The organism is Hahella sp. CR1 (assembly GCF_029813005.1).
Lineage (GTDB): Bacteria > Pseudomonadota > Gammaproteobacteria > Pseudomonadales > Oleiphilaceae > Hahella.
The window spans coordinates 115,344-285,921 of the sequence record NZ_JAPELK010000009.1 but is presented as its reverse complement, the minus strand read 5'-3'; the positions used below and the strand labels follow the sequence as shown (position 1 = coordinate 285,921).

Genomic DNA, 170,578 nt, shown 5'->3' with positions numbered 1-170,578 from the left:
TTTTCTTCCAAAAAACTTAAGGATCGCATCACTGCATACAAATCAATCAATTAAGCGCGGTTCCTCGCGCTCTGCTGGCGGAGCCAAAACGGCGATAGGCTGGGCGCATCACGAGAAGCAATGCCAATATAAATGCATACGTAAATGGCTCAGTGTAATCAGCTCTAGCCAGCCAAATAAAGTGTACAACCGCGAGAACGCCACTTAGATAAACCAGCTTGTGTAACTTCTTCCAGTTTCTTCCTAATTTACGGACCATGAGTTTAGGAGATGTCGCAGCAAGCATCACCAAAATCACAAAAGCCACAAAGCCTACTGTTATATAAGGACGTTTAGTTATTTCTTGGACAAAGTTTTGAATGTCCAGCACCAGCAAAAACCCCGCAGTAAAGTGCAATGTCGCATAGAACCAGGAATAGAGCCCCAGCATTCTTCGAAAGCGAACCAACCAACGCAGCTTTAACCATTGATTTACTGGAGTGACCGCAAGCGTTATCAACAGGAAGTTCAAAGCCCAAAGGCCTGAAAAACGCGTAATCGCTTCGCCGGGATCCGGCCCTAAGTCTCGGGATACAATCCGATAGATCAAATACGCTAGCGGCCCTAGAGACACTAAAAATATTCCCCACCAGCGGGCAATGCCCCACTTATCCGCCGCCATATTAGTAATTCTTCCTTAGATCCAAGCCCGTATAAAGACTCGCAACCTCATCCGCATAGCCATTGAACATTAGGGTATCTATGCGTTTAGGGCCAAAGAGGCCTCCAGGTAAACGCCGCTCACTCTTCTGACTCCAGCGGGGATGATCAACACTGGGATTTACGTTGGCGTAAAAGCCATACTCATTGGGAGCTAAAGCATTCCACGTTGTATACGGCTCATCCCTCATGAACTTAATCCCAACTATCGACTTAATACTTTTAAAGCCGTATTTCCATGGCGTCACCAAGCGTATCGGGGCGCCGTTTTGATTAGGGAGGATTTTGCCGTAAAGACCAACTGCAGCCAGGGTAAGAGGATGCATTGCCTCGTCAATTCTCAACCCTTCTCTATAAGGCCACTCAATGCTGCTGAACAGTGAGCGCTGCCCCGGCATTTGCTCTGGTCTGACCACCGCCTCAAAAGCGACATACTTCGCATTAGAATTAGGCTCAAACTTTTTCAGAATAGTCGCCATGGGTATTCCCACCCAAGGAATCACCATAGACCATGCCTCGACACAGCGCAGACGATACACACGCTCTTCCAGCTGACTTTCTTTGACAAGGTCTTCAAGTTGATAGCTTCCGGGCTTTCCGCATTCGCCATCTACTTTGATAGACCATGGCTGAATATCCAACTGCTCCGCATATCTGGACGGATCAGTTTTATCAGTGCCAAACTCATAAAAGTTGTTGTAGCGAAGAATGTCTTCGTAGGGAGTTTGCTCCTCAGTAGTGCTGAAAGGCCCAGCTTTAATATTTTGAAACTGGGGGGCCACCAACTGTTCCCATGCTTGTCTTGAAGGAGTAACCGCCGCACTCGCAGAACTCGTGCAACCAATGAGTGACCCAGCAGCGGAGCTTGATACCGCCGCAACCGCCACGCCCCTCATAAAACTACGGCGTGACAGGTAGACTTTTTCGTCGGTTATCTCTGATGAGGGAATGTCTGAAGAGGTTTTGATGAGCATTGAAGCGGTCCTTCCAACAAGGTGTAACAACTAAATCATTAATTCACACCAAGGTTAGACCGCAGGGATCAGAAAAAATTCAACTGGCCTGCCGTTTCTTTTTTCTCCAGCGCTGCAGCGCCTGGAATGGTCCTGAAACGGTGTACAGCAAAAAACCACCCAACAACACTTGCGCAGGAGCCGTGGCAATGACCGCGTAGATTAATACAACGACCAGTATGGCGACAAAAGGCACTCGTCCCTTGAGGTCGAATTCCTTAAAGCTATAAAAGAGAATGTTGCTGACCATCAGCACGCCCGCGCCAGCGACAATCAGCACTGCGCCGTATGACAGCCAAATGGAATGCTCCAGTGTGTGCAACGTCCAAACCGTTCCTGCAACGACTGCCGCAGCAGAGGGGCTGGGCAAACCAACAAAATACTTTTTATCCACTGACCCTATTTGGGTATTAAATCTGGCCAATCGCAATGCTGCGCCGGCCACGTATATAAAAGCAGCGACCCAGCCGATCTTTCCAAGGTCAGACAATGTCCACGTGAAGGCCACTAGCGCAGGGGCCACACCAAAGGCCACCATATCAGCCAAACTGTCGTATTCGGCGCCGAACGCGCTTTGCGTGTTAGTCAGGCGCGCCACTCGCCCGTCCAAGCCATCGAGAATCATACAAATGAATATCGCAATAGCGGCATTCTCAAAGTTTCCATGCATTGCGGCGACAATAGCGTAAAAGCCTGAAAACAAGGATCCTGTAGTAAAAAGATTGGGCAACAGGTATACCCCTCTCCGCCGCACCTTGGCCCCACCAACAACTTCTTCTTCAACGACTTCAGCACCAGCAACGGTTTCATCTTTTTTGCGGGAAGCATCAGCCTTGATGTCAGCAAGCTCGACTTCTTTTTTAGAGTTTGAAGAGGTCATATATCACTCAATAATTTCCAATAGAGCAAACAACTATACATGAGAGCAGGATTAGACAACCAGCCCCAAAAAAAACGCGGCATACGCCGCGTTTTCAGGTCTGTGGCATTATCGCCGATTAGTTTTTGGACTTATCTACGATTTTATTCGACGCGATCCAAGGCATCATGCTACGCAGCTTTTCGCCCACTTGCTCGATAGGGTGAGCTGCGTTATTACGACGATAAGCGGTCATTGATGGGTAGTTATGAGCGCCTTCAGCGATGAACATTTTGGCGTATTCGCCATCCTGGATGCGTTTCAGCGCATTGCGCATAGCCGCTCTGGACTGATCATTGATAACCTCAGGACCAGTGACATACTCACCATATTCCGCATTGTTGGAAATGGAGTAGTTCATGTTGGCGATACCGCCTTCGTACATCAGGTCAACAATAAGCTTCAACTCATGCAGACACTCGAAGTACGCCATCTCTGGCGCATAACCTGCTTCAACCAGCGTTTCGAAACCAGCTTTCACCAACTCTACAGCGCCACCGCACAGCACAGCTTGCTCACCAAACAGGTCAGTTTCGGTTTCATCTTTGAAGGTAGTTTCGATGATACCGGTACGCCCCCCACCAACACCGCTCGCATAGGAAAGAGCCAAGTCTTTCGCTGAACCAGAAGCGTCCTGGAAAATAGCGATCAGATCAGGAATGCCGCCGCCTTTTACGAACTCAGAGCGAACTGTATGCCCTGGAGCCTTGGGGGCGATCATAATGACATCCAGATCTGCGCGCGGCACGATTTGGTTGTAATGAATACTGAAACCATGAGCAAACGCCAGCGTTGCGCCACTCTTAAGATTCGGCTCGATTTCTGACTTGTATAGTTTCGACTGGAACTCGTCTGGTGTCAGAATCATTACGACATCTGCGCCAGCGACAGCTTCCGCCACTTCCTTAACTGCAAGTCCTGCGTTTTCAGCTTTGGCCCAGGAACCGGAACCCTTACGTAAACCAACGCATACATCAACACCGGAGTCCTTCAGGTTATTAGCATGCGCATGACCTTGAGAGCCGTAGCCAATAACTGCAACTTTCTTGCCTTGGATGATGGAAAGGTCACAATCTTTATCGTAATAAACTTGCATTTTATTCACCTATTTCTGTGCGCGCTCGCGCCCTTACTCGTTAAACTGATAATGTTTTTTCACCGCGCGCAATACCGGAAACCCCGCTGCGCACGACTTCTAACACGCTGCTCTTCCCAATCGCCTGGATAAAAGCATCTAATTTGTCACTATCTCCGGTTAATTGAACGGTATAGACCGTACTGGACACGTCAACAATCTGTCCCCGGAAGATATCAGCCGTTCTCTTTATTTCGGCCCTTAATGCGCCACTCGCTTTCAGCTTGATCAACATCAGCTCGCGTTCAATATGGGCGCCTTCTGTCAGATCGACCACCTTCACGACTTCAACCAACTTGTTAAGTTGCTTGGTAATCTGCTCAATGACCCGATCGGAGCCAATTGTGGTGACAGTCAACCTGGAAAGTGTTGGGTCCTCTGTTGGAGCCACCGTCAGCGTTTCAATGTTGTAATTCCGTTGCGAAAACAGTCCTACCACTCGGGACAGCGCGCCAGGCTCATTCTCCAATAGCATTGATATGATTCGACGCATGCCGTTTACACCCTCTCCGTTTTGCTTAGCCACATGTCTTTCATTGCGCCACGCGCCACCTGCATCGGGTAAACGTGCTCATGAGGGTCAACATATATATCGACAAACACCAGACGGTCTTTCATTGCGAAAGCTTTTCTTAAACCTTCCTCTAGTTCTTCCGGCTTACGAATGGTAATCCCGACATGCCCATAAGCTTCCGCCAACGCCATGAAGTCCGGCAAAGACTCCATATAGGACTGTGAATGACGCGCCTCGTAATTCATGTCCTGCCACTGACGAACCATTCCCAAGGAGCGGTTGTTCAGGTTGATAATCTTTATCGGAAGATTGAACTGTTTGCAGGTTGAGAGCTCTTGAATATTCATTTGAATACTGCCCTCACCCGTCACGCACACGACCTCTTCTTCAGGAAAGCTCAGCTTGACGCCCATCGCCGCAGGCAAACCGAATCCCATGGTTCCCAGGCCGCCAGAGTTAATCCAGCGATTGGGTTTATTGAAGCGGTAATACTGCGCAGTAAACATCTGGTGCTGGCCAACGTCAGTGGTGACATAGGCATTGCCTCCCGTGATCTTGCACAGCATTTCAATTACCTGCTGCGGCTTGAGCATCTCGCTGTCGTCAGTGCGATAGCGTCCACCGTGGTAGGCGCGCCATTCATTAATCTGTTTCCACCATGACGATAGCGCTTCTTTATCTGGACGTGAGTTGTCCTCTTTCACAAACGCAATCATATCGCGCAATACGGAAACGGCTGGTCCGACAATAGGAACATCGACCTGAACGGTTTTTGAGATAGATGCTGGATCGATATCTACATGGATAATCTTGGCGCCAGGACAGAATTTTTCCGTCGCATTGGTGACGCGATCATCAAATCGCGCGCCGACAGCCACAATCAAGTCGCTATGGTGCATAGCCATGTTAGATTCATAGCTACCGTGCATTCCAAGCCAGCCAAGGCTATGCTTGTCATCCGCAGGAAATCCGCCAATGCCCATCAAAGTAGTGGTGACGGGAAAATTCAACTGGTGCGACAGATCAACCAACTCTTTTGAGGCATGCCCCAAAACGATACCACCGCCTGCATATATGATGGGGCGTTTCGCCGCCAACATCATATCTACAGCTTTTCTAATCTGCCCTGCATGCCCACGGGTAGGCGGACTGTATGAACGCATTTTCACCTTTTTGGGGTATACGTACTCGTACCTCTCGTTAGGCGTAGTCATATCCTTAGGAATATCGACTACAACCGGTCCAGGACGACCAGTAGAGGCCAGATAGAAGGCTTTTTTCAATACGACGGGGATTTCGCTAGGGTCTCTGACGCTCAGGTTATGCTTCACGACAGGACGAGAAACGCCCATCATGTCAGTCTCCTGAAAAGCATCTTCGCCAATAAGCGTGGAAGGAACCTGCCCGCACAACACCACCATAGGAATTGAATCCATGTAGGCGGTTGCAATGCCTGTCACAGTATTGGTGGCGCCAGGACCTGAAGTCACCAGAACAACGCCTGGCTTGCCTGTCGCCCGAGCATAACCATCCGCCATATGAGCGGCTGCTTGCTCATGTCTCACCAGGATATGCTTTACTTTATTTTGGCGAAACAGTGCGTCATATATATGAAGCACCGCACCGCCAGGATATCCGTATATGTATTCGATACCCTCGTCTTGCAGAAAGCGCACGATCATATCGGCGCCGGATAACATTTCTGCCGTCACGTCTTCCTCTCTTAATACGCGCAGAATGCGTCAGCGCGAATTAGGGCTGGTTGCTAATAACTTCCACTCAAATATAGACCCAAAAGGATACATATGGTGGACGCCGCCACACTAGCTGTTTATCGCGAGAGGTTATCTCTTGACTTGCTCACACATGCCTGTTGGGCATTTACTCAAAGACTGCTCCTGGTGTTAGGAGTCTGTGGTCTGCAGATATCGTGTGGTCATGATCGTTCGTAGCTTTGTTGGTTTTGCCGTAAAAGTTACGTCGATGTTCGAGCAATCGACAATTCTGACATCCCATCCGTCTCTGTCAATAGAAAATGCGCAATTCAAGGCTCCCGCGGCTTTACCAACGCTGCGCTTTCATCTATCTTTCCGGTATTATGTACTCTCTGTTGTTTATGAATTTCAGTGGCTTGGAGATCCTTGATTTTATGCGTACAGCCATCTTTTCTATTTTTCTGTTAAGTATCAGCTCTCTGTCCTTTGCCAGCGGCGTTTATAAGTGGACCGATGAGAATGGCGTTATTCACTATTCTGACAAAAAGCCAGATTTTAAAGCCAGTTCAGAGATTAATGTACAGACAGGCTCCCAAACAAAAGATAGACAATCTCTGCAAGACCAAGATCAAAAGCTAAATGACCAACAAGAATTGGAGCGCCTGCGAGAACAGCAAGCTAGTGAAAATGCTGTCGCAGCTGAAGAACAAAAAGAAATCTGCAAAACGCTTAAATCAAACTTAGAAACTTTGAATAATTCAGCGCGTATTCGCCAAAAGCAGGAAGATGGCACTGAGCGGTTTATGACCCCCGAAGAAATCTTACAACAACGTAAAGACACGCAGGCCCGTGTCGATAAGGAATGCGGAGGGCAATAAGCCCTCCTCACCCTCGCTGAATATCGAGCTATTTTCTACTGAACATCAGCTTACCATTTTTCACTTCCGCCCCAATCGTATCCCCACGCTGAAACTCACCATTAAGAATCGATTGTGCTAATGGGTTCTCTACTCGTTGCTGTATCGCCCGTTTCAGCGGGCGGGCTCCATAGATAGGGTCAAAGCCAACTTCCGCCAGCGTCGCCATAGCTTCGGCGCTCAGTTCAACTTTAAGGTCCTGCTCTTGCAAGCGGCGATTCAAGATTTCCAGCTGTATCAGGGCAATGCCGCGAATCTGTTCAGCGGTCAACGGATGGAAGACGACCACTTCGTCGATTCGGTTAATGAACTCTGGACGGAAATGCCTGCCAACCACTTCCAACACGGCATCTTTTATTTCGTCGTAGTTTTCATCCTGTCCGCCCATCGCCTGAATCAGGTCAGACCCCAGATTAGAAGTCATAACAATGACTGTATTGCGGAAGTCTACAGTACGCCCCTGTCCATCCGTCAGGCGACCATCTTCCAACACTTGCAGCAGAATATTGAATACGTCAAGATGCGCCTTTTCTACTTCATCCAAAAGCAATACAGAGTATGGCTTACGTCTGACGGCTTCAGTCAGGTACCCTCCCTCTTCATAGCCCACATAGCCAGGAGGAGCGCCAATTAATCTAGCGACGGAATGCTTCTCCATAAACTCCGACATATCGATGCGCACCATCGCTTCTTCAGTGTCAAACAAGAAGCTCGCCAGGGACTTGCAAAGCTCTGTTTTACCGACTCCTGTCGGCCCCAAAAACAGGAATGAACCGTTCGGGCGATTAGGATCGCTAAGGCCGGCTCTTGAGCGACGCACAGCATTGGCGACCGCAACGACAGCCTCGTCTTGCCCGATAACGCGCTGATGCAATGCTTCTTCCATGCGCAACAGTTTCTCACGCTCGCCCTCAAGCATTTTGGCGACAGGAATACCGGTCCATTTGGAGACTATTTCGGCAATTTCCTCTTCAGAAACCTTATTGCGTAGCAAGCGCATTTCCAGCATTTCGGCTTGGCTCGCCATATCCAGCTGCTTCTCCAGTTCAGGAATCCGCCCATATTGAAGCTCCGACATTCTAGTCAGGTCGCCCTGTCTGCGGGCATTTTCCAAGTCCACACGGGCTTGCTCCAGCTGGCTCTTGATTTGCTGCGTACCTTGTAGCGCCGCTTTCTCAGAGCTCCACACCTCTTCAAGATCCGCAAATTCCTTTTCCATCTCATCAATTTGCGTATTCAGCTCATCCACACTTTTTTTGGATGCGGCATCTTTCTCTTTTTTCAGTGCTTCTCGCTGCATCTTTAGCTGAATCAAGCGGCGCTCTAGTCGATCCAGCGGCTCGGGTTTGGAATCTATCTCCATCCGGATCTGACTGGCGGCTTCGTCGACCAAATCTATAGCTTTGTCAGGCAGCTGACGATCTGCAATGTAGCGATGCGACAACTTCGCCGCAGCGATAATGGCGCTGTCAGTGATTTCAACGCCATGGTGAACTTCGTAACGTTCCTTCAAACCTCTCAATATCGCAATGGTGTCCTCAACATTCGGTTCATCCACCAACACTTTTTGAAAGCGACGCTCCAAAGCGGCGTCCTTTTCAATGAACTCACGGTATTCATCCAATGTGGTGGCTCCGACACAATGCAGCTCGCCGCGGGCCAACGCAGGCTTTAACATATTGCCCGCATCCATCGCGCCCTCCGCCTTACCCGCGCCAACCATGGTATGGAGCTCATCAATGAATAAGATAATCTGCCCTTCTTGCTTCGCAAGCTCGTTAAGCACCCCCTTCAGGCGCTCCTCAAACTCGCCGCGGAATTTGGCCCCCGCTATCAAAGCCCCCATATCCAGAGCCAGTACACGCTTATTTTTCAGCCCTTCAGGGACTTCACCGTTCACGATACGTTGCGCAAGTCCTTCAACAATCGCGGTTTTACCCACGCCGGGCTCACCGATTAGAACAGGGTTATTTTTGCGGCGGCGCTGCAATACCTGGATCGTTCTGCGGATTTCATCGTCCCTGCCAATAACAGGGTCCAATTTGCCTTCCGTCGCACGGGCGGTAAGGTCGATAGTGAAGCGATCAAGCGCCTGACGGCTCTCTTCCGCACCTTGGTCTTGTACTTTTTCACCGCCACGCATAGTTTCTATCGCCCTCTCCAAACTTTGTTTATCAGCGCCGCACTCTTTTAGCAGCCTTCCTACGACACCCCGATCGTCTATCGCCGCCAGAAGCACCAACTCACTGGAAATAAACTGATCGCTACGTTTCTGCGCCAGCTTGTCCGCCAGATTCAACAGCCGCCCTAAGTCGTTGGATAAATGAACATCCGCGTCAGAGCCCTGGACTTGTGGCAGCTTATCCAGTTCCTGCGCCAACATGGATTTAAAGCGAACCACGTCAACACCGGCCTGCTGTAACAGCGGCGCCGTAGAGCCTCCAGACTGGTTCAACAGTGATTGAAACAGGTGTACAGGCTCTATGAAGTTATGATCTTTACCCAAGGCAAGCGACTGGGCTTCTGATATCGCCATCTGGAGACGGCTGGTGAATTTATCAAATCGCATCTGCATTACCCCAAAATTCCGATGTTATCCGCGTGCACTATGACGCAGTTTCAATTACCGAAAATGTGGGGCCATGCTCTGAAAGCTTCAAGGCTGTGCGCTAAGAAGAGAAAGAAAGTGAACTGGATATTGACCTATCTCAAGCCATAATCCTAAGAAGAAGAGTCGAGCCAAATAGTTGACGCCATGCGTCCCGTCACGCCATCTCTGCGATAGGAGAAAAACCTGCCTGAATCCGTATAGGTGCAATAGTCGCCGCCAAAGATTTGTGCAACTCCAAGTCTGTGCAACCTAAGCCGAGCCAGAGCGTATAAGTCCGCATGCCATTTACCAGCGTTAGACGATGAAGGGATAAAGCAAGTTGCAGACTCTGGTTCTTGCGCGACAAAAGCATCCATCACCTCCTGGCCGACTTCGAAAGCCGCCTGACTGATCGCAGGACCTAGCCAAACCAGCAATTCAGTCCGTTTACTAAAGCATTTGGCTGTATTTTCCAACACCCCAGCGGCCAGCCCCCGCCATCCCGCGTGAGCCGCAGCCACTGCAGAGCCGTCAGCAGCCGCGAATAGAACGGGAAGACAGTCCGCTGTCAGGATGCAACATGCCTGCTGCGACTGAACAGTAAACGCAGCATCCGCAGTAAGTGGCTGGGGAGACCCAATACCATTCAACACAGCCACATCGACGCCATGCACCTGCTCTAACCAATGAAAGCGGTCAGCAGGCAAGTTCGCATCCGCAGCTAGAAGACGCCTGTTAATCTCGACTGCATTTGCATCGTCCCCAACATGACCACCAAGGTTCATGCTGGCGAATTCCCGCTGACTGGCTCCGCCCGCTCTCGTCGTGACCAGCGCTCTGACATTGGCAGGAACTGGCCAATCAGGTTGAATCAACTGCAGTCCAGCGACATCCATCTATGCAGCATCCTCTTCTTCCATATCCAAGCGGTTTAGCAGGCTTTTCATGTCCTCGGGCAAGTCCACCTCCCAACTCAGCACCTCACCAGTTGTTGGGTGCGATAGCTCAAGCGCTTTCGCATGCAAGGCCTGCCTGCCAAAAGAATGTAGATATTCTATAGTTTCCGATGACAGTCCTTTCGGAAGGCGTGGGCGCCCCCCATACAGCGGGTCGCCTAATATAGCGTGGTTAACATGCGCCATATGCACTCGAATTTGATGCGTTCGCCCAGTCTCCAGCTTCAGCCTCAAATGGGTAAAGCCCCGCCAGCGTCGTATCAGCCTGTAATGAGTCACCGCGTCTTTCCCCCCACGGGTCACCGCCATCTTCTGGCGACTCTGCGGATGCCTGCCAATCGCAGCGTCAACCATCCCTCCGCCAGTTAACTCGCCGTATACCACAGCCTCATACTCCCTTCCCATTTCTCTTGCCTGCAGCTGCTCGACGAGAGAACTGTGCGCAACAAGCGTTTTCGCAATGACCATCAATCCTGTCGTATCTTTGTCCAGTCGATGCACAATGCCTGCGCGGGGAAGTTCCGCCAATGCGGGACAGTGATGTAAAACTGCGTTAACCACCGTTCCGTCGCTATGGCCCGCAGCAGGATGAACGACGAAGTCCGCTTGTTTATTAATAACCAGGAGGTGCTCGTCTTCGAAAACGATATCCAGCTCAATTGGCTGCGCTTCCCAGTCACCTTGCGCTTCCAATTCAACATCCAGCTCAATCTGGTCGCCTTCAATTACCTTTTCTTTAGGTTTAACCTGCTTTCCATTGACGCGCAGGGCTCCCTGCTTAATCCAACTCTGTATCCTAGACCTTGAATATTCAGGCATTAGCTCGCTTGCAGCCATATCCAACCGCTGCTCGCCAAGCTCAGCGGGAACAATCAATGACTGTTGTATGCGATGACTCATAAATTAAATCCGTCGGCTGTGGGGTGTTGTCAAAACTATGGTTGTGGAATAATGGCGCGCCAATATTCACGAAAGCCTTGCTGCGCAAGACTGCTCTATTCCATGAAATTAGTGAAGTTTAATTCAAATATGCATCGTATTCGCGCCCTTTTTGCCATGCTGGCCTTCCTTCTGCTGACAGCATGCGCCTCCGCCCCACCAAAAGTGTTGAGTGAAAAGGAATACTACGACAAGGCCAAATCCGCTTTGGACTCAGGCAACTTTTTGGAAGCAGCGCGCCACTTGGAAGACCTGGAGACTTACCATCCATTCGGGCGCTATGCAGAGCAAGCTCAGCTCGATTTGATATACGCCCACTATAATTCTCTGAATCCAGAAAGAGCGGAGTCTGCGGCGGAGCGGTTTATCCGCCTTCACCCTGAGAGCCCTCATGTAGATTATGCCTACTACATCAAAGGGTTGGCCGCCTATTATGCAGATTTGGGCTTAGGTCCAAGATTTCTCCCCATCGACGTTAATTCCCGTGATCCAGGGCGCGCGAAAGAGGCCTTCAGAGACTTCTCCACCCTTGTCACGAACTTCCCAGACAGCCCCTATGCGGCTGACGCGGAAAAGCGCATGCTGGCGATAAAAGAACGCTTGGCCCAGTATGAAATGCATGTCGCACGTTATTACATTCGTCGCCAGGCTTACGTTGCAGCAGTAGCCCGCACTCAATACGTCGTCGAGAATTATCCTGAGACGCCTGTCGTGCCGGAAGCGTTATCTTTAATGGTAGAGCTTTACAGGTATCTGGGTATGCAGCGTCACGCCGATGACGCCTTAGTGTTGCTCGCCACCAGTTATCCAGATTACAAATCTTTCGACGCCAACATGCGCTTCAATGGCTCTGAGTTCAAAGAAGAAGATCGCAACATCAGCAGCGTCTTCGATTTTGACTTTGGTCTTGGCGACTAAGCCCTGGTTCATATGTAGAAAAGGCCGCATCAGCGGCCTTTTCTGTTTTTGTCTCCAAGAAAACTAACTCATTCCCCCAGCTTCCAGCCAGAAGTTATCGGGTAACGACGATCCCGCCCAAACCCACGCATAGTGATTCTTGCTCCTACAGGAGCCTGACGACGCTTATATTCGTTGATGTCCACCAAACGCACCACTCGATAAACCGTCTCCTTATCAAAGCCTTTCGCAACAATACCGTCAGCGCTAATGTCATGCTCAACATATAAGGACAATATTTCATCCAGAATTTCGTAGGGAGGTAAGCTGTCTTCATCTTTCTGATCTGGAGCCAGCTCAGCCGATGGTGGGCGCGTGATAACCCTTTCCGGAATAACAGGAGACAACGTATTACGGTACCAGGCAAGGCGAAACACCATAGTTTTAAATACATCTTTCAGGACGTCATAGCCCCCCGCCATATCGCCATACAGCGTGGCATAGCCCACAGCCATTTCGCTTTTATTACCCGTGGTCAGCACCAGTGCGCCAGTCTTATTCGAAATTCCCATCAGAATAACGCCACGGATTCGCGCCTGGATGTTCTCTTCCGTCGTATCGCGACCCAAACCGGCAAACAAGGGGTTTAACGCTCCCATAAACTGATCATAGATAGGCTCAATGGGAACTACATCATACTGAACGCCCAGCGCCTTCGCTTCCGCTTCTGCGTCCTCCAGACTCATCTGGGAGGTGTAGCGGAAAGGCATCATCACCGCTCTCACTCTATCAGCGCCAATCGCATCAACAGCAACCGCCAAGGTAACGGCCGAGTCAATGCCGCCAGACAAACCAATCACGACTGATTTGAACCGGTTCTTATTTACATAATCCCTTACCCCGGTCACCAACGCTTTATAGATGCTCTCCTCCACCGTCATAGCGGGCGCAGAATCGGAGACCTGTCGGCTTTCGCCGTGAATGACGTCATTTAACTCAAGCAGAAAAATCCCTTCCTCAAATTGAGGGGCGCTGAAACAGACTCTTCCATGACGATCAACCGCGAACGAGCCGCCATCAAAAATAAGTTCATCCTGGCCGCCGATCATATTCACATACAGGATCGGGACGCTATTGGTCACTGCGCGAGACTGAACAAGCGTGCGCCTTTGTTGGTGCTTAGCCATATCGTAGGGAGATGCATTGATATTGACGATAAAGTCAGCGCCTGCTGCAGCTGTCGCAGCGATAGGGGCTTCTTCCCACACATCTTCACAGATCGAAATGCCCAGATTGAAGCCTCGCCAGGGCAGAACCACAGTTTCAGAGCCCGGCTCAAAGTATCGTTTCTCGTCAAACACCTGATAATTTGGCAAACATTTCTTACGATACTTCGCCTTAATTTCGCCACCATCAATAAAGGCGGCGCAATTGAACAGCTTGCCCTGCTCCCTCCAAGGAAAGCCAATAACCAGAGCAACATCCTTCACCGAATCCAGAATCCGCTCCAAGGCTTTCTCGACTCTGACTTGCAAGCTAGCCCTCAGCAACAGATCTTCGGGCGGATAGCCGGTCAAAGTTAACTCAGGAAATATCACCAAGTCGGCGCTATATTTTGTCTTCGCCGTCTCAACGGCCTCTATGACTTTATCTACGTTGCCGGGTATATCCCCGACCAAACAGTCGATCTGTGCGAAAGCGACTTTAAGCTGCGTCATTCTGGTTACCATCTGTCACACAAACATTGGGAAAGTTTGCATTATACTGTTTTCATTAAAATTCTGAGCACTATACCGAAATAATTCCAATGCCGGACACTTCTCCGTCAACATCGAATTAAATAGACAGCTCACTTCTTCAAGGATAGTTTTGTTGCAGGCTTCGCGCATGTCTGATTTAAGCACCGATGTAGAACAAACCACCAACCGGCTATTCCGGGTTTATAACCACTATCGGGTGACGGTGGGCATCATTCTGGTGAGCGCCTTATATCTACAAAACCCATCCAGCGTCAGCCAATACCTATCGCCGTTTTACTTTGAAGTCTCTGTCATATGCTATCTGGCGATTCACGTATTTACGGGCTTTTTACTCTTAGCAGGGTTCCGTCCCGAAATACGGCACGCCATGGTGTCGGTTGTTTTAGAACTACTCTTGATCTCAGCAATGCTCTTATTCGGGACCGGCGTTTCAAGCGGCCTGGGAAATATGGTGGTCATCAGCGTCGCCGCCGGCAATATAATTTTACGAGGACAGTTAGGGACGCTGCTGGCGGCCATAGCCAGTCTGGGCGTTGTCTCCCAGGAAATATACCGAATGGTCGCACAATACAGTGACGTAGATAACGTTTTCCGAGCTGGCATTCTAGGTGTCGTGTACTTCGCCACCGCATTGCTCGTTAAAAACCTGTCGATACGCATCGCAACCACTGAAAACCTTGCGCGTAAGCGTGCGCAAAACATTCTGGAGCTTGAGCGCCTCAACCATCAGATCATACAAAGAATGTTAACCGGCATTATCGTCGCGGATGAGAACGGCGGCGTAAGAATGGCCAATCAGGCCGCACAGAGTTTGCTTAACGTCGATGAAACACATGAGTTAACCTCGTTACCCGAGGACTTGCTACTCCGATTACAGGAATGGCAGGAAGATCCAAGCAAGAAAACGACTCCTTTTCGAGGTTCGGCGATCAGAGCGCCAATACAGGCCAATTTCGCAATTTTGCAAAAAGAAGAAGGTCAGGACATCCTCATTTTCCTCGAAGATACAGGCAAAATCGCGCAACAGGCTCAGCAACTCAAATTAGCCTCACTGGGCAGACTCACTGCGGGTATAGCTCATGAAATCAGGAATCCGCTAGGCGCTGCCAGCCACGCCGCACAGTTGTTATTGGAGTCACAGGAGTTAACGCCTCCCGACAAACAAATGGCGGAGATAATTTTGCGACACGCCACCCGCATGAATGGCATCATCGAGAACGTATTAAGCCTGTCACGCAGGAAAATCAGCTCACCACAAATGCTCACTCTGATTCCCTGGCTCACGGACTTTGTGTGCGACTACACCGCCGCCGGCACACGAGACGCAGAAATTGAAATACTACCCTTAAAAGACGACATCCATGGCCGCTTTGACCCCAATCACCTCAATCAGATCCTCAATAATCTCGTGGGCAACGGCTTGCGCTACAGCAAGCTGGAAAGCGCGCGTTCCTGGGTTAAGCTAGTCGTGGGTGAAATTGAAGAGACAGGGCAAGCTTTTATTGACGTAATAGATATTGGTCCGGGCATCAATGAGGAGCAATTAAATCATCTATTTGAGCCTTTTTTCACAACTGACCCCAAAGGGACAGGCTTGGGTTTATACTTATCCAAAGAGCTATGTGAAGCTAATCAAGCGCAATTAGACTATCTCACAAGACAGGAAGGGGGCGGCTGCTTCCGCATCACCTTTCCCCATCCGAAACGAGCTATATAGAACAATCAGTTATGATAAAGAAAGTACTCATCGTTGACGACGAACCCGATATTCGCGCGTTACTGGAAATCACTTTAAGCCGCATGCAAATAGAAACACGGGCGGCTGAAAATATTACGCAAGCCAAGCAATTATTGAGCGAAGAGAGCTTCAGTCTCGTACTGACCGATATGAATATGCCGGATGGCAATGGCATCGACCTTGTCGCCCACATCCAAAAGCAGTCGTCCAATACGCCTGTAGCAGTGATTACAGCTTATGGCAGTATAGATACGGCCATTTCCGCACTAAAAGCCGGCGCCTTTGATTTTGTCTCTAAACCTGTAGATCTTGCTCGTCTGCGCGAGCTGGTTAACAGTGCATTAAAACTTCCAAAAAGTGACACCCCAAAAGCAGCCCCTCAAGTAACCCAACTGCTCGGCGAATCATCCACCATGGATAAACTTCGCGGACAAATCAGAAAGCTCGCACGCAGCCAGGCGCCGATTTATATCAGCGGCGAGTCGGGTAGCGGAAAGGAAATGGTGGCCAAATCGATCCATGAGCAAGGGCCGCGAAGCGAAGGACCCTTTGTGCCAGTCAACTGTGGCGCTATACCCAGCGAGTTAATGGAAAGTGAATTTTTCGGTCATAAGAAAGGGGCATTTACTGGTGCAGTTGAAAATAAAGTAGGGTTATTCCAAGCTGCGAATGGCGGGACGCTTTTTCTTGATGAAGTTGCTGACTTGCCTTTAACCATGCAAGTAAAACTACTGCGAGCGATTCAGGAAAAAGCTGTTCGTCCTGTTGGCGAACAAAAGGAGATTCCTATCGATGTACGCATATTGTCCGCTACTCATAAAGATTTGCACAATGAAGTAGATGAAGGCCGGTTCCGCCAAGACCTTTTTTATCGAATAAATGTCATCGAGCTGAGAGTCCCGAGCTTGCGTCAGCGAAAAGAAGACATTCCGCTTCTCGCCAATCATTTTCTAAAACAACTAGCGGATGAATGCGAAATTCCTGACGCCTCAATTAGCAAAGCGGCGATGCAGAAACTGGAGGCTTATTACTTTCCAGGTAACGTTCGCGAACTCGAAAATATTATGGAGCGCGCCTTTACCCTGTGCGAAGACGATGTCATTAACGAAGAGGACATCCATCTGCCTAAAACAGATACGGAAGGCTCCTCAACAGACGCCATGGAGCTGGATGTGCCGGAGTTCGATGAGAACAAAGTCAACCTTGAACACTTTCTCGAAAACATTGAAAAGCAAGCTATTGAGAAAGCGCTTGAAGAAACACGATGGAATAAAACAGCTGCCGCCAAAAAACTGGGCATCAGCTTTCGCGCCCTACGCTACCGCCTGAAGAAACTGGGGATGGAGTGATCCATCTCCCACGCTATAACTAACCGGGCAAAATCCAGCCTCACTGATCAAACACTAGCCAAAGGCTCAAAAATCTGCATAATACGCCTTCCGATTGGAATCGGTTTAACCACACAGAAGGAACTGAATTATGCACCGCAAGGGATTTACCCTCATTGAGCTTTTGGCTGTTATAGCTATCCTAACTATCACCGTAGGCTTTGGTTACCCTCAGTTAGCTCACTTTATACAGAAGATAAAGGCAAACTCAGCTACCAATGAGCTGCTAAGTCTAATTAACTTCACTCGTATCCAAGCCGTCACGGGTGGAAAACAAATTACTTTATGCCCCTCATCCGATGGAAACACATGCTCCAATAACTGGAATAATACTCTATATGTATTTTCTGACTCTAACTGGAATAAGAAAATTGATAAAGATGAGACCACTTACCGTGTTTTGGAGAGAAACTCGAACTACCAACTAGTTTGGAGGGGTTGGGGCGGTCAATATTATTTACGCTATCAACCAGATGGAACCACTTATCGCCAGAATGGCACATTCACACTCTGTACAGAACATAAAGAATATATTCGAGCAATAATAATTAATCGCGGCGGCAGACCTCTTGTTGCAAGAGATTCCAACAATGACGGGATAGTTGAGTTGCCCGATAATAAATCTCCGGTGTGTTCTTAGCAACACCCAAGGGTATGTCCGCCTTGTATGCGGACATACCCAACTCAATAGTCAGTTTAGCAAGAATTTTCCCAACACCATTCTCCCGCCTCGACCTCGTCAGGTGAGGCGCCTAGTCCGCCGACAACGCCACCTGCAGTATTGTTCCGATCCCAACCCCGAGAGCCCGTTGACTTCAAGACCAATATTCCATCACCAGCCTGACCATTCACAGGCTCAGCAGCCAATACATAACCAGTTGCATTTGCAGAGACAATTTTTAAATTATAAAAAGTCTGCGAGCCATCTATAGGCGACTTATTCGGAAATATCCATGGGGCCCCTGTATCCTTAGGGGCTCCACTTGTTCCTGCCGCGCCAACATAGGACGCAGAGTCCGTATAATGTCGCTCCATTGCCTGAGCAAAACCTTGGAGAGCGGCTTGCGCGTCTCTCCTCCGGCTTTTTTCGATCGAGTCCTGATACGCTGGGTATGCAAAAGCTGCAATAATTCCAATGACAGCAATAACTATCATAAGCTCGATCAGAGTGAATCCCTTATTTGCTTTCATAGTTAAATCTCTTTAGTCACGGAAATATTGTTCCCAGAATAAACGGCCTTCTTTAGGGCCAGCTCCTAAATCCACTTTTCGATCCTCTATTACTCCCTTAGTTCCGGGTGTGTATTGAATATCTCCAAGGATACCGGACTTAGAAGGCAACCCTTCCACGTACCTTTCTCCAACTTTACCTAAATCTGAAGAGTCAATCTTGCCATCGCCATTGGCGTCATAGACCGGAAACGTAGGCGCTTTCCCAGAATCATAATCAATTGACATTAACCAGCCAGTTCCCCCAAAAGAGCAATCCGTGCTTGACGGAATAATACTATTGAAGAATAGAACCTGACGTCTTAGTAATGGCTCTGAAACAACTCTCTCTCCAATTGGGCTTGCAGAAGAGGAGTCTTTAAGATCCATGTACCACCCATAATCTGGCGTAGCCCCGCTATAGTTCACATCCGCCCCTGTAATTTCACGCTGGTTTCCTGCAGTCGTTAAAGTTCTTGACTTCAGATTGCTACGACTGATCTTCGATTTCCCTGAGTCCCAGACCGCATAAAAGCTCTGTTCACGAGTAGAGTTTAGATCCGATGGTTGAAGGAATTGCCCTGTTCCAAACAAGACCAACGCGTTCGGCCTATTTGCATCGACGGTAGTTACGTTACGGTTCACCGATAACAGTGGGGCGCTAGTAATCGCTTGCTCTTCGTTGGCTGCATTCTTAGCCGTGAATAGAGGATCGCTATAAGCTAATTTCCAATTTTTTTCGCTAGCATCCGTTACATCAAATACCCACATATTTCCGCGTAAGTCGCCAGCATAAATTCTATCAACCACTTTGTCCCCATCGACATCGACCGCTCGTGGAGTAGACAATCCGTTAGAGTCCAATGTGTTATCAGTCTCTATCTTTACGTAGTCTCCCGCGCTCCAAGTGCCATCCACACCTTCTTCAATAAATACAATAAAAAGCTTTGCCTTTTCAGCATCACTATTATAACCATTACCAAATATAGCCGCCCACTTTCCGTTTTGCATCATAGCAATAGTAGGCGTGCTATATGTGTACCCAAGGTCCGCGTCATCCTTGTTGGTGAACTCCCAGAGCACGATATCGCTAGCATTATTTGCGTTTGAATATTTAGAAGGATCAGTTACATCTAAAGCAAAATACCCTCTCCCTCCAGCTCGAAGTCCACCTATTAGTACAGTACGCCAGTCTCTACTAGCGCTTGATACAGGCGAAGTTGAATCAATAAATATATCGTTTACTGCTGGAGTTAAATCAACATAAAACTTATGAACATAATCCTGACTCGCCAAATAATGTAGTCCGGCTGTTCCCGATGTAGAAGCTATCGCCTCGGGAATATACGCAAAAACTTCTTTTCCTTTATTTGTATTTGTTAGTGAAGCATTAAACCCGTGCAGCATCCCATCATTTGCACCTACGTATAGAACCTCATCTCTCTTAGTACTGGATTTAAAGCTTGAATACTTCTTGTCCACAGTTCCAAACTTAGTATTAGCAACTCCGGTATTATCGGGCCAATCCATTTGAGGAACACCAACGTAAACGGGGGTAGAGTTTACCAGATCCCCCAACTTACCACTTCTTGAACGATACTTATTAGTCGCCGCGCCTTTATTGGCATCATCGCCTCTTATATAGTTTAAAAGAGACTGCGCATCATCTGCATCATTTGTAGAGTTCCCATCGCCATCTATATCAACGCCCATATATAAATCAGCTTTCATAGTGTCGCTTAGATCAGCAAAGGTCTTAAACGCTACTCCATCGCGCACTCCGGCATTACCATTAAAAGAAAAAATGTTACGTGCGGAAGCTGTTGTAGAGTTTAAGAGGGCGCCAGCTTCCCATGCCACTTTTAGCGAAACATTCCCATCTGCATCAGTTTCTGTTTCAAAAGAACCATCTCCATTTAAAGGATATGCTTGTAGCAAGCCAGTCCAGGTTCCTGTTGTAAACTTCGCCTGAAAAACTGCACTATCTGAGCTTAATTGACTAGAGTTGAAAGCAACAGAGCCAACTGCAGCTTCCTCAGATTTGACTGTCTTGATAATGTCCTCAAAATCTTCCGCAAGCTCTGAGCTATTCAGTGCATTATAAGGGGTGCCATTATTGCTTGCCTTTGCGGCGTCAGCCATTAATTGATCACCAGCCAGACCAGTTTCAGCGAACCCTATTAAGAACGTGCGGATATTGTTCTTAGTCTGCTTTTCTTTAACCGAAGCGTCCTCTGATAAATCTGTACGAAAGTCAATGTCATATAAGGCTAGAATGACGTCATCCATGTAGTCGGAACCGTTTGGATCATATGTATAGCCGGTTGTACTTTTTTTGTCTCGATCGCTACTCCCTGTACCCGATCCATTACACCCATTAGCTGGGGTACAGTCTCCATCATAGTCACGGAGGTATGAAGAAACATCGTTATAGTCATTGGTAGGCTGACCGTCAGTCAGTGCCATTATGTAGTTTGACTGACACCAACCTTGAACAACATTCGATGGAGCCTTTAAACCGGATGCGAAGCTCGGCTGATCTGGAAATACGGAGGTAAGAGCGACCTCTTTCTCCTTTCCTGTAACACCGGGATGTATCGTTATATTAGTATTCTTGGTGCCATATGAAAAATAACGGCCGAGCTCCTGAAACGCTTCCGCTAACGGAGTCGAACCACCTGCACTTATAGAATCTATACCACTGATCAAGTTTGACTTATTTGATTTTATGTCGCCGATATTGGTAAGAATAGATGCTCCTGCACTTCCATCAAATTTGGCCAAGCCAACGCGTATATCTTCCATAGAGTTAACGAGTGCTTTTGCAGCCTCCTGCATCACTTCAACTCGCCTTTTCGCAGATGGCTTTTTCCTTTGCACATTAGAGCCAACACGAAAGCGGTCAGGGTTTCCACTTCCGTCAGAAAAATACCAGTTCAAATACTGACCGCTATACCGTCCGTACCCATAAGTTCCGCTAGCCCAATACCAATTTGAGTTAGAGTAGTCCGCGTACAATTCCGCCGAGTAGGTCTTCGAGTTATCGAAGCAATATTCTCCACTACCAGTACCAAACGTATAACGATTACCGCTTATATAGATACCAGCCTCGCCGTTTGATCTGTCTATTATAACGTCAATGTAGTATTCGTCACCTATTCGATGTCCTCTTGTGCAGTTATAGCTAAAGCTAGCTGCATCAAAAGGCGCATCCATTACAACATTCTGCATCGATCCTGAGCTGTCAAGCAGCATCATAAGATTAGGATTTAGCCGAGAAGATACAACTAGCGGATTATCTGGCAAACCCAATTTGGTCGCAAATGAAGCACTTGGTGCGACAAGCAAAAATCCCAAGGCGCTATACAGAAGTCTATTTAAATATTTATTACACATTACAACATCTCCTCATTGCCTGTTATATGCGCTTACCAAAAAGAGCCGTTAGAATTCTCTCAGAATTCCCACTTTTTCCCAAAGAGCGGGAAACAACTTTAAATGCATCAACCTCCCCCTCTCCAGTGGTTTGTCCATAGTTATACAAATTCATCGATCCATTATCATCATCTTCCGTTTTAATACGCCCCATATACTCAATGTAATATTGCGCCACCTTACCTTCTATTGATGTAGCAGCAGTCTTCAGTTTGGTAGAGTCGGACCAAACACTTTCAGACCATGCATCTACCGGCCCAGTACCCAAGCTATACAACCCACCAGTACCAGTTTCGTTGTAATCAGAAAGATTATTTACATCATTTTGAATGAATACTTGCGCATCAAGTACGCCTGCTTCAGCAATCTGAAGCGCAATATGCCCATCTCTGACTGCAGCCGTCATCTTTTCCTGCATTACAACAGAGCGCCCTCCTTGCAATGCGATGACCGTCAACACTATCAATATAATAAGACTAACGATCAAAGCAGCACCTGATTGCCTTCTATAAACACTCATCATAACTGCCTCCTACAAAGTCCTATTTCTTACATTAGCGGTTGCCGAGAACACTTTAGTCACCTTATCCCCGTCAATGCCTTCATCATTTTCAACGGTTAGAACAAATCGGACCGATATAACTTTATCCATTGTCGCGTCACCGGCTGCATCAGTATACGTATCAACGACTTTATCCATAAAATGTTCAACATGTGACAAGTAATTTGAGTCAACGCCATACTTAAACTGAAGATCTGTTACATTCCTGACAATTTCACTCGCCCTTCCATCTACAGATCGATATAGAGAATTTGAGCCTGCACTGTTCTTACCCACAAAATATGACTTTGTTACCGGCACTAGAATTTGCGCAGTAGAGTCATATGTATGAGACATATCTTTAATTGAATTATCAATTGCATTAGGTGCATCTGAATTTGATATAGATCCGGTATTATGCACCAAGCTACCACTATCTTTTGTATTTGTAGCCGTATTGGAAAAAAGGTCTCCACCATTACAGTCAGTTATAAGAACAATTTGCCCAATATCTATTTTATTTCCTTTATTAAGATGAATTGTTGCTGCGTTTGGAGTCATGTAGGGAGGAACAATTCGTGTACTTGATAGCGAGTGCGCCCCTTTTAAGGTTAACGTATCGGTACCAGCTACAACCTCGATTGAGTTAATTGTAGTGCCGGCAGCGACATTATCTTTTCCTGATACCCCATGAGATTCAAAGGGATTATTTGGAGCGAAATTTGCGTAATCTTTATCTGACTTATCGAGATGGTCTCTAATTTTTGTTAAATCACGCATACACCCCCAGCTATCCGCCATTCGGATATCTCTCGCCATCATTTCAGTAGCGATACGGCCGCTTTCCTGGACTCGTGCAAACGCAGTCTGCAACTTTGAACTTGCCAGGTTTCCATCGAAGATTTGAAGAACACCCAGCATTATCATTAGCCCCAACGCTAACGCAATCATGAGTTCAACGAGAGATAAGCCTTTTTGTTGAGTTTGAAAACTATAACTCATCTGTCGCCCCCTATATCGATACATCTAAAGTCAGTGACTGTTTTTCTACACTACCGCCACTGCCTCCTTTAACTTGCTCGTTCCACTCTATTTTTATTTCGTACTTATCACCATTTTTGGAGACACTACCATTACCTTCAGGCAGGTTATCAATCAGCTCATTCCATTCATATGCGTCCAGCTTGGCAATATCTGATGCACTGCAAGACGATGAGCACGATGGTTTTGTCCCAGGTCCAGTAATTGACTGATAAGTGGTCAGCCCCGTCTTATTCGATCGCATACGTTCCGCCATATCATATGCATAAAAAGTAGCGAGCGTTCTGAACTGGCTATTGTTTACATTCTTAAGGCTTAACATTTGCATTGACGCCAGTCCTAATAAACCAATCGCGGTTATTAATAGAGTCACAAGGATTTCTATCATAGAAAAGCCTTTTTGCTTGTTCGCTTCTTTAACCATATTGTTACGCACAGTTAAGCTTCTCATTTACTATTACTCCTGACGGCAATATAGTGATGCGGCGCCCCTCTTCTCCCGTCCTGTCATCGCAAATGTCGATGGTGACATTTGCACTTTTATCGACTTCGCCAGTACCCGAAAAAACAAAGCTTGTTGCGCTTCCTGACACTGTTACAGTATTTTCCCCGGCTATGCTGTCCCACAGCCTGAGCTCTTCTCCTGCATCCCATGTATCGTTGTTACTAATATATACGACTAGTCCTCCGCTCCATGATGCGCCATCCCGCCGACCAAGCCGGACATTATTCCCTCTTTTCACGGCTTCAACTCTGGCAAAGTTAAGCGCAGAGACAATTTCATTAGTGTTTGAGGTTAAACGATGATTTCTTATCATTTCCTGAAAAGAAGGCACCCCAAACGCCAAAACCATTCCGGTGATGATCACCACCAGCATCAATTCAATTAACGTAAAACCTTTCTGCTTCATAGATTCTCATCCTTTTTAAGCACCTTAAAAATAATTTAGATGAATAGCATAGTCATGCGCCGCACGATAAACGGAGCATTTGCGGGATAAACGGTCTCAATGGGAGGGGAAGTGTGAACTGGAGCACAGGACAATGCTGCGCTCCAGTTTGATCATGATTCGTTAACGGCGGGAATTCTTAGCTCTTTAGGCATCGAGAAAACGATGTTTTCTTCGCGCCCAGCGATTTCAGCCGGAGCTTCGCCGCCAAGTTCTCTTAGCCTTTGCACGACTTGTTGCACCAATACTTCCGGCGCGGAGGCGCCCGCAGTGACGCCGACGCTGGCGGCGCCAGCGAACCAATCTGGTTGGATCTCATGGGCGCCATCAATGAGGTATGCAGGGGTTTGCATACGTTCAGCCAATTCCCGCAAGCGGTTGGAGTTTGAGCTGTTTACTGAACCGACCACCAACAACACATCGCATGTGGCCGCCAGCTCTTTGACTGCATCCTGGCGATTTTGCGTCGCGTAGCAAATATCATCTTTACGCGGACCTTTGATTTCAGGGAATTTTTGGCGTAACGCGTCGATTACCCGAGCGGTATCATCCACAGACAGGGTTGTTTGGGTGACATAGGCGAGATTACCGGGATCATTAACAATAAGTTTGCCAGCATCCTCTTCATCCTCTACCAAGTAGATGGCGCCGCCATTAGCGCTGTCGTACTGCCCCATCGTACCTTCCACCTCAGGGTGTCCTGCATGACCAATCAGGATGCATTCCCGACCATCTCTGGAATAACGCATCACTTCCATATGAACCTTGGTGACTAGTGGGCAGGTAGCGTCGAAAACCTTCAGCCCTCTGGCGTCGGCTTCCTGGCGCACTTCCTGAGAAACACCGTGGGCGCTGAAAATGACCAATGCGCCATCAGGAACTTCATCAAGTTCATCTACAAATACGGCGCCTCTTGTTCTGAGCCCTTCCACCACAAAGCGATTGTGCACCACTTCATGGCGAACATATATCGGAGCGCCAAAGACGTCTAAAGCCCGGTTCACGATCTCAATCGCGCGGTCTACTCCTGCACAAAACCCCCGAGGATTCGCCAGCTTAATTTTCATGACTACCCTCCTGTTCGCCACTCTGCGCTTCTTTCACCGCCAGAACCTCTACGTCAAAGTCCAGCGTATGCCCTGCGAGCGGATGATTGAAGTCAACGGTCACCATACCGCTTTCGATCTGCTTAATCACGCCGGGTAATTCCGCTTTGGCGGCGTCAGCGAATGACATCACCATCCCCACTTCCAAACTTTCCTTATCGGGAAAGCTGTCTAACGGAAATTCCTGAACATTATTAGGATTAGGCATGCCAAATCCTTTCTCAGGCAAAACAGAAAAGCTCTTGCGCTCTCCAGCTCGCATTCCTCTTAGCAACTCTTCAAAGCCTGCGGGAAGCGCGCCGTCGCCGTACTCAAATTCGCCCGGCTTACCAGAAAAAGTTGAATCAACAATTTCTCCACTCTCTAAACGCAGCTCAAAATGCAGAGTGATAAGCGTTCCGGCGCCGACAAACATTTCAGTCATTGCATCATCTCGTTAATTACTTATCTTCCGTCGCACCGGAAGGATTACGGAATACATCAATCGCAATCATAAAAGCGCCAATAGTTATCGCGGTATCGGCAAGATTAAACGCGGGAAAGTTATATCCGCCATAGAAAAAGTGCAGAAAGTCAACGACATAGCCGAGCACAGCCCGGTCATATAGGTTGCCTAGCGCCCCCCCGAGAACCAAACTGAGCGCGCAGGCCATCCAGCGCTCCTCACGGCTCAGCCGCACCAGCCATAACGCTAACACAGCACTCACAACAGCCGCGAGAATGATAAAGAACCAGCGCTGCCAGCCTGACGCGTCAGCCAGAAAGCTGAACGCTGCGCCGGTATTATGCAGCAGCGTAAAGCTGAAGAAAGGTGCGACAGGCACAGACTCACCCAGAACCATATTGGCGCTCACATACCACTTGGTTCCCAGATCAAGGACAATAACCGCCAAAGTCAGCCACAACCAACGCAGCATTGCCGGATTCACTTTTTGCATCTCGCCTCCGCCTTGACTGACTTCACTGGCCCGCACATCCATTAGGCATATTTCCTTTCTTCTCCTGAGCCATCGATATTTTCGATACAGCGTCCACACAGATCTTCGTGAGATGCGTGCGCGCCAACATCTTCGCGATGATGCCAGCAGCGGCCACATTTCTTGTGTTCGGAACTCTTGATGCCCACACGCAAACCTTCTGTTTCCGTAGCGACAGAATTGGCTTCAGACGCATCTTCCACACCGAAAACAGATGCTCCGGAAGTAATGAATACAAAGCGCAGCTCTTCACCCAGAGCGCTCAGGTCACGCTGCATTTCAGGAGTAGCAAACAGGGACACTTCCGTTGTCAGTGAACCTTTCACTTTGCCTGCATTCCGCGCTTCTTCAAGCGCTTTGTTGACAGATGTTCTGACCCTCAGCAGACGGCTCCAATACTCGCGCCCCATTTCAGAGCCTTCGGCCAGAGGCTGTAAACCTTCATAGAAAGTTTCAAGGAAGATACTTTCTGAGCGCTTCCCAGGAATATATGACCAAATTTCTTCTGCAGTGAAACTCAGGACAGGCGCAATCCAACGCACTAACGCCTCAATGACATGATATTGCGCGGTTTGCGCTGATCGACAGCCACGGCTGTCCAGCTTCATGGTGTATTGACGGTCCTTGATGACGTCAAGATAGAAGCTGCCGAGCTCCACAGAACAGAAGTTATGCACTTTCTGATATACCTGAACGAAGTTGTACTGCTCGTAAGCCTTCTTCAGTTCCTCCTGCAGCAACCAGGCGCGGTCGACAATCCAGCGATCTAACGCCAACAGATCATCCATCGCCACCATGTCTTTGACCGGATCAAAATCGTTGATATTCGCCAGCAGGAAGCGAGAAGTATTACGAATTCGCCGATAAGAGTCCGCCGTACGCTCCAAGATATTCTTCGACAACACCATCTCAGCGCTGTAATCCGTCGCCGCAACCCACAGCCGTAGAATATCTGCGCCAAGCTTGTTCATGACTTCCTGGGGCTCAATGCCGTTCCCCAAGGACTTGGACATCTTGTGACCTTTTTCATCCACAGTGAAGCCATGGGTGAGCACCTGCCGATACGGAGCTTTGCCTTTAATCGCCACAGCAGTCTTCAAAGAAGATTGGAACCAGCCTCTATGCTGGTCAGATCCTTCCAGGTACAGGTCCGCAGGGAACTGCCCCAACTCTTCCCGCTGCTCCAGCACAGAACTATGTGTGACGCCAGAGTCAAACCAAACATCCAAGGTATCCGTGACTTTCTCATAGCTTTGCGCATCTGCGCCCAGCAATTCTTCCGTATTGATATCCCACCAAGCGTCAATGCCTGTTTTTTCAACCTGTTTGGCGACTTCTTCCACCAAGCGAGCAGTATCCGGGTGCAGTTCCTGGGTTTCTTTGTGAACAAAGAAAGTGATGGGGACACCCCATGTACGTTGGCGAGAGATACACCAGTCCGGGCTCTGCTCAATCATCGCCTCAATGCGGTTTTGTCCCCAGGATGGAACCCAACGCACCTGCTTGATTTCCGCCAAAGCCTGATCACGCAACCCTTGTTTATCCATACTGATAAACCACTGTGGCGTGGCGCGGTAGATCAACGGCGTCTTGGTTCTCCAGCAATGCGCATAGCTATGAGTAATTTTTCCGTGGCTTAACAGGCACCCACGTTCTTTCAATACTTCAATTACATGGTCATCGACCTTGTAGACATGCTCCCCTGCGAATAGCTCAACGTTATCCCGGTACACGCCACGGTCGTCCAGCGGATTGATAGTTTCAATGCCGTATTTGTTACAGACAGCAAAGTCTTCCATACCGTGATCAGGAGCAGTATGGACAACGCCAGTACCTGCATCCAAAGTGACATGATCTCCCAACAACGCAGGAATGCTGCGGCTATAGAAGGGATGATGGAAAGTTTTACCTTCAAGGTCCTGACCAGTGCAACGCCCTACGACCTGATAATTTTCAACACCGCAGCGAGACATCACAGACTCAAGCATTTTTTCCGCTACGATCCAACGTTGCAGACGTCCATCCACGCTGCATTGCGTCAGCGCGTATTCAATCTCCGCCCCTAATGATACCGCCAAAGAAGCAGGCAAAGTCCAAGGGGTAGTCGTCCAGATAACAATGGAAACATCCCCTTCGCCAGATGCGTCAGCAAACGCACTCAGTACGTCTTGCTCATTTTCGGCGGGATAGCTGACATCGATGGAGTTAGACGTCTTGTCTTTGTATTCAACCTCTGCTTCCGCTAAGGCGGAGCCGCCAACAACACTCCAGTAGACCGGCTTATATCCTTTCTGAAGGTGCCCGCTCGTCGCGATCTTGCCCAACGCTCGGATAATGTCCGCTTCGGTTTTGAAATCTAGAGTCAGATAGGGCTTGAACCAGTCGCCGAAGACGCCCAGGCGAATAAAATCTTCGCGCTGCTTGGCCACCTGTTCCAGAGCATACTCACGACATTTCTGCCTGAATTCTTTATAGCCGACCTTGTCGCCAGCGCGGCCAATCATAGTTTCGACTTTGTGCTCAATAGGCAGGCCGTGGCAGTCCCAGCCAGGTACATAGGGCGCATCGTAACCCGCCACGCTCTTTGACTTGACGATGATGTCCTTCAGGATTTTGTTAACCGCATGCCCCAAGTGAATATTGCCGTTGGCGTAAGGAGGGCCATCGTGCAGTATGAACTTTTCACGCCCCTTAAACTCCGTTCTAATCTTCTCGTAGAGCTCAATATCTCCCCAGCGCTTCAGCATATCCGGCTCGCGTTGAGGGAGATTGCCACGCATGGGGAAATCGGTCTGAGGAAGATTAAGGGTGTGCTTATAGTCGCTCATAATTTACCTAATATGCCAAAGTCAGGATTTTGCGCCTGCCATCCACTTACATTTTACTGTTTTCACTTGAAAGTCATCTTACGGCGATCAATTCAATTGCTGCGACCGCCCTACAGCAGGCCTCATCATACTTAATGAATGTATAATTACGGCTGTTCGTCACACATCATGCAGACTTCTCTTCAGCCTGCGCTACTGATGTTTTGCAGTGGCAGAGATTGCAGTCGCTTCTTAGCGCCTTCAATATCTCTTTGTATCTGTTCCTGTAACTGCTCCAATCCGCTGAACTTGCGTTCATCCCGCAGTTTTTCAAGAAATTGCACATTTATCCGCTGGCCGTATATATCCTCGGCATGCTCAAAAAGATGCACCTCTAAAGCCGGCGTCATTCCCAAACCATCAATGGTAGGACGAACGCCAATATTAGCCACACCGAAACGCACGCGACCTGTAGCCAACGTCGTTTTAACCAGATAGACGCCAGACAGTACGGGCCTTTTGCGGCCTAAAGATACATTCGCCGTTGGCGCATTGAGCTGTCGTCCCAGCTTACGCCCGTGCACCACGCACCCGGTAATACTATAGGGCCTTCCAAGCAGGTCTTCCGCTTGAGCAAATTCGCCTTGCGCCAGTGTGGCGCGAATTCGCGTACTACTGACACGCTCACCCTCTACTTCTACAGTGGGCGTATTTTCAACACTAAAGCCAGATACCGCGCCAGACTTTTCCAGCAGGCGGAAGTCTCCAGAGCGATCGCAGCCAAAGCGAAAATCATCGCCAACAACAAGGTGCTTAACATGAAGCCCAGTTACCAGAACGTCATCAATGAACTGATGAGCAGTCAGGCCTCGCAGCCGGCGATTAAACTGAAGACACAGTAAGTAATCCACATTTAAGGCGGCGATAGCATCTAATTTCTCACGGAACCGCATCAAGCGAGCGGGGGCGTCCAACTTCTCAAAAAACTCTCGTGGTTGCGGCTCAAACACCATGACCACGGCGGGAACGCCCATGCTTTCAGCCCTGGACTGCAACTGACTGATTATGACTTGGTGACCAATGTGCACGCCATCGAAGTTCCCAATAGTCGCCACACAGCCAGAGGCGAATGGTTTTAAGTTGTGCAGTCCCCGAATAAGTTTCATGCGTCTACAGCGGCCATGCAAAAGCGCGATTATAAAGCATGTGGCGTCGGCTGCCCAATCTATGAGGTGTCATTTGACGCAAGGCCTTTATCCACGCATGAAAAATTGACGGGGCCGAACGCCAAACACATAAAGAGAGGCGAAATAACTCAACCCTCCCGCGCAACAAATTCCCAACAACCAAAACGCACGCGTCGCAGTATTCGCCGAAAACCAGAAACCTTCAGCAGGCAATAACGCCATGAGAACAAGCGCCATCACGACATTGGCGCCAATAAGACGCGACAAGAACAGCCTCCAACCAGATTGGTGCTGGAGCACGCCCGCTTTCACCAGTCCGCGCCATAGCAGCCCTGCATTTAGCGCTGCTGACAAAGAAGTCGCCAGAGCCAAGCCTGCGTGCGCCATGGGGTAAATCAATGCGAGATTGAAAACCATATTGGCGATCATCGCTGCAATCCCTATCTTTACTGGCGTCCTGGTGTCTTGGCGCGAGAAATAGCCTGGCGCCAGAACTTTCACCAACATAAAGAAAGTTAAGCCGAGAGAGTACGCCTGCAAGCTTTGAGCGGACATTTGCACATCGAAGTCAGTCAGCGCCCCGTGCTGGAACAACGTAGCAATCATAGGCTGCGCCAGCGTCATTAGAGCCACCGCAGCCGGCAGGCCAATCAGAAGGACTGCGCGAATAGCCCAATCGAGGGTGGCGGAAAAATCTTTGGCGTTATCTGCTGCATGTTTTCGCGACAGGCTAGGCAAAATCACGGTCGCGATCGCAATTCCAAAAACACCTAAAGGCAGTTCAGATAAGCGATCAGAGTAATACAGCCAGGAAACACTGCCCGTCACCAGAAAAGACGCCAGTATGGTGTCCAGGAGAAGGTTTATTTGGCTTACCGACACCCCAAACATCGCCGGCGTCATTAGGCGCAGAATTCTGCGGACACCCTCGTGCTTTCTATCTATCTTAGGTTTGGGAAGCAACTGCAAGCGAGAGAGGAAAGGAAGTTGGAACAGCAATTGCGCCATACCAGCAATTAATACACCCCAAGCCAAAGCCATTACTGGCTCGTCCATATATGGCGTGATCAGAAACGCCGCACCAATCAATGATAGATTCAGCAGCACAGGGGTAAACGCCGGAACAGCAAAATAGTCATAGCTATTTAATATCGCTCCCGCAAACGCCGTCATTGAAATAAGCAGCAGATAGGGAAATGTCAGACGCAGCATTTCCACTGTAAGCGCAAACTTATCACCATTATCCAGGAAGCCAGGAGCGAACAACGCCGCCAACAACGGAGCCACCAATACAGCTAAAACAGTGATGATTAGCAAAACCACACCCAGCGTACCGGAGACATTGTCCACAAGAGTTTTCACCGCAACTGGCGATTGCTTCGAGCGATATTCAGACAGCACAGGAACAAAAGCTTGTGAAAAAGCGCCTTCTGCAAACAAGCGACGCATAAAATTTGGAATTTTAAACGCCACAAAAAAAGCATCAGCGCCCGCGCCCGCGCCAAAAAAATTGGCGATTACAATATCCCGAGCCAAACCTAACACCCGGGAAAGCATGGTCATCAACCCAACCAAGCTGCTGGATCTCAACAACGACGGAGTAGGCTTTTCTTTATGCGTGTCTGCTGCGCTCACAAATTAGTCATACCTAGGAAAATTGAAAATAGCGTCGAGAGGCGGTCGCCCTCTATCGATAGGCGGCACATCCTATCATGCGAGAGTTAGCGGAAAAATAGATCACTCGGCCGCCACGCTTGCATTGAATGAAAAACAATCATTTTTTTTGCCATAATCGTTGACAAATGACCACGAAAGCGGCATATTTCCGCGTCATTTATTTCGGCGACACCAACCGACAGCATTCGAATATTGAGGAGTTTCAAGGTGGCGAACAATCCTTCATCCAAGAAGCGCGCCAGACAGCAAGTAAAACGCCGCGCTCATAACATGAGCCTGCGCTCCATGGTACGCACATACATCAAGAAAGTTAGCGCCCAGATCGAGCAAGGCAGCTATGACGGCGCAACCCAGGCATTAACTACTGCAGCGCCGATCATTGACTCCATGGTCAACAAAGGCATTTTCAGCAAGAACAAAGCTGCTCGCACCAAGAGTCGCCTAAACGCCAAAATTAAGGCGCTGAAGGCTAGCTAAGTTCTTCTGAACAATAAAAAAACCGGCCTAGGCCGGTTTTTTTATTGTCTGCGTTTCAGGCAAAACTACAACAAGACCAAATTATCCCGATGTATTAACTCAGGCTCATTGATATAACCCAGAATGGACTCAATTTTCTCAGAAGCAACACCAACAATTCGCACCGCCTCATCTGCATCGTAGTTCACCAACCCTCTGGCAACCTCATTACCCTGCAAATCATAGCAACTCACCATTTCTCCACGCTGAAAGCCGCCATCCACAGACTTAACCCCGACAGGCAGTAAGCTCCGTCCCTGCTGAGTCAGCACTCGAACTGCACCATCATCCAACACCAGGCGCCCCCGGGTTTTGAGATGTCCAGCCAGCCACTGCTTACGCGCAACCCAGCGCTCTTGATCCGGAAGCAGAAGCGTCCCCAGCTCATCCCCATTACGCAAACGGGTAAGCACCGAGTCAATGCGTCCGCCCACAATAACTGTCGCAGCCCCCGAGCGACTCGCCAAACGCGAGGCGCGCAGCTTGGTGAACATTCCGCCCCGACCTAAAGCACCAGAGCTACCAGAAGCCATACCATCCAAAGCTGCGTCATTAGCCTTGGCAACCCCCACCAAGCTAGCATCAGTATTGGAGCGAGGATCCTTATCAAACAAGCCTGACTGATCCGTCAAAATAATCAAGTGGTCAGCCTCGACCAGATTGGCGACCAGAGCAGCTAACGTATCGTTATCTCCGAAGCGAATCTCATCCGTCACCACCGTGTCATTTTCATTGATAATAGGAGCCACCCCCATATCAATTAAGGTACATAACGCCCCCCGAGCATTCAGGTAGCGCTTGCGGTCGGACAAATCTTCATGAGTCAAAAGGATTTGGGCGGTCTGCATATTATGACGCTTAAATTGCGCCTCCCAGGCCTGAACCAGCCCCATTTGACCCACAGCGGCTGCGGCTTGCAGCTCATCCAGTAATTTCGGGCGCTCCTTCCATCCCAAGCGACTCATCCCTTCCGCCACCGCGCCAGAAGAGACAACGACCACTTCTACGCCATCTTTGCGTAAAGCCGCCAACTGATCCACCCACAACCCCATTGCGTCCAAGGCCAACCCGCGCCCATCATTTGTCAGCAATGCGCTGCCGATTTTAATCACCCAGCGACGGGTTTCCCGTAGACGCGCTCGCGCCTGCGATTCGTTCAATTGTCCCAGCTGCAGCCTGACCGACATAACTCACACTTCCCCATAGAACCCGTTAAGGCGCATAGAAAACTTCAACATCTTCGTCATCATCATCGTCATCAGATTCCTTCGCTTTCTTTCTCGCCTGGCGACGCTGCTCATTCAGAAACTGAATACGCTCACGCACTTCTTGATCCATCTGCTCACGATTCAAGCGATCCGCTTCTGCCACCTCTGGATCATCACGCTCTTCCTCAGCTCTTCGCTCAATCCAGGTCATAATATCCTGACACAGACGCTGCAAGCCCTCTCCCGCCAAAGCAGAAATCTCATAACTAGGACCGGACCAATCCAAACGCTTCAAAATATCAGCACAAATTGAATCCTTCTCATCCTCCGCCAACAAATCCGTCTTATTGAGCACCAACCACCTATCGCGAGCGGCCAGCGCCGGACTAAACTTTTCCAATTCCGCCACAATTTTTACTGCCGACTCGACTGGGTCTGATTCATCCAGAGGAGAAACATCCACAACATGCAATAAGAGGCGGGTGCGGACCAAATGCTTGAGAAAGCGTATACCCAGCCCTGCGCCATCTGCCGCCCCTTCAATTAGTCCAGGGATATCGGCCACAACAAAACTACGATGCGCCTGTACGCGCACAACGCCAAGATTAGGGACCAGTGTTGTGAAAGGATAGTCCGCTACCTTAGGCTTGGCGGAGGAGATACCGCGAATCAGCGTTGATTTACCCGCATTAGGCAAACCAAGCAATCCCACGTCCGCCAACACTTTTAGCTCTAGTCGAATATTTCTCGACTCTCCCGGCTGTCCCGGCTTGGTTTGACGCGGCGCCTGGTTAACACTGGATTTATAGCGGGTATTACCCAAGCCATGAAAGCCTCCCTGCGCCACCTTAATTTGCTGTCCAACTTCCACCAAGTCGCCAAGCACCTCATCAATATCCGTATCGATAATAGTGGTCCCCACGGGCACTTTCAGCACTAAGTCGGCGCCGCTAGCCCCGGTACAGTTGCCTCCGCGACCGCTTTCCCCGTTCGCAGCCTTAAACTTACGCGTATAACGATAGTCAATGAGTGTATTAATAGACTCGTCCGCCTCCAGAATGACAGACCCGCCATCACCACCATCGCCGCCATCCGGCCCGCCCTTAGGCACATACTTTTCGCGACGAAAGCTCAAACAGCCATTTCCACCTTTACCTGCTTCCACGTAAATTGTGGCCTCATCAACGAATTTCATGCCTCTTCTCCCAACAATTCCAATTTCGCCAGCGCTTGAAGCCAGCCATTACCAACATCTTTATAACACAAGGTTTGCGCATGTACGGCGCAAACAAAAAAGCTCCGCATATGCGGAGCTTTTTAACGTTACGGGTCAGTCTTATTCCGCAGCGACAATACTGACTGTTCTGCGGTTTAACGGACCACCAACGTGAAACTTAACAAAGCCATCTTGCTTAGCGAACAAGGTGTGGTCACGACCACAACCTACGTTCTCACCAGGATGAAACTCTGTACCACGCTGACGAACCAAAATGTTGCCAGCTTTAACGAATTGACCGCCAAAACGCTTGACGCCTAGTCGTTTGGATTCTGAATCGCGACCGTTACGGCTACTACCCGCCGCCTTCTTGTGAGCCATGTTATTACTCCTCTAGATTAGTTGCCGTATCAGCCGGAAATTCCGGTGATCTTAACTTCAGTAAACCACTGACGGTGCCCCATACGCTTCATATGGTGCTTACGACGTCTGAACTTAATGATGTTGACCTTCTTGTGACGGCCGTGAGCTACAACTTCTGCAGTCACTTTAGCGCCTTCAACAACAGGAGCGCCTACTTTAACGTCGTCTCCGTTAGCAACAAGCAGGACTTTGTCGAACTCAACAACACCGCCGGTTTCAACTTCAATTTTTTCCAGCTTAAGACGCTCGCCTTCTTTTACGCGATGTTGCTTACCGCCACTCACGATAACTGCGTACATGAGATAAATCTCCAATCACACGGGTTAAATATGAACTACGCCGCCTGTCTTCTTGATCGTTCATCAGGCTTGCAGGAAGTCCATGCATCACCATTACTTAATACCGGCTTCGCCAGAAATCTGAACGAATAAGCCGCCGCAGCGCCTGTTGCCAGGGGAAACACTTTGGTGACCCTATGACAGGGAATGGTTTTTGCGGGCGCGAGATTATACAAAATGCAGAAAGATTGAGCAACCAAGTTTATAGAGAGGCGTACTTTAATTCGAGGCTAGGAAGCGAATCCTGTTTCAGTCGGGCCAACCGCCCCATAATTACCCGCAAAACCTTGACATAACACGGACTTCCCCCCTAGCATTCCTGTCCCGTAGGGTGCCAAACCCAGTGTCGACACTCACGCTCCCATCGGTAATCACTTAATCGGCCGCATTTTATGCGAACCGGCCGGCGATTGCGCCGGACATCCGATAGCGGGCGCATAGCCTCCCGGTGAACATTCAAGCATGCAGGCAGAAACTATTTACGCAGCCGTTAACGAAGACTTTCTGTCCGTAGACGGACTCATCAAAAATCAGCTTTTCTCCAACGTTCCGCTTGTGGAAAAGATTGGTCAGTACATCATCGATTCTGGTGGAAAACGTCTGCGCCCTCTTCTGGTCCTACTGGTCAGCAATGCGCTAAACGCCAACGAAAAGCATTACCTTAAGTTAGCCGCTATCATTGAGTTCCTACACACAGCCACACTATTACATGATGATGTTGTGGATACTTCAGACCTGCGTCGTGGGCGAGACACAGCCAATGCAAAGTGGGGCAACGCCCCCAGCGTTCTAGTCGGAGACTTTCTCTACTCTCGAGCATTTCAGATGATGGTAGAGCTGCGAGACATGGATGTGATGGCGGTACTGGCAAACGCCACGAATGTGATTGCCGAGGGGGAAGTGTTACAGCTTACCAACTGTAAAAATCCCGATATCACTGAAGCACAATATATGGAAGTGATAACCGCCAAAACAGCCATGCTGTTTGAAGCCGCTTCGCATAGCGCAGCAATACTTTGTCAAGCCAATGTGGAAACAACCTCCGATATGAAGGAGTTTGGCCTGGAGCTGGGCATTGCATTCCAGCTAATTGACGATGTTCTGGACTATCAGGGCAACGCAGCGGAAATGGGCAAAAATGTGGGCGATGACTTAGCTGAGGGCAAACCCACACTACCGCTGCTTTACGCACAGCAACAAGGCGACGATGCACAAAGAAAACTGATACGCAAAGCAATCAGAGAGGGCGGCTTAGAGCAACTTGATGCCGTGATGATCGCCGTCAGGGAATCAGGAGCTCTGGACTATACCGTCAAGCTTGCGAAAGAGTATGCCAACCGAGCCGCAGCAAGGCTTGAACGACTAGCTCCTTCGGTATATCGAGACGCATTATTTGCTTTGACTGAAATTGCAGTAAACCGCACCAAATAAGCTCAAACGAGAGCACTAGGACAAGCGAAACAACCCGCTATCGCTGACTGCGCCGTACTGATAAAGTGAGCGGTACGCCATTACAGGACATTAAGCGGATATGCAGCAGCTAAGCGAACTGGATGCGTCCTTCCTCTACCTGGAAACAGAAAACGCCCCCATGCATATCGGCGGCGTATATGTCCTCGACTGCTCAGAACAAAATAGTGGGCTGAGCTTTGAGGCGTTTTACCAACACATCGAATCCCGCTTGCCTACCGCCAGACAATTCAGACAACGCCTTGTGGAGGTGCCGCTCAAACTGGACCACCCCTACTGGGTAGACGATCCGGACTTTGATCTACGCAATCACCTTCGACACGTCCATCTCCCTGCACCCGGCGGAGAGGAGCAATTACTCCAACTCACTTCGGCAATACTTGCAGAACCTTTAAGTCGCGAACGACCGCTTTGGGAAATAACTCTAGCTGGCGGACACCGGTCAAATGGCGCAAAAAAATGCAACTCTTGCGCCTTAATCGTCAAAATCCATCATTCAATCATCAATGGCGCGACAGGCGAAGAACTGATGAGCGCCCTGCTCGACTTTTCTCCCGAGCCAGCCAAAAGGGCGTCACAACAAGCCTGGAGCCCGAGCCCTTTACCATCCAAGACGCGCTTGATCAGTAATGTCTACGGCTCCGCTCTGAATACTCCATTCAGGCTCGCCAATATGGCTAAAGATGCAGCCGCATCAGCTTTCTATACATTATTGGTCCAGCGTTTACATAGACTGGCGCTTCCACCTGCCCTTTTCAGCGCGCCACCAACATCGTTCAATCGCGCTATTGGAAAAGAACGCAGCCTTGCCTACTTCGCATGCGACCTCGAGAGGCTTAAGCAGTTAAAAAAACAGCATGAAGACATTACACTTAACGATGTAGTAATGACGCTATGCTCTGAAGTCTTAATACGCTACCTACAAGCCCTGAACGAGGACGTCGAACGCCCGCTAATTGCTGTGTCGCCCATCTCGGTTCGTTCCAAGCGTATTGATAGCCCCACAGGCAGCCAGCTCTCAGCCATGTTGATTTCGCTCGCAACGAATGAGCCCAACTTGGCCATACGCCTCAAGTCTATCCATGACAACGCAACTTCATCACAAATATATGGCCAGGCGATCTCCGCTGCCCGGTTAACCCAGCTCATACCCTCGTCCATGCTGGGCCTCTCTGCTCGCATCTACACCGAGTTTCAACTCGCTCAGAGACACAAGCCACTATTCAATATACCAATTACCAATATTCCAGGCCCACAAACCCCTCTTTACTTTAACGGGGCTAAAGTGACCAAACAGCTTGGCAGCGCACCTTTGTTCGATGGACTCGGCCTTTCTATCGTCGTGGTAAGCTACAACGGCGAGGTAACATTTACGCTAACCAGCAACCCGAAGGTCATTACAAATCCAGCAGATTTAACCAAGCATTTTGAGAACGCAATTACTCAACTGGAAAAAGATTTAGCGCATACAGATTTCGACTCTCTGAAGGCTACGCCAGAATTAACAGAGCAACGCCCTCCGAATATCCTCGCAGCCTTGTTGGGGGATATCACGGCTCTTTTTAGCAACTTATTTTCCGAAGCAAAGAAAACGGATGAAATCGGAGAGAAGGAAAAGGACGTCAACTCGGAGCACTAGATGCAGCCATACCGAGCTATATGTACGTAGTCTGGTATATTTCAGCCTTCATATCCTTATCCCAGAACTCTCTATCCAGACCCGCCTTACGCTTCAACTGACCAATAAAGTCTTCTGGATTAGGGAGTTGCTCCCAAACAGATGGCAAAAATGTAGCCCGGCGCCCGCGCCATGAAAGTATCAAACCATCCTCCCCCACCTTCAGTTTGCCCGCCAGATCTTGCTCAGAAGTAACTGGCAATAACTGTGGCTGAGTAAGCACAGAGATATGCAATGCGCATAGTGGCCATTCATCCGGCTTCAAAGCAGTAAATCGGGGGTCCTCAAATGCTGCGCTGAAAGCATTATGCGACACATCCTGGACTAAAGGGCGGACAGCCTCCAACACACCTATGCATCCGCGTAATTCACCTTGTTTCAAGACAGTAACAAAAGTAGCCGCCGGCTGACACAACGTATCTGAATACCCAGACAAATCAAAAATTCGTCTTTCACCAGAAATAAGTCCCTGCTCGATAGAGAGGGAAGCCACTTCGTATAGCCGCTTCTTCTCTTCGTCCGAGAGATTAATACAGTGCATAGGAAGCATAACCTACAACTCGACGCCTATCGCCAGCGGTATCACCAGAGTTAGCCTGGGCCAGACAAGAAATATGCATTCCTTTACGACTAGCCAACAGCAGAAGCCCGTTTACACCTTTGCAGCCGCAGGCCTGATCTCCCGTGAGACTATGGTGGAGAGCCAGAACTTCACGAGTTGTCGCGGTATCAATGTCTATAGCCGTCACATAATCATGATAGTGACTCAGATCCGTACTAATGACGAGCAGCGTCTCCTCTCCTCCCCACAAAAGCTCTAGAACTTCTGCGACCGATTCTGCGTCAGCATCGCCTATCACAAGGGGTGTGAGTGCAAAGCTATCAAGGCATCGTTGCAGGAACGGCAGGTGCACTTCCAAGCTATGCTCCTGGACATGCGCCGAATCCAAAGTAATAACCTGAGGGAGCAAGGCAAGCTTCGCCAGATTATCGAGATCGACCACAATGCTGCCAAGGGGTGTAGAAAATACATCAGAGGAAGGGACTGCGATTCCTCGAAAGCCAACGCGGTGGCTTGGTCCCAACAATACAACCTTACTGATCCTTTTAGCTGAATTGCGCAGAGCGCTATAAGCCGCTCCCGCTATTGGACCAGAGTAAATATAGCCTGCATGAGGAGCAATAATCGCCTTGGGGGTATAATCAAAGGAGGTCGACGCCGCGATATAGCGACTCACTGATTCAGAGAGATCTTTCGCGTTGGCGGGGTAGAATAATCCACTGACTGCAGGCTTTCGAACAGACATTTATATCTCCCTTTTGACGCCTCACAACCAATATTGACTTCAAGATTGTGGACAATTAGAGAGGATTACTGAATGTCTATTCTGGACCCACCAGGAAAGTTTGTCACCCCCGAAGTCTCACAGAGCAAGCCTTCGGGGGAAGAAGGCGCTACTTAAAGGCCCAGTGAAGAAATTGTTTCTTCTCTTCAGCCGACGCCTTTTCCCAGAGCACTTTTAAAGCCTCAATACGGGAAATGCCAGCGTCTGATGGTGATACGGCAACATTATTAGACACTTGACCGCTCTGGACTGGCTGCACTGAAGCCACTACTGCCGAGTTAGCCCTGACAGCTCCTACAGCCGAAGGTTGTGTCACCGTTGGCTGAGTAGCAGCGACAGCAACAGCCTGGTAGGGGCCGCTATTGGCTACTGTTCTATTGGCGCTATCCACTAGAGCAATTTTAGGCGATTTTACAAAAGCTTCGGCCTCTCTCTTGGAATCAGGCTTGTTGAATCCGAATGTGTAAACTTGTCCAGGCTGCATGTCTACCGTGACTTGAAGACGGTCAGACAAAACCTTGTCTACGTGCTCCGCATCACTGTCATCATTCTCTCTTGGCTTAGCCCAGATACTGGTATAGCGGTAAACAAGCGTCCGCTGACCAGGCAAAATATCGTAGGTTAAATCAATGTTTTCAAAGAGAAAGTTTTTTTGCGAGACGCCGTCGATTTCAAGCAGCTCTATTTCAGCGGGAGCCATGACTTTAGCCACTTGGCCATCGCCCAGGGTTTGACCATCATAGGTTTTAATCGCTCGCGTCGTTCCACACGCACTAATGGCGATTGCTAACGCCACTACAAGCGACGACCGGAGCCAGGACCAAATAACCTTCATATCATCCTCTTTAACTTTTATTTCGTAAGAAGCTTTAGGAGCTTTCATAAAACGGGCTCAATTGTCATACGGCGGAAGGGCTTATGCAACCTCGTAGCGCCACTTATTAAGCTAACAAAATAACGCATAGGCTAACCCATTTGCCTAATTTAATAAGTTGTGCCACTTTTTAATCAAACGATAACAACACTATATCTATGCAGAAGAGGGACTTTAATATGGATACTACCAACAGAAGAGGTGAAGACGGCTTGACGCCGTTTCGCAGCGACCGCTTCTTCGCTGTCGGCGACAAGTGGTATTTTTCTACACGGGAAGGCTTTGATAGCGGACCTTACGCCGCTAAAGAACGCGCAGAAGAGGGATTGCGCCGCTTCCTGAAAGTCGCCCAGCTTCTGCCTGGCGAAAGCCAAGCCGCCAGGGTGATGAGAGCGCATAGAATCTATTGAGGCGCTAAAACAACGCGGCGCAGTAGATCGTCAGTTGCGTCGCCGCCAACGCCATGACGCCAGCCAGCAGGTCGTCGAGCATGATTCCTTTCCCCCCATGGATATGACGATCGCACCATCGAATAGGCCACGGCTTCCAGATATCAAATAGCCGAAAATAAACAAAAGCCAGCAGGATGAACACACTATTCCAGGGTAACAAAAACAACGCTATCCATTGCCCGACAAACTCGTCCCACACAATAGCCTTGTGGTCGTGCACCCCCCAGTCGCTAGCGGTTCTACCACACAAGTAAACGCCCAAGATCGCTGACACAAAGATAACCGACAATTGCAGCCATGGTCCCAAGTGCGCCAAAGAGGCCATGTAAATGAGCACCGCCAACGCGGACCCAAAGGTTCCTGGCGCCCAAGGAGCCAAGCCAGACCCCAAACCAGCGGCAAGCAAATGAGTCGGCGACTTCAGCGTCGCAATAACGGACGGTGTAAAGGAGGATTCAGCGCGCGTAGTCAAAGTCACGATACAGAGTTCTCTTTAAAGTGGTCATATCCGCCCCTCGGCGCCAGCTTTACCTCTTCTCCATGCCTTCGCAATGCGACCCCCGACTCCCTTCGCAAGCTTCCGATACGGCTCAACGCCACATCAGCGGATAATGATTGAATAAGTTCACGCGCAGATTGTGGCGCAGTAAAGCAGAGTTCATAGTCATCCCCGCCCTGAAGGGCGAAGCCCAATGCGTCTTCTTTTGAGAAAGCCGCCAGTAAAGCGGAGGACAGTGGTATCTCATCTTCTTCTATCAGCGCGCCGCAATTTGAGGCGGAACAGATATGTGACAAGTCCGCTACCAGCCCGTCGGAAATATCAATGGCCGCGGTCGCAATTCCCTGCAACTCCCTTCCCAGCTTTATACGAGGCTGCGGACTTTCATAGCGCTGGTATAGCTGGCGCTCCAAAGGCGTTAAAGAGGCATGCGGCCGCCCTAATAAAGACAAAGCGGCGGCGGCGTCACCGAGAGCCCCGGAAACCCAGACATCCTCTCCGGGCGAGGCTCCGTGACGATATAGGCAATGATCTTGAACACGTCCAAACACCGTCAAGGTAACAGCAAGAGGCCCTTTCGTCGTATCCCCACCAATGAGAGGAATCTTCCAAGCCAAGGCGGACTCAAACAACCGAGAGCCAAACCCCTGCAGCCAGTCCTCATTGATAATCGGCAGAGTTAACGCCAGAGTAAACCCGACAGGCTCAGCGCCCATCGCCGCTAAATCACTAACGCTGGAGCCAAGGCTGCGGGCGGCGACCATTTCCGCAGATGCATCCACCGGAAAGTGGACGCCAGATACGCAGGTATCAGTAGAAATCACGAGACGACCACTCAGAGGAGCTAAAACGGCGCAATCATCCCCAATTCCGGTCTCAATCCGCCGCTCAGCACCTGGAAAGTTCGCGAAAGGCGCATGAAAGTAGCGCGATATTAGTTCGAACTCGCCCATTAGCCGCTCTACCTGACGTATCCGCTCAATTTACTTTTTCTTGTTTTTGGCGGCGGCCACTTCCGCCTGACGCAATTGCGGGGCCAGCTTATCCAGAACACTGTTGACGAACTTATGCCCATCCGTTCCGCCAAACTGCTTGGCCAGCTCAACGGCTTCGTTTATCACCACGCGATAGGGCACTTCGATACGCGAGCGCAACTCGAAAGCTCCCATACGGATCAAGCTCAATTCCACCGGATCCACATCCGTCAGTTTGCGGTCAACGAATGGCTGTAATAGCGCATCAAGCTCACTCACACTGGAGGGGACGCCATATAAAACCGCCTTGAACAAATCCCTGTCCACTTGTTGCAGATCGTTATCCACAGCGAATTCCGCTTCGATCTGAGAAATGGAGGCGCCGGCGACGCGCCATTGGTAAAGCGCCTGCAGCGCCAGTTTACGGGCGGCGCGGCGCTTCTCCATCGCCTTGGACATGGGGCGCCCTGAAGACGGTTGTTCGCTCACTTATTCACCTACCTGCTGAAGTAGTCCGACCATTTCCAACGCTGACAGCGCGGCTTCCGCCCCTTTGTTGCCGGCTTTGGTGCCTGAGCGCTCGATGGCTTGCTCAATGCTGTCCACAGTCAGCACACCGAATGCGACAGGAATGCCCGCCTGCAGGGAGACCTGACCCAGCCCTTTGGCGCACTCGCCTGCGACATACTCAAAATGAGGCGTACCGCCACGGATCACCGCGCCCAAAGCAATTACCGCATCCGGTTTGGTGCGTGCGGCAACTTGCTGAGCCAGCAAAGGAATTTCAAAAGCGCCAGGCGCTCTATAAACAGTGATTTGACTTTCCGCAACGCCATGACGACGCAAAGCGTCCAGTGCGCCTTCCAGCAAGCTCTCCACTACAAAGCTGTTAAATCTCCCTACGACAATGGCGTATTTCGCGGACGCCCCTTGCAAGAAATCGCCTTCTACCACTTTGACCGTCATATCTTCTCTCCAAACTTAACTCTAATTCGTTGACTCGGCTTCGCCACAAAACGGAACATATTCCACAACTTCGAGGTCAAAACCAGACAACGCGCTGAACTTCATCGGCGCGCTCATGACGCGCATTTTACCGACGCCGAGGTCCCTCAATATCTGGGACCCCGTACCTATAGTCAGATACGCTCCGGAAACCGGAGAAACATTGCCCGACCGCTTTTTCTTGGGCTTAAAGAAATCATGGACTCTTTCGCTGATATCCTGCTCGCCACTTTCACTGTCCAGCAGAATCACCACTCCCTCGCCTTCTTCAGCCACCTTCGCCAGCGCTTTACCAATGGGCCAGCTCTCAGAACCCGGGCGTATGGCGCCAAACAAATCTTTCAATACGTCGGCGAAGTGAACGCGAACCAGCACAGGTCTATCAGGACTTGGCTCGCCCATCACCAGCGCCAAATGGATATTTTCCTGAATCGTGTCTTTATATGTCACCAACTTGAAGGCGCCGTATTCTGTCGGCAGCTCGTTTTCCTCCAGACGCTCAATGGTCTGCTCTGTTGTGGCGCGATAATGTATCAGGTCAGCGATAGTGCCGATTTTAAGACCGTGCTCGCGAGCGAACGCCTCCAGCTCCGGGCGACGCGCCATAGTGCCGTCTTCATTCATGATCTCGACGATTACAGCCGCGGGTTCGCATCCGGCCAAACGCGCCAAATCACAGCCCGCTTCAGTATGACCCGCACGACTCAGCACGCCACCAGGCTGGGCGGTGAGAGGAAATATATGGCCTGGCTGCACCAAATCCGTCGGTTTGGTGTTACGTCCTACGGCGACTCTAATTGTATGCGCGCGATCTGCAGCGGAAATACCGGTAGTTACGCCCTCCGCCGCTTCGATGGACACAGTGAACGCTGTAGCGAATTGCGCATTATTGGCGTTCACCATGGGATTCAAGCCAAGATACTGGCAACGTTCCCGGGTCATGGGGAGACAAATCAAACCCCGAGCGTGCTTCGCCATGAAGTTGATGTCTTCCGGACGCACCATCTCCGCAGCCATGATAAGATCGCCTTCGTTTTCGCGATCCTCATCATCCATCAAAATAACCATTTTGCCTTGACGGATGTCCTGAATCAGTTCTTCTACGCTGTTAAGCTGCATACTCAGCCTCAAATATCGTACTCACATCTGCTTTCAGCGCATGCGGCTTTTATGATTTATAAAAGCCATGTTGCGCCAGAAATTCTTTACTTATTGTAGACGTCTTCGCGTCGCTCTTTTCAGCGGAAGCGCAAAACAGTAGTCGCTCGGTATAACGGGCAAGGAGGTCCACTTCCAAGTGCACCAGACTTCCGGTCTTCAGCCCCCCCAGAGTTGTCGCACGCGCTGTGTGGGGCACAATATTCAGGCTCATTTCAGATCCGGCGATATCATTAACCGTCAGGCTAACGCCATCGACAGTGATAGACCCTTTGGCGGCGATATAGCGCAACAAATCTTCCGGCGCTCGGATTGATAAGCGTAGAGAGCGCGCATCCTCCTGTTTTGAAATCAGTTCACCAACGCCATCGACATGCCCCGACACCAGATGACCACCCAGACGCGCGCTCAACTGCATGGCTTTTTCCAGATTCACCTTTACGCCTGAACGCCATGCGGCAATAGACGTATGCGCGGACGTTTCCCGCGACACATCCGCGCGGAACCCTTTGCCGCTCATTGACGTCACCGTCAGGCACACTCCGTTTACCGCGATACTATCGCCCAGACGAACGTCCTCCATGAAACCTCCGGTGGCGCCGATTTCCAGCACCCAATCGCCGCTCTGTTGGCGGATGGCGTTCACTACGCCCACTTCTTCTACCAATCCGGTAAACATGTCACTCCTTCCTCCAGATCATGCGCACATCGTCGCCGACCTGACGGACTTCGTTTAACTTCAAAGATATAACCTGATCCATTTGATCGAAACACGGCAAAGCGAATGCTGAACGCCCCTCCCCCATTAACTTGGGAGCAATATAAGTCCAAATCTCATCCGCAAGCCCTTGTGCGACAAAAGCGCCCGCCAGGTTGGCGCCCGCTTCAACCAGCACTTCATTGCACTCTCTGGCCGCCAAAGCAGAGAGCAAAGCGGTAAGATCGACTCGCCCATTCTCGCCCGTGAGCTTCAGCACCTCAAAGTCAGCCTCGCAATTCCGCCGCTGCGCGAGCCAACTTTCAGGAACGTCAGCGCATGTAACCAGCAATATTTTTCCTGACAGTTTGAGCATTTTGCTATCGGCTGGAAATCTCAACTGGGAGTCCAACACCACCCGCAAAGGTTGCCTCAACTTACCATTACAGGCCCGTTCCAGCTCCTGACTGCGAACATTCAGTGAAGGGTCATCCGCGATCACTGTGCCGATCCCCGTAATGATCGCAGAGCTGCGGGCGCGCAGTTTTTGCACGTCTTCTCTCGCGGCGCCGCCAGTAATCCATTTACTGACGCCATTAAGCAACGCAGACCTTCCATCCAGACTGCTTGCGACTTTTACCCGCACCCAGGGACGACCCGCGCGCATACGCTGAAAGAAGCCAATATTAAGCTCATCCGCTTCCGCAGCCATACATCCGGCATGGGCTTCAATACCTGCATTTCGCAGTAGAGCCAGTCCTTTGCCGGCGACACTTGGATTAGGATCTTCCATGGCCGCGACGACCCGCCGCACGCCAGCCTTAACCAGCGCTTCAGCGCAAGGCGGCGTACGCCCATGGTGACTGCATGGCTCCAGCGTGACATAACAGTCTGCGCCTCTTGCGGAGTCGCCAGCTGCCCGCAATGCATTGACCTCCGCGTGCCCTTCACCGGCGCGTTCATGCCAACCTTCGCCGACAATCTCGCCATTTTTCACCAAGACACAGCCCACTCTGGGATTGGGATCTGTGGTGTATAAACCACGCTCGGCCAATCGCAGCGCGCGCGCCATGAATGCATAGTCTTGCGAGGAAATAGCCATTACTTGGAAGTGACGTCGTCTTTATTAGACGCTTTTTCCGACATCATGGGCGTGGCTGCATCTCTGGAGAGTTTGTCAATCTCAGCGCGAAACTCATCCAAGTCCTGGAACCTGCGATAGACCGAAGCAAAACGGACGAAAGCGACCTGATCCAGTTCGCGCAGCTCCGCCATAACTTCTTCCCCGATGACTCTGGAGTTCAGTTCCCGTTCTCCGGTGGCGCGCAGACGAAATTTAATACGGTCTACAGCCGCTTCGATTTCCTCCATGCTCACCGGGCGCTTTTCCAATGCTTTCAGGAAGCCCGCCCGCAGCTTATCTTCGTCAAAAGGCTCACGGGTGCCGTCTTGTTTCACGACTCTGGGCATCACCAGCTCCGCCGCTTCGTAGGTAGTAAAGCGTTCAGAGCAAGAGACGCACTCGCGGCGGCGGCGCACCTGGCTGCCATCGGCGACCAAGCGGGAGTCAATTACCTTTGTGTCCGCAGCGCTGCAAAACGGGCAATGCATATATCACCAAAATCCTGTGTCCAGAAAAGCAAATGCTCCCCGCAGGGAGCGCTTTATTTATCCTTTGTATACCGGGAAACGTTTGCACAGCTCCAGTACTTGCAGCTTAACGCGCTGGATAGTCTCTTCGTTTTCGATATCGTCCAGAACGTCGCAGATCCAGCCAGTCAGCTCTTTGGCTTCCGCTTCGCCCATGCCGCGACGGGTGATGGCAGGCGTACCGATGCGTAAGCCGCTGGTGACGAATGGAGAGCGAGGATCATTAGGCACTGCGTTTTTATTCACTGTGATGTTGGCGCGCCCCAATGCCGCATCAGCATCTTTCCCAGTGATATCTTTCTTGATCAGGTCAACCAGGAACAAATGGTCGTCCGTACCGCCGGAAACAATGTCATATCCGCGCTGAATAAAAGTTTCAGCCATAACTTGGGCGTTTTTAACTACTTGCGCCTGATATTGCTTGAATTCATCAGTCATCGCTTCTTTGAAGCAAACCGCTTTCGCAGCAATAACATGCATCAAAGGGCCGCCCTGGCTTTCAGGGAAGACAGCGAAGTTCAGTTTCTTTTCCAGCTCTTCGTTGGCTTTGGCGAGAATCAGACCGCCGCGGGGACCGCCTAATGTTTTGTGAGTCGTGGTCGTAGTGACGTCGGCGATCTGCACTGGGCTGGGATATACGCCCGCCGCCACCAGACCGGCGATGTGGGCCATATCGACAAACAAGTATGCGCCGACTTCGTCCGCGATGGCGCGGAAGCGTTCCCAATCGATAACTCGGGAATACGCGGAGAAACCCGCCACTATCATCTTGGGCTTATTCTCACGCGCCAGCTTGGCGACTTCTTCGTAGTCAATCTCACCGGTTTCTGGATTCAAGCCGTACTGCACTGCTTTGTAAATACGACCTGAGAAGCTGACGGAGGCGCCGTGAGTCAGGTGACCGCCGTGGGCCAGGCTCATACCGAGGATCACATCGCCAGGTTTACACAGGGCCATGTATACCGCTGCGTTCGCCTGAGAGCCTGAGTGAGGCTGTACGTTGGCGTAATCTGCGCCGAACAGCGCTTTAGCGCGGTCGATAGCCAGTTGCTCAACCACATCGACATATTCACAACCGCCGTAATAACGCTTGTTGGGATAACCTTCCGCATACTTGTTGGTAAGCGCGGAGCCCTGGGCTTCCATAACGCGTGGACTGGTGTAGTTTTCAGATGCAATCAGTTCTATGTGCTCTTCCTGACGCTGGGTTTCACCTTGCATGGCGGTCCAAAGATCAGGATCAAAACTTGCAATGGTCATGTCACGCGTAAACATCTGTCGCCTCTATCTCTAGGAAGTGAGTACCGTAGTTTCGTGAAGTCAGCGTACGGCGGTGAGAAAAGCCGCTATTTTAATCGATTATCCCCTGCTCTTCACCCCATTTTACTGCGCGCCGGAGAAGGCGGGTCAAAGCTCTAGCAAAACCGCCGCCCGTTTGCCAAAGACAACGATTTCAGCTAACTTAAACGGCCATTCACAGTACCATTCCATTCGCCCAGACGCTTGCGGCCGGACTTTACGCCAATGTCCAGACAGGCCCGCGTAGTTTCCAGCCGTCACTCGTTAGGACAGATGGAGTCTCAGAATTATTTCCATAAACGGCTTAACGCGGGCGAACGCTTTCGTTTTCACTATCAAATCAAAGATATAGGTTTCAATCTCATGGCACAGTACGTGTACACCATGAATCGGGTGGGCAAAGTGGTCCCCCCGAAGCGAGAAATTCTTAAGGACATCTCTCTCAGCTTCTTCCCTGGCGCCAAAATCGGCGTTCTGGGTCTGAACGGCTCAGGTAAGTCCACGTTATTGCGCATTATGGCTGGCGTGGATACCGACATTATCGGCGAAGCTCGTCCGCAGCCCGGCATTAATGTCGGCTACCTGCCTCAGGAGCCGCAGCTGGATGAAAGCAAAGATGTTCGCGGCAACGTCGAAGAAGCCGTAGCAGAAATCAAAAACGCAATGACGCGCCTGGATGAAGTATACGCAGCCTATGCGGAGCCTGACGCCGACTTTGACGCCCTGGCCGCAGAGCAGGCCAAGCTGGAAGCGCTGTTGCAGACTACAGACGGCCATAATCTTGAGCGCACGTTGGAAGTCGCCGCCGACGCGCTGCGTCTCCCCCCCTGGGACGCCCAGGTAAGCACCCTGTCCGGAGGCGAGCGCCGCCGCGTCGCTCTGTGTAAGCTGCTGCTATCCAAGCCAGACATGCTGCTGCTGGACGAACCTACCAACCATTTGGACGCAGAAAGCGTCGCCTGGCTGGAACGCTTCCTTCATGAATATCCCGGCACCGTCGTAGCGATTACCCACGACCGATACTTCCTCGACAATGTCGCCGGCTGGATACTGGAGCTGGACCGCGGTCGCGGCATTCCTTTCGAGGGCAACTACAGCCAGTGGCTGGAAGCCAAAGAAAAACGCCTTGAGCAGGAAGAGAGAACTGAAGCCGCTCGCCAGAAGACCATCAAGTCAGAGCTGGACTGGGTGCGCAGCAACCCCAAAGGCCGCCACGCCAAGAGTAAAGCGCGTCTGGCCCGCTTTGAAGAGCTGTCGTCTCAAGACTTCCAGTCCCGTAACGAAACTAACGAGATTTACATTCCGCCCGGACCACGCTTGGGGGATATCGTCATTGAAGTCAATGACGTCAAGAAACGTTTCGGCGACAAACTGCTATTCGATAACCTTAACTTCAATGTGCCCCCGGGTAGCATTGTCGGCGTCATCGGCGGCAACGGCGCAGGCAAGTCTACGTTATTCAAGCTGATCGCCGGCATGGAGCAACCAGAGTCTGGCGCTATCCGCCTTGGCGACACGGTGCAGCTTTCCTACGTCGGACAAATGCGGGAGCTGGACGACAGCAAAACTGTATGGGAAGAAGTCAGCGACGGTCAGGACATGATTGAAGTGGGTTCTTATCGCACCCCTTCCCGCGCTTATCTATCCCGCTTCAACTTCCGCGGCGGCGAACAGCAAAAGCGGGTCAAGGAGCTGTCCGGCGGTGAACGCAACCGTTTATTCCTGGCCAAGCTGCTAAAACAAGGCGGCAACGTATTGCTGCTGGACGAACCTACCAACGATCTGGACGTTGAGACCTTACGAGCGCTTGAGGAAGCCTTACTGGCGTTCCCTGGCTGCGCCATTGTCATCTCGCACGATCGCTGGTTCCTTGACCGTATCGCCACCCACATCCTGGCTTTCGAAGGCGACAGCGAAGTGGTTTGGTTCGAAGGCAACTTCTCCGAATACGACGAAGACTACAAGAAACGCGTCGGCGAAAGCGCCGCCGTGCCCCAGCGCATGAAATACAAGCGCCTGGCCTGATAGCCTTTCTTTCTGGACGGGGTCAACGCCCCGTCCGCCTCTCTCAACGTGAAGTTCTCCCATGTAGCGACTATAGTTTAGGTATCGCTACAGGGAATAAAAACTATGTCGCCCACGACTTCTTCCGATCGCCGCCGTTTTCAGCGTATATCATTCGATGCGGAGGTGACCATTCAACAAAGCAACCGCAGCTGGATCAGTCAGTTATTGGATATCTCTTTTCGCGGCGCACTGGTGCATGAGCCTGCAGACTGGGGTGATGCTGACGCCAACGCTCCGTTTGAGCTTCGCGTCAACCTGGGAGCGGAGCATCTAATCAGTTTCAACGGACATTTGCGCCACGCAGAAAAAGGCCACCTGGGGTTTTCCTGCGAGCACATGGATCTGGATAGCGCCTCTACGCTGAGGCGCCTGGTGGAACTGAATCTGGGAAGTTCCGATCTGTTGGAAAGAGAACTCGCCGCACTGATTGAGACAGTGTAACGCCCCTCGCGTTACAGCAGCTCCAGCGCCTCCTGCAGACGGGAAACGCCAATCACCTGCATGCCTTCAGGGGCTTTCTTGGGTGCGTTTGACTTGGGAACAATCGCCTTGGTGAAGCCGTGTTTGGCCGCTTCGACGATACGCTCCTGCCCGCTGCTGACCGGCCGGATCTCTCCTGACAGCCCCACCTCGCCAAACACCACCCAATCACTCGGCGCCGCTCGGTCCTTGAAGCTTGAGGATATCGCCATCAATACCGCCAAATCCGCACTGGTTTCAGCGATTTTCACACCGCCCACCACGTTAATGAACACATCCTGATCCCCCACGTGTAAGCCCCCGTGGCGATGCAAGACCGCCAATAGCAGAGCCAGACGCTGAGGGTCTGAACCTATCGCCAAACGTCTGGGGGCCGCGCCAAAGCCTTGATCCACCAGCGCCTGAATTTCCACCAGCAGTGGTCGGGTGCCTTCCCAGGCGACGGTCACAATACTGCCCGCAGCGGTGTGTCCCTCGCGATTAAGAAAAATAGCACTGGGATTTTTAACGTCCTTTAGCCCCGTCTCCATCATGGCGAAAACGCCTAACTCATTCACGGCTCCAAAACGATTCTTGATCGCGCGCAACGTCCGGAAACGGCTATCTTCGTTACCTTCCAGCATGATAGAGGCGTCGATCATATGCTCAAGCACTTTGGGCCCCGCCAAAGAGCCGTCTTTCGTGACATGGCCGACGATCAACAAGGCGACGCCGGACTGCTTGGCGTAACGGGTAAGCGCCGCAGCGGCTTCGCGCACCTGCGCCACACTACCGGGCGCGGATTGCAGCTCCGCCATATGCATGACCTGAATACTATCAATCACAAGAATATTCGGCTGCTGCTCGCGCGCGGTATCGAGAACGCTTTCGACGTCCGTCTCCGACATCACCTGCATACCGTGACTGTTAAGCTGCAGCCGGCGTGCGCGCATGGCGATCTGTTGAATGGACTCTTCCCCGGTCACGTAGAGGATCTTGTGTCGCTCCGCCAGTCGACAGGTCGTCTGCAGTAGCAGCGTACTTTTGCCTGCGCCGGGATGACCGCCGATCAGCACGACCGATCCGGGAACAATACCGCCTCCAAGCACACGGTCAAACTCGGGACTCAGGGTGGAAGTGCGGGGAAGATCGACCAGTTCGACCTCTTCCAAGGACTGTAGTTGCGCCCGCTGCCCAGTAAATCCGCTGCGGGCGGCGCTCTTGACAGGCGCCCGGCTTTCACGAAACTCGCTGACCGTATTCCAGGCGCCGCATTGAATACACTGCCCCATCCATTTGCGGTAATCCGCGCCGCATTCCGTGCAGACGTAACTGGTCTGTTTCTTCGCCATTCCTACAAATACTCCACTAGCGCCAATCGTAATCAGGCATTCTGATGATAAGGCGCGCTCAACTCATGGACGGCGTCGATAAAGACTTTCGCGTGCTCTGGGTCCACATCCGGCGTGATCCCATGCCCCAGATTGAAGACATGCCCCTCGCCAGAACCAAAGCTCGCCAGAATGCGTGAAACCTGATCCCGAATCGCAGCAGGAGGCGCATATAGTGCAGCCGGGTCCATATTGCCCTGCAAAGCAACCCGGTCGCCTACTCGCCTTCTGGCCTCGCTGATTTCCGTCGTCCAGTCGAGTCCTAGCGCGTCGGCGCCTGCATCTGCAATATGCTCCAGCCATTGGCCGCCATTTTTGGTGAACAGAATCACCGGTACAGGACGCCCCTCCGCCTCACGCTGCAGCTTCGACACGATCTTTTTCATATAAGCCAGGGAAAATTCAAGGTATCCCGCAGCAGTCAGAGCGCCACCCCAGGTATCAAAAATCTGCACAGCCTGCGCACCCGCACGAATTTGCGCATTCAGGTAATCTGCTACGGAATCCGCCAGTTTATCCAGCAACAAATGCAGCAATTCCGGTTGTCCGTATGCGAGCTTCTTGATTTCACGGAAGTCCTTGCTTGAACCTCCTTCCACCATATAAGTAGCCAGAGTCCAAGGGCTGCCGGAAAAGCCGATCAGGGGAACGCGACCGTTCAACTCCCGGCGAATGGTGCGTACGGCGTTCATGACATAGCCGAGATCTGTGTCCGCGTCTGGCATATGCAGCGCGTTGACGTCCGCTTCCGTTCTTACCGTCTTTTTGAAACGGGGACCTTCTCCAGTTTCGAAGTACAGGCCCAGCCCCATCGCGTCAGGAATAGTGAGGATGTCAGAGAAAAGAATCGCCGCATCAAGCTCAAAACGCTCCAGTGGCTGAAGCGTGACTTCACAGGCGAATTCCGCATTTTTACACAGGTCCATGAAGCTGCCTGCACGAGCCCTGGAAGCCCGATATTCAGGCAAGTAACGTCCGGCCTGGCGCATCATCCACACCGGCGTCACGTCCACCGGCTGCCTCATCAATGCGCGCAAAAATCGATCATTCTTCAGTTCTGACATGACGTCTCCAGGGTTCCAGAATTTGAGAGCAGCACATATACCACGTTCGCCCCCAACAAAAAAGGCATGGAAAACCATGCCTTTTTATACGTCTGAAGCTTTTTGATTGTTAATCAATCACTTCACAGCGTCATACTTCCAGATAATCGAGAATGCCTTCTCCCGCCTGTCTGCCTTCCCAGATAGCCGTGACCACCAAGTCAGAGCCGCGCACCATGTCTCCGCCGGAGAACACCTTCGGGTTAGTCGTCTGGAATTTGTATTGCTGCTGTTCCGGCGCAATGACTCGTCCGCCGTTATCGACATCAATGCCAAACTCCTGGAACCAGGGTGAAGGGCTGGGACGGAAACCAAATGCGATCAGCACCGCGTCCGCCGGCAGAATCTCTTCGCTTCCCGCCACCACTTCAGGACGACGACGACCATTTTCGTCCGGTTCACCCAAGCGAGTTTGCACCACTTTCACGCCCTCTACCCGCTCATCGCCGATGATGGCGACGGGCTGACGGTTGAACAGGAATTTGACTCCCTCTTCTTTCGCGTTGGCGACTTCCTTACGTGAACCAGGCATGTTGGCCTCGTCGCGACGGTAAGCGCAGGTTACCGATTTAGCCTTCTGACGAATCGCCGTCCGGTTACAATCCATTGCAGTATCGCCGCCGCCAAGGACAACGACTCGCTTGCCCTGCATGTCGACAAAGTCTTCCGGCGCTTTTTCATACCCCAGGCAACGGTTGACGTTGGATATCAGATACGGCAGCGCGTCATAAACGCCGGGCAATTCCTCGCCTGGGAAACCGCCTTTCATATAATTGTAGGTTCCCATTCCCAGGAAGACGGCGTCGAATTCACTCAACAAGTCCGCAAACGCCACGTCTTTCCCTACATCCGTGTTCAGACGGAACTCGATGCCCATCTCTTCAAACAGTTTGCGGCGGCGCACCATAACCTCTTTTTCCAGTTTGAACTCTGGAATACCGAAGGTCAGCAACCCGCCAATTTCCGGGTAGCGGTCGAACACGACAGGCTTCACGCCATTGCGGATCAAAACATCCGCACATCCTAAACCAGCGGGACCCGCGCCGATAATGGCGACCCGTTTATCGGTCATGGCCACCTTGGACATATCCGGCTTCCAGCCCAACGCCAGCGCTGTATCTGTAATATATTTCTCGGTCGAGCCGATCGTCACGGCGCCGAAACCATCATTCAGCGTACAGGCGCCTTCGCATAATCTGTCTTGCGGGCATACCCGGCCACAGACTTCAGGGAGCGTATTAGTCTGATGGCTGAGCTCAACCGCCGCCATGATGTTGCCTTCCGACGCCAGCTTTAGCCAATTGGGAATGTAGTTATGCACTGGGCATTTCCATTCGCAATAGGGGTTGCCGCACTCCAGACAGCGGTGCGCCTGGTTTTTGACTTCCTCTTCCTTAAAGGGCTTGTAGATTTCTCTAAACTGCTTCTTACGACGCCCAACCGGAACCTTTTCAGGATCTTGCCGTCCCACATCGAGGAACTGAAAGTTATTGCTCAGTCTCTCCGCCATTGCGTCTAAACCTCTAAACTGTATACAAAAAATCTGTTTCTGGACCCGGCGCGGCGCGAACGCCCGAGGCGCAGTCTCGCCACCCTCATTACGCCGGGAACTCCGACTAAACTTAACAGCCCCGATTTATTACTCAGGCCTTGCCCGCGTGCTGTCCATCAACGAAGCAAGGCTGGCGGCTTTGGGTTTCACCAACCAGAAGCGCCCCACATAGTCATCGAAGTTATCCAGCATGTTTTCCGCCCAGGCGCTGCTGGTTTCCCGAACGTGCTCGTCGATCACGTCGCGCAGATAGTTGCGGTACGCTTCCATCGCTTCGCTGGTAATACGGTGAATCTCCACCAGCTCATGGTTATAGCGGTCGACGAAGCGGTTCTCCTGGTCGAGAACATAAGCAAAGCCGCCAGTCATGCCTGCGCCGAAGTTGTAACCGGTTTTCCCCAGCACAGCCACCATACCACCCGTCATATATTCACAGCAGTGGTCGCCCACGCCTTCCACCACCGCATAGGCGCCGGAGTTACGCACGCCAAAGCGTTCGCCCGCCACACCCGCGGCGAAAAGCTTGCCGCCAGTGGCGCCATACAGGCAGGTGTTGCCGATGATAGAGGTTTCCTGCGATGCAAAAGAGCTGTTCTGGGGCGGACGTATAGTCAATTTACCGCCAGTCATGCCTTTGCCCACGTAATCGTTGGCGTCGCCTTCCAGATACATGTGCAGACCGCCAGCGTTCCACACGCCGAAGCTTTGCCCAGCGGTGCCAGTCAAACGGAAGACCAGCGGGTTATCCGCCATGCCCTGATTGCCGTGTCGCTTAGCGATCTCGCCGGACAAGCGAGCGCCGATAGAGCGATCACAGTTGGTGACGCGAAACTCAAACTCACCGCCACTCTTGGCTTCGATGGTTGGCAGCGCCGCCTGCACCATTTCTTCCGCCAAACGGCCTTTGTCGTATGGGGCATTGCGCTCGGACTGGCAGGTATGCGGCTTGTCCGCAGGTATTGCGTCGTTGCTCAGCATCGGCGTCAAATCCAGATTGCGCTGCTTGGCCGTCGCGCCCGGTAAAATCTCCAGCAGGTCCGTGCGGCCAACCAGTTCTTCCAGAGAACGAACGCCCAGCTTGGCCATCCACTCACGAGTTTCCGTTGCGACGAATTTGAAGTAGTTGATCGCCATTTCCACCGTGCCCTGGAAATGTTTATCGCGCAGATCTTTATTCTGCGTCGCAACACCCGTGGCGCAGTTGTTCAAGTGGCAAATCCGCAGGTATTTACAGCCCAACGCCACCATTGGCCCAGTGCCGAAGCCGAAGCTTTCCGCACCAAGAATGGCCGCTTTCACCACATCCAGACCGGTCTTCAGACCACCGTCCGTCTGCAGGCGCACGTTGCCGCGCAGATCATTCGCACGCAACGCCTGATGCGCTTCTGATAGGCCCAATTCCCAGGGAGAGCCGGCGTACTTGATAGAGGTCAGCGGACTGGCGCCCGTGCCGCCGTCGTACCCCGAAATCGTGATCAGGTCAGCGTAGGCCTTGGCCACACCTGCGGCGATAGTGCCAACGCCCGGTTCAGACACCAGCTTGACCGACACCAGCGCCTCAGGATTCACCTGTTTCAAATCGAAAATCAGCTGCGCTAAATCTTCGATTGAGTAGATATCATGATGCGGCGGCGGAGAAATCAGCGTCACGCCTGGGACGGCATAACGCAGGCGCGCGATTAACTGGTTAACCTTACCGCCAGGAAGCTGCCCGCCTTCGCCTGGCTTCGCGCCTTGCGCCACTTTAATCTGCAGCACATCCGCGCTGACCAGATAGTGCGGCGTCACGCCAAAGCGACCTGAAGCCACCTGCTTGATCTTGGAGCGCTTCTCCGTCCCATAGCGAGCCGGATCTTCACCACCTTCGCCTGAGTTGGAGCGCCCACCCAAGCGGTTCATCGCGACCGCCAGCGCTTCGTGCGCCTCAGGAGACAGCGCGCCAATGGACATGGCGGCGGAGTCAAACCGGGGAAGAATGTTTTCCAGCGGTTCGACTTCGTCTATCGAAATCGGCTTGACCTTATCAGAGATTTTGAAGAGGTCGCGCAGCGTCATCGGCGCCCGGCCGTTTACATAGGAGGCATATTCCTGATAAACGCCATAGTCGCCTTCGCGCACCGCCTTCTGCAGCGCGCCGACCACATCCGGGTTATAGGCGTGATATTCGCCGCCATGGACGAACTTCAGCAGACCGCCCTGCAATATCGGCTTGCGTTTGGCCCAGGCCATTTTAGCCAGCTCTGCCTGCTCCGCCTGGAAGTCATAAAATGAGGCGCCCTGGATGCGGCTGGGAACGCCGCAGAAGCACAAGTCAACAATATCATCCGCCAGCCCCACGGCCTCGAATAATTGCGCGCCGCGATAAGAGGCGATTGTCGAGATCCCCATCTTGGAGAGTATTTTCAACAGACCTTTGTTAATGCCTTTCCGATAGTTATTTTTGGCTTCGATAGGATCGATCAATACTTCGCCGGTATTAATCAGGTCATTAAGCACTTGATAAGACAGGTATGGATAAACCGCCGTGGCGCCGAAACCAAACAACACGGCGAAATGATGCGGATCTCTCGCCCAAGCGGTTTCCACGATGATATTGGCGTCGCAACGCAAACCTTTGTTCACCAAACGGTGATGCACAGCGCCTGTCGCCATAAAGGCGTTGATTGGCAGCTCGCCCTGATTAATGCAGTTGTCGCTCAGTATCACCAGCACTCTGCCGTTACGCGCGGCGTTTTCCGCCTGGTCCGCCACGGCTTCAATCGCTTGCTTGAGGCCTAACTCTGGACGGTACGACAACTTGATTTTCTCGACAGAGAAACCTTCACGCTGCAGGTTGGCGATTCGGAAGAACTTGGCTGGCGACAGCACCGGCGTACTCAGGATAATCCGGTTAGCATGCTGAGCCGTTTCCTGGAATACATTGCGTTCCGCACCCAAACAGGTCTCCAGAGACATGACGATGGTTTCCCGCAACGGATCGATCGGCGGGTTGGTCACCTGGGCAAATTTCTGACGGAAGTAGTCCGCAACGGAACGGATGCGAGTGGACAACACCGCCATCGGCGCATCGTCACCCATTGAGCCCACCGCCTCCTGGCCGGATTCAGCCAGAGGACGTAGCACCTGATCGCGCTCTTCAAAGGAAATCATGAACATTTTCATGTATTCATGCAGGTTTTCCTTTTCCATCAGCGTGAATTCAGGCGTCTGCTGATTAAGTTTGGTTTCCACACGCAGTGCGTTTTCACGCAGCCACTTCTTGTAGGGATGCGCCGACTTCAGACGGTTATCCACATCCTGAGTATGCAGCACTTCGCCGGTATGGGTGTCCACCGCCAAAATCTGACCCGGGCCAACACGGCCCTTGGCGACGACATCCTCAGACTTGTAGCCATAAGTGCCCACTTCCGAGGCCAGCGTAATGTAGCCGTTTTTGGTGATAACCCAGCGCGCAGGACGCAATCCATTACGATCCAGCAGACACACCGCGTAGCGACCGTCAGTCAATACCACACCGGCGGGACCATCCCAAGGCTCCATGTGCATGGAGTTGTATTCATAAAACGCGCGCAAATCCGGGTCCATGGTGTCCACGTTCTGCCATGCAGGCGGGATCATCATACGCACGGCGCGGAATAGATTAACGCCACCCGCCAGCAAGACTTCCAGCATGTTGTCCATGGAAGAGGAATCTGAGCCAGTGCGATTCACAATCGGCTGCAGCGCTTCCAGGTCAGGCAGGTGTGGGGATTTAAATTTGCTTGCGCGAGCCATCGCCCAGTTACGGTTGCCGTCGATAGTGTTGATCTCACCATTGTGAGCCAGATACCGGAAAGGCTGCGCCAACGGCCAACGCGGAGCCGTATTAGTGGAAAAGCGCTGGTGGAACACGCAAATAGCGGTTTCCAGGCGCGAATCGCCAAGGTCCAGATAAAAGTTTGGCAGGTCGACGGGCATCATCAACCCTTTATAAGAAAGCACCTGGCTGGACAAGCTACAGATATAGAACTCTTTATCTTCCGCCAAGGCGTTCTCGGCCATCCTGCGGGCAATATACAGTTTGACCGCAAACTCGTGCTCATTAATGCCCTTCGGGGCTTCAACGAATATTTGTTCTATAACGGGAAGGCAATCCAGAGCCATAGGCCCCAGGCATTCCGTATTCGTAGGAACCAGGCGCCACCCGACGGTTTTCACGCCTTGTTCGGCCAGCGCGGACTCCAAGCGCTCACGGGCGGCTTTCGCCATGGCTTCGTCCTGATTCAGGAACAGCATGCCCACCGCGTAATTCGCGCCCAACTCAATATTAAAGCTTTCTTTGGCTATCGCCCTAAGAAAGGAATCAGGCTTTTGTATCAGTAACCCACAACCGTCGCCGGTTTTGCCATCCGCAGCGATACCACCTCGATGAGTCATGCATGTGAGGGACTCAATAGCGGTGCGCAGCAGATCATGGCTGGCTTGCCCATTCATATGGGCGATCAAACCAAAACCACAGTTATCTTTGAACTCACCTGGTTGATACAGACCTGTCTTCATATGCTTTCTCTCACTTAAATCCTTACGAATCAAAAGCTTGCCTAAAGGAAATCAAAACCAAGCAGCTTTTGATAGGCAAAAATGGGCCGCCCATAATACACACGGACAAGCCTTAGCTCAAATCTAAAGAGATTTGTTAATTAGTAAAAATACCTAAAGGTTTGTGCTTATGACAGAGGTAAGAGAGAAAAAGTCTCGATCCTTATTTGACCAAGCCCTGCAAACCGGAAATGCTGCGCACCCACGCCCCCTGCTCAACCAACGGCTGAGGAAGCTGGGCAAGCGCTTCTTTGGCTTGCTCGATAGAAGGGTAAACGCCGCGCAATACGACAAACCAGTCTTTCCCTTGATACAGGGATTTGACGTAGAAATCCTGGGTGTCTCCCTCCCGTCGCAGGAAGGTCTGCACCGACTCTTTGTGTAGACTGCCCAACAGCTGGATCGTCCAGGCTGAGGACGCTTGTGACTGCAGCCACTCGTTGGTGCGGAAGTAGTGATCCAGGTCATCCACAACTTCAGCAGTTGGGACGTTTTTTTCCACTGTTTTGGTTTTAGGGGGGTCTGCCTTCGCAACAGTTTGAGTGGAAGATGCTGACTGACCCGCCACTGGAGCCGGCTTTTTATTAGCAACAACCGGCGGCGCGTGATCAGAAGTCGTGGTCTCGACCACCTCATCCGGCTTCGCTACCGGCGCTTTTTCAGATGTTTCAGCAGCCACCGTCTTTTGATTCACATCTTTCTCGACTTTCTGAGCCGGAGCCGTTGCACTTTCTGTTTGCGCATCACTTATCGAATCGCGCGGTGACAGCTCATCGGACGTATCAGCAACCGACTCGACGGGTATTTCAGGCTGAGGAGAAATCGTTTCCACTTCCGGTTCTGGCGCGGGGAGTTTTATTGTTACCCGGGAAGAATCCGCAGAGGCGTCTTCCACCTTGGGCGTCGCCTCATAACGCCACGCAATAAAGCCGACGCCCCCCATAAAAATCGCCAACAAAAAGCCGGAAACCAGCTGATATAGCTTCGTGGAAGGATTAAAACTTTTGGGCTTCGACGCCTCCGCGGAAAGAAGAAGAGATCCCGCCAAGCGATCAATTCGCCCCGGTATCCCCTTACTTAGCTGGTATAGTTTCCCCACTACCGCAGGTGGTATTTCTCCCTCACCGCCACTCCACCCGGCCGCGCGAAGCTTTTCATTTAAATAACGGGATGTATCGCTAAGATCCAGCGGAGGAATACCAACATATTGAACAGAGGTCCCGCGCGCGCCACAGGCGCGGGCAAGCTGCTGAGTGATCTGCAGCTGCCCCACCAGTAACAAGCCAAAGGCCCCGGACTGTTCGGGATTAAAGCGAGTGACCAGCAGCTCAAGTGATTCGTCTGACAGCTCATGTGCGTCGTCAATGATGAAAAGCGTACGCAGGCCTGATGCGAAACTTCGTTCGCAGCTTTGCATTATTTCCGCCAACAGTACCTTGGTGGACAGATTGCTTTCCACTGTCGGCAACGCAAGCCCCGTCGCCAGTTGAATAACGAGCGCTTCCGCCCCTTCCAACAGACCGGGCTTCAGTAGCACGATTCTGAGGGCTTCGCCTTCCAATTCAATCAAACGCTTTAGAAGCAAAGACTTACCGCCGCCTTTCGGAGCGGTCAGAGCCACTATACGCTCTGAAAAATGAATCAGGTGACGCAGGTTTTCAGTAACCTCGCCATAACGCCCTACTTGCAGCAGATCAGCGCGACGGCCATCAAAAGGGTCGCCGTCTACGCCATAGACTTCTCGCCATGCGTCTAACGCAAACGCTGGCTCCTGCTGTACGCCTGTTTCTTGCATCAAATTTCGAACAACTAATGAGTGGTGAAAAGCGCCAGAGTTTCCTGCAGCATGTCCGCAGGGAAGTCAGCAGTCACATCAGCCCGTCCCAGCGATTCCAACAACACCAGGCGCAACTGCCCATCCAGCACTTTCTTATCGATCGCCATGTAACGGATGAAGTCATCTTTCGTCATACTGACAGGGGGACGGACCGGCAAATCCGCTCGGCTAATCAGTTTCGTAATCCTCTCACAGTCCTGCTCGCTCAGCCTTCCCATACGACGGGACAAATCCGCCGCCATCAACATCCCTACAGCCACCGCCTCGCCATGCAACCACTCTTTGTAGTGCGTATACGCTTCAATGGCGTGACCGAAGGTATGACCGAGATTCAAAATGGCGCGCAGCCCTTGCTCCGTCTCATCCGCAGCGACCACTTCCGCTTTGATTTCGCAGGAGCGCTTGATAGCGTAGGTTATGGCGGCCGAATCAAGTTCTTTAATCTTATCGATATTTTCTTCCAACCAGCTGAAAAACGCCTGATCGTAAATAAGACCGTACTTAATAACTTCCGCCAAGCCTGCCGACACTTCCGACGCAGGAAGGGTTTTCAGCGTGTCCGTATCTATTACCACTGCTTTCGGCTGATAAAAAGCGCCAATCATATTTTTGCCCAGCGGATGATTCACGCCGGTTTTGCCGCCGACCGATGAGTCCACCTGCGATAACAGCGTGGTCGGGACCTGAATAAAGTCCACTCCCCGCTGATAGCATGCGGCGGCGAAGCCGGTCATGTCGCCAACTACGCCGCCACCGAGGGCAACAAGCGTCGTAGTGCGGTTATGCTTTTGGGTTAGCAGATGGTCAAAGATGTTATTCAGTGAGTCCAAATTCTTGAACTGCTCACCATCTTCCAGAATGGTTTTATCAACTTGAAAGCCTTCAAGACTGGCTTCAAGCTGCTCCAAATAAAGAGGAGCAATGGTTTCATTGGTGACGATCATCACCTGCTTGTGTCTAATGGCGTCCGCAAAATAACTGGATGCCTTCATCAAGCCTGCTCCGATATAGATTGGGTAGCTACGGTCGCCTAATTCGACCTGAAGGGTTTCCATAGTCATCTGTTTCATCGCTCGACAGTTTCCTCACGTGATGCCCGAAGTGTTTTCACTATTTCCCGCACGACTCCTTTGGGACGCTTAGTATCGGTACTGATAATCAGGTCGGCTATGGATCTGTATATGGGCTCGCGCACTGACATGAGTTTCTTCAGCACACTGAGAGGGTCTTCGCTACGCAGCAAAGGTCTTTTGCGGTCTTTACGGGTGCGCTGATATTGTTGCTCTACGGAGGTATGAAGATAAACGATGAAGCCGTATTCTTTCAATGCGCGCTGATTATCAGGATCTACAACGGCGCCACCGCCAGTCGCAATAACCACCGCATCACGTTGCGAAAGGTCGGCGATAACGCTCTTTTCACGCCCTCGAAAACCAACCTCGCCTTCCACATCGAATATCCAGGGAATATCAGCGCCGCAACGGGCCTCGATTTCACGATCAGAGTCTACAAACTCAAATTGCAGCTCTTTCGCAAGCAACTTGCCGATTGTAGTTTTACCGGTCCCCATGGGGCCCACCAGAACGACATTCTTCTTCGCTTTCACCCGAACAGTCCATATTGATACGCCACGGTAGCGGAGCATATCACGCCAGTCCCTCGCCCCTCCACTTTTGCTGGTGCACAGGCACAAAAAAGCCGCCTTAAGGCGGCTTCTTATCCCATCACTTAACCTTAATTTTCGATTAGGCCGTTAGTGATTAGTTTTGGAGTGATGAAGATCAGGAGTTCTGATCTTTCATTAGTATTTTCCTTTTTAGTAAACAGCCTTCCCAAATAAGGAACATCACCAAGGAAAGGTGTCTTTGTAGTCGTTGTAGAAGTCTGAGCAGTAAATATACCACCTAAAACGATTGTCTCACCATTTCCTACCAACACTTGAGTCTTCACCTCATTGGTATCGATGCTTGGAATACCTGCTGTTACATCACCACGTGAGTCCTGGTTAACAACCAGATCCATTATGATCTTGTCATCTGGCGTTATCTGGGGGGTCACTTCTAATGCCAAAACAGCCTTTTTAAACGATATAGAAGTCGCACCACTTGAAGTTGCTTCCTGATAAGGAATTTCTTCACCAGACTCTATTCGAGCAGTCTGCCTATCAGCACTAACAATTTTCGGCTGTGCAACAATTTCTCCTTTACCATCAGACTCCAGAGCGGATAGCTCCATTGAAATTAATCTACTATCCTTCAGGAACCCTAGGGCCAAAGAACTTGCGTTTGTTTTCGTTACCCCCAAATCCACAGCCAATGCTCCCGGATATTCAACCGACTCTCCATTAACTCTCTCAACCATTGTTCCACGGGAACCACCGACAATAATTCTAGAGTCACTATTCGTCTTGTCGTAAAAACCACCCCACTCAATACCAAAATCAGAGACGGCATCGGTACTTGCCCTCACAATTCTAGCTTCAATTAATACCTGGCTTACAGGAACATCCCATGTTTGAATCAACCTGCGGACTTGGGCTAGCTTATCCGCAGTTTCACGAATACTGATAGTATTTGTCCTTTCATCAGAAGAAATAAACCCTCTTGATGAAATAAGGTCCTTATCTTCTTTTAATAGCCCTACTATATCTTTCGCCTTTGCGTAATTAATCTGAACAACTTCCAGTCTAACCGGAGCCAACTCTTTGACCTGCTTACTGGCCTCAAGTTCCAACCTCTCCCTTGCTGCAATTTCTTCCGCAGGTGCAACCAACAGCACATTTCCTACTTTACGCTGATCAAGACCTTTAGTTTTTAGGATTAACTCTAAAGCCTGGTCCCAAGGAACATTTTGCAACCTAAGAGTAATACGTCCGCCTACGGTATCGCTTGCAACCAAATTCAATCCAGTAAAGTCTGCGATTAATTGAAGTACTGAACGGACCTCAATATCTTGAAAATTGAGAGACAGTTTCTCTCCAGTATAGGGAAATTTATCTTTACGCCTTTGCTCAGACTCTTCCTCTGTCAAGGGCTCCACCGCCAAGGTAAACTGATTGTCTGCCTGATAAGCCAAGTAATCATAATCGCCCTCAGGCTTAATCAATACAGTAGCATTACCACTTTCCACGAATGAATCGACTATGCGAACAGGCGTGGCAAAGTCCGTTACATCTAATCGACGCTGCAGCTCAGTTGGTAGAGATACTCCGTTGAAAACCAGCTTAATGTTCCCGGCTTCTTCGGACATATCCACACTCACCTTGGGGTTGGTTAGAGTAATTAGAACTCTGCCATCACCCTTTTCTCCTCTCAAAAAATCGACTTCTGCAATTGCAGGCTTTGAACTGACAGAAGCGCTAACTGTGCGAGCAGGTGTAGTTGACGCCGCACTTTGGGAGGACTTATTTGCCGCCTGCGCTTGTGGCGCAACATGTTCTCCTCCTTCACCAAGGCGAAGCACTAAGGTATTGCCTCTAACTTCACTTGTATAAGGAACAAGCTCAACTAAATTAACAATTACCCTAGTTCGACCACCAGCTTCCAGCACAGTAACACTTTGTGTGTTTCCCTTTGACAGCTCATGGCTACGCTCAGCCAACGCATTCGCCACCCCTTCAAGATCCAAAGCTATCCGAGCCGGTTGCTCAATGCTGTAGCTCCTGGGTTCTGGAGGAGGTGAATCAAACTGCAGTTTTACTTCTGTCCGGTCTCCAGGCAAGGCGGCAAACTCAATACCGGTTAAACTGGTGGCGCCCGCCCACCCGCTTATGGCTAGCGCAATAAACGACAACCATACTTTCAAGATGCGCGCTGTCATTGTTTTCTCCACGAGATTTTCAAATGGCCTAAGGTATACCTTCATTAATTTATTTCCTTCAACCCGAGGGTCCTCGGCCGCTCAAACCAACCGCCTTGCCCATCAGAAACTATTTCAATAATTTCGATTCCTGTCTCATTAATAGAAACCACCTTCCCATGATTTTTCCCCATAAACTGACCTTTGCGCACACGATGAATACCGCCCTGACCATCATTAACGAGTGCATACAAGGTGGACTCACCATCTTTATTGATGGTTCCAACCATACTCATTGAACCAATGGAAAAGCTTTCCAACAATTCAGGCGGCCTGTCTAAGTCAGGCTTCACATTGCTTTTAGGCCTTGCCTCAACCTGCGCCAACTTGATTTCTTCAGGCTGCGAAAAAGGAGAGCGTCTATTAGCTGCACTATAAGAGAATGCTTGATATGCCTTGGGCTCAGGCAAGGGTTCGATGCGACCTTTAGGCCTTGCTTTCACTTCCTGGACAAATAATTGCAAATCATCAAAGCCACTATTTGAGCTACAAGCGCTTAGGAATAATGGAAAGGTAGTTGTCAAAACCAGTAAAAAATACCTCATTGTCTTGTCTCACCCCCATTGTAGCGGTATGTCTTAGCTTGAATCGCCATAGACAGTGGACCTCCCTCTTTATCAGCCTTAATTGTAAAATCGTGCAAAGTTACAATTCGAGAAAGGCCTGCCACCCCACTTACAAAAGAAGCCAGATCATGGTAGCCACCATTAACTTTTATATCTATTGGAAGCTCTACATAAAACTCTTTTGATATTTCAGGCCTCAAATCAATAGAGGCCAACTCCAAACCACTCAAAGAACCAATTGACGATATATCTTCAAGCAAACCTGGAACTTCAGTATCACTAGGCAACTGCTTAAGGAGATCACCAAAGGTTTTCTCCATTTCAGCCATTTGAGCTTTGTATTCTTCCAAGTTCGAAACCTGCGCAGCCTTAGACTCAAATTGCCTCTTTAAGTCCATCTCTTCTGCATGGCTGTTTTCAAGCTTGATGTTAAGCTCTTTAATATCAAACCAGTAAACAGCGCCTAAAACTAAGGCGAAAACGATTAAACAACAGATTACTTTTACCGGGCCAGGCCACGAACCTGCATTATTGAAATCCAGGTCACCCAGGTTAAAATCTTTCATACTTTCGAAGGTGTCAGCGATACTCATAAATCACGCCCCCCCTTCTTTCTTGGACTCATCTGTTGGCGCTTCTTGCTTAATAGTCATATCAAAAGAACTCTTTGATTCATTATCCTGAAGCGCCTTAACAGAGGTAAGGTTGGGCTCTTTAAACCAAGCCGACTCATCGAGTTTTCTCATAAGACTCGATATTCTACTATTCGACTCCCCCACCCCTTTTATTTCGAGTACATCACCTACCTTAGACAGGCTTGTAAAGTAGACTCCATCTGGATTGGTCTTCACCAGTTCGTCAAATACTCGAACGATAACGGGTCGCCTTCCCTGAAGGTCTTGAATAACTTTCATGCGCTCAATCAACTCAGCACGCCTCTTCTTGAGCTCCTGAATCTCTTTTATCTGCTTCTCTAGTTGAGCGATTTCATTACGGACGAAGTTATTACGCTGAACCTGATATTCGATGGAGCCCTCAACGTAACGATGCCAAAGAAAGCCCGCACCAGCGCTAATAATTAACATACCCAGCAGCACTGTAATAAATTGCTTCTGTCGCTCAGCTCGGAGCTCTTCCCGCCAGGGACGGAGGTTAATACGCGCCATTAGTCAAAACTCCTCATTGCCAATCCGCACGCGATCATGAGGGAGGGAGCGTCATTACTTAATGCTGACGCATTAACCTTTGACGACACTGTCATGTCTGCAAATGGGTTCGCCACCAGTGTTGTGGTCCCGACCCGCTCCTGAACCAATTCAGCGACACCAGGAATTGAGGCGGTTCCCCCCGCCAAAATGATGTAATCAACTTCGTTGAATTGAGTAGACGAGAAGAAGAATTGCAGCGATCTGGCCACCTGCTGTACAACCGCTTCTTTAAAAGGATGCAAAACTTCCTGTTCGTAGTCATCAGGTAAGCCGCCTTGTTTTTTGGCTAACCCTGCTTCCTCTTGCGACAAGCCATATCGGCGCTGTATTTCTTCCGTTAACTGCTTGCCGCCAAATAACTGTTCGCGCGTATAGATAGTCTTGCCGTCAGACAGCACACTCAGTGTGGTCATTGTCGCGCCGATATCAACAACAGCCACGGTTTGAGACTCATCACCCGTACCAAGCTGCGCTTCTATAAGTCCCATAGCTCGTTCCATGGCGTACGCTTCGACGTCCACCACTTTCGTGGTGAGACCGCCGATTTCCAGAGCATCTTCACGAAGCTCAACATTCTCCCGTCTACACGCAGCCAAGAGAACGTCCATCATTTCCGCGTTGACTTCGTTTGGCCCCACTACCTCAAAGTCCAGAGCGACTTCGTCTAGTGGATAGGGGATGTACTGGTCCGCTTCGATTTGAATTTGTGACTCCAGATCCTGCTCTCGAATTGAAGAGCTCATCTGAATGACTTTGGTGATAACCGCTGAACCTGCGACTGCAACCGCAGCCTGCTTGGTGTTGACTCGAGCTTTGCTTACAACTCTTGAGATCACTTCACCTACTGCTTCGGCATCATTGATATTCTTTTCAACGACTGCGTTCGGCGGCAAAGGCTCCACGGCATAACTATCCACTCGATATCGACTGCCCTGCTGACTGAGTTCAATCAGCTTGACCGATGTAGAACTGATATCAAGCCCTAAAACCGGCTGTTTTTTCTTTCCAAATAGTCCAAACACAAAGTTGCCTTCTTATCGCACTACGGTTAAAAGGTTAAAGTCTGCTCTGAAAGCATAGCCAACATTCGAAGATTACTAAAATCTCCAGCGCAAAAAGCGTATAATCTGACTGTGTTATCCAAACCTAAAGAAATTTCTTAAATAATAGACATAGATTGTAAAGATGTCAGGAAAAACATGCGAAATTTTGTGAGGCTCTTACGATTTTTAAGTTGGATGTTCGCGGCAGGCCTCGCCGCCGGTATCGTTATTGCATCCAGCTTCTATCTTTTCTTATCACCCAACCTGCCGGATGTGGAGCAGTTAAGGTCCGTCCAACTCCAGACTCCACTGCGAATCTATACCCGCGACCAGCAACTGTTAGGTGAATTTGGCGAAAAGCGAAGAACGCCCGTTTCCTACAATCAAATACCTACAAATCTTGTCAACGCCTTCCTTGCTGCGGAAGACTCCGCTTTCTTCGAACACCAAGGCGTTAATATAAAAAGCTTGGCGCGCGCTTCTTTGCAACTTGTCAGTACTGGTCGCATTCAGTCCGGCGGCAGCACGATTACAATGCAAGTCGCAAAAAACTTCTTTCTCAGCCAGGAACGCACTTTCGACCGAAAATTCAATGAGATACTTTTGGCTTTAAAGATTGAGCGCGAACTTGGAAAACCGGAAATCCTTGAACTTTACCTAAACAAAATCTATCTGGGGAATAGGGCATATGGCATAGAAGCCGCAGCAAATGCTTATTATGGGAAGAGCATCAAAGAACTGACACTTGCTCAGGCGGCGATGATCGCAGGCCTTCCAAAAGCGCCATCCAAATATAACCCTATCGCCTCACCGGATCGGGCGCTGATCCGCAGAAACTGGATACTAGGCCGTATGCAGGAGCTGGGGATGATTACTCCAGAGCAGCAGGCCGAGGCGAGAAAAGCGCCAGTTACAGCCAGTTATCACGGAGCCCAACCTGAAGCGGATGCGCCTTACGTAGCGGAGATGGCTCGCCAGGAAATCGTCAACCGGTTTGGCGTCGACGCCTATACCGATGGTTACAATGTCATTCTGACGATAGATAGCAAGTTGCAGAAAGAAGCGGACGCAGCCTTGAAGCGGGGGCTCGTTGAGTATAGCGAGCGTCATGGCTACAAAGGTCCCGCCGGACACATTGATGCGCCAGAGGGAGAAGACGCACTTAATATTGTTGCGGAGCGCTTAAAAGAATTCCCCTCTGTTGGAGAGCTCAAGCCCGCATGGGTTGTCGCCGTCACAGAGAAGAAAGCGACTCTCCTAATGTCTTCTGGCGACACCGCCACACTACTCTGGGAAGGTATGGCATGGGCGCGCAAGTATGTTCATGTTAATGAACGCGGCGGCTCTCCCAAAAAAGCGGAGGATATATTCAAGCAAAGCGATGTCATTTATGTGAAGTCGCACGAAGACAAACTGTTCCTCAGCCAAATCCCCAACGTTCAAGGCGCCGTAGTTTCACTAGCGCCGGAGGATGGAGCCATTTTGGCGCTTACTGGCGGCTTTGATTTCTTCTTGAGCAAATTCAACCGCGCGACTCAAGCATTGAGACAACCCGGCTCAAACTTCAAACCCTTTGTTTATCTGGCGGCGCTGGAGAATGGAGCCACAGCTTCGACTACAATAAATGACGCCCCCGTTGTTTTCGAAGACGCCAATCTGGAGGACTCGTGGCGGCCGCAAAACTCATCACTGAACTTTAACGGCCCAATGAGATTGAGAAAGGCGCTTTATCAGTCCCGCAACCTTGTTTCTATACGCCTTCTGCAAAAGATAGGCATTGATACTACCGTCAACTTCCTCTCACAAGCTGGATTTGAAGAAAGCCGCATTCCTCGCAACCTATCACTTGCTTTGGGCTCGGTTGAGTACACGCCAATGAATGTCGTGTCAGGCTACGCCGCCATTGCCAACGGCGGGTACAAAGTAAGCCCTTACCTTATAGATAAAGTCATCGACTATAACGGCAAAGTGGTTTATCAAAGTAATCCTGCTGTGGCGTGCAGCAAATGTGACAACAATCGCAAGACTGCCCCCGGTAATGACCAACATCAGGCCAATATTGCCCCCCCTATTGCCGACCCAAGATCAGTTTACATTTTGAACAGCATTCTGCAGGACGTTATTAAACGCGGCACAGGAACTAAAGCCATGTCACTTGGCAGAAACGACTTAGCAGGAAAAACCGGCACCACCAATGATCAGGTCGACGCCTGGTTCTCCGGCTACAACGCTAATATCGCGACAACTGTTTGGGTTGGCTTTGACCAGCCTTCGACACTTGGTCGTCGCGAATATGGTAGTCGCGCAGCGCTTCCCATATGGATCGACTTCATGGAAGACGCACTTAAGGACATGCCGGAAGCGCAGCTTAAACAGCCCCCAGGCATAGTCACCGTAAAAATTGACCCAGATACGGGCGAGCGCGCCGCGCCCGGACAGGAAAATGCGATTTTCGAGATGTTTAAAGCGGAAACAGTGCCACAGGTGGTAAGACAAGACTCACCCACCTATGATGGCGGAAGCAGTGGCTCAAGCGATACGCCGCTAATGGAGATGATTTTTAATTAGCCCGCCCCTTCGCGAGCCTGGTCCTGGAGGAAGCACCAATTCTATTCAGGACGGGTCAGCGCCATAAAAAAAGCCGCGCGATTGCGCGGCTTTTTATTCATCAACTCAAATCACACGATTTTAATATCATCAATTGAGTTCAATGGGTAGTGCTCGGGGTAAGGCAAACGAGCCACACCTGAGTCAACCGCCGCTCTGGCGACAGCCGCACATACTTCGGTCAACAGACGAACGTCCATCGGTTTGGGGATAATATAGTTCTTACCAAACTCAAACTTTTCGCCGCCATAAGCGTCAACAACATCTTGTGGTACAGGTTGTTTGGCCAGTTCACGGATAGCGTTCACTGCCGCGACTTTCATCTCTTCATTGATAGCAGTCGCACGAACATCAAGAGCGCCACGGAAAATGAAGGGGAAGCCCAGTACGTTATTAACCTGGTTCGGATAATCAGAACGACCTGTCGCCATGATCAAATCATCACGAGCCGCCAACGCCAGCTCAGGCTTGATTTCAGGATCAGGATTAGAACAAGCGAAAATCACTGGATTTGGAGCCATGCTCTTCAACATATCTACTGAAAGCAGATCCGGCCCTGAGAGGCCTACAAATACGTCAGCGCCCTCGCAAGCGTCAGCCAGGGTACGCTTATCGGTATCCAGAGCAAACATAGCCTTATATTGGTTAAGGTCGTCACGGCCACTATGAATAACGCCTTTACGGTCAATCATATAGATATTTTCCGATTTCGCGCCGCAGCTAATTAAGAGCTTCATACAGGCCACCGCCGCAGCGCCCGCACCCAGACACACAATCTTGGCTTCGCCAATTTGTTTGCCTTGCAGCTCCAGGGCATTCAGCATACCCGCCGCCGTAACAATAGCCGTGCCATGCTGGTCGTCATGGAATACTGGGATAGAGCACTGTTCAATAAGCACTCTCTCTATCTCAAAGCACTCCGGCGCTTTGATGTCTTCAAGGTTAATGCCCCCAAAGGTATCCGCAATACGAGCGACTGTGTCGATAAACGCCTGCGGGCTCTCCGCTTTGACTTCGATATCAAAAACGTCGATCCCGGCAAAACGCTTGAACAGTACGCCTTTGCCTTCCATGACCGGCTTACTGGCCAAAGGCCCTAAGTTACCCAGCCCAAGAATGGCCGTCCCATCAGATATCACTGCGACCAAATTCCCCTTATTGGTATAGCGATATGCATTTTCCGCATCTTTGGCGATTTCGCGAACAGGCTCAGCTACGCCCGGGCTATAAGCCAGGGACAGATCACGAGAAGTCGCCGTAGGTTTGGTAATCTCAACACTCAACTTACCCGGGCGCGGTTGTGCATGATACTCCAGCGCCGCTTTTTTCAACTCGTCTGACATTGCTTTTATCCTACTCTCTAATGATGGGATTACCGTCGCCTCCAAAGGCTAAACGAACCTCCACTTTTTTATATATTTTATATTGCCCGAAAGAACCGGAGGCACATTATTACTTGTTTAATTTCTGCGCTCAAGGGAAACCACGGCGGTTTCAGCGACTTAAGCTAAACTTGGGGCGATGCTGGTCCAGAAAATAAAAAAGGCGCCAGAGGCGCCTTTTTATTATTGGGTGTTCTGCGATTAGCTGGAACGACCCATGCGACCACCGAAACGCTTTTTAAAGCGATCGATACGTCCGCCAGTATCCAGAACCTTCTGCTTACCAGTATAGAAAGGGTGGCAGCTGGAGCATACGTCGATGTGAATATTTTCACACAGAGTAGACTTGGTCTTGATAACATTACCGCAACTGCAGGTTGCAGTAATTTCTTTATATTCCGGGTGAATACCTTGCTTCATAACCTTACCTCGCTTAAAAACTGCCGCTACCCGAACCTTGAACTTGTCGGGCACCGCAATGTTAGGCAAACTAGCGCACAACCAATTTGGCCTGTGGAAAAGACGCGTGATCATACCAGATTGTGAACAATTCACAAGCATTAGATTCCTATAATCTGAAATGTCAACCTCTTTCGTAGTAAGCGTAGCGCTGCCAATCCCCCTCCGCCGGCAATTTGACTATCTTCCGTCACAGCCCTCAGACCAAAGGGAAAACTACCCACCGGGCACGCGAGTACAAGTACCTTTTGGGCGCAGAAGCCTGACTGGCGTCGTCCTTGCCACACCCAGCGAGTCGGAACTGCCAGTGTCACGACTCAAACCCGTTGCAAAGATACTTGATCGTGCGCCATTGATTCCGCCCGTCATCCTCCAGCTATGTCAGTGGGTCGCTGATTATTATCATGCCCCGATAGGCGAGGTTGCGTTCGCCGCTCTCCCTCCGCCGCTGCGTACAGCAAGTATTGATGCAGATATCATCAATTCATTGCAGGAGACTTACTGGACGGTATCTTCGTTGGGTCTCACAGCAGGCAATGCAGATCATCTGATACGAGGAGCCAAACAAAAGCAGTTGTGGAACGTGCTCTCACAAAAAAAGTCCATCCTGCAAAACGATATCACCGCCCTAGGGTACTCTCTCATCCAATTGCGCACCCTTAAAGAAAAAGGGCTAATTCAGTCCCATTCTTATATTCCTGGGAATAACGCCGCCACAACTCAGGTTGTAGCGCCGCCGCTCAACCAGGAGCAACAGAAAGCTCTCAACACGATCACCTCTGATCCAGGCAGCTTCCGCACCATATTATTGAACGGTGTCACCGGCAGCGGAAAAACAGAAGTCTATTTGGCCTGGATCGCATCCGCTCTTACCCAACATCCCGACAGCCAGTTTCTTGCTCTTGCGCCAGAGATATCACTCACGCCTCAGCTGAGACAACGTTTCGCTTCTCGCTTTGGCGACAAGGTGGCCGCATACCACAGCGCTCTCACAGATAAAGAACGCATGCGTGTTTGGATAAATGTTCTGGAAGGGTGTACACAGATTGTCATTGGAACTCGTTCTGCGGTGTTTCTACCCTTCAATGATCTGGCAGGGATTATTGTGGATGAAGAGCACGACAGCTCATTTAAGCAGCAGGACGGCGCTCGTTATAACGCGAGAGACCTCGCCATTTTGCGCGCCAAGGAGCATAACTGCCCTATCGTACTGGGCTCCGCCACCCCCTCGCTGGAATCTCTTATGAATGCCCGCGGTGGGCGTTATGAGTCTATTTTATTGCGACAACGAGCCGTCAACGCCAGCACACCGAGCATCAGACTGCTGGATATTAAGAGCCGCCCTCTGCATGGTGGGATATCCCCTCCTTTATTAGAGGAGATAAAACAACACTTAGCCGAACAGCGGCAAGTCATGTTGTTCATCAATCGCCGAGGGTTCTCTCCCACATTAATGTGCGTCGAATGCGGGTGGCTGGCGGAGTGCCGAAACTGCGACGCACGCCTGACCTATCACATGAAAGCAGCTCAACTCCGCTGCCATCATTGTGACAGCACATATTCTCTCCCTACCAGCTGTCCAAAGTGCAAACAAGACTCTCTCAAAGCAGTCGGCGCCGGCACGGAGCGCACCGAGGAGTTCTTGGAAACGACATTTCCCGATACGCCCGTCATCCGTATCGATCGCGACACGACCCAAACCAAGGGCAGCCTGCAGGATAAGCTTCATCAAATTCGCAGCAACGAGCCCTGTATTATTGTCGGCACTCAAATGTTGGCGAAGGGGCATGATTTTCCCAACCTGGCATTGGTTGGAATAATTAACGCTGACAGTGGATTATTCAGCAGCGACTTCAGAGCGGCGGAAAAAACGGCGCAGTTGCTACTACAAGTGGCCGGAAGAGCAGGACGCTCAGCGGTGGAAGGCAAAGTCGTGATTCAGACCTTATTCCCCAGCCACCCCTTGCTTCAGGCCATCGCCGACCAAGACTACAACGCTATTTGTGAAGAAGAGCTGCACATTCGCGAAGCAGGGAGGCTCCCACCTTATACAAGCATGGCCCTGATTCGGGCGGAGGCCCCTACCCTGGAAGCCGCACTCGGCGGGCTCTGGACACTAAAAGAATCTCTAACGGAGCTGCTGAAATTTAACAGCAATCTGCAGATAGAGGCGCACGGCCCCTTCCCTAGTGTGATGCAGCGAAAACAAAACCGCTTCCATGCAATCCTGTGGCTATTTGCGCCTCAAAAAGCAGAGTTGCGCCAGTTTCTGAAGCATTGGCTACGATATAGTGAAGGCATCGCAACCCCCTCAAGCTTTAAATGGCTGATTGACGTCGATCCGCTGGAAACGCTCTAGCATGCGGTTGCGAGTTGATTCTACGACATGGATAATGGCGAGCTTGACGAAGGTTGCGCCGAGAGAGCGGCTATCTCAGGATTATGCGCTGGAAAGCAAAACCTGCCTTTGACGAACCTTTTACTGTAATAACCGACTGACAAATCTTAGGTAAATGAGTAAGAAAGCCGCAACAAAGCAACCTGAAAAGAAAATTTCACCTTGGGTCTGGTTTATCAACCTGGGTTTGGCCGCCGCCTTCCTGTATTTTCTGTTCTACTTGAACTCCGTGCCTGCAACCAAATTAAATACAGGAATCCCCTCTTCCGCGACGGCGCAGACATCCAAGCCCAACTCATCCGCCAGTATCGCCAAGACAGAAACCAAAGAATCGGATGAGCCGCGTTTCAAATTCTACGACATGCTTCCGGAAACGGAAGTCGTGGCCCCCAAAGTGGAAGCCTATACGCCTAAAAAGTCCAATGAGGCGATCATCTATATGCTGCAAACGGGCTCATTCAGAGAGTTTGACGATGCGGAAAAACAGCGGGCGACCATTGGCTTTCAAGGTCTAAAAGCCCAAGTGGAGGAAGTTAAACTTTCCAATGAAAATGTTTGGTATCGAGTGCAGGTTGGCCCATTTTTGTCACGCTCAAAGATGAACAGCGCCATGGACCGCTTGGTCGCCATCAACATTCAACCTCTGGTGAAGAAGCAAAAGCGGGAGAATTAATCCCGCTTCCTATCCCCATTGCGCCGTGCTACTCCGGCAATAGGCGCATCGCCTTGGCTACGACTATTTTCTACTCTCCCACTTCCTTGAAATAGCCGTCATCGGCTCCATATACATTTCCTTACGGTTATTCATTCAATCGCCTGGAGAAAGGCATGACCACCATTGTTTCAGTCCGTAGAGACGGTAAGGTCGCCATGGGCGGCGACGGCCAGGTATCCCTGGGCAATACAGTTATGAAGGGGAACGCCCGCAAAGTGCGCCGCCTCTACCACAATAAAGTCATCGCCGGTTTCGCTGGCGGCACTGCTGACGCATTTACATTGTTTGAACGTTTTGAAGCCCAACTGGAAAAGCATCAGGGCAATCTCGTCAGAGCAGCCGTTGAACTCGCTAAAGACTGGCGAACCGATCGCGCCTTGCGCCGCCTGGAAGCTCTGCTGGCGGTCGCAGACAGCAAAGCTTCATTGATCATTACCGGCAACGGCGACGTAATAGAGCCGGAGAATAGCTTGATCGCGATTGGTTCAGGCGGCCCCTATGCTCAGGCTGCGGCGCGCGCGTTACTCGAAAATACAGAGCTTGAAGCGACTGATATCGTTAAGAAGAGCCTGGAAATAGCGGGGGACATCTGCGTTTTCACCAACCAGAACCTGACGCTGGAAGAAATTGACGGGACTCAGACTCCCCCCACTGTGTAAGAGAAGGTTTAAACAATGTCGTCCATGACTCCCCGTGAAATAGTTCAGGAGCTAGACAAGCACATCATAGGACAAGACTCCGCCAAACGTGCGGTTGCAATCGCACTGCGCAATCGCTGGCGGCGTATGCAGATCGATGAAAGTCTGCGTGACGAAGTCACTCCCAAAAATATCCTGATGATCGGCCCTACCGGCGTAGGGAAAACTGAAATCGCCCGGCGTCTGGCCAAACTGGCTGATGCGCCGTTTATTAAAGTAGAAGCCACTAAGTTTACAGAGGTGGGCTATGTCGGCCGCGACGTGGAGTCCATTATTCGTGATCTAGCGGATATGGCCATCAAGCTTCTACGCGAGAAAGAAATGGCGAAAGTGGAGAACCGCGCGCTGGACGCCGCCGAAGAACGCATTCTGGACGCCCTGCTTCCTCCCGCACGTTCATTCAACAGTGATGCGCCAGTCGAGAAAGAATCCGCCGCCCGTCAGGTGTTTCGCAAGAAGCTGCGCGAGGGCACGCTGGATGACAAGGAAATAGACATCGAGATCAAGGCCACACCGGTTGGCGTAGAGATCATGGCGCCTCCCGGCATGGAGGAGATGACCAGCCAGTTGCAAAGCATGTTCTCCAACATGAGCGGCGACCGTAAGCGCACCAAGCGCATGAAAGTGGCGGAAGCCATGAAAAAGGTCAAAGATGAGGAAGCCGCCAAGCTGGTCAACGAGGAAGAAATCAAGCAACGCGCCCTGCGTGCGGTTGAGGAGAACGGGATTGTCTTCATTGATGAAATCGATAAAGTCGCCAAACGCTCCGAAACCAGCTCCGCCGACGTATCCCGGGAAGGCGTGCAGAGAGACCTGCTGCCGCTGATCGAAGGCTGCACCGTCAGCACTAAATTCGGCATGCTGAAAACGGACCATATCCTTTTCATCGCTTCAGGCGCGTTCCATCTCGCCAAGCCTTCCGACCTGATTCCAGAGCTTCAGGGGCGTCTGCCCATTCGTGTAGAGCTGGACGCGCTGTCGCCCAGCGACTTCCAACGCATCCTGACCGAGCCGAATGCTTCACTTACTGAGCAATATGTCGCTCTGATGAAAACCGAAGGCGTGGACATCAGCTTCAGTGAAGGGGCCATCCAGCGGATTGCGGAGATAGCCTGGAAGGTGAATGAAAAGACTGAGAATATCGGCGCTAGAAGGCTGCACACAGTTATGGAAAAGCTGCTTGAAGAAGTCTCTTTCGCTGCTGGCGATAAGATCAGAGACAACTTTGAGGTCACTGCTGAATATGTCGATAAATGCCTGGGGGAACTGTCGGAAGACGAAGACCTCAGCCGGTATATTCTTTAAATTTCCATAGGAAACAGTATAAATGTCTGCATCCCAGGCCCCTATTCCACGTCAAATCCAACTCCACCAACGCTCGGCTACGCTTGAGCTTAGCTATGGCGAAACAGAAACCTATGTGTTGGAAGCGGAATTTTTGCGTGTGCTCTCGCCTTCTGCGGAAGTGCGAGGGCATGGGGGCAAGGGTGCGGTGCTACAGACCGGCAAACGCCTTGTGCGCATTGATGGCGTAGAGGCCGCAGGCAATTACGCATTAAAGCTGACATTCAGCGACGGCCATGATAGCGGCATTTACTCTTGGCCGTATCTATATGACTTGTGCCAAAACAAAGAGCGCTACTGGGAAGGCTATCTCGCCCAACTAGATGCCGCCAACGCTTCAAGAGATTAACCCCGAGGCCCCTCTTCATACTGTCAGACAAATAGCGCTCTTCTATTTATCTGCAAAAGAAAAAACCCTTCGTCCAAATGGGGTTTGATAGGAGGGGGAAATCGGACGAAGGGTAAAACCTCAAATTATGTTCTTAGCGCTTTGCAATAAATCAGCCACCCCTTCAAGGCTATTACCGATCCGGCTTAAGTAGCTGACATTGCTGCGCTTTTCATTCGCCACATAGACTGGCAGCATTTCACCATAAAGGCTCGTACTGATAGTCCTCTGCTCATCTTCGAGAATATCTCTGCGAATAGTGACGCCGTAGGGCGCAAACTGCTCCGACAATGCGTCATATCTGTGCAGCAGATCCTGTCTGGTCATCTGATATGCGTGTTCGCAGACAATACGGCGCGACTGGAAACTGAAGACATTGGAGAAAAACAGTTTAGCGTCATAGCGGGCCGGCTCAAACAGTACGATGTCCGCATCAGGATACTCGCTTTCGTACATCGCCATGCCAGCACGCATGCGGGAGTAAACCATCGTTCTATAGGTCTGCGACCAGATATTCGGCATCCCTTTGTTGAGCAAGGCGCCCTGCGCCATGGTTCCAGCTTCCACTGCCTGCTGAACGTCTATAGGCACGACCGGGTTTATCGCCAGCACCAAGTCCGCGCCATCCTCCAACGCAACGGAAGCGTGCATCCCTTTCCGCAAGATACCGTCGACATAGTGACGACCGTCAATCTCCACAGGCGTATAAATACCCGGAGCAGCGACGCTGGCCTGCACCGCTTTGGAGATAGGAACGTGATCAAAACCTGGCGAGCCGAAGCGAACGGCGTCGCTGCTTTCGAGATCCGCCGCGATCAAATATAAACGGCGACTGAGTTTTCTGAAGTCATTGGTGCGCCCCAATAGGCTGTAGGAACGCTCAAGGTATTCATGCAAACCCTCGTTTTCGAATAAGCCGGAGGGGGCCGCCTGCGCAAGAATCGTCATGGCTTCCAGCAGGCTTTGGTCGCGAGGGTTTTCAATGAATTTTGCGCAGGCTTCCATCACCAGTCCTGGGATGGAAACAGCGCGACGTAGATATTCACGTAAGGCGGGTCGATAAAATACGCCAGGGTGAAAAGGGTGCACATCCGCTTCGTTTTTGACAAATATTCGGCACATCTGCGCCGTGGTCATCTGATTGGCCAAATTCGCTGCGACGAATGCGCCTGCGCTAACGCCGACATAGACGTACAGGTCGTTGAAATCCAGTCCATCTAATGCCTCGTCCAGAGCCCGCAAAGCGCCAATTTCATAGATGCCGCCCAGCGCGCCGCCGCCTCCCAATACCAGCCCGATCTTGGGGCCAGCCTTATTTTTCTCAGGGATTGCCGCCATTAGTTCTCCAACCTTTTAATTTCAGCTCATGCTTGATAGTGCGCGTAATCACTGCGCAGATGGCTTTTCTTGTTATGTGACTTAATTCAAACGCTAGCAGACGGAATTAGAATATTCATACTAAATAAACGTCGTCACGAAAAGCCTCACATGGCGTTATAACGATGCATTTTCCTTTATTCTATCGACACTTTGACGCGTTTAACGCCCAGGCTCATTAAAGCGCCTTTCAGAGTGGTTCGTCACTGAGACTTTGGTTTAGCCGATTAGTTTTGCCGCACCGGACGCGTAAGATGCTCAAACCCGACCTCTTTCAGCGCAAACTCCAGTGTACTTTTTATCACTTGAGGGCTATCCATTATCAGCAGCCTGCGCAGCAGGTCTTCCGCCCAGCGCAGTGAGATCGAGCGCAGTACGGATTTTACTTTCGGCAGGTTCACCGCATTCATAGACAGCACATCATATCCCATCGCCGTTAGCAGGATGGCGCCGCCGGGGTCTCCCGCCAGCTCTCCGCATATGCTCGCCTGTTTTCCGACGGCATGGGCATCGCAGGCAATCTTATACAGCGCCTGTAATACGGAGGGATGGAAAGAGTGATATAAAGACGCAACGCGCGGATTATTGCGATCCACCGCCAACATATACTGAGTCAGGTCATTGCTGCCTACGGAAATAAAGTCCACCCGCTCAGCAATTTCTTTGACCTGAAAAATTGCGCTGGGCACTTCAATCATTACACCTACTGGCGGCATGCGCACATTAGCGCCTTCTTCTCTGACCTCGTGGTAGACACGATAAATCAGATGCAACGCTTCCTCTATCTCCGAGATATTAGAAATCATGGGAAGCATGATGCGCAGATTATCCAGGCCTTCGCTGGCTTTCAGCATCGCCCGCACCTGCACCAGGAAAATTTCCGGGTGATCCAGCGTCACGCGAATGCCGCGCCAGCCCAGGAAAGGATTCTCTTCACTGATAGGAAAATAACTCAACGCCTTATCGCCACCCACATCCAGCGTACGCATGGTGACCATGCTGGGCGCAAAAGCCTCTAACTGCTCGCGGTAGCAATCCCGCTGTTCCTGCTCACTGGGAAAACGGTCGTTGATCATAAAGGGCACTTCCGTGCGATAGAGCCCAACCCCTTCTGCGCCATGATTCAAAGAGCGCACGACATCAGTCATCAAGCCTGTGTTGACCCATAATGTCATGTGATGACCGTCTTTGGTGACGCAGGGAAGATCGCGCAGCTCTTCCAGGCCCTTTGAAATTTGCTGCTCTTCCTCAACGATTGAGTTGTAGTAGCTCAACAGCTCTGGAGATGGATGGCTGTATATCTCGCCATTGTAACCATCAATGATAATGTCTCTGTCATCCAGCTTGTTGATAGGCATATCTATAACGCCCATCACACACGGCAACCCCATTGCTCTGGCGAGAATCGCCACGTGGGAGTTACCTGAGCCCTGTACCGACACCAAACCCAACAACTTCTCGCGAGGCACCTCGCCCAACATGGAAGGTGTCAGCTCTTCACTGACCAGGATGGTGTTTTCCGGATAGTCGCGCTGCTCATCAATATGCTGTTTTTGCAGATAAGCCAGAACTCTCTGGCCCAGATCTTTGATGTCGACCGCTCGCTCCCGCAGGTAGGCGTCGTTGATCGCCTCGAAGTGGCGCACGTATTCCTGCACGACGACTTTAAGACTGCCTTGAGCCCAGTTACCTTCGCGAATGAAGTTCTTCACTTCGCCGCTCAGCGCATTGTCATCCAGCATGCCCAGATAAACATCAAATAAAGCCTGCTCCTCCGGCCGCAACTGCGTTGACAGACGCTCGCCCACCTCTTTGATATCTTGCCGCACCGCCGCAACCGCGGCGTCAAACAGCGACATCTCTGCGTCAATATCGGTGCAGGGCTTTTCCGGTACGGCTTTCAGGTCAGCGTGAGGAAATTTGACGACGCATTTACCGATGGCGACGCCTGATGCGCCAGCGACGCCTTTAAAACAAATGTCCCGGGCTTTCTGTCCGGTAAAGTTTAATCCGGAGATGATTCCCGTCGCTTCCCCATGGGCGATAACTGCGGCGAGCTGAGCGGAGATAGTTACTAGGAAGGCTTCTTCACTCTCATCAAACAGACGACTGGCCTGCTGCTGAACAACCAATACGCCAAGTACTTTACGGTGATGAATAATAGGAACGCCGAGAAAGGACTTATACTTTTCTTCGCCGGTTTCAGGGAAATAACGATAACGGGGGTGGGCTGGCGCATTATGCAGGTTAAGAGGCTCTTCACGCACCCCCACCAACCCAACCAGACCCTCTGAGTGCCCCAGCTTAACCTTACCAATGGACTCGGGATTAAGCCCCTGGGTGGCCATCAAAATATAGTGATTGGTCTCTGGATCAAGCAGATAGATGGAGCACACTTCCGTGTCCATCGATTCATGTACGCGTTTGACAATAAGCTCCAACGCCTCTCCCAGATTCGGAGCGGCGTTAACCTCTTGTACAATACTACGCAATACACTCAGCATAGGCGGGACGCTTCAACTTTCCTCACGCTTGAACAAGACCGGAGCGAACTCCCTCATCGCCCGTCGATACACCTCTCGTTTGAAGGATACTACCTGCCCGAGGGGATACCAATAGCTGACCCAGCGCCAGCCGTCAAATTCAGGTTTGTCCGTGTAATTCGTGCAGATCTCCGACTCATCCGCCAATAACTGCAGCATGAACCACTTTTGCTTTTGCCCCACACACACGGGATGAGAGTCATAGCGAATCATTTTCTTCGGCAGGCGGTAACGCAGCCAGCCGCGGGTGCCAGCGACAATCTCAACAGCCTCAGGCGGCAGCCCTACCTCTTCTTTTAGCTCTCTGAACAGAGCCTCTTCAGGCGATTCGTCTTTCTTAATGCCGCCTTGGGGAAACTGCCAGGAGTCTTGTCCAATACGTCTGGCCCAGAACACTTCACCGCGAGGGTTGCACAGTATGATTCCGACGTTGGGACGGTAACCTTCAGCGTCTATCACGAACTGCCATCCTTATAATTTTTTTCAACATTGTTCCACAATTGAACAGCTGTATACAAATTAGCTTTACTTTAAGGGCTTTTAGCTAACTCTTCTAATAATATATTAGGATTTAGTCAATAAATAACAGAATGTCATCCCGAACGCCCGTCACGCCTCGTTTCCGCTACAGTTGGCCGCTACAGACCGATTTCCTTTATAGTGTACAATTCCCACGCCCATCACAGAGGAGTTTAAGCATTGGCTCTAGCTATTTTTGATCTGGACAATACTCTCATCGCCGGCGACAGCGACCACGCCTGGGGCGATTTTCTGGTGCACAGAGGAATTGTCGATCAGGAAGACTTCAAACGCGTAAATGACGAGTTCTATCAGGATTACCTTAAAGGTCAGTTGGATATCTTCAAATACCTGGGGTTCGCCCTAAGCCCTCTGACTCAGCATCCGCTGGAGCAATTGCATCAGTGGCGAAAAGAATTTGTCGAAGAGTCGATTCGCCCTCTCCTGCTTACCAAAGCGCTTGAACTGCTCCGCAACCACCGCGACAAAGGCGATTACCTGCTTATCATCACCGCCACCAATCGCTTCGTCACGCAACCTATCGCCGACTTGCTGGAAGTCGATGAGCTGATCGCCACCGAGCCTGAATTCATCAACAACCGCTATACGGGCAAAGTCAGCGGCACGCCGAGCTATCAGGCCGGAAAAGTGACGCGTCTGCGTGAGTGGCTGCAACACAACCCTTTTGATCTGTCAGACGCCTACTTCTATAGTGATTCCCACAACGACATTCCCCTTCTGGAGCATGTCGGTAATCCTGTTGTGGTCGATGGTGATGAGCGTCTGCTGCAAACTGCTAGCGAGCGCGGCTGGGAAATCATGAGTCTGCGCCCATGAGAGTGGGCGGACGTCATATTGCGATCCAGCTGCTCTTGCTGTGCGTCGTGTTAGCTGCCTGCGATAAAAGCGCGGAACGGAATTCATCCAGTGAATCGCCAGCGCCGCAGCAGCCCGCCACGCCACTCCCCGCAAAGGAGCAGGTTGACGCCAAAGTGACGGACGCAGCAGTGGTGTCGCCACTTTGGAACGCGGCAACGGAAAAACATGACGCCGCCCTGCATGCGATAGAAAAGCTGAATCGCGGCCTACAAGAATTTATCAGTACGCCAACGCCAGAGACTCTCAACGAAGCCAGGGAAGATTGGCTGCAAGCGCATACGGTATTACAAGAACTCAAAGTGTGGAGCCAGTTACCAGCGGCGAAAAACTACCTCAAGCACAAAGCGCCTGGAGCGCCATATAACCGCGCTTCGCTTTTAGACGCCGCGCCGCTGCTGGGCGGTTACCTTGACGAAGTGCCCGGCTATCCGAAAAGTGGACTGACCTATGCAGAAGACCTTGAGATCGACAACGCAACGTTGAGTGAGCAGCATCAGTTTGCGGACGAATACTATCTGGTTTACGGAATGCATCCGATAGAGTTCATGCTCTGGTCGCATAACGATCCTGCGCAACAGTCCGCTCGCTTTATCGTGAACGCAGACGCTCCTGATACAGAGCGCCGACGAGAGCTTCTGCGCTTGCAAGGCAAGCGTCTAGTGCAAGACATGACGGAATTCTCCGCCGCCTGGCGGCCGCCTTCAGGGAGCATCTTCCTGAAAGGAAAAAGCATGAGCCAGATGGAAGCGGTGCGAGAGGCCAACCCCTGGCTTATTGCACTGATCGACTTTATTGACCGTGAAGTGGTTGGAGCCTTGAAGCCTAAAGACGGCGAACCCGGCTGGCGATTTCAAGAGCACTTGGAGTTCAGTCAGGACGCGGCCCATTTTTGGCGCGGACGAATGAGGGCCATGCAGCCTTTTCTGACAGAGCCGGCGCTGTTTACAGACGCCCAGACTCGCAGCAGTCTTAAGGAGCTTCGACTTAAACTGGAGGGCTGCCTGACGGCTTTGAGCGCCACCGCCGAGGATAACGAAGAACAGATCGCCATTTGCGAAAATCAGGCGCTGCAACTTCGGGAGCAAATCATTATCCGGTTCGCCGGAAACTAAGATTGCATTCTCATGGCCGGATGACTCCGGCCATCACTCCTTCCAGGCAACCTTTACAAAGTCGGCGTAACGCGCAGCAGCATGGCCTTGATGTAGTCCGTCTCAGGTATCGCGGGGAGAATCGGATGATCCGCGCCCTGCCCGCCTTGGAAAATCAATTGCGCCGTACGATCGACCTCTCGCGCCGATGCTCGCAGGATATCTCTCAGGCGCTCAGAAGAAAGGTGCATGGAACAAGAAGCTGACATCAGCATGCCGCCAGGAGCCGTCAATCGCAGCGCCATCTGATTCAAACGCTGATAAGCCCGCTCGCCTTGCTTTTGATCTTTGCGACGAGGTATCAGCGCAGGCGGATCGACAATCACCACGTCAAACTTTTCTTTTTCCTGACACAGATTTTCCAATGCATTGAAAGCATCTTCACGGATAAAGCGGCATGGCGGATTTTCCATCTGCAGGCGGCAGTTTCGCTGGGCCCATTCCAATGCGCTTTCAGATGAGTCGACGAAGGTGACGGATTCCGCGCCATTGGCCAGGGTCTGCACACCCCAGCCGCCCACGTAACTGAACAAGTCCAGCACGCGCTTGCCTTTCACCCAGGGAAACAGAGCGGCGCGATTGGGACGATGATCATAGAACCATCCCGTTTTTTGTCCGCCCTGGGCAGGCGCAGACATAGATACGCCATTTTCAATCACTTCCAGCGTTTCAATTTCATCTCCAAAACACTGGGTATAGCGCTCAAGTCCTTCCACTTCACGCATCTTGCCGTCATTCTTCAGGATCACAGTGCGAGCGGAGAAGTTATTTTTAAGAATATCGACGACATCGTCCTTGAACAGCTCCATTCCCGCTGTGGAGATTTGCGCTACAAAGTCGGCGCCGAAACGGTCAATCACCAAACCTGGCAACCCATCGCTGTCGCCAAATACCATCCGATAATGCGGGGTTCCGAACAACTGACTACGCCATTCGTCCGCCGCCTGCATCCGCTTTTTCAACAAGGAGCGAGAGAGAAACAATTTGGGACTGCGGCTGACTATGCGTGCGCAAATCAACGCGTGAGGATTAGCAAAGGCCGCCGCCAGCGGTTTTCCCTTTGCGTTTTCGATAACGACAGGTTGCCCCGCAGCCAATTCAGTCAGTGGCGTTTTCTGAATATCGATTTCGTTGCTGTATACCCACAAATGCCCGCTACGAAGCCGCTTGTCGGCATTTTCCCGTAAACGCAGTACGCCCGCATCCATATTCGCCCCTCATTAGTTGCTGCGCCGCTGGCGCTGGTGATTCGATAAAACGGCGCGGATTATAACTGATAAAGCCCTCCCAAAGCCGCTTAATATCGGTCAGGCTCGCCATCATCAACACCCCGGACTTTATCAGTTGGACTAAACTTAAATTTGCGGCGTCGCATCCGCTGTATTCACATAGGAGTCCTCATGAGCACCGAACTCAACGAAGAGCAAATCCAGCATATTCTGCAGGGAATAAAAATACCGCCGCAGCCGCAAATACTGGTGGATATTCAAATGGAACAGGTGATGCCCGACCCGGATATCAGCCGTATCGCCCAGCTTATCAGTCAGGATGTGGGGCTCGCCGGCACAGTGTTGAAGTTCGTTAATTCCCCCATGTTCGGCCTGTCCAACAAGATTGCGTCTATCGCCCAGGCGGTTTCTCTTTTAGGACTAAAGAGCGTGGTCAACATCATCAACGGCATTTCCATCAAGGGCGAGATGTCCGATGAGCATATCGTGGAACTCACTCGCTTCTGGGATACCGCTAACGATATTTCCAGCATCTCGGCCAATATCGCCAAGAAAATCGGTTACCAATCCCCAGATGAGGCTTATCTGTTGGGGCTGTTCCATAACTGCGGCATTCCTCTGATGATTCAGCGTTTCCCCAACTATCTGCAGGTGGTTGAAGAAGCATACAGTCACGCGGATATACGCATCACTGAAACCGAGAACGAGCGCCTGAACACTAATCATGCGGTAGTCGGCTACTACACCGCCAAATCCTGGAATCTGCCCAAACACCTCTGCGAAGCCATTGCAGAGCATCACAGCGCAGAGAGGATCTTTGGCGACCGGGAAAGCCGCAATCCGGAGAAAAAAACCATATTGGCGGTACTGAAGATATCCGAACACATCTGCGGAAATTTCCACGTGCTTGGCAGGCAATCGGAGGACCATGAATGGAACCGTATCCAAAAAGATGTTTTGGAGTTCGTGGGGTTAACCAACTACGACGTGGATGAGATGAAGGAGTCGTTTTCAGAAATGGGCGTCAGCGTCAGCAACTACCGCTAAACATTCGAGAATCAAGCAGCGCCCGGGGGCATCCCGGACGCATGCATTGTAAATCAAGCCGGCGAATCAGCCTTCTTCCGCTTCACACTGTGCGGTGTAAGCTTCGGCATCCATCATGCCTTCCAGCTCTTTAACGTCGGCGATCTTGATTTTGAAGAGCCAGCCATCGTTGTAAGGGTCGCTGTTGACCAGCTCCGGAGACTCTTGCAGCGCCTCATTGACTTCCACCACTTCCCCGGTGACCGGCGAGTAGATGTCAGATGCGGCCTTGACGGACTCTACGACACCAGCGTTGTCGCCTGCGCCCAGTTCCGCTCCGACCTCAGGCAGCTCGACAAACACGATGTCACCCAATAAGTCCTGAGCGTGATCGGTAATGCCTACAGTCACCACGCCGTTGTCTTCCAACAACACCCATTCGTGAGTGGGGCTGTATTTCAGTTCACTTGGAACGCTGCTCATCTTTTGACCCTTCTTTGTCAATTCATTAGGTTAATATTCGGGTATTTTATACGGACATACGTAGGTTTGCGTTATTAAAATCCTTTTATCGTCATTTCTGGATTGTAGACGATAGAAAAAAATTTACGATACTGGGCAAAACCCGCTCGAAATCCTCGAACTCATGCGACCCGCCGGGTTGCACCCAGAGCGCGCAGGCGGAGAACTTCAGCGCCGCCTCACGGTAGTTCAAAGTGGCGTCGCCGGTCTGCAGTAAGGTATAAACACGCTCTCCTGTAACCGGAGGAGGAGAATCCAGCGCCAGCAACTCATCCATGTGGTGAGGCTCCAGCAAGTACTCTTCGCCCGTGTAGAGATTTTTATTCAACCCCAGATATCCTTCCAGCAGATCATAGGGTCTGACCGCGGGATTAATCAATGCCGCAGAAACACCATAATTATGGTGCAGATAAGCCGCGTAGTAGCCCCCCAGCGAGCTGCCGATGACTCCCAGTGGCCTATCGTTTCCTGCGAAATACTCTCGCTCCAGTCGCTCCATCGCCGCTAAAGGCGAATAATGCAGATCGGGAATAGCAAGCTCTAAGCTCGGATGAGTTTGGGAAAGCCATTGTTGGGCGCACTGCGCTTTAAAAGACTGCGGAGAGCTGTTAAAGCCATGTAAATAAAGAATACAGGAATGATTCATCAATACTCGCAAACTAGAGGAAAGTCGTCATGACGGCGGCAAGAGCCCACGCTCAATAGCCCTTACTGGAGAGGTCCACCTCGAACTCAATATGACTGGCCCGCACGACGGAAGTGTCCACCCGTCCATCAGGATACAGCTTCAACCAACGATATCCCGGCGCCAGATTGTCCACCGCGAAATCCTCGCTGTAAGGCTTGAATTGCACGCAGGTGGACGGCGTCGCCAGAAGCCGCACACCATTGCGCATCTGGTCATATTCCTGGTGAATGTGCCCCCAAAGTATCAGCCGGACATGATCATAGGCGTCGATCACAGAGAAGAAATCATCCCGATTATGCAACCCAATGGTGTCCAGCCAAGCGCAGTTCACATCGACAGGGTGATGATGGAAGCAGATGATCACGTGTTTGTCTTGGTCTTTCTCCAGCTCCGCTTTCAACAACTGCAACTCTTTTTTGGCCAACTTGCCATATACCTTGCGTCGAACAGAGGAGTCGAGAAAGATCAGTTTCCAGGGACCGAAAATTTTCACCTTGGCCAGACACTCGGGATTTCGCACCGCTTTGGCCATGACGCCCGGGTCATCATGATTGCCGGAAAACCAGTAAATCGGACACTGAAACGGCAGCATTTTCTCGTGGAAGCATTCATACGCCTCCGTTGACCCATCCTGCGCAATATCGCCGGTGGCGAGCACAAAATCCGGGTTCTCGTGATTGGCGCGCACAAGCGACAACACCGCGTCCAGACTACGCCGGGTGTTCATGCCCAATAGAGTGCCGTCCGGTTCCCGCCGCAGATGGGAATCAGTTACCTGAATAACGGTTAACGCTTGGTTGTTGTCTGACGCCACCTCATCATCCGCCGCAGTCTGAGTGAGTTGTTACGGGAAAATCCTTTTGCTTACTTATAAAAAATATATGCCGGATATGGACATTTTCCAGTTAGTCAGTCACATAATCATTGAAATTTGTGTTATTTCACAACAATCAGACACTTTTGGCCCGTCACCGGCTGTTTACTCGTCCCTGAATCAGCCGGCTAACATTGAGCCGGAGGGATTATAAGTCTCTCAGCTCTTCCGTCGAATGGCCATGGTGAAGACAATAATTCAGCCACTCGGAAAGAAACTGGTTTAGCTGCAGTTTTTCATCAGGCAAATGCATTTTGCCGTTAGGATAATCGTTCACCGCCTCTACTCGCGCATGATTCACCGCGCTGATGACTTCCGCCATACGCGCGTCGTGATATATCCGAACGGTTAACTGAGGGTTATTCACCCATCGACCGATTGCGTGAACCTGTTCCAAAAACAAGAGGTTAGTATAACGACTGGCTTCCAGTACCTTTATACGGATTAACCCCAGATAGGCTGCATGATTATGCAGCGAATAGGTGACCTCCGAGCCGGCTTCCCTATCGGCGACGAGCTTGCTCAGGCGAAAGTAGTTCGCCTCGCAGATAGCTCCGAATTGGGCGATGTCTGGCACGTACCGTTGTTTCACGCATTCTCCTTCGTAATTGAAGTCTTAAATCATCATCTCATAAAAACTCACGCCACTCCGCCAGCAATTGCTCGCGGTTCAATTGCAGCCACTGTAACGCAATGATTCCCGCTGCATCCTTGATACGTCCGCTTTCCACCCATGCATAAGCCTGCTCGCGGCTCACCACGTGCACGCGAATATCCTCTCCTTCATGGGGCAATCCATACAGCCCCTCAACCCCTTCCGCATTCACCAAGCCACAAAACAGATCAATGGATTCCGAGCTTCCGCCGGGAGAAGGCAGATAGTGGCGAATTTTACGCAAAGCCTTTACTTCCAGTCCCGCCTCTTCCTGAGCTTCGCGACACGCAACGCTTTCAGGCGTTTCGCCTTCCTCATTGATTCCCGCCACCAGCTCCATCAGCCAGGGCGATGAGCCTTCATACAAAGCGCCAATACGAAACTGCTCACACAGCACCACCTGATCACGCACCGGGTCATAAGGAAGCATACAGGTGGCGCCGCCGCGCACAAACAGCTCCCGGCGAATCGGCTCGGACCAGGCGCCCTCGAACAATTTGTGTCTGAGTTCGAGTTTCTGGATAGAAAAGAATCCCTGATAGCCAGTCTGCCTGGAAATCACTTCCACATCGTCCTTACCAAATTGACTGTCCGCTGGCAGTTTCTGGGTATCCTGCTTCACCTTTCACCTCTCACTCATAGTATCCGGATTTCGTATCACCTTTTCCGACGCGGGATTTCGCTCAGATAAGCGCAATCATTTCATGTTAAACCATTTTCGATTGCAATGACTTTACGGCTTCTTATCCGGACTTAAGGCCGCCAAGATTTGAGTTCAAAGCGAGTTAGCAGTGTAGACCATGCCGCGCCACCTCACCTGAGCGCTATTGCGCAGAGCCTGTAAATAACCGAAGATACCGCCCCATGTAATCACCGTATACATACGTAATGATTTATTTCCACACTTCGTGATCTAATGAGACGCATTCTGCGTTAAACTGTGCGGCATTTTTAATTCATACGAATTTTCAAGTGTTTACTCCACACAACCCGGACTGTTAAAGAGGGGTGCCCGACGTTATGTTCCGACCAAGCAAATTGCTTATCTCAATCGGGGCGCTATGCCTTAGCGCCTCCACTCAAGCCATGGATCTCGCCACCGCCTACAATAAAGCCCTGCAATACGATTCTGAGCTGGCGGCCGCTCTGGCGGGAAGGAATGCGGAAGCAGAAAGTGTCATCCAAACCCGGGCGGGATTGATGCCCAGCGTCGGCGCCGGCGCCAGCGTCGCCCACCATGACGTGGACACTCGGCTCACCCCTGATGACAGTTACGTCAGCCAGGGCGGCGAAGTCACATTGACCCAGCCCTTGTTGAAGCTGGACACATATTACAGCTATCAGGCCAGCAAATACTCCCGTAACCGCGCCGATGAAGACCTGCGCAGCGCAGAGCAGGATTTACTGTTCCGCACCGCTGACGCCTATTTCGGCGTACTACGCGCCTGGGACAACCTGACTACCGCCAGACGCGCGGAAGAAGCTTTTCAGCGCCAGTGGGAGCAAGCGAAAGAGCGCTTTGAAGTCGGATTGATCGCCATCACTGAGGTGCATGAGTCCAAAGCGACCTATGACTCAGGTAAAGTCTCGCGCATCAACGCTCAAGGACAGCTGGACGTCGCATTAGAAAGCCTGCAGCGCATCACCGGAGACTACACCGAGACCGTACAGGTGCTCAGCGAAAGCCTACCTGTTGTACAGGTATCGCCCGACTCTGCGGTGAAATGGGAAGAAACCGCGTTCGCCAACAACCCTCAGGTTTTGGCGGCCAGTTGGAGCGTGCAAAGTGCTCAGAGCAGCGTTTCCGCACAAAAAGCCGGTCATTACCCGACCCTCGACGCTAAAGCGAGCTATGGCTTCAGTGAGTCCGATGGCCGTGGCGCAGCGGATGAACGCAGCAATGATTTGTCCGTATCTTTAAATCTTTCCGTTCCAATCTATACCGGCGGAGCGACCCAGTCCGGCGTGCGTCAAGCAAGCTATCGTCTAGAACAGGCGGAGCAGTCGTTGAATACCGCTCAGCGTAATATTCGTCTGCAACTGCGCAGTCTTTATCGGACGCTGCAGACCAATATTGAGTCGATCCAAGCTCGTAAACAGGAAATCATTTCTTCCGAGAGCGCGCTGCAGGCGACTCGCGCCGGCTATGATGTGGGTACGCGCAATATCGTCGAAGTTCTGGATTCAGAACGCCGCTATTACGCATCCCTCAGCAACTACGCCAACGCGCGTTACGACTTCGTTCTGAACACGCTGTCGTTCAAGCAAACCGCTGGTGTCTTGTCGGTCAACGACATCAATGAGCTGAACAAGTGGTTGGCGGAGCCAGTCAACGTATTGACCCGTTAACCCTCTGCAAGCATTAAAAAAGCCGCACTAAGTTGCGGCTTTTTAGTTTACCTGATGATCAACGCTGAGGCGCTTGCTGTAGAACACCTTCCAGTAGTCGATCCAAGGCCCCACGATTATCATTGACGACTGTAGACGCCGCCTCGCCCATACGGAGCCTAGCTGCATCACCGTCACACAGCGCTAATAAAACGTCTCCCAGCGTTCCCCGCTCAACAAACCGCAGACCTTGCGCCTGCTCCAGTTGCGCGCAGATATCGGCAAAATTGAACACGGCCGGCCCCATCAATACAGGTTTACCCACTGCCGCAGGCTCCAAGGGGTTATGCCCTCCCGTATCGACCAGGCTTCCGCCAACAAAAGCCAAGTCCGCTGCGGCGTAAAAGCGCAGCAGTTCCCCCATGGTGTCGCCGAGTAAAACCTGCGTTTCCGGGGTTACTGTTGCATTACTGCTGCGCCTGACCATACGTAGTCCCGCCCGCAGGATATCCTCGCCCACTTTATCGAAGCGCTCAGGATGTCTGGGAACAATCACCAGAAGGGCATCAGGACGATGCGCCAACAGTTGTTGATGCGCCGCCAGAATCACAGAGTCTTCGCCTTCATGAGTGCTTCCGGCCACCCAGACGAAACGTTTTGATCCACCCCAAGCGTCTCGAAGCGCCAGGCTCTGCGCACGCAGCTCTTCGCTCACGCTAATATCGAATTTAATGCTTCCGGTGACGCTGAGACGCTCCTGAGGTAAGCCCAAGGCCACAAAACGATCGCCATCCACAGCATTTTGCGCCGCCACCCAGGACAGCTTCTGCAGCATCGGTCGCGTTATGGCGGAGACTTTGCCATACCCCTTGGCGGAGCGCTCGGAAAGCCGCGCATTGGCCACCATTGAGGGAACGCCTTGCGCCGCGCACAGAGCTATCCAGTTGGGCCATAGCTCCGTTTCCATAATAATCAGAGCGCAGGGGTTCAGGCGGCGCAAAAAACGCATAATAGGACCGGGAAGATCATAAGGCGCGTAGACATGAAATACGCGATCGCCAAATAACGCCTTCACCCTCTCCGATCCAGTGGGCGTCATGGTGGTCACGACAATAGGACGTTCCGGATGCTCCTTCAGAAGACTATTCACCAACAGCGCCGCCGCAACCGTTTCACCAACAGAGACACTATGAACCCAGAGCGGTCGTTGTACGAACGCCGGCGCCTTGAACCATCCTAAACGCTCCCGCCAACGTAACCGATAAGCGGGCGCCGCGCGACCTCGCCAGTACAGACGGGCTAGAATTAGAGGAAGAATCAAGTAGTAAATGAGTGTGTAAAGGAATCTCGCCATATCGCCGCTCTTTCAAACCGGAGGCGAGTTTAGCACAGCGCCGGAAGAGCTATCAGGCTTTTAAATCTTGTTCATGATGCTCGCGGCGGGTTTGGGTTCGGTCTGACGAACGGCTATAATGGCGCGCATTTTTCGTAATGGAGCCACCGAATGGCAGAAACTCTAGAGACAGATGTCGTCATTATCGGCGGGGGAATCGCTGGGCTATGGCTGAACTATCGGCTGCGCAAAGCGGGCTATAGCACGCTGCTATTGGAGAAGAAAACCTTGGGCGGCGGACAAAGCGTTCGTTCACAGGGCATTATTCATGGCGGAGCCAAATACACCCTCAACGGCGCGCTTACCACCGCCGCTAACGCCATTTCGGAAATGCCGGATCGCTGGCGCGCCTGCCTGAAAGGCGAGGGAGACGTAGACCTTAGCTCTGCGCGCGTGCTCTCCGAATATCACTACATGTGGTCCCGCGATCGCCTGGTTTCCAAGCTGACGGCGTTCTTCGCCAGTAAGGCCGTGCGCGGCAAGGTTTCTGGAGACGCCGCCACAGAACGTCCCGCCGCATTCAATACGCCGGACTTCCACGGCAACTTCTACGCACTGAATGAATTAGTGCTGGACGTCCCCACAGTGATCAATGCGCTGATCTCCCCATTCAGCGATGGCATTCTCCAGTATGACTGCACCCAGCCCGGCACATTAGTGCAGGATCAAGGGGAAATCGTGGAGATGCACCTGGTCGGCAAAAACAAGCGTGTGCGCGTCAAGGCCAAGCGCTTCATCCTCGCAGCGGGAGAAGGCAATGAAAGCGTCCTGCACGGAGCTCAACTGCATCGCCCCGCCATGCAACGCAGACCCCTGCACATGGTGATCGTGCGCCATCAGTATCCGCACCCGGTTTATGCACATTGCATTGGCGCCGGCTCCAAGCCGTTGCTGACCATCACTACCCACTACATGAAGGACGGCCAGCCCGTCTGGTACTTGGGCGGCAATCTGGCGGAAACCGGAGTTGAGCTCGACCGCGAAACGCAGATCAATTCCGCCAAAACCCTGGTGAAAGATCTTCTTCCCTGGGTTGACCTTGGCGAATCCCGCTGGTCCAGCTTCCTGATTCATCGCGCAGAGCCTCAGCAAAAAGGCATGTTGCGACCAGATACGGCGTTCGTTCACAGTGAAAAGAATGTTCTGACCTGCTGGCCAACCAAGCTGGCGCTGACGCCCAATCTGGTCGACACCGTCATGGCGCAGCTGCAGGCGGACGGCGTCGAGCCTGGAACGGCAAGCGACCTGGGAGCGTTGAGTTTCCTTCCCCGCCCCGGCATCAGCGCGCCAGTGTGGCAGGAGATGCTGTCATGAAATACCGTCCGCTTGGCGACACCGGCATCGAAGTCAGCCTGCTAGGTTTAGGCACGGTTAAACTGGGACGCGATCAAGGCGTAAAGTACCCCACCTCCTTCAAAATTCCCGATGATCAGCAAGCTCTGGCGCTGATCGGTTTGGCGGAAGACCTGGGGGTGAACCTGATCGATACGGCGCCAGCCTACGGCTCCAGCGAGACCCGCCTGGGCGGACTACTGCAAGGTCGCCGCCAGCGCTGGGTGATTTGCAGCAAAGTGGGTGAAGAATTCGTTGACGGACAGTCCTATTTCAACTTCACGCCGGAACATACCCGAATGAGTGTCGAGCGTAGCCTGCAACGGCTGCGCACCGACTATATCGACATCGTGCTAATTCATTCCGATGGCGACGATATGGCGATTCTGCAGAAAGAAGGCACGCTGCAAGCCCTGGCGGAACTAAAGGCCAAAGGAATGATTCGCGCCATTGGGCTCTCCGGCAAGACGGTGGAGGGCGGCATTGCCGCTCTGCAACAAGGCGATGTCGCCATGGTCACTTACAATCTGGAGCATCAGGAAGAAAAGCCCGTACTGGACTACGCGCAAGCGCATCAAAAGGGGGTTTTGATCAAAAAGGCGCTGGCCAGCGGCCATATCTGCGTCGGCCCCCATGAAGATCCCTTGCGGAAAAGCATGGAGTTCGTATTCGCCCATCCCGGCGTATCCAGCGCAATTATCGGCACCATCAATCCTGAGCACTTCAAAGAGAACGTCCGCGCGCTGCCTGTGTAACGATAGCGCGCGTCGTCGCCAATCGAATTTCCTTACCCCTGGGCCAGCAGGCTGCGTAAATCGATAATTGCCGCATTCGCTCTGGAGATGAAAGACGCCATAGTCAGTGAGTGGTTGGCGAGTACGCCAAAGCCGCTGCCGTTGAGAATGACCGGACTCCAAACGGATTCCTGAGTCGCCTCCAGCTCCACGATAATTTGACGCAGGCTGACAACCGCGTTCTTATCCCGCAGCACGTCGCCGAAGTCCACTTCAATGGCTTTGAGTATGTGAATCAACGCCCAAGCAGTGCCGCGCGCCTCATAAAAGACATCGTCGATTTCCAGCCAGGAAGTCTTCAACTCCACTTCGCCCTGCCCCGGCGTAGACTGCTTCGCCGACTTGTCGCCAGCCAGCGCCATATCCAACTGCCGTTTGCCGACGCTTTCACTCAAGCGTTGCGACAAGCTGCCAAGACGCGTTTCCACATCAGACAACCAGTTGCGCAGGTTATCCGCACGGGCGTAAAACTGAGCGTCAGGCTTGTTTGGATCAGACAAGCGGTTCAGATAACTGCGCAGCGCTTTCAATCCTCGGCGGTATTCATCCTCAGTAGAAGGAATCACCCAGGAGCGGCTGTCAAAGTTAAACTGAGGCTCCGCCACCGTCAGGTCGCGGTCTTCCGTCGACTGACTTTGAGAACGGCTGATATCTTTACGCAAGGCGCGGCTCAGGTCTCTGACTTGCACCAGCACGCCATATTCCCAATGGGAAATGTTGTCCAACCATAGGCCGGGAGGGAATACGTCGTTGGAAATATAACCGCCGGGCTTTTCCAGTAAGGTATCGACCAGGGTGATAAGCGTCGCAGTAGTCGTACTGCCGACGACCAGCGGGCGGTTCTGATCCGTCACCACGCTCCTGGCTTTGGGTCCCACCTCAAATAGCTCTGGTTCAGAGCTCCAGTACCAACCCACAAATAATGCGGCGACTAAATATACGCCCAGAGCGCCGCCAATCAATTTAGCCAAAAAACCACCTCCCACGTAATCGCCGAGTTCTTCTCCGCGTTCATTAAAAAAGTCTTTTATCGCCTGCCACATAGATATTGCCGCTCCTCGCAATCTTCAAGCTCCGCCGCTCACGGCGCCGCCATATGTGGCGGGCTCTCCTGAGGCCGAAAGAGATAATATCCCATTGCGCCGTCCACCCCGAGTTGCACCAGACTGTCCCAGTCGTCCTGGGACTCGACGCCCACACCAATGACTTTAATGGCCTGTGAGTGCGCAATCTGCACGATGGAGCGCAAATAAAACTGATGCCCCTGATCTTTGTGAATATTTTTCACCAGACCGGGGTCGATTTTGATCATGTCCACCGGACAACTTTTCAAATATCCGAACGGCATACCGGTGGAGCCGAATCGGCTGATGACGATACGGAAAGCCAGTTCATTACGCAACTGTAACAGACGATCAAACCCCGCCCAGGCCGCCTGCAAGGCGTGTTCGGAAACCTCCAGCAGCAAGCGCGGACATTGCGCGGAAAAACGATGCAATATCGCGCTAGCCAGACCAGCGAACTCAGCGGACTGCATACTGGATACCGCCAGACTGACGCAAAACGCTGCATCCTCATGATGCTCCGCCAGCCTTGTCAGCGCATCTTCCAGCACTTGCGCATCCACTTTCAGCGCCAGATTAAAGCGATCCGCCATAGGGAGAAATTCCGCCGCCGCCAACACTCTGCCCTCCATGTTCATTCGCACCAGCGCCTGATGGAACAGGAAGCTCCGGGAGTCGTCGCTCAGAACAGGCTGAAAGTGTAAATAAAACCCTTTGTCCGCCAGCGTCGACAACAAGAGGGATTGCCACTCCGTCGCCGTAAGCGGCTTCTGACCCGCTTCTCGCCCGCTACTGCGCCCTTTGCGCCACGCATTCGTGCAGGATTTTTGCGCCACCCGCATCGCGAAGTCCGCCACCGACAGCACCTGCGCCAAAGACGTTCGCCCCTCTGTATTGACTAACCCAATGTGCAGACGATTGGAGCCGCCCCAATTCTTAATCAACGGCAGCGATGTCAATCTCTCCAGCAAACGCTCCGCCACAGCTTCCGCACGGCTGTCCGTCAGACCACTGAGAAAAACGGTGAAGCAACCGCCGCCACGGCGGCCCACATAACTGCCGATATGCGACAGGCATTCGTCATGGATGACTTCCGCCATCTGCTTGAGCAGCGCATCGCCCTGCTCTCTTCCAAACTGATCGTTGTACTCAGACAGGCCTGACAGCTGCGCCAACAGCAATGCGCCGACACTATCCCCATCGTCTCCCGCCAGAGCCGCCTGTAAGCGATTATCAAAAGACTGCCGGTTCAGCACGCCAGTGACGGAATCCAACAACGCCAGTTTGCGCAGCGATTCAATGGTGGCCACCTGCTCTTCGAATGAACGCCGCAAATGGTCCGCCATGCTGTTTACCGCCAACGTGACTTTCGCCAGTTCACGAGTACCCGGAATGGGCAACGAGACATCGAAATGCTTATCTTCAATTCGATGCGCCGCTTGCTCCAGCCGCTGCAAAGGGCGCAGCAGACTGCTCAACAGTAAATGGAAAGCCGCAAATGCAAAGACGGTGACGACCGCAAACCAGGCCAGTTGATTACGCAGCGTCGCCCATAGTTCTCGATAGGCGATGCCCGGATCGCTTTGCACCATCAAACGCCCAACCGGGCGCCAACCAGCGATCACTTCCGCCTCACCTACCGGCGCCTGCAGGTCGAGCCAGCGCACAAACCATTTGGGCACGCCTTCCAGATCCTTGGAGCTGGTTCGCGCCACGACTGAGCGTCCTTCCTGGTCCAGAATGCGAATGCCTTGATAAGCGCCGGAGTCAAAGATAGCGTCCACCATGGAAGACGCCACCACCCAGTCCTGCGGGTCCGCCACATGAGACACCGACAAACCCAACGAGGTGGCGGAGTCTCTGGCGTGAGACTGTAGCTGATCCTGCAGGTACAACTTCTTCTGCCACAAATTAAGGCCGAACACGCCCCCTAACAAAATCAACAACATCGTGGAGATCAGGCCCAGCATCAGCACTTTGATCGATCGTTTGTCACGCAATGCTTTATTATTATCAATCATGGCGACTCCGTCGGATTTGATCACAGATTCAGCGCTTTCCGCCCAAACCACCCGCAGTTGACGCTTAAAGGTTTGCGCTACTACACAAATGCACAAGAATTTACATACACATACAGTTTACGACTATATTTAAATAAAATTGCCAAACTATACTGAAACTTATATCAATACGTCCTGGCTTGAATTTTGTACTTGTAAATCAGGCGCATAGAAGAAAGAAAAACTGGTTGCAACCACTAATGGAAGCGGATTTACCCTCTCTATGACCATAGAAAGTCAACGGGACAAACTCAAGCAGCACTTCGCCGGTCGCGTCACGACACAGGCGCGCATTGTCCTGGAAGCATGGCAACAGCTGAAGCAAAGGAACTGGCAGGACAAACAGTGGTTTTCCGATTTCCAGCTTGCAACCGATAAATTAGGTCGTTACGCAGCCCGTTTCGACATGACGGATCATCTGTGTATCGCACAGTCGATCAACACCAGCCTCAAGAGCATCAGCCTGCGTAAAACCCCTGTTACTACCGCAGATATTCTCGCAGTGGAGCAGCAGGTCATGCAGCTGGCGACCGTCACCCAGCGCAAAACCGATCGCAAAGACAGCAGCGCCAACCGAACCTATCTACGATCACCGATCTATCTGGCCCTGAATCAGAAAGACCTGGCGCAGCGCATCGCTCAACAAATGCAGTTTTTTGGTTTTCGCGGCGAATTGTACTCAACTCACGACACCCTGCAGGCGGCGACCCAGAAAAACAAACCTGAAACCATGATTGTCGACGTGGACTTTGGCGGCGAGAAAAACGCTGGCATCGAGCTGATCAAGCGTATCCAGGGCAATCATGAGACGCCTATTCCGGTCATGTTCATCTGTCCTCGCGAGGGCGACATCAAGACTCGCCTCGAAGCAGCGCGTTGCGGAGGCGAAGAGTTTGTAGAACGGACCCTTGACGCGGCGCAGCTTATCGAGAAAGTGGAGACTTACACTCGCTCCAGCGCCCATGATCCCTACCGCATCATGGTGGTGGACGACTCCAGAGCCCAGGCCGCGTTTATGGAAAGCACCCTGCGCAAAGCGGGCATGACCGCCAAGATCATCACCGACCCGATGCAGGTTTTAATTGCCCTGGAAGAGTTCTCCCCAGAAATCATCATCATGGACATGTACATGCCGGGTTGCACTGGAACTGAGCTGGCCAAAGTGATTCGGCAGCAGGACAAGTTCGTCAGCGTCCCTATTATTTATCTGTCCGCGGAAGACGACATCAACAAGCAGTTGCACGCGATGAGCCTCGGCGGTGACGATTTCCTGGTGAAACCGATCAATCCTCGACACCTGATCGCCACTATTCACAACCGCGGGCGGCGCGCACGCACCTTGCACGCCATGATGATCCGCGACAGCCTGACTGGACTCTATAACCATACCCACACGCTGAATCTGCTCAGCATGGAGATCAACAAGGCCAATCAGACCGGCGAGCCTCTCAGCTTCGCCATGATGGACATCGACTACTTCAAGCGCATCAACGACACCCACGGCCACCCTGTTGGCGACAGAGTGTTGAAGAGCATGTCGCTATTCCTCAAGCAGCGGCTGCGCAAGACCGACCATATTGGCCGTTACGGCGGAGAAGAGTTCGCCGTCGTGCTCCCTAATACTGATGAGTGCGACGCCAAGAATATGATGAACGACATTCGCGAACGTTTTGGAGAACTGATGCATCCCACCGAGGAGGACACATTCAAAGTGACGTTCAGCTGCGGCATCGCCGCCTATCAGGCCGGCAACACCCAACAGGTGCTGGCGCAAAAGGCGGATAAGGCGTTGTATGAAGCCAAACACGCGGGACGAAACTGCGTGAAGGTGTTCAGATAGACTCAGAGGCCCGGAATTGGCCGGTTTCCAGCCATCGTGGAAACCGCCTACAACAATGCGCTTATTGTGTTTTAAAGCGAAGTATCAAAAATAGTTCACAGGTCCGGGTTAAATTGCCATTGTCGCCGTTATCATGACGGTGACGTAAAAGCTCCCGCCAAGTATGCGAAACGCCCTGTTTTTTCTGGGAAAATCGCACCTATTCCCACAGCTCCAGCGCTACTACCAAAGTATGACCGCAAACTGCGGCAATCTGCTTGAATATAGTAGACAAAAGAGTCAAACTTCCGAAATCTTGCTTTAATTACACCTTAAATATCCGACATATAAGGACAAGACGCCATGGCAAGCATTCTAGTGTTGCACGGCCCTAATTTGAACTTATTGGGAACGCGCGAACCGGAAATTTATGGCGCAGAAACCTTGGACGATATTAATTTCCGCCTGACGGAAATCGCCAGGCAGGCAGGCCACCATCTGCTGACGCTGCAAAGCAATGCAGAGTACGAACTGATTGATCGCATCCATGAAGCCAAGAAAGAAGGCGTGGACTTCATCATTATCAATCCAGCGGCCTTTACCCATACCAGCGTGGCGCTACGCGACGCCCTTCTCGGCGTCGGCATTCCTTTTATTGAGACGCATTTGTCCAATGTGCACGCCCGTGAGGCGTTCCGCCACCATTCCTATTTCTCCGATGTCGCCGTCGGTGTGATATGCGGATTCGGCAGCCAGAGTTACGAACTCGCTTTACAGGCCGCCTTTTCAAAGATTACCGGAAAATAAATTACGAGAGCCTATGATGGATATCAGAAAAGTAAAAAAACTTATTGAACTGATTGAAGAATCAGACATCGCCGAAATCGAAATTAAAGAAGGCGATGATTCCGTACGCATCAGCCGCCGTCTGGCCGGCGCCGAGCCTGTGTACGTCACTTCTGCGGCAGTAGAAGCGCGCCCTGCGGCGGCCCCCTTGGCTGCGACCGCTCCTGCTGCGGAAGCAGACGCCGGACCACAATATAACGGCCATCTGGTCAAGTCCCCCATGGTTGGCACCTTCTACCGTGCGCCATCGCCCTCCGCGCCAGTGTTCGCTGAAGTTGGACAAACCGTCAAAGCCGGCGACGTACTGTGCATTGTCGAAGCAATGAAGATGATGAACCAGATTGAAGCGGACAAGTCCGGCACAGTTGAAGCCATTCTGGTGGAAAATGGACAACCGGTGGAGTTTGACCAGCCGCTGTTCTCGATTGTTTAAGAGTCCCTATCCGGACTCTTCCCGCCCAGCGGGACATCCTGATCATTCCGGCGCAAGCCGGACGGCAATGTTTTTTTAGGGTACTCCTACCATGTTGGAAAAAGTGCTTATCGCCAACCGAGGCGAAATTGCGTTACGCATCCTGCGCGCCTGCAAAGAGTTAGGCATTAATACCGTAGCGGTGCACTCAAGCGTGGATCGCGACCTGATGCATGTACGGCTGGCGGACGAGTCAGTTTGTATCGGCCCGAACAGCCCCACAGACAGCTATCTGAACATCCCGGCTATTATCAGCGCGGCGGAAGTAACAGACAGTGTGGGCATTCACCCGGGCTACGGTTTTCTGGCGGAAAACGCCGATTTCGCCGAGCAGGTGGAAAAAAGCGGCTTCGTTTTTATCGGTCCCAAGCCAGACACCATCCGCCTGATGGGCAACAAAGTTTCCGCTATCCAAGCAATGCGCAAAGCGGGCGTGCCGACAGTACCGGGCTCTGACGGCCCCATCACTGAAGACAAAGAACGCACGTTGGAAGTTGCTCGCAAAATCGGCTACCCAGTCATCATCAAGGCCGCTTCCGGCGGTGGCGGACGCGGTATGCAGGTGGTCAACAGCGAAGCTGCGCTGCTTAACGCCATCCAATTGACGCAAAGCGAAGCCAAGGCCGCTTTTGGCGACCCCACTGTTTATTTGGAAAAGTTCCTCGACCGCCCCCGTCACATTGAAGTACAGGTGCTGGCCGACGGACAGGGCAATGTTATTCACCTGGGCGACCGCGACTGCTCCCTGCAGCGCCGCCACCAGAAAGTTCTGGAGGAAGCCCCAGCGCCGGACGTTGATCCTGAAGCCCGCGCCGCCACACTGAACTCCTGTGTGCAGGCTTGCCTGGACATCGGCTACCGTGGCGCAGGTACATTCGAGTTCCTGTACCAGGACGGACGTTTTTACTTCATTGAAATGAACACGCGCGTTCAGGTTGAGCATCCTGTTTCAGAGATGATCACTGGCGTCGATATCGTGAAAGAGCAGTTACGCATCGCCGCCGGCATGCCTCTGTCCATCAAGCAGGAAGACATCCAGTTCCGCGGTCACGCCATCGAGTGTCGCATCAACGCGGAAGATCCGCGCACCTTCGCTCCCAGTCCCGGGACCGTAACCCATTACCACGCGCCAGGCGGCAACGGCGTGCGTGTTGACTCCCATTTATATAGCGGATATAAGGTTCCCCCTTATTACGACTCACTGATCGGCAAGGTGATTTGCTGGGGCTCCAACCGCAACAACGCGCTGGATCGCATGAACAATGCTCTGGACGAAATGCTGGTGGAAGGCATCAAGACCAATATTCCTCTGCACCGCCGGTTAGTGACCGACGCAGGCGTACGCCGTATGGAGTACACCATTCACTATCTGGAAAAGCTGTTAAAAGCTTGATTTGAGGAACACAGGTGTCCTGGTTACAAGTAAAAGTCTTAACTGATGAAGCCGGGGCGGCCGCTCTGGAGCAGATTTTCGAGGGCCTTGGCGCCCTCTCCGTCACCATGCTCGACGCCGCCGATGATCCCGTCCTTGAGCCTGACCTTGGAACCACGCCCCTGTGGCGCAACACTCAGGTCGTCGCGCTTTTCAGCGCGGACACCAGCGCAGAAATGGTCCGTGAGCAATTGGAGCGTAATCAGATTGCGGCGGCGGACATTGAGTGCGAAGTCATTGAAGACCGCGACTGGGAAAGGGAGTGGATGACCCACTTCCACCCCATGCGCTTTGGCTCCCGGCTTTGGATTTGCCCAAGCTGGGGAGAGCCCGAAGATCCAAACGGCGTCAATCTATTGCTCGACCCCGGTTTGGCATTTGGCACCGGTACTCACCCCACAACCGCGCTTTGCCTTACTTGGCTGGATAGCCAGAAGCTGCAAGGCAAGCAGGTTATCGACTTTGGCTGCGGCTCCGGAGTACTCGCCATCGCCGCATTGTTGCTGGGAGCGGATCACGCCACCGGCACGGATATCGACCCTCAGGCTCTGGAGGCCAGTCGCGACAACGCCGAGCGCAATAGCGTCAGCGAAGGTCTGACTCTGCACTTCCCAGAAAAAATGCCGGAAATGAAGGCGGAAGTCGTTATCGCCAACATCCTGGCGAATCCCTTGATCAGTCTGGCGCCCAAACTGGCGGCGCTTACTCTGCCCGGCGGCTCTATCGCTCTGTCCGGCATACTGAAAGATCAGGAAGAAGCTGTGGCGGAGGCGTACCGCAATTACTTCGAACTGGACCCCACCGAGTACAAAGAGGACTGGGTCCTGATCAGCGGTAGACGCCTGCCTTATTGATCGCCAATCCGGCGTCTTTTTCAAGGCGCCGGTTAGCCACTCCCGCGATAGACAGCCCCCTTCCGCTAGGCGACAATGGAGCGCAAAGTTGCTCTTGCAAATAGGGAACAATTCATTCATTTTTAAACAACTTTGCGAATGTGCGACGATCTCGGCGCCCCATTTGCAGGAACACCCCTAACATAGAGTTGGTCTACATTTAACTACTGACGCAGTTTTTTTCCAGGAGGCGTTTTGCTCACTCGCTGCCCACATTGCGCTGCAAGTTTCAGGGTTACTGATAAACAGCTGCAAGCCGCCCATGGCAAAGTAAGATGCGGCGCTTGCATGAAGGTATTCAACGCAGCGGAGCATTTAATGTCTGACAGCGCTCCAGCGCATGTGGACCCGACTCCCGTTAAAGCGCCGCCTCCCAGATCATCCCGACAAGCGACAGCAGCAGCTCCCGCGCCTAAAGCAGCGGCGAAGCCCAAAGTTGAGCCCAGCGTAAAAGAAAGCGCAGTAAAAGCCTCTTCTTCAATTATCACTCCGCTCACAGCAATGGACCCGGACGACGATCTTGGCGATCTGACTGACGCGTTAGTCGCCGCCGGGGACGATGATGATGAATTCCTATTTCAGGATAATCCGGAAGAGGACAAAGATGACGAAGGCTACTCCGGCGGCATGTTCGACCAGAGTGAGTTGAGCGACAGCTTCAGGGAGCTTGATCGAGGCGGCTCCAGCGCTAAACGCGAATTTGAAACGCCGGATGAGCCGGAAGAAGAGGAAGCCACTGACGAAAGCTGGGCCGAACAAATGCTGCGTGAGCTGGAGCGTCCCGGACAAGCTGCGCCCCCTCCTCCGCCCGTTCAGGAAACAAAGCAGGACGTAAAAAAAGCAGCGCCTAAAGAGGCGTTGAAAGTCGAGCCTCCGCCGCCGCCCAAACCAGAGCCTGCTCCGGTCCCTGCTGCGCCGGAGCCAGAACCGGAATACGAAAACTATTCTGAGTTTGAGACGCCCATGCACGCGGAGCCTCCCTCCCAATTCCATGGGTTACGCGCGGAACCGATCAGTATCGATCACTCGTACGAGCAAAAAGCGTCACCCGGGGTTTTAAGTAAAATCATGTGGACCTTCGCCAACCTGCTGCTGGTGGTGTTTCTGGTTTCACAGTTAGCGTGGTTCCATTTCGATAAGCTGGCCCGCTACGACCAGCTGCGCCCCTGGTACGCCAAGGCATGCGAAGTTATCGGCTGCACTCTGCCTTCTTTATATGACGTAGGCCAGATTCGTAGTCAGAACCTGGTGGTGCGCAGTCACCCATTGGTTAACAAGGCGCTGATCATTGACGCCATCATCACCAATCAAGCCAGCTTTGCGCAGCCCTTCCCAAATATTTCGCTGAACTTTTCAGACATTAATAACAACGTCATTGCGCATCGCATCTTTGCGCCGCTGGAGTACCTGTCCGGCGAAGCCAAGGACATGACGCAAATGCCTCCGGGCGCGCCTGTGCACATCACCCTGGAAATCCTTGACCCAGGCAAACAGGCGGTCAACTACACACTCGACTTCATCTCTGCATTATCCGGCCCGGCGCCCACCCAATAGAAAAGCGCCGGAAACTACACGCCACTGCCATAAAAACCGATGTAAACAAGCGCGATTTGGACTTGACTCAGTGGCCAAGTTCTAGAAATAGGCCATTTAACCTATACGTCTCGTCGTTATGATTAACGAATGATCAACATATTGAGATTTGGGATAAAAAATACTCTATTTTTAAAATTTCAAGTCTTTCCCGGCATTAATCATCTGAGTATCATAGGCACCCCTATCCAGGGCGAACACTTTTTAGTCATTTCTTATGACCAGAGCGGAAGCGGCCGTGAAAATTGGACCCTATGAGTTGCGTAACAATTTGATACTGGCCCCGATGGCTGGAGTGACCGACCGCCCCTTCAGGCTGCTGTGCCGTAGTCTGGGCGCAGGCCTCGCAGTATCGGAAATGATGGCTGCGAATCCGGATCTGCGAGATACCCGAAAATCCAGATTACGTATGGATCACGACGGCGAAGGCGAGCCCATTGCAGTGCAAATCGCTGGCGCTGAGCCGGAGATGTTGGCCGAAGCGGCGAGATACAACGTCGAACATGGCGCGCAAATCATCGATATCAACATGGGTTGTCCCGCTAAAAAGGTCTGTAACAAAGCGGCGGGCTCCGCTTTGTTAAGAGATGAAGCCCTGGTGAAAGATATATTGACGGCTGTGGTAAGCGCTGTCTCTGTACCGGTGACATTGAAAATACGCACCGGATGGAGCCGGCAAAGCCGGAACGGGGTGACTGTCGCCCGCATTGCGGAAGATTGCGGCATACAATCGCTCGCTGTGCACGGCAGAACCCGCGAGTGCAAATACGAGGGAACGGCGGAGTACGACACTATAGCTGAAATCAAACAAAGCGTTTCCATTCCGGTGGTGGCCAACGGCGATATTACCTGTGTTGAGCAAGCCAGGCATGTGCTGGATTACACCGGCGTTGACGCTTTGATGATCGGCAGAGGAGCCCAGGGGCGTCCCTGGATTTTCCGTGAAATCGAACACTTTATCGCTACCGGAGAGCGCTTACCGGAACCGCCAATGGATGAGATTAAGCAGATACTCATCGGTCATATTAAAGCGTTACACGAGTTTTATGGTGACTACCAAGGCGTCCGCATCGCACGCAAGCATGCGGGCTGGTATCTGCAAACCGCAAATATTGGGGCCATTTTCAAGTCACAATTTAATCGTTTAAACGATGCTCAAGCGCAGCTGGATGAACTCCATCACTTTTTTGAGCATCTGAGTATTGAAGGAGAGGAAAAAGCCGCATGACTACAGAATCTATCGTTACAACAGAAACCGGTTCTGGAGCTAATAATTTACTGACCGTGGAGCAGTCGGCCACTCAAACCATGACTTTGCGCGATAGCGTTGATCAAGCGCTGGCGAACTACTTCGCGCAACTGGACGGAGCTCCCGTTAAAGACGTCTATCAAATGGTGCTTTCCGAAGTTGAAGCTCCCCTGCTTGAGCAGGTGCTGAAATACACCCGCAACAACCAAACCAAGGCTTCTGTCCTGCTGGGCCTGAACCGCGGCACGCTGCGCAAGAAGCTGAAGCAGTACGATCTGCTGTAATCGCTGAATCACACATCTTTTAAAAGAGGGCTCGCCGACATTTCTCATCCAACTCTGAAATGTCCGGTACAAGAGCCCTCTTTTGTTTTTTGCGCAACAGGCTAAGCTTTTTTACGCTAGGGTCTGTTGGCGTTTCGGTAACTGACCCTGATAATTCTGCACTAAGGCAAGAGATCAACTTATCATGTCCAGCCCAGATAATGTGAAGATCAAACGAGCGCTCATCAGCGTTTCCGATAAATCCGGCATCGTCGAGTTCGCCAAATCCCTGGCTGATCTCGGCGTGGAAATCCTGTCCACCGGCGGCACCTATAAATTATTGCAGCAGGAATCCGTCCCGGTGCGTGAAGTCTCTGACTACACTGGCTTCCCGGAAATGATGGACGGGCGGGTGAAAACGCTGCACCCCAAAGTACATGGCGGCATTCTGGGCCGTCGCGGTCAGGACGACGCCGTCATGGCGGAGCACGACATCGCGCAAATCGATCTGGTGGTCGTCAATCTCTATCCTTTTGAAGCCACCATCGCCCGCCCCAATTGCTCACTGGTGGATGCGATTGAAAATATCGACATCGGCGGTCCGACAATGGTGCGTTCTGCGGCGAAAAACCATAAAGATGTAGCGATTGTGGTTAATCCTTCCGATTACGACGGCATTGTCGCCGAGTTGCAGGCAAATGGCGGCGCGCTGGCTTTCTCTCGTCGTTTTGATCTCGCCGTCAAAGCGTTTGAGCACACTTCCGCCTACGATGGCGCCATCGCCAATTATCTCGGCCTGAAGGTTCAGACTGAAGAAAGCGCTTATCCACGCACGCTTAATCAGCAGTTCATTAAAAAGCAGGATCTCCGCTATGGTGAGAACCCTCACCAAAGCGCCGCCTTTTATGTTGAAGCGAACGCCCGTGAGGCCTCTGTCTCCACCGCCACGCAATTGCAGGGCAAGGAACTGTCCTATAACAATATCGCCGATACAGACGCGGCGCTGGAGTGCGTGAAGCCATTCGCCGACGCCGCCTGCGTTATCGTCAAACACGCCAATCCATGCGGCGTCGCCATTGGCGTAGACATCAAACAAGCCTATGAACTGGCCTATGCGACGGACCCCACCTCCGCTTTCGGCGGCATCATCGCCTTTAATCGCGAGTTGGACGCCGACACGGCGCAGGCGATTATTTCCCGTCAGTTCGTGGAAGTGATCATCGCGCCAAAAGTCAGCGAAGGCGCACGCGCCGCGCTGTCCGCCAAGACCAATGTCCGCGTGCTGGAATGCGGAGAATTCCAGGGCGAACGCCTCAGCGCGTTCGACTTTAAGCGCGTTACTGGCGGCTTGCTGGTGCAGGACCGCGATCTGGGCATGGTGAATATGGATGCGCTGAAAATGGTAACGGATCGCGCGCCGACGGAACAGGAGCTGAACGACCTGTTGTTCGCCTGGGAAGTCGCCAAGTTCGTGAAGTCCAACGCAATTGTTTACGCCAAGAGCGGACGCACTATCGGCATCGGCGCCGGCCAGATGAGCCGTGTCTACAGCGCCAAGATCGCGGGTATCAAAGCAGCGGATGAGAACCTGGAAGTCAAAGGTTCGGTCATGGCTTCAGACGCTTTCTTCCCTTTCAGGGACAGTGTTGACGCAGCGGCGGCGGCCGGCATTACGGCGATCATTCAGCCCGGCGGCTCAATGCGCGACCAGGAAGTGATCGATGCGGCCAATGAACACGGCATCGCCATGGTGTTCACCGGCATGCGCCATTTCCGACACTAATTCCGCACCAGCGGCTACCAGCGTCCGAGTAGCCGCTAAACCCCAATTACCGCGGAGCCTCAGGCTCCGCTCGCAAATGTGGAGCAAACAGATGAATGTTTTGGTCATCGGCAGCGGCGGTCGGGAACACGCCCTGGCCTGGAAAGCGGCGCAGGCGGATTATGTAAACACCGTATTTGTCGCGCCCGGCAACGCCGGTACAGCTCTGGAGCCCAAACTGGAAAACGTGGCGATTGATGTGCTCGACTTCGATGCGCTGATCGCCTTCGCGAAAGACAACCAGGTAGAGCTCACTATCGTCGGCCCGGAAGCCCCCTTGGTGGCGGGCGTTGTAAACCGCTTCCAGGCGGAAGGTTTGCGAATCTTCGGCCCCTCTCAGGGCGCCGCGCAACTGGAAGGCTCGAAGGCTTTCACGAAAGATTTTCTGGCCCGCCACAACATTCCTACCGCCGCCTATCAGAGCTTCACTGAGATTGAGCCCGCCCTCGCCTACCTGCGCGAACAGGGTGCTCCGATTGTAGTGAAAGCGGACGGACTTGCCGCAGGCAAGGGCGTTATCGTTGCGATGACGCTGGAAGAAGCGGAAGACGCCGTGCGTGATATGCTGGCTGACGCCAAGTTCGGCGACGCGGGGCACCGCGTGGTGATTGAAGAGTTCCTGGAAGGCGAAGAAGCCAGCTTCATCGTGCTGGTGGACGGCAAGAACGTGTTGCCCATGGCCACCAGTCAGGATCACAAACGCGTGGGCGATGGCGACACCGGTCCCAACACTGGCGGCATGGGCGCTTATTCCCCTGCCCCGGTTGTTACCGATAGCGTCCATGAGCGCATCATGCGCGAAGTGATTTATCCCACCGTGCAAGGCATGGCGCAGGAAGGCAACGACTATGTGGGCTTCCTGTACGCTGGTTTGATGATCAGCGCTGACGGCGCACCGAAGGTCATTGAGTACAACTGCCGTTTCGGCGACCCGGAAACCCAACCCATTATGATGCGCATGCAGTCGGATCTGGTTGAGCTATGCATCGCCGCCACACAAGGTGAGCTGGACAGCAAAACATCGGAGTGGGACGCGCGCGCCGCCGTGGGCGTAGTATTGGCCGCTGGCGGATATCCGGACAGCTATGCTAAAGGCGCCGTTATTTCCGGGCTGGAAAACGCAGACCGGGCTGACGCCAAGGTGTTCCACGCCGGCACGACCATGCAAGACGGCCATGTGGTCACTCAGGGCGGACGCGTTCTGTGCGCAACCGCGTTGGGCGCAGACGTCACCGAAGCGCAACAAAAAGCCTATGAGCAGGTCGCCCGCATCGACTGGCAGGATATGTACTACCGCAAAGATATCGCGTACCGCGCTATCGCCCGGGAACAGGCAAGCAAAAACGCCTGATTCTGCTTTTTTCGGCGGCGGAAATTCGCCGCCGAATCCCCTCTTTTATAAATCCGTCGCGATTTCCAACACTTAACGGTCCTTCCCGCTGCGTTCGCATAACCACGCGGCCGCCTGCTCATTTTTCGCGCCCGTGAGTCTTGGATATATTGAGTAAGCTGGCCTATTCTTTTGAGACCAACTGAGAGATTTCAGGGCTTATAAGGACTAAGATGGATGCCGAAGAATACAAGGAACAGCGGACGGCGCGCCGTAAAAGGTCCTTTTCTCGCCGTTCCTCATGAAGCCCGTTTTCAGTACATCCTCGACGATATTCCCGAATTGATCTGCCGCTGGAAGCCGGATGGCGCTATCACTTATGTGAACTCGCAATACTGCCGTTACTTTGGATCTTCCAGAAACGCATTGATTGGAAAATCGATCTTCACCCTGTCGCCAGCTGCAGAACGCAATGTGATTCATGAACAAATGCGCCGGATAACGCAATCCTCCCCCGTCAGTCAGCAAGAACGCAAAGTGATCGACGGAAATGGGGCCCAGCGCTGGTTGCTATGGACGGATCGCGGAATATTTGACTCACAAGGACGGCTGTTGGAGTTCCAATCCATCGGTCGCGATATCACGGACAGCCGGGAAACCAATGAACAAATCGGCTCCATGGCCAGTCTGGCGACCTTGAGCCCTCACCCCATCATGCGCGCGACCCGCGACGGCGCCATTATCTACGTCAATTACGCGGCGGCGGAATTTCTCAAGTTATGGGGAACCGCTATTGGCGACCACATTCCTTCAACCTGGGCTGCCACACTGAAAAAAGTGATGGACTCAGGAAAGACAGCGATGCTGGAGTTAGAGCGCAACGGCCGGCATTTTCTACTGACTCTCTCCTGTGACCGCTCAGCGTCTTCTCAAGAAAAAGTCGCCAACCTCTATATCACCGACATCAGTAAGCAGAAGCAAAATGAGGATGCATTGCGTCGCAGTGAAAACCGCCTCGGCGCCCTTGTGTCAGCCGAAGCGGACAGTATTCTGGTGATCGACGATGCAGGCGTCATCCGCTTCGCCAACCCCGCGGCGGAGCGGATTTTCGGTAAGCCCAAAGAGATGCTGATCGGCCAGTCATTCGGCGCTCCCTGCCTGATTGGCGACTACGCGGAAGTGGAGTTTCCCAGAGGCGGCAAACGCATCGCGGAAATGCGCGCGCAACCGGTGCCCTGGAACGACATCCAGGCCCATCTGATCACGTTGCACGACGTGACGGACCACCGCAAGCGCGAACATTTGCTGCAGCGACGCAACCGCACGTTGGCGGTGCTCACCGCCTGCGACCATCACTTGGTGAGAGAGAGCGATGAGCGACGTTTAATTGATTCTTTCTGTCGCCAATTGGTCGGCGTCGGCCGCCACCAAACCGCCTGGTTCGGGTGGGTGGACGACGGTCGTCTGGATACCTCCAGCAAAGTCATTCTGGCTGGAGACGAGACGCCGTTCACGCTAATGAAAGAGCGCCATCGTCTGGCCCTGGATGAGAATGATCCAGTGATCAGGGCGCTTCGCGAAGACTGCTCCGTAACACAACACGATCTGTCAGAGCTCTACGGGCTTCCGCCAAACTCGAACAGCCAGCCTTTGAGTCAGTGTATGATCGCCTTACCCGTGGGCAAGTCCCCCGAGACGCTGGGGATCATGGTCATTTATTCGGAGTACGCGGAGGCTTTCGACCACGAAGAGATCGAGTTGCTTGAGCAGCTCGCGGATGACCTTTACTACGGCGTAGTCTCCCTGCGCACCCGACATGCCCGGGAAAAGGCGGAGGAATCGCTGCGCTTGCGCGATCGCGCCGTGGAATCTACTCCCAATGGCATACTGATTCTCAATGCGCGCCGCCCCGACTTGCCGCTGGTCTACGTCAACCCTGCATTCGAACGCATTACGGGGTATAGCAGCGGTGAGGTGGTAGGGAAAGGGCCGTTTTTTCTGCAAAGCGACATTGATGAAGACCGCCGCAGAGAGTCCCTGCACTTTTTGATTCGCAACCGGGAGGAAGGCTGCGTTCTATTGCGCAACCAGCGCAAGGACGGATCGCAGTTCTGGAATGAGCTGCACATCGCTCCGGTTTACGACGACCGCCGCATGCTCACTCACTTTGTCGCCGTGATCAACGATGTCACTGAGAGTCGACATTATCAGGAACAGCTGGAATACCAAGCCTCCCACGACGACCTGACCGGCCTGCCCAACCGCAACATGATGCGCGACCGTCTGGGTCAGGAGCTGTGGCGCGCCGCCCGCAACAAACACAAAGTGGCGATCGTGTTTCTGGACGTCGATCAGTTCAAGTTGATCAATGACAGCCTCGGCCATAACGCCGGCGACGCCATGTTGAAGGTGATCGCCAAACGGCTCACTGGCATGGCCCGCGCCAGCGACACTGTCGTGCGCTACGGCGGCGACGAGTTCGTCATTATTCTTCCGGATATTTCACCGCCGGAGAAAGTCGCCAGTTTCATTTCCCGCCTGATGGACGTGATCGCGCAGCCAATTCAACTGGATCATCGCGACATTCGGGTTTCCGCCAGTATCGGCGTCAGCATCTACCCTCAGGATGGCGACCACCCTGAAGTCCTGATTAAAAATGCGGATATCGCCATGTATCTGGCCAAAGAAGAGGGTCGCAACCGCTTCCACTTCTTTACCGAAGACCTCAACAAAACCGCGATGGAGCGCCTGGATCTGGAAGTACGGCTGCGCGCCGCCCTGGAAAAACAGCAGTTTCATCTGGAGTATCAACCGCAAGTGGATCTGCGCAGCGGCGTCATCACCGGCGTCGAGGCTCTGTTGCGCTGGCATGAACCGGAGCTGGGCGACATTCCTCCCGGTAAATTTATCCCCATTGCGGAGGAAACCGGCCTTATCGGCGCTATTGGCGAGTGGGTCCTGCACGCCGCATGCGTCCAGGCGAAAGCCTGGACTGATCTGGTCCCGCATCCGTTGACCATGTCCATTAATCTGTCAGCGAAACAACTGACCATGGCGCGTTTTGACAGCGCCCTGCACAGCATTCTCACCGACACCGGCGTGGACTGCCGCCATATCGAGATCGAGTTGACGGAAAGCGCCATCATGCGCAATGTGGACGAAATGCGCGAGCGTCTGAACCTTTTGAAGGAACAGAGACTCAAACTGGCGGTGGACGACTTCGGCGTGGGTTATTCCAGCTTCAGCCATCTGCGCAGTTTCTCCTTTGACCGGCTCAAGCTTGATATCACGTTCGTGCGCGACATCACTACCGATCCCAATACCGCTTCCATCGCCCGCACAGTCATGTCCATGGCCAGAAGCATGCATATGCAAGTGGTGGCGGAAGGCATCGAAACGGAAGCTCAGTTGCGCTATCTGCAACGACTGGGGTGTGACGTCGGCCAAGGCTTTTTCCTGGGACGACCGGCGTGTGCGCAGAACATCGAAGCGCTGCTCGCCAGCCCCCGTATTCGCTCTGTGCGTCCTCCCCCCTCCACCGCCGCCCGCAACCTGTTAGTGCTGGATGACGAGATGAACGTAGGCAGCGCTATCAAACGACTGCTGCGCCATCAGTTCAACGTATTCCACGCCACCACGTCGCGGCAGGCGTTCGACATCATGGCGCGCACGCCGATTCAGGTGGTTATCTCTGATCAGCGCATGCCGGACATGTCGGGGACGGAGTTTTTGAATCGGGTGAAAGAACTGCACCCCAACGCAATCCGCCTGATCCTCACCGGTTATGTGGATATGGAGACCATCACAGAAGCCGTGAACAAAGGCTGGATATTCAAGTTCCTGACCAAGCCCTGGCAGGATGACAAGCTACTGCAGGTCGTGACGGAGGCCTTCGAGCAGTATGAGAAAGAGCACCAGACGCGACTGCTGGACACAACGAGCGGAGTCAGCGATGCAGCCCGGGCCTGAGCCGTCGCCGGTAGAGCTGACGCTCTATGTGCAGTCCGCCTCGAAAGTATCGCTGAATGCGGTTCGCGCAGCCCGCCACCTTTGCGAGAATGTGCTGGCGGGGCGCTGCACGCTTAACATCGTCGACCTCGATCAGAGCCCCCAGACCGCCGAGCGTGACGCTGTGCTGGCGACGCCGACTCTGGCCTGTGGGAGTCGACGCATTATCGGCGATCTGTCCGACAGCGCCAGAGTATTGGAACTGTTGGAGCTAACGGCGCTCTGATCACCGCATCGGGAATTACTCGTCCTCCAGCGCGTCCATCTGCTCCTGATAAGCTTTACGTTCTTTGATCTCCTCCAGCAGATAAGCGATGACGCAGTCATGAGTGCCAGGAAACTCTTCCTTGATCGTCAGCAGGTAACCTTTGGCCAGATCCAGATTGCTCTCCCGGCGACGCATATAGGCCACGGAGACATGATATAAGGCGTGAGAGCGCACTTCCGCCGTCTGGGTCTTGTCGTTGTAGATATCCAACAGCAGCTCAATGGCCTGATCCAGGCCATGAGGCGGCCGGTTTTTCACAAACTCGATGATTTCCGGGCTGATACGGTACTGCTGGCGCGGGCAGTCGATACCTTCGAAATCTTCCTGATATTTGGCGTATCCCTCTTTCACCGCATGAACGAAGTCATGTTTTTGCTCCGTACGTTTGACGATGGCCACATCCGTCGCCACCGCCGCAGCGCCAGCCCAACACCCCGCCAGTCCCAGACAGGTCAGCGCAAGCGCCAGTCCCGAAAGCAGTTGTCTCAGCATAATATCCCTCGCAGTCTTTGTAGGCAGTTCTTCTAGATAATTCTTATGCGCCGTTTTAAGGGCGGCTATTCCGCACGAACAACCACCGGCAGGCTTTTTCGCGATCATACTGAATTCCGCGACGATTTCAGTGACATTCCGCTACTTATCTGATTTCGGGCAATTTTCTCCAGCGTCGGCGCCGGAGTTTATCTGCTTTGCAAACGCACTGGAGCTATGGCCAAGCCGCCGACGCAACCGCTATGATAGTGAGCGTTTTTATTCAGGGAACGCACAACCATGTATGACAGCCTGCCTTTATTGAGCTCCGAGGAAGAAAAGTCCGCTCACTACCAACACACCCTGCGGGCGATCCGTCACGCTATCGAGGGAGAAACGGACTGGACGGCGATTCTCTCCACTGTCGTCTGCGAGCTTCATCATCGCTTCGAGTATTTTCACTGGACCGGTTTTTACCGCGTCGTGGCCCATGAATTAATGAAAGTAGGCCCCTATCAAGGCGGCCACGGTTGTCTAACTATTCCGTTCAATCGTGGCGTTTGCGGCGCTGCCGCCCGTGAGCAAAAAGTGCAGCTGGTGCCTGACGTTAACGAGTTTCCCGGCCATATCGCCTGCTCCGGCACAACGCAAAGCGAGATTGTTCTGCCGCTGTTCAACGCCAATGGCGACGTCGCCGCCGTGCTCGATATCGATTCCGATCACATTGACGCGTTCGATACCGTCGATGAACGTTTCCTAGCGGAACTGCTGACTGATCTGATCCCCCTGGCTCCTTCCCCCTTGTTCTGAGCCCGCGAATCACATGGCCTTTGGGGTTAAACCGAGGGCTGCTTAAGGCCTTATCTGTACTCCTCATCTCCGTCATAACAGACTCTGCGCCGTCAATCTGTATCCCTGCAAACGACAACAATCTGTGGCTTATCGTAGATTTAACGCTCCCCTTACAATAAAGATCCTCAATTCGATAAATTAATGCCGTTGCGGCGATAGAGACAGTATGCAGGCCACCTATATCCCTTATCTTTTTGTCTTGTTGTGGGCGACCGGGTTCGTCAGCGCCAAATGGGGCCTGCCTTACGCCGAGCCCTTCACCTTTCTTAGCCTGCGCATGTTGCTGGTCGTGCCTCTTTTCGCGCTCCTGGCGATCACTATGAAGCGCCCGCGGCTTAACGCCGAGCAGCGCCGCCAGCAGATGATTACCGGCATCGGCACTCATGGTCTCTACCTCGGCGGCGTGTTCTACGCCATTGCAGCGGGCATGCCGGCGGGCATCGTCGCTCTGATTGTCGGCGTGCAGCCTTTGCTGACCGCGCTGGTAAGTTGGCCTTTGGGAATCGGCTCTCCCCTGCGTCCCTTGCAATGGATCGGCGTGATGCTGGGACTGGCGGGGTTAGGCGTTGTGGTGCTGCAGGGCGGAAAACTATCTGGACATATTACCGGCGCAGGCCTGACCGCCAGCATCATCGCCTTGCTGGGCATATCCGGAGCAACGCTTTGGCAATCGGTTAAGGGGGGCAAGACGGACTTGATCTCTGGTGGCTTATGGCAATACATCGCTGCGCTGATCATGTTCCTGATCGCCGCTTTCACGCTGGAAACCCGTGAGGTGCAATGGAATCCCAACTTTATTGGCGCCTGGATGTGGTCCGTGTTCGTGCTTTCACTGGCGGCGGTGTTGTTGTGGCTGTATATGCTGAAGATCGGCGAAGCCACCAAAGTGACGCAGTATCTGTACTTAACGCCACCCACCACAGCAGTTATGGCTTATCTGTTGTTTGACGAGCCCTTAACCCTGCAAACCGGTTTGGGCGTCGCGCTGGTAGTGGCCGGGCTGTATATGGCGCGACGCGGCGCCATTGCTCGCAAGCCGGCGCTGTCAAAGGCCTAAAACGCTCTAAGGGATTAAATATCCTCATCCGTTGTGAGGCGGTTGCGTCCGTTGTCCTTGGACTCGTACAACAGGACGTCCGCCCGCCGGATCAGATTGTCCAGTGAGTCCCCCAGAACATCCGTGGCGCCGATGCTGACCGTCAGGCGCAGGTGATCGGAAAGAAACGGGATGGAGGTCTGCTCCACTTTGTGCCGGAACGACTCCAGCATTGGCGAGACCTTCTCAATGCTCATGCCGGGAAACAGCACACAGAATTCCTCGCCGCCAAAACGGGCCGCGAGATAATCCCCAAAAGCTTCCCCTATCATCTCGGCGAAAGCGCAGATAGCGCGATCTCCCGCCTCGTGTCCATAGGTGTCGTTGATGCGTTTGAAGTGGTCTACATCAATCATTGCCGCCGTCAGCGGATCGCCATTCTCCTTGGCGACCCGATACAGCTCCTTGGCGGCGCTGAACAAGTAGCGCCGGTTATACATTCCGGTCAGATAATCCCGATTGGCCGCATCGTTCAACGCCTGAATATTCTCCATGGCTTCGATGTTGTGCATGATGCGGCAGTGAAATTCCTCGTGAAAAAACGGCTTCATCAGAAAGTCATTGGCGCCGTTCTTGATGAATTTGGCGGACAGCGTAGCGCTGCCATATCCAGACAGACCAATAATGACCAGGTCTTTCTTGTCATACTCCCTGCGCAACGCCCGGGTCAGTTCAAAGCCATCCATTTCCGGCATGTTGTAATCGGAAATCAGCATTTTGATATCCGGGTCCGCCTTGATCATTTCCAAGGCTTCACGCCCATGCTTCGCCAGTTGCACCTGATACAGATGCGTGCCCAGCAATTGCCGCACGTAGTGTCGTGAGGTGTCGGAGTCATCCGCCACCACCACTTTGATGCTGCGATTACGCAGCAGACGACGAATCAGGCGGGTGACGTACTCGTAGGAATAACGGCTTTCTTTGACGACGTAATCGACTATGGGTTTCTGCAGGATAGTTTCGCGCTTACCTTCGTCATAGGTGGCGGTGAGGACAATGCAGGGCAGCTTTTTCGACAGCACGTAATCGAGCACTTCGCCATTGGGCGCGTCCGGCAGATGCAGATCCACCACCGTCACGAAATAAGCGCCGGGATCTTTTTCCAGAAACTCCTGCGTCTCCTGCAGCGTCCCTGCGCTATCGCAAGGCAGGCCAAGCTCGGTCTTGATCAGGTGACGCAACACTTTCGTGATCATCACACTGTCTTCAATCAGAAGAATTCGTTCATTCATGCCAGATTATATCTTTGCGGCAGTTCGCCAAGAGAGTCAGGTGAGTCTAGTCTACATCCTATCTTTTAAGATTAGTTGAAGCGCACCGCGCGGCAAGTAATTATGACATCCTGGCTCATTCCGCCTGCGAGGCATTGGCGCCTTCCCATCCGCGATGAGCCCGGGGCTCACCAGAATCTAATAGAACATCCGGCCAATTGGCGTTAAAAAATGCTTCTGCTAGCCTGCCCCGACTTACAATAATCCTATTGATCTGCTTGGCAAAAAATCAACAATCCGGCATAGGACGTCCATGCGAACCCATACTCAAATCATCTGTCTGGCTGCGGCCATTATCGGTCTACAGGGATGCGCCGGTCTTTCCGGCCCTGCGACATCAAACACACCCTCGTTGGCCTTTTCCGCCCCCGCAGCAGGCGAGACCAAAGCCGCCGCCATCCCTGTCATCACCCTTTTCTTTAACGAAGCGCTGGACCCCGCCAGCGTCGACGCCAGCGCCATCGAGCTGAAACTCGATCCCACGCGAATTATCGATATCGCGGAGCGGGAGTACGACGCCCAGGCCAACGTATTGACGTTGCGCCTCGCCATGCCCCTACCGCTGGCGACTCACGTCGCGTTAAATGTGAGCGGCCTGAAAAATGAAAAGGGACAATCCGTCAGCGCCATCAACCTGAACTTCACCACCGACGACACCTATCGCTATCGCGGCATCGAATTCCAGGATGGCCGTATCAGTGGGTATTTCGAGGAGTGGAGAGAGTCTCGCGACGGCGAAGAGGTGAACTTTAACGTTAATTACATAAACTCAGGTTCGGATCAGGTTTGGTTCACCGGCGATGATGAGATCAGTCGCTATGTCCGCACCCGTTCGACTGCGGAAGGAACACTGGAGGCGACCTTTGTCGCGCCGGGCGCCGACGGGACCTGGCTCACCGACGATGACGTTCCGGAAAGCTACACCCGTCTTCGCTCTTCCGACACGCTATACCAGTCTGCGCAGTACCAGGGCCCTGGTCCTGATGGAGTCTGGTTCACCGACGACGACGCTTCCGATAATTGCTCGCTGCAAAGCTCCGAAGGCGACGAGGAACAATCCGTCACTGTTTACAAGCGCAGTCGCCAGGGCGCAGACAACCAATGCTTCACCGCCGACGACGTCATCCTTGAAGTCAATCGCGACGAGCAGAAATCCAAGGGGGACAAGGTACGCGCCGCCAGCTGGGTATACAGCCATCCCGGCGCCGATGGCGTATGGGAGACGGCGGACGACCAAGTCAGCGCTTTCAGCGTGTCCGACTATGACGACGAAACCAGCGCCGTCGCCAATTACGCTTCCCCTGGCAAGGACGGCGTCTGGCTCACGCAGGACGACCGCCTGAGCGACTACAGCATCACCACCACCAAAGAGGGGCTTACCCGCACGGTGTTCTACCGCGACCCCGGTTATGACGGCCTGTGGCGCACCGCTGACGATATCCCCTTCGGCTACTCCGAGGAGCGCAGCGATGCGGACGGGCATAACATCTTCAGCAAAGAAGTGAACAATCCCGGGCCTGACGGCGTCTGGTTCACTCAGGATGATTTACTGGCCAGTCACGCCAAGAGTGAAACGGATGAGAACGGCAATTTCAGCCGCTGGATCAACTACAGTTCCACGGGTCCTGATCGAGAGCCCTTCACTGACGACGACCTGGTTAACGAGTACTACACCTCCAGTATCAGCGCCGACCGGGAAAGCATCGAAGAAGCCGGCTTTCGCGCGCCGGGAGCGGATGGCGTCTGGTTTACCGAAGACGATACGCCAACAACATTGTCGAGGCGTTGGGAGCGGCAGGATGAAGAGACCCAGCGCAGCCTCAGCGCCACCTACAATACGCAAACCGCCGCCACCGTAGGACAAATCAGCGATGACGCCATTACCTACTACAGCGTCAGCGAATCGCAGGCGGGATATTACATGGACGCCAGCTATCAGTCCCCTGGCCCGGATGGACAGTGGCTGACCGCCGACGATACGCCGGCCACCATGACGTTGAACTACTCCGATCCGCAAGAGTGACGATGCTCGCTCCGGCGGCCAACGCCGCCGGATAATTTCAGATTGATGTCGCCGCGCGACCGCATTAAAGTAGTCCGGTGTCAGATTTACTTAGCGTTTTATACTCGTGCCGAATTTTGCATTCCTGCTCAAACGAAAGACTGGGAAACCGGGGTTCCACCTTGCGGCCGGGATTTGCGCATGCAAATAAAATAATTCCTGGGGAATCCATGAAAAAACCGGTCGCGATTGCTTCGCCGCCGGTTTTTTTTTGCCCGTAACCCAGGTACGTCAATTCTATTGCCAAGGAGTTAATTTATGTTTCGTGGTTCCTTAATCGCCATGATAACGCCATTTATCAACGGCCAAGTGGATGAGAAAGCGCTTGCCGGTCTCGTCGACTGGCAAATCAAACATGGCGCTCACGGCCTGGTTCCGGTGGGCACGACAGGCGAGTCCCCCACGTTGACGGAAGAGGAACACAAACGGGTGGTGGCGCTGGTGGCGGAGCAGGCGCATGGCCGAGTTCCGGTAATCGCCGGGGCTGGCTCCAACAACCCGGTGGAGGCGGTGCGTTATGCGCAACACGCTCAGCAGGCGGGCGCGGATGCGGTGCTTTGCGTCGCCGGATATTACAACCGTCCGTCCCAGGAAGGTTTGTACCAGCATTTCAAAATGGTTCATGACGCCATAGATATTCCCATCATTGTCTACAACATCCCGCCTCGCGCGGTCGTGGACATTAAGCCGGAAACCATGGCGAGACTGGCGGAATTGCCGCGCATCGTCGGAGTGAAAGACGCCACCACCGATTTGGCCCGTATCAGTCGTGAGCGCATGCTGATCAACAAGCCTTTCAGCTTTCTTTCCGGCGACGATATGACCGCCATCGCGTATAACGCCAGTGGGGGGCAAGGCTGCATCTCGGTTTCCGCCAATATAGCGCCGGACCTGTACGGTCAAATGCAAACCGCCACTCTGCAAGGCGATTTCCGCGAAGCCTTACGTATTCACGACTTGCTGGCGCCTCTACACGAAGCGTTATTTCGCGAACCCAGCCCTGCGGGCGCCAAGTACGCCGCCTCGTTGTTAGGCCTTTGCAAGGAGGAATGCCGCTTACCCATCGTTCCGTTAAGCGAGCAAGCAAAATCGGATATCAAGAATATAATCAATGAGTTATACAAATAGCTCAATAATCGTACAATTAAGCGTCTAATACCAAATGGTAATATCGTCGAGGAAATATTCGCGATAAGAATATCCCTACTGATACGGATAAAAAATACAAGCAGTAAACTCCTACCGTCTCAATATCAGGGCTAACGCGCCGCGAGACGACAAAGTTTAAAATGAAATATTTATTTCAATGATTGTGTTTTGGAATGGCAGTGGTATTTTAAACTTCTCCTACCGCCTCTCCAGCAGGTCCCGGAAGTACTGACCTGCATGTATTAGTGGGTATTATCGAGAATAAGGACGCCCATCGTTACGGAGTCGTAACTTGGGCCCGCCGCTGCGGAGTGTTCCGTTGCGGCTTTCAGAGATCTATGGAAATCCTGAAAGAAGGACTTTGTAATGGACTTTCGACTCGATGATGAGCAGCTCGCTCGTGTCTCCCACGTGCGTGAATTCGCTCAACAAGTACTTTCGGAGTCGGCCCGGCGACGTATAGCAGAATCCGCGTTTGATCGCGAACTCTGGAACCGGGCTGCGGATTTGGGACTCTCCGGGCTCCCTATCCCCGAGCAATGGAGCGGCTCCGGTTTCGGCGCCCTGGACACCATGCTGACAGTGGAAGCGCTCGGTTTCGGCTGCACGGACATGGGACTTGTCTTCTCACTCTGCGCGCATATGTTCGCCTGCGCAGTTCCTATCTGGCGTTACGGCGACGACGCGCAACGCCAACACTACTTACATCGCATATCCAAGGGCGAGCTTATCGCCGCCAACGCCATCACCGAACCGGAATCCGGCTCAGACGCTTTCGCCATGCGCGCCAGCGCCATCCGGGACGGCGACACTTACATCCTGCGTGGTGAAAAGTGCTTCGTCACCAATGCGCCAGTGGCCGATCTGTTCCTGATATACGCCAAGACGGACCCCAATCAGAGCTTTTTCGGGGTCAGCGGCTTCCTGGTTCCCCGGGATACGCCAGGGCTTTCAGTGACCGATGGCGGCTCCAAAACCGGCTTGTGCACCAGTCCATGGGGCTCACTGTATATGGACGACTGTCGCATCCCTGCTTCCGCCCTGCTGGGTGAAGAAGGCGGCGGCGCGCCGATGTTCCATGACTCCATGATCTGGGAGCGCGGCTGTCTGTTCGCCGCCTATGTCGGCGCCATGGAGCGCGCATTGCAGCAAAGTATCGACCACGCCCGCAACAGAAAGCAGTTCGGCCAGCCCATCGGCCGCAACCAATCTGTCTCAGACCGGCTGGTGGACATGAAGTTGCGCCTGGAAACCTCCCGACTCTTGCTGTATCGGGCTGGCTGGCTATACGACCAGGGCGAGCCCTACGAGGAAGCCATCGCCCTCAGCAAACTCTGGATCTCTGAATGTTCCGTGTTAAGCGGACTGGACGCCATGCAGGTCTTCGGCGGAACCGGCGTTTCCAGCGCCGCCGGCGTCGACCGGCTGCTCCTGGATTCCCTGCCATCGAGGATATTCTCGGGCACTTCTGAGATTCAGAAAGAGCTGATAGCCAGGCATATGGGATTGCGCTGACGCGATATTTCATACGGTCTAAAAAAGGAAAATACGGGAAAGGAAGTCTGTAGCAGCCTGTTCGGCTGATTTGCCTGCATTACCCCGTCACCTGAGTTTTGAAAGCCTTCACCGGCTTTCAGGGGCTGCTTTTGCCTTGTGAAAAGTACAAGCGCTTCAACGCCCCTCGCGACACTAATAACCAAGAGCCCGCACTCATACGGGTCATACGACAGCGAGCAGAGCAGATCCAATGAAAATAGTTAAGATTCTCAGATATTTATTCGGCGCCCTCTATGTCATGGCGGGCATCGCCAAGGCGTTTCCCCAAATTGAAGATGTCGGCGTCACCCTGCAAAAAGCCGCCGCCGCCAACCAGGGAACCTGGCTGGCCGGTCTCAGCGAATGGCTGGCGGCTCATGCCCAGTTAATGGCCTGGGTCAGTGGCTTCGCGCTGCTCGCATCCGGTCTTTGCTATTTATTCAATCGCCTGCTGGTTCCCGCGGTTATCGGCCAGTGCGTCATGCTGGCGGGCTTTGTCGCCCTACTCCACCGGGCGTTTCCACAGATTGTGTTCGTGGATTTGATCTTTCTGATTGTCGCCCTGCTTGTCCTGTGGGAATCCGCCAATCAGAAGAAGTCTCTGTACGCCCTGTCCCACTCTTAATCCGACGGACAAATAGCATCCTCCTATTTGTCTTTCATCGACAGGATCTGCGCAGGTCAGGCCGTGATCGGACTCATTTCAACTAAAACAACGGAAAGGTAGGAACAGATGGAATCACAAGACAATTCACAATATGCAGGCGAAGCGCCTGTATTTCCCAGCAAAGACTTTGAATGCAATCAAGGTTCCTTTGACGAGACAGACGCGTCGCCCCCGCAACACGTCGGCGATTTTGACGTGATAATTGTTGGCGGCGGCGTATCTGGACTGTCTTCCGCCTGGAAGCTGCGCGAGCGCAAGCTATTGGTGCTGGATCAACGGGACCGCTTCGGCGGCGCGGCGCGTCTGGAGCAACGGGATGGCCTGTTATACGCCAGCGGCGCTTCCTGCTTTCAATTGCCCACAGGCGACAACGAAGTCTCCCATCTGCTGCAGGACCTGGACTTGTGGAACCAGTGGCGCTCCACTGCGGAAGATACCCTGGTCATCTTTGACACCAAGCGCCTGATGAAGGGTCTGGGCGAAGTCACCGCCGCCTTGCTGAAACAGCCCAAAGAATTACTGAAGCCCGCCGTCTGGGGACTGACCGCCAACCTGCTGTACAGCGCCATGTCAGGCAAACCCTTCATTTCTGCAGAGAAGAAGTTAGGCGACCCCATGTTCGCCGACTTGTTTCAATATCTTAATCGTTTCACTCCTGATTCCGGCAAACACCCCGCCATGCCTTGGCGGGAAGGCTGCGACTGGACGCGTGAGGAAATGGAGCTGTTTGATTCCGTATCCCTGCATGACTTGCTGTTCGACCCCGCGACACGACGCTCCCTGCCGCAGTATCTGGTTCCCAGGCATCGTTTTGGCTCATTAGTGAAAGACGCGGTGGAAACCACACTACGCGTAGAGTGCCTTTCTATAAAGGACGTCTCCGCCTACGTCGGCCTGCATTTCCTGGTGGGATACCTCTATCGCCCACTGGTGACCTTTCCCGGCGGTAACGGCTACATCGCGGATCGCATACGCCAGCGCCTGATGAGCACGGGTTCCTGCAAATTCAAGGCGGGCTCCAAAGCCTATTCCATCACCCAGAATCAGGAAGGCGTAAAAGTCTGCTTCCAGCAGGAAGGCAAAAACTATTACGCGAACGCCAAGGCGATGATCTGGGCCGGAGCCAAACACGCCGCCCTGACAGTGGTGGATGGGTTACCGCCACAGCAAAAAACGGCCATCGCGGAAATTGAACACAGGGACTACGCCATCGCCGGGGTGTATCTGAAAAAAGCGGCGCTGACCAATTACTTCGGCGGCTACGTCATTGAAGGCGAAATTGGCGGTCGCTACCCGAATAGCTGGTGCCGCAGCGGCGTCTGCCTGGCGGCGAACTGGAAAGACCCATCCTACGCCGGCGACCTAGGCGTCCTGACGCTGCTTAAGCCCATTTCCGGCGCCGCCGATCAGGGCAAGCTGGACAAAGCGAGTTTCCGCAACCTGCAACAAACCGCCTATGGCGAAGTGCGCGACATGCTGATCGCCACCGGTCACTCCCCTGAGCTGATTGAAGACATCAAATTATGGCGCTGGCCCGGCGGTCTGGTGGTGTCCAAGGTAGGCCAAATGAAACATGACGTCTTCGCCAACGCCTCTCGGCCCGTCGGCGCAGTGTTCTTCGCCAATCAGGACAGCGTCGGCATGGGCAATATGGAAAGCGCTATCTGGGCCGGCTGCCACGCCGCGGATCAGGTGCGCCAACACATCCGCTCTCACAGCAGCGTCGTTTCCCATATCGGCGACTATGCCGCGACCCAGAGCTAAGACGCCAATCAAGGAAAGGGAACTGACATGTCTTACGATTCGCACATTGTAGAAGTCTCCGGACAACAAAAGTCCAACACGCAAAGCCTGGGCGGCAAGGCCAGCTCGCTTAATACGCTGGCGGCGGCGGGATTTCCCGTACCCAGGGCCTACTGTCTGACCGTGGACGCTTACGCCTCCTTCCTGCAGGAGTCAGGACTGGATCAATGGATCAGCGGCCTGGAGCAATGGGACGCCAGCGCTTTTACGCAAATCCGCCAGCGTATTGAAGAGACGCAACTGCCCTCTTCGTTACGTCAGGCGATTGTCGGCGCATACAAGGACATCGGGGCCGAACGCGTAGCGGTGCGTTCTTCCGCCGTCAGCGAAGACAGTGAAGAACACTCGTTTGCAGGCCAGTACGACACCTATCTACATGTAGAAAATGAAGAAACGCTGGTGGACTGCGTAAAGCGTTGCTGGGGGTCTTTCTGGACAGAACGCGCCCACGCTTACGAAGGCCGTCAGGATCAACGCCGCAGCAACGACGCCGAGGCGCCCAAACAAGGCATCGCTGTGGTGATTCAAGCCATGATCGACGCGGACGTCGCGGGGGTTTTGTTCACCGCCGACCCACTGAACGGCGATCCGCAGCGTACGGTGATTGAGTCATGCTGGGGGCTGGGCGAAGGCGTGGTTTCGGGTCAAGTAACCACCGACACCTTCGTCGTCGACAATCAGAAAATGGAGCTGCTGGAGCAAACCCTGCGGGAAAAACCGGTGATGTCCACCCGCGCGGAGAACGGCGGCGTCTGCCTGCGCAAAACCGCGTCCGATAAAATCAACGCCCCCACCCTGAACGAAAATGAAGCCCTGGCCCTGGCGGGTTACGCCAACGCCATCCGCAGTCACTATGGGCGGGAGATGGACATTGAGTGGGCGCTGAAGGACGGCAAGATCTGGATTCTGCAGGCCCGCCCCATCACCGTAACGCCGACCCGCGGCGACAATCGCCTGTTTGCGGACGCCGATGAAAACAATGGCTATATACGCGATAACGCGCTGTTCTCACGCATGGATACCGGCGAAATCGTCACCGGACTGATGACGCCGCTGGGGCTGTCGTTCTGCCGTTTTTACCAGCACAACGTACATGGCCCTGCGGTCAAAACCATGGGGTTATTGGATATCGGCGATTCACAGCACTACATGGGGTATTTGCAGGGGCATGTGTATCTCAATATTTCCGCGTCGGCGATGCTGCTTACCCAGTGCCCTCCAACCCGGGACCCATTGAAGTTCACCAAGCGTTACTCTACGGAGGAAGTGGACCTGAACTTCTACACCAACCCCTACGGCAAAGCGCCGCAAGGGCTGCAATATCTCAAGAGCGTGGGCTACTGGACGCTGTATCAAGTGCGTAACCTGGCGACTGCAGAGCGCACCGTGCGCGACATGATCACATTGCGCAAGCGGGAAACCGAACGCTTTCTGAAGCTTGATCTCAGCACGATGTCGCTGAGCGAGCTGGATGCGGAACTGCAACGCATTGACCGCTACTTCCTGGAATCCTGCGCCGCCTATATGCCGTTCTTTCTGCAGTCGTTCGCACTCTACGACGCCCTCGCCGAACTCTGTGAGAAGTGGCTGGGCGACAGCGGCAGAGGTTTGCAGAATCGCATCAAAGCGTCTCTCAGCAACCTGCGCACCATCGAAGTCACCCGCGGCGTGTGTGATCTGACGGCCTCCGTCCAACGTTCCAGCCACTTGCGTCAACTGGTGCTGGAGACGCCGTTGGAACAATTGGCGCAGAAGCTACAAGACGACGACGAAGGCGCACGCTTCTGGAATAATGACTTCATGGCGTTCCTACGCGACTATGGCGCCCGCGGCCGTCAGGAGTTTGAACTCAGCATCCCCCGCTGGGCCGACGATCCCAGTTACCTGCTGCAGGTGATTCGTATGTACCTGACCAGCGACGTGCAGTTGGAGTCGCGGCTGCAGGAAATCGACCGCAAACGGGACGACGACACCCGCGCCCTGCTGTCCGGTCTGCCATTGCGCATTCGCCTGCTGTTCAAGTTCGTTATCTCCACCTACGCCAAAATGGCGGAGCGACGCGAAGCCACCCGGCCCACCTACATCGCGCAAACCTGGTTCTATCGCAAAATCATCGTCGAAGTGATGCGTCGCCTCAGCGCGGAGAAAGTGCTGAAAATGGAGGACTTGCCTTACATCGACTTCAACGAGCTGCGCGATTACGTGGCGGGAAGAAAACCTGCGCAACAGGCGTTCTCCGTAGAGCTGATTGAGCGCAATCGCCGCAGTCACTTGTTGAACCAGCGACTGCAGGAGCCGCCCATGGCGATTGTCGGCGGACATACGCCCCAGCGTGAAACCGCCGATACGGCGCCAACGGATGACGCCCCCGTGTTCCAGGGCATAGGCGCCAGTCCCGGCGTCGCCATGGGGCGCGCCCGCGTCATCACTGACCTGCCGCGGCAGGCGGAGGAGTTTCAGCAAGGCGAGATACTGGTGGCCCGCTTCACCGACGCTTCCTGGACGCCGCTGTTCGTGCTCGCCGCCGGCGTCGTCGCCGACGTGGGGTCGATGTTATCGCACAGCTCAATCGTATCCCGGGAATTCGGCATCCCCGCCATCGTCAACACCAAAACCACCACTCGCCGCATCCGCACCGGAGATATGCTCTATCTCGACGGAGACGCAGGCATCGTGCGCATAGAAGAACGCAAGGAGGACGCCAGCCAGTAGATATCCGCCTGACAATAAAAAATGCAATGAGCGCAGCGGCCCGCCACAGACAGAAAAATAAGCCGCTCTTATTTTGCGTTAATTAAACATCGACCTCAGCCAAGTTGTAGTCCGGCTGCAGACAGATTCCAGCTAGCAGGGATCAGGGGTTTCTTTGCGCCTGAAAAAGTCCCTGGAACAGTGACGAGAATAGAGGGAGATTAGTTATGGAAATTACGATAGGGGTCATCGTCGTCACCCGCAGTCGCGGTTTTTTCGAAACCGGACTCAGCGTTTTGAGCGACATTCGCGGTGAAGTATTCCAGCAAGTATCTCTGGATGCGGATATCGAATTCGAAGAAAAGCTGCCCAGCACACACCCCGTTTATGAAGAAGCCCGCGACAAAGCGGTGCGTTTCCTTGGCAAGCGCAAGGAACGAATCTCCATGCGGGTGATCCAGGCGGACAGCCTTGAGCGGGCGCAGGCGAAAATCCTGCAAACGCCCCTGCTCGGCGTCAACTTTCAAGTGGGCATGGTGTACGTCGACTACGCCGATCCCCAGTTTGAAGACCTGGCGCCACAGCAGATCGACACGCAATTACAGGCTTTCTACGCAGCGCTGCGGCAGGCGGATATTCCCGTCTTCCAGTCCTCATTTTCGACCGTGGTGTACACCCTGCCGCAACGCCCGCGCATACGGCACCAGCCAATGGAATACATTGAGCGCCAGCTACCGGACGACCGCTCTCTGCTGCAGGCGGATCTGCTGTGTCTGTGGATGGATTTCTTTGAAATGAGTTACGCCAACCGCCGCGTCAAGCCCGCCGCCCGGGTCCTGCCGCACAACACTCTGGGAGAGCATCTGATCAACTTCCTCAGTGCGCGCGCGGGATCGGAATGGCTGGGCTTCTATTTCACCGGCTCGCTGGTCTCCAACATGATCAACCATCTGGAGCAGGAGGCAGAGCGCCGCAATGTGTTACTGCTGCGCGGTCCCAGCGAGCACAGTCTGGCCTGCGGCGCGATGGCCAACTGGCAGTTGTACCGCCGCCCCTTCCTGATCGTGGTCACCAGCGGCATGATCGACGAATTCAAGGGCACCATCGCCAACCTGCGGGAAGCGCGGGCGCAAGGTTTCATCGTCTGCGCGGAAAACCGTCATGATCAATGGTTCGCTTTTCAGGGCACGGTGTCTGCAGAAGAGGATTCACGGGAGGTGATTAAAGCCCGCGGGCTGCCCTGTCTGTACCTCAACGATGTCGATCGCCTGCAGGAAGACCTACAGAAAGCGATGGAACTATACGACGCCAAGCGCGGTCCGGTGGTGCTGCTGGCCACCCAGGCGGTGTTGGAAGCCTGCAGTCGCTTCGACATTGCTTATCCGCCCGCCCCGCAAGCGCCGGCGGACGCCATACCGGAATCGGTCCAACCGGTGCTGGATCAAGTCATGTCGTTGCTGAATGAGGGCCCGGACAAGCTGGTCTGGCAGTGCGGCGCCATGGATGAAGAAGAACTGGAGCTGACCCTGTCCATCGCAGATCGCGCGGGGATTGCGTTGGTGGATTCACTGACCTATCCCGGTTCCGTGCCCAAGTTCCGTCATTGCCAGCGCAATCGCAATTACCTTGGCACCCTGGCGGTCTATGGCTACAGCCCACGGGTGTACAACTTCCTGCACACCAACGACAAAATGAACCCACAGTCCGAGCAGTGCCTGTTTTTCATAAAGAGCAAGCTGCATCAAGTATGCACGCCTTTCTCCGATGGCCGTTTGCAGCGCAAGCTGCAGATTGTGCAGCTGACCGAAAATCCCGCGCATATTTCGCCTTACACCGACTTCCCGCTGATGTTGGAGCATAAGCAGTTTCTCCGTTACGTGGATAAGCATCTGGCCCCGTCTCCAGAGCTGGTGGCGCGACGTTATCAAGCCATTGCGTCTGTGCCTGACACCCCCTCGGATATGGCGAGCCGCCTGCCGACTACCCCCATGACGCCGAACTATTTCTTCGCCCGCCTCAACAAGCTGATGGAGAAACTGATTGTCGAGCATGGTTACGACTACACCGGTCTCTATGACGTCGGGCGCTGCGGTATTTCAGCCGTGCGCAATCTGGCGCGCACGCGCCGCGGCTTTTCCGGCTGGTACGGACGCGCCCTGATGGGCGACGCCCTCATGGCCAGCATCAGCCTCGCGTTCACCAGCCCTTCCAACGTAGTGGCGTTCATCGGAGACGGCGCCAAAGGCCTCACTCCCGACGTGCTCCCCTCGCTGTTGGAGAACGCCCTGAGCTATCCCGGACGCATGAACCGCAACCTCACCATTTTCTATTTCTGCAATGGCGGACATTCGGTCATTAACACTTACCAGGAGCGCATTCTGTTCAATTACACCTCGCGACAAATGCGACTGGTCAATGTCACCGATCAGGATTGGGAGGACGAGCTGGGCGGTCTGCGTTTCACCTCGCGCACATTGACCACATTCGATCCGGCGGCGCTCACGTCCGCGCTATTGCGCCCGGGTTGCGTCAATTTGTTCTCGGTGATGGTCTCCCACAACAACGAGGGCGACGGCATCAGTCTAGCCACCGCCACCGGCTGGCAGCGCGACCCAGCCGTTCAGCCGCAAGCTGATGCGAAAGCAGAAACAGCAACGGCAACAGAAACGGAAAGCGCTCAGCCTGTCGTTTAGACACTGGCGGATAGCAGTTCAGTAAAGGATATCACTGTTATGAAATTCGGATTTATCGGACACCCGACCTCCATCGGGCTGAAACGCTACGTAAAAATGCTCGACTTGCTCGACCGCAGCTCAAGGGATCTGCAAGTGGGCTATCAGCGGGACATTTGGAGCCATCGTAATCTGGTGCCCTTCGTCGATTTCTGCCGCATTCAGTCCCCCGCCGGAGTGAGTTGCGAAGGCATCGTGCATTACCTTCCTCTCACCGCGGAGGAGATGCTGTCCACGCCCCGGGCGGTGCAACAGCGTATTTTCGAAGGCATCGAATCGTTGCAGGCGCAGGGCGCTCAGCTCGTAGGTCTGGGCGGCTTTACCTCCATTATCGGCAAGCGCGGGCTGGTGACGGCGGAGCGCGCCGGCATCCCCGTGACCAGCGGCAATTCTCTCACCACTTACGCGGGCTACACCGTGCTATTGCAGACGCTGGAGCGTTTGCAGCTCGATCCGGCGGACGCGCAGGTGGCGATTGTCGGCTATCCCGGCTCCATCTGTCTGGCGTTGGCCAAACTGTTACTACAGCTGGGTTGTCGTCTGGATTTAGTTCACCGGGGTACAGCGGATGATGCGCAACTGCTGGAGCATCTGCCCGAGCATTGGCGCGGCCGGGTCACCTTGTTGAACTCCATGGATGCGGCGTATGAGCGCAATCGTCTGTTCGCCGCCGCCACTTCGTCCGGCGGCGTGATCGATGTATCCCGCCTGTCGCCCGGCTCCATTGTCGTAGACATCGCCCTGCCCCGTGATGCGGAACGTCCCCCTACGCCCCGCACCGACGTACTGGTGCTGGACGGCGGTTGCGTCACCGCTTCGCCGGATACCAGGCTGGGCGGCGAATCCATGAATATGTCGATCAAGCAGCAGATCAACGGCTGTCTGGCGGAAACCATGGTGCTGGCTCTGGAAGGCCGTGCGGAATGCTTCTCCATCGGACGCGACTTGCCCCCGGAAAAAGTGCTGGAGATTGGTGCGATGGCGGAACGTCATGGCTTCCGCGCCTTTCCTCTGGCGTCCTTTGGCGAGCGCATCAACATCGAACTGATCAACGGCCTGCGTCGTTTTCACCATAGCGGTAAAGCTCAGGCTCCAGGGTATACCCCTTCGGATCTGGCGGCGACAGAGCCGGATTCAGGCGAAGCGCGCCGCTCGCAAACGGTGCAGCGCTTCCGCAGTTACATCAATCCGATGCTGGCGGACTTCCTGCAGATGCAGCGTTGCGACAAAGTCTTCGAACGCGCGGAAGGCTGCACCCTGACCGATACGGACGGCGAGCGTTTTCTGGATATGGTGTCCGGTTACGGCTGCCTCAATCTGGGCCATAACCCGCAAGTGGTGACCGAAGCGATTCAGAAATACGTCGCCAATATGGGGCCCAACTTCGTGCAGTACGTCTCCCTGCCGGAAGAAACCTCCAAGCTGGCGGAACGGCTCTGCGCCGTGGCGCCGGGACGCTTGGAACGGGTCTTCTTCAGCAACTCCGGTACGGAAGCGGTGGAGGCGGCGCTAAAGCTGGCGAAAGCGGCCAGCCGCCGCTCCCGTTTTGTCTTCGCCAACAACAGTTACCACGGCAAGACACTGGGCGCGCTGTCCGTCACCGGTCGCGAAAAGCATCAGAAGCACTTCCGCCCTCTGCTGCCCGGTTGCACGGGCGTGCCATTCGGCGATCTGGATGCGCTGCGCGTTGAACTGGAGCAAGGCGACGTGTGCGCGTTCATCATAGAGCCGATCCAGGGAGAAGGCGGCGTCTATCTACCCCCGGACGGCTATCTGAAAGCCGCCCAGGAACTGTGTCGGCGCACAGGAACCCTGCTGATCGTGGATGAAATCCAGACCGGCCTGGGACGCACCGGACGCCTGTTCGCCTGTGAATGGGAAGGCGTCGAGCCTGACATCATGGTGCTGTCGAAGTCCCTCTCCGGCGGGTTGATTCCCATTGGCGCCACGCTCAGCTCCGCGCGGATCTGGGACGCCGCCTACGCCTCCACCGGACGCTTCCTGTTGCACACCTCCACCTTCGGCGGCTGCAACCTGGCTGGCGTCGCCGGACTCGCCGCGCTGGAAGGCGTGATAGAGCAGGATCTGCCCCGCCGCTCGCAAGAGATGGGCGACTACTTCAAAGCCGAGCTGCAGCAAGCAGCGCAAGCCTATCCCTTTATCAAGGAGGTGCGTGGCCGCGGCCTGATGTTGGGCATCCAGTTCAACAATGACTTCAGCGGCGCCGTGGAAGCCTGCGCCCGGGAATTCGGCACGCGTCTGCCGGGAGACTGGCATCTGGCGTATCGCTTTTTCCCTGACGAAGTTCGCGAGCACCTGGCGGCGGCGGTGGACAAGATGGAGGAATCCCTGGCGGAAATGTTCTGCATGCGCTTCGTCACCAAGCTCAGTAACGATCACCGCATTCTGACCTTCGTCACCGCCAACAGCTCCACCGTGATCCGTATCCAACCCCCGCTGATCATCAGCAAAGAGGAGGTCGATCACTTCGTGAAATCCTTCGCCACCGTATGCGAAGAAATGTCCACTTTTATGAACTAAACAACACCGTTTTTGAACGTATGGAGAGATAGCGATGGAAATTAGCAAAGATCAAATTGTCGACCTGATGATGGGCTTCTTCAAAACCAAAACCCTGACCGCCGCCTTCGACCTGGGGCTGTTCGACACCATGGCGGAGGGCCCCGCCTCTCTGGAGGACATTTGCGCACGGGCCAATGCGCCAGTCGCTTCAGGCAAGCGCATGCTGATCGCGCTGCAGGCCATGGGATTGCTGCAACGCGAGGGGGACGCCTATTCCCTGGCGCCGGGCGCCGCGCCCTATCTGGTCAGCCAGTCGCCGCAGTGGCTGGGCTGGCTGGGTCGCCATATCGATGCATTCCTGTATCCGCTGTGGTCCAACACCGCCCAGGCGGTGCGTGACGACAAAGATCAACGGGAGGCGGTATTCGGCGACAAACGCAGCTGGTTCGACATTCTGTATCAGAACCCGTCCGACGTGACGGACTTCCAGGAATTCCTGGGCATCTTCGCCAAGCCCTTTATTGACGGCATGGTGGAAGGCGTGGACTTTTCCGCTTACAGCCGCTTCATGGACATCGGCAGCGGCGTCGGCAGCTTGCCCGTCGCTGTGGCGGAAGCCTGCCCGCATCTGGAGATCGCCATTTGTGAATTGCCCAAGGCGGCCTGCTACGTGCGTGACAAAATCATGTCCGGCGACTTCGCTGACCGCATCAAGGTAGTTGAAGGCGACGTCATCACCGGAACCATTCCGCAACAGGAGTATGACCTGATTCACCTGGGCTGGATGTTGCACGACTACGCCCCTGACACGCAGTTGCAGATTCTGCGCAATATCTACGACGCCCTGCCGACCGGCGGCGTCTTCATGGCCAGCGAAACGCCCCTGGACGAGGACGAAAGCGGCCCGCTGTTCACCGCCCTGCTCTCCATCAACATGCTGGTGTCCACGGATGGCGGCGTGGAGTCCACGGCGCAGCAGTACATGCAGCGCTTCGAGGAGGCCGGGTTCAGCAACGTGAGAGTGCTGCGCATCAACGGACCGCGCACGTTATTCGTCGGAGAAAAGGCCTGACCAACGGGCTTCGGCCCGTCTTCCAGTCCCCCCTCAAAAAGGAAGATGCACAATGCTAGAGAACACATTATTAACCTACATTTCCGAGAATTATCTGGGCTCGGACGATCAGGGGTTCAACGCGGACACCCCGATTCTGGAACTCAACATTATTGACTCCGGCTCCCTGTTCGATCTGGTGGATTTACTGCGGCGGGAAACTGGCGCATCAATCCCCCTTAATCAGGTTACCCCCGGCAACTTCGCCTCCGTGCGCAAGATGGTGGATCTGGTCACGCGCCTGCAACAACACTAGCCCCGAATATTCAAGGAATGAGGTAACACCATGACAGAACAAGTATTTGCCGATACGCAACAGGCGGAAGAGTCTCTGCGGGAACTGGTGCTGAGCGCCTTGCAACGCCACACGGAATACGCGCAGGAAGACTTTGACGACGACGCGGATTTCGAGGGCGACCTGGGCGTCGATTCCATCACCCTGGCTTCCGTGCAGGCGGAAATTTATCAAACCCTGGGGCTGCAGAATAAATCAGTTCAGGCGGGCCTGGACAACGTTGGACAACTGCTGCGCCATATCGGTCAACGCCTGCAGAAAGAAGGCCTCAGCGCCGCCACGGTTGCGCAGCAAACGGCGCCTGCCCGCCTCGCTGACGCACAGGACGACGCACTGAGCGCAAACGTGCTCGACGTGTATCAGGCTCACACTGGCTACCGTCGTAGCGAGCTGGATCTGCAAGCGGATCTGGAAGGCGATCTCGGCGTCGACTCTGTGACTCAGGCCGCCGTGCTGGCGGAGATCGCCAAGCTCATGCACATGGAGAAAGCCGGTTTTCCCGCCGGACTAAGCACCATCGCGCAAGTCATCGCCTACCTGCGCGAGATCGGCGCCGACGCCGCCCTGGCCCGTCCCGCCAAAGAAATTGGCGCCGCCCCGGCGTCACAACCGGCTTCCAAACCATCTGCTTCCAAACAAACAGCGGAAGGCCGCGCCAGCGGTGATGGCATGTGGACGGATTTTATCGATCGTCTTAATCAGGACAACGTGAAGGAACCCAGCGACGCGGCGACAGAACTGGCGGACCAGTTCAAGCTGAGCTTCGTCGCCAGCGGTTTTGGACAGAAGGACATATCCGCTCTGCATGACCGTCTACGCAGCGAGCACGGCATGCCCGCTCACCTGAGTCTGGCGGACTGCGATACCCCCGAAAAGCTGCTGCAATACATACGCGCCAGCCGTCCGCATCAGGTTGAAGCTCTGGGAACGGAGCATCTGGAAGCAAGCTACGACGCCAACGCAGCGGCGGAAAACGACCCCCGCACCATGAAGGATTTCGTCAATCTGCCGGACCGGGATCTGTTTCATAAGACCCGGGAGTTCCGCAAATTTTATGTGGCGAAGCAACAGGCGCAGCTGTACTGGTACGGCATGCCTCTGGAGTCCCAATGCCGTAACCGCGCGGTGATCTACGACGAAGTCACCGGACGTCGCCGTGAGTTTCTGATGTTCGCCTCCAACAACTATCTTGGACTGGCCAATCATCCCGAAGTCATTGAAGCCATCGCCGAAGGCGCTCGTCGCTACGGCGCCACCAACACCGGCTGTCGTCTGATCGGCGGCAGCAATGTCTTGCACAAGGAACTGGAGCGTCGCCTGGCCAAACTGAAGGGACGCGAGGCCTGCATCGTGTATCCGTCCGGCTATTCCGCCAACCTGGGCTGTATTTCGGCGCTGGCGGGACGCAACGATCTGGTGTTCACCGACTCCATCAACCACATGAGCATTCAGGACGGCTGCAAACTCTCCGGGGCTTCCCGCAAGATCTATCAGCACAGCATGGAAAGCCTGGAAACCACGCTGAAAAAATACGCCGACCACGACGGCGGCAAGCTGATCGTCACGGACGGCGTGTTCTCCATGCATGGCGATATCGTCGATCTGCCGCGTCTGGTGGAGTTGGCGCAGCAATACGGCGCCCGCGTACTGGTGGATGACGCCCACTCCACCGGCGTTCTCGGCAAAACCGGCTCCGGCACCACCGAGCACTTCAACATGAAGGGCATGGCTGATCTGGAGCTGGGCACCATGAGCAAGGCGCTGGCTGGCGTCGGCGGCTTCGTGTGCGCAGATGAAGACGTAGTGGAGTACCTGCGCTTCTATTCCAACTCTTACGTGTTCGCAGCGACGATTCCCGCCGCCGTGGCGGCGGGGGTGATCGCCTCTATCGACGTGATGGAGCGTGAACCGCAACGCTTGAGCAAACTCTGGAGCAACATCCATCGTCTGCGCGGTCATTTGCTGGGCGCCGGATTCGATCTGGAGCATTCCAACAGCGCCATTATTCCGGTGGTGGTCGGTGACGACCGCAAAACCCTGGAGCTGGGCCGCGCCGTCCGCGCCCGCGGCATGTACTGCCAGACCGTAGTGTTTCCCGGCGTGGCGGTGGGCGACGCACGCCTGCGCATCAGCGTCACCAGCGAACACACCGAAGAAGACCTGGATCTGGCGGCGCAGATCATCATCGACGCAGCGAAAGAAGTGAATATTCCCGTCACGCTGTGATCCGATCAACCCGGATGGCGCACCGCCAGCCATCCGGGTTGATGACGTCACTGCGCCAGCTTAATGCAGGATTGGAGGAGAGCAGACATGAAAGTACAAGAAACGGAAAACGGATTTGTCCCTGTCATCGACTATTTACGACGCTCCGCCGTCAACTTTCCCCAGCGTCCGGCGTTTGTCGGCCCGGAGGAAGTGAGCTACGAGCAGTTCTACGCCAGAGTGCGTCGCTGGTCCGGCTATTTCCGCTATGCCGGTCTGCAGCCAGGGGATCGCGTAGCCATCTGGCTGCCCAAGCAGATCGACTATGTCGTCGCCCTCTACGCCGCCATGGAATGCGGCGGCGTGTATGTTCCCATGGATGGCATGCAGCCGGTGGACCGTGCGCAAAAAATTCTCGCCAGCGCGGAGCCCGCCATTCTGGTCACGGACAGCCCCCGTTTTGAACAACTGGGCGATATGACTTACACGTCATTACGGCTGGCGCTGGTCACCGACTTCCACAAAGTTCCCGATGCGGCGGCGCCCGGCCGTTTCGCGGTCGCGTCACGGGCGTCGGCGGACGCCTTCGAACCTCAGCCGGAGCAAACGCCGCATCATCCCGGCCCACAGGATCTGGCGGCGATTCTATTCACCTCCGGCTCCACCGGCATGCCCAAGGGCGTACAGATCAGTTATGGCAATCTGCACGCTTTTATTGGCTGGGCGCTGCAAGAACTTTCCCTGAGCGAACGGGACGTCTTTTCCAACCACGCCGGCTTCCATTTCGATCTCAGCACCTTCGATCTGTTCGCCGCAGCAGCGGCGGGCGCGGCGGTCTGGGTTATCGGCGAAGAACAACAACGGGATGTCGCCGCGCTGGCGGAAGGCGTTCGGCGCTATGGGATCAGCGTGTGGTACAGCGTTCCCTCCATCCTGTCACTGATGGTGAACGCAGGCGCTTTGGATACTGACGTCACCGCCTCGCTACGCTATCTGATTTTCGCCGGCGAAGTCTTCCCGATTCGGCCTTTACGAGAGCTAAGCCAGCGTCTGCCCAGTGATTGCGCGCTCTATAACTTCTATGGACCAACCGAAACCAATGTCTGTCTTTACTATCGGGTGACGAAGGAAGATCTGCAACGGGATAAGCCGGTGTATATCGGCGTTCCGCTGCCAGGACAAACCGCCCTTGTACTGGACGAGCAAGGCCAGCCTGTCAGCGCTCCCGGCGCAATCGGCGAACTGATCATTGAAGGCTCCTGCGTCACACCGGGTTACCGCAACCGCGTCGACCCCGCCAACTCCGACAACCATCTACAGGGACGCCATGCGACCGGTGATCTAGTGGGTTATGAGAACGGTTACCTGTACTACCACGGACGCAAGGACCGCATGCTGAAAATCAATGGCTACCGGGTGGAGCTGGGAGAGATCGAGGCGGCATTGTCGACCATGCCTGGCATCCGGGAAATCGCCGTGGTGGCGGAAATCACCGAGCAGGCGCAAAACCTCATCGCTTATTTCAGTGCGGTTGATCCGGCCTCTGCGCCCAGTGTGCTCGCCATCAAGCAATACTGTCAGACGCGGTTGCCCCGTTACATGATACCCAAGCTGGTGCGCAGGCTGGACGAACTGCCGAAAAGCCGCAACGGCAAAATTGATTATCTGGCGTTAAAAGCGTTGGCGCTCAAGCCGACCGTTGCGTCAAAGACTCACACAGACCCGGTTGCCTGATATGACTGACGCCAGCTTATTTTCCACCGCCTCACCCGGCTCTCATGACCAGACGTTGCGCGAGCCTGTGGCTATCGTCGGCATCGCCTGCATTACCCCCTCCGCCCAGGATACGGAATCGTTCTGGCGACTGCTTGAGCAGGGCGAACACGCGCCCCTGCGGGCCATGCCTGCGCACCGGATACCGCAAACCAGCGCAGCGGCCAGGGCGCATCTGGACGCTTGGCGCGGTTCATTCTTTACAGAGGCGGAGAGCGACTTCAAACGCTTTCGCATCCCTCCCGCCTACCGCAAATCCGTTTCCCAGATGATGCTGTTACAGCTGCGCGCGGCGGAGCAATGTCTGCGTGACGCAGGCTATCCCGACAAGCTGCCGTCACTGGACGACACGGATGTGTACAGCGGCTCCTGCTTTTGCTTCGACAGCGCGCTTAATAACGCCTTGAAAGTGGAAGGCGTGCGGCTCGCTTATGAGGCCGCAGAGCAACGCTCAGGAGATTGTGAAGCGGACCTGGACGCTATCCGCGAACGTCTGCGTGAGCACTTCGGCTTGTCCTCTCATGATCGCGTCGGCGAAATGGCGAGCAGCATCCCCGCCCGCATCGCCTCGCATTTCGGTTTTCGCGGGCGCGCCCAGGCGCTTGAGTCCGCCGACGCCACCAGTTATGTGGTGTTGGAGGCCGCCCTGCTGGCGCTGTCAGGAGGCCAGACCAAAGCGGCGCTGGTCATCGCCGGACAGCGCTATGACAGCCTGCTGCCCGCCCTCGCTCTGGAGAAAAAAGGCTTTGCGTCCGGCGCGCCTTTCACCGCCAATTCTCCCGGTGCGCCGTTAGCGGAAGGGGCCACGGCGCTGTTATTGAAGAAGCTCAGTGATGCGCGCCGGGATGGCGATCGTATCTACAGCGTCATTCGCGGCGCCGCCAGCGCTCGCCGCGATTCCCCCTCAGGCTACCGCTACGGCGGCGATGCCGCCTTGAAGTATCAGGCCGCTGCGGAAGCCTGCCGTCAGGCCAATATCGATCCCGCCAAACAAGGCTACATTGAGTGCGCCTTGCCAGGTCATGTGGAGGAAAGCAAAGCCCTGTTGACCGCGCTGGCGGATTTGCGCCATGACGATAAGGTCTCTTTGCGTCTGCGCTCCTGCGTCGCCAACCTGGGGTACGCTTTCGCCAGCGCCGGACTTAACGCCATCGCCGCCGCCAGTCTGGCTCTGCGCCACGGTCGCCTGCCCGCCATGCCGCAAGTGGACGGCCAGGAGTTATTGCTACGCCAGAACATCGACTACGGCGCCGGACGCAGCGAGTCCTGGCCGCAAACGGACGAGCGTATCGCCGGCGTGTGCGGCGGCGGACTGAGCGGCGTCAGTTGGCATTTGGTGCTGTCCAGCCCTGATGCAGTCTCAGCGGACGTAGAAACAATTCCGGCGTCCCAGGAACCCATCGCCATTGTAGGCGTCGGAGGTTCTTTCGGTCCCTGGCGAGACGTCGCAGCAATACGCGCAGGCCTGTGGGATAGCGCCGATGGCGTTCAGCTATTGCCGGAATCAGTTCTGCCCCATCGCGCCTTCTTCAGCGCGGACGCATCGCGACCGTTGAGTTGTTACGCGCAATATGGCGCGGCGCTGGAGCAAAGCGAGTTTGACTTATCCCCCTACAAAATATTTCCGCGCCGCGCCGCCGGCATGGACAAAGCACAAAAGCTGGGATTGCAAAGCGCAGCAGAAGCATTGGCTGACTACGGCCTGTCACGCAAACGTCAGCGCCAGGAGGCAGCGGCGGTGTGTATCGCCAGCAACCTGAATCTGGGACGGGAACGCGCACTCTCGGCGGCGCTGCATTATGCCCAGTTGCAGACGCTGTTCGCCGGCTCGCCGCTGGCGGCGTACTTTCAGGACGCCTCAGAAAAACAGCAGCTCTCCCCTGACGAAGTCGATCACTTCACGCTCGACAGCTTTTCCGCCAGCGGCATCGCAGCGCTGATCTCCAATTGCTTTCAGCTTAACGCCGCCCCCGCCGCCGTTGAAGCGGCCTGCGCCTCTTCCCTGGCGGCGCTGCATAACTCCGTGCTGGCGCTGCGCAGTCATCGCTACGACCTGGTGCTGGCGGGAGGCGTGGAGTTACCGGTGAACATTCGCGACTTAACGCTGTGTTCCGCGCAAATGATGCTGTCGCAACACAAAATTGCGCCTTTCGCCGTAGACGCCGACGGGTTTTCACCCGGAGACGGCGCCGGCATGTTCGTCCTCAAGCGTCTGAGTGACGCATTGCGGGATGGCGATAGTATTTACGCGGCCATCACCGGCGTCGGCGCCTCCTGCGACGCCCGCTCCATGACGGCGCCGGACCCGCAGGGACAGGCGCTGGCCATGCGTAAAGCCTTCGTTCAGGCTGGTTATTCTCCCGCTCGCGTGGAATATGTGGAAACCCATGGCACAGGCACGCGGCTGGGAGATATTGCGGAGCTGACCGCACTGAACGAGGTGTACCGGACACAAGAACGACGCGGTTCGCTTAAGGTCGGTTCGATCAAATCCAATATCGGACATACCTTCGCTGCAGCTGGGTCAGCCGGCCTATTGAAAACCCTGCTGGCGATCCGTTACGGTGATATCCCCGCCACGCTGTTAAGACGGGAGATGAATCCGGAGCTGCCCTTGGCGGAGATTCCCACGGAGCCTGTCACCGCCCTGCAACCCTGGCCATTGGGCGAAGACGCCCGATACGCCGCCGTCAGTTCATTCGGCACCGGCGGCGTTAACTATCATCTGCTCTTAAAGTCCGTAACCGATACCCATGCGGCGCCGGACGACTCTCAATACACTGCAAATTAAGGAAAGGGAACGAAATGGAAACCATCATTCACAAAATCCGCCTGTTCGATATTGCACAAGCCGACGCCTTCGAGTCGTGGGTGCAAAACGTCGACTACGCCACCTGCCCCGACCTGCCTAGCGTCGTGCGCTTTGACGTGCATCGCGCCTCTCAGGACCCCGCCGCGCCTTATCACTATCTGGAGGTGATAAAGATAACCGACCGCGCCGCCTTTGACGCCGATATGGAAACATCAACCTTCGCCGGATTGGTGCAGGCCTTTTCCCGTATGGCGGAAGTCGTTGAAGAATTGGCTGGCGAGCAGCTGGGCTCGGGCTATGCCGCAGGCTGAGCCTGCTGCGTCCCACCCCCGGCTGCATTCAGGGAAATTACCGACCTCAGACTGGAATCGCTCGCTGATGGTCGGGCCCTGGCGTTTGCACGCAGTGTCGGTGAAGAACTGGCGCAACCACTTTGAGACCGAAGCGGATCTGCGGCGGGTATTCGACCTGCGCGAACGACGCCATCTGCGCCAGATTCATTTCGCCAAGCGTAAGCTGGAATGGGGTGCAGGAAGACTGGCCGGAAAACAGGCGCTCCAGCGTTTGCAGGCGGAGTTGGCGCAGCCGCAGCGCGCCTTACGGGACATCATTATCAGCAATTGCAAAACTGATCCCCATCAAGGCCGCCCGGAAGCCAACATGGAAGGCTACGTCAGCATCAGTCACGCTGGCGACTGGGCGGTGGCGACAGCGGGGCGATGTCCGGTCGGCGTCGATATCGAACCCGTTCGCGCCTTCTGCGGCTCGGTCTGGGAAATGGCGTTCACCCCGGAAGAACAGCGCTGGTTGTTACGCCGAGGGCGCAACGAACGCGACGCTTCCGCCACCATGACGTGGGCGTTCAAAGAGGCGCTGCTGAAATGCTACGGACGCAGTATTTTTGGCTGGTTCGCTGATGTAGAACTGCATTCGCCGGGAGACACAGGCGCATTGTCCTGGACGCTATCACGACGGCTCAGCCGGGAACTCGGCGCTGTCGCCAATACGCCTCTGGTGGCGATAGCGGACCGATTTCAAGGATGCGCCCTGGTGGTTGTCGGCAGTCCGCCGGAAGTCTGCGACCTGCTTAGGGGTTCTTAGTTCGCAAGGAATTTATTAAAAGATTGGAGCTTTATTTATGCCGTCGGATTTCACCCATGAACTTCAGGAAACTGTGGATTTAGCGCGCTGGGCGCCCTCATCCCACAACTCGCAACCCTGGACGTTGATCCATATTCAGGAACGCGAGCGGGCTAACGCACTCCTCGGGGAAGCGCTTCAGGAAGGCGAACAATGCGTCGTCCTGGCGTTGAACAGCGCTCGTAAACTCAAAGCCCTGGAAAGTCTGGAAATCGAAATGCTGATGAGCTGCGGATTATTTCTGGGCTTGTTTTGCATGACGCTGGGCGCCAAAGGCCATGACTGGCGTCTGCGCTGGCTCTGCGAGGACGAAAAAGGCGCCGCCCTCACAGCACTGGAGCAGGAACACGGCTGCCTTGCGCTGACGGCGGTGCGTATAACGCCCGACAGCATTAAGCCCGTCATTGATGCTGAAGCGTGGCGGCGACTGGTTCTGCAGCGACGCACCCACCGCGGACCTTTTAACCCATTGCGCATTAGCGACGACGGGTTGCAGAAACTGCTGGCGCGGCGCTGGCCGTTGTCCTTGACTGGCGAGCATTTGCTGATGCGGGTTGAACGCGATCCCGCTACGATCCGTCGCGCGGCGCAACTGGTGAAACAATACGCGGTGCTGGACTTCGCCAACTATAAAGCCTGGCGCGAGACCTATCGCTACATCCATTTTTCCCTGGAAGAAGATGCGGAAGACGGATTCTATCTGCAAAGCCTGCTCGGCCCGCAAAGCAAATGGAGCAGTCTTTTCTACCGCTGCCTCCTGGCGCCGCCGGTCATGCAGGCGCTAAGGCCTTTCGGTGCGCCGCAACGTATGGCCGATCAGCTTGGCGCGCTGGTGGAGGACTCATCGCAGTTGCTGTTCTGTCACCTTGGAAACGAGCATATGACGCCCAAAGCGCTGACTCAGGCTGGCGCGCGTTTGATGGAGGTCTGGCTTAACGCTCAGGAGCAGAAGCTGGCGATACACCCGGCCAGCGTCATGCTGCAGCATGATCAGGCGCGCATTGAGATCGAGCGTCTGCGGGACGAAAACGGGCGCATGATTTTCTTCGCCAGGCTGGGCGCCATCAAAGAGGTTTTCGATAAAAGTCCCAGAAGAAAAACCAACGGCATCATCGCCGCCGGATGACGCACGGAGCCGAAAAGAACAACTCACTCAACGGCGCCGTCAATACCAATTAACCCCGTCGCCAGACGGCCTACTCAAGTTCGATAGAAAAAGGAAAAGGAAATATGGAGCAACAATGGATAATCATGATCATTGTGATCGAGGCCATGGCCGTCGCCGGCGTCATCGCCGCCTTGATCACCAAGGATACCAAAGCGCCGTTTATCTTTGGGTTTAACACCCTGCTGCCGGTCACGCTGGTGTATTGCTGGTACGGGGACGCAGATCTGGTGCGCAAAGCCCTGCTGCTCGGCATGGTGATTATTTACCAATTGCGTATGAACGTCGTGCTCACGCTCTGGTACAACAACACCGCCGCCGCCAAGCTCAAGGAAGTCATGCCGCTGTCGGCCATCTACTTTTTACCCATCATTCTCGCCAACGTTTTTGGCTGGCTCTACTGCCTGCCGTTCCAATGGGCGGCGGACCGTGTCGGCCCACTGAACTGGATCGAATACAGCGCCGTCGCCGTCTATCTGGTCGGCACCATTTTCCATTTCGGCAGCGACTATCAGAAGCACTTGTTCAAGCAGCAACCCAACTCACGCGGCCAGATCCTGGACACCGGCTTCTGGCGCTATTCCCGCCATCCCAACTACTTCGGCGACTTCCTGATTTACGTCGCCTTCGGCCTCACCGCCGGCAATCCCTGGGGCGTCATTGCACCATTGGCCAATATCGCGCAGTACATGACGGACGCTATTCCCAAAAGCGAAAAAATGGCGGAAGAGCGCTACGGCGAAGCCTGGCGGAACTATAAGAAAAAGGCCAAGTGCCTGATTCCGTTTGTGATCTAAACCAAGACTGACTTCCCAGAAGCTAAATCCTGGGAACGACCATGGCGGCTATCCGCCACGAAAGACAGGGCCAGGCACACCGCAGGCCCTGTCTTTCGGTCATCTAATCCCTCGTATTGCTAATACGCGCTTTAATCCATTGATATGCCTTTGGTATTCCAATCCAAAGGAAAGCCGAGACAAAGATGACGAACGTAAGAATAATCGCCATCACATTCATCGCTGTGTAACGATCGCCGTATACGCGCAACGTGTATTCATAAAGCGACCACATCAAAAAACCCAATACACACAGGCCTAAAATCAGCAAAAATCTCATAAGCTCAATCTAAATTAGTCAATAAACTGCAAATACATGGATGGATAGATGGGCGCTTACACGCAAGCCGCGCCCAAGCTGTGGAGATAAGAGCGAAGCAGGCTCTTCCCTTCCTCAATGTTCTTGAATTGAGAGCGACTGTATTCACAACAGACAGCCCCTAAGCAGGTCGGGGAACGTATCTGTATCGGATTGAGGGGAGATATTGAGATATGCGCTCATCAGCGCCGGCCTTAACTCGATAAAGCCGGTCAGTGTAGCTTACTGGCCGCCGTTTAGAAAAAGACCCCAAATCCCTTTGGGTCAAGCGCTATTCCGTGCGCGCAAGGACATCAACTCAGTGGGGTGAGAAATCCCTATCTCTTACGCCTTCCATTACCACATAGACAGCACAGCGGCAGTGGCTTCCCTGCGGTGAAACGATCACACCTTCGACCAGCGCCGCTTTACAAGAGACATATTACGCAGCGGAGCGACAGAGGCTGTCGTCATATGCATTTATTTGAAAAATTTTGTGTAATCCAACCACCTGGTTTGACCGCCATTGATAACTGGCGTTACCATGCCGCCTCTCTTCATGGAGCCGGACGGGACTCGAAATCCGTTTAACCTTCATAGGAGAAAAAACATGAAAAAGATCAAAACGTTATTCGTCATCGATCGCCGTAGTCATCTGGCGACGGAGCAAGTAGCTCCTGAATCCGCCTGGGTGTTGCAAGGCATAGGGTTCGCCACCGAGAAATTCGACGGCAGCGCCTGTCTGTTCAGAGAAGGCCGTTTGTGGAAACGCTACGATCGCAAACTGCGTAAGCCGTTCGCCGCCAAACTCCGCGCCGGACGTCTCGATATTCTGGACCACGCCATGTTCAAATCGGCGCCGGATGGATTTGCGCCTTGCGAGGCGGAGCCTGACGCCATCACCGGACATTGGCCCGGCTGGCTGCCGGTTTCCGAGGCCAGCCCGGAAGATCGCTGGCATTGCGAAGCCCTTGAGCAGACCGCCGGTAAACTGGTCGAAGGCCAGACCTACGAACTGGTCGGCCCGAAAGTTCAGGGTAACCGCTACCAGCTACAGCGCCACGCGTTGTGGGCGCATGGCGGCAAGATCCTGACGCCGCCGGAGCGCTTGGACTTCCACTCTCTACGAGACTGGATGGCGGCGCAAAACATGGAAGGCGTTGTCTGGCATGCGCCGGATGGACGCATGGCCAAACTGAGACGAAAAGACTTCGGTTTTTCATGGTGAATACAGGCCTGGGAAATTCCCAGGCTTTTATTTTCCCCACCCCAACCTCCCCCTTTGTCCATTTAACCGCTAGCTCACCGCCACTAACCTGTGGTTTTAAAAACGCTTTTTTATACATCCAAAGAAATATTATTTACCGGGTAATATTGACTTCATTTTTTACCCGGGTATTATTGGCGACATATTTTTCAGGATAGTCGTGGTTACCGGCTATCCGAGCGAGCACAGGAGTGAAACAGATGAGCGCAAAAGAAACTCAAAGTTATACCGGCTTTCACGGCCACCAGCTTTTCGCCGCCGGCGACTTACCGGAAGTGGCGTTGAAGGCCAAATCCTTACTGGAGCAGGACGCCAATGCTCCCGTCGCCATTTACGACAACGCCACCGGACGGATTGTAGAGGTCGATTATCGCGGCGCGGCTGAAGACGTCCTCGCCAGGATCGCAGCAAGCAGCGAAGATGGAGCCCCCAAACCTAAAGCAGGACCTGGACGTCCCAAACTGGGAGTGGTGTCGCGAGAAGTCACGCTGCTGCCCCGTCACTGGGACTGGTTAAGAGCGCAACCCGGCGGCGCGTCTGTGGCGCTGCGCAAGCTAGTCGAAGCGGCCAGACGCGACAATGTGGACAAAGACCGGTCACGCCTGGCGCTGGAAGCCGTGTATCGCTTCATGTCCACCGTCGCCGGCGACTTCCCCGGCTTTGAAGAGGCCTGTCGCGCCTTCTTCGCCAAAGACTATGAAACCTTTGATGACATGATTTCGCTATGGCCTGACGACATTCAGGACTATATCCGGCATCAGACTGAGAAAGCGTTGGAGATGGAAAAGCTGGCGGAGGCCCAGGACTGAGCCCCGCTATTAAGCTCGGCGATACGCGCCCTTTTATAGCGCGTGTCGCCGTTTTCGCGCGGAAAGACTAAAACTGATAGGTCACCGCCACAGACAGGAATCCCTGCGCGCCGCCCAGATCATCTTCTATATCGCGACGCTCGCGCTCCAGATTATCCGCAGACAGAACGCCTCCAGGATCTCTGGCGCTCAGCTTCACATCAGGATCGCTTAACGGCGTCATCACCCCAAACTCGGCCTGGAAAGAGAAGCCGGATTCGCTGCGAATGCGATTCCCCCACCCCAGACTCAGATAAGGCGCCCAGGAAGACTGATCGATTTCCGCATTCAAACGCACATTATCGCTGCTGCTGACATGCGCGCCGCCAACGTCGAAAGATTGATCCGCCTTGGTGGTCCCTTTGATATCGTGATCAAAATAGACCAGACCGCCGGAGAAAAAGATGTTATCCACATACTTACCGGAGAATGGATACCAGTCCACGCCGCCGGTCAGCGTCCCAGTGCGGAGATCCGCTTTGTATTTGGTCCCGCTCAGCTCAAGATCATCGACGTCGTCCACATCCAGCCCGCCGAAGGTAAAACGCAGCTGCAGTTGATCTTCATCCACCAGACTCCAGTCCGTCCGTTTGGCGGCGGTGACGCCAACGCCCTGCGTCCCCAGCATGCCGCCTACAGAGTAATCCGCCGCCTGCGCCGAAGTCGTGTAAGCCGCCGCCAAAATAAGTGTCGCCCCCAGGCGAACGATAGAATTGCCAGCCATTGCCCGGCCTCCCTCTTTTATCAATATTCAAAAATATTCAAATCTAACTACACAAAAGGAGATGTGATCTTAAGAGGCCAAACGAAAAAGGTATGTGGCTGATTTGGGACAGAATGTGACGCCAAATCCGCGCACGTGACCAGAGTGCTTCATCAACGGATTTGGATAACAGGACAAGCGAGAGGCGCGGAGAAAAAGCGGCCAGTTTAACCGGCGGAGGGCGCGCGAGCCGGCCAGGAAACCTCAATCGCGGCGCCGCCCAGCGGGGAGTCGCCGACGGTGACGTCGCCCTGGTGCCATTGCGCGATCTGACTGACGATAGCCAGTCCGAGGCCGTGTCCGCCGGATGACGCGCGTTCGGCGTTGCCCAATTGCGCGAAGGGCTGCAGGATGGTCTCCCGTTCAACCAGGGGAATGCCTGGACCGTCATCCTCCACCTTTAAACGACAGAGTGCGCCGTCGCGACGCAGGCTGACCCGCACGCGGGACTGCGCATAGCGGGAGGCGTTATCCAGCAGGTTATGCAACACCCGACCGATGGCGCGTGAGTCCGCCCATATGCGGGCGCCGCGCAGGGTCTCGTCACAGACAAACTCACAGGCCAGGTCACTGCGTTCAGGCTGATGCAAATCCACCTCTTCCTCCACCAGGGCCGCCAGGTCAATCTCGCTGAAGTGATTGATGTCGATGGCGCGACTGTAGCGTGAGTGGGTGAGCAATTGATTGATCAGGTAATCCAGTGAGTCGATGCTGGCGTGGATGCTTTTGCGATATCGCTCCTGCTCTTCCGCCGTGCAATCCTCCGACTCCAGAATTTCCACCGCGAAGCGCAAGCGCGCCAACGGGGTGCGAAGATCATGAGCGACGGCATTGGTCAGCTGTTGATGCGAGCGCATCAGCTTCTGAATGCTGTCCGCCATAGCGTTGAATGATCGGCCCAGACGTGCGGCGACAGAACCTTTACGCAACGTCACGCGATGCTCCAGCCGGCCCTGCCCAAACTCCGACGCCGTGCGGTCGAGCCGTTTGAGATCACGCCATAAGGGCGTCAGCCAAGATAATAGGCCCAAAGCAGTAGCTAACAGTATCGCGGCGAATACCGTCACCAAATAAGAGAGAACCACCCCGCCGGGCGAAGGCGTTGGCCCCGCCGACAGGATTTTGTCGCTATCGCCAATACGGTAGTAAAACAGGGTTTCATCGTCGTCGGTGGTGGTCCAGGCGTAGCCTTTTTGCATCAGCGCCTCTTGTTTCTCCGCCGATATGTCCAGCCCAGTCAACGTCAGCATCTCCAGCGGAAAACGAAACTCCGCCTGCAATTGCGTCAGTAGCTGCGGCCACTGCGCTTCCGGCGCTTTCGCAAACATGTCGCCCAACAAAAACAAAGTGCCTCTGGCGCTGCGCAGAGTTTCTTCGTCATCCGTCTCATCCAGCACCATTTCAACCACCCAGTCGCTGTCACCGACCCTGCGCCAGAGCACATCGGTATCCGCCTCTGCATAGACATAACCGCCTTCTCGCAAGGTATCGCCGTACTGCGTTTGCGTGAGTAGTTCCGCCAAGGGCGTCAACCGCAATCGATAGCCGAAATGGTTATCCAGCGACGCCACTCTGTCCCGCCAGGCGCTCTGCGGCCGCTCCGCCAAATCACGGTCAATCAGGAAAAATGTGCCGTTATAGGTGTTAACGAAGTAATTAAGGAGAATGCGGTTTTTGATGTAATGCACAGGATTGTAGGATTCCACCGTCAGCAGCAGCCCGACCGGCAAGACAATGACGATCACCAGACGCAACAAGGTTCTTAACATCATCCTCAACGGCCTCCAGTCAGGTCAGGATCAGTGCATAGCTGATAGCCTTTGCCCCGAATCGTCTTGATGATGTCCTGCCCTGCTCCGCTATCCTGCAGCTTCTTCCGTAAGCGGGAGATGCGTCGGTCTATGGAGCGGTCCAAACCGTCGTAATCGAAGCCGCGTAACTCCTGAATGATAAAGTCGCGATCCACCACTTCGCCCAGCGACCTCGCCAGCAACAATAACAGTTCGAATTCCGCGGTGGTGAGCTCCACCGAACGGTCGCCCAGCCTGACAACGCGGTTGCGCAGATCGATGGTCAACGCGCCGGCGCTGATCACGCTTTTATCCTGGCTCGCCGTCGCGACGCCTTCGTTGCTTCCAGTGTGCTCCAGCCGTCGCAACAGCGCGCGAATGCGGCTAAGCAGTAACCGCGGCTGCACCGGCTTGACGATATAGTCGTCCGCGCCAAGCTCCAATCCCAGCATTTGGTCCATATCCTCATCCAGCGCCGTCAGCATGAGAATAAAGCCGTTATAGTCCAGCCGCGCCTGCCGACACACATCCATGCCCGACAGCCCGGGGAGCATCACATCCAGAATCACCAGCGCCGGACGCTGCGTCTGAATTTCCCGCACCGCATCCAGCCCATTGGCGACAATCGCCACCTGGAAACCATTTTTAGTCAGGTAGTCCTGAATCAAGGAAGCCAGCTCCTGGTCATCCTCCACCAGCAGCAAGCGATGATTGTGAGCGCAGTTCGAAAATACGGGTGTCATGATGGGAGAGCGTCGCCTTAACCAACAGGATCAGGGGAAATTCGCTCAGTGTAGGAAAAAATCCGGTGAGAGAATACCTGCCTGTGTAGCAGGTTTGTGACAGTTTGGGACAGCCCGGCTGTTAAAGATGGGCCCGCCTTGCTGTACAAAAAAAGGTCTACTAGGCTTCTGTATACGGCCCGCCTCCGCAAGCGGACCTGTTTTGCTGTTGAGTATTCAAGCTGCATACCTTCCTAACCGGCGCTCCCAAGCTTCAGGTATGCGCATACAAGGATCAAACAAGGAGCCGCTTATGGAACCCTATCTCGGACAGATCAGCATGATGGCTTTTAACTTCCCCCCTAAAGACTGGGCTTTTTGCAATGGAGCCTTACAAACCATTTCGCAAAACCCAGCTTTATACTCTCTATTTGGCACAGCTTTCGGCGGTAACGGAAACACCACATTCGCTTTACCTGATTTGCGTGGTCGAGCTCCCATACAAATAGACCCACAAAATGGAATTAATATGGGCGCTCAAGGAGGGTTTGAAACAGTCACCCTCATTCAAGATCAAATGCCGATTCACAGCCATCAGGTTTACGCCTCCAGCTTGGATGCCGATAAAGGAAGTCCCAGAGATAACAGAATTCTGGCGGCGACTCCTGATATCTATCGCCCCCTCACCTTACCGGTATCAATGTCGCCAAACGCAATCTCCGCTACAGGCGGCGGCCAAGCCCATCAGAATATGCAACCCTCACTGACGATCAATTTTTGTGTCGCTCTCAAGGGAGAATATCCCCAAAGAAACTAAGCGCTCCAACCACATTAAATTGAGTAATCTAATAACCAGGAGGGTTCACTATGTCGTATCCTTTTTTCGGTGAAATCAGAATGTTTGGGTATTCTTTCACCCCCGCTGGATGGGCGTTCTGTCAAGGGCAACTCACCAGCATTGCACAAAACCAAGCTCTTTACGCAGTGATCACGACAGCTTTCGGCGGCGACGGGAGGACAACTATGGGCCTGCCTGATCTGCGCAGCAGGGCTCCACTGCATGCGGGACAAGTCTCAGGACAGTACTACCCGTTTTCGCATCCTGGTGGCCAAGAGTACATATCTCTGAGCACAACCCAAATGCCGTCACACAATCATCAACTAGCCGCCGCAGGCGCCGCCGGGACAAGTCCCGAACCCGCCAACCTGTTTTTCGCCTATCAAGCGGGAGACTTTCAACCAGATTACAAGCAGGACCCCTACCTCCCCCTCACCGCTATGGCGCCTTCCATGCTGACTGGCGCAGGGAAAGGGCTTCCCCATGAAAACAGACAGCCTTTTTTAGCCCTGAGATTTTGCATAGCTTTGGATGGCGTCTTCCCAACACGTAATTAGAGTGGAAATACATAGAGATACATCAACATATATTGGAAACAACCTCCGAGTTAGAGCATAAAGGAGAGCAGCCATGTCTGAATCATTTATTGGAGAAATCAGGATATTCGCGGGAAACTACGCTCCATTCAATTGGACATTTTGTAACGGCCAGCTATTGACGATTGCACAAAATGAAGCGTTGTTCAGCGTAATGGGAGTAACTTTTGGGGGCGACGCTCGCACCAGCTTCGGACTACCCGATATGCGCGGCCGCATTCCTTTGAACTTTGGACAAGGTCCCGGGCTCACAGACAGAGCTTTCGGCAGTTCATTTGGAAGTTCAGAGGTCGTATTAACCGAAGCGAATCTGCCGCCACACACCCATCTCCTACAAGCATCAAATGAGGCCGTCACCGCCAATGTCGATCCGACAGGTCAGGCTACCGGCGTCACAGCAGTCCCATTCTACTCAGGAGTCAGCAACATGACCAACCTGGCGCCGGACGCTATCGGAAATACCGGTGGCCTTGGCAACGGCCAAACAGCGGCTCACTACAACATGATGCCCTATTTAGCTTTGAACTTTATTCTTTCATTGAAAGGCTATTACCCATCCCGTAACTGATCAAAGGGAGAGCGGCTATGTCGGAACCATTTATTGCTGAAATTCGCTTACTTCCCTATACCTATGCCCCAAGGAACTGGGCCTACTGTGCAGGCCAGATCCTTCCTATTTCTCAAAATTCTGCGTTATTTGCTGTAACAGGAACCCTCTATGGCGGCGATGGCCGTGTAACCGTCGGCATTCCCGGCATGCTTGGAAGAACGCCGCTGCATAGCGGAGCAAGCGCCGGTCCCGGACAGCGGTTCTACCCTTTGGCCGAAAGGTATGGGGCGCCAGAAGTGGAGCTTGAGATAAGCCAAATCCCTTCTCACACTCATTCCCTCTTTGCCGCAACATCGCCGGGAGACAATACAGAACCCCAAGGTAAATTCTTCGCCTACCAACAGGGGGACTTCCAGCCTGACTACAAGCAGGAGCCATTCGGCAGCCTGGCGGAGATGTCCGATCAAATGCTTGATAATTCAGGAGGCAACCAAGCCCACCCTAACATGCAGCCCTATCTGGCGCTCCCCTTTTGTATCGCTTTAGATGGTGTGTTCCCAACTAGAAACTAACTGCTCTAATCTGAGAAGGGCGCTCAACGCGCCCTATTCTATTGTTAAGACAAAGTATGCTCAGCCACCCACTTTGTAACTGAATACTGACTCATACAGATAGCAGTCGTCTTTTTCCGCGACGGGTACGATAAAGATATCGTGCGCTCCGCAGTTATCGTTCTTAACCGCACAGGTTTGCTGCGGCATCAGGCCTTTGTCTTTTCCCGCCTTGAAGATGACCGAGAAGCTTTCAAAACCGCCCCCCAGCTCTTTTTTATCCGACACCTCCACCAGCGTTAACTCCAGTGGCGGCTGGTTGGAATCATAAGTTGCGTAGAAAGTTTTATCTTGATTGGACTGAAACTGGTCATGGGTAAACATCGGCATCTCCCTGCTGAGTTCATAAACTTTTTACACCAAACACACGCATCTAACCCTGCATGCTCCTATAGAGTATAGACAACAGTCGAGCGACTGATAGTGGCGAGTATGAATATCCACGTTAGGGACATCGCCTCTCTGGCGGACGCATCACGCCAACCTTCCTCGCTCGCCGCCTATTAACTTGATAAATCAAAAGGTTCAGGTCTATGCTGAAGGAGCAGCTGTACCTTCTCCGAGCGGCCCACAAGCTGTAAGTGGACCTCCTCTAACCCAATATGGAGGAAACACATGGAAGCCATCACAAGGGGCGATGTGGTCATGCAAAGCGACAAACAGGTTTCCTGCTCTGTCGATCAAGGCATTGTCGTCATGAACGTCGATGCTGGCGAGTTTTACGATTTGAACCATTCCGCGTCCGATGTCTGGAGGCTATTGGACTCTCCCACAAAAGTGTCGACACTGTGCGATCGCCTTTGCGAAAGATATAACGTCGACTCCGAGCGCTGTGAAAAAGATGTGCTAAACCTGCTCAATCGTCTGCGGGAAAAAGGCGTCATCAAAGCGCAAAAAATGAAACTCTAAAAGAACAACCCTCACGCCTCGCCTGCGGTATGGCCAGATTCAATTTTTATAAAGGGTATTTACACTATGGATCAGGAAAACGAAGAAACTAAAGTTACTGAAGAGTGGGAAACACCTGACTTCACCGTCATGGACGCCAATCAGGCCCAGAACCTACCTGGTGACGGACTTGATGGTGGATTTGGCGGAGACTCCCGCTCCTAGCCTCGGCCAGGCGTCACTCAAGCTGTAGACGCCTCTAGTTCCTGCGCTGCAAGCATGTCCACAATACTGATAGCTTCCGACATCAATTTGGGACGCTGCAAAGAATAAACAGAAGTGACGCCAGCAAGAGCCGCGCATGCATTCAACATTGTTCGCCGCTGCTCAAGCGAGACCAGAAACACCTTTCTGAAGCAATGTTCAAATAATCCGGCTATCGCCTCTTGTGGCGTTAGCCGTTGCAGTGATAGCTCTTTCCCTTCCGTTAAGATGTAGACACTTTGCACAAACGCTTTTTTTGAAGAGAAATTGCGACGCGCCGGATAGCAGTGTTTGACTCTGGTTTTAAAGGGTAGACGGAGATGATTCTCAGGCGTTTCCCCCATTGCCAGCAATATTTCGGGCGACAGTTTAAGTCTCGGAAAGCCAGGGCATAAGCTAACGTTATTCCCCTCTATCGTTAATGGACATATATCATCACTCAAGAGCTCATGGCCCCGATGATAGAAAAGCCCCGCCATGCTGGATTTTCCAGCGGTCTTATTACCGCAAAACAACAAGGCGCGCCCACTTGGCAAGCGCACAGCGGAAGCATGTAACACCAAACACTTACGCCATTGCAATATCGCTCCCAAGCACGATCCAAGCACATGAGCATAAATACTCCAGGTTTGAGAAGATTCCCCAGGTGTAATGACTATGCGCCAGGGGCGCACCCAGAAACGCCCACCGTCTTCATCGTCAAAGATAAGTACTTCGCTTTCATTAGCCTGATAGCGTTTTCCTTGCTTCGCCACCTTATCCAATCGCGTTGGGGCCTCTCCAAAAACGACCGTTAAATCAGATCCATCTCCACCTTGTACAAGCCATGGAAACTCAAACTCCGTCTGCATTTGCAACCCATATACCTGGTAGTAGTACATGCAGTTTATTCCCTTGATTCTCACTTTATTAAGGTGAGGTTTAGACTACGCTTATAATTTAAAACAATGGCTACTACAGGTAGTTGAGCCATCAATAATAAAAATGTATAGCCGCAGATACGCCAGACCACAAGCCTTCTTCGGTCGCCGATCAGTTCAGCGGATAAATGATCAAACAGGGAGTGAGCCCTATGGAAATGCTGGACCTGATTCAACTCGCCAGAACCTACATTTCATATGACGAGTTGGATAAAGCTAAATCCACGCTCACTCAGCACCTCCGCACCACCCCCAACTGCCCACACGCACATGATCTACTATTATCTATCTCCAGAGGTAGAAAGCAGGACATCGGCGTCATTTCCTGTCCTCATGTAATCATTCCTGATTTCTTACCTCCAGGCCTCATTGATGAGTTTCTACACGCCGCACATATACACCTCTGTAAATTCGAGAAAGGTAGAGTCTCTGGAGACTTAGATATTGCGCCAGAGGTAAGAAACAGCTTACGGCTGAGGGACCTTGAACTAGATAAAAAAATGGAGGCCTGTTTTTCTCCACGCCTTCACAGAGAGCTATCCAGGTATTGTTCGCAGCTGGGCGTCTCCTTGTTCGATATCAGTGAAATAGAGCTTAAGTTTTGCTGTTATCCCAATGGCGCTTACTTTCACACTCACCGCGACGACCAGGCCGCTTATAGTGATGATCCTGACAAACGCATCCCCTGCGGACGCAGAATCAGTTTTGCCTACTATTTTCATCGCCATCCACAAAGCTTTACGGGAGGAGAGTTACGACTTTACGCCACAGATAGACGGCACAATATCTTCTCACGCAACCGTATGGACGACATCTCCCCCCGGTTCAATACCCTGGTGCTTTTTCCAAGCGGTTTTTTTCACGAAGTCCTTAAAGTCTCTGAACCATCCGGAGACATTATGAATGGCAGATTCGCCATTAATGGTCATATTTGCGAAGCGCTCAGTCCTCAGGAGATTACAACAGGGACTGCGCAAGGAGCCGCTTCATGAGTGGTATCGCAGGCTTATATCATGACAAAAGAATGGTTACTGACGCCGACATGCGAGCCATGTCAGAAGCGATGTCCCACAGGGGACCAGATGGGAAAAATATTTGGCGACAGGCGCACATTGGCTTCTGCCACAATATGCTGCACACCACGCCAGAGTCATTGTTTGAAGCCTTACCAGCGGAGTCACGCGACCGGCAGATTGTGATTACCGCAGACACTCGCCTGGACAACCGAGAGGAGCTCGCCGCCGCATTGGGAATAAGTCGAAATGAGCTGCCACTGCTGTGTGATAGCCAACTGATTCTAGTAGCCTACCGTCATTGGGACTTAGCCTGTTTGGAGCATTTGCTGGGCGACTTCTGCTTCGCTATTTGGGATAAAGGCAGACGTCGTCTGTTTATCGCGATGGACCCGATGGGAACCCGGTCACTGCTCTATTTTCATTCCTCCGCCCTTTTTGCTTTCGCTACAGATGCTAAAGCGTTGTTATCTGTGTCAGGAGTAGACAAAAAACTGGATGAGTTCGGATTCACCCTGCTTGCATCAGGTCGTAAACGGGAGGCGCCAGAGCGTACCTGTTTTGAAGGCCTAACCCGGCTTACCGGTGGCGAGTACCTATCTGTTTATCCCCCATCTCCTGCACAGGTATGTTGGAAAGTTGAGAAGCGCAGTTACTACAACCTTCAGCCAGAAATATTGAAGTTCAGGAGTCCAGAGGAGACGCTTGAGGCGTTTAGAGAGAAATTCAAACTGGCGGTGACTTGTCGAATGCGCAGCGCCTACCCCGTAGCGACACTACTAAGCGGCGGACTGGATTCTTCCGCTATCAGTTGCATAGCCGCTGACCAGCGGGGCAGCTTCTCCCCTCCCCTTTTTGCGCTGTCGTCCTGTCTGACCGATCAAGATCCTGAGCAGGATGAAAGAAAATTTATTAATATCGTTGCGCAGCAAAAGCAGTTGCCAGTTCACTACGTATCGCCCACGTCCGGTCCCGCCGCGTTACTGCATCAGGTGCACGACATGACAGGCCTTCCCGTTAACCTCAATCCACATGTCTATACAACGCTCTACGCCAAAGCGCAGAGTGAAGGCGCGCGTATTGTGATGGATGGCGTTGGCGGCGAGTGGGGGCCCAGTTGGACAGGGGAAGGTTATTTGCCGTATTTGCTTCAACAACTGCATTGGGAAAAACTGAAAGAAGCTGTCTTCAGTTTGTCTCAAAACTATTCCCAGCCCTCTCTCAGAGTCTTCCGAAACGAAGTTCTAGCTCCATTGGAGCCCAGACTCCTCCGCCATATCCGACATAAAATGAGAGGGCGCTCAGTAGAGGAAAACAGGCTTCCCCTATCTAACCGGCTCTACGATCAGCATTCGGCTCCACCACCCGGGGCAAGCCCATTTGGCAAATCGCCTCTGGGCAAACGGCTAAATATCATACTTGGAGGGCGCACGCCTAAAGAATGGTATTCACCACACTTTCATGTTCGCAACACCTTCCCTTATTTGGATGAACGGGTATTAAAGTTTTGCCTGGGACTGTCGGACGAATGGTTCATACAGAAAGGCTGGCGCCGTTATTTTATTCGCGCCGCGATGGAAAAAACGCTTCCTTCAGAAATTCAATGGCGTAAAGATAAAAGACCTTTCTCCCCAAATTATCACAGGCTGATGCAGACTGACGCCCTTGTCTACGAGAGCATTGTTCAAGACGTCTCTCCATCAGATCCGGTGAGAGACTATATTGATGTTGAAAGAATCAAGCGCACGATAAAAGAGCTCAACCAACGCCCATCATGGGCCCCCTACAACGGCGTCGACTTGGCGCGAAAAGTGGTGGATTTCGGGGTGCAGTGCCTGGTGTTCCTACGCTGGTTTCAACGACTGTAGTGTGCGAAACGTTCTCTTATTGGATGCTTTGCAGCTCAAGAGATGAAACTCTGCGACTCTGAACTTCGCCGCTTTCCATATGTACGACAAAATCCGCACAGGACAGCAACGCTTTTCGATGGGTGATGATGAGCACTGTAGTCATTTTTTTCAGTTCGCAAATAGCCTCAATAATTACAGTTTCATTCTCCTCATCCAAAGCGCTGCTAACTTCATCCAGAATAAGTAAAGATGGTTTCCTCAATAGTGCTCTGGCCATTGCAAGACGCTGCTTTTCACCTCCAGATAACAAGTCGCCACGTTCACCAATAAGAGTATCTATGCCTTGAGGCAACGCTCTGACAAACTGCTCCGCCGACACACTTCGCAATGCCGCCCAAAGTTCATCTTCCTCAGTTTCGGGCGCAGCCCAAAGCAAATTCTCACGCACGCTCTTGTTAAACAAGAAACTCTCCTGCGTCACATAGCTAACCGAGTGGCTCCATTGCGCAATCTCTTGCTCGGTTAGTTCATTCCCATCAATGAGCACCTGTCCATTGGACGGCGCAGCCAGTCCTGACAGAATATCCGCAGCGGTGGTTTTTCCAGAGCCGGAAGGCCCAAGCATGGCCGTAATGCTGTTAACAGGCAAAGTAACTGAGAAGTCACAGAACGCGAATTTCCCTGGCGTCGACGGGTAAGAAAAGCTCACACGTTCAAGACGCACGCTTCGCATCGCCACTATAGGCTCCACTGCTATGTTCTTATCCGAAACGGACTCATCTGCATCACTGTCTAATATGCCCATCACTTCAATATACGAAGGCAGGATATTGAGAATCTGCTGATACCGATAAGAGATATCCTTCAAGATTGGCGCGAATCGGGAAAAAAGAAAAAGCAGCACGATAAATTCAGCCGCTGGAAGCTTCACCCACCTAATAAAAAAGTAACAGAGTCCAACCACACAAACGGCGATGAGTACTTCATAGTACAGGGCGACTAATGCGCTGATTTTCTTGAACCTCAATAATGTTTCGCCCAAGCGCCGGCTTTTCTCTTCCAGGTCGCCACCAGTGCGCCTTTCCTGCTTAAACGCCTTTACAACTTTCATTCCTTGCATATATTCGCTTACCGCAGAGAAATAAGCTTGGCGCAGCGCCTTCCCGTCATCTCCATTGCGAAGACTCAAGCGATTCAAACAGCGTGAACCCGCGTAGATCCCGGCGCCACTTGCTAAAGCCACCAGGGTCAGGCCGGGAGACGTAAGATAAGACACTATGCTGTACACACCTAGCACGCAGCTCAAAGAAGCAAGCTGAATGAGCAAAAGAGATATTTGCGAAGCTCTATCCACCTCATGATTTAATAGCTGAGCTAAATGAGAGGCTCGATACTGAATGAAGCGCAGCCATGAAAAAGCCAATATTTTCGCTGTCAGCCGCTCTCTGAGGCTGACAGTAAGCTCAGTCTGCAGTCTTGCAGCAAGAGTCTGCTGGAAGTATTTAAGCGTAGAGTGAATAGCAATAATCACAATGAAGATAATCAATGCTTCGTTCAGTTCCAACTTAGAACCTAACCAACTCCATTGAGACCCCAACTCATACCCGGCGTCTACTCCCGCCAGGGTCAATAGCGGAATCAGCGCCAACAGGCCAATCCCCTTAACCAAAGCCAGAGCAAAAAGCAGCGTCGTGAGCAAAGCGATTCCGCGCTTGTCGTAACGCCACGACATCAAAACGTATGAGAAAAGAGTTTCTTTAATGTCCTGTTTCAAACCTCAGCCCTTTGAATGCTAGTCCACCCAGACTCTTTTCCTGGAAAAAAAGTATCTCCAACTCCACAAAAATGGCCGCAGCAGGTAGTAGCAAGGAAACATCCATCTGGGAAGCTCAAGAAGCGCGATATCATTAGCCGAGATGCGGAAAAACTGAGTCAGATGGCGCATCAAATACTTTTGCCTGAATGAAAAGAAACATAGCAGCACATACTGCTCGACAGGGCTTAGATAAGCTTGACGCCGATTCGCGCGCTCCCACCTGGAGCACAGTAAGCGCACGAACGGACTATTCTTTGCGAGTGTTTCCTGCGCCGCAGGCAACGCAGAAAACAATAACTTTTGAGCCATTATCATTGCAGCAAGAACGGGTTGTTCAACGCCCCATCGACAAGCTTTATCCATGACTAAGTCGAGATCGACCTTTCCCCGGGATAAGTAGGCGTCGATATCAGACAGCCAGCTTAATCTGGCCCAACATGATCTGGCCCCATGCATCGCCAGATAAATAAACTCATCTTCAGCGCCCAGGCAAACATGTCCGGGATCGTTTTTTTGACAAGGATAATCTCGCTCAAATAATCTCTCCCCCAGTTCAGGAAGCACGTATTCGTTGTCGTCCAAACGCATATGCAGCTCAAGGAAAATACCTTTTGAGTCATTGTGAAAAATGAAATCTTTATTGCTCTTCAGGTAAGCTTCCACCACAAGAGGTGAAGCACTCTCAGCTGGAGTGACCCGGCGATACCCCCCCTCCGTCAATAAACGCCCTATCAACGAAACATGCTCGCGCGGCGCCAATATATCCAGATCACGGCATTCTCTAAGCGAAGCGTCCTGATAAAGCCTCTCTGACAAAGCCGGTCCTTTTAAGCAAATAAAAGGCAATCCGCTGGTTTGCAAGAGCCCGCCAATTCTTTCAAGTTCAGCGTAATGCTTGAGGTTACGCAGCCTCGCTTCCCGCACCATCTGGCGGATTTTTTTACGGACTCCATCTGGAACCGACTCGCCAGCCGCGTTTAACTTTCGCCACACTAATGGCGTTACCCGATGCCACCTTAACTGTTGTAAAAAATACTCCCAATCCCAGTGTTTAAATTGCGAACAGGTCTCTTTAAGGGTCGACAACGGAACTTCGTCGTGAGCCAGACACATACGCAATAAATGATAAGACGCATTAATATTTACCTGCTCTAACGCAGCTGCGGTCATACCATCACACGTTGCGCGATCTCGGGACGCCACATCATGCGTTCATAAGGCGGAGAGATGGATTCGGTGACAAATCCCAGCTTCAAGTAGAGTTTTTTCGCTTGGACGTTCTGCATCAGCACGCTGAGCGTCAGCGGCGCGCACACTTGGGCGGCGGCGGCTTGCAGGCTGCGAATGACTTCCTCTCCGAAGCCTTTGCCGCGTGCTTGCGGAATAAAGGCGATATCGATGACATGCACTTCGTTATGGCCGAAATCGATAGTGACTTTACCAATACGTTCGTGCTGCTTTTCAATAATGAAGTACATAGCGTTGGGAAACTGCGCACCGTATCCCTGCTGCTGCGCCCTGAATTGCATATCGATGATGGACTCGACAAAATCGCGCTCGCCGTCGATCAGGCGCAAATCTTCTCGTGTACTGTTATGAAGCTGCTCCAGAAACGCCTTATCGGAAGCGGTAGAGGGGCGGACAACCAGGCCCTGCCCTAATTTCACATCCTTCACTTTCATAATTCCTTTACCCCTTTTTTATTAGGTCCGGCCCACGAAATGAACCGGGATGCGCTCTCATCCATGCAACAAGTATAGCTCGGGCCTGAGTGATGCAAGGCTCGCTGCGTCATTGGATTCCACGACAAAGCGTCCTATGCTAGAAAACAGTCTTCCTGGACGATAATTTCCAGCTGTCGAGCCAGCAGAGGCGCCCGGATTAACAGGAAGCGGAAACGGCATAACGGAGCAACATGCAACAACTGGAACTCGCCTATTGGGTCGCAGAGGAACACTTAACGGCTTCCCGTGTTAATGAATACGCTGAGCGTTTCGCCGAGGATGGCCTGGTTTATCTGGATGGTTTCCTGCGGCGGGAAATCGCTGACAAGCTGGCGCACTTTGTCGCCCATGAAGCCTCATATTCACCAGTGTACGGCGCGTATCAAAATGATATAAAAGTGTCCGCGCAAGAATGGACGGAGCTCGACGATCAGCGACGTTTTTTTCACATGTCGCGCTATCAGGGACCCAAACCGGAGTTCATGATGACGCCCGCCAGTTTGACGTATATGAGATTTCAACAGCGCCCGGTGCAATGCCTGTTCGCCCGCTACGCCGCCAGTCTGACGCCCAACCCGCCCAGGGAAATGCTGTGCCAGGATATGCTGTTGACCGCGCTGCGGGAGCAACAATACCTGCGCCCTCATACCGACAAGGGAACGGGCGTAACAAGGCATGTGTGCATCGTGTTTTACCTGTCGCCGGACTGGCTGGAGGAGGATGAAGGCGGACTCAATATTCTGACGCTACGAGGGAAAACGTTAACCCTGTCCGCCCTCTTTAACCGTTGCATTATCTTCAAGCCCAACCTGCTCCACAGTGTTGCGCCCTTCGCCAAATCCGCGAAGGGAAAGGTGCGTTACAGCCAGACTATCTGGTATGCCTAGCTTCAAGTAAGCGAGTGTAGAGGCCGTCCAGCTTTTGGGAAATCATGCTCGCGTCTTGTGCTGAGAATAGGCGGCGCTTGTCCTCGCTGTCCCCCTGAAAAGAGCGGCTTGGGTCTTTTGAGTATTGTCCCGCTCTGCTCTTCAGACGCTGCAGGTCATCCGCAGAGAAAGACACGCCAAAGTGATCTGCGATACGGTTCTCCGCTGCATCTGGAAGCTCCGTATAGTCCACAACCAGTACAGAGCTATCCAGCGACTGCGCCATGCTGTTCATAAGCGCGCCCAATACCTCCATCTGGTAGGACAGCAATACGTCCGAGGCGGCGTCATCCACTTTCGCCACAAGATGAGACAACACAGACAAGTCTGTTGCCGCCATATGCCTTCCGGCAAGCCTTTGATGAGACGCCAGTATTTCTTCTGGCCGACGGATTACGAACACGGATGGCGTGTCGGGATAGAGCTGGCGCAGAAGCGGCCAGAAGCCAATATCCCAGGCGTTCCACTTCACAATCAGATCCTGATCGCCGCCTCCCGCCAGCCCCTGGGCCGCCAGCAGAAAACGCAGGGCTTCCGCTTTTTGACTTCCCGTCAGCTCCTTATCCAGCAATAGCTCCGTCAATACGCTGGATTCTGAGATAACGCAGTGCGCGGGAGAGACGGCCAACAGGTTTGACGCCAGCGTCGAGCCGCAACGGGACAGATGAAAAATAAAGCCAGCGGGGCGTACTTCATTGAACAGATGGGAATGCCGGATCAGATACTCGATACCTGTAGCGGGTTTAATGATACTTCCAAAAATCGAGCGCGCCCTTTGCGTAGCGATGCGCTCATCCCAAAAAGGAGCCCAGTCTCGCGCGGTCGGCGCCACGCCCCATATCACCCGCTTGCGCGCCGCTACGTAGCGCACTGGCGTCCACTGACGCAACAGCAAAGGCAGGTCAGGCTCGACCTCCTCATTGTTACAGGCGATAAGCGCCGATAAAGGGTCGGATTCTCCTTGCTCTTCGACGTCGGAATAACGTTTTAGTGTGGCAAGTAAATCATCAAAATGACGGCAGGCCACACACTGGGCTAACGCCTCTTCTGATTCCAGTAGTCGCGAGTAAACCTCGCGACTATCCACGCAAAGCCTCCAGCTCATCCACCACTCTGGCGTTGATGGCGGACACCCGGTGAGCGCTGATATCGTCCTCTGAAGCCTCTTTAAACCACTGTTCGACATCCTGAAAGCGTCGACTCTGATATATCGTCGCCAGAGCCTTTTCCATCGGCGCGCCCAGCAGTTCAAACACTAACTGATCCAGCAGCCACTCTCGACTCCGAACCGCTTCATCCAGCTTACCTACCTTGGCGTGCGCGGCTTTCGACCATATCCGTTTGAGGTGATAAACGCCCAGCTCTCCCACTTCCAGACTGTCAGGCAAAGGAAGGTCCGCTGTCGCAGGACGACTGCGATAGAAGAACTCAAAGTCCGGGTAATCATTCAAGTGGTAGTGAAAATTAAGCGTACTGCCAGGAACCGGTCGTATATTTTTCTTGTATCTGGGCAAAGTCAGCTGCGACTGATTCTCCTGCAGACAATGATCGCCATAAATTCGTATGAACGTTGTGACCTTGAGATCCGTCATATTCTCTTCGCACTCAGGGATTAACAGAGAGCCCGAGAGACAGGAATCATCGCCAACATGAAGCGCCGCCGCCAATGAACGATCCAGCGTAAGCAGCTCTCCAAGGTGGATATTCTTGCCGCTTTCGGAAGAATGCAGCCAGGCATCCAGCTGCACAGAGGCCGGAATCAACATACCATCCGGATTTAGAAACTGCTGCAAGTGAGAAAAGATCTTCACTTGCGGCTCCTGTTGCAACATATGCTTCATCGTCTCCGATAACAGAATGTCATAGGATTCGCCCGCAGGAGGCGTCCAGACAGTAGCGTCTGCGCAGACGATATGAGCGACCCGGTCCGAGACTTTCAGCAGAGAAATCATCTTCTGCAGCGCCTCCAGGGAAGCCTCATGGATATCCAGCAGCGTCACCCTCAGCCTGTCCGCGGGAAACAACGGAGCCAGCGGCGCCAGTAGAAGTCCGAATGGCCCGGTTCCCGCATACAGCAGCTCCACCCTTTCCTGCCGCCGCAACACATCCTGTATCGCCTGATAGACGCCGGCCATGAATATTCGCGTGCGCTCAATATCCCAGGCGCATCTGCCGGCCTCCAGAGGCGAAATCGCCTTGCCGAACCCGGTCTGGGTAGACAAGTCTTCGTTATAGCAGGAAGGATAGAGATCAATGCCCGTCACCGTCGCGAGGGCGCTGACTAAAGCATCCAAATGGGGTCTGGCGTCGCCGGCGGAGGTCGCTCCCAGCAACTTTTGCGTCGTATCAACAATGGCTTCAGCGCTTACGAGATTAGAGGTTCCAGCATCTGTCATCATCGCATTCCTTTTTATACGTTTTATACGTTATTGGTGATGAGTTATTGGTGATGAACTATTTACGCAGCGTCGCCTCCGCACAGGGCAGCGGCGTCATGTTCAGATACTGCACGACACGCGGCGTCGCCGCCCTGTTAGGGCTCGCGCCGTGGGGAAGATAGTGGTGCCAGATGATCAGTGATCCAGCAGGCGCGGCGACATACTTGAGCTTCAAGTGGGAGAGATCTTGTTGATTCGGGTCCGCCCCCGGGGGCAATTGCGCCATCCAGTTAGTCATATGGCGATGAAAACCGGGCGCGCAATGAAAAGCGCCCTGGTTCTCGGCGACGTCAGTGAGGTAGATAAGGCCTTGTGTACGCAACTCCGGGGCGCGACTGAAGTCCACGTCCCAATGCAGCCGGGTTCCAAAAAACTGATACTGGGGCGTTTCCGGCGGATTAAACCCCGCCCGGTCAATCGAACACTGTAAGCTTTCCGTTCCCCAAATATCTGCAAATGCCTGGCGCATTTTTTCGGAAGAACGATTGGCGTCCAGCACAGGATCACGAAACAATTGCACCATGATGTTCTGCTGCCCCTGATGCGCGTTGTACCACGTCTCCGGTCGATCCGGGCTTTTCTGCAAAAAGCGATAGATCACGTCCACTGAGGCCTGACATTGCGCCTTATCCAGCACGTCTTCCACCACCAGGTATCCGTTCTCACGCCAGAACGCAACCTGACTCTCACTCAGAAACTTAGGCGCATCGCCACACAGCGGTCCCTCCAGGATTTCCCTGGCGTCCAGCGGTTGTGAGCACGACCCGGCCTGATAGTCGCCCAGAACTCGATTGATATCACGGATACGCGTTTTGCTTAACCCACTGGGGTTCTTTCGCAAGACCCAGTGTTCAAACTCGCTGAAGGTCGGCTGGCCGCCGTAAAGAAACCCCAGACATTGATCAAGCCCCAGCCCCAACAGATTCATCAGCGCCACGTCCGTTCGCCACTCCTCCTGTCGAAGCCGTTCTTCCAGCTTGCCGCATTTGTTCAGACGCGTCTTATACCAAAGCCGCTTGAGACGGTGCACGCCAAGCTCTCCCACTTCTTCCGCAGGAGGCAGCGATTCGTCTGTTTGTGAATGAGAGGGCGAGTCAGATGGCGGCGTTCCAGAACCTGCACTATGGGCATAGCTCATTAAAATACCTTCCTTGACAGGTTAACTGACTGGTCTCAATTTTCTCCCGCACCCACTCGTCCGCCACGCAGTCGATGACCAGATTGATGCGGTCACAGTCCCCCTGGTTGATGACGGTATGTGTTTGATCCACATTCAAATACCACAACTCTCCTTCCTGCATGGGAACGAGATGATCATTCACCCAGAATTCCAGCAGCTCATGACTTTCGATGGGGACATGCAGCCGGACTTCGCCGTGCTCAAGGGAAACCCCGTGATCACGATGAGGCTTAATTTCCGCGCCGGGGCGCAAACGCATCAAGCGCACGGATTTAAGTGGACAGCGAAGTGACGCCAGCAGCCGTTGCAGACCTGGACTCTGCTCCAGAACCGGCAGGTCCACCCAGTCGTCGCAGCATTCTATGGCGAAGGCTTGCAGAATCGGATGGGCTTCGCGGTAGTGAGCGGGACAACGCAACGGCATGACATCCCATTCACCGCTGTAGTCGCGCTGATTGACGTGGTTCAACCAGGGTAATTCGCGAATGCGTTGCAGATCGGCCTTCAAGGCGGGAAGGTCAACGCTGATATCAAGCCTGGCGAATGAAAGCGGATCAGTCATTCCCTGAGGTCCTTTATGTTTTGATTATTCGCGCCAATATCCTTTGCCCTGGCGCAAACAATGCCGTGTGCTCACTTAACCGCGCCTCAATGAAAACGCAGTTAACTGTCGCCTTGCAGAGACTGTTTAGCCGCTGGCGTCAAATTACGCCGGATAGCCGTAGTAAGCCCCCATGTCCGCGTCCACCTGCTCCAGTTTGGGCATGCGAGCGCGATTAATTTCCGTGTACAGCCAGTCGTTGAGAACACAGTCTATTTCCAAATAAACCGAGGCCTCGCCCCCTTCATTTTCCACCCATTGCGACAGGCCCGGATTGAAATACCAGACTTCGCCCTCCGCCATTTGCGCCGGCGTTTCGTTTACACGGAAGGTCAGTCCATCGCTTAAGGAGATAGGAACCTGTAAACGCACCAGATCTTCCCTTCCCAGCGGGTTCAGGGACAGGTAATTGGCAATGGTGACGCCGGGATTCAAGCGCATGATTCTGGCGGACACCAGCGGGCATTGCAGGTACTCAAATACGTCCCGCATCTCGCCTTTACGCAGTGAGGCGACCACATCAGAGCCTGGCCATGAAGAGGCTATGCCGCTCCCGGACATTAATCCGTCTACAGGCAGCGCATCCCACCCGTCGTTGAAGTTACAGGCGCTGAAATTGCCTTCCCATAAAGCGAACAACAGCATTTCAAGATCGCGCAGTAAACCTCGCACATCAAAGCTCGCGGGAAGACGCGCACAATAAGCATCAGGGACAATTTGACGACCGACTTCACTCATAATCCAACACCCTTAACTACCAGCCTGAAACAGAAAGTAGCCGCAGCCTGAACGCAAAGCGCCCTCCCGAAGCTTCTCCCAGAACTTCACAAGCCGAAAAAGCATCCTGTCCTTTCCTACTTCCTCCAGAAGCATTCAACTTGCTTAAAATATAGTCACATCTTTTCCAAAGTGAGAAGTGGGTCATGGAAACTTTTTGTTAAAAGCGCATACCACAGGCCACCGCGTTTCAATAGCTTCGCAGGAAAGAAAAAAGCATTTTTAATACATGGAGTTACAACCGGACGCATATTGACGCCTATCGCCACGAATCCTTACATTGCAACGCCAATACGCCCAGACCTTGGCATCAGCCGAAAAAGGAAGAAAATTCAGAATATTTCGAAATAAGCGGTTCGCGTATCAAAGATGATCGCCAAAGCCACCCCCATGGGCCTCTTACGCCACTCGCTTTGCTAAACCAACGCACATTTACGATTTATCGCCATCAAATACCGGCCATATGGCCTACCAGGATCTTACTATTTCGTAATATTTCTTATTTTTCGCGTAAGCGGCGGGAAATTTCTCGTTTTAGGATGAGGCTACCTTAAGTTTTTCGGCCGCAATGCCGGTTAGATTTACCGATATAGCGAATTAATCCGGAAAGCCGCGCCGCAGGCGCTTATCTCAAAAGAGAAAACAACAACAGGAAATTGGCATTTATGAATAATAAGTATTTCATGAAGACTTTGCCTCTGGCAGTCTCCCTTGCGCTGGGTATCTCACAAGCACACGCGGAATTTGGCATCGGCGCCAATATCGAGCTCGATACAGACATCATTGACGCTAAAGACAGCGACACCAAGTTCGAGCAAGGCGGCCGTATCGAAGTGAATGTGACCGGCAAAACCGAACTCAATGGTTATTTTGTGGAAGGCAAGGGATCAGGCCTGTTGAAGAAAAATGGCGATACCGCCACCGACGATATGTGGGTGAAATTCGGTAACGAAACCTGGGACGTGCAGGCGGGCCGCTTCGAGGCCGTCAACCTGTTCCCACTGGGTAAAGATACGGTTGTCGCGCATGCCGGCGACGGCAAAGGCGCAAGAGTGTATGAGGCCAATCTGGTGCGCGGTCGCGCAGGCGATAACGGCGGTCAGTTTGCGCTGCATGTCCGTCCCAGCTCTGCTCTGAGCTTCGAGTTAGCTTCAATCTGGGGCGACTCCGATGAAAACGGCAATAACGAAGAAGTCTTTTCCGGTCTGCGTCCCAGCGTGACGTTCACCGGTGAGATGTTCAGTCTGACTGCTGGATATGAAGTACTGAAATACGATCAGGAGACAACTTCTGGCGGAGTCACTACCAAAACTGAAATCGATAAAAGCGGCTTTGGTCTGACCGGAAACATTAGATTCAGCGGAGCAAGCATCAACTTGAACGCCGCTCGTGAAGATATCGAGGACGCAGGATCAGACATCACCGTCACCTCCTTCGGCGCCAACGTTACCTACGGCGCATTTGGTTTGGGCGCGGTGCACTCAATCAGCGACACTGGCGCTAAAGACGACCCAACCGTATCGACGCTGTATGTCGCGTACACGCTGCCTTTATTCAACATTGACAACGCCTCCATCACCTTCGCCGGCTCTACTTCCAGCGCAGACCATCTGGCGGGCGACACCGACGACGACCTCCACAAAATAAGGACTCGTATTAACTACACTTTCTAAGAAGAAAGGCCACTCTCGTTCCTTCCTTTCTGTGTTGATTGCGCCGCTTCCACGTGCGGCGCTTTTTTGCGTTTACGCATCTTTAGCGTGAAGTTGGAGGCGGCTCCGCTTCACGCTTTTTTGCGCCAGCGTTTAAGCCCTTCAAATCCACCGCCTTTACTGCGCCCATCATCGCCGTCTACGTAGTAGTACGGAGACTCATGGTTTTATTTCAGTAGCCCTACGCATCCCGTCAAACCCAACGTGAAAGATATACTTTCCTCCATACAGCGTTTTAGGGTCGCGCCATGGTCTTCTCAAAAGTGGTCAAACTCAACGATACCATTTACGACAAGTACAAGATTAACGAGCTGGAGAACTCCTTAAGCAGTCTCCATCATATGGGTATGTTCCTGCTGCGCTCCAACAGCCAGTTGGGGCGCATCATCGACTTGCTGGAGGATTACCAGGACACCCAGGACCCTTTACAGATAGCCGCTTCGGTGCAACGCGCTCTGGCCCACAGTAACATTTCCTATGTCTTTAAAATCGCGCTACCTCAGCACAGCTATGTTTTCAGCAGCGACTCTTTCGTCTCGTTCGCTCAGGAAAAAATTATTTCCCATTTATCGCAGCAAACCATTCGCATGATCCATCACGAGCACTACTGGGCCGTGATCTATCCGCACTTCACGCTGTGCGTCACGCTGACGGAAGAACAGCGGGACCAGTACATCGATAATCTATCGAGACTAGCCAGCGTGGTCAGCATGTTGATGGAGAAGCTCAGCACAGAAACACTGGCCAACCTGCAAGAAGAAAACCGAAGCCAGCAGAATGTCGAGCGCACGCTCGATCTGCTGGACGACATCATGGCCATTGAAAACACGCGCAGTGATTACACCGTCCAGATCGTCGCCGACCTGAAGTGGACGATCCAGAACGCCATTCTCAGTATGGGATTAAATGGAGATAAAGAACGACAGATCATGGGCGTCATCGGCCGCCTGCTCAATGAGTTTGAAGAGCAACAGGCGTCCTATCGATTGATAGAGAGCTAT

Annotated in this window: 146 protein-coding genes (1 of these 146 running past the window's edge); 67 read left to right on the top strand and 79 right to left on the bottom strand. The window is 53.0% G+C overall.

Annotated elements, in window-relative coordinates; all coding sequences use genetic code 11:
• Positions 1–46: 46 nt before the first annotated feature.
• The 6 genes from ONV78_RS21860 to ONV78_RS21835 form a co-directional block, all read right to left on the bottom strand.
• On the bottom strand, positions 47–661 hold the full coding sequence (locus ONV78_RS21860) for a sulfoxide reductase heme-binding subunit YedZ (RefSeq protein ID WP_279506360.1): 615 nt from the start codon (positions 659–661) through the stop codon (positions 47–49).
• Position 662: 1 nt separating this feature from the next.
• A complete protein-coding gene (gene msrP / locus ONV78_RS21855) occupies positions 663–1,673 on the bottom strand; it encodes a protein-methionine-sulfoxide reductase catalytic subunit MsrP (protein ID WP_279506358.1) in 1,011 nt (336 codons plus the stop codon).
• Positions 1,674–1,752: 79 nt separating this feature from the next.
• The gene (gene pssA, locus ONV78_RS21850; protein WP_279506356.1) at positions 1,753–2,592 is read right to left on the bottom strand and encodes a CDP-diacylglycerol--serine O-phosphatidyltransferase; all 840 of its coding nucleotides are present in this window, start codon (positions 2,590–2,592) and stop codon (positions 1,753–1,755) included.
• A 118-nt stretch (positions 2,593–2,710) separates the two neighbouring features.
• Positions 2,711–3,727 carry a ketol-acid reductoisomerase gene (ilvC, locus tag ONV78_RS21845; RefSeq protein WP_279506355.1) on the bottom strand — a complete coding sequence of 339 codons (1,017 nt, stop codon included), beginning with the start codon at positions 3,725–3,727 and terminating at the stop codon, positions 2,711–2,713.
• A gap of 40 nt (positions 3,728–3,767) precedes the next feature.
• A complete protein-coding gene (gene ilvN, locus ONV78_RS21840; RefSeq protein ID WP_216739944.1) occupies positions 3,768–4,259 on the bottom strand; it encodes an acetolactate synthase small subunit in 492 nt (163 codons plus the stop codon).
• A gap of 5 nt (positions 4,260–4,264) precedes the next feature.
• Positions 4,265–5,980 (bottom strand): acetolactate synthase 3 large subunit, encoded by a 1,716-nt coding sequence (locus ONV78_RS21835; protein WP_279506371.1) that lies wholly within the window; start codon positions 5,978–5,980, stop codon positions 4,265–4,267.
• 449 nt (positions 5,981–6,429) lie between these two features.
• Between ONV78_RS21835 and ONV78_RS21830 the strand changes: the two genes are divergently transcribed.
• Positions 6,430–6,873 carry a DUF4124 domain-containing protein gene (locus ONV78_RS21830; protein ID WP_279506353.1) on the top strand — a complete coding sequence of 148 codons (444 nt, stop codon included), beginning with the start codon at positions 6,430–6,432 and terminating at the stop codon, positions 6,871–6,873.
• 28 nt (positions 6,874–6,901) lie between these two features.
• Here ONV78_RS21830 and clpB read toward each other — a convergent pair whose 3' ends face one another.
• The 3 genes from clpB to rluD all read right to left on the bottom strand — a co-directional run bounded on the left by clpB (position 6,902) and on the right by rluD (position 11,358).
• The gene (gene clpB, locus ONV78_RS21825) at positions 6,902–9,481 is read right to left on the bottom strand and encodes an ATP-dependent chaperone ClpB (RefSeq protein WP_279506351.1); all 2,580 of its coding nucleotides are present in this window, start codon (positions 9,479–9,481) and stop codon (positions 6,902–6,904) included.
• A 152-nt stretch (positions 9,482–9,633) separates the two neighbouring features.
• Positions 9,634–10,398 carry a peptidoglycan editing factor PgeF gene (gene pgeF / locus ONV78_RS21820; RefSeq protein WP_279506348.1) on the bottom strand — a complete coding sequence of 255 codons (765 nt, stop codon included), beginning with the start codon at positions 10,396–10,398 and terminating at the stop codon, positions 9,634–9,636.
• A complete protein-coding gene (gene rluD / locus ONV78_RS21815) occupies positions 10,399–11,358 on the bottom strand; it encodes a 23S rRNA pseudouridine(1911/1915/1917) synthase RluD (protein WP_279506346.1) in 960 nt (319 codons plus the stop codon). It lies immediately after the preceding gene.
• Here rluD and ONV78_RS21810 point away from each other — a divergent pair.
• Positions 11,350–12,315, top strand: coding sequence for an outer membrane protein assembly factor BamD (locus tag ONV78_RS21810; protein WP_279506345.1), 966 nt, complete (start codon positions 11,350–11,352; stop codon positions 12,313–12,315). The two genes, rluD and ONV78_RS21810, sit on opposite strands and share 9 nt — an antisense overlap.
• Positions 12,316–12,383: 68 nt before the next feature.
• On the opposite strand, the gene ONV78_RS21805 is transcribed toward ONV78_RS21810, so the two are convergent.
• Entirely contained in the window at positions 12,384–14,012 is a 1,629-nt protein-coding gene (locus ONV78_RS21805) for an NAD+ synthase (protein ID WP_279506343.1), read from the bottom strand.
• Positions 14,013–14,181: 169 nt separating this feature from the next.
• Here ONV78_RS21805 and ONV78_RS21800 point away from each other — a divergent pair, with 169 nt between their 5' ends.
• The 3 genes from ONV78_RS21800 to ONV78_RS21790 all read left to right on the top strand — a co-directional run bounded on the left by ONV78_RS21800 (position 14,182) and on the right by ONV78_RS21790 (position 17,820).
• Complete coding sequence (locus ONV78_RS21800; protein ID WP_279506341.1) at positions 14,182–15,771, top strand: HAMP domain-containing sensor histidine kinase; 1,590 nt, start codon at positions 14,182–14,184, stop codon at positions 15,769–15,771.
• Positions 15,772–15,782: 11 nt separating this feature from the next.
• A complete protein-coding gene (locus ONV78_RS21795) occupies positions 15,783–17,141 on the top strand; it encodes a sigma-54 dependent transcriptional regulator (protein ID WP_279506340.1) in 1,359 nt (452 codons plus the stop codon).
• Between the two features lie 130 nt (positions 17,142–17,271).
• Complete coding sequence (locus ONV78_RS21790) at positions 17,272–17,820, top strand: GspH/FimT family pseudopilin (RefSeq protein ID WP_279506339.1); 549 nt, start codon at positions 17,272–17,274, stop codon at positions 17,818–17,820.
• 56 nt (positions 17,821–17,876) lie between these two features.
• Here the strand turns inward: ONV78_RS21790 and ONV78_RS21785 are convergent, their stop codons facing one another.
• The 12 genes from ONV78_RS21785 to murJ form a co-directional block, all read right to left on the bottom strand.
• Entirely contained in the window at positions 17,877–18,371 is a 495-nt protein-coding gene (locus tag ONV78_RS21785; RefSeq protein ID WP_279506338.1) for a type IV pilin protein, read from the bottom strand.
• A 12-nt stretch (positions 18,372–18,383) separates the two neighbouring features.
• Positions 18,384–21,785 (bottom strand): PilC/PilY family type IV pilus protein, encoded by a 3,402-nt coding sequence (locus ONV78_RS21780; protein ID WP_279506336.1) that lies wholly within the window; start codon positions 21,783–21,785, stop codon positions 18,384–18,386.
• Between the two features lie 22 nt (positions 21,786–21,807).
• A complete protein-coding gene (locus ONV78_RS21775) occupies positions 21,808–22,347 on the bottom strand; it encodes a PilX N-terminal domain-containing pilus assembly protein (protein WP_279506334.1) in 540 nt (179 codons plus the stop codon).
• A 9-nt stretch (positions 22,348–22,356) separates the two neighbouring features.
• Positions 22,357–23,367, bottom strand: coding sequence for a PilW family protein (locus ONV78_RS21770; protein ID WP_279506332.1), 1,011 nt, complete (start codon positions 23,365–23,367; stop codon positions 22,357–22,359).
• Positions 23,368–23,377: 10 nt separating this feature from the next.
• Positions 23,378–23,857 carry a type IV pilus modification protein PilV gene (gene pilV / locus ONV78_RS21765; protein WP_279506330.1) on the bottom strand — a complete coding sequence of 160 codons (480 nt, stop codon included), beginning with the start codon at positions 23,855–23,857 and terminating at the stop codon, positions 23,378–23,380.
• A complete protein-coding gene (locus ONV78_RS21760) occupies positions 23,835–24,317 on the bottom strand; it encodes a GspH/FimT family pseudopilin (protein WP_279506329.1) in 483 nt (160 codons plus the stop codon). The genes pilV and ONV78_RS21760 overlap by 23 nt, the downstream gene beginning before the upstream one ends.
• A gap of 152 nt (positions 24,318–24,469) precedes the next feature.
• Positions 24,470–25,423, bottom strand: coding sequence for a 4-hydroxy-3-methylbut-2-enyl diphosphate reductase (gene ispH / locus ONV78_RS21755; protein WP_216739934.1), 954 nt, complete (start codon positions 25,421–25,423; stop codon positions 24,470–24,472).
• Complete coding sequence (gene fkpB / locus ONV78_RS21750) at positions 25,413–25,886, bottom strand: FKBP-type peptidyl-prolyl cis-trans isomerase (protein ID WP_279506327.1); 474 nt, start codon at positions 25,884–25,886, stop codon at positions 25,413–25,415. The genes ispH and fkpB overlap by 11 nt, the downstream gene beginning before the upstream one ends.
• A 16-nt stretch (positions 25,887–25,902) precedes the next feature.
• Positions 25,903–26,442: a signal peptidase II gene (gene lspA / locus ONV78_RS21745; protein WP_279506325.1), complete on the bottom strand. Its 540-nt coding sequence runs from the start codon at positions 26,440–26,442 to the stop codon at positions 25,903–25,905.
• Positions 26,442–29,267, bottom strand: coding sequence for an isoleucine--tRNA ligase (gene ileS, locus ONV78_RS21740; protein WP_279506322.1), 2,826 nt, complete (start codon positions 29,265–29,267; stop codon positions 26,442–26,444). Before ileS ends, lspA begins: the two co-directional genes overlap by 1 nt.
• 182 nt (positions 29,268–29,449) lie before the next feature.
• Positions 29,450–30,412 carry a bifunctional riboflavin kinase/FAD synthetase gene (gene ribF / locus ONV78_RS21735; RefSeq protein WP_279506320.1) on the bottom strand — a complete coding sequence of 321 codons (963 nt, stop codon included), beginning with the start codon at positions 30,410–30,412 and terminating at the stop codon, positions 29,450–29,452.
• 87 nt (positions 30,413–30,499) lie between these two features.
• The gene (murJ, locus tag ONV78_RS21730) at positions 30,500–32,068 is read right to left on the bottom strand and encodes a murein biosynthesis integral membrane protein MurJ (protein ID WP_279506319.1); all 1,569 of its coding nucleotides are present in this window, start codon (positions 32,066–32,068) and stop codon (positions 30,500–30,502) included.
• A gap of 249 nt (positions 32,069–32,317) precedes the next feature.
• On the opposite strand from murJ, the gene rpsT reads away from it, so the two are divergent.
• On the top strand, positions 32,318–32,587 hold the full coding sequence (rpsT, locus tag ONV78_RS21725; RefSeq protein WP_011399647.1) for a 30S ribosomal protein S20: 270 nt from the start codon (positions 32,318–32,320) through the stop codon (positions 32,585–32,587).
• A gap of 65 nt (positions 32,588–32,652) precedes the next feature.
• On the opposite strand, the gene proB is transcribed toward rpsT, so the two are convergent.
• From proB to rplU, 4 genes are all read right to left on the bottom strand, one after another.
• A complete protein-coding gene (gene proB / locus ONV78_RS21720) occupies positions 32,653–33,813 on the bottom strand; it encodes a glutamate 5-kinase (RefSeq protein WP_279506317.1) in 1,161 nt (386 codons plus the stop codon).
• Positions 33,814–33,838: 25 nt separating this feature from the next.
• Complete coding sequence (gene cgtA, locus ONV78_RS21715) at positions 33,839–35,029, bottom strand: Obg family GTPase CgtA (protein WP_279506316.1); 1,191 nt, start codon at positions 35,027–35,029, stop codon at positions 33,839–33,841.
• A 141-nt stretch (positions 35,030–35,170) separates the two neighbouring features.
• Positions 35,171–35,431 carry a 50S ribosomal protein L27 gene (gene rpmA, locus ONV78_RS21710; RefSeq protein WP_279506315.1) on the bottom strand — a complete coding sequence of 87 codons (261 nt, stop codon included), beginning with the start codon at positions 35,429–35,431 and terminating at the stop codon, positions 35,171–35,173.
• Between the two features lie 29 nt (positions 35,432–35,460).
• The gene (gene rplU / locus ONV78_RS21705) at positions 35,461–35,772 is read right to left on the bottom strand and encodes a 50S ribosomal protein L21 (protein ID WP_127973434.1); all 312 of its coding nucleotides are present in this window, start codon (positions 35,770–35,772) and stop codon (positions 35,461–35,463) included.
• A 501-nt stretch (positions 35,773–36,273) separates the two neighbouring features.
• On the opposite strand from rplU, the gene ONV78_RS21700 reads away from it, so the two are divergent.
• Together ONV78_RS21700 and ONV78_RS21695 are read left to right on the top strand one after the other, a co-directional pair.
• On the top strand, positions 36,274–37,242 hold the full coding sequence (locus tag ONV78_RS21700; protein ID WP_279506313.1) for a polyprenyl synthetase family protein: 969 nt from the start codon (positions 36,274–36,276) through the stop codon (positions 37,240–37,242).
• 100 nt (positions 37,243–37,342) lie between these two features.
• Positions 37,343–38,920 (top strand): wax ester/triacylglycerol synthase family O-acyltransferase, encoded by a 1,578-nt coding sequence (locus ONV78_RS21695; RefSeq protein WP_279506311.1) that lies wholly within the window; start codon positions 37,343–37,345, stop codon positions 38,918–38,920.
• Positions 38,921–38,936: 16 nt separating this feature from the next.
• Here the strand turns inward: ONV78_RS21695 and amrA are convergent, their stop codons facing one another.
• From amrA to ONV78_RS21680, 3 genes are all read right to left on the bottom strand, one after another.
• Positions 38,937–39,500, bottom strand: coding sequence for an AmmeMemoRadiSam system protein A (gene amrA, locus ONV78_RS21690; RefSeq protein WP_279506309.1), 564 nt, complete (start codon positions 39,498–39,500; stop codon positions 38,937–38,939).
• Positions 39,487–40,266: an AmmeMemoRadiSam system protein B gene (gene amrB, locus ONV78_RS21685; protein WP_279506307.1), complete on the bottom strand. Its 780-nt coding sequence runs from the start codon at positions 40,264–40,266 to the stop codon at positions 39,487–39,489. The genes amrA and amrB overlap by 14 nt, the downstream gene beginning before the upstream one ends.
• Before the next feature lie 148 nt (positions 40,267–40,414).
• Positions 40,415–41,188: a DUF2057 domain-containing protein gene (locus ONV78_RS21680; protein WP_279506304.1), complete on the bottom strand. Its 774-nt coding sequence runs from the start codon at positions 41,186–41,188 to the stop codon at positions 40,415–40,417.
• Positions 41,189–41,358: 170 nt separating this feature from the next.
• Between ONV78_RS21680 and ONV78_RS21675 the strand changes: the two genes are divergently transcribed.
• Positions 41,359–41,589 (top strand): DUF6316 family protein, encoded by a 231-nt coding sequence (locus ONV78_RS21675; RefSeq protein ID WP_127973440.1) that lies wholly within the window; start codon positions 41,359–41,361, stop codon positions 41,587–41,589.
• Between the two features lie 4 nt (positions 41,590–41,593).
• On the opposite strand, the gene ONV78_RS21670 is transcribed toward ONV78_RS21675, so the two are convergent.
• From ONV78_RS21670 to glyA, 9 genes are read right to left on the bottom strand one after another with little or no spacing between them, the layout of a single operon-like run.
• Positions 41,594–42,109 (bottom strand): phosphatidylglycerophosphatase A, encoded by a 516-nt coding sequence (locus ONV78_RS21670; RefSeq protein ID WP_279506300.1) that lies wholly within the window; start codon positions 42,107–42,109, stop codon positions 41,594–41,596.
• Complete coding sequence (gene thiL, locus ONV78_RS21665) at positions 42,106–43,083, bottom strand: thiamine-phosphate kinase (RefSeq protein ID WP_279506298.1); 978 nt, start codon at positions 43,081–43,083, stop codon at positions 42,106–42,108. Before thiL ends, ONV78_RS21670 begins: the two co-directional genes overlap by 4 nt.
• Positions 43,084–43,113: 30 nt before the next feature.
• On the bottom strand, positions 43,114–43,563 hold the full coding sequence (gene nusB / locus ONV78_RS21660; protein WP_216738700.1) for a transcription antitermination factor NusB: 450 nt from the start codon (positions 43,561–43,563) through the stop codon (positions 43,114–43,116).
• 30 nt (positions 43,564–43,593) lie between these two features.
• Entirely contained in the window at positions 43,594–44,070 is a 477-nt protein-coding gene (gene ribE, locus ONV78_RS21655) for a 6,7-dimethyl-8-ribityllumazine synthase (RefSeq protein ID WP_127973443.1), read from the bottom strand.
• Between the two features lie 21 nt (positions 44,071–44,091).
• Positions 44,092–45,228 (bottom strand): bifunctional 3,4-dihydroxy-2-butanone-4-phosphate synthase/GTP cyclohydrolase II, encoded by a 1,137-nt coding sequence (gene ribBA, locus ONV78_RS21650; RefSeq protein WP_216738692.1) that lies wholly within the window; start codon positions 45,226–45,228, stop codon positions 44,092–44,094.
• Positions 45,229–45,277: 49 nt separating this feature from the next.
• On the bottom strand, positions 45,278–45,946 hold the full coding sequence (locus ONV78_RS21645) for a riboflavin synthase (protein ID WP_279506295.1): 669 nt from the start codon (positions 45,944–45,946) through the stop codon (positions 45,278–45,280).
• 1 nt (position 45,947) lies between these two features.
• Positions 45,948–47,066 carry a bifunctional diaminohydroxyphosphoribosylaminopyrimidine deaminase/5-amino-6-(5-phosphoribosylamino)uracil reductase RibD gene (gene ribD / locus ONV78_RS21640; RefSeq protein ID WP_279506294.1) on the bottom strand — a complete coding sequence of 373 codons (1,119 nt, stop codon included), beginning with the start codon at positions 47,064–47,066 and terminating at the stop codon, positions 45,948–45,950.
• Complete coding sequence (gene nrdR / locus ONV78_RS21635; RefSeq protein ID WP_216738689.1) at positions 47,066–47,575, bottom strand: transcriptional regulator NrdR; 510 nt, start codon at positions 47,573–47,575, stop codon at positions 47,066–47,068. Before nrdR ends, ribD begins: the two co-directional genes overlap by 1 nt.
• A gap of 57 nt (positions 47,576–47,632) precedes the next feature.
• The gene (glyA, locus tag ONV78_RS21630; protein ID WP_279506291.1) at positions 47,633–48,889 is read right to left on the bottom strand and encodes a serine hydroxymethyltransferase; all 1,257 of its coding nucleotides are present in this window, start codon (positions 48,887–48,889) and stop codon (positions 47,633–47,635) included.
• A 387-nt stretch (positions 48,890–49,276) separates the two neighbouring features.
• Between glyA and ettA the strand changes: the two genes are divergently transcribed.
• Together ettA and ONV78_RS21620 are read left to right on the top strand one after the other, a co-directional pair.
• Positions 49,277–50,938 carry an energy-dependent translational throttle protein EttA gene (ettA, locus tag ONV78_RS21625; protein WP_216738687.1) on the top strand — a complete coding sequence of 554 codons (1,662 nt, stop codon included), beginning with the start codon at positions 49,277–49,279 and terminating at the stop codon, positions 50,936–50,938.
• 105 nt (positions 50,939–51,043) lie between these two features.
• A complete protein-coding gene (locus ONV78_RS21620) occupies positions 51,044–51,421 on the top strand; it encodes a PilZ domain-containing protein (protein ID WP_127973450.1) in 378 nt (125 codons plus the stop codon).
• Between the two features lie 11 nt (positions 51,422–51,432).
• Here ONV78_RS21620 and radA read toward each other — a convergent pair whose 3' ends face one another.
• The 12 genes from radA to ONV78_RS21560 all read right to left on the bottom strand — a co-directional run bounded on the left by radA (position 51,433) and on the right by ONV78_RS21560 (position 68,554).
• On the bottom strand, positions 51,433–52,791 hold the full coding sequence (radA, locus tag ONV78_RS21615) for a DNA repair protein RadA (protein ID WP_216738686.1): 1,359 nt from the start codon (positions 52,789–52,791) through the stop codon (positions 51,433–51,435).
• 32 nt (positions 52,792–52,823) lie between these two features.
• Complete coding sequence (gene hemE, locus ONV78_RS21610) at positions 52,824–53,894, bottom strand: uroporphyrinogen decarboxylase (protein WP_216738685.1); 1,071 nt, start codon at positions 53,892–53,894, stop codon at positions 52,824–52,826.
• 130 nt (positions 53,895–54,024) lie between these two features.
• On the bottom strand, positions 54,025–55,443 hold the full coding sequence (locus tag ONV78_RS21605) for an FAD-dependent oxidoreductase (protein ID WP_279506289.1): 1,419 nt from the start codon (positions 55,441–55,443) through the stop codon (positions 54,025–54,027).
• 129 nt (positions 55,444–55,572) lie between these two features.
• Entirely contained in the window at positions 55,573–60,024 is a 4,452-nt protein-coding gene (gene gltB / locus ONV78_RS21600) for a glutamate synthase large subunit (protein ID WP_279506287.1), read from the bottom strand.
• Between the two features lie 202 nt (positions 60,025–60,226).
• Complete coding sequence (locus ONV78_RS21595; RefSeq protein ID WP_279506368.1) at positions 60,227–61,858, bottom strand: AAA family ATPase; 1,632 nt, start codon at positions 61,856–61,858, stop codon at positions 60,227–60,229.
• A gap of 14 nt (positions 61,859–61,872) precedes the next feature.
• Positions 61,873–62,955, bottom strand: a complete 1,083-nt coding sequence (gene aroB, locus ONV78_RS21590; protein ID WP_216738699.1) for a 3-dehydroquinate synthase — start codon at positions 62,953–62,955, stop codon at positions 61,873–61,875.
• A gap of 11 nt (positions 62,956–62,966) precedes the next feature.
• Positions 62,967–63,545, bottom strand: a complete 579-nt coding sequence (aroK, locus tag ONV78_RS21585; protein WP_279506285.1) for a shikimate kinase AroK — start codon at positions 63,543–63,545, stop codon at positions 62,967–62,969.
• Positions 63,546–63,634: 89 nt separating this feature from the next.
• On the bottom strand, positions 63,635–65,764 hold the full coding sequence (gene pilQ / locus ONV78_RS21580) for a type IV pilus secretin PilQ (RefSeq protein WP_279506283.1): 2,130 nt from the start codon (positions 65,762–65,764) through the stop codon (positions 63,635–63,637).
• Positions 65,764–66,303 carry a pilus assembly protein PilP gene (locus tag ONV78_RS21575; protein WP_279506281.1) on the bottom strand — a complete coding sequence of 180 codons (540 nt, stop codon included), beginning with the start codon at positions 66,301–66,303 and terminating at the stop codon, positions 65,764–65,766. The genes pilQ and ONV78_RS21575 overlap by 1 nt, the downstream gene beginning before the upstream one ends.
• Positions 66,300–66,917, bottom strand: a complete 618-nt coding sequence (pilO, locus tag ONV78_RS21570; protein ID WP_279506280.1) for a type 4a pilus biogenesis protein PilO — start codon at positions 66,915–66,917, stop codon at positions 66,300–66,302. Before pilO ends, ONV78_RS21575 begins: the two co-directional genes overlap by 4 nt.
• A gap of 3 nt (positions 66,918–66,920) precedes the next feature.
• A complete protein-coding gene (locus ONV78_RS21565; RefSeq protein WP_279506277.1) occupies positions 66,921–67,490 on the bottom strand; it encodes a PilN domain-containing protein in 570 nt (189 codons plus the stop codon).
• On the bottom strand, positions 67,490–68,554 hold the full coding sequence (locus ONV78_RS21560; RefSeq protein WP_216738677.1) for a pilus assembly protein PilM: 1,065 nt from the start codon (positions 68,552–68,554) through the stop codon (positions 67,490–67,492). Before ONV78_RS21560 ends, ONV78_RS21565 begins: the two co-directional genes overlap by 1 nt.
• A 177-nt stretch (positions 68,555–68,731) precedes the next feature.
• Between ONV78_RS21560 and ONV78_RS21555 the strand changes: the two genes are divergently transcribed.
• Positions 68,732–71,143, top strand: coding sequence for a penicillin-binding protein 1A (locus tag ONV78_RS21555; RefSeq protein WP_279506274.1), 2,412 nt, complete (start codon positions 68,732–68,734; stop codon positions 71,141–71,143).
• 110 nt (positions 71,144–71,253) lie between these two features.
• On the opposite strand, the gene ONV78_RS21550 is transcribed toward ONV78_RS21555, so the two are convergent.
• Together ONV78_RS21550 and rpmE are read right to left on the bottom strand one after the other, a co-directional pair.
• Positions 71,254–72,525, bottom strand: coding sequence for a malic enzyme-like NAD(P)-binding protein (locus ONV78_RS21550; RefSeq protein WP_216738675.1), 1,272 nt, complete (start codon positions 72,523–72,525; stop codon positions 71,254–71,256).
• A gap of 240 nt (positions 72,526–72,765) precedes the next feature.
• The gene (gene rpmE, locus ONV78_RS21545) at positions 72,766–72,984 is read right to left on the bottom strand and encodes a 50S ribosomal protein L31 (RefSeq protein WP_127973462.1); all 219 of its coding nucleotides are present in this window, start codon (positions 72,982–72,984) and stop codon (positions 72,766–72,768) included.
• Positions 72,985–73,144: 160 nt separating this feature from the next.
• Here rpmE and ONV78_RS21540 point away from each other — a divergent pair, with 160 nt between their 5' ends.
• From ONV78_RS21540 to ONV78_RS21520, 5 genes are all read left to right on the top strand, one after another.
• Entirely contained in the window at positions 73,145–75,382 is a 2,238-nt protein-coding gene (locus tag ONV78_RS21540) for a primosomal protein N' (RefSeq protein ID WP_279506271.1), read from the top strand.
• Positions 75,383–75,536: 154 nt separating this feature from the next.
• Positions 75,537–76,094 (top strand): SPOR domain-containing protein, encoded by a 558-nt coding sequence (locus ONV78_RS21535; protein WP_279506270.1) that lies wholly within the window; start codon positions 75,537–75,539, stop codon positions 76,092–76,094.
• A gap of 143 nt (positions 76,095–76,237) precedes the next feature.
• Entirely contained in the window at positions 76,238–76,795 is a 558-nt protein-coding gene (hslV, locus tag ONV78_RS21530) for an ATP-dependent protease subunit HslV (RefSeq protein ID WP_206618166.1), read from the top strand.
• Positions 76,796–76,810: 15 nt separating this feature from the next.
• Positions 76,811–78,139, top strand: coding sequence for an HslU--HslV peptidase ATPase subunit (gene hslU / locus ONV78_RS21525; protein WP_216738672.1), 1,329 nt, complete (start codon positions 76,811–76,813; stop codon positions 78,137–78,139).
• A 22-nt stretch (positions 78,140–78,161) separates the two neighbouring features.
• Positions 78,162–78,527: a DUF971 domain-containing protein gene (locus tag ONV78_RS21520; protein WP_279506267.1), complete on the top strand. Its 366-nt coding sequence runs from the start codon at positions 78,162–78,164 to the stop codon at positions 78,525–78,527.
• Positions 78,528–78,647: 120 nt separating this feature from the next.
• Here the strand turns inward: ONV78_RS21520 and ONV78_RS21515 are convergent, their stop codons facing one another.
• The 3 genes from ONV78_RS21515 to rppH all read right to left on the bottom strand — a co-directional run bounded on the left by ONV78_RS21515 (position 78,648) and on the right by rppH (position 82,945).
• Positions 78,648–79,904: a patatin-like phospholipase family protein gene (locus ONV78_RS21515; RefSeq protein WP_216738670.1), complete on the bottom strand. Its 1,257-nt coding sequence runs from the start codon at positions 79,902–79,904 to the stop codon at positions 78,648–78,650.
• Between the two features lie 266 nt (positions 79,905–80,170).
• Positions 80,171–82,447, bottom strand: a complete 2,277-nt coding sequence (gene ptsP, locus ONV78_RS21510) for a phosphoenolpyruvate--protein phosphotransferase (RefSeq protein ID WP_279506266.1) — start codon at positions 82,445–82,447, stop codon at positions 80,171–80,173.
• A gap of 12 nt (positions 82,448–82,459) precedes the next feature.
• Entirely contained in the window at positions 82,460–82,945 is a 486-nt protein-coding gene (gene rppH, locus ONV78_RS21505) for an RNA pyrophosphohydrolase (protein WP_216738669.1), read from the bottom strand.
• A gap of 240 nt (positions 82,946–83,185) precedes the next feature.
• Here rppH and ONV78_RS21500 point away from each other — a divergent pair, with 240 nt between their 5' ends.
• Positions 83,186–83,842 (top strand): HAD-IB family hydrolase, encoded by a 657-nt coding sequence (locus tag ONV78_RS21500; protein WP_279506265.1) that lies wholly within the window; start codon positions 83,186–83,188, stop codon positions 83,840–83,842.
• Positions 83,839–84,996 carry an imelysin family protein gene (locus ONV78_RS21495; protein WP_279506263.1) on the top strand — a complete coding sequence of 386 codons (1,158 nt, stop codon included), beginning with the start codon at positions 83,839–83,841 and terminating at the stop codon, positions 84,994–84,996. Before ONV78_RS21500 ends, ONV78_RS21495 begins: the two co-directional genes overlap by 4 nt.
• A 53-nt stretch (positions 84,997–85,049) precedes the next feature.
• Here ONV78_RS21495 and ONV78_RS21490 read toward each other — a convergent pair whose 3' ends face one another.
• The gene (locus tag ONV78_RS21490; protein WP_279506261.1) at positions 85,050–86,243 is read right to left on the bottom strand and encodes a class I SAM-dependent rRNA methyltransferase; all 1,194 of its coding nucleotides are present in this window, start codon (positions 86,241–86,243) and stop codon (positions 85,050–85,052) included.
• A 192-nt stretch (positions 86,244–86,435) separates the two neighbouring features.
• Between ONV78_RS21490 and ONV78_RS21485 the strand changes: the two genes are divergently transcribed.
• On the top strand, positions 86,436–87,311 hold the full coding sequence (locus ONV78_RS21485; RefSeq protein ID WP_216738665.1) for an HDOD domain-containing protein: 876 nt from the start codon (positions 86,436–86,438) through the stop codon (positions 87,309–87,311).
• A gap of 66 nt (positions 87,312–87,377) precedes the next feature.
• On the opposite strand, the gene gcvH is transcribed toward ONV78_RS21485, so the two are convergent.
• From gcvH to nudF, 5 genes are all read right to left on the bottom strand, one after another.
• The gene (gene gcvH / locus ONV78_RS21480; RefSeq protein ID WP_216738664.1) at positions 87,378–87,773 is read right to left on the bottom strand and encodes a glycine cleavage system protein GcvH; all 396 of its coding nucleotides are present in this window, start codon (positions 87,771–87,773) and stop codon (positions 87,378–87,380) included.
• Positions 87,774–87,864: 91 nt separating this feature from the next.
• Positions 87,865–88,458, bottom strand: coding sequence for a YqiA/YcfP family alpha/beta fold hydrolase (locus tag ONV78_RS21475; protein WP_279506258.1), 594 nt, complete (start codon positions 88,456–88,458; stop codon positions 87,865–87,867).
• A gap of 52 nt (positions 88,459–88,510) precedes the next feature.
• Positions 88,511–89,314, bottom strand: coding sequence for a 3',5'-cyclic-AMP phosphodiesterase (cpdA, locus tag ONV78_RS21470; RefSeq protein ID WP_216738662.1), 804 nt, complete (start codon positions 89,312–89,314; stop codon positions 88,511–88,513).
• 208 nt (positions 89,315–89,522) lie between these two features.
• On the bottom strand, positions 89,523–89,966 hold the full coding sequence (locus ONV78_RS21465) for a DUF1249 domain-containing protein (protein WP_216738661.1): 444 nt from the start codon (positions 89,964–89,966) through the stop codon (positions 89,523–89,525).
• A 37-nt stretch (positions 89,967–90,003) separates the two neighbouring features.
• Complete coding sequence (nudF, locus tag ONV78_RS21460) at positions 90,004–90,651, bottom strand: ADP-ribose diphosphatase (protein WP_279506257.1); 648 nt, start codon at positions 90,649–90,651, stop codon at positions 90,004–90,006.
• A gap of 398 nt (positions 90,652–91,049) precedes the next feature.
• Between nudF and ONV78_RS21455 the strand changes: the two genes are divergently transcribed.
• Positions 91,050–92,378 carry a TolC family outer membrane protein gene (locus tag ONV78_RS21455; RefSeq protein WP_279506256.1) on the top strand — a complete coding sequence of 443 codons (1,329 nt, stop codon included), beginning with the start codon at positions 91,050–91,052 and terminating at the stop codon, positions 92,376–92,378.
• A gap of 58 nt (positions 92,379–92,436) precedes the next feature.
• Here ONV78_RS21455 and waaA read toward each other — a convergent pair whose 3' ends face one another.
• Positions 92,437–93,711: a lipid IV(A) 3-deoxy-D-manno-octulosonic acid transferase gene (gene waaA, locus ONV78_RS21450; protein WP_279506255.1), complete on the bottom strand. Its 1,275-nt coding sequence runs from the start codon at positions 93,709–93,711 to the stop codon at positions 92,437–92,439.
• A gap of 150 nt (positions 93,712–93,861) precedes the next feature.
• Between waaA and ONV78_RS21445 the strand changes: the two genes are divergently transcribed.
• Together ONV78_RS21445 and ONV78_RS21440 are read left to right on the top strand one after the other, a co-directional pair.
• On the top strand, positions 93,862–95,064 hold the full coding sequence (locus tag ONV78_RS21445; RefSeq protein ID WP_279506254.1) for an FAD-dependent oxidoreductase: 1,203 nt from the start codon (positions 93,862–93,864) through the stop codon (positions 95,062–95,064).
• Complete coding sequence (locus tag ONV78_RS21440; protein ID WP_279506253.1) at positions 95,061–95,837, top strand: aldo/keto reductase; 777 nt, start codon at positions 95,061–95,063, stop codon at positions 95,835–95,837. The genes ONV78_RS21445 and ONV78_RS21440 overlap by 4 nt, the downstream gene beginning before the upstream one ends.
• A 32-nt stretch (positions 95,838–95,869) precedes the next feature.
• Here the strand turns inward: ONV78_RS21440 and ONV78_RS21435 are convergent, their stop codons facing one another.
• Positions 95,870–96,919: a DUF2333 family protein gene (locus ONV78_RS21435; RefSeq protein ID WP_279506252.1), complete on the bottom strand. Its 1,050-nt coding sequence runs from the start codon at positions 96,917–96,919 to the stop codon at positions 95,870–95,872.
• 38 nt (positions 96,920–96,957) lie between these two features.
• On the bottom strand, positions 96,958–98,961 hold the full coding sequence (locus ONV78_RS21430) for an EAL domain-containing protein (protein ID WP_279506251.1): 2,004 nt from the start codon (positions 98,959–98,961) through the stop codon (positions 96,958–96,960).
• A 262-nt stretch (positions 98,962–99,223) separates the two neighbouring features.
• Here ONV78_RS21430 and ONV78_RS21425 point away from each other — a divergent pair, with 262 nt between their 5' ends.
• From ONV78_RS21425 to ONV78_RS21370, 12 genes are all read left to right on the top strand, one after another.
• Positions 99,224–100,840, top strand: coding sequence for a diguanylate cyclase (locus ONV78_RS21425; protein ID WP_216738653.1), 1,617 nt, complete (start codon positions 99,224–99,226; stop codon positions 100,838–100,840).
• Between the two features lie 342 nt (positions 100,841–101,182).
• Positions 101,183–101,626, top strand: coding sequence for a type II 3-dehydroquinate dehydratase (aroQ, locus tag ONV78_RS21420; RefSeq protein WP_127973487.1), 444 nt, complete (start codon positions 101,183–101,185; stop codon positions 101,624–101,626).
• A 16-nt stretch (positions 101,627–101,642) separates the two neighbouring features.
• Positions 101,643–102,098, top strand: a complete 456-nt coding sequence (gene accB / locus ONV78_RS21415) for an acetyl-CoA carboxylase biotin carboxyl carrier protein (protein ID WP_216738698.1) — start codon at positions 101,643–101,645, stop codon at positions 102,096–102,098.
• Positions 102,099–102,189: 91 nt separating this feature from the next.
• A complete protein-coding gene (accC, locus tag ONV78_RS21410) occupies positions 102,190–103,530 on the top strand; it encodes an acetyl-CoA carboxylase biotin carboxylase subunit (protein WP_127973488.1) in 1,341 nt (446 codons plus the stop codon).
• Between the two features lie 14 nt (positions 103,531–103,544).
• On the top strand, positions 103,545–104,423 hold the full coding sequence (gene prmA, locus ONV78_RS21405) for a 50S ribosomal protein L11 methyltransferase (RefSeq protein ID WP_279506248.1): 879 nt from the start codon (positions 103,545–103,547) through the stop codon (positions 104,421–104,423).
• Positions 104,424–104,780: 357 nt separating this feature from the next.
• A complete protein-coding gene (locus tag ONV78_RS21400; RefSeq protein WP_279506246.1) occupies positions 104,781–106,016 on the top strand; it encodes a DUF3426 domain-containing protein in 1,236 nt (411 codons plus the stop codon).
• A 256-nt stretch (positions 106,017–106,272) separates the two neighbouring features.
• Positions 106,273–107,283 (top strand): tRNA dihydrouridine synthase DusB, encoded by a 1,011-nt coding sequence (gene dusB / locus ONV78_RS21395; RefSeq protein WP_216738650.1) that lies wholly within the window; start codon positions 106,273–106,275, stop codon positions 107,281–107,283.
• Entirely contained in the window at positions 107,280–107,588 is a 309-nt protein-coding gene (fis, locus tag ONV78_RS21390) for a DNA-binding transcriptional regulator Fis (protein WP_127973491.1), read from the top strand. Before dusB ends, fis begins: the two co-directional genes overlap by 4 nt.
• Positions 107,589–107,772: 184 nt before the next feature.
• Positions 107,773–109,350 (top strand): bifunctional phosphoribosylaminoimidazolecarboxamide formyltransferase/IMP cyclohydrolase, encoded by a 1,578-nt coding sequence (gene purH / locus ONV78_RS21385; protein ID WP_279506242.1) that lies wholly within the window; start codon positions 107,773–107,775, stop codon positions 109,348–109,350.
• Between the two features lie 91 nt (positions 109,351–109,441).
• A complete protein-coding gene (gene purD, locus ONV78_RS21380) occupies positions 109,442–110,740 on the top strand; it encodes a phosphoribosylamine--glycine ligase (RefSeq protein WP_279506240.1) in 1,299 nt (432 codons plus the stop codon).
• A gap of 216 nt (positions 110,741–110,956) precedes the next feature.
• On the top strand, positions 110,957–114,688 hold the full coding sequence (locus tag ONV78_RS21375) for an EAL domain-containing protein (RefSeq protein WP_279506238.1): 3,732 nt from the start codon (positions 110,957–110,959) through the stop codon (positions 114,686–114,688).
• The gene (locus ONV78_RS21370) at positions 114,672–114,953 is read left to right on the top strand and encodes a circadian clock KaiB family protein (RefSeq protein WP_279506236.1); all 282 of its coding nucleotides are present in this window, start codon (positions 114,672–114,674) and stop codon (positions 114,951–114,953) included. The genes ONV78_RS21375 and ONV78_RS21370 overlap by 17 nt, the downstream gene beginning before the upstream one ends.
• A gap of 15 nt (positions 114,954–114,968) precedes the next feature.
• Here the strand turns inward: ONV78_RS21370 and ONV78_RS21365 are convergent, their stop codons facing one another.
• Complete coding sequence (locus ONV78_RS21365) at positions 114,969–115,487, bottom strand: hypothetical protein (protein ID WP_216738645.1); 519 nt, start codon at positions 115,485–115,487, stop codon at positions 114,969–114,971.
• Positions 115,488–115,766: 279 nt separating this feature from the next.
• Between ONV78_RS21365 and ONV78_RS21360 the strand changes: the two genes are divergently transcribed.
• Positions 115,767–116,276 carry a GAF domain-containing protein gene (locus ONV78_RS21360; protein WP_279506234.1) on the top strand — a complete coding sequence of 170 codons (510 nt, stop codon included), beginning with the start codon at positions 115,767–115,769 and terminating at the stop codon, positions 116,274–116,276.
• A gap of 208 nt (positions 116,277–116,484) precedes the next feature.
• Complete coding sequence (locus ONV78_RS21355) at positions 116,485–117,375, top strand: DMT family transporter (RefSeq protein ID WP_279506233.1); 891 nt, start codon at positions 116,485–116,487, stop codon at positions 117,373–117,375.
• Between the two features lie 14 nt (positions 117,376–117,389).
• On the opposite strand, the gene ONV78_RS21350 is transcribed toward ONV78_RS21355, so the two are convergent.
• Positions 117,390–118,646 (bottom strand): diguanylate cyclase, encoded by a 1,257-nt coding sequence (locus tag ONV78_RS21350; RefSeq protein ID WP_279506232.1) that lies wholly within the window; start codon positions 118,644–118,646, stop codon positions 117,390–117,392.
• Between the two features lie 292 nt (positions 118,647–118,938).
• Between ONV78_RS21350 and ONV78_RS21345 the strand changes: the two genes are divergently transcribed.
• The 19 genes from ONV78_RS21345 to ONV78_RS21255 all read left to right on the top strand — a co-directional run bounded on the left by ONV78_RS21345 (position 118,939) and on the right by ONV78_RS21255 (position 147,559).
• Entirely contained in the window at positions 118,939–120,708 is a 1,770-nt protein-coding gene (locus ONV78_RS21345; RefSeq protein ID WP_279506231.1) for an Ig-like domain-containing protein, read from the top strand.
• Positions 120,709–121,005: 297 nt separating this feature from the next.
• The gene (gene dapA, locus ONV78_RS21340) at positions 121,006–121,875 is read left to right on the top strand and encodes a 4-hydroxy-tetrahydrodipicolinate synthase (RefSeq protein ID WP_279506230.1); all 870 of its coding nucleotides are present in this window, start codon (positions 121,006–121,008) and stop codon (positions 121,873–121,875) included.
• Between the two features lie 387 nt (positions 121,876–122,262).
• Complete coding sequence (locus tag ONV78_RS21335) at positions 122,263–123,411, top strand: acyl-CoA dehydrogenase family protein (protein ID WP_279506229.1); 1,149 nt, start codon at positions 122,263–122,265, stop codon at positions 123,409–123,411.
• Positions 123,412–123,643: 232 nt separating this feature from the next.
• Positions 123,644–124,057 carry a DUF6041 domain-containing protein gene (locus ONV78_RS21330; RefSeq protein WP_279506228.1) on the top strand — a complete coding sequence of 138 codons (414 nt, stop codon included), beginning with the start codon at positions 123,644–123,646 and terminating at the stop codon, positions 124,055–124,057.
• Between the two features lie 108 nt (positions 124,058–124,165).
• The gene (locus tag ONV78_RS21325) at positions 124,166–125,863 is read left to right on the top strand and encodes an NAD(P)/FAD-dependent oxidoreductase (protein ID WP_279506227.1); all 1,698 of its coding nucleotides are present in this window, start codon (positions 124,166–124,168) and stop codon (positions 125,861–125,863) included.
• 27 nt (positions 125,864–125,890) lie between these two features.
• Positions 125,891–128,614 carry a PEP/pyruvate-binding domain-containing protein gene (locus ONV78_RS21320; RefSeq protein WP_279506226.1) on the top strand — a complete coding sequence of 908 codons (2,724 nt, stop codon included), beginning with the start codon at positions 125,891–125,893 and terminating at the stop codon, positions 128,612–128,614.
• A gap of 206 nt (positions 128,615–128,820) precedes the next feature.
• Complete coding sequence (locus ONV78_RS21315) at positions 128,821–131,286, top strand: biosynthesis protein PigD (RefSeq protein ID WP_279506224.1); 2,466 nt, start codon at positions 128,821–128,823, stop codon at positions 131,284–131,286.
• 39 nt (positions 131,287–131,325) lie between these two features.
• The gene (locus ONV78_RS21310) at positions 131,326–133,866 is read left to right on the top strand and encodes an aminotransferase class III-fold pyridoxal phosphate-dependent enzyme (protein WP_279506221.1); all 2,541 of its coding nucleotides are present in this window, start codon (positions 131,326–131,328) and stop codon (positions 133,864–133,866) included.
• A gap of 34 nt (positions 133,867–133,900) precedes the next feature.
• A complete protein-coding gene (locus ONV78_RS21305; RefSeq protein ID WP_279506219.1) occupies positions 133,901–134,920 on the top strand; it encodes a methyltransferase in 1,020 nt (339 codons plus the stop codon).
• A 52-nt stretch (positions 134,921–134,972) separates the two neighbouring features.
• Positions 134,973–135,215, top strand: a complete 243-nt coding sequence (locus ONV78_RS21300) for an acyl carrier protein (protein WP_216738632.1) — start codon at positions 134,973–134,975, stop codon at positions 135,213–135,215.
• A gap of 30 nt (positions 135,216–135,245) precedes the next feature.
• A complete protein-coding gene (locus ONV78_RS21295) occupies positions 135,246–137,480 on the top strand; it encodes an aminotransferase class I/II-fold pyridoxal phosphate-dependent enzyme (protein ID WP_279506218.1) in 2,235 nt (744 codons plus the stop codon).
• An 87-nt stretch (positions 137,481–137,567) separates the two neighbouring features.
• Positions 137,568–139,193 carry an amino acid adenylation domain-containing protein gene (locus ONV78_RS21290; protein ID WP_279506216.1) on the top strand — a complete coding sequence of 542 codons (1,626 nt, stop codon included), beginning with the start codon at positions 137,568–137,570 and terminating at the stop codon, positions 139,191–139,193.
• Position 139,194: 1 nt separating this feature from the next.
• A complete protein-coding gene (locus ONV78_RS21285) occupies positions 139,195–142,023 on the top strand; it encodes a polyketide synthase (RefSeq protein WP_279506213.1) in 2,829 nt (942 codons plus the stop codon).
• 14 nt (positions 142,024–142,037) lie between these two features.
• On the top strand, positions 142,038–142,355 hold the full coding sequence (locus ONV78_RS21280) for a RedY protein (protein WP_216738628.1): 318 nt from the start codon (positions 142,038–142,040) through the stop codon (positions 142,353–142,355).
• Positions 142,342–143,145 carry a 4'-phosphopantetheinyl transferase family protein gene (locus ONV78_RS21275; protein WP_279506210.1) on the top strand — a complete coding sequence of 268 codons (804 nt, stop codon included), beginning with the start codon at positions 142,342–142,344 and terminating at the stop codon, positions 143,143–143,145. Before ONV78_RS21280 ends, ONV78_RS21275 begins: the two co-directional genes overlap by 14 nt.
• 37 nt (positions 143,146–143,182) lie before the next feature.
• On the top strand, positions 143,183–144,310 hold the full coding sequence (locus ONV78_RS21270; protein ID WP_279506207.1) for a nitroreductase family protein: 1,128 nt from the start codon (positions 143,183–143,185) through the stop codon (positions 144,308–144,310).
• Between the two features lie 104 nt (positions 144,311–144,414).
• Positions 144,415–145,146 carry a DUF1295 domain-containing protein gene (locus tag ONV78_RS21265; RefSeq protein WP_279506206.1) on the top strand — a complete coding sequence of 244 codons (732 nt, stop codon included), beginning with the start codon at positions 144,415–144,417 and terminating at the stop codon, positions 145,144–145,146.
• 947 nt (positions 145,147–146,093) lie between these two features.
• Positions 146,094–146,711, top strand: a complete 618-nt coding sequence (locus tag ONV78_RS21260) for a DUF5565 family protein (RefSeq protein ID WP_279506204.1) — start codon at positions 146,094–146,096, stop codon at positions 146,709–146,711.
• Between the two features lie 239 nt (positions 146,712–146,950).
• Positions 146,951–147,559: a DUF2239 family protein gene (locus ONV78_RS21255; protein WP_216738622.1), complete on the top strand. Its 609-nt coding sequence runs from the start codon at positions 146,951–146,953 to the stop codon at positions 147,557–147,559.
• Positions 147,560–147,626: 67 nt separating this feature from the next.
• Here ONV78_RS21255 and ONV78_RS21250 read toward each other — a convergent pair whose 3' ends face one another.
• The 3 genes from ONV78_RS21250 to ONV78_RS21240 form a co-directional block, all read right to left on the bottom strand.
• Positions 147,627–148,322, bottom strand: a complete 696-nt coding sequence (locus ONV78_RS21250) for a hypothetical protein (RefSeq protein WP_216738621.1) — start codon at positions 148,320–148,322, stop codon at positions 147,627–147,629.
• A gap of 206 nt (positions 148,323–148,528) precedes the next feature.
• The gene (locus ONV78_RS21245; protein WP_279506201.1) at positions 148,529–150,133 is read right to left on the bottom strand and encodes an ATP-binding protein; all 1,605 of its coding nucleotides are present in this window, start codon (positions 150,131–150,133) and stop codon (positions 148,529–148,531) included.
• Between the two features lie 2 nt (positions 150,134–150,135).
• The gene (locus ONV78_RS21240; protein ID WP_279506197.1) at positions 150,136–150,894 is read right to left on the bottom strand and encodes a response regulator; all 759 of its coding nucleotides are present in this window, start codon (positions 150,892–150,894) and stop codon (positions 150,136–150,138) included.
• A gap of 292 nt (positions 150,895–151,186) precedes the next feature.
• Between ONV78_RS21240 and ONV78_RS21235 the strand changes: the two genes are divergently transcribed.
• From ONV78_RS21235 to ONV78_RS21220, 4 genes are all read left to right on the top strand, one after another.
• Complete coding sequence (locus ONV78_RS21235) at positions 151,187–151,690, top strand: tail fiber protein (protein ID WP_216737606.1); 504 nt, start codon at positions 151,187–151,189, stop codon at positions 151,688–151,690.
• A gap of 50 nt (positions 151,691–151,740) precedes the next feature.
• Positions 151,741–152,268, top strand: a complete 528-nt coding sequence (locus ONV78_RS21230; protein ID WP_279506194.1) for a tail fiber protein — start codon at positions 151,741–151,743, stop codon at positions 152,266–152,268.
• Between the two features lie 73 nt (positions 152,269–152,341).
• A complete protein-coding gene (locus ONV78_RS21225) occupies positions 152,342–152,875 on the top strand; it encodes a tail fiber protein (protein WP_279506193.1) in 534 nt (177 codons plus the stop codon).
• Positions 152,876–152,892: 17 nt separating this feature from the next.
• Positions 152,893–153,429: a tail fiber protein gene (locus ONV78_RS21220; RefSeq protein WP_279506191.1), complete on the top strand. Its 537-nt coding sequence runs from the start codon at positions 152,893–152,895 to the stop codon at positions 153,427–153,429.
• A gap of 60 nt (positions 153,430–153,489) precedes the next feature.
• On the opposite strand, the gene ONV78_RS21215 is transcribed toward ONV78_RS21220, so the two are convergent.
• Positions 153,490–153,792, bottom strand: coding sequence for a hypothetical protein (locus ONV78_RS21215; protein WP_279506189.1), 303 nt, complete (start codon positions 153,790–153,792; stop codon positions 153,490–153,492).
• Between the two features lie 291 nt (positions 153,793–154,083).
• Here ONV78_RS21215 and ONV78_RS21210 point away from each other — a divergent pair, with 291 nt between their 5' ends.
• Positions 154,084–154,377 (top strand): PqqD family protein, encoded by a 294-nt coding sequence (locus tag ONV78_RS21210; RefSeq protein WP_279506187.1) that lies wholly within the window; start codon positions 154,084–154,086, stop codon positions 154,375–154,377.
• A gap of 66 nt (positions 154,378–154,443) precedes the next feature.
• Positions 154,444–154,581: a hypothetical protein gene (locus ONV78_RS21205; protein ID WP_279506186.1), complete on the top strand. Its 138-nt coding sequence runs from the start codon at positions 154,444–154,446 to the stop codon at positions 154,579–154,581.
• 17 nt (positions 154,582–154,598) lie between these two features.
• On the opposite strand, the gene ONV78_RS21200 is transcribed toward ONV78_RS21205, so the two are convergent.
• A complete protein-coding gene (locus ONV78_RS21200; protein ID WP_279506184.1) occupies positions 154,599–155,501 on the bottom strand; it encodes a hypothetical protein in 903 nt (300 codons plus the stop codon).
• A 191-nt stretch (positions 155,502–155,692) separates the two neighbouring features.
• Here ONV78_RS21200 and ONV78_RS21195 point away from each other — a divergent pair, with 191 nt between their 5' ends.
• Positions 155,693–156,532 carry a 2OG-Fe(II) oxygenase gene (locus tag ONV78_RS21195; RefSeq protein WP_279506183.1) on the top strand — a complete coding sequence of 280 codons (840 nt, stop codon included), beginning with the start codon at positions 155,693–155,695 and terminating at the stop codon, positions 156,530–156,532.
• Entirely contained in the window at positions 156,529–158,421 is a 1,893-nt protein-coding gene (locus tag ONV78_RS21190) for an asparagine synthase-related protein (protein WP_279506182.1), read from the top strand. Before ONV78_RS21195 ends, ONV78_RS21190 begins: the two co-directional genes overlap by 4 nt.
• Positions 158,422–158,437: 16 nt before the next feature.
• Here ONV78_RS21190 and ONV78_RS21185 read toward each other — a convergent pair whose 3' ends face one another.
• Genes ONV78_RS21185 through ONV78_RS21175 form a run of 3 tightly spaced genes read right to left on the bottom strand, consistent with a single transcriptional unit; the run spans position 158,438 to position 161,901 of the window.
• Positions 158,438–160,177: an ABC transporter ATP-binding protein gene (locus tag ONV78_RS21185; RefSeq protein ID WP_279506181.1), complete on the bottom strand. Its 1,740-nt coding sequence runs from the start codon at positions 160,175–160,177 to the stop codon at positions 158,438–158,440.
• An 18-nt stretch (positions 160,178–160,195) separates the two neighbouring features.
• Entirely contained in the window at positions 160,196–161,389 is a 1,194-nt protein-coding gene (locus ONV78_RS21180; protein ID WP_279506179.1) for a nucleotidyltransferase family protein, read from the bottom strand.
• Positions 161,386–161,901: a GNAT family N-acetyltransferase gene (locus tag ONV78_RS21175; protein ID WP_279506177.1), complete on the bottom strand. Its 516-nt coding sequence runs from the start codon at positions 161,899–161,901 to the stop codon at positions 161,386–161,388. Before ONV78_RS21175 ends, ONV78_RS21180 begins: the two co-directional genes overlap by 4 nt.
• A 233-nt stretch (positions 161,902–162,134) precedes the next feature.
• On the opposite strand from ONV78_RS21175, the gene ONV78_RS21170 reads away from it, so the two are divergent.
• On the top strand, positions 162,135–162,830 hold the full coding sequence (locus ONV78_RS21170) for a 2OG-Fe(II) oxygenase family protein (protein ID WP_279506175.1): 696 nt from the start codon (positions 162,135–162,137) through the stop codon (positions 162,828–162,830).
• Here the strand turns inward: ONV78_RS21170 and ONV78_RS21165 are convergent.
• The 5 genes from ONV78_RS21165 to ONV78_RS21145 form a co-directional block, all read right to left on the bottom strand.
• Positions 162,814–163,956: a hypothetical protein gene (locus ONV78_RS21165; protein WP_279506173.1), complete on the bottom strand. Its 1,143-nt coding sequence runs from the start codon at positions 163,954–163,956 to the stop codon at positions 162,814–162,816. The genes ONV78_RS21170 and ONV78_RS21165 overlap by 17 nt on opposite strands.
• The gene (locus ONV78_RS21160) at positions 163,949–165,268 is read right to left on the bottom strand and encodes a class I SAM-dependent methyltransferase (protein WP_279506171.1); all 1,320 of its coding nucleotides are present in this window, start codon (positions 165,266–165,268) and stop codon (positions 163,949–163,951) included. Before ONV78_RS21160 ends, ONV78_RS21165 begins: the two co-directional genes overlap by 8 nt.
• Before the next feature lie 55 nt (positions 165,269–165,323).
• On the bottom strand, positions 165,324–166,445 hold the full coding sequence (locus ONV78_RS21155) for a phytanoyl-CoA dioxygenase family protein (protein WP_279506169.1): 1,122 nt from the start codon (positions 166,443–166,445) through the stop codon (positions 165,324–165,326).
• Positions 166,429–167,049 carry an aspartyl/asparaginyl beta-hydroxylase domain-containing protein gene (locus ONV78_RS21150; RefSeq protein WP_279506163.1) on the bottom strand — a complete coding sequence of 207 codons (621 nt, stop codon included), beginning with the start codon at positions 167,047–167,049 and terminating at the stop codon, positions 166,429–166,431. The genes ONV78_RS21155 and ONV78_RS21150 overlap by 17 nt, the downstream gene beginning before the upstream one ends.
• 144 nt (positions 167,050–167,193) lie before the next feature.
• Positions 167,194–167,826, bottom strand: coding sequence for an aspartyl/asparaginyl beta-hydroxylase domain-containing protein (locus tag ONV78_RS21145; protein WP_279506162.1), 633 nt, complete (start codon positions 167,824–167,826; stop codon positions 167,194–167,196).
• 704 nt (positions 167,827–168,530) lie between these two features.
• On the opposite strand from ONV78_RS21145, the gene ONV78_RS21140 reads away from it, so the two are divergent.
• Positions 168,531–169,538, top strand: coding sequence for a carbohydrate porin (locus ONV78_RS21140; RefSeq protein ID WP_216737625.1), 1,008 nt, complete (start codon positions 168,531–168,533; stop codon positions 169,536–169,538).
• A gap of 287 nt (positions 169,539–169,825) precedes the next feature.
• Positions 169,826–170,578: the 5' portion of a hypothetical protein gene (locus ONV78_RS21135; RefSeq protein WP_279506159.1), read on the top strand. Its footprint extends 93 nt past the window's final position; 753 of the gene's 846 nt are visible here — the first part of the coding sequence; its start codon is at positions 169,826–169,828; its stop codon lies beyond the right edge, outside the window.

Coding starts and splice junctions, on each gene's coding strand:
- ONV78_RS21860 (WP_279506360.1), bottom strand. CDS start 661: ATGGCGGCGGATAAGTGGGGCATTGCCCGCTGGTGGGGAATATTTTTA.
- msrP (WP_279506358.1), bottom strand. CDS start 1,673: ATGCTCATCAAAACCTCTTCAGACATTCCCTCATCAGAGATAACCGAC.
- pssA (WP_279506356.1), bottom strand. CDS start 2,592: ATGACCTCTTCAAACTCTAAAAAAGAAGTCGAGCTTGCTGACATCAAG.
- ilvC (WP_279506355.1), bottom strand. CDS start 3,727: ATGCAAGTTTATTACGATAAAGATTGTGACCTTTCCATCATCCAAGGC.
- ilvN (WP_216739944.1), bottom strand. CDS start 4,259: ATGCGTCGAATCATATCAATGCTATTGGAGAATGAGCCTGGCGCGCTG.
- ONV78_RS21835 (WP_279506371.1), bottom strand. CDS start 5,980: ATGTTATCCGGCGCCGATATGATCGTGCGCTTTCTGCAAGACGAGGGT.
- ONV78_RS21830 (WP_279506353.1), top strand. CDS start 6,430: ATGCGTACAGCCATCTTTTCTATTTTTCTGTTAAGTATCAGCTCTCTG.
- clpB (WP_279506351.1), bottom strand. CDS start 9,481: ATGCGATTTGATAAATTCACCAGCCGTCTCCAGATGGCGATATCAGAA.
- pgeF (WP_279506348.1), bottom strand. CDS start 10,398: ATGGATGTCGCTGGACTGCAGTTGATTCAACCTGATTGGCCAGTTCCT.
- ONV78_RS21810 (WP_279506345.1), top strand. CDS start 11,350: ATGACTCATAAATTAAATCCGTCGGCTGTGGGGTGTTGTCAAAACTAT.
- rluD (WP_279506346.1), bottom strand. CDS start 11,358: ATGAGTCATCGCATACAACAGTCATTGATTGTTCCCGCTGAGCTTGGC.
- ONV78_RS21805 (WP_279506343.1), bottom strand. CDS start 14,012: ATGACGCAGCTTAAAGTCGCTTTCGCACAGATCGACTGTTTGGTCGGG.
- ONV78_RS21800 (WP_279506341.1), top strand. CDS start 14,182: ATGTCTGATTTAAGCACCGATGTAGAACAAACCACCAACCGGCTATTC.
- ONV78_RS21795 (WP_279506340.1), top strand. CDS start 15,783: ATGATAAAGAAAGTACTCATCGTTGACGACGAACCCGATATTCGCGCG.
- ONV78_RS21790 (WP_279506339.1), top strand. CDS start 17,272: ATGCACCGCAAGGGATTTACCCTCATTGAGCTTTTGGCTGTTATAGCT.
- ONV78_RS21785 (WP_279506338.1), bottom strand. CDS start 18,371: ATGAAAGCAAATAAGGGATTCACTCTGATCGAGCTTATGATAGTTATT.
- ONV78_RS21780 (WP_279506336.1), bottom strand. CDS start 21,785: ATGTGTAATAAATATTTAAATAGACTTCTGTATAGCGCCTTGGGATTT.
- ONV78_RS21775 (WP_279506334.1), bottom strand. CDS start 22,347: ATGATGAGTGTTTATAGAAGGCAATCAGGTGCTGCTTTGATCGTTAGT.
- ONV78_RS21770 (WP_279506332.1), bottom strand. CDS start 23,367: ATGAGTTATAGTTTTCAAACTCAACAAAAAGGCTTATCTCTCGTTGAA.
- pilV (WP_279506330.1), bottom strand. CDS start 23,857: ATGAGAAGCTTAACTGTGCGTAACAATATGGTTAAAGAAGCGAACAAG.
- ONV78_RS21760 (WP_279506329.1), bottom strand. CDS start 24,317: ATGAAGCAGAAAGGTTTTACGTTAATTGAATTGATGCTGGTGGTGATC.
- ispH (WP_216739934.1), bottom strand. CDS start 25,423: ATGAAAATTAAGCTGGCGAATCCTCGGGGGTTTTGTGCAGGAGTAGAC.
- fkpB (WP_279506327.1), bottom strand. CDS start 25,886: ATGACTGAAATGTTTGTCGGCGCCGGAACGCTTATCACTCTGCATTTT.
- lspA (WP_279506325.1), bottom strand. CDS start 26,442: ATGGATGTGCGGGCCAGTGAAGTCAGTCAAGGCGGAGGCGAGATGCAA.
- ileS (WP_279506322.1), bottom strand. CDS start 29,267: ATGAGCGACTATAAGCACACCCTTAATCTTCCTCAGACCGATTTCCCC.
- ribF (WP_279506320.1), bottom strand. CDS start 30,412: ATGAAACTTATTCGGGGACTGCACAACTTAAAACCATTCGCCTCTGGC.
- proB (WP_279506317.1), bottom strand. CDS start 33,813: ATGTCGGTCAGGCTGCAGCTGGGACAATTGAACGAATCGCAGGCGCGA.
- cgtA (WP_279506316.1), bottom strand. CDS start 35,029: ATGAAATTCGTTGATGAGGCCACAATTTACGTGGAAGCAGGTAAAGGT.
- rpmA (WP_279506315.1), bottom strand. CDS start 35,431: ATGGCTCACAAGAAGGCGGCGGGTAGTAGCCGTAACGGTCGCGATTCA.
- rplU (WP_127973434.1), bottom strand. CDS start 35,772: ATGTACGCAGTTATCGTGAGTGGCGGTAAGCAACATCGCGTAAAAGAA.
- ONV78_RS21700 (WP_279506313.1), top strand. CDS start 36,274: ATGCAGGCAGAAACTATTTACGCAGCCGTTAACGAAGACTTTCTGTCC.
- ONV78_RS21695 (WP_279506311.1), top strand. CDS start 37,343: ATGCAGCAGCTAAGCGAACTGGATGCGTCCTTCCTCTACCTGGAAACA.
- amrA (WP_279506309.1), bottom strand. CDS start 39,500: ATGCACTGTATTAATCTCTCGGACGAAGAGAAGAAGCGGCTATACGAA.
- amrB (WP_279506307.1), bottom strand. CDS start 40,266: ATGTCTGTTCGAAAGCCTGCAGTCAGTGGATTATTCTACCCCGCCAAC.
- ONV78_RS21680 (WP_279506304.1), bottom strand. CDS start 41,188: ATGAAAGCTCCTAAAGCTTCTTACGAAATAAAAGTTAAAGAGGATGAT.
- ONV78_RS21675 (WP_127973440.1), top strand. CDS start 41,359: ATGGATACTACCAACAGAAGAGGTGAAGACGGCTTGACGCCGTTTCGC.
- thiL (WP_279506298.1), bottom strand. CDS start 43,083: ATGGGCGAGTTCGAACTAATATCGCGCTACTTTCATGCGCCTTTCGCG.
- nusB (WP_216738700.1), bottom strand. CDS start 43,563: ATGTCCAAGGCGATGGAGAAGCGCCGCGCCGCCCGTAAACTGGCGCTG.
- ribE (WP_127973443.1), bottom strand. CDS start 44,070: ATGACGGTCAAAGTGGTAGAAGGCGATTTCTTGCAAGGGGCGTCCGCG.
- ribBA (WP_216738692.1), bottom strand. CDS start 45,228: ATGCAGCTTAACAGCGTAGAAGAACTGATTCAGGACATCCGTCAAGGC.
- ONV78_RS21645 (WP_279506295.1), bottom strand. CDS start 45,946: ATGTTTACCGGATTGGTAGAAGAAGTGGGCGTAGTGAACGCCATCCGC.
- ribD (WP_279506294.1), bottom strand. CDS start 47,066: ATGGCTATTTCCTCGCAAGACTATGCATTCATGGCGCGCGCGCTGCGA.
- nrdR (WP_216738689.1), bottom strand. CDS start 47,575: ATGCATTGCCCGTTTTGCAGCGCTGCGGACACAAAGGTAATTGACTCC.
- glyA (WP_279506291.1), bottom strand. CDS start 48,889: ATGTTTACGCGTGACATGACCATTGCAAGTTTTGATCCTGATCTTTGG.
- ettA (WP_216738687.1), top strand. CDS start 49,277: ATGGCACAGTACGTGTACACCATGAATCGGGTGGGCAAAGTGGTCCCC.
- ONV78_RS21620 (WP_127973450.1), top strand. CDS start 51,044: ATGTCGCCCACGACTTCTTCCGATCGCCGCCGTTTTCAGCGTATATCA.
- radA (WP_216738686.1), bottom strand. CDS start 52,791: ATGGCGAAGAAACAGACCAGTTACGTCTGCACGGAATGCGGCGCGGAT.
- hemE (WP_216738685.1), bottom strand. CDS start 53,894: ATGTCAGAACTGAAGAATGATCGATTTTTGCGCGCATTGATGAGGCAG.
- ONV78_RS21605 (WP_279506289.1), bottom strand. CDS start 55,443: ATGGCGGAGAGACTGAGCAATAACTTTCAGTTCCTCGATGTGGGACGG.
- gltB (WP_279506287.1), bottom strand. CDS start 60,024: ATGAAGACAGGTCTGTATCAACCAGGTGAGTTCAAAGATAACTGTGGT.
- ONV78_RS21595 (WP_279506368.1), bottom strand. CDS start 61,858: ATGCAAGAAACAGGCGTACAGCAGGAGCCAGCGTTTGCGTTAGACGCA.
- aroB (WP_216738699.1), bottom strand. CDS start 62,955: ATGGAAACCCTTCAGGTCGAATTAGGCGACCGTAGCTACCCAATCTAT.
- aroK (WP_279506285.1), bottom strand. CDS start 63,545: ATGCTCCGCTACCGTGGCGTATCAATATGGACTGTTCGGGTGAAAGCG.
- pilQ (WP_279506283.1), bottom strand. CDS start 65,764: ATGAAGGTATACCTTAGGCCATTTGAAAATCTCGTGGAGAAAACAATG.
- ONV78_RS21575 (WP_279506281.1), bottom strand. CDS start 66,303: ATGAGGTATTTTTTACTGGTTTTGACAACTACCTTTCCATTATTCCTA.
- pilO (WP_279506280.1), bottom strand. CDS start 66,917: ATGAGTATCGCTGACACCTTCGAAAGTATGAAAGATTTTAACCTGGGT.
- ONV78_RS21565 (WP_279506277.1), bottom strand. CDS start 67,490: ATGGCGCGTATTAACCTCCGTCCCTGGCGGGAAGAGCTCCGAGCTGAG.
- ONV78_RS21555 (WP_279506274.1), top strand. CDS start 68,732: ATGCGAAATTTTGTGAGGCTCTTACGATTTTTAAGTTGGATGTTCGCG.
- ONV78_RS21550 (WP_216738675.1), bottom strand. CDS start 72,525: ATGTCAGACGAGTTGAAAAAAGCGGCGCTGGAGTATCATGCACAACCG.
- rpmE (WP_127973462.1), bottom strand. CDS start 72,984: ATGAAGCAAGGTATTCACCCGGAATATAAAGAAATTACTGCAACCTGC.
- ONV78_RS21540 (WP_279506271.1), top strand. CDS start 73,145: ATGTCAACCTCTTTCGTAGTAAGCGTAGCGCTGCCAATCCCCCTCCGC.
- ONV78_RS21535 (WP_279506270.1), top strand. CDS start 75,537: ATGAGTAAGAAAGCCGCAACAAAGCAACCTGAAAAGAAAATTTCACCT.
- hslU (WP_216738672.1), top strand. CDS start 76,811: ATGTCGTCCATGACTCCCCGTGAAATAGTTCAGGAGCTAGACAAGCAC.
- ONV78_RS21520 (WP_279506267.1), top strand. CDS start 78,162: ATGTCTGCATCCCAGGCCCCTATTCCACGTCAAATCCAACTCCACCAA.
- ONV78_RS21515 (WP_216738670.1), bottom strand. CDS start 79,904: ATGGCGGCAATCCCTGAGAAAAATAAGGCTGGCCCCAAGATCGGGCTG.
- ptsP (WP_279506266.1), bottom strand. CDS start 82,447: ATGCTGAGTGTATTGCGTAGTATTGTACAAGAGGTTAACGCCGCTCCG.
- ONV78_RS21495 (WP_279506263.1), top strand. CDS start 83,839: ATGAGAGTGGGCGGACGTCATATTGCGATCCAGCTGCTCTTGCTGTGC.
- ONV78_RS21490 (WP_279506261.1), bottom strand. CDS start 86,243: ATGGATGCGGGCGTACTGCGTTTACGGGAAAATGCCGACAAGCGGCTT.
- ONV78_RS21485 (WP_216738665.1), top strand. CDS start 86,436: ATGAGCACCGAACTCAACGAAGAGCAAATCCAGCATATTCTGCAGGGA.
- gcvH (WP_216738664.1), bottom strand. CDS start 87,773: ATGAGCAGCGTTCCAAGTGAACTGAAATACAGCCCCACTCACGAATGG.
- ONV78_RS21475 (WP_279506258.1), bottom strand. CDS start 88,458: ATGAATCATTCCTGTATTCTTTATTTACATGGCTTTAACAGCTCTCCG.
- ONV78_RS21455 (WP_279506256.1), top strand. CDS start 91,050: ATGTTCCGACCAAGCAAATTGCTTATCTCAATCGGGGCGCTATGCCTT.
- waaA (WP_279506255.1), bottom strand. CDS start 93,711: ATGGCGAGATTCCTTTACACACTCATTTACTACTTGATTCTTCCTCTA.
- ONV78_RS21445 (WP_279506254.1), top strand. CDS start 93,862: ATGGCAGAAACTCTAGAGACAGATGTCGTCATTATCGGCGGGGGAATC.
- ONV78_RS21440 (WP_279506253.1), top strand. CDS start 95,061: ATGAAATACCGTCCGCTTGGCGACACCGGCATCGAAGTCAGCCTGCTA.
- ONV78_RS21435 (WP_279506252.1), bottom strand. CDS start 96,919: ATGTGGCAGGCGATAAAAGACTTTTTTAATGAACGCGGAGAAGAACTC.
- ONV78_RS21430 (WP_279506251.1), bottom strand. CDS start 98,961: ATGATTGATAATAATAAAGCATTGCGTGACAAACGATCGATCAAAGTG.
- ONV78_RS21425 (WP_216738653.1), top strand. CDS start 99,224: ATGACCATAGAAAGTCAACGGGACAAACTCAAGCAGCACTTCGCCGGT.
- aroQ (WP_127973487.1), top strand. CDS start 101,183: ATGGCAAGCATTCTAGTGTTGCACGGCCCTAATTTGAACTTATTGGGA.
- accB (WP_216738698.1), top strand. CDS start 101,643: ATGGATATCAGAAAAGTAAAAAAACTTATTGAACTGATTGAAGAATCA.
- accC (WP_127973488.1), top strand. CDS start 102,190: ATGTTGGAAAAAGTGCTTATCGCCAACCGAGGCGAAATTGCGTTACGC.
- ONV78_RS21400 (WP_279506246.1), top strand. CDS start 104,781: ATGTCTGACAGCGCTCCAGCGCATGTGGACCCGACTCCCGTTAAAGCG.
- dusB (WP_216738650.1), top strand. CDS start 106,273: ATGACCAGAGCGGAAGCGGCCGTGAAAATTGGACCCTATGAGTTGCGT.
- fis (WP_127973491.1), top strand. CDS start 107,280: ATGACTACAGAATCTATCGTTACAACAGAAACCGGTTCTGGAGCTAAT.
- purH (WP_279506242.1), top strand. CDS start 107,773: ATGTCCAGCCCAGATAATGTGAAGATCAAACGAGCGCTCATCAGCGTT.
- purD (WP_279506240.1), top strand. CDS start 109,442: ATGAATGTTTTGGTCATCGGCAGCGGCGGTCGGGAACACGCCCTGGCC.
- ONV78_RS21375 (WP_279506238.1), top strand. CDS start 110,957: ATGCCGAAGAATACAAGGAACAGCGGACGGCGCGCCGTAAAAGGTCCT.
- ONV78_RS21370 (WP_279506236.1), top strand. CDS start 114,672: ATGCAGCCCGGGCCTGAGCCGTCGCCGGTAGAGCTGACGCTCTATGTG.
- ONV78_RS21365 (WP_216738645.1), bottom strand. CDS start 115,487: ATGCTGAGACAACTGCTTTCGGGACTGGCGCTTGCGCTGACCTGTCTG.
- ONV78_RS21360 (WP_279506234.1), top strand. CDS start 115,767: ATGTATGACAGCCTGCCTTTATTGAGCTCCGAGGAAGAAAAGTCCGCT.
- ONV78_RS21355 (WP_279506233.1), top strand. CDS start 116,485: ATGCAGGCCACCTATATCCCTTATCTTTTTGTCTTGTTGTGGGCGACC.
- ONV78_RS21350 (WP_279506232.1), bottom strand. CDS start 118,646: ATGAATGAACGAATTCTTCTGATTGAAGACAGTGTGATGATCACGAAA.
- ONV78_RS21345 (WP_279506231.1), top strand. CDS start 118,939: ATGCGAACCCATACTCAAATCATCTGTCTGGCTGCGGCCATTATCGGT.
- dapA (WP_279506230.1), top strand. CDS start 121,006: ATGTTTCGTGGTTCCTTAATCGCCATGATAACGCCATTTATCAACGGC.
- ONV78_RS21335 (WP_279506229.1), top strand. CDS start 122,263: ATGGACTTTCGACTCGATGATGAGCAGCTCGCTCGTGTCTCCCACGTG.
- ONV78_RS21330 (WP_279506228.1), top strand. CDS start 123,644: ATGAAAATAGTTAAGATTCTCAGATATTTATTCGGCGCCCTCTATGTC.
- ONV78_RS21325 (WP_279506227.1), top strand. CDS start 124,166: ATGGAATCACAAGACAATTCACAATATGCAGGCGAAGCGCCTGTATTT.
- ONV78_RS21320 (WP_279506226.1), top strand. CDS start 125,891: ATGTCTTACGATTCGCACATTGTAGAAGTCTCCGGACAACAAAAGTCC.
- ONV78_RS21315 (WP_279506224.1), top strand. CDS start 128,821: ATGGAAATTACGATAGGGGTCATCGTCGTCACCCGCAGTCGCGGTTTT.
- ONV78_RS21310 (WP_279506221.1), top strand. CDS start 131,326: ATGAAATTCGGATTTATCGGACACCCGACCTCCATCGGGCTGAAACGC.
- ONV78_RS21305 (WP_279506219.1), top strand. CDS start 133,901: ATGGAAATTAGCAAAGATCAAATTGTCGACCTGATGATGGGCTTCTTC.
- ONV78_RS21300 (WP_216738632.1), top strand. CDS start 134,973: ATGCTAGAGAACACATTATTAACCTACATTTCCGAGAATTATCTGGGC.
- ONV78_RS21295 (WP_279506218.1), top strand. CDS start 135,246: ATGACAGAACAAGTATTTGCCGATACGCAACAGGCGGAAGAGTCTCTG.
- ONV78_RS21290 (WP_279506216.1), top strand. CDS start 137,568: ATGAAAGTACAAGAAACGGAAAACGGATTTGTCCCTGTCATCGACTAT.
- ONV78_RS21285 (WP_279506213.1), top strand. CDS start 139,195: ATGACTGACGCCAGCTTATTTTCCACCGCCTCACCCGGCTCTCATGAC.
- ONV78_RS21280 (WP_216738628.1), top strand. CDS start 142,038: ATGGAAACCATCATTCACAAAATCCGCCTGTTCGATATTGCACAAGCC.
- ONV78_RS21275 (WP_279506210.1), top strand. CDS start 142,342: ATGCCGCAGGCTGAGCCTGCTGCGTCCCACCCCCGGCTGCATTCAGGG.
- ONV78_RS21270 (WP_279506207.1), top strand. CDS start 143,183: ATGCCGTCGGATTTCACCCATGAACTTCAGGAAACTGTGGATTTAGCG.
- ONV78_RS21265 (WP_279506206.1), top strand. CDS start 144,415: ATGGAGCAACAATGGATAATCATGATCATTGTGATCGAGGCCATGGCC.
- ONV78_RS21260 (WP_279506204.1), top strand. CDS start 146,094: ATGAAAAAGATCAAAACGTTATTCGTCATCGATCGCCGTAGTCATCTG.
- ONV78_RS21255 (WP_216738622.1), top strand. CDS start 146,951: ATGAGCGCAAAAGAAACTCAAAGTTATACCGGCTTTCACGGCCACCAG.
- ONV78_RS21250 (WP_216738621.1), bottom strand. CDS start 148,322: ATGGCTGGCAATTCTATCGTTCGCCTGGGGGCGACACTTATTTTGGCG.
- ONV78_RS21245 (WP_279506201.1), bottom strand. CDS start 150,133: ATGATGTTAAGAACCTTGTTGCGTCTGGTGATCGTCATTGTCTTGCCG.
- ONV78_RS21240 (WP_279506197.1), bottom strand. CDS start 150,894: ATGACACCCGTATTTTCGAACTGCGCTCACAATCATCGCTTGCTGCTG.
- ONV78_RS21235 (WP_216737606.1), top strand. CDS start 151,187: ATGGAACCCTATCTCGGACAGATCAGCATGATGGCTTTTAACTTCCCC.
- ONV78_RS21230 (WP_279506194.1), top strand. CDS start 151,741: ATGTCGTATCCTTTTTTCGGTGAAATCAGAATGTTTGGGTATTCTTTC.
- ONV78_RS21225 (WP_279506193.1), top strand. CDS start 152,342: ATGTCTGAATCATTTATTGGAGAAATCAGGATATTCGCGGGAAACTAC.
- ONV78_RS21220 (WP_279506191.1), top strand. CDS start 152,893: ATGTCGGAACCATTTATTGCTGAAATTCGCTTACTTCCCTATACCTAT.
- ONV78_RS21215 (WP_279506189.1), bottom strand. CDS start 153,792: ATGTTTACCCATGACCAGTTTCAGTCCAATCAAGATAAAACTTTCTAC.
- ONV78_RS21210 (WP_279506187.1), top strand. CDS start 154,084: ATGGAAGCCATCACAAGGGGCGATGTGGTCATGCAAAGCGACAAACAG.
- ONV78_RS21205 (WP_279506186.1), top strand. CDS start 154,444: ATGGATCAGGAAAACGAAGAAACTAAAGTTACTGAAGAGTGGGAAACA.
- ONV78_RS21200 (WP_279506184.1), bottom strand. CDS start 155,501: ATGTACTACTACCAGGTATATGGGTTGCAAATGCAGACGGAGTTTGAG.
- ONV78_RS21195 (WP_279506183.1), top strand. CDS start 155,693: ATGGAAATGCTGGACCTGATTCAACTCGCCAGAACCTACATTTCATAT.
- ONV78_RS21190 (WP_279506182.1), top strand. CDS start 156,529: ATGAGTGGTATCGCAGGCTTATATCATGACAAAAGAATGGTTACTGAC.
- ONV78_RS21180 (WP_279506179.1), bottom strand. CDS start 161,389: ATGACCGCAGCTGCGTTAGAGCAGGTAAATATTAATGCGTCTTATCAT.
- ONV78_RS21175 (WP_279506177.1), bottom strand. CDS start 161,901: ATGAAAGTGAAGGATGTGAAATTAGGGCAGGGCCTGGTTGTCCGCCCC.
- ONV78_RS21170 (WP_279506175.1), top strand. CDS start 162,135: ATGCAACAACTGGAACTCGCCTATTGGGTCGCAGAGGAACACTTAACG.
- ONV78_RS21160 (WP_279506171.1), bottom strand. CDS start 165,268: ATGATGACAGATGCTGGAACCTCTAATCTCGTAAGCGCTGAAGCCATT.
- ONV78_RS21155 (WP_279506169.1), bottom strand. CDS start 166,445: ATGAGCTATGCCCATAGTGCAGGTTCTGGAACGCCGCCATCTGACTCG.
- ONV78_RS21150 (WP_279506163.1), bottom strand. CDS start 167,049: ATGACTGATCCGCTTTCATTCGCCAGGCTTGATATCAGCGTTGACCTT.
- ONV78_RS21145 (WP_279506162.1), bottom strand. CDS start 167,826: ATGAGTGAAGTCGGTCGTCAAATTGTCCCTGATGCTTATTGTGCGCGT.
- ONV78_RS21140 (WP_216737625.1), top strand. CDS start 168,531: ATGAATAATAAGTATTTCATGAAGACTTTGCCTCTGGCAGTCTCCCTT.